This is a genomic window from Streptomyces sp. NPDC007901, from assembly GCF_042959465.1.
Taxonomy (GTDB): domain Bacteria; phylum Actinomycetota; class Actinomycetes; order Streptomycetales; family Streptomycetaceae; genus Streptomyces.
Genome location: NZ_JBIBKW010000003.1, coordinates 140,384 through 367,333, shown reverse-complemented (window position 1 = coordinate 367,333; position 226,950 = coordinate 140,384). Strand labels below are relative to the sequence as shown.

Here is a 226,950-nt window from a genome sequence, read left to right as displayed (position 1 = left end):
GCGGTGCGCACCCTGGCGGACGTCGACCTGGCCCCCGACGAACTCCTCACCCAGCTCGACGACCTCGTGATCCGGCTCGACCGCGAGGAGGGCCCGGACGTGCCCGGCCGGGCCGAGGCGACGTCCGGCGAAGTCGGCGCGACCTGCCTGTACGCCGTCTACGACCCGGTGACCCGGCGCTGCACCATGGCCCGCGCCGGCCATCCGGCACCGGCCCTGGTCACCCCCGACGGCGAGGCCCGTCTGCTCGACCTCCCGGCCGGGCCGCCGCTGGGCCTGGGCGGTCTGCCCTTCGAGTCGGCGGAGGTGGAACTGGCGGAGGGCAGCGTGCTCGCCCTCTACACCGACGGCCTGGTGCGGACGGCCGGCCAGGACATGGAGGCGGGCGTGGGCCTGCTCTGCCGGGCGCTGGCCGATCCGGCCGCGCCCCTGGAGGAGACCTGCGACCACGTCCTGCGCACGGTCCTCACCGACCGCCCCGGCGACGACATCGTCCTGCTCCTCGCCCGCACCTCCGCCCTGGACACCGCACAGGTCCGCACCTGGCAGCTCCCGAGGCACCCGGCCGCCGTCGCCGGGGCCCGCAAGATGGCGTGCGAACAGCTGGAGACCTGGGGGCTGACGGACGCGTCCTTCGCCACGGAACTCATCGTCAGCGAGCTGGTCACCAACGCGGTCCGCTACGGCGACAGCCCGATCGCCCTGCGCCTGATCCGTGACACGTCCCTGATCTGCGAGGTCTCCGACGGCAGCAGCACGGCCCCGCATCTGCGCCGGGCCCGGATCTACGACGAGGGCGGCCGGGGTCTCCTCCTGGTCGCCCAGATCGCGGAGCGCTGGGGCAGCCGCCAGACCCCGACCGGCAAGACGATCTGGGCGGAACAGCCGCTGCCCGCCTGACTCAGCGGACGAGCGGCCGGTCCCGTCGCGGGGTGTCCAGCCCGGTCGACACGACGGCCGCCACGACGATCGAGCCGATGAAACTCCCCACCATGACCAGCGCCACGCCGACCATGAAGAGCCCGCTGGCGTCGTCCGACCAGTCGGCACCGGCGGCGAGGGTGAGCCCGGCGGTCGTCCCCACCACGGCAGCCGCGCTGTGCCCCCGCGCCGCCACCCAGCCCACCGCCACCAGCAGCGTCACCACCAGCCCCGCGACCTGCCACACCGCGTACGGCCCGCTCACCGACCCGTCGGCGGCCACGTCGTACTCCTGGTCCCACCCCAGCCAGACGGCCCAGGCCGCCACCGACACCCCGGCCGACACCGACGTCGGCACCAGCACCCGCAGAACGGATTTGTGAAGTCCCATGCCCCCAGCGTCATGGCCGGGGGCGGGACCGGACAGAGCACGGATACTCAGACGGGACCGAGTACCTCAGGGCGCGTAGGTGATGTTCGGGCGGGGCAGGGTGGACATGCCCGCGCCGAGGAAGCAGTCGGTGGCGTGGGACTGCATGTCCGCGATGGTCGCGCCGCTGCACGAGACGTCCTTCAGCGCGTAGTACGCGTGCGCGGCCTGCCACAGGGCCGGACAGTCGGGCGTGTTGCGTACTCCGAACCCGTCGCCGCCCGGGCGGGCGTGCTCGTCATCCCGGCCGTCCCGGCGAGGGCCGGCACCGCACCGGCGACGGCCGACATCAAGGTGCGCATGAGTACCTTTGATTTCCTTCTGGATCTTGGCGGTTGGATCCTGCTCACGCCTGTTGTTGGTCAATTGCCATTGCCTTGTCATCAATTGAGTGTCCGTCAGCCATCAGAGGCACTACCGTCGACGGTCCACCGACTCGCGCGGACAAGACCACGAGCGCAACCGCGCACGACCACGAAAAGCACCACGAACCGCGTGGAACAACACCCCGACAACGCGCAGGCAACGGACCATTGGTTGACTGCTTTGCCGAACCGTCACATGAAGCCCGTACCAGCCCTTCGCGCCCGGTACCGCCCAGGAGGGCCCGCCCCCGATGAACCACCGGCCCGGACAGGAGACGCGGTTCTGCCTGCTCGGGCCCGTCGAGGCGCTGAGGGACGGCGTCTCCCTCGACCTGGGGCCCCGGCAGCGCCGGCTGCTGCTCGTCCGGCTGCTCATCGAGGACGGCCGGCCCGTCTCCCAGGACACGATCCTGCGGGACCTGTGGCCCACGGACCGGCCGACGGGCGCCGCCTCCTCGGTGCGCGCCCACATCAGCCGGCTGCGCGCGGTCCTCGACCCGGCACGGCAGGGCCCGTCCACCATGCCGGCCAGCAGCCCCGCCGGGTACGCGCTGAAGGTGCCCCGCGAGGCACGGGACACGACCCTCTTCGAGGAGGGCGTGAGCCGGGCCCGCGAGGCCCTGCGCAACCACCGGCTCACCGTCGCCCGGCAGGAGATCGACACGGCGCTCGGGCTGTGGCGCGGCGAGGCCCTGGCCGAGGCCGGTGAGCACGCCTTCGCGATCCGCGAACGCACCCGGCTCGACGGCGCCCTCCACGACGCCAGGGAGCTGCGGGCGGCGGTCCTCGTCCGGCAGGGCGAGACGGAACAGGCGATCGGCGTCGCCCAGTCCCTCGTCCTGAAGGCCCCGCTCCGGGAGACCTCCTGGGCGCTGCTGATGCGCGCCCTGTACACGGCCGGCCGGCCCGTCGAGGCGCTGAAGCAGTACGAGCGGTTCCGCGACATGCTCGCCACCGAACTCGGCCTGGACCCGAGCCCCCGACTGCGCGACCTGCACACCGCGATCCTGCGGCACGACATCGGCGTCCTCGGCGCCACCGACACCCCGCCTCCCGTACTGGCACCCGCCGCCGCCTCCGCCTTCACCCTCGCCGCCACCCGCCTTCAACCGGCCGCCCCGGCAGCCCCCTTCGTGGGCCGCGTCGAGCAACTGGCCCAGCTGGCCGACCTGCTGTCGGACGCGACCGCGAACCGCCCCCGGTGGGCCGTGGTCGGCGGCGAACAGGGCTCGGGCAAGACCCGGCTGCTGGACGAACTCGCCGCCCGCGCCTCGGCGGCCGGGTTCACGGTCGCCCGCACCCGGGCCGGCCAGGCGCTCAGCGGCAACCGCGGGATCGTCCAGACCTGCCCCACCGTCCAGCTGCTGGACGCACTGCGCCAGGACGGCAAGGACTCCGCCGAGGACGAGACCGCGCAGAAGGACCCGCTCGCGGCCGTCGTCCGCGAACTCACCCAGGGGCCCACGCTCGTCCTCGCCGACGACCTCGACCGGGCACCGCAGGGCTTCCACCGTCTGCTGCGGCGCCTCGCCCAGGTCCTGCGGGAGGCCCCGGTCGTCTTCGTGTGCACCCTGCGCAACCCCGACGCCCCCGTCTCCAGCGCACTGCTCGCCGAACTGGCCCTGCTCGGCGCGGTCTGGCTGACTCTGGAACCGCTCACCGCCGCCGACGTGGCCGACCTGCTCACGGCGCACGGCGAGGACGCCCCGGCCGAGACGGCGGCAGCCCTGCACCGGCGGGCCGAGGGCCACCCGTTCGCCCTGGCCGAACTGCTCGGCCTGCCTCCCGCCCGGCGCACCGGCCCGGAGGCACAGGTACCGGCCGCCGTACGCAACATCGTGCACGCCCGCCTGGTCGGCCTCCCGGAGGAGGCCCGCGCCATGCTCGCCTACGCCGCCGCCGACGGCGACCCACTGGACCCCGGCCTGCTCGCCGACGTCCTGGGCGTCGCACCGGACCGGCTGCTGCACCTGATCGACGCCGCCGTGACCGCGCGGATCCTGGTCTGGGACGCCGAGCCCGGCGCGCCCGGCAACGGCCGCTACCGGCTGCCCGAACTCCCCCGCGACGTGGTGCTGAGCACCCAGACCCCGTCCGCCCGGCAGCTCCGGCACGCCGCACTCGCCCGCGCGCTCGCCGGCCGCGCCGACACCGACCCGGCCCGCCTGGACCGGCACCGCCACGCGGCGGGCCCGACGGCGTCGGCCAACCCATGACAAGGGCACTCGCCCTCCCGACCCATCCACTCAGGAGTCGTGATGAGCACCAAGACGGGACCCCAGCGTTACCCCGGCGCCAGCCGCGCCAACTGGTACCAGGACGACTTCGGCGGCGACCCGATGCAGGTCAACGTCGTCGTCCTGCACACCACCGAGGGCTACACACTGCCCGGCTACGACGGCGGGGCCACCGCGCCGAACCTGACGGCGGTCCCCGATCTCGCCGCGAAGAAGCTGAAGTGGTACCAGCACTTCGACATCGAGACCTCCTCCCGGGCACTGGTCAATCTGAAGGGCGGTGTGGAGACCAACACCCTGAACGTGTGCCAGGTCGAGCTGACCGGCACCTGCGACCCGAAGACCCACGCCAAGTGGCAGGCCGCCGGTCACGACCACATCTACTGGCCGGACGCGCCGGAATGGGCCCTGCAGGGCGTCGCCCGGTTCCTGGCCTGGATGCACGAGCAGCACGGCGTACCGCTGTCCGGCCCGACGTCCTGGCCCGCCTATCCCACGTCGTACGGCACGGCCGGCGGCCAGCGGATGACCGGCGCGCAGTGGAGCGACTTCAAGGGCGTCTGCGGGCACATGCACGTCCCCGAGAACGTCCACGGCGACCCCGGCGCGATCGACTTCGCCAGGATCCTCAAGGACGCGAAGGCCGACCTGGACGTGGACGACGACACCCCGGAGACGAAGACACCCACCAAGCCGAAGATCCCCGCCTTCCCGGGCCGCAAGTACTTCGTGGCCGGGGCCTCGAACGCCTATGTCCTCCAGCTCGGCAAGCAGCTGGTCAAGCGCGGTTTCGGCGACCACTACAAGGTGGGTCCGAGCAGATCCTGGGGCGAGGCCGACCGGCTGAACGTCCGCGACTTCCAGAAGTCCCGCAAGGAGCTCCGCGGCGACGCCGACGGCAGCCCCGGCCCGCTGACCTGGCGCCTCCTCTTCTCCTGACTCCCTTGGGCGAGGGCCCGGGCCGGCGACCCCCGCCCCGGGCCTTCGCGCTGTCCGCCGCGGCCGACTCGGGTATGAAGTAAGGCCGTTCCCAACAGTCCTGGAGGGAGATCACCATGCCCGAGAAGTTCCCGCCCATCGAGCCCTACGCCCACGGCCTGCTCGACGTCGGCGAAGGAGACAACGGCGACAACGGTCACAGCGGCGGCGGAGAGTGGATCTACTGGGAGACCAGTGGCAACCCGGAGGGGAAGGCCGCCCTGTGCGTGCACGGCGGCCCGGGCAGCGGGGGACGCCGCCACGCCCGCAGGCAGTTCGACCCCGAGGTCTACCGGATCGTGCTCTTCGACCAACGCGGCTGCGGCGAGAGCCGCCCGCACGCCTCCGACCCCGCCGTGAGTCTCGCCCGCAACACCACCGACCACCTCATCGCCGACATGGAACGGCTGCGCGAGCACCTCGGCATCGAACGCTGGCTCCTGTACGGCGGCTCCTGGGGCTCCACGCTGATCCTCGCCTACGCCGAACGCCACCCGGAGCGGGTCTCCGAGATCGTCATCGCCGGTGTCACCATGACCCGCCCGGAAGAGACCGACTGGCTCTACCACGGCGTCGGCCGTCTGCTGCCCGGCCCCTGGGAGGCCTTCCGCGACGCCCTGCCGGCCGCGGACCGCACCGGCAACCTCGTCACCGCCTACAACCGCCTGCTGAACAGCCCGGACGAGGCGGTCCGGGTCGCCGCGGCCCGCGCCTGGACCAGGTGGGAGGACGCCGTCATCGCCCATGAGGCACTGGGCAGTCCCGGCGCCTACAGCGACCGCCCCGACGACTCCCTGATGGCCTTCGTCCGCATCTGCGCGCACTACTTCGCCCATGACGCCTGGCTGGAGGACGGTCAACTGCTTCGCGACGCCCACCGGTTGGCCGGGATCCCCGGAGTGCTGATCCACGGCCGGCTCGACCTGGGCAGCCCGCTGAAGACCGCGTGGGAACTGGCCAAGGCCTGGCCGGACGCGGAACTGAAGGTGATCGACGACTCGGGCCACACCGGCAGTCCCGCGATGCGGCGGACGATCCTGGCGGCGATCGCACGGTTCGGTGAGGGAGGTGAGGGAGGAGAGAGACGAGAAGGAGCGGACCGTCGGGGCTAGGGGTCCTGCCCGCCGTGTCAGGCCGGCTTGGCAGGTCAGCGGCGGCGCAGGGTCGGGTCGAGCAGGGCGGGCGGGGTGTCGAACTTCTCGTGGGCGGCCAGGTCGGTGCCGGGGGCGACGATCGCGTCGATCGCGTCGAGGACGTCGGCGGAGAGCACGGTGTCGGCGGCGGCGAGCTGGGAGCGGAGGTGGTCGGGGGTACGGGGGCCGATGAGGGCGCTGGTGACACCGGGGTGGGCGGTGACGAAGCCGAGCGCGAGCTGGACCAGGGTCAGCCCGGCCTCGTCGGCGACCGCGGCCAGCCGCTCCACGGCGTCGAGCCGGGCCTGGTTGGCGGGCACGGTGAGGTCGAAGCGGTCGGGCAGGAACCGGGACCGGCTGGTGGCGATGTCACGGCCCCTGCGCACGGCGCCCGACAGCCAGCCCGAGGCCAGCGGGCTCCACACCAGCACGCCCATCCCGTACTCCTCGGTCACCGGCAGCACATGGGCCTCGACACCGCGCTGGAGTAGGGAGTAGCTGGGCTGTTCGGTGACGTACCGGCTCAGGTGGTGCTCGCGGGCGGCCCATTGACCCTGCACGATGCGGTAGGCCGGGAAGGTCGAGGAGCCGAAGTAGCGGATCTTCCCCGCGCGTTGCAGATCGGTGAGCGCCGACAGGGTCTCCTCGTCGCTCGTGGCCGGGTCCCAGCGGTGTATCTGATAGAGGTCCACGTGGTCGACGCCGAGCCGCCGCAGGCTGTTCTCCAGCTCGGTGACCAGCCAACGCCGTGATCCGCCCCGGTGGTTGCGCTCCTCGCCCATCGGCATGCCCGCCTTCGTGGCCAGCACGATGTCGTCACGGCGGCCGGCGATGGCCTTGCCCACCATCTCCTCCGACTCGCCCTCCCCGTACATGTCGGCGGTGTCGATCAGGTTGATCCCGGCGTCCAGAGCGGCGTCGACGATCGCGGTCGCCTCCTCCTGGCCGGTGCGCCCGATCGCACCGAAGTTCATCGCGCCGAGCGCGAGCGCGCTGACCTGCACTCCGGTGCGGCCCAAGGTGCGGTACTGCATGACCGGTCTCCTCACATGGCGTATCGCATGACGTACTCATAAACGGGACACCGTCCCGCGATAAACGGGACACTGTCCCGCTTCATGTCTTCGACGATACGGAACACTGTCCCGTTTAGCAACGCCCCGATAGGGTGACCGCGGAGGGAGCGCACGATGAAGAACGAGGACCAGTCGGCCCGGCCCCGGCGGGCGGACGCCCGGCGCAACGAGACGACCCTGCTGGAAGCGGCCGCGGCGGCCTTCGTCGCCTCGGGCGTGGAGGCGCCGGTCCGCGACATCGCGGCCCGGGCGGGCGTCGGCACGGCCACCATCTACCGGCACTTCCCGACCCGCGCCGACCTGATCATCGCCGTCTACCGGCACCAGGTGGAGGCCTGCGCCGAGGCCGGGCCGGCCCTGCTGACCACCGCGCCCAGCCCGTACGACGCCCTGCGCGGCTGGATCGACCTCTTCGTGGACTTCCTCGCCACCAAGCACGGCCTCGCCGCCGCCCTCCACTCCGACCAGGCGGGCTTCGACACCCTCCACACCTATTTCCTGGACCGTCTCGTCCCCGTCTGCACCCGGCTCCTCGACGCGGCGACCGAGTCCGGCGAGATCCGCTCCGACCTGACGGCGTACGAATTGATGCGCGGCGTCGGCAACCTCTGCATCGGCGCGGAGAACGACCCCCGTTACGACGCCCGCCGACTGGTCGCCCTCCTGATCGGCGGACTGCGCCGCGTGTGACGCGGCGGGCGGGAGAGGCCGTCGGGGAGTCGGTGCGGAATCGATCTCGGCGGCGGACCCGCCCGGCCGACCGCTACGGCGCCGGAGCCGGCGCCCCCCGGCCCGGCAGCACGGCTCGGCAGCACGGTGGCCCGGCATGACGGCCGGACAACGCAGCCCGGCGGAAGAACGACGGCACGGCACGACGGCCGAACGACCCAGCCCGGCGGCGCGGCCTGCCGTCCCGGCCGCGCGGGCCGGTGCCCACCGATAACCCCTGGCATCCCCGCCCCACCGGAGCGGAGACTCGTCCCATGGCGGACATGGGGGTGTTCCGGGAGGCGGTCGCCGAGTGGGCCGGCGGTGGGGCCGAGGGCCCTGCCCGCGAGCTGGCCGGCCGGCTGGGCGTGCGGGTCGCCGTGCTGCTCGAAGGGCCGAGCGATGTCGCCGCGGTCGACGCGCTGGCCGCGCGGCGCGGGCGGGACCTGGCGGCCGAGGGGGTCTGCGTGCTGCCGATGGGCGGTGCGATGAGCGTCGGGCGCTACGCCCGTCTCCTCGGACCGCCCGGCCTGGGCCTGCGCCTGACCGGACTGTGCGACGAGCGGGAGCGGCCCTACTACGTCCGCGGCCTGGAACGGGCCGGTGCCGACCGGCACGCCTTCTTCGTCTGCGCGGCCGACCTGGAGGACGAGCTCATCCGCGCGCTCGGCCCTGACCGGGTCGTCGACCTGGTCAGGGCCGAGGGCGACCAGCGCCCCCTGCGCACCTTCCTGAACCAGCCCGCCCAGCAGGGCCGCACGGCACAGCAGCAGCTGCGCCGCTTCTTCGGAACCACCTCCGGCCGCAAGATCCATTACGGCCGGGTCCTCGTCGAGGCCCTGCAGCCCGACCGCGTACCCGCTCCGCTCGACGGACTGCTCGCCGCGCTCTGAGCGGGCGCGGACGCGCGCCCGCCGGGCAGGCAGACGGGCAGACAGGTGGAGCGCCGGTTCGCCCGGCGGGGCCCACCTTCAGCGGGTCTGCCTTCAGCGCGTCCGCCTTCAGCAGCTCCGCCCCACCGCGTCCGCCTCCACCGCCGCCGCCCCCACCGCCTCCGCCCCCAGCAGCTCCGCCCTCAGCCGCCCCCCTTCAGCCGGCCAACCCCAGCGCCTCCGCCAGTGCCCGGTACCCGGGGAGCGGGTCGGTGTCGGCGTCGGTCAGCAGTTGCAGCGTCACATGGTCGGCGCCGGCGTCGAGATGGGCCCGCAGGCCCGCCGCCACCTCCGCCGTCCCGCCGTGCAGGATCAGGGCGTCGAAGAGCCGGTCGCTGCCGCCGTCCGCGAAGTCGGCGTCGTCGAAGCCGAGGCGGCGCAGGTTGCCGACGTAGTTGCTGAGGCCCAGGTAGGGGCCGAGCCTGCGGCCGCCGGTCGCGCGGGCCCGGGAGCGGTCCGTCTCCAGGACCACCTTCTGCTCGGGGGCCAGCAGGGTGCCGGGGCCGAGGATCTCGCGGGCCTGGCGGGTGTGCTCGGGAGTGACGAGGTACGGGTGCGCGGCCGCCGCCCGTTCGGCGGCCAGCCGCAGCACGCGGGGGCCGAGCGCGGCCAGCGCCCGGCGCGCCACCGGTACGCCGCCCGCGTCGAGGGCGTCCAGGTAGTCGTTGAGCGCCTGGTAGGGCCGTACGAACTCCTGGGTCATCTCGCGGTGGCCGGCGCCGATGCCGAGCAGGAAGCGGTCCGGGTGGCGTTCGGCGATGCGCCGGTAGGCGCGGACGACCTCCTCGGCCGGGTTGGCCCAGATGTTCACGATGCCGGTGGCGAGGACGAGGTGCCCGGTCGCGTCGAGCAGCCGCTCGATCTCGGCCAGGTCCGCGACGGACGCGTTGCCCAGCCAGAGAGTGCCGTAGCCCAGGTCCTCCAGCGCGACCGCCAGTTCGGGCTCGGTCCTGTCGTGGCGCCACACACCGACGGCACCTAGGTCGATCTTGCCTGTGGTCTCTGTCATACCAGGGGCAACGGAGGGTCCACGACACCTATTCCGATCGCCATCGAAATACCGCCTGGCGCCACACCCCGACGATCACATCCACGAACGCTCTTTACATACATGACTATTGACGCGCCCACGGCACCCTCTCTAGCTTCACGGAGAAAGCGCTTTCTGAACGTTCCGCATCTCGACACCCGCACCCGAACGGAGACGAACGATGCACGTGAGACCAGTCATCGCGGCCGTCGGCCTGCTCGCCGGCACGCTCGTCGCACTCTCCGGAACCCCCGCGCAGGCCGCGTCCAGCGTGCTGTACGTGGCGCCGGGCGGCACCGACAGCGCGGCCGGCACCCAGTCGGCACCGACCACGCTCACCTCGGCCATCAGCCGGATCGCCGCCGGCGGCACGATCTACCTGCGCGGCGGGACGTACGCCTACTCCTCCACGGTGACCATCCCGGCCGGCTCCAACGGCAGCTCCGGCGCGCTCACCACCCTGTCCGCCTACCCGGGCGAGACCCCGGTCCTCAACTTCTCCGCGCAGAGCGAGAGTTCGTCGAACCGGGGCATCCAGCTCTTCGCCAACTACTGGCACCTGTACGGGCTCACGGTCGAGCACGCGGGCGACAACGGCATCTACGTCGGCGGCAGCAACAACGTCGTCGAGCGGACCGTGACCGCGTACAACCGCGACACCGGACTGCAGCTCGGCCGGATCTCCTCCAGCACGTCAAGCAGTGCCTGGCCGGCGAACAACCTGGTCGTCAGCTCCGAGTCGCACGACAACGCCGACAGCGACGGCGAGGACGCGGACGGCTTCGCCGCCAAGCTGACCACCGGCACCGGGAACGTGTTCCGGTACGACGTCTCGCACAACAACATCGACGACGGCTGGGACCTGTACACCAAGACCGACACAGGCGCCATCGGCCCGGTCACCATCGAGTACTCGCTCTCCTACGGCAACGGCACGCTCAGCGACGGCAGTCAGAGCGGGGACGGCGACCGCAACGGCTACAAGCTCGGCGGCGACGACATCGCCGTCAACCACGTGGTCCAGCACAACATCGCCTACGGCAACGGCCACCACGGGTTCACCTACAACAGCAACCCGGGCACGATGACCGTCTCGAACAACGTGGGCATCGACAACGCCGAACGCAACTTCTCCTTCGACAAGGGCACTTCGGTGTTCCGGACCAACACCTCCTGCCGGTTCGCCGTCAGCGGCTCGAACGACAAGACCGTGGGCGACGCCGACAGCTCCAACCAGTTCTGGACCGGCACGAACGGCTCCCGGTGCTCCTCCTACTCGGGCAGCCTCGGCTGGTCCTTCGCCTCCAGCGGCAAGCTGAACGTCACCTTCGGCGGGACGGTCGTCAACCCGTAACCGCGCACGCGTTTCGGCCCGGGCGTCCACAGGGTGTGGACGCCCGGGCCGAACTGCCGGGGAGCTACCGCAGCAGACCGGTGAACCGGGCGAAGGTGTGGCTGAAGTACCAGGTGTCCTGGGCGATTCCGGAGCAGGAGTCGGAGCCGCCGGTGCCGACGCAGGTGCCGTTGTCGCGCTGGAGGGCCCAGAAGGAGAGGGTGTCGATGCCCTGGGCGGCGGCCCAGCGGGCGACGGTGGCGGCGTTCTGGGTGGTGAAGGTCTCGGCGGGGCCGTAGTCGTCGATGCCGGGCATCTCGGTGACGCCGACCATGCCCCACAGCTGCCGGGAGCTCTTGTGCGGGTAGAGGGCGTGGAGTTGGTCGTGGAGGCCGGTCGCGGCGGTCTTCGTGTCGGTGGCCATGTCGTGGGTGGCGCCGTCGTAGTAGTCGAAGGTCATGATGTTGACGACGTCGACGCGCGCGTGGTTGGCGACGGCGTTCTGGAGGACGGCGAGTCCGTCGGCCTCCAGGCCCTTGGTGGTGGTCGGCAGGGTGTAGGAGAACTGCAGGGACCGGCCGGTGCGTTCGGCCCAGTGCTCGGCCTTGGCGATCGCCTTGTTGCGGCGGTCGATGCCCGCCGTGTTCGCGAGGGAGTCCGCCTCGACGTCGAGGTCGATGCGGCTGATGCCGTACGTCGTGACGAGCTTCTCGTAGACCCCGGCGATGGCGTCCACGTCGGTGCAGCTGTCGGCGAGTTCGGTGCCGGTGGTGTCGGCGCTGTAGCCGCCGAAGGAGGGGATGGCGTCGCCGCCGCGGGCCTGCAGGGCGGCGATGTCGGCGCCGAACACCGAGGAGGAGACGGGCTGGGTGGCGTCGCCGTTCCAGTCGGCGGTGCAGGAGCCCGCGGCGGGCGTCTGGAGGAAGGCCAGGGTCAGGTACTTGTTGCCGGACTGGGCGGCGAGCGTGGCCGGGCTCTGTCCGGTCCAGGCCTCGAAGTAGGGCGCCGCGACATGCGCGGGCAGCGGCTTCCCGGCGTGCGGGCGGGCCTGCGGGGAGGCGTGCGCGGCGCCGGCCCCGAAGGCAACGAGCGTGGCGGACAGAGCGGTTGCGGTCAGGGCGTGCAGGGCACGGGTGCGTCTCATGAGCGCCCATATTTGGACTAGACCAATTAACTGTCAAGGTTCTTAACAGTCGACGCCCGGCCGTCCCGCCACCCGGTCGGCACAGAAGGCCTGTTGACGGCCGGTGGCTGATTTTTTTCCATGCGGAGATTTGAACTGATCGTAAGAGAGTCATTAATGTCTACTACTCGTACCTCTAGTTGACCCAATGCTCGACTCTTTCGTTCGGAAGGAGGCCGCCTCCGTGGCGTCCCACCGTCGTCCCAAGCAGCCGAGCCGCGCTCGCGTCACCGTGCTCACCACCGCCGCCGCTGCCGCCGTGGTCCTCTCCTCGCAGGCGGCCGAGGCCGCGCCCGCCGCCAAGCCGAAGAAGGACGAGGTCAAGTCCCGGGTCGACAAGCTGTACGAGGAGGCCGAGCAGGCCACCGAGAAGCTCAACGGGGCCAAGGAGAAGCAGGAGAAGCTCCAGAAGCAGATATCCGCGCTGCAGGACTCGGTCGCGCGCGGCCAGGACGAGCTGAACGACCTGCGGGACGGCATCGGCAGCATGGCCACCGCCCAGTACCGCAGCGGCGGCATCGACCCGTCCCTGCAGCTGTTCCTCTCCTCCGACCCGGACAGCTACCTGGACAAGGCCTCCACCCTCGACCAGTTGAGCAGCCAGCAGGTCGAGACGCTGAAGAAGATCCAGGCCAAGCAGCGCGAACTGGCGCAGGAACGGGCCGAGGCCACCGGCAAGCTCAAGGACCTGGCCGCCACCCGGACCGAACTCGCGGAGAAGAAGAAGGAGGTCCAGGGCAAGCTCGCCGAGGCGCAGAAGCTGCTCAACAGCCTCACCGCCGCCGAGAAGGCCGCCCTCGCCGCCGACCAGGAGCGCGCCAGCCGCTCCTCCAGCGAGCGGGTGGACCTCGGCAACGACACCTCCGCCACCGGCCGGGCCGCCGCCGCCTTCGCCGCCGCCAAGACGAAGATCGGCACCCCGTACGTCTACGGCGCCACCGGCCCGTCCTCCTTCGACTGCTCGGGCCTGACCTCCTGGGCCTACGCGCAGGCCGGGGTCTCCATCCCGCGCACCTCCGAGTCCCAGGCGACGATCGGCACCAAGATCTACTCGACCTCGGACCTTCAGGTCGGCGACCTGGTCTTCTTCTTCAACGACCTGCACCATGTGGGCCTGTACGCGGGCAACGGGCAGATCCTGCACGCCCCGCGCACCGGCACGGTCGTCCGCTACGAGTCGATGAGCACCATCGGCGGACCGTTCATGTTCGGCGTCCGCGTCTGACCGCCGCCTCGGGTCGGCGGGCGCGGGTCCGGGCGTCCTCCAGGTAGTGCAGGACCGCCGCCACCCGGCGGTCCACCCTGTCCGCCGGGGACAGGTCGAGTTTGGCGAAGATGGACCGGATGTGCTTGTGAACGGCGCCGTCGGTGACGACGAGCCGGCGTGTCCCGTACGGCGGACAGCGGCAGGTAGGCGCCGGTCAGCCCCAGCGCCGGCCCGGCGGTGGCGTGCCGGAGCAGCCAGCGCACTTCGCGCCGGGTGGTGGGGTCGGCGAGCGCCGGCCGCAGCCGGGCGGCCGGCGGATCCGGGGCGATCACCTCGGGGCCGCGGCGCCCGAGCCGCTCCCGCTCCCGGCCGGCCAGGGCGTGCAGGGCGCGCAGCGCGAGGGGGGGCGAGCAGCAGGCCCAGTCCCAGCGGCGCGGTCACCGCCGTCACCGCGATTCAGGAGCAGCAGGCCGAACGCCGGGACGGCCGTACCAAGCCCGCCGACGAGCTCGCCGAGCGCCCCGCCCGCGGCCCGCAGCGTCCCTGCGGCGAGGGCCCGGACACCCTCCGTCCGCGCACCGGTGACGGCCATCGGCACCCCTTCCGTCGACGTCGACGACCTTAGGGCGTACGGGAGTTCGGCGGGCCGGCCGGAGCCGGAGGGTACAGCCTGCTGTACCTCGGACCGGGCGGCCCACGGGATCGGCCGAGGGGGGTCACGGTCCGTAGCGTCGGTGCCCTGATCCCAGGAAGCAGCGCCAGGAGGACCGTGTGACCGGCACCGACCCCTACCGTTTCACCAGCCCGCCGCCCCCGGCGGCGGATCCGGGCCGCGGTGTGGACCTCACCCGCACCCTGCTCTGGTCCCTGCTGGTGCTCAGCGCGGCCGCCAACATGGCCACCTCGTACGGCGGTGTCACCCCCTGGGTGAACGTGGCCTGCGGAGTGGTGACCCTGCTCAGCGCGGGCGCTCTGGTGGTACGACGGCTGCGGGGCCGTCGATGAACACGACCGCGCACCCGGCCACGACGGACACCGCCCGGCAGGCGCCGGCCATCGCGCTCGCGGGCGTCGGCAAGGCGTACGCGGGCGGGGTTCGGGCCCTGGACAACGTGTCGCTCACCGTGGAACACGGCACCTTCCTCGCCGTGATGGGCCCCTCCGGCTCCGGCAAGAGCACGCTGATGCACTGCGCGGCCGGGCTGGACACGCCGACCTCGGGCAGCGTCCGCATCGACGGCCGGGAGATCGCCGGACTGAACGAGACCAGACGCACCGAACTCCGCCGGGAGCGCGTCGGTTTCGTCTTCCAGGCCTACAACCTGATCCCGTCCCTCTCGATCGAGGACAACATCACGCTGCCGCTGCGACTGGCCGGCCGCCGCCCCGACCGGGACTGGATCGGCACCCTGGTCGAACGGGTCGGACTGGCCGACCGCCTCCACCACCGCCCCGCCGAACTCTCCGGCGGCCAGCAGCAACGAGCTGCCCTGGTACGGGCGTTGGCCACCCGCCCGGCCGTGGTCTTCGCCGACGAGCCGACCGGCGCGCTCGACCTGCGCAGCGCCCACCAGGTCCTCGACCTGCTCCGGACGCTCGTCGACGACCTCGGCCAGACCGTCGTCATGGTCACCCACGACCCGGCCGCCGCGGCTCGCGCGCACACCGCGCTGGTGATGGCCGACGGCCGGGTGGTCGAGGCCGTGGACCGCCCGGTGGCCGCGGAACTGGCGGCCCGGCTGGCCGCGTTGGGGGAGCACTGATCACCATGCTGCACTTCGCCCTGCGGATGGCCGCCCACCGGATCGCCTCGCTGCTCGCCGTGGCCTGCGCGGTCCTCGGCGGCGCGGCCCTGATCACCGCCACGGGGGTGCTGGCCGAGTCCGGTCTGCGCTCCCAGCTGCCGCCCGGGCGGCTCGGCGGCGCGGCCGTCGTGGTCGCCGCCGACCAGGAGTACCACCCGTCCGGCGACCTGCCGATCGCGCTGCCCGAGCGGGCCACGGTCCCGGCCGCCCTCACCGCCCGGCTGGCGACACTCCCCGGCGTCACGGCGGCGGTCGGCGACCTCGGCCTCCCGGCCGCGCTGACCGACCCGCACGGCCGCGTCCTCCCGGTCGCCGACGAGGACCCGGCAGCGGCGGGCCACGGCTGGTCCTCGACGAAGCTGCTCGGCGCCCCGCGCGTCGAGGGCCGGGCTCCGGCGAACGCGACCGAGGTGGCGGTGGACGCCTCGACCGGCCTCGCCGTCGGCGACCGGGTGCGCGTCGCCGCGAACGGCCGCACGGCCACGTCCTACCGGGTGACGGCCCTGGTCCACGCCCCGGACGCGGGCATCTACTTCACGGACGCGACGGCGGCACGCCTCCACGAGGACACCGCCGCCGTCGACCTCATAGGCCTGCGCACCGCCCCCGGAGCCGAGGCGCGGGTCGCCTCCGAGGTCCGGGAGGCGGTCGCCGGTACCGGGCTGAAGGTCCTCACCGGAGCCGACCGGGGCGTGGCCGTCGCCCCGGGCGTCGGTTCGGCGCGCTCCCTGCTCGTGCTGCTCTCCGGTTCGCTCGCCGGGATCGTGCTGCTGATCACCGGGTTCGTCACGGCCGGCGCGCTGGGCGTGGCGATCGCGGGCCAGCGCCGGGACCTGGCGCTGATGCGGGCGGTCGGGGCGACACCCCGGCAGATCCGCCGGCTGGCGGCGGCCCAGTCCACCGCGGTGACGGCCGCCGCCCTGGTCCCCGGCGTCGCCCTCGGCTATCTCCTCGCCGCCCGCTTCCGCGCCCTCCTCGTCCACCGGGACGTGCTGCCGCCCCGACTCCCCCTCACCCTCAGCCCGTTGCCCGCCCTGGCCGCGATCCTGCTGCTCGTCGCGACCGTCCGGTTCGCGGCCCGCTGCGCCGCCTGGCGCACCTCGAAGATGCCGGCCACCGAGGCGGTCGCCGAGTCCCGCAGCGAACCCCGCACCCCGTCCCGGGCCCGCACGGCCACGGGCCTGCTCCTGATGGCCGTCTCCCTCGTGCTGTCCGTCCCCCCGCTGCTGCAACGCACCCCGATCGGCGCCTCCGCCACCTCCGTCGCGGGCATCGTCGCCGCGATCGGCCTGGCCCTGGCGGGCCCCGCACTGGTCCGTTCGGCGGGCGAGACGGTCGTACGACGGCTGCGCCCCGGGGTGTCCGCGCCGACCTGGCTGGCGATGTCCAACGTACGGGCGTACGCGCAGCGCGTGACCGGGGTGATCAGCCCGCTCGCCATGGCCGTCGTGTTCGTGCTGACGTACACGCTCGCGCAGACCACGGTGCTGGCCGCGACCTCGGACGACACCCGCACCGGCACGCTCGCCGGGTACCGGCTGAGCGCGCCCGCGCTGGGCGGGCTGCCGACGGACACGCTGTCCGAGGTACGGCGGCTGCCCGGGGTGCGGGCGGCGGCGCCGGTCAATACGACCACCGTGGTGTGGCCGTACCGCATGTTCGACGACACCGAGACCGAGTCGGCCGCCGCGCTGATCCTCACCCCGGCCGCGCAGGACGTCCTCGACCTGGGGGTGAAGGAGGGCAGCGTGACCGACCTGACCGGCCCGACGGTGGCCGTCAGCAGCGAGGTGGCGGGGCAGCGCGACGCCGGACTCGGCGCCCGTATCAAGCTGTTCCTCGGCGACGGCGCGCCCGTCGAGGCGAAGGTGGTGGCCGTGTACAGCCGCGGGCTGGGCTTCGGACCGGTCGTCCTCTCCCACGACCTCGCCGCCGCGCACACCACGTCCGGCCTCGACCAGAGCGTCCTGGTCCGCACCGACGGCACGGCCACCGCCGGGCGCGGGCTCACCGCCCTGGCCGCCGACCGCCCCGGCCTCGCCCTCTCGGACACGGCCCCCGACGCGGGCGCGGACACCCCGCCCGAGGTGTGGGTGAACCTCGCCGTCATCGTCGTCCTGCTCGGCTATCTGCTGCTCGGCATCGCCAACCGGCTGGTCGCGGCGACGGCCCAGCGCCGCACGGAGATCGCCGCGTTGCGCCTGGTCGGCACCACGCCGCGGCAGATCCTCGCGATGATGCGCCGGGAGGCCGGGGTGATCGCGGTGGCGGCGCTGGTGTCGGGGGCCGCGCTGTCCGCGGTGCCGCTGGCGCTGCTGGGCCAGGGCTTCCTGGACCGGCCCTGGCCGGCGGGGCCGGGGTGGCTGGCGCCGGCGGCCGCGGTGACGGTGATCGTCACGTCGTACGTCACGATCGAGCTGCCGACGAGAAGGGCGTTGCGGGTGCCTCCGGCGGAAGCCGTGAGAGCCCCGTGAGGAGAGCCCCGTAAGGGGCGCGGGGCTGTATTCCATATGCGGCTACCGCCGCGTGGGCGCGACAAGCCACGACGGCGCCGCGGACGGCTGAGCACCGTTCGACCCGTGACGGTCCGTCGTGGCTGATCGCGCAGTTCCCCGCGCCCCTGTCGGGGCGCCTGATCAGCCCTCGGTTTCCGGACGGCCCTCTGTTGCCCAGTGCGTGTGGAAGGCACCCTCGCGGTCCGTGCGGCCGTAGGTGTGGGCGCCGAAGTAGTCGCGCTGGCCCTGCAGAAGGGCCGCGGGCAACCGGGCGGCGCGCAGGGTGTCGTAGTGGGACAGGGCGGCCGAGAACGCCGGGACGGGGATGCCGCGGCGGGCGGCGGAGGCGACCGTCTCGCGCCAGGGCACCTGTGCGTCGGTGATCTCCCGGGCGAACTCCTCCTGGGCGAGCAGGCTGACGAGGTCGGGGTCGGCGCGGTAGGCCGCGCGGATGCGGTCGAGGAAGGAGGCCCGGATGATGCAGCCGCCGCGCCAGATCCGGGCGACCGCGCCGAGGTCGATCTTCCAGCCGTATTCGGCGGCGGCGTCCTGGATCATCGTCCAGCCCTGGTCGTAGGCGATGACCTTGGAGGCGTAGAGGGCGTGTTCGACGCGGGAGGCGAAGCGGTCGGCCTCGGTGGCGCTGAGCGGAGGCGTGGTGCCGCCGGGCAGTCCGGCGTAGGCGGCGCGCAGCGCACCGCGGCCGGAGGCAGCGCGGGCGAAGGTGGCCTGGGCGATCGCGGTGACCGGCGAGGCGAGGTCCAGGGCGGTCTGGACGGTCCAGCGCCCGGTGCCCTTCTGACCGGCCGCGTCGGCGACGATGTCGACGAAGGGCGCGCCGGTGGCGGCGTCGACGTGGGCGAGGACGTCCGCGGTGATCTCGATGAGGTAGGAGCCGAGGCGGCCGGCGTTCCACTCCCGGAAGATGTCCGCGATCTCGGCGGGGGCGTAGCCGCCGACCTGGCGGAGCAGGTCGTAGGCCTCGGCGATGAGCTGCATGTCGGCGTACTCGATGCCGTTGTGGACCATCTTCACGAAGTGCCCGGCGCCGTCGGCGCCGACGTGGGTGGCGCAGGGCTCGCCGCCCACCTTCGCGCTGATGTCCTCGAACATAGGCCCGAGCACGGCGTACGACTCGGCGGAGCCGCCCGGCATGACGGACGGCCCGTTGAGGGCGCCCTCCTCGCCGCCGGAGACGCCGACACCCACGAAGTGCAGCCCCTTCTCGCGCAGCGCGGCCTCGCGGCGGCGGGTGTCGGCGAAGTGCGCGTTGCCGCCGTCGATGACGATGTCACCGGGTTCGAGGAGGGGCACGAACTCGTCGATGACGGCGTCGGTGGCGGCACCCGCCTGCACCATGATCATGATGCGGCGGGGGCGTTCCAGGGCGGCGACGAACTCGGCGGCCGTCTCGGCGCCGACGAAGCTGCCCTCGTCCCCGTACTCCTCGACCAGCGCGCGGGTGCGGGCGGGGGTGCGGTTGTGGACGGCGACCGGGTAGCCGTGCCGGGCGAAGTTCCGGGCCAGGTTGCGGCCCATCACCCCCAGGCCGGTCACGCCGATGGCTGCGGATGCGTTCACGGGGGACTCCGATCTGCGGACGAACGCTGACGTGCCCGGTGGTACGGGCGGACGGTGGGCGTCCGTTCAGCCCGCCGGGGCACCGGTGCCGATCCCGGATCCGAACGGGCGAAAGTCGCGGCTCCGGGCGTGTGCGTGCGGCCCGGGACCGTCCGATCGTCCGAGGATCCGACAATGCGAACGGATGATCCACGACTGCTCACGGCCGCGCTCGTCCTCCTGCTGACCGGCGCGTTCCTCACCACGCCCGCCAAGGCCGACCCCGAGGCCACCGAGCGCTGCGCCTTCGGAGCCCCCGGGGCCGCGGATCCCGACCCGCCGGTCGGCCTCGACGGCTGGACGGCGCCGACGGTCCGCTACCGGCTCTCCGCCGGCTACGCCGCCAAGGGCCGCCTGTGGAAACACCGGCACACCGGCCAGGACTTCGCGGTCGACGCCGGTACACCCGTGTACGCCGTCGGCCCCGGCCAGGTGGCGACCACGTCCTGCGGCGACGGCTACGGCAACCAGATCGTCTTACGTCACCCGGACGGGTACTGGACGCAGTACGCCCATCTGTCCGTGATCCAGGTCCGCCCCGGACAGCAGGTCGCGGCGGGCGAGCGGATCGGCTCGGCCGGCGCGACCGGCAACGCGGACGGCCCCCACCTCCACTTCGAGGTCCGCACCAGCCCGTACGCGGGCTCCGCGGTGGCGCCGCTGCCCTGGCTGCGCGGGCACGGGGTACAGGTCTCCGGCGATCCCGCGGGCCTCGCACAAAGTTCGAACATGCCCGCACCGCGCCCACCGGCTCCCGACAACGACCAGACTTCCCCCCATGGCTCGTCCGAGGTTCGTCCTCCTCATCACGATGGCCGTCCTCCTGCTGCTGCCGGTCTCCCGGCCGGAGACCCCACGGCCCGCCGCCCCCGGACCCTTCGGCGCGTACGTCGGCTACGGCGCCGAAGGGGTACGGCGGGTGAGTGCGCTCGGTGACTGGCTGGGACACGACGAGCCCCGGGTCGGCCACACCTATCTCCCGGGTGACGTGTGGCGGAACATCGAGGGCGCCCCGGACTTCGTACGGCTGTGGGCGCACTGGCGGCGGGCCGCGCCGGACCGCCTGCTCGTCCTCAACGTGCCGATGCTGGAACGGACCGAGGACCACCTGCCCGACGCCGAGGTACGGCGGCGGCTACGGCTCGGGGCGGGCGGGGCCTACGACGGCCACTTCCGCACGCTGGCCCGGCGGCTGGTCTCGGTCGGCGCGCCGGACACCGTCGTCGTCCTCGGCTGGGAGATGAACGGGGACACGTACACCCACCGCTGCGGGCCGGACCCGGCCGCCTGGAAGGCGTACTGGGTGCGGATCGTCACCGCGATGCGGTCGGTGCCGGGCGCGCGGTTCCGGTTCGACTTCACGCCGAACCGGGGGCGCGACGCCGTGCCCTGGACCCGCTGCTATCCCGGGGACCTCTTCGTGGACATCGTCGGGATGGACGCCTACGACTCCCCGCGCGGGCTCTCCTTCGAGGAACAGGTCGCGGAGCCGTACGGGCTGCAGGCCCAGGTCGACTTCGCCCGGGCCCACGGCAAACCCGTCTCGTATCCCGAGTGGGGGCTGTACGAGAACGGGGACGATCCGGCGTATCTGCGGGGCATGCTGGAGTGGTTCGCGGCCAACCGGCCGCTGTACCAGACCATCACCGACTACTGCCCGCACGGGGTGTGGGGCTGCCGGGGCAATCCCCGGTCGACGGCGGTCTACCGGTCGCTGATGCGGGGCTAGACCTGGCCCTGCCCCTGGCCCTGTGGGTTCGCCCCGCGCCGCCACCTCCGGATCCGGGCGAAGAGCCAGAGGCAGAGGGCGGCGACCAGCAGGCGCCCGACCAGGTCCAGGACGGCTTCCGCCAGCCGCCCGGCGGAGAAGCCGCCGGAACCGAAGGCGAGGGAGAACAGGGCGCCGAGGAACTTCACCACCACGTTGCCGACGAGGAGGAAGGCGATCGGGGTCAGCGGCACGTCGCGCCGGCTTCTGCGCGCGGTGCGCCGCTTCCCCGTGTCGTCCCCGGTCATGGCCGGATCCTCGCACCACTCCCTGTGCGGCGGACCGCCGGGTCAGGTGGGTGCGGCCGTCAGGAGGAGCCCGCGCTCGACGGGCCGAACAACTCGATCTCGGCGATGGCGACCTGGGTCTTCGCCGAGGCCTGGTAGGAGGACTCGATCGTGAAGCGGACGGAGACGACGTCCGCCGCGCGCAGGTTGCGGGTCTGGCCGCCGACCATCTGGTCGAGGGTCAGCTCGCGGTCCTCGGTCCTGCCGTCGGCCGTCTTGATCGTCACCTTCATGCGGTGCGGCAGCGCCGACTTCTTGAGCTGGTCGAAGTGGTTCGACTCGCCCGAGGAGACGATGACGTTCAGGAGGCGGGTCGGCTCGTCGAAACGGGCCTCGATCCACTCGCCCTCGCCGCCCTGGATCACGCCGGGACCCCACCAGGTGTTGCTCAGCTTGTCGAAGGCCAGGTCCGGCTTGTGCCCCGCGTACGAACGGGACGCGGTGATCCGGTCCGGGGAGACCTGGGCCCGCTTGGCGAAGTGGTCGCGGGTGGCGCTCACCGCGTTCGGGATGTTGAACGCCAGGACGGTGACGAGGGCGAGGACGACGGCCGCGACGATCCAGGTCAGCACGCGGTCGAAGGTGCGGCGGAGGCGGGGGCGGTCGCCGGCCCAGGGGGTCTCGCGGTTACGGAAGTCGAGGATGCGGCGCCACCAGGGGCGAGGGGCCGAGGAGGAGGCACTGCCGTGGCCGGCCATAGGCATGGCGCAGCGGGTGCAGAAGTGGCGGTCGGGGCGGTTGGGGGTGGCGCACCAGGGGCAGGGGGTGCCCCCGTGGGCGCCGAGGTCCTCGCCGGGGGCGCGGACGGAGGCGGGGCGCTGGGGGGTGGGGCGGCCGGGGAGGACGGGGGCGACGGAGGGGGCCGGGGGTGGGGTGGCGTCGGGGTCCTGTACGGGGACGAGGAGGCGGCGGGCGCGGTCGTGGGCGTCGTCGCCTTCGGCGGGCGGCCCTTGTGGGGGCTGGGCTGCGTCGGCGGCTTGCGGTGTGGGGACGGTGGGGGCGTCGGGGGTGGTGGGTTCGGTGACGGCCGGTGGGGGCTGGTCGCGCTCACGCGGCGGTAGCCGCACATCGGATTCAGCCCCGCGCCCCTGACGGGGCACGTCCTCCTGCTCGTCACGGGGCGCTGTCGTGGTCGTGGCCCGGAGCTCTCGTTGAGGGAGGCCCGAGCCGCCGTCGCGGCGGGTGAAGGCATCCCAGGCAGGGGCTGCTGTGGCCGGGGTCGGTTCGGGAGTCGGGGTGTCGCGGTTGCCGGTCCAGCTCAGGACGGCTCCGCAGGCGTCGCAGAAGGACTGGCCCGGTTCGGCGACCGTGCCGCACTCCGTGCAGTTCTGGGTGGTCGTCATGGCTGCGGGGTCCTTTCGGCGGACGCGGTCACCTGGACCGTGTAGGGCATGTGAGCGGGCCGGGCGGCGGCGACGAGGTGTTCCAGGCGGACCTCGTCGGCGGGGGTGGGGGCGGGGAGCGTGAGGTGGACGTGGAGGCGGGGGCGCGGGGTGCCGGGGAAGGCGCCGAGGGGGCGGGCGCTCCAGGTCGCGCCGCCGCTCTCGGTGATCTCCGGGGCGACGCCGAAGGCCAGCCGGACCGCCTCCGCGAGGCCCCGGCGGGTGCCGCGGATGCGGTGCAGGTAGGCGGCCGCGGCGACGGCGGCACGCAGCAGCGGTTCCGGTTCGGTGCCGTCGGTCTCCGCGCCGACCCAGGTGCCCAGCCACTCGGTGAAGTCCAGGGGGGCGAGGGCCGGGTCGAAGTAGGTCGGGAGGCAGTCGAGGACGTTGGGGATGGGGGCGATCACGTCGTCCAGGCCGGCCACGAACCGCAGGGCGAGGTCGTCGTCGGCGAAGACCGCCGGGAGCATCCGGCCGATGGGGACGGAGGAGCCCAGGCCGTCGATCGAGCCCCTCATTCGCCGATCACCCGGACCCGGTGGTCGTAGGAGAAGACGAGGGAGGGGGCTTCGAGGTCGATGCGGTCGGTCGGGTCGCCGCGTTTGCCGGTGAGGGGGTCGGCGGGGTGGAGGACCACCTCGTCGACGAGTTCGACGCCGGGGACGCGCTGCAGGACCGCGAAGACCTCGCCGGACTGCACCGGGCGCCCGAACGGCCAGCCCTTGCCGTCCGCGCCGCCGGTCAGCGGGTCGAGGTGGCGGTACAGGGCGTCGTGGGCCTGGCGGCGGACCCGGTCGACGTCCACCCCGCGGAAGGCATGGACGGTGGCGACCACGGTGACGCCCTGGTAGAAGGGCGGGCCGACCGCCAACCGGGTGCCGATCAGGCGGCGTTCGTCCAGGTGGCGGGTGATGCGGTCCAGGAGGGCGTCCCCGGGGACGAGTTGCTCGAAGCGGAGGCGGCCGCCGGGGTCGGGGACCGCCTGGGGCACCACCAGCACCCGTACCGCGTAGGACCCGTACTCGGTCTCCTCGCCCTCCAGGCAGGTGATCCGGGCCGTCTCGGGGGCGGCGCGGCGGGCCAGCTCCTCGTAGTCGCGCAGGGTCACCGCCCGCTCCTGGGCGCGCAGGGTGATGGGGGCGCGGACCTTGGCCTCGGCGACCGTCTCGCCGTCCACTCCCCCGCGCGCGGCCTCGCGGTTGACGACCTCCGAGACGTACGGGATGGAGGAGCGGAGGATCTGTACGGCGCCCCGGGCCACGTTGCCGTCCCGGCCGCCGCCCGTGCGGTAGCGGCGGGCCCGGACGACCGCGCCCTTGGGGGCCACCGCGCCGTACTGGCGCAGGGAGCCGTCCGGTTCGCGGACCGCCGGGCCGAAGGCGATCTCGCCGGTGGTCGCGTCGAGGGTGAGGTGGCGGTCGTACGGGCCGGAGGCCGCGAAGTGCGGGACGACCTGCCAGTCCAGCCAGCCGTCCTCGCCGTCGTGCTCGGCGGTCTGCAGGAGGAGCGGCGGGGTGTCGCCGACGACGGGGGCGTGGGCGAGCCGCAGCCGCTGGCCGGGCAGGCCGGTGGACTCGCCGAGCGCCTCGTCCTCGACGGTCTCCGCGTGGACGGCGCCGGTGGTGCCGCCGACCGTGCAGGCCTCGGCGAACCGGACCGTCGGGGAGGTGGTGTAGAAGGGCTGGTCGGAGTGGGGTTCGGTGACCCGGCAGCGCAGCCAGCCCGCCTCCCGGCCGCCGTTGCGGGAGAGCACGTGGCCGCCGGGGACGTGCAGCACGACCTCGCCGGGGCGGTTGAGTCCGCCGGTGCCGTCCCGGTCGACCTCGCACTCCCGCCAGCCGTCCTCCGTCCACGCCTCCCACACCAGCGGCGGCTGCCGCGGGTCCACGCCGACACCGTCGACCCGGCTGTCCAGGTCGAGGGCGACCGCGCAGTGCGGGACGGCCGCGGTCAGGCCGAGCAGCATGCAGTCACCGGGGTTCGGGGCCTCGGTGAAGCACAACAGGTCCTTGCCCTCGGCGAGTTCATGGGTGAGGTCGACGACCGCCGAGCCGCGCTCCTGCTTCATCAGGTGCCGCAGCTCGCTCGGTACGACGGTCAGGGCGCGCTCGGTCGCGAAGACCACCGCCTCCTGGGTCTCGGTACGGCGGGTCGCCACCTCCGTGCCGACCGGCACCGGCACCGGGTCCTCCTGGGCCGCCGACAGCCAGAACGTCACCTCGGTGCGGGCGGCGGAGGGCGGGAAGAGGGTGATGCCGACCAGGTCCAGGAAGGCCAGGTGGTTCTTCTCCGGGACCCGGTTGAGCCGGTAGACGATCTGGTCGGCCATGTGCGCGACCGTCTCCACCAGGGTGATGCCGGGGTCGGAGACGTTGTGGTCGGTCCACTCCGGGGCGCGCTGCTGGATGTAACGCTTGGCGTCGTCGACGAACTGCTGGAAGCGGCGGTCGTCGAGGTTCGGGGAGGGCAGGGCCATCGGGGATCAGCGGTCGCTTTCCGAGGAGTCCGAGGAGGCGGGCGGCAGGTCCGGCTCGTCGTGGGAGGGGATGACGTAGAAGGGGAAGACGAGGCTGCGCGGGTTGTTGGTGCCGCGGACCGAGTAGCGGACGTCGATCATCAGCACGCTCGGGTCGGCTCCGGTGGTGACCTCGACGTCCTCGACCTCGATCCGCGGCTCCCAGCGGTCGAGGCTGGCGTACACCTCGTGCTGGATCCGGCCGGCGGTCTGCTCGTTGACAGGCGCGAAGACCAGGTCGTGGATGGCGCAGCCGAACTCCGGCCGCATGGGGCGTTCGCCGGGGGCCGTGGAGAGCACGAGCCGGATCGCCTCCTCGACCTCCTTCTCGCCGCTGACCAGGGCGATACCGCCGGTGGGGCCGATCCGGAGCGGGAAGGACCACCCCGAGCCCACGAACTGCTCCGCCATCAGCTCCGCACCCGCCTCTCCGGGAGGACCTGGCGCCCGCTCATGCCGGGATCACCATCACGGTCAGTCCGGCCATGGTCAGGTTGCCGAGGACCGGCACCTGCGGGGCCGTGATCGCCACGGTGGCGAGGGAGCCGAGCGCCAGGGCACCGTTGCCGCGCAGCGAGGCGGCACCGGTCGCCATCAGGTTCAGCGCGGCGGCGTTCACCGAGACCGCCCCCGTCGGCGCCTTGATGTCGACGAGTTCGGCGCTCTGCAGGGACAACGGTCCCCCGCTCCTGATGCTGAGCGCGCCCTTCGCACGCAGCGACAGACTGGTGCCCGCCTCGACCGACACCGCCCGGTTCCCCTTGATGGAGACGTCACCCTTGCTGTCCACGGTGATCTCGGTCTTGGTCCGGTCGAGGAACACGGTCAGCCTGCCGTCGCCGCTGGCCAGCCGGACGCCCTCCTTGCGGCCCTTCTGGTCGAGCAGGTCCACGTGGTTGCCGGACCGGTCGGAGACGGTGTGCCGGGTGGCACGGCCGCGCATGCCGTCGTGCAGCGGGACGTCCTTGACCCGGGTCGGCTTGTCCTTGCCGTTGTAGAGGCCGCCGATGACGTACGCGTGGTCGAGGGTGCCCCGGTCGAAGGCGACCAGCACCTCGTCGCCGACGTCCATCGGGAACACCCCGCCGCCGCGCACCCCGCCCAGCTGCACGGACCGGGTCCAGTCGCTGACGTAGGTGTCGTCCAGCCAGGGGAACTTGACCTTCACCCGGCCCTGCTGGAGCGGATCCTGTACGTCGGTGACGAGCGCCGGGGCCACGCTGAGCTGCCGGTCGAGGCCGCCGTCCGCACCACCGCCGCCGGAGGCGACGCCGTACAGGGACCGCCACTGCCGGCCGCTGACCGTCACCCAGGTCTCGTAGTGCTTGGCGTCGCCGAAGACATGCCGTACCGAGGTGACCGTGTACTTGCCCGCGAAGGGCGTGCCGACGTCCTTGAGCGCCACCGGCACCCCGGGCCGCAGCTGCGGATTGCCCCGCACCACGACCTCGACCTCGGCGAACCCGGACGTCACGTCGTCGGCGAGGGCGGCGGCCGCGAACTTCACCTCGGACTGCTTGTCGTAGGGGGTCCGGGTCTCCACCAGCTTGGCCGCCGGGAACTTGGCGTACGCGTCACCGGGGGTGGCGCCGATGCTGTACCCCTGGTTGCCGTTGGCCTTGGAGGTCGCGGTGAGCGTCTTCTTCGTCGTCACGTCCCAGCCGCGGGACTCGACCGTGGCGACCTGGTCGGCGGCGGTGACGGCGGAGCGCAGCCGCAGGATGTCGTGGCCGGCCTCCAGGACGAAGGGGCTCTTGTCGCCGTCCGTGCTCGTCGAGGGCGCCCCCGAGGCGTCCTTCGGCTTCACGAACTGGAACTTCCCCTTCGCGTCGACCGACATGACCATCTCGTTCTCGTCGGCGAGCCGCGCGAGGAACTCCCAGTCGGTGACGTTGCTCTGGCTGATGAACTCGTAGACGGTCTTCGTCGCGTCGATTCGGCCGATCGGCACCCCGTCCTGCCCGGCCAGCTTGCGGGCGATGTCGGAGGCGGTCTGGTTGCGGTACGCGACCACCCGGCGCTGCCGCATCAGCCGGAAACCCTTGTCGTAGCCGCGGATCACGGCATAGCTGCCGGTGCCGTCGTACTCCGCCTCCATCGCGGTGACCTCGCCGGTCAGCAGCGGGCCCGCCGTGTCCAGGCCGTCGGACATCGGGGTGAGCACCACCTCGCTGCCGAACTTCACGCCCAGGTCGCCGAGGAGCTTGCGGTCCTTGTCCCGGAAGGTCAGCTGGAAGGCGGCCGGCACCCCCACGCCCTGGTCGACATGGGCGTCCATCAGCGCGGACCCCCACACCGGGTCGGACTTCAGGTCCTTCCCGTTGATGGTCACCTTGATGATGTTCGAGTAGGCGTACTTCACCATCAGTGCCGCACCTCCTCGGCGGCAGGCAGCACGAGTTCCGTCCCGGCGGGCAGCCGGTTCGGGTCGTCGATCCCGTTCGCGTCGGCGATCGCCCGCCAGGCGGACGCGTCGCCGTACTCCCGCCAGGCCAGCGCCTGCAGCGAGTCCCCGGCGACCACCCGGTGCACGCGCTGCGCGGTGAGCGCGCCGGAGGTGGGGTTCTGCCCGGGGGTCTTGGTCGGGATCTCCTGGAGTTGCAGACGGCAGGTGGCCCGGATGGGCATCCCGCTCGTCCCGAACAGCGTGTAGGAGGCGTCGACCGAGGCGACGTACGCCGTGAACCGGGCCGTCGAGAACGACCCCCACTCGAACACCACCCACGGCGGCGACGGCCGCTTGTTCGCGATGCTCTGCGCGGTGACCTCGCAGCACGTCAGCAGCGACTCGACCTTCTTCAGCACCGAGTTCGCGGTCGGCTCGTCCGAGGAGTCCAGGAAGATCTCCACGCTCATCTGGCGCGGGTGCGCGCCGAGGAACTCCGGGAGCGGGCCGTCGCGTTCGATCGGCGCGTAGGAGGACTTCCAGTCGGCGCGGCGGCCGATGGTGAGCTGCGCCGGGTTGAAGTCGAAGTTGAAGGACTTCATGAGAGCGCCCGGGGTACGGCTGCCGCTCGGCGGGGGCTGGTGGATCTCCAGGGTGGCGCGCACGAGGCTCTTGCCGGCGCCCCGACTGCTGCTGGCCATTGTCTTTCCCTGCCCTCTCGTCTCTCTCGTCTCTCTCGTCCCGCTCAGTCCGTGAATCCGTGGTGGGTGATCTCCAGGACCTCGGTGGCCACGGCGGGACTGGCCGGGTCGAGGGAGGGGCCCTGCCAGCTCACGGGCAGCACGTCGAGAAGGCCCCACCGGGCGACCTCCGAACCGTCGGCGCGCAGCGCCGTGATCTGGGCGGTGGGCCGCTTGATGCCCGTCTGCACGGAGGAGATCCACTTCGCGACCTTCGAGGTGTCCGGGGTCAGCGGTCGCGTCAGCCGGATGGTGGAGAAGGTGACCCGGGTCGGCAGCTGCCACACGAAGCCGTTGTTGCCGCCCTCCTGCCGCCGCTCGATCTCCACCTGCGACGACAGCCCCTCGCACCCGTTGAAGTAACCGAGGCTCTCACCGTCGATGGAGAGGCTGAACCAGATCGTGGTTCCCGGGTCCTGGCGAGCCATCGGGGGCCTTTCTGTGGGGCGGGGATGTTGCGGGGATGTTCAGGGACGGAAGTCGCGGAGCTTGCCGACGCGTTCGCGGTCGCGGCGGAGTTCGGTGCGGACGTGCCGGGTGATGCGGTCGATGATCCGGTGCACGAGCGCGTCGACCTGGTACTCCGTCAGAGCGCCGGGATCGAAGCCGCCCTCTTCGACCGCCCGGTACTCCGGGGGGAGGTCGTCGTTCTCCGCGGTGACGACGTGGCCCCCGGGTGGGGGTGGCGGCGGGCCGTCGGGGGGCAGCTGTCGAGGTGCCTTGGTGACGGGGGCGGGGGGAGGAGGGGTCGTGGTGGTGACCGGCTCCTTCTTCAGGGAGGTTTTGGTTCCCGTGATCGCCGCCGGTGGGAGGGCTGTGGTGAGGGCGTCGCGCTGGATGGTGGGGAGGTTGAGGGGGGCTACGGGGAGAGGGGCGGCGGTGGAGAGCGGGGTGGTGGGGCGGAGGGGGACGGGGTGAGGGGTGGTTGCGGTGGTGGTTCTGGCGTCGGCCTGCGGGGGTTGAGCGCGCTCACGCGGCGGTAGCCGCACATCAGACACCGCCCCGCGCCCCTGACGGGGCGCTGCGGGCGGGGTGGGGGGAGAGGGGGACGGACGTCGCTGTACGAAAGGCGGTTGACCGTCGGCGGGAGCGGGGACGGGGCCGGAGGCTCCGGTCAGGAACGGGGGTACGGCGAGAGGGGCGGGAGCGGGGGTGGTGCTCGGCGGGACGGGTATCTGACGAGGCGCTTCGGGCGTCGGGGGCGGGACGGAAACGGTCGGCCGCTCTCCCGGACCGCTCGTCGCCCTCCGCCGCTGGACGGACGGGACGGGAGTGGCCGGGACCGTCAGGGGGGCGCCGAGACCGAGGCGGGGAGTGGGGGCGGGCGAGGCCGTGGTCGGAAGGTCGGTCGGGGCGGGCTGCGGGCGCGCGCTCGGACGGGTCGGCGCCTGATCCGTCGTCCGACGCTGTACGGGCGCCCCGAGGGCTCCGGCCCCCGCCGGACGGGCGAGCGGGGCGCCGAGGCCCGGGCGAAGCGAGCCGGGCGGCGTCGCGGTACGCGGCACCGGAGCGGAGGCCGAAGTACCGGTCGACGGAGCCGGGTTGGGACGACGCGAGGGTATCGGCGCCGATGCCGACGGGGCTTCCCGCCCTGCGGCGGCGGGGGCCGCGGGCGAAGGACCGGTCACGGGGGCCTGGACGGGCTCACGCAGGGGCCTCGGCTCAGCCGACGCGGCTGCGCGTGCTTCCGGTACGACATCAGCAAGGGTCGCCGCGCTCTCCGCCACCCGACGCTGGACGGAAGGGGAAGCGGGCACGGCCACCGGCGAAGGACCGGTCACGGGGACCTGGTCGGGCTCGCGTCGGGGCTTCGGCTGAACCGATGCAGTTGCGCGTGCTTCCGGTACGGCGCCGGGGGCGACCACGCGCCGCTGCACCGCCGAAGGGTTGGTCGCGGAGGGCCGGACGGGCTCGCGCGGGCGCTTCGGGTCGGCCGACGCGGCATCAGCAGGGGTCGCCGCCCTCTCCGTCACCCGGCGCTGCACGGAAGGGGAAGCGGGCACGGCCACCGGCGAAGGACCGGTCACGGGGACCTGGTCGGGCTCACGCCGGGACTTCGGCTCAGCCGATGCAGTTGCGCGTGCTTCCGGTACGGCATCGGCGGCGACCACGCGCCGCTGCACCGCCGAAGAGCTGGTCGCGGAGGGTAGACCGGGCTCCCGCGGACGCTCCGGTTCAGCCGACGCGGCTGCGCGTGCTTCCGGTACGGCGTCGGGGGCGGCCACGCGCTCCGCCACCCGTCGCTGCACCGCCGAAGCGCTGGTCGCGGAGGGCCGGACGGGCTCGCGAGCCGTCGCGGCATCAGCAGGGGGCGCCGCGTTCTCCGTCACCCGGCGCTGTACAGCCGCCTCGCGGCCGACGCTCTCGGTCGGGGTCGACGGCGGGCGTACGTGTGGGGAGGAGGGTGTGGTTGCGCTGGTGGTCCTGGTGTCGGCCGGTGGGGGCTGAGCGCGCTCACGCGGCGGTAGCCGCACATCAGACACCGCCCCTCGCCCCTGACGGGGCGCTGCAGGCGGGGTGGGGGAGGAGGGGGACGGACGGCGCTGTACGAAAGGCGGTTGGGCCCCGGCGCTCGTGGGTGACTGTGCCGGGGCCTCCGCCGGCGGGGTGCCGGGTGCAGTCGGAGAAGTCGGCGTGTGGCTGCCGCCCGGTGCAGTACCGCTCGCCGTCCGCCGCTGTACCGGAGGCACGGCGGCGGGCGTCGCGGAGCGCGCGGGAGGTGTCGTCGTAGGTGACATGGGTGCCGTAGCCCTGGAGGACGTGCGGTCGGCAATGGCCGGACCCGTCACCGCTCGCCGTACGGCCCCGTCCTCGGCTCGGTCGCCCTCCCCCGGCGCCGGCACCGCACCGCCCTCGCTCGCCAGCGCCCTCGGCGCCGACGGCAGTGTCCGGCGCTGCACGGCCGTGACCGATGTGTTCGCCGGCGCATGCGTGAGCGCGCCGCGCCGAGGCGCGACGGGAGGGGCCGGTGTGACGCGCGGCCCCGTGGCCGGAGCCGGGGCGACCGGAGCCGGCTGCGGCGCCCACGCCACGGGCACAGCCCCGGAAACCGAAGCCGGAGTCGAGGTCGTGGCCGGACCGGCCGTCGCCGGGGTGACCGCCCGCTGGGCAGCAGGCGCCACCGGCCTCTGCGGCTTGCCCTTGCCCACGGCAGTCGGCAAAGGCCCCGACAACGGCACCCGCTGCACCACCGGCGCCGCCCCAGAGGCCCCGGCGGTGACCGACCCGGCCGACCCGGCCGAAGAACCGGCCGCTCCCCTCGTAGGACCACCCCTGACCGCCCGCAACGGCACCACCGGCAGCGGTGGACCGGCAGGTCTCGTCGGGCCTGCCAACGGCATGGACTGCATGGGCCGTTCGAGGCCGGACACGGCCCCCGCTCCGGTCCGTCCCGTCAGGCCGCCGCTCGCCAGGGACGCGCTGGACTCGCCGTCCAGGACCGCGTGTGAGCGCATGCCGAGGAAGGACGGGTTCTGCCAGGTCGGCAGCCGGCCGCCGAAGCCGGGGTCGGCGACCGGCCCGCCCGTCCCCAGCGCACGCTGGATCGGCGGCAGTCCCGGCCAGGCCGCCGCCACCACGGCACGCGGCGCCTCGGCGGAAACCCCGGGCTCCACCTGCGTTTCCGGAGCGCGTTCACGCCCCCGTACCCGATCCCACAGCCCCACCGCTCAGCCCTCCGCCCCTGCGGAGGCAGCCCGGGTCACCAGGGACGCGATCTCCGCGGTGTAGCGGCGGCGGTCGGCGTGCTCCAGGTCCAGGATGTCCTCCAGGTTCCAGTGGAAGTGGTAGGCGACGTACGCGATCTCCTCGTGCAGCCGGTCGGTCGCGTACGTCACGATTCCCCCAGGCGGCTCCCGCCGAGTTCCACCTCGAAGGGCTCCGAGCAGTGCGGGCAGTTGACCGCGGCCCGGGTGTGGCCCTCCGCGTTGATCTGGCGGTAGAAGTCCTGCAGGAACGCCAGGTCGGAGGCGAACATGTTCTCCACGATGCCGTCGTGCATGAGCGGCAGCGTGCCGAGGCGGGTGATCACCCGGCCCAGCAGCACCACCGACAGAAACGCCGGGTTCTCCTGGACGCGGATGTCCCGCAGCGGGATCAGCTCGTCGCGCGCCGTGGACAGCCGCATCACGCCGTCCCGGTGGACGGTGCCCTGCTCGTCGACGTAGCCGCGCGGGAGCTGGAACGGGAACTCCGTGCGCAGCACCTCGCGGGGCGCCTCCTGCTGCGGGGGCGCCGCCGTGGTCGTCACCTCCGGGGCCGGGGGCGCTGCCACGCTCCCGGCCCTGCCGGCCGAACGCCTCATTACTCGATGACCAGTTCTTCGAACGTGATGGTCACCGACTCGGTCAGCGCGGACGCCTCGCCCGCCTTGACCGTGGAGGTGTCGATCTTGCTGCACCAGGCGTTGCGCAGGTTGTAGCGCTTCACCGGGGTGTTCTGGAAGTCCATCATGATGATGGTGGCGTTCTTGCGGGCCGTGGCCATCTGGCCGTTGATCGACTCGTTGATCCACTGGGTGAACGACGAGGACTGGGTCATACCGCGGACGACCGTGCAGGTGCCGTTCTTCTTCACGCCCGGCAGGTTGCGGACGTGGTTCTTCCCGTCCGGCGTGTTCTGCTGGTAGGTGATGACGTCCTGCTCCATCGACAGGCCGCTGACCTCGGCGAGGTACTCGACCATCACGCCGTCGATCTGCAGACCGAAATTGTGCGATGTGAGGGCGTCACCCGGCTGGAGACTCATCTCTGTTACTGCCCGTTCTTCTCAAAGTGCCTGGAAAACAAGGGGGTTCGGCGCAGCCCGGCTGTCTGCCGGCTACTCCTGGAGCTCGCCGCTGCCGCTGGAGAACTGGGCCAGCCGGAAGATCACGAACTCGGCGGGCTTGACCGGCGCGATGCCGATCTCGCAGATCACGCGGCCGACGTCGACCGACTCCGGCGGGTTGGTCTCCTCGTCGCACTTGACGTAGTACGCCTCCTCGGGCCGCTGCCCGAACAGGGCGCCGCTGCGCCACTCGTTGACCAGGAAGGCGGAGATGTTGCGCCGGATGCGGGCCCAGAGGTTGTGGTCGTTGGGCTCGAAGACCACCCACTGGGTGCCGATCAGGATCGACTCCTCCAGGTAGTTGAAGTACCGGCGGATGTTCAGGTAGCGCCAGGCCGGGTCGGAGGACAGGGTGCGGGCGCCCCAGATGCGGATGCCGCGGCCCGGGAAGGCGCGGATGCAGTTCACGCCGATCGGGTTCAGGAGGTCCTGCTCACCGCGGGTGATCTGGAGCTCCAGGTCGACCGCGCCGCGGATCACCTCGTTCGCGGGGGCCTTGTGGACACCGCGCTCGGCGTCGTTGCGGGCCCAGACACCGGCCACGTGGCCGGACGGCGGGACCAGCCGGGAGGTGCCGGAGGCCGGGTCGAAGGTCTTGATCCAGGGGTAGTAGAGGGCCGCGTACTTGGAGTCGTAGCCGGCCGTCTCCTGGCGCCAGACGCGGATCTGGCGGGCGTTGAGGCCGGGCGGCGGGTCGATGACGGCGACCCGGTCGCCCATCAGCTCGCAGTGCGCGATCAGGCCGAGCTGGACGGCCTTGACGGCCTCCAGGTCGATCGCGCCGCGCTGGTAGGCGGCCATCAGGTCGGGCACGGCCACCATGGACACCTCGTCGACGGCCTCCAGGCCGCCGAAGCCGGTGCGGTCGGCCGAGTCGCCGAGGTAGGTGGCGGGGCCGGGGTGGGAACCGGCGTCCGCGACGGGGGACGCGGACGCCGGCGTCGGGGTCGGGGCCACCAGGGCCACCGTCTGGTTCTCCGGACGGGCCAGCTGCGCGGCGGGCGCGGCCTCGGTCACGGCGATGAGCTTGGAGCGCTCCTTGACCTGGGTGACGACGTAGTTGCGGCCGCCCTTCTTCGCGGTCACGTCGAAGGTCTCGACGGGCTTGCCGCCGTCCTTGACGACCAGCTTGAAGCGCTCGGCGGGGCCCTCGCCCTCCGGGTCGGCGACCTCGACGCTCAGGTCGCCGGAGGCCACCGCGCTGACGGTGAAGGTGCCGAGCTGCCTGGCCTCGCCGGGCGGCAGCGCGGCCGGGGCGGCCGAAGTCCCCACGGCCGCCGGGGTGCCGGAGGCCGCCGCGCCCTCGGGCGAGCCGCCGACCCGGACGACGTAGGCCGCCGTGCCGCCGTTGTTGAAGAAGCCGTAGACGGAGTGCGCGAGGTAGTACCCGTCGGTGAACTCACCGAAGGCCGCCACGTACTGCGTCCAGTTGGTCACCAGCGTCGGCTCGTTCAGCGGACCGGTCGGGGCCAGGCCCACGAAGGCCGCCACCGACGTGCCCACCCCCTCGATGGGACGCGAGCCGCTGGCCACCTCCTCGACGTAGACGCCGGGCGACAGGTAGGACGGCATGCTCTGCTCTCCTCGGGGTACGAGACAGGAACAATCCCCACCCTCACGCGCGAAGCGCGCACGCCGAAACGGCCTCCGGTGCCTGTCGGCGGGCAATCTCCTTGCCCTCAAGGGCAGTTCACCGGACCTCGCTGCCCCACCGCACGATCGCGTTGCCCCTTGGGCTGCCCCTGCGGTCCTCCCGGTCCCGGGATCGGGGCGGTAAGGCTGGACCGGCCCGACGTGAGGGGAAGCAGCGTGCGCGAACAGCAGTCCGAGGAACGGCAGGACCGCGGCCGGCGGCAGAGCCCGAGTGTCCCGCCGCCCGTCGGCACCACCGCACAGCGGATGCTGGCCCTCCAGCGCCGGGCGGGCAACGCGGCCGTGGCCCGTGCCGTCGAGGAGGAGCGGCACGAGCACGACGCCGGCTGCGGGCACGCCCCGCAGGACACCCCGGTCCAGCGCAGGGCGGTGCTGGGGGTGCTGGGCACGCCGGGACGTCCGGTCGACCCGGCGATCCGGTCCAAGGCCGAGCAGGGCATGGGCACCGACTTCAGCGACGTCGTCATGCACACCGGTCCCGAGGCGGAACGTTCGGCGGCCGAGTTCGGGGCCCGCGCGTACACCTCAGGCCGGCACATCGTGGTCGGGGCGGGCGGCGCGGACGAGCACACCATGCTGCACGAGCTGGCGCATGCCTGGCAGCAGCAGAAGGGCCCGGTGGAGGGCACCGACACCGGCGCCGGGGTGCGGCTCTCCGACCCGAGCGACCGGCACGAGCAGGAGGCCGACTCCATCGCCCACCGGATCCGGAGCGGCGGCTCGGTGGCCGCGCCCACGGCCGCGCAGAGCCCGGCGGCGGCACCGGCCTCGGGGGCCGTCCCGGTGGCCCGGATGCCGCGGGGCGGCAACGGCAGCAGTGGGGGCGGGGGTGGCGGCAGCGGCGGGAGCCGGATGCACCCGGCCGACGCGGGCCAGCTCTTCGAGATTCTCGTCAACGGCCGTCAGGAGGTCGGCCGGTACGTCCGGGTCCGGTCCAACGGCCGGGAGGTCTTCGACACCGAGCGCTTCGGCCGGGTGGAGATCCGGCCCTCCAACGTCCTCGGGCCGCGTGCCCGGGTGGGCGGTATCCATCCGCCGGGCCACCGGCGTCCGGCCGAGGAGAACCTCGCCGACCGCAGCCAGGTCTACCTGTCCGAGGCCGACGGGTCGGCGGCCCGCGCGCGGCTGCGCAGGGACCCCCGCGCGGCGGACGACATCGCCATCACGACGTTCGAGCCCGAACCCGAGCAGGACTACGAGACCTACGACCGCAACCGGGAGGACCTGCGCCGGCTCGGCGTGCCGGTCCTCAACGACATGGACCTGAGCCGGGAGGAGTCGGCGCAGCGGCTGCGGCACGTCGGCCCGGAAGCCAACCTGCACTTCCAGATGCCGCGCGTGCCCCGCGGCACCCGCGGCTACTCCACCCAGCAGCTGGTCCGCGACACCAACCGGCTGCCCGAGCGCATGGGCCGCGACGACGTGTCGGTGAGCATCACGACACCGCGTCCGGACCAGTACGCGCGCCCGGGCGTGCACAACAGCTTCTACGGCCTGGAGAACCGCAACGCCGTCCCGCCCGGCATGCGGGTCGTCCGGGCGGGCCGCGACCCCGACGAGAACCTGGAGGAGTACGGCTACCAGCACCGGATCTCCGGGAAGAACAAGAGCGCCGACGTGGCCGGGCGCCGCAAGACGTACTACATGGAGTCCGACCGGCGCAGCAACAGCCCCGAGGACCGCGAGGACCCGAGGGACTACCGGGAGCGCGAGGAGGCGGAGCAGCGGCGCGCCCGCAGCCGCAGCCGCAGGCGCCGGACCAGCGAGTACGACGACTCCCGGGGCCGTAGCCGCAGCCGGGCGACCCGCGCCGACACCGAGGTGTACGACGACGAGGAGCGGTACGCGGCGCCGACCCCCCGCGAGCGCAGCCGCAGTCGCAGCCGCAGCGTGCGGCGGGCCGAGCGCGGGCGGAGCCGGCCTCCCGTCGCCCTGAGCCAGGCCGACCTCGACGCCTACGTCGAGTACGGCGGCGGGGACTACGAGGAGGAGCAGGCGTCCCGCTCGCGCAGGGCCCGCAGCCAGAGCCGCGCGGCACGCCACCGCAGTCGCAGCCGGTACGCGGCGGAGCGCAACTACGCGGCGCCGTCCTCCCAGTTCGACGAGCCGGTGACCAGTCAGCAGGTGTACGACGAGGACTACGACACGGACTACACCCGGGTCCGGCCGCGGGCCTCCCGCCGGCGCCGGACCGTGATCCTCGACTCCGACGACGAACGCTGAACCCGGGGGCAACACGGGCGCGGGTCGGGGCAACCCGGCCTGCCCCGTGGGCTCCTGACCGCTCGCCGCGGGTCCCCTAGCGTCGTGCCGTGAGCCTGTGGACTTCCCTGGAACCCGCCTCCGCGACCGTCGACCCGGGCGCTTCGACACGCGTACGCCTGCGGCTGCGCAACACCGGAGACGTCGTCGACGAATACCGCTTCGAACCGGTGGGCGCCCTCGCTCCCTGGACGACGATCGAGCCCCAGACGCTCCGGCTCTACCCGGGGACCACCGGCACGGTGGAGCTGACCTTCGCCCCGCCCCGCACCCCCGACGCGACGGCCGGACCCAACCCCTACGCCGTCCGCATCACCCCCACCGAGCACCCCGAGGCCGTCACGGTCCCCGAGGGCAACCTCACCATCACCCCCTTCACGGAGATGCGCGCGGAACTGGTTCCGCCCACCGTCAAGGGCCGGTTCCGGGGCCGCCCCAAGCTGGCGATCGACAACCTCGGCAACACCAAGCTCACGGCGTCGGTGAGCGGCAGCGACAACGGCGACCAGCTCGCCTACGACCTGCACCCCAGCAACGTCCAGATCGAACCGGGCCGGGCCGCCTTCGTCGACGCCACCCTGAAGCCCCGGAAGATCATCTGGTTCGGGCCGAAGGAACAGCGGCCGTACCAGCTCACCGTCCAGCGCGCGGGCGTCAATCCACAGCCTGTGGACGGCACCTACGTCCAGCGCGGGTTCCTGCCCCGCTGGCTGGCCACCCTCTTCGGCACCCTGATGGCCCTCGCCATCACCTTCGCGCTGATCTGGATCGCCTACAAACCGCAGGTCAAGAGCCAGGCGACGGAGGTCCAGGAGGCCGGGGTGAGCAGCCTCGCGCCCAGCCCGACCGCGACCCCGCCCCCGCCGCCGGCCCCCAGCGAGACGCCCTCGACCGCGCCCGCCGACACCGGGAACAGCGGTGGCGACGGCGGCGGGGGCGGGGGAGGCGGCGGGGGCGCGACGGCCACCGTGACCGCGAAGCCCAAGCAGGACACGGCCGCGACCGCCGTGAACCGGCTCGCCGCCGACGACCCGGCCGGGCGGCACATCTGCTACCGCTCCTACGTCCAGGGCACCGGCTGGCAGAAGCCCGTCTGCGACGGCACCATGTCCGGCACCGTCGGCAAGAACCTGCCGATCAAGGCCGTCAACCTCGCGGTGTACGGCGTCCAGGGCTCCGCCGGGAACTGGTTCCACTACGACCCGAATTCGACCAACGGCCAGGGCGCGTGGAACCCGAACTGGACGGCGATCATCGCCGACGGCAAGGACAACTACATCGGCAGCACCAAGGCGTCCGACCCCTACATCGAGGGTTTCGCCTTCAACGTCGGCAGCGGCCACGGCTGCAACTACGCGAAGGTCCGCGACCACGACTGGGGCGACCAGTGGTGCAGGGGTTCCCGCAGTGACAACAACGACCTCGACTTCGTCGGCACCCTCGACAACACGCTCTGGCTGGAGGCCTTCAAGCTGACGGTGACGCCGTGACCCTGTGGACCTCGCTCGAACCCGCCTCCGCGACCGTCGACCCGGGGTCCTCGACCCGGGTACGGCTGCGGCTGCGCAACACCGGGGACGTCGTCGACGAGTACCGCTTCGAACCGGTGGGCGCCCTCGCTCCCTGGACGACGATCGAGCCCCAGGCCCTGCGCCTCTACCCAGGGACGACGGGGACGGTCGAGCTGACCTTCGCCCCGCCCCGCACCCCCGACGCGACGGCCGGACCCAACCCCTACGCCGTCCGCATCACCCCCACCGAGCACCCCGAGGCCGTCACCGTCCCCGAGGGCAACCTCACCATCACGCCCTTCACGGAGGTCCGGGCCGAGCTGGTCCCGCCGACGGTCAAGGGCCGGTTCCGGGGCCGCCCGCAGCTGGCGATCGACAACCTGGGCAACACCAAGCTGACCGCCTCCGTCAGCGGCAGCGACAACGGCGACCAGCTCGCCTACGACCTGCATCCCAGCAACGTCCAGATCGAGCCCGGCCGCGCCGCCTTCGTCATGGCCACGCTCAAGCCCCGGAAGATCATCTGGTTCGGGCCGAAGGAACAGCGGCCGTACCAGCTCACCGTCCAGCGCGCGGGCGTCAATCCACAGCCTGTGGACGGCACCTACGTCCAGCGCGGATTCCTGCCCCGCTGGCTGGCCACCCTCTTCGGCACCCTGATGGCCCTCGCCATCACCTTCGCCCTGATCTGGTTCGCCTACAAACCACCGGTCAAGAGCCAGGCCCAGGAGGTCCAGGCGGCGGGCGTGAGCTCGCTCGCCCCCAGCCCCACGGCCAGCGCACCGCTGGCGGCGGCGCCGGCCCCCTCGCAGTCGCCGGTGCAGCAGCAGCCGGAGAACGACGGCGACGCGACACCGGACACGCAGTCGGGCGGGGGCGGCGGCCAGGCCCAGCCGTCCCCCGAGGCGACCAGGAAGAAGACCCCGAAACCGGTGGTGCCGGCGTACGGCGTGCTGCTGCGCAACGCGACCACCAAGAAGTGCGCGGACATCCCCGGCTACGACAAGGGGAGCAGCAACGGCCCGGTGCGGGAGTACACCTGCGACGAGACCAGCGCCGACAACCAGCTGTGGAACCTGGAGGTGCGGTACGCGAAGGGCGGTCCCGGTTCGGCCGCGCTCTTCCAGATCCGCAACGTCAAGGACCAGTTGTGCATGGACCTGCCCGACTACGGCTCGGCCAGGCTGTCCGCGCCGATCACCGAGTACAAGTGCGACGGCACCAAGGCCGACAACCAGCTGTGGTGGATCGACAAGCAGCCCAGCGGCGACTACTGGATCCGCAACTTCGCCAGCAACAACCTCTGCCTGGACGTCGCCGGGTTCAGCACCGGCGGCAACGACACGAACCTGACCCTGTACTACTGCTCGAACGACGACGACCAGGAGTGGAAGATCGTGAAGCCGTCGGGCGACTGATCACCAGACGCCCGGCACCAGGCGCCCGGCCTTGCGGTACTCGCGCCGGGCGCCTTCCAGCAGGTCCGCCGCGGTGACCGGCCCGCCGCGCCCGGCGGCGAGATAGGCGGCCGTCACCACCGCGCTCCGGATCGAACCGCCCGCGAGCTCGAACTCGGCGGCCAGCGCCCCCAGTTCGACGCCCTCCTCGCTCGGCACGTGCGCCAGCCCGTGCCGCCACAGCGCCAGCCGCTGCTCCTGGTCCGGGAACGGGAAGTCGATCACCAGGTCGAGACGGCGGGTGAAGGCCTCGTCGATGTTGGCGCGCAGGTTGGTGGTGAGCAGCGCGATGCCGTCGAAGGCCTCCAGGCGCTGCAGGAGGTAGGCCGACTCCAGGTTGGCGTACCGGTCGTGGGCGTCCTTGACCTCGGACCGCTTGCCGAAGACGGCGTCGGCCTCGTCGAAGAGCAGCACGGCGTCGGTGCGGTCGGCCTCGGTGAAGATGCGTTCCAGGTTCTTCTCGGTCTCGCCGACGTACTTGTCGACGACGGAGGACAACTGGACCACGTACAGGTCCAGTCCCAGCTCGGCGGCGACCACCTCCGCCGACAGGGTCTTGCCGGTGCCCGACTCGCCGGCGAACAGGCCCAGCACCCCGCGGCCCCGGCCGCCGCCCGCGCTCAGCCGCCAGTCGCCGAGGACGCGGTCGCGGTGGCGGGCGCGCAGCGCGAGTTCCCGGAGCTCGGTGAGCGGGCGTTCGGGCAGCACCAGGTCGCGCCAGTCGACAGCGGGCCGGATCCGGCGGGCGTGCTGTTCGAGCCCGGAGGCCGACTGCTGGCGGGCGGCCAGCCGCAGATGCGCGGCGGCCAGCGGGGTCCCGTCGAATGCGGCGAGGTCCCGCGCGGCCCGGACGGCGCGCACCAGCCGGTCGCCGCCGAGGTGGTACGGGGCGACGGTCGCCGCGAGGTCGAAACCGGGGTCGCCGGGCAGTGCGGCGGCCCAGGCGTCCACGGCGGCGGCGCGCCGGGCGGGCACCTCCAGGACGAGCGGGTCACGGTGGTCGCACCACTGGGGGTCGTACGGGTGCGGGGTCGTGACCAGCACGGTGACATCCCCGGCGGCCGCGTCCAGCGCCCGTACGAGGTCGCCCGGTTTCGGCCGGTCGACGAGCACGGCCCGACCGCTCAGCCGGGCCTCCCGCAGCAGCTCCGGGATCTGCTCCTCGGGACCGGTGTAGTGCCAGGCCGCCAGGCCCGCGCGCCGCAGCGCGGCCGTCGCGGAGCCGAGCCCGGCCCCCTCCCGCCGCTCCCGCAGATAGCCGAAGAGCGGGCCCCGGCCGAGCCGCGCGCCCAGCCGCGCCACGAACTCCTCGTCGACGGCCTCCCCGTCGTACGACGCCGCCCGCAGCCGGCCCGTGAGCGCCGGATCCGGGGTGTCGTCGCCCAGGAGGTGGGCCAGGACCCGGTCGGGGACGCGCAACGAGCGGCTGAGGAAGGGGCGTTCGGGTTCCTCGACGGTGAGCAGGCCGAGCGCGGTGAGCGGGGCGGTGGGGTGGAAGCGGGCGCGGGCCTCGGCGAGGTGGGCGGGGAGGCCGTACAGGTCGAGGGCGAGGCCGACGGTGGCGCGGCGGCGGCCGACGTCGTCGTTGAGGTAGCCGTACAGCGGCTCGAAGGAGCGGTCGAGGTCGGGGGCGAGCGCGATCAGCAGGACGGCGGTGTCGAGGGGGGTGAGCCGGAGGCGGACGGCGAGGTCGGCGAGCCGATCGGGAAAGTCCCCTTCCAGAGCGGGGAGTTCGGCCGGGACCGCCGGGCGCAGCAGATGCTGTACCGCTTCCGCCGACAGATAGAGGCCGCGCAGCGGATCGGTGGCGGTCGGGTCGTCGGCGGAGCGGTGGGCGACCAGGGCCGCGGTCCGCTCGCGCAGTTCGGAGAGCCGGGCAAGCAGCGGTGCGGCCGTCTCCACGGAGACGTCGAGGGTCACGCCCGGGTCCCCCGGACCGCCTTGGCCTCCTCGATCTGCCCGGCCCGGTGGGCCCGCTCCTCCAGCACCGGTGCGGTCTCCTCCAGTCCGGCGCGGACGCGGACGGCGGCGCCCTCGGTGACGGGCGGTCCGGCGTCGTACTCCGGGTAGGCCGGGAAGGGCGCCGTGATGACCACGTCCAGGGAGGGCTTGAGCTCACCGCCGAGCGCCGACCAGATCTCGGCGAGGGAGCGGGCCTCGGACTGGATCCCGGCGCAGGAGAGGGGGATCGTCAGCCCCAACGCGCCCAGCGAACCCGGCAGTTCGGAGGGATGGATCAGCTCTCTCGGGATCAGGGTCGCCAGCACGGCGCTGATCAGCCGGTGTTCGTCCTCCGGCCGCTTCGTCCAGGCCGTCACCAGGTACGACAGCCGGAACCAGCGGGGCGGCTGGCGGCGCTTGACGACGACGTCCCGCTCGTCCCGGACGTCGATGTGGCCGCGCTGCCGCCGGGCCACGTCCTCGCGGATGTCGTACAGATAGCTGTTGATCACCGGGCCGTTGCGGCGGGCCGCCCAGTCCCGGGTCGGGGCGTCGAAGGAGACCTCGATGCCGGCGCCGGCCAGCGCACCGCCGGTCAGCAGGTTCCGCAGCACCTGGTCCACCTCGTGGATCACGCCGAACTCACCGCTCCCCGCTCACCTGTCGCCCAGCCTCCATCCTGCCGCCCACCGCGGGCGCCCCGCAGGCACCACCGGGCAGACCCCGCTGCCCCCGAACCGGTGTCCGGTGCCCGTTCGGTCAGATGTAGCCTTCCCGGAGGGCATGGGCCACGGCGTGGGCCCGGTTGCGCAGATGCAGCCGGGTCGTCAGCCCGTGCATGACGTTCTTGACGGTGCGCTCGGAGTAGGACAGCTTGCTGGCGATCTCACCGGTGTCGAGCCCCTCGGCGACCAGCCGCAGTACGTCCACCTCACGGGCGGACAGCCCGGAGGCCGGCGCGCCCGGGCGGCCCGCCGCGTTACGGTGCAGGGTGCCGACCTGGTTGATGAGCCGGCCGAGCAGGTCGGCGGGCAGGTCCCCGTCACCCCGCGCGGCCGCGAGCACGGCCTGCACGATGCGGTGCTCGGTGGCCTCCTGGCGCCATACGATGGCACCGACCCCGCACTCGATCACATCGAGCAACTCGGTCTCGCGCAACGCCCCGACCACGAGCACGGCGCGCGCACCCTCACTGCGCACGACCCTGCGCAGCCGGGTCAGCTCCGGCTCGTCGAGGCTGTCGCTGATCAGCAGCGCGACGGTGCCGGGCCCGGTCTCGGACTCCTCCCGCAACTCGACCTCCGGGTGGCGCCGCAGCTGGCTCAGCGCGCCTTCGCGGGAGATCGGGTCGGGTGCGTACACGGTGACGGGCGTGCGCCCGCCCGATACGACTGAGCTGTGGCTGAGCAACCGCTTCCCCTATGTCCACGTGCCGGCCACCCCTGAGGGAACGGTGACAGGCGGGAGTACCTCAGCCTGCTGTGCCCGATGGGGCAGCGACAATCGTGGAGCACCACGAGAACGACCACGAGATGTTGGGGCGCCGGGTGGGGGTGGCGGGGGTTGTGGGGCCGGTGCGGCCGCGTCGTGGCTGGTCGCGCAGTTCCCCGCGCCCCTTTCGGGGCACGGCGAGTGGACCCACCTTCTTGGGGGCGCGGGGAACTGCGCGAACGGCCCCCACCGGCCCGCGGCCGCCCCACAACCTCAGGCACCCCTCCCACATCCACATCCCGTACCAAATATGACGCCCCGGCAACAAACCACACCCCCGCCCCCACCACCCCACAACCTCTCCCGCCCTCACCACCTCTAACCCCCCGAACCCACACGCGCACCGCGAGGAGCCAGGAATGACCCATCCGTCCCCTGAACTCGCCGACGCCATGCACCTGTTGGCGGCGGAAGCCGACCGCACGCGGACCGGCGGCGGCCGGCTCGTGCTGCTGCGGGGCGCCACCGGAACCGGCCGCACCACGGTCCTGGAGGCCGCCGCCGAGCACGCGGCCGCCCTCGGGCTGAGAGCCCTGCGTGCCCGCTGCTCCCCCGCCGACACCGCCATCTCCTTCGCCACGGTGCTGCAACTCCTCGGACGGGTACCGGAGTTCGCCGACCTCGCCGTGGACGGCGACGAGCGGGCCACCGCCGCCGGACTCTGGCGGGTGCTGCGCTCCTACGCCGAGGACTCCCCGCTGCTCGTCGCCGTCGACGACGTCCACCTCGCCGACGCCCCCTCGCACCGCTGGCTCGTGGAGTCCGCCCGGCACATCGACCGCTTACCGATCCTGCTCCTGGTCAGCGAGCGCAGCCAGTACGACCTGGCCCCGCCCACCCCCGGCTTCGCCCACTCCCTCCCCCCGGCCCTGGTCCGCACCCACACCCTCGCCCCCCTCACCCCCGAGGCCGCGGCGGGCCGGGTGCGCGAGGCCTTCCCCCGTGCGGACCGGGCCTGGGTCGGCGCCTGTGTCAGCGCCGCCGCCGGCAGCCCGTTGCTGCTGCGCGCCCTCCTCGACGACCTCGACGACACCCGGCACCCGCAGGTCCCCACCGCCACGGCCGCCCTCTACCCCGGCGCGTACCCGGCCGCCGTCCAGTGGTGGCTGGACAGCGCCGGCCCGGCCACCACCGAGGTGGCCCGCGCGCTCGCCGTCCTGGAGGAGGACACCGCCGGCGGTCTGCCGGAGCAGGACATCACCCCGCTCCTCGCCGAACTGGCCGACGCCGACCCCACCCGGGTGGCCGGCTGGCTCACCGCCATGACCAACCTCGGCCTGCTCACCCCGGGTCCCGACGGCCGCCCGCACTACTCGCACCCGCTGCTGCGCGACGCGATCCTCTCCGGCGTCCCCGGCTCCCGCCGCCGCGCCGCGCACCGGGCGATCGCCGAGGCGCTGCTGCACCAGGACGCCCCCGCCGAGACCGTGGCCCGCCAACTGCTCTCCACCGGACCGGTGGAGGCCCCCTGGGCCCCGCCCCTGCTGAAGGACGCGGCCACCCTCGCCCTCTACGAGGGCCGCCAGGAGGACGCCGTCGCCTATCTGCGCCGCGCCCTGGAGGAACCCCTCCCCGACGAGCGCCGGCAGCAGCTGCTGACCGAGCTGGGTTCGCTGGAGTACGCGGCGCCCCGCTCCACCGCCGCGATCCCCCGGCTCGCCGAGGCGGTCCGGCTGCCCGCCGCCCCGCAGGACCGGGTGCGCGCGGCCGTCGCCCTCGGCACCGCGCTGACCGGCCGGGGCCGCACCCGCAAGGCCGTCGAGGTGCTGCGCTGGGTGGACGGCGAACTGGACGGCCACCCCGACCTGGTGCGCACCCTGCACACCGCCTCGGTCCTCCTCTCCGACCAGGACCAGGAGATACGGCAGGAGCTCTATCAGCGGCTGTCCGAGACCGCCGACCGCTCCCCGGAGCTGGTCGGCACGGCCGGCCAGGCCCTGCTCGTGCGGCACGCGGCCGGCGCGGGCCTCACCTCCGCCCGGGACGCCATGCGGCGGCTGCGCACCCTGCTCGCCGAGCCCTCCGACCCGCTCACCGAGCCGTTCCTGGTCGGTACCGCGGCCACGGTCGCCCAGTGGGCCGACGAACTCGACGAGGCCGACCTGCTGGTGGACCGCGGCCTGGCCGGGCAGCGCCCCGACCTGCTGCACCCCATGCACCAGGCCCTGATCAACAACCGTACGGACATCGCGGCGGCCCGCGCCGACTACGCGCACCTGGCGGACGCGCCCGAGGCGGTCGCGCCGACCAACGTCCACGCGCACACCCTGATCGCGCTGGTGGAGACGGGCCGTACCGCGCAGGCCGAGCGGCTGGTCGCCGGGATCGACCTGGGGGAGGCGCCGGACTCCTGGGAGCTGAACCGGTTCCTGTACGCGCGGGGCGTGGTGCGGGCCGCCGCCGGTGATCCGGCCGCGGCGCTGCACGACTTCCTGGAGTGCGGCCGCCGGCAGTCGGCCCGGGAAGTGGTCAGCCCGGTGGTCACCCCGTGGCGTACGGCCGCCGCCGAGTGCCGGCTGGCCCTCGGCCGTCCGCTGGAGGCCATCGCCCTGGCCGAGGAGGAGCTGCGGCTGGCCCGGGTCTGGGGCACCCCGCGCACGGTGGGCCGGGCGCTGCGGGTGCTCGGCGCGGCGACCGTCGGCCGCCGCGGCCTGGAACTCGCCGAGCAGGCGGTGGCGTTGCTGCGGGACGCCCCCGCCGCCGGTGCCGAGCCCACGGAGGCCCTGATCGCGCTCGGCCGCCGGCTGATCGCCGCCGGCGAGGCCGCCCGGGCCCGGGACTGTCTGCGCGAGGCCGCCGAGCAGGCCGAACGGCTGGGCGCCGTACGGCTGGTGGAGCTGGCCGAGCGGACGCTGCGCAAGGGCGGCGCCCGCTCCCCCCGGCGCCGTACCGGTGCCGCCTCCCTCACCGGCAGCGAGCGGCGGATCGCCGAACTCGCCGCCGAGGGCCGCACGAACGGGGAGATCGCCGCCCTGCTCCATCTGGCCCGGCGCACCGTGGAGACCCATCTCACCCACACCTACAAGAAGCTGGGCATACGGCGGCGGGCGGATCTGCGCCCGGCCCTGGAGCAGGGCGCCTAGCTCCCGTACGGGCCGCCGGGGTCAGGGGGCCAGCCAGCGGCCGGCGGCGGCCAGCAGGGCCCGTACGCCCGTCTCGATCGTCGGCTCCGGGACGGGGGCGAAGTGCGGGGAGTGGTTGGAGGGGATCTGCGGCGGGATGCCGTCGCGGATCAGGGCCTCCAGGTCGACGCCCTCGTAGAGCTTGTGGTCGGCGCCGCCGACGAACCAGAAGACCGAGGGCGCCCCCAGGGCCGTACCGAAGGCGCCGAAGTCCTCGCTGTTGGGGACCGGTGAGGTCAGCTCGAAGGTGAGGCCCGGGAACTCGCCGTCCAGGGCGGCCTGGACGGAGCCGGTCGCGCCGGGGTCGTTGTGGGTGACCGGGAAGGAGTCGATGACGGCGATCTCCGGTTCCCTCGGCGCGGCGGAGGCGGCGGCCTCGGCCCGGACGATCCGCTCGATCGCGGCAAGGACCCGCTCCCGTACGACCACGGTGGTGGACCGCACGTTGAGCTTCAGCTCGACGGTGTCCGGGATGATGTTCTCCTTGGTCCCGCCGTGGATCGAACCGACCGTGACGACGGCCTGCTGGTTCGCGCCCACCTCGCGGGAGACGATCGTCTGCAGCCGCAGCACCACGGCCGCCGCCAGCACCACCGGGTCGACGGTCGCCTCCGGCGTGGAGCCGTGTCCGCCCCGCCCGAACAGCGTGACCCGCAGGCTGTCCGCGCCCGCCATCAGCGCCCCCGCCCGGGTCCCGACCAGCCCCGCCGGAGCGGCCGCCACATGCTGGGCCAGGCACACGTCCGGCCGCGGGAACCGCTCGGCGAACCCGTCCGCGACCATCTTCGGCGCCCCGCCGACCTCCTCGGCCGGCTGGAACACCGCCACCACCGTCCCCCGCCAGCCGTCCCGCACGGCGGCCAGCTGCCCGGTCGCCCCGAGCAGCCACGCCACATGCATGTCGTGCCCGCACGCGTGCATCACCCCGTCGTTCTTCGACGCGTACGGCAGCCCGGTCTCCTCGGTGACCGGCAGCGCGTCCATGTCGGCCCGCAGCAGGACGACCGGCCCGTCCCCGTTGGCCAGCACCCCGACCACCCCGGTGCCGCCGACACCCTCGGTGACCTCCCAGCCCTGCTCCCGCAGCCGCCCCGCGACGACGGACGCGGTCCGCTCCTCCTGGAAGGACAGCTCCGGATGCGCGTGCAGATCCTCGTAGAGCGCCCGCAGTTCGGGAAGCTTCCCGCTCAGGCCGGTCAGGAGGGGGCTGCTGCTCATGGCGTGTCTCCAGGGGTGGGTGGCTTGCCTGCCCGTCGAGTCTCCACCCTCGCCCACCGCGGGAAACGCCCGGGCGCTCCTTTCACGCCCCGCCCGGTACCCCGGACGCCGTCTTGTCACGACCCGCCCGCCCTGGGGACGATTCCGGCATGTTCGATGGAATGGACGAGCTGAAGAACCTGGCGGACAAGGCCAAGGACCTCGCCGAGGAACACGGTGACGTCATCGAGACCGGTCTGGAGAAGGCCGGCGAGCTGGCCGACGAGCGGACCGACGGCAAGTACACCGAGCAGATCGACACGGGGGTGACCAAGGCGCAGCAGCTCGTGGAGCGCCTTGGCCGGCAGGCGGAGCCGCCGAAGGAGACGTGACCCTCGCAGCTGTCACTTCTCGTCCGTCTCGGGGCGGGTGCGCCCGGGCTCCGGCAACTCGCCCCGCTGGAGCCGGGCGTGCAGGATGTCGCCGATGAACAGGTCGTAGATCAGCACGCCGATGACACCGCCGATCAGCGGGCCGACGATGGGGATCCACCAGTAGCCGCTGAACCACGCCCCGTCGCCGGGGAACGCGTAGCTCTTCCACCCGGCGAACCAGGTGAGCAGCCGCGGTCCGAAGTCGCGGGCGGGGTTGATGGCGTAGCCGGCGTTCGCGCCGTAGGACATGCCGATCGCGGCGACGACGAAGCCGACGACGACCGGTCCCAGGTTGGCCTGCACGGCCGTGTTGCGCAGGTCGACGACGGCCACGATGAACATGACCAGGAAGGCCGTGCCGACGATCTGGTCGATCAGCGGCCCCCAGGTCCCGCCGTGGAAGTAGGGCGCCGGGAAGGTGGCGAAGATGGAGAAGGTGGCCTCCGTGTGCCCGCCGACCTTGGGTGGCTTGGAGGCGGCGTCGAACGCGTTGATCGCGTCGTGGTAGACGAGGTAGACCAGGGCGGCCCCGGCCAGGGCGCCGAGCACCTGGGACACCCAGAAGGGCACCACCTTCACCCAGGGGAACTTGCGGCGGACGGCGAACGCCAGCGTCACCGCCGGGTTCAGATGGGCGCCGCTGACCCCTCCGGCCACATAGACGCCGAAGGTCACGGCCATGGCCCAGCCCCAGGTGATCAGGAGCCAGTCGCCGGCGGCGAGGAAGATCGTCGTGGGCGTCTCCGCGCGCCCGGACCCGGGCAGCGCCGCGACGGCCATCGCCACGACACCACACCCGAACGAAATGAGGACGAACGTCCCCAGGAACTCTGCCAGGCACTCCCCGAGGAGCCCTCCACGGCTTCTGAGCTTGGAGGGCTTGAGGAGAGGAGAAATTTCCACAGCCATCTCTGGCCCCCTTAGCCATCCCTGGCTCCCAGTGAGGAGCAATCAGGCCGAACACCATATTGACCTAAAAATGATGTTCGCGCAGATCGACAGGAAATAGGAAGTCAGGAGGCCTTTGTGGCGTTCGGTCACCCCTCCAGGTCGTCGGCGTAATGCCGGAACCCGTGCCGGTCCCGGTGCATCTCCCAGAGCGTGTCGGCGAGCACGGCGGGGTCCTTGCGGGCGTGCCCGGCCACGATCGCACCCGGGATCACCAGCTGCGCCACATGGATCCCCTCCCCGGCGAGCCGGTCGTGCAGCAGATGCCCGTAGGCGCTCTCGGCGGCGAAGGCGATGGAGGTCCCGGCCCGGTCGGGATGGGGGATGACGGCGGTGCCGCCGTTCACGAACAGCACGGTCCCGCGGCCCAGCTCGCGCATCCCGGGCAGCACCTGCTGCACCGCGGCGACCGGCCCGTACACGGAGAACTCGACCGGCCCGAGCAGATCCGCGTGGGTGGTCTCCAGCACGGGAAGCATGAAATCCCGCTGCGGCACCGGGCTGTACTGCAGGATCTCGACGGTCCCGAGCTCCTCGGCGGCCCGCGCCAGCGCCCCCGCGAGGGCCAGCGGGTCCCGTACGTCGGCGGCGAACCCGCGCGCGGAGACGCCGAGGCCGGACAGCTCACGGGCGAGGGCGTCCAGCCGCTGCCCGTCCCGGGCGACGAGCGCGACCTCGTACCCCTCCCGCCCGAACCGCCGGGCGACGGCGGCCCCCAGCCCGGGTCCGGCCCCCACGATGGCGATACTGCTCACGGTGTGACTCCTGACGGCTGAGGCGGCGGGGTGCGCACCTGGATGCGTCCGGGTGCATCTGTGCGCATCCGGGTGCACCTAGGTCCGTACCGCGCCGCCCCGGACTTCACACGTGGAGCGCCGCCCGCTCCGTCTGGACCTGGGTGAGAGCCCGCACCACGGCCGCACCCGCGACGGCGGCCCCGACCAGCGCGAGGTCGCACAGCACCAGCGGCCAGACGTTGTCGTAGGCCCGCGCGATGAGTTCGTCGGTGGAGTCGCTGTAGAGGAGTCCCGCCCCGCTCACCAGCCCCACGAGCCAGAGCCCCCACCACACGTCGACGACCCGGGGCAGCCGCCGCCCCGGCGCGCTGTCCCGGTACACCTCGGCGACGACCCCCCGGGGAATCCACAGATTCACGACCGGCACGACCCACCCGATCAGCACCCACACCCCCCGGTACCGCGGCTCCCGGCCTGACAGCACCCGCGCGTTGCCGCGCACCCGCCCCAGCCACACCAGGAAGGCGACCACGCACACGGCCGTCAGCACCCCGCCGGCGGAACTGACGAGGTGATACCCGTCCTCCAGCGAGGTCAGCGCCCGGTGCCGCCCGTCCCCCTGGTCCGGAGGCCCGCCCGCGGGCTCCCCGGCCGCGGCCAGCCGCACCTCCCACCCGGCCCGCACGGCCCACCCGGCACCGGCCAGCAACAACGCGGAGGAGGCGACGGCCCCGGCCGCCCGGACGGGGTTCAAGCCGACTATGTCTTCACTCACGGAGCGATCTTGACGCACGGACACCGAGGGAGGCCACGGCTGTTACGGGCCTGGGACAGGCACCTTTCCGGTCTCAGTCCTCCGGCGGCTGAGCCTCGATCAGGCGTTCCGCGATGTCGTCCGCCCATGCCTGGGCCCACTGCCTGAGCTCGGTGATCGCCTGGTCGTCGAGACCGTAGGCCGCGAACTCCCGGTCGTCGATCCAGTCGGCGCCGGTCAGCCGGGACTGGAGGTCGGTGAGGTCGAAGGTGTCGCGGGCGTGGCGGCGGCCGAGGTCCTCCAGGTCGGGGAGGGTCCAGCGGGCCGCGGCGGCGTGCACGACCAGGAGGTCCCGGGGCAGGCCGCGGTCGGTCAGCGTCCACACCCTCATGCCGACCACGTCCTCCAGGGACAGGACCGGGCCGAGTTCCGTGCGGACCGGCGGGTGCCAGAGGACCTCCTTGAGGAGGACGACCTCGCCGTCCTCCTCCGAGACGGCGTCCGTGACGACGAGTTGCGCGGAGAGCGGGTCCGACTCGCGGATCCGCACCCGCCAGCCGCGTTCACGCAGACCCGCCTCGACCGTCGTGGCGATCGTCCGCATCGGCGCCGGATGCTGCGTCGCCACCTCCACGGTCCGTCCGGCACGGTCGAACAGGCCGTGGGCCTGGGCCGCGTGGTCCCCGGCCAGCACCAGGGGGTACGCGGCGCCGACCGACAGCAGGTCGGGCAGCAGACGGCTGTGCAGGTGGGTGACGTTCACGTGGCGGCCGCCGTCCCACGGGGGAGCGCGGAGGCCGAGGGGGGTGCCATGGGGCGATTATCGCCGGGGGCGGGTGCGGGTGCGGGGCGCACAGACACCTGCGGCACACTCCGCACATGGAGTCCACCCGTCCGCCGTCCGCCTGCTGCGCGCCCTCCGCCCGCGCGGAAGAGCTCCCCGTCCCCGTGGAACTGTCGCTCCCCGTCCCCGTGCAGCCGTCCTCCCGGCCCCTTCCCGCTCCCGCCGGCGCGCCGCGGGACGACGGCATGGTCGCCCTGCCCGGCGGGGAGTTCCTGATGGGGGCCGAGGACTCCGACGGGTTTCCGGCGGACGGTGAGGGGCCGGTGCGGGCGGTGCGGGTGGCGCCGTTCCTGGTGGACGCGTGCGCGGTGAGCAATGACGCGTACGCCGAGTTCGTCGCCGACACCGGGCATGTCACCGACGCCGAACGGCTGGGCTGGTCGTACGTCTTCGCCGGGTTCCTGCCCGGCGCGCTGCGCCGGGACGCGCCCCGGCCGCCGGAGACGCCCTGGTGGTGTGCGGTCGCGGGGGCCGCCTGGAACCGGCCGGCCGGACCGGGCAGCGGCCTCGACGGCCTCGGCGACCATCCCGTCGTCCATGTCTCCTGGTACGACGCCGCCGCCTACGCCTCCTGGGCCGGCAAGCGGCTGCCCACCGAGGCGGAGTGGGAGTACGCGGCCCGCGGCGGTCTGGAGCAGGCCCGCTACCCGTGGGGGGACGAACTGGACCCGGACGGGGAGTACCGGTGCAACATATGGCGCGGCACCTTCCCGACCCGGAACACCGCCGCCGACGGGTATCGCGGGACCGCGCCCGTCGACGCCTTCGCGCCCAACGGCTACGGCCTGTACAACACGTCCGGCAACGTGTGGGAGTGGTGCGCCGACTGGTGGACGACCGAGCACGGCGGCCACGCCGCACCGGTCCACGGGGGCGCCCGCGTCATCCGCGGCGGCTCCCACCTCTGCCACGCCTCCTACTGCAACCGCTACCGGGTCGCCGCCCGCACCGCCAACACCCCCGACAGCTCCACCGGCCACACCGGCTTCCGCTGCGTCCGCGACGCGGGGTGAACGACGGGCGCGGCTACGGACGTCCCACCGTGTCCGGCGTGTCCGGGAGGTAGAGCGCCAGCGCCCAGATCACGAAGAAGTCGATGCCGATCATGATGAGCGCCCAGAGCGGGGCGTACGGCAGGAACATGAACTGGGCGATCATGCTCAGCGCGGCGAGGAAGATGCCGAGCCCGCGGGCCCAGCCGGGGGCGCCCTTGAGAAGGGCGGCGCCCGCGACGACGCCGAGGGCGCCCAGGACCACCAGGATCCAGCCCCAGCCGGTGAGGCTGATCTTGTAGATGTAGTCGTGGACGCGTGCGTACACGTCGTCGGTGGCGAGCGCGGAGATGCCCTGCAGGATGGCGAAGACGCCGTTCATCAGCAGGAGGACTCCCGCGAAGACGATCCCGCCGGAGGCCCAGCCGCCGCTCGTGCCCGGCGCCGGTGCCGGATGTGTCTGCTGGCTCATGGCTACGACGATCCGGCCGCCCCCGGGCCCCGACCACGGGGGTTGCTCCGAACGGGTGAACCACCGGATCCCGGGAACCCTGGCGGCTCCCGAGACCCCGGTCGTCACTCGCCGACCGGGTCGACGTAGGTCCCCGGGTGGGTCGCGCCGTCCTGGAGGACCACGGGACCGCCGTGCCACGGCAGGTCGTACGAGGTGCGCTGGTTCGGCGCGGTGATGACCACCGTGGTCGGCGTGAACGCGGTGGAGTCGTCCTGCTCCGACGCCAGGTAGGTGATGGTGAAGTTGGCGGAGTCGCCGCTCGCCAGGGTGACCCGGTGCGGGGTGACGCCGGCCCGCTGCAGGGACCACTGCCGACCGCTGTTGACCAGGTCGACGCCCGGGAAGCCGTAGAGCGTGCAGGTGTGGCCGCTCTTGTTGGTGAGCGCCACGACGGCGTGCCGCTGGTCGTCGCCGCCGCTGCCGGTGTCCAGCCAGGAGTAGCCGAGCCCGGAGGCCTGGCAGGAGGCGACCGAGCCGCCGGAGGAGGAACCACCGGAGGTGGTGGAGCCGCCGCTCGCAGCGGACGGAGCCGTCGTGCTCCCGCCCGCGCCGCTGCCGCCGCTCCCCGAGGCGGTGTTCCCGGCCGGCGTGGCCGCGGAGCCGGTGGACCCGCCCGTGCCGGCGGAGTCGCCGGCCGCCGGCGCCGCCGTCCCCCCGTCCGAGTTGACGGAGCCCGTCGCGGTGCCGTTGCACGCGGTGAGCAGGGCCATCAGCGCGGCGGCACCGGTCAGCGCGGCGGCGGTCTTGCGGAGGTGCGGGCGGCGGTTGCGAAGGTGCGACATGGGGTCCCCCAGCGGTGGCGATCTCCCCGGCTCTCTGCCGGACACCCCTTTCGATGCGGCTCCCGGAGGGGAAGTTCGGAGATCGCCGTCACGGGCCCGTCGTGTTCCTGTCACGCCCGCTGTTACAGAACCCGGGACATGGTCCGTCCGCTCACGCCATCCAGAAGAAGACCGCCGTCATCCGCTTCTCCTCCAGCGTCCTGCCCGCGTAACCGGTCGCGCTGTGCACGAGGTTGGCGTTGTAGAGGAGCAGCCGGTTGTACTTGTGCGGGACGCGGACGTCCTCCTCGAAGTGGTCGCCCGGGACGAACCGCGTCCCGAGGGCCTCGACGAGGTTGTTGTGCGGGGCCTGCACGATGTTCCCGCCGAGCCGGCCGCCGGGCAGCGACTGGCGGTAGAACGCGGTGCCGCAGTCCTTGGCCACCCCGGGGTTGAGATACAGCACCGCCGCGTATCGGCACAGCGCCCGCGAGTCGGTGTGCGGGCGGGGCTCGCTCTCGCCCTCGCCGACGACCTGGACGCAGTTGTGGTTGAGGGTGCCGCCGCCGGGCGCCTGCTGCACCCACAGCTTCCCGGCGCCGGTCGCCTCGGTCACCAGCCCTTCGACGACCGCGAGTTCGGCGGGCTCCAGGCCGGGCATGGTGCGCAGTCCGGGCCAGGTCTCCGAGGTGTACGGGTACCCCTGGACCCAGTCGTCCTTGGCCAGGCACCGCTCGCGTACGGCGTCCACGTCCGGGAGGACGTCGTCGAACACCCAGTAGTCACGGCCCTTGGTGGGCTTGCGGTAGGGCAGCACGGGCAGGGCGGGGGGCGCGGCGGGACCCCGGGGAGCCGCTCCGTTGGGCAGACGCGGGACTCGGGGGGATGGCTGTGGGGGCATGCGGCGAAGCTAGTCCGCGTCTTTGTCATGACCACTCTTAGCAGGGGAAATCATCACCGTCCCCTGGCCAAGTCATGGCAGGACAGCGCGTCCGGCAGGGCAGAGCCTCACAAGTTCTTTGCCAAACCAAAAGGTTCTCGGTGGCATGCCCATCCGTATTCATCGGCGTCCGACCCCGCCCCTGCGCGGGAACCCCGAACGGCAGGAGGCACCGGTGCGCTTTTCGCGGAACGCGACGGGAACGCTGTTTGTTGGCGGAGCCCTGAGCATGACCCTCGTGGCACTCGCCTACCCGAGCATGCTGGGCCTGAACACCGTGTCCAGCGACACGAACCGGATCATCGCCAACACCCAGTGGGGCCCACTGACCGAAGGCGACCGGGACTTCGTGGTGAAGGTACGGGCAGCCGGCCTCTGGGAGTACCCCGTGGGGCAGCTCGGCCTGAAGAAGGGCCAGTCCCAGGCGGTCATCACCGCGAGCAAGCACCTGATCGACGGCCACGCGGCGCTGGACGCCAGCTGCCGCAAGATCGCGCCGATGCTCAACATCACCATCCCCGACCTGCCCTCTCCGCAGCAGCAGGGGTTCGTCAACACCCTGAGCGCGGACTCCGGGAAGAAGTTCGACACGGACTTCGCCAACATCCTGCGGGTGACGCACGGTTCGATCTTCAACACGATCGCGAAGATCCGCTCGACCACCCGGAACACCCTGGTACGGATCCTGGCCGACCAGGCCAACGCCACGGTCCTCGACCACATCACGGTGATGGAGCAGACCGGCCTGGTCGACTTCCCGTCGGTGCTCTTCCAGGAGACGACCCCGCCGAAGCTGCCCGCCACCGACCTGACCCCGCCGCCCCCGGCCGCGGGCCAGCCGCAGGTCGTCCTCACCCCGCCGGTCAACAGCACGACCAGCCCGCCGGCCCTTCCGGGCGAGAGCGGCTTCACGGGCAGCGGTGCCGGTGTCGGCACCGGTGCCGGGACCGGGGCGACCCCGGCACCCAGCCCCACCGCCTGATTCAGGCGCCCAGCCACACCGTGGTGTCGGGCGGCAGCGTGCCGTCCAGCGGCAACGGCACGCTCGCCAGCAGCACTTCGCCCGGCGGCAGCGGCACCGGCGCGTGCGACACGTTCGTGACGCACCGCCAGCCCTCCGACCGGGCGAAGTGCAGTACCCCCTCGGGCGCCTCGCCCCAGGTCAGCGTCTCGCCGTCGAGCAGCTTGCGGCGCAGCCGCAGCGCGCTTCGGTAGAGCTCCAGCGTGGAACCCTCCCGGCCGGCCTGCGCCTCCACCGCGTACGACGCGAACCACTCCGGCTGCGGCAGCCAGGCACCGCCGGCCCCGAAGCCGTACGACGGACCGGCCGCCGTCCACGGCAGCGGCACCCGGCAGCCGTCGCGGCCCTTGCGGAGGTGGCCCGTCTGCTCCCAGATCGGGTCCCGCAGGACCGGCGCGGGCAGGTCGGCGGCCTCGGGCAGCCCGAGCTCCTCGCCCTGGTAGACGTACGACGAACCGGGCAGCGCCAGCATCAGCAGCGTGGCCGCGCGGGCGCGCCGCAGCCCCTGGGCGGCATCGGTCCCCGGCACCCGTCCGCCGGACAGCAGCCAGGCGTTCTCGTCGGTGCCCGGCGGGAGCACCAGCCGGGAGGCGTGCCGGACGACGTCGTGGTTGGAGAGCACCCAGGTGGCGGAGGCGCCGGCCGCGCGGGCGGTGGCGAGGGAGCCGGTGATGACCTCGCGCAGCGCGCGGGCGTCCCAAGGGGTCTGCAGGTACTCGAAGTTGAAGGCCTGGCCCAGTTCGTCCGGGCGGGCGTACAGGGCGCGGCGGTCGTCCGGCACCCAGGCCTCGGCGACGGCCGTGCGGGGCGGGCTGTAGGCGTCGAAGATCGTGCGCCAGTCCCGGTAGATCTCGTGCACCTCGTCCCGGTCCCAGTAGGGGTGGGCGCCGGGCGGCACGCGCTCCAGCGCCTCCTCGCCGGTGGCACCGAACTCCGCCACGTCCCGCAGCGGTGCGGCGAGGTCCTTCACCAGGGCGTGGGCCACGTCCACCCGGAAGCCGTCCACGCCCCGGTCGGACCAGAAGCGCAGGGTGGTGCGGAAGTCGGCGCGGACCTCGTCGTGTGCCCAGTTCAGGTCGGGCTGCTCGGGGGCGAAGAGATGCAGGTACCACTCGCCGTCCGGGACCCGGCGCCAGGCGCTGCCGCCGAACACCGACTGCCAGTCGGAGGGCGGCAGTTCACCGTGCTCGCCGCGCCCCGGCCGGAAGACGTAGCGCTCCCGGGCCGCCGAGCCGGGGCCCGCCAGCAGTGCCTCCCGGAACCAGGGGTGCAGATGCGAGGTGTGGTTCGGGACGATGTCGACGATCACCTTCAGGCCCAGCCGGTGCGCCTCCGCGACCATCGCGTCGAAGTCGTCCAGGGTGCCGAGCCGCGGGTCGACGTCCCGGTGGTCCGCGACGTCGTAGCCGCCGTCGGCCAGCTCGGACGGGTAGAACGGGCTGAGCCACAGGGCGTCCACCCCGAGCGCGCCCAGATGGGAGAGCCGCTCGGTGACGCCCCTGAGGTCGCCGAGCCCGTCGCCGTCCGCGTCGGCGAAGCTGCGCGGATACACCTGGTAGATCACGGCCTGACGCCACCAGTCGGGGTTCCTGGAGGAGAGGTCGACCACGCGTGTTCCTTTCGGGCGGAGTGACACCGGTCGGGCGGAGAAGCGGAGAGACAGCAACCAGAAGCCTGTCCACGATGCCGCGAAAGGGAACCTTCACACCGCCCGGAGGGGATCGTTCCCTGTGTGAGGGAGTTGTGCGGAACTCTCAACGCCCCTTGCTTCACCGCAGGTTGACAGGGCTCGGCGCGCCCGACGACCATGGGCGCACGCTGTGGCGCATGTGACCAATGGGCCCAGTGTTTCTTCGCATTCCGCGAGCATTCACGATGGGATATCCATGTCCATAGCCAGACATGTCACCGCGCGCCGCCTGCTGGGGACGGGCGCCGCGTCGTTCGCCCTGTGTGCCGTCTCCGTCGCCGGGGCGTCCGGCGCCTGGGCGCATGGCACGCCCGGCGGTGACGGCTGGAAGTCCGGCGGCCACTACAGCCCCGGCACCGGAGCCGGCACGGAGACCGGCACGGACAAGTGCCAGTTCTCGATCGACGGCTCGAACTTCTACGACTCGGTGAAGGTCGACGACCAGAACCTGAAGGTCACCGACGACGGCAAGGTCCACCTCAAGGTCCGCGCCGCCGGTGACGCCACGAGCTGCACCGCCTCGCTCGCCTCCTACATCGCCCACGGCCCCACCTTCGCCACCTCGGGGCAGCAGATCTTCGTCGACTTCGACTCGGTGACGGTCAAGCAGGGCCAGACCGACTCCCTCGACATCGCGGTGCCGGACGCCGGCTGCTTCGCGCAGATCGACCTCTACCGGGGCGCGACGAAGTTCGACGGCAACAAGGACGCCAACGACGGCTTCGAGCACGGTGACCTGCCGGCCGGCCCGGACCACGCGGTCATCAAGGACAAGCTGATCGCCTCCTGGAACGGCGGCACGAAGGACTGCTCGACGACCGAGTCGTCCTCGCCGTCCCCGTCCCCGTCGGCCTCCGAGTCGGAGTCCAGCCCGGCCCAGCCGTCCACCCCGGCCGAGGAGACCACGACCCCGGCGCCCTCCGAGTCCTCGGAGACCGGGACGGCCGGCGCGTCCCCCTCCCCGTCCGACTCGACGACCGGTCCGGCGGCGGCCCCGAGCACCAACTCGGGCGGCGGCGGCGACCTCGCCCACACCGGCGCCAGCTCCAGCACCGGCTACCTCGCCGGCGGCGCGGCCGTGCTGCTGGTCGGCGGCGGCGCGATCGTCGTCGCGACGCGGCGTCGTAAGGCGACCCGCGCCTAGTCCCTCCTGGATGCGATGCGCGTACGCGTGCGCCCCAGCCGTCCGTGACGGCTGGGGCGCACGCGTATGAAAGGGAGCCCGGCCCACTCGCCGCGCTCTCCCCTCCCCCTACGCCCGCACGCCCCCGACGGTCTCCAGATACAGCTTCACGTACCGCTCGACGTCCACGTCCAACGCCACGTCCACCATGGCCCGTTCACGGCCGCCGCCGTGGATCTCGGCCTCGCCGGGGCGGGGCCGCCGGTCGACGATCGTCTGGCCCCGGGTCGGCCCCGGGGCCAGCGAGACCTCCACCGGCAGGCGGCGGGTGGTGAGACCGTCCGGATCGGCGACGGCGCACACCGCGCCCGCGTCCCCGAGGCCGCCGGCCGCGTCGTCGCTCTCCGGGGAGTCCGGGTCGGGGGCGGCGGGCCGGTGGGCGAGCAGCTCACCGGCGAGCCGGGCGCCCGGTTCCGTGCTCGCGCGCAGCCGCCGTACCTCCGCGCCCGGCACCACGACCCGCTGGAAGACGTCCAGGCCGTACATGGTGATCGGCACCCCGGCGGTGAGGAGTATCGCGGCGGCCTCGGGGTCGTGCCAGACGTTGAACTCGGCGACCGGGGTGGCGTTCCCGGTGGCGACCGCGCCGCCCATGAACACGATCCGCTCGATGTTGCGCGTCACCTCCGGGTGGGTGCGCAGCAGCAGGGCGATGTTGGTGAGCGGCGCGGTCGGGACGAGGGTGACCGGGCGGGGCGAGGCGAGGATCTCGCGCCGCAGCAGGCCGACGGCGTCGATGTCGGCGGGGCGCCGGGCCGGCGCGGGCAGTCCGAGGTCCCCCATCCCGTCCGCCCCGTGCACATGGCGGGCCGACCGCGCCGCCTCCAGGAGCGGTCGCTCGGCCCCGCGCGCGACGGGAACGTCCCCGGCCCCCGCCCGCTCCAGCACGGTCAGGGTGTTCCGCACCACCCCGTCCACGTCGGTGTTCCCGGCGACACAGGTCACCGCCCGCAGTTCCAGCCCCGGGTGGCGCACGGCGAGCAGCAGGGCGAGGGCGTCGTCGACACCGGTGTCACAGTCGATGATCACGGGGACGGGCTGACCGGACATGGGGGCTCCTTCGCGACAGGCGGCAAGGCAGCCAACCTAAGGGGGCGCGGGGCTGTACCAATATGCGGCCACCGCGGCGTGGGCGCGACCACCGACGGCGAACCCGCCACCGCGCCCGCCCCGCGCCCCCGCTCCCCGATCACCGATCACCGCTCCGCGAAGTAGTGCCCCTCCTCGAGATCGGCCAGCAGCCCCGGCTCCGCCGGCTCCCACCCCAGCAGCTCCCGCGTCCGCCCGCTGCGCACCGGCGCGTCCAGCGTCATGAACGCCCCGAAGAACCCGAAGTGCTCCGCGACCCGTTCGTCCGGGATCCGCTCCACCGGCACCCCCAGTCGCCGCCCGATCGCCTCGGCGATCTCCCTTACCTCGACCCCCTCCTCGGCCGCCGCGTGCAGCCCCGCGCCCGCCGGTGCCTTCTCCAACGCCAGCCGGTACAGCCGGGCGAGGTCCAGCGTGTGCACGGCGGACCACTGGTTCGTACCATCCCCGACATAGCCGGAGACGCCCTTGGCCCGCGCGATCCGGATCAGGATCGGCAGGAACCCGCTCCGGTCCCGGGTGCTGTGCACGACCGGCGGGATCCCGACGAGCACGGTACGCACGCCCTGTCCGGCGAGCTCGCCGAGCAGGCGCCCCGTGGCGATCCGCGGATTGGCCGCGTACGCCTTGCCGAGGCGCTCGTTGCCGTCTGTGTGCCTCATGCCGATCCCCATGAGGGCCTTGCCGGTCCCGGCGAGCACCTCCCCGAACGCCCGCACCACGGCCAGGTCGGTGGCCGCGGCACCGGCCATGTCCCCGGCGGCCATGGCCGCGTGGTCGAAGGCGAGATGGACGACGGCGTCGGCGTCGCCGGCGGCCGCCCGCAACCCGTCCGGATCGTTCAGGTCCCCGCGGCACACCTCGGCCCCCAACCCCTTGACCACCGCGGCGGAGCCGTCGGACCGGGCGAGGCCGACGACCTCGTGCCCGGCCCGCAGCAGTTCGGGTACGACGGCGGAGGCGATATGACCGCCCGCGCCGGTGACGAAAACACGCATGACGACTCTCCCGAGAGCGAGACGAAAGTGATGTGACTCGGTACCGTCACCGTAGCATCGTGACGGTACCGAGTCACATCACTTAGAGTGTCCCCATGGCCCGATGGGAACCGAACGCGCGACTGCGCCTCGTACAAGCCGCGATCGACCTGTTCGGCGAGCAGGGATTCGACAGCACCACCGTCGCCCAGATCGCCGAGCGGGCCGGGCTGACGAAGACGACCTTCTTCCGGCACTTCCCCGACAAGCGCGAGGTGCTGTTCACGGGCCAGCAGGAGCACGGCCGCCTCCTCACGGAGGGCATCGAGGGCGCCCCCGCGTCCGCGACCCCCCTGGAGGCGGTCGCCGCGGGCCTGGACGCCCTGACCGCCTCCTTCACCCCCGAGCAACACGAGTTCGCCCCCCGCCTCAGCGCGGTCATCGCCGGCCACCCCGAACTGCGGGAACGCCTCGCCTTCAAGGAACTCACCCTCGCGGCCACCGCCGCCGACGCCCTCCGCCGCCGCGGCGTCCCCGACCCCACCGCCACCCTCGCCGCCGACCTGGGCATCCGCGCCTTCGCCACCGCCTTCGCCCACTGGGCCACCCCGACGAACGACCAGCCCTTCCCCACCCTGGCCCGCCACTCCCTCGAAGAACTCCGCAGAGCGGCGGCGGCCCTCACCTGACCACCGCCGGCATCAGCCGCCCCAGAGGGCAACCCCCCGCCCCGCCACCCGCTCCCCGATCCGCCGCACCAGCTCCGCCGCCGACAACTCACCCACCCGCCGCCCGTCCCGCAGCCGTACGGCCACGGCCCCCGCCGCGGCCTCCCGCGCACCGATCACCGCCTGATACGGCACGAGCCGCCCGGCACGCACCCGCGCCCCCAGACTCCCTTCCCCGGGCCCCGCGACCTCCGCCCGCAGCCCACCCGCGACCGCCGCCGCGACCAACGCCTCCGCCTGGCCCACCTGCTCCTCACCCACCGGCAGAACACGCAGCTGCACCGGTGCCAGCCAGGCCGGAAAGGCCCCGCCGTGCACCTCGACGAGATGCGCGACGGCCCGCTCCACACTCCCGATCACGCTCCGGTGCACCATCACCGGCCGGTGCTTACGGCCGTCCGCCCCGACGTACCGGAGCCCGAACCGCTCCGGCTGGTGGAAATCGATCTGCACGGTGGACAGGGTCGACTCCCGCCCCGCCGGGTCCGCGATCTGCACATCGATCTTCGGCCCGTAGAACGCGGCCTCCCCCTCGGCCTCCTCATACGCCACCCCGACCCCGTCCAGCACCTCCCTCAACAGCACGGTGGCCCGCCGCCACAACTCAGGGTCGGCAACGTGCTTCCCGCCCGCCCCGGGCAGCGAGAGCCGATGCCGTAGGGCGCTGATCCCGAGGTCGGCGTAGGCGCGACCGATCAGCTCCAGCGCCGCACGGGCCTCCTCGACCGCCTGCTCCAGGGTGCAGAAGATGTGCGCGTCGTTGAGCTGGATGGCCCGCACACGGGTGAGACCGCCCAGCACACCGGACAGCTCGGACCGGTACATGGCCCCCAGCTCGGCGATCCGCAACGGCAGTTCCCGATAACTCCGCGCCCGGGACCGGTAGATCAGCGCGTGATGCGGACACAGACTCGGCCGCAGCACGACCTCCTCCGCCCCTACTCGCATCGCCGGATACATGTCCTCGCTGTAGTGAGCCCAGTGCCCGGACAGCTCGTACAGCTCACGTTTCCCCAGCACAGGCGAGTACACATGCCGGTACCCGGCCCGGCGTTCCGCGTCCCGGACGTACTCCTCCAAGGTGTGCCGTACGACCGCCCCGTCGGGCAGCCAGTAGGGCAGACCCGCCCCCATCAACGGGTCGGTGTCGAACAGACCGAGCTCACGCCCGAGTCGGCGATGGTCATGCATGGCAGCTCTCCTCCCTCAAAAGGCGAACCACCCACGACACGACAGAGCCCCGGGGCGTTCACCCCGGGGCTTCGGACTGGTCAGGTGTCAGCGCGCCGGGACGATCTCCGGCGTCGTCGTACAGGACGGACACAGCTCGGCGCGCTTCATACCGCCGACGGTAGCGACAGCCGGCCCGGAACACGAACGGTTTTCACCGCCACTCCCTATCTGTACTGGCTACAGGCACTCGCCGATCCGCAGATCCTGCGTCGCACTTCGCGCCCGACTCACCCGACCTGGCGGCGGTGGTCGACGCGATCGGCGAGATCGGTCGGCTGTCCCTTCCTCGAATCGCCGAGGGCTGGAGCGAGACGCGGTGGGACCGGTTCGCCTCGGACAGCTCGGAGGCCGAGCTGTTCCGGGGTGGCTCACTTCTCGCGTGTGTGGGCCGTGGACCGGGCGTGGCCGACCCGGGGCGCGGGATTCATCGAGCCCGCTCTCCTGGTGCTCCAGCTCATAGCGGCCGGCCACACCCCGGACGGTGCCGAGAGGTGGGCACAGCAGGTGCCCGCGTGGCGTCAGGCAGCCCCGCGGGAGGTCGATGCTTTCGCCGCTGCCAACCTGCGGATGTACCGGGCGGCTGTCCGCCGGAAGTCCGACGCGGACTGGCTGAAGGCCATGGTCGACACGTGCCAGGCGTGGACCGGACACAGAGGGATCACCATGGAGAAGCGATCGACGTGACGGCGCGCGGGGCTCACCCGGACGGACCGGAGCGGTGGTGGGTGGGGCGGAGGGGTGGTGGCGTGGGAGCACGCGTTCCGCTGTTTCGCTCCCGGGGAGGCCCCGTCATGAGAGTCACCGCCTCCGGCCTGGTCGTCGCCGGTCTCCTCGCCGCCGTCTCCGCGTGCACGGCCGCCCGGCCGCCGGAGGCCGACGCTCCCGGCTCCGCCCCGGCCGCGAACGCGACCGCCGCCGAGCGGCCCGCCCCGACCGGCCCCGCCGCCGCGACCGGCACCCCGGTGCTCACCGTCGAGCAGGCGCAGGCCGCGCTGATCGGCGAGGCCGATCTGGGGGTGCCGTGGACGGCCACCGACGGCACCGCCACCTGGCGGGACGGCCTGCTGAAGGCGGCCACCGGACAGCCCGAGTGCCAGCGCCTGCTCGAGTCGCTGTACACCGACGAACTCCTCGGCGCCCCGGCCGGCCCGCAGGCCGTCGCCGTCCTCGACGACGGCGACGACGAGGCCCAGCTCCGCTACCAGGTCGACGCGAGCCGCGCCGCCGACGTGGACCGGACCCTCGCCTGGCTGCGGACCCTGCCCGGCGTCTGCGGGCAGTTCGCCGCGCAGACGACCGGGTCCGGCACCACGGCCGTCCGGGTCGCCGACGCCGGACTGCCCCAAGCCGGCGACGCCCGCCAGGGACTGCGGGTCACCGTCACCGCGCAGGCCTCGCCGAACGACGATCCCACCACCCTCACCGTCGACGTCGCCGTCGTCCGGGTCGGCGACGACGCGATCGTCCTCACCGCCGGCGCCCTCGGCACCCTCCCGGACGACACCACCGCCCAGGCCCTCGACATCGGCGCCCAGCGCCTCGCCCAGGTACGCGAACAGGGCCGGGCGCAGGCCTAGTTCACAGGCCTGGTTCACCGCGTCTCGTACGGGTCCGAGGGCTGCCGCACGGTCTTCAGCGAGCCCGCGTCCAGCACCGGCGGCCACGCCGCGTCGGAGCCGAGCGTCCCCTTCGGGTGCCAGGTGCCGGTCACCGTGGTCCAGGTGTCCGTGGGCGGCGCGTCCTCGCCCCTGATCTCGACCTTGCTGGTGGCACCCACCGCCACGTCCGGTTCTGCGCGGCCGCCACCGGCCCCGCCGACCTGGTCGTGGCCGTCGCCGCGGCGGACCTCGACGCCCTCTGCGCCTTCCTCACCGGCACCGTCGGTCCGCTGGAGGGCATCACGGCCATCGACACCACCCCGCTGCTGGCGACCGTCACACGCACCGGCCTGATCCGCCACTCCGGCCAGGTGTAGGGCCGGTCGGGGGGCGGGTCAGGGCCCATCAGGGTCGGTCAGGGCACGTCACAGCGGCGGCTGGGCCGGGGCGGGTCCGAGGGTCGTGGTGCCCGGGGCCGTACGGTGGCCGAGTCCCGTGCGGTACGCGTCCAGGGCCGCCTCCACCCGGCCGGTGCGGCGCAGCAGGTCACCCAGCAGGCGGCACAGGTCGGCCAGGTCGCCCGCCGCGCCCGCCCGTTCCAGCAGGCTGAGGGCCCGGACGTAGTGCTCCTCGGCCGCCTCGGTGTCCCGGGCGTCCTCGGCGATGATGCCGAGCAGGCGGTGGGCGGCTGCCGAATGGACGGCGCCGCGCTCGGAGTTGAAGTCGCCGAGCACGTCGTGGAGGAGTGCGGCGGCCTCGTCGGACTTGCCCCGGCGGTGCAGGACGTCGGCCAGTTCGACGGCCGCCTGGCTGCGGTACAGGGCGGCCCGGGTCTCCGAGAGCATCGCCAGGGCCTCGCGCAACTCGCTCTCCGCGCGCTCCAGTTCGCCGTTCTGGGCGCAGACGTAGCCGCGCATCCAGTGGCAGTTGGCGAGTTCGGTGCGGAGCTGGAGCTGGCGGTAGAGCTCGGCCGCCTTGGCGAGGGAGGCGTCGGCCTCGGCGACCCGGCCCTCGGCGAGCAGGGTGCGGGCGACGGAGCGGTGCATCCGGGCGATCAGGGCGGGGTCGCCGGCCTGCGGGGCGAGGGCGAGGGCGAGTTCGGCGGCCTGGGCGGCGCGGGCGTGGGCGCCCATGTCCATGTACGGGCCGATGGCGGAGGCGTAGAGGAGCAGCAGGGCGTCGGGGTCGTGCAGGCCGCCGCGGTTCAGCTCGTCGAGGGTGGTCTCCAGGAGGTAGACGGCGTACCGGAGTTCGCCCGCGAGGTAGTGGCTGACGGCCCGGCCGCGGATCGCCGGGACGCGCACCGGAAGCGGTTCGTCGGCCGTCCACAGCTCGGCTCGCTCGAAGAACTCCCTGGCCTGCCCCAACTCGCCGGTGTCCAGGGCGCATTCACCCATCCCCAGCAGCGCGGTGGCCTGCTCGACCGCCAGCCCGTGCGCCTCCGCCTCCTCGAACAGAACGGCGTACTGGGCGGCGGCCTCCTCGGCGGCGCCGGTGGCCAGGGTGCGCTGGGCCTCGGTGAGCCGCAGCCTGAGGCCGGTGGCGAGATGAGCGGGGCGTCCGCTGGCCAGCTCCTCGAAGCCGACGCCGAGCCGCCCGGCGATGTGCCGCAGCGCCTCGTCGGAGGCCCGTACCCGGCCCGCCTCCAGCGTGGAGATGTAGGCGGGTGTGTAGGCCGGTTCGGCCAGCTGCCGCTGGGTCAGTCCCCGTTCGGTGCGCAGCTGCTGCACGCGCCGCCCTATGGTCTCCGGGTCGTCCCTTTCCTGCATTTCGCCACTCCCCCCAACTCCCCCTGCACCTCTTGCCGTTGAGCTCTGACTACCTCTAGGTTAAACCGCGAATTAAACGTGCTTAACCCGCCCCTGTCGTTGCGAGGTCGCCGTGCTCGGACGCACATCCGCACGCCCCACCGCACGTTACTTCCGGAGCGTCGCCGCAGCCGTCGCCGCGGTCGCCGCACTCATCATCGCCGCCAACGCCGGTCCGGCCAGAGCGACCGACGCCCCGGCCGGCTTCCCGGCCCCGTCCACGGCCCAGCACACCGCCACCCGCTAGCGGGCCCCTACGACGGCAAGCGCTCTCCGGCGGGAGCGCCGTTTCTGTGAACGCCCGCTGATCAGTTCGGCGAAATGCCGCCCTCCGTTTCACGGAAAGCCCTTCCATCGCACGCCTCGGAGCGCCAGTCTCTCTCCGACCCGGATGTCATGTCCGGGGCGAAAAGACCGTACCAACCGCCCCGGACCGTCGACTGGAGCCCCCGATGTCCCGCACCAGGACCCACCGCCTCGGCCGAGCCGCCGCCGTCGTGGGCAGCGCCGCCGCGCTCACCCTCGCCCTCCCCTCCAGCGCCTTCGCGGGCGTGCTGCAGAACCTCCCGGAGAACGCGACCGCGTACGAGAAGAACTTCGAGCCGCTGTACGACTACGACACGGACAGCTGCTACCCGGCCGCCGCCATCGACCCGAACGGCAACCTCAACGGCGGCCTCAAGCCGACCGGTTCGGTCACCGGCAGCTGCCGCTCCGGCCATCTCGACCACGCCAACACCTACTCGCGGACCAAGTGCAACAACGGCTGGTGCGGCACCATCTACGCCAGCTACTTCGAGAAGGACGAGGCCTCCCCCGGCATCGGCCACCGCCACGACTGGGAGTGCATCGTCGTCTGGGTCAAGCAGGGCGACTCCACCCCGTCGTACCTGTCCGCCTCCCAGCACGGCGACTTCGAGACCGAGGCGGTCGCCGACGTCCCGATGAGCAGCCAGCGCGTCGAGGTCGTCTACCACAAGGACGGCCTGAGCACCCATGACTTCCGGTTCGCCAAGTGGGGCGAGACCCCGGAGAACGACGACGGCGCCTGGCACCAGGAGAACCTGCTCACCTGGGAGAACATGGCGTCCAACCTGCGGGACATCCTGAACGCCTCCGACTGGGGCGACGCCAACTTCCCACTGCAGGAAGCGAAGTTCGACGACCACCTCAACAAGGCCAAGCCGAGCGCCATCACCTTCGACCCGTACGCCTGACCAACTCCCTTCCCCCGCCGGTGAATCCCGGATGCCGATTGTCAGTGGCATGACCTAGTCTTCGTTGCATCCGCCACACGCGGCCCACAGAGAACTCACACAAGAGGACTCGCACACTCGTGGGCCGCGTTCCGTGGCGCCCACTCACATTCGATCCGGGGGGTTCGAATCAGCGTGCGTATGCGCACCGTCACGGCCGCCACCACCCTGGCCGTCCTCTTCAGCTCCGCCGCCCTGGCCGCCACTCCGGCCTACGCCGACACCAGCGGGCCGCTGCCGGTCAAGTCGCTCGGTGACATCGTCGTCGACGGCGCCCACCAGCAGGTCTTCATCAGCGACCCGAGCAACGGCAAGATCGTCGTCACCGACTACTCGGGCAACGTGCTCAAGCAGCTCACCACCAACCTGTCCGGCGTCGACGGCCTCGAACTGTCCGCCGACTCCGGCACGCTCTACGCGGCCGTGCAGGACATGGACGCCATCGCCGTCATCGACACCGCGACGGACACCGAGACCACCCGCTACCCGGTCGGCGACAAGCCGCTGAGCGTCGCGCTCGCCGGCGGCAAGCTGTGGTTCGGCTACGGCGCGGCCGGGGCCGGCGGTATCGGCTCGGTCGACCTGACGAGCGACCAGCACGAGGTCACCCTCGGCCAGGCCGGCTTCTACTCGGCACCGGCCCTGGACGCGGCGCCGGGCTCCGACACCCTGGTCGCGGGCCAGCTCGGCATGAGCCCGGCCCAGATCGCCTCCTACGACGTCTCCTCGGGCACCGCCACCAGGCTGGCGGGCACCGACGCCGGCAGCAACCTCCGCGACCTCCAGGTGACCCCCGACGGCAAGGACGTCGTCGTGGCCAGCGGGGCGCCCTACTACCACCAGGTGTTCAAGACCGCCGACCTGAGCGAGGACGGCAAGTACACCAGCACCGCCTACCCGAACGCGGTCGCCATCGCGCCCGACGGCACCGTCGCGGGCGGCAGCGACGCCTCGTACGACCCGGACGTCTACATCTTCCGGCCGGGCACCGCAGAGGCCGTCCGCACGTACGACTTCCCGAACACGGGCAGCACCAGCGGCTCCGACGAACTCGCCGACTCCGCCCTCGCCTGGACGCCCGACGCCTCCCGCCTGTTCGCGGTGTCGTACAACAGCAACGGCGTCTACTCCCTGCGCGAGTACGACCACCCGGCCAGGGCGGCCACCACCGTCACGGTGAACGCCCCGTCGACGGCGACGCGTGCCAAGAAGCTCACGGTCACCGGCACGGTCTCCTCGACGGTCGCGCTCCCGGCCGGTGCGCAGCTCACGGTCGTCCGAACCGACCTGGAGTCCCCGAACGGCAAGGCGCTGCCCGCGGTCACCGTCAAGGCGGACGGCACCTACTCCTTCACCGACACCCCGCCGGCCGGCGGCAAGGTGACGTACAAGGTCTCCTACGCGGGCGACACCGAGCACGCGGCCGCCTCCGCCAAGGACACCGTCGACGTCTCCCGCGCCAAGCCGACGCTGACGCTGAACAACAACGGCAAGGTGTACACGTACGGGAAGGACGTGAAGTTCACGGCCCATCTCGGCACGACGTACAAGAACCGCACGGTGGAGATCTGGGCCGACCCGTTCGGCTCGGACAAGCCGAACAAGCTGGTGAAGTCCGGGAAGGTCGACTCGCACGGCAACCTGTCCGTGGTCCTCGACCTCAAGCGGGACACCAAGGTCACCGCGAAGTTCACCGGCGACGCCCGCTGGCAGCCGCGCTCGGTGTCCAGCTCGGTGGGCGCGAAGGTCAGCATCTCCATGTCGGTCAGCCGCCAGTACAAGACCAAGTCGGCGTGGGGCCAGAAGTACTACGTCTTCCACAAGACCAAGAACCCGCTGTTCACGACCAAGATGCCGTACTACACCGGCCGTGCGCAGCGCTTCGACTTCCAGGTCTACTACCAGGGCAAGTGGTACTCGGACACCTCGCAGTACTTCGGGCTGGCGAGCAGCGGCCTCTCCCAGGTCGAGTTCACCGGCAGCCACAAGGACGACGTCGGCTGGCGCTTCCGGGTCCGCTCCGACTACATCAACGGCTCCTCCGGCGACACCGTCAACTCCACGACGTACGGCGCCTGGAAGTACTTCACCTTCACCAGCTGACGGCTGCTCAGCTGGTCTGGAGCTGCCGCAGGTGCTGCTGGACATGGTCCAGGGCACCCTCCCGGCGGCCCGGCACCCGCAGTCTCAACTCCGCGAGCGCGGGCCCGAGTTCACGGGCCCGCGCCGCGTCCTTGATGGCCCCCCACTGGTGGTGGGCCCGGTCCACGGCGGCCTCCACCTGCGGTGCGTCGGCGGGCTGCCCCGCGCCCAGCCGGACCCGGGCCACGCTCAGCCAGGCCCGGCAGCTGCGCACCGGGTCCCCGGCGAACATCGCGAGATCGGCCCGCACCTCGGACCAGTGCAGCGCGTCCTCGGAGGCGGGCCCGTGCGCCCGCGCGGCCGCCTCCTCCCACCGGGCGGCGAGCCCGTCCGCCTCCGCGTGCCGCCCGCCCCGCACGGCCGTGCTGATCGCGTCGTGCGGATCCCCGCCGTCGCCGGTGTGCGTGCTGAGCAGCATGCTGCTCGCGAGCTCCGCGCCGGCCCGGGCCAGCACCTGCTGGTGCAACTGCGCCAGCGGCGGCCGGTGCCCGCTGCGCAGCACGGTCGCCACGGCTTTCATGTACGACGGCGCGGCCACCTCCCGCCGGGCGGGCGGCGGGGCGATCCGCCCGTGCACGGCGTTGTTGCGCCCGGAGTCGAGCGGGGCGGTCCGCAGCAGCTCCCAGGTCTCGTGATCCGCGTGCAGATCGAGGACGAGGGTGGTGGCACCGGCCGGCCGCAGCCGCAGCTCCTCCCGGATCCAGTGCCAGGGCAGCGCGGTGTACCGGACGGTGGCGGGCGTGGTCCGGGCCAGCGCGAGATGCGGCAGCCGCTGCTTGCGGTCCAGGTGCAGCTGCCCGGTGACGAAGAGCGTGAGCGGGCCGGGGGCGGCTGCGGCGGCCCGCAGCCTGGTGAGCACGGCCTGCGGCTCCAGCGGGTCGGCGAGTTCGACCACGTTGGCGGTGTCGGTGCCGGAGAGTATCGCCGGGGGCACGGCCGCGAGCACGGGGAGCACGGAGGCCGCGTCCACCAGCCGCCCCTTCCCGTTCGGCGAGGCCGCGAGCAGCAGCACGGTTCCGGGCATCGTGCCCTCCCCCTTTGTTCACCGGCTTCACTTACGTCAGCACGGTAACCGCTGCGCTTGCAAAGCGGGGGCCGCGGGAGGGGTTTGGCCCGGGATGGGGGTGTTACGGGCTACGCCCGGCCCGAAGAGGGCGCACTGCCCTGCCCACGAGCCTCTGGACACGCGCCTTCCTTGTCCGCCACGAGGGAGCTCGGCCACGGCGGCGACATTCGGCGGTGCCGGGACGACGATGCCGGAACGGCGGTGGCGGAACCGCGGTGGCGGACGGCAGTGGCGGACGGCGAGCTCGGAACGGGCGGTGCCGGAACCGCGGTGGCGGACGGCGAGATCGGAACGGGCAGTGCCGGACGGCGGTGCCAGGACAGGCGGTGCCGGAACCGCGGTGGCGGACGACGGTGCCGGAACAGGCGGTGGCGGGACGGCGGTGGCGGGACAGGCCGCGCCGGAACGGCGGTGGCGGGACGGCGGTGGCGGGACGGCGGTGGCGGGACGGGGGGTGCTCGCCGTCGGCACGGCGGGCACCGTCGGCACGGCGGGCACCGTCGGCACGGCGGGCACCGTCGGCACGGCGGGCACCGTCGGCGCGGCGGGCGTCCGCGGGGTGCGGGGGCGGGGGCGTCGTGGCTGGTCGTGTCCGTGCGGTGGAGCCGGGTGCCGATACGGCCCCGTGCCCCTAGCGGGGCGTTGCGGCTCGGCGGACCGCGAAGATCGTGGTGTCGTCGGAGAGGTGGCCGTGGGTGTGGCGGAGTACGCCGTCGCGGATCCGGGCGACCAGGCGGGAGGGGTCGGGTGGGGGCGCAGGGGAGACCGCCTGGAGGAGGTCGTAGAACTCGCCGTCGCTGTTTCTGGATTCGGTCACGCCGTCGGTGGTGATGAGGAGGGTCTCGCCGGGGGCGAGGGTGACCGTGAGGGTGGGCGGTGGGCCGGATGTCGGCTTCAACTCGCACATGCCGAGGGGGAGTCCGCCGCCCGGCGGCAGCGACCGTACGCCGCCGGAGCTCACCGCCAGCGGCGGCTCGTGGCCGAAGTTGACCACCTCGACGACATCGGGGGCGCCCGGCGGGAAGCCCAGGAGGACCGCGGTGGCGAAGCGGTCGCCGTCGTCGCGGCCCAGGGCCACCGTATGGCTCCGGTGCCGGACCATACGGGTCTCCAGCCGGTCGGCCACCGTCGCGAGGTCCCGCTCGTGGTAGCCCGCCTCCCGGAACGTGCCCAGCAGCGCCGCCGCCGTCTCCACCGCGCCCAGCCCCTTGCCCTGCACGTCCCCGACGAGCACCCGGGTGCCGTACCGGCCCGGCTGGATGTCGTAGAAGTCGCCGCCCACCCGGGCCTCCGTGTCGGCGGCGAGATACACCGCCGCGTGCTCCAGCCCCGCCCACCCCGGCGGCAGCGGGCGCAGCACGGTACGGCGGGTCGTCTCGGCGATGTCCCGCATGTGCAGCATCCGCCGTTCGCCGTTCTTGCGGACCGCGCAGGCCAGGATGGCCAGCAGACCGGCGAGGGCGACCAGGATGAAGTCGGGCAGCCCGGCCTGGTACTGGTGCGGCCAGGTGTGGTCCACGGCGATGTAGTCGAGGACCGCCAGCACCGCGAGGACCGCCGTCGCCCAGACCCCGCAGATCGCCGCCGCTATACCGGGCACCAGCACGATCCAGGAGATGATCCGGAACCGCTCCGTGGTGTTGAGGTCGACCGCCGTGATCCCGGCCAGCAGCAGGAGCGGCGCCACCCAGGCGAAGCTCCTGCCCTGGGCCCGCAGCAGCTCCTTCCGCCGCCGCAGGGCCTGGTGGTCGATCACGTGGTCAGGGAAACACGGGCGGGGACCCCGCGCACGTCGTGCGGGACGGCGGCGGGGAAGTCCGGGGAGGTCCCTGGGAAGTCGCGCGGAAAAGTCGTATGGCCGACTTGCCACGGGGTACCCGCAGGTGTGCTCTGGAGGGTGGGGGCGAGGAGAGAGGAGCACGCTCATGGCTCAAGCGGCACCCACGTCCGGCGGCATGCCCCGGAGCAGCCGTACGCCCGACGTGTTCAGCGCGCAGGCGCACGCCAGGTCCCGGGTGGCCATCCCCGTCGTGACCGGCCTGATCTACGGCTACTGGGCCGCGGCCAACCGGCGCAGCGGCGGGCCCATCACCGGCTGGAACCTGCTGTTCGGCTTCCTGACGGCGCTCGTCTTCGCGGTGGTGCTGTTCGCCGTGCTGACCTGGGCCCCACGGCTGCGGCGGGAGCTGCACGCGGTGGTGTGGACGGCCTTCGTCGGGATCGCGTTCGGCTTCCTGTTCAGCCAGAGCGGGGACTCGATCCTCACGTCCATCGCCATCTCGCTCGCGGTGGCGGCGGTGGCCTTCATCCTGATGTTCTACCGGTTCTACACGCACGAGGACGCGGCCGGGAACCGGATCCGTTAGCGGCTCCGGAGCCGACCCCGGAGCGGTACGCATGGGCCCCGGCCACCGCGGCCGGGGCCCACACATTCCCCTTGTCCCTCCACCCGTCGCCGAGGCCGCTCGCGGGCCCTCGGCGACGTCTGTGCGCGGCCTCTCGGGCCGCCGCGCCGGGCGGGGACTTCTCCCAGAGACCAGGAAACACCCGTTCGGGTCAGCCCTCCACCGGAGCGCGGCGCCCCAAGGGTTTCCGGGGGGGGAGCCGGGGGTTCCCAGCGGCCCGGGGACCGCCGTACCACCGTTCGGCTCGACTTGTGCCCGGCGAGACCCCCGAATGCAGGCGTACCGCTCGCCTGACCGGCGCTCAGGGGCTTGCCTGGAAACGTGCCCCCAGTGCCCACCGGGCCCGCGCGGCCCGTACGGCCGCCCCGGCCCGTACGTCTCCGGCGCGCCCTGTCGGCCCTGCTGATCGCGCTGTCCTGCCTGCTGCTGCCGTTCGGCGCGCTGGCGGCCTGGGCCGCGTACGGGCTGGCGGACACCGGACAGTACGTCAGCACGATGGCGCCGCTCGCCGACGACCCGGACGTCCGGGACGCCGTCGCGGACACGGTCGGCGACGGCATCATGCGCGAGGTGGACATCGGCCCGCCGATGCAGGGCACGGTGGCGCCCTTCGTGCGCGAGGCGGTCCGCTCCTTCACCCAGACCCGGGCGTTCCGGCTGGCCTGGGACGCGGGCAACCGGGCCACCCACGACGCGATCCTGCGCGCGCTCCAGGACGAGCGCGAGGAGGCCGTGACCGTGGACCTGGCCCCGGTCACCGCCCAGGTCAAGGACCAGCTCACCCAGGACCATGTGCCGCTCGCGGCCCGTATCCCGGTCCAGCACACGGCCGTCGCGGTGCTCCCGGCGGCCGAACTGGACCGGCTCCGGAAGGGGTTCCACGTGCTCGAAGTCGCCGGCTTCTGGCTTCCCGTCTCGGCCGTCGTCTTCGCGGCCGGCGGCATCGCGCTGGCCGTCCGGCGCCGCCGCGCCGTCACCGCGACCGCGCTGGGCACGGCCCTGGGCGGCGCCCTGCTCGGCCTCGCCCTCACCGTCGGCCGCGCGCTGACCCTGGCCGACCTGCCGTCCGACGTCTCGCACCCGGCCGCGGCGGCCGTCTACGACGCCCTGACGTCCACCCTGCGCACGGTCTCCTGGCTGCTGCTCGCCCTGGGCCTCGCGGTGGCCGCGCTGACCTGGCTGAGCGGGTACGTCCGCCGGCGTCGGCCCGCGGGGCACGAACCGGACCCCGACACGCCCGATTCCCCGTCTCTCCCGGCGGATTCACAGGCTTCTGGCCAGAACATGACAGTCCTGTAACCGTGTGCTCCGCCGGCGGTCACGCGGCGGGCGCCCCGGCCGAGCACCGTGGCGGAACGACGGCCACCGGTACGGAACACCGGTGGCCGACGTGAGCTGAGGAGCCCCCACCCGATGAACCGTCTCACCGCGCGCCGCGCCGCCGTTGCCGTGACGGCCGGCCTCGCCCTGTCGTTCGCCGCCGCCCTGCCCGCGCAGGCCGCCGACTCGACCGTCACCGAGGCCCAGTGGCTGTCCGACGTCGCCGCCGTCACCGGCCCCGCGCAGACCTACATCGACGGCCGTGTCGCCGCCAACACCTCCGGTGCCAAGCTCGCGATCGTCCTCGACATCGACAACACCTCGCTGGAGACCTATTTCGAGGGCGCCGGCACCAGCACCCCCGCCACCCCGCCGGTGCTCGCCCTGGCCCAGGACGCGCACGCCAAGGGCGTCAGCGTGTTCTTCGTCAGCGCCCGCAGCAACCTGTTCAACCTGGTGACGAAGTCCAACCTGACGTCGGTCGGCTACACGGTCGACGGCCTCTACGCGCGGACGGTCGCGCAGCTGCTGACCGAGTCCGTCGCGGACTTCAAGACGTCCTCGCGCAAGGCGATCGAGGCGAACGGCTACGACATCGTCGCCAACATCGGCAACAACACGACCGACCTGACCGGCGGTTACGCCGACACCACCTACAAGCTGCCGGACTACGACGGTCTGCTGGACTGACCGTCCGGGCGGGGCCGTTCCGGACCGCGCGCCGCGAGGGCGGCCAGCGTCCGCAGCGCCCCCGCCAGTTCCGGCTCGCCCGCCGACGCGAGGGCGAGCCGCACCGCGTCCGGCGTCCGCTTGGGATCGACGCGGAAGGCGGTGCCCGGGGTGATGGCGATCCCGAGCTCCGCCGCGGCCGCCGTGAAGCTGTCCGCCCGCCACGGCGCGGGCAGCCGCCACCAGGCGAAGTACCCGCGCGGATCGGCCCGTACGTCGAACCCGCCGAGCGCTTCCCGGACGAGCCCCTGCCGCCGTACGGCCTGCTCCCGCTTGGCCGCGACGAGCCGTGCCACGGTCCCGTCCCCGATCCACCGCACGGCCGCCTCCAGCGCGAACGCCCCCGGCCCCCACCCCCCGGACCGCACAGCGGCGGCCACCGCGCCAACCGGGTCCACAGCCCCCGCCGACCCTGCTGATACCGCCGACCCTGCTGATACCGCCGATTTCCCCGGCCCTCCCGCGCCTCCCGGCCCTCCGAGTCTTCCCAGCCCCTCCGACCCCTCCGCCCCCTCCGGTACGACGACGAATCCGACGGTGAGCCCGGGTGCGACTCGCTTGGAGAGGGAGTCGACGACATGGACGAGGTGCGGGGCGAGGGCGGCGAGGGGCGGTTCGGGGCCGGTGTGGAGGAAGGACCAGACCCGGTCCTCGACGACCGGGAGCCCCAGGTCGCTCACCGCCCGGGCCAGTTCGAGGCGCCGCCCGGTGGTGATCGTCGCGGAGGTCGGATTGTGCAGGGCCGGCTGGAGGTAGAGGGCGGAGAGCGGGGCGGACCGGTGGGCGGCCAGGAGGGACTCGACGACGGGGCCCTCCTCGTCCGTCTCGACCGGGACGAGGGTGACGGCCAGTCGCCCCGCGACCTCCTTGACCAGCGGATACGTCAGCGGCTCCACCCCGACCCGGCCGCCCGGCCGGACCAGGGAACCCAGGGCGGCGGCGATCGCCTGCCGGGCGTTGCCGGTGAACAGGATCCGGTCGGGGTCGGGCCGCCAGTCGCCGGTGGCGAGCAGTCCGGCCACCGCCTCCCGGGCATCCGGGGTGCCGTCGGCGGCGCCGGGCCGCAGGGCGTCGGTGAGCACGTCGGGCCGGAGCAGGGGAGCGAGGGCGGGGGCCAGCAGCTCCGACTGGCCGGGCACCGAGGGGTAGTTGAGCTCCAGGTTCACCCGGGCGCCGGCGTCCTCGACCAGCGACCGCCCCGGGCCCGTGACCTCGGTGGCCCGTACGAAGGTGCCCCGCCCGACCTCGCCCACCACCAGCCCGCGCCGCACGAGTTCGGCGTACACCCGCCCGGCGGTCGAGGCGGCGATCCCGTGCCGCCGCGCGAACGCCCGCTGCGGTGGCAGCCGTTGCCCGATCCGCAGCCGCCCCCGCGCGATGTCCAGCGCGATCCGGTCGGCGATCCCCCGGAAGTCGTCCACGGCCCCCACCCTCATCACCCTCGTCGCCCTCATTGCACCGAGAGCAAAGATCTTATTGCACCGACGAGTTGGGGCCGTCTAGGGTCGACCACATGCCCCCCTTCCTCGCATATGACGACAAAGACCCGCATTCCTCCCGCACTCCCCTCCTCCTCGTCCACGGCCACCCCTTCGACCGCACCATGTGGCACCCCCAGCTGACGGCCTTCGCCGCCACCCGCCGCGTCATCGCCCCCGACCTGCGCGGCTACGGCGCCTCCCCGGTCACCCCCGGCACCACCCCGCTCGCCCGCTTCGCGGCGGACCTGGCGGACCTCCTGGACGCGCTGGACGTGCGGACCTGTGTCGTCGCCGGCCTCTCCATGGGCGGCCAGATCGCGATGGAGTGCTACGGCCGCCTCGGCGCCGGGCGGGTCCGGGGCCTGGTCCTGGCCGACACCTTCGCCGCCCCGGAGACACCGGAGGGGAGACGGGCCCGGAACGCCATGGCCGACCGGCTCCTGCGCGAGGGCATGCGCGGCTACGCCGACGAGGTCCTGGAGAAGATGGTCGCCCCCTACGCCCACCCGGACGTCAAGGCGCACGTCCACCGCATGATGACGGCCACCGACCCCGAGGGCGCGGCGGCGGCCCTGCGCGGCCGTGCCGAACGCCCCGACTACCGCCCCCTGCTGGCGAAGGCCACCGTCCCCGCCCTGGTCGTGGTCGGCACGGACGACGAGTACACCCCCGTCTCCGACGCCGAGGCGCTGCACGCCCTCCTCCCCGACGCCACCCTGCGGATCATCGACGCGGCGGCCCACATGCCCAACCTGGAACGGCCGGAGGAGTTCAACCGGGTGCTGGGGGAGTTCCTGGCGCGGGTGGACGAAGGACCGTAATCTCGGGCACGTGACGACGGCGCCCGGCCACCGCTCCCGGCCCATGGTCTGGGCGGCCGCCCTGCTCCTCCTCGGCGTCACCGCGGTCGTCGCCTGCCGGATCGCCGACCTCGACGCCGTCACCCCCGTCCCGCAGCTCCTCGCCTTCCTCCCCTGGCTGCTGGCCCCCGCCCTCCTCGGCGTGTTCCTCACCCTCCTCGCCCGCTGGTGGCCCGGCCTGTTCTGGGGCGTGGTCGTGCTCGGCGCGCTCGCCTGGTCCGTCGGCCCGTACGGCAGCGGCGGCGAACCGACCGGCACCCCGCTGGCCCACCTCCGTGTCCTCACCTCGAACGTCGAGTTCGGCGGCGCGGCCCCCGCCCTCGTCCCCCGGATCCGCCAGTGGAAGCCGGACGTCGTGTTCGTGGAGGAGTGCGAGTACACCTGCCAGGCCACGCTGAAGAAGGTGCCCGGCTACCCCTACCGCGCGGCCGTCGTCGCCGGCGGCTCCGCCGGCTCGCTGCTGCTGTCCCGCTTCCCGCTCCGCGCCACCGACGGCGTCCCCGGCACGATGGGCATGCCCGGGGCCGTCGCGGACGTCGACGGGCACACCGTACGGCTGCAGCTCGCCCACCCCATGCCCCCGCTGCCCGGCCAGGTCTCCCTGTGGCGCCGCGAGCTGGGCAGGATCCGTGACTTCGCCGCCGCCGACACCGCCACCCCCACCGTCCTCGCCGGCGACTTCAACGCCTCCCAGGACCACGCGGCCTTCCGCCGCATCCTCACCGCGGGCCGGCTCCGTGACAGCGCCAGGCTCAGCGGCGCCGCCCGCACCGCGAGCTGGCCCGCCCCCACCGCCGCGGTCTTCGGCGCCCAGATCGACCACGTCCTGGTCTCCCGGGACTTCTCGGCGACCGGCGCCCGCTTCCTGCGGCTGGCCGACACCGACCACCGGGCCCTGGTCGTGGATCTCACGCTCCACCGGCACGGCAGCCGATAATGGGCGCATGTCCCGCGAGTTCCCCATCGGCCTCACTCCTCCCGACTGGCTGGTAAGGAACCTCCGGCCCCAGCAGGCGGCCCCCCTCAACTGGGCCGCCCTCGCCCGCGCCGCCCTCGGCATGGCCCTCCCGCTCGCCGTCGGACTCGCGGTGGGACAGCCCGCGTACGGGGCGCTCGCGTCGATGGGCGCCCTCTCCGGCGTGATCGGCGACACCGCCGACGCCTACCGCATGCGGATCCTCAACATCGCGGTCCCCCAGCTCTTCGGCGCCGTCGGCGTCACCGTCGGCTCCCTGGTCTACGGCCAGGGCTGGCTGACGGTCGCCGTCATCACCGGCATCGCGCTGCTCTCCGGGATGATCTCGACGATCGGCGCGGTGTCCTCCGTCTCCGGCCTGCTCCTGCTGCTCAACTCCGTGATCGGCGCGGGCCTGCCGCTGCCCGGCGCCTGGTGGCTCACCCCGGTGCTGATGACCGGCGGCGGCCTGCTGGTCCTGCTCCTCGCCCTGCTGGCCTGGCCGTTGCGCTCGGGCGTCCCGGAACGCGCGGCGGTCGCCGCCGGCTACCGCACGGTCGCCGACCTGCTCGCCGTGAGCGACTCGGGCGACGGCGAGGAGTACGACCGCGCCCGGCACACCGTCACCCAGTCGCTGAACCAGTCGTACGACCTGATCCTGGCCCGGCGCGCCCGCTACCGGGGACAGAGCCGCGAACTCACCCGCATGCTCGCCCAGTTGAACGCGATCACCCCGGTGGTGGAGGCCGCCCCCGCCGTCCGGCTCGCCGGAAAGCCGATGCCGCCCGAGATCCCGGCGGCGGTGCGGCACATCGCCGACGCCATCGAGACCGGCTACACCGGCCCGACAGGACTCGACCTGCCCGAGCCGCACAGCGAGACCGGGCGGGCCGTGGACCACGCCCTGCGGCACGTCGCCGAGGTCGCCACCTCCCCGGACGTCGACCCGCGCGGCATCGACGACCGCCTCGGCCGCCCCGCCGCCCTCGGCATCCGCACCGCCCGCGCCGCCCGCAGCGTCGTCCTGTCCACCAACTCCTGGCGCTACGGCATCCGCCTCGCCCTGTGCATCGGCATCGCGCAGGCCCTGGTCTCCCTCGTCCCCGTCCCCCGCTCCTACTGGGTCGCCCTCACCGTCACCTTCGTCCTCAAGCCCGACTTCGGCTCGGTCTTCTCCCGCGCCCTGCTGCGCGCGCTGGGCACGGTGGCCGGGCTGGTGCTGGCGGCGACGGTCCTCACCGTGGTCCCGCGCGGCTGGTGGGACGTCCCGGTGATGATGGTCCTGGCCCCGCTGATCCCGGCCCTGACCCCGCGCGGCTACGGCTTCCAGACCGCCGCCATCACCCCGGTGATCCTGCTGCTCTCCGACCTCCTCAACCACCAGGGCACGGCGCTGCTCCTCCCCCGCCTCCTCGACTCGCTCATGGGCTGCGCGATCGCGCTGGTCGCCGGGTACCTGCTGTGGCCGGAGAGCTGGCGCACCCGCGTCGGCGACCGGCTCGCCGACGCGGTGGCGGACACGGCCGCCTATGTCGAGCTGGCCTTCAAGGACGGCGCGGACGGCGCGGACGGCGCGGACCCCGCCGCCCGCGCCCGGATGCGCCGCCGCCTCTACCGCGACCTGTCCACCATCCGTACGGAGTTCCAGCGCGCCCTGTCCGAACCCCCGCCCACCGGCCGCCGGGCCGCCGCCTGGTGGCCGCTGGTCGTCGCCGTGGAACGCATCGTCGACGCCACGACCGCGGCCCGGGTCCGGGTACGGCACGGAGCGCCGCCCCCGGCCCGGGCCGAGGTGGACCAGGTCGCCCTGCAACTGCGTGAGCTCGCGGAGGGCGTCCGCGAGGCGGAGACCCTGGTCGCGGTCCGCACCGACCTCACGGGCCCGCCGGACAGCGTCCTGGAACCCCTGCGCCAGGAGGTGGCGGCGGCCCGGGCGATCGCGTCCCCCCACTGACCGCCCCGCCCGCCTCTGTCCGTCTCAGACCCCGATGTCGCAGCCGTCCTTGCGCCACACCGCGACGACGGCCGGCCGCACGATCCTCCCCGGCCCGTCGGGCCAGCTGCTCGCGGGGCTCTCCACACTCGCGCCGGTGATCTCGCCGGGGTGCTGCACGGCCACCAGCACCCGCCGGTCCTGCACCAGCGGACCGCAGGTCTCGGCACCGGTCGGCACGGTCAGGAACTGCTTGAGCTCACCGCGCCGGGCGCCCTTGGTGGCCACGCCGAACAGGCCGTCGTGCGAGCCGAGCTGGTTGCCGTCGGTGGAGATCCACAGGTTGCCGTGCGGGTCGAAGGCCACGTTGTCCGGGCAGGAGATCGGGCTGACCTCGTCCTTCGGGAAACCGGCGAAGTAGGTCGCCGGGTCGTCCGGGTCACCGGCGACGAGGAACAGCGTCCAGGCGAACGACGTGCTCTCGGCCCGGTTCCAGCGCTCGGTCAGCTCCAGGATGTGCCCGTGCTTGTTGGCGTTGCGCGGGTTGGCCTCGTCGGCGGCGGCGTTCGAACCGACACCCCGGTTGGTGTTGTTGGTGAGCGCGACGTACACCTTGCCGGTGGCGGGGCTGGGCTCGATGTCCTCGGGCCGGTCCATCTTCGTCGCGCCGACCTTGTCACCGGCGAGCCGGGTGAAGACGTAGACCTCCTCGGCGGTCATCCCCTCGACATGCGAGACGGCGCCCTTCGCGGTGGCGGTGGCCAGCGGGATCCACTCCCCGCTGCCGTCGAACTCGCCGTCGGCCGGGAGCCTGCCCGTGCCGTCGATCTCCGTCGTCGGGGAGTCGCCGGTGAGCCGGGCGACGTACAGCGTCCCCTCGTCGAGCAGCGTGGCGTTGTGCTCCCGCGCGGCCCGCCCGCCACCCCGCTTCATGCGCTTGCCGCCGACGAACTTGTAGAAGTAGTCGAACCGCTCGTCGTCCCCGGAGTACACGACCGGCCGCCCGTCGTCCGTCAGCCGGACGGTCGCCCCTTCGTGCTTGAACCGCCCGAGCGCGGTCCGCTTGCGCGGGGTCGACCCGGGGTCGTACGGGTCCAGCTCCACCACGTACCCGAACCGGTGCGACTCATTGGGCTCCTGAGCGACGTCGAACCGCGGGTCGAACCGCTCCCACTTCCGCTCCGTGGCCCCGGTCCCCAGCCCGTACCGCTTGTCGGTCGTCCGGGTCCCGTTCGCGAAGTACTGGTTGAAGTTCTCCTCGCCGTGCAGCGTGGTACCCCACGGGGTGGTGCCGCCGGAGCAGTTGTTGAGCGTGCCGAGGACCTTGCGCCCGGTCGGGTCGGCGGAGGTGCGGAGCAGGGCGGACCCGGCGGCGGGGCCGGTCAGCCGGAACTCGGTCGTGGCGGTGACCCGACGGTTGAGCGGATGCCGCGGTACGGCGGTCAGCGCCCCCGTCCGCCGGTCCTCCTCGACCACGACGACACCGAGCCCGTGCGCGGCCCAGGCCACCTCCACCTGCTGCCGGGTGGGGTTGGCGGCGTCGTAGCCGCGGAACATCAGCACCTCGTCGGTGTACTCGTGGTTGGCGACGAGGATCTGCCGGCGGTGCTCGCCGGGCAGCGCCAGCAGCGCGAGGAAGTCGTTGTTGTAGCCGAACTGCCCGGCCTGCGCGGCGGCGGTCTGGTTCTCCGGGTCGAAGGCCGGCGCACCCCGCAGGATGGGCTCGCCCCACCGGACCACGACGTTCTGGCCGTAGCCGTCGGGGACGGTCACGGTGTCGGCGGTGTTCGGGGCGACGGAGGCGAACCGGAGCCCACGGGCACCGCCGACGGGTTTCGCCGCCCCCGCTGCCGTCCCCGTGGCCGGTGCGGCGTCCGCGGGCCGCGCCGCACCGACGCTCACCCCACCCGCGACCACGGCCACCACGGCGGCGGCCCGCACCACGCTACGACGGCTCACGGCATCGGCGATGACATCACCGACGTAGGCGTTGGAGCTGGTGTTGGGTACCTCGTGAAAGCAGGCGTCACCGCATCGGAACCGACAGGTGAGGGAGGACCGCCCACCCGGATGCGAGTGGGCGGGCGTCCCGACGATCGGCAGCACTTTGCGCACTTTACTCTCCCCTTGCGATCTCTTGGTGTGAGCGTGACGTTAGGGGCGTGGTTGTGCACAGGAGGGGCCGCCGAATGAACGAATGATGAACTGAAGGGGGCCGAGGGGGAGTTGAGAGCGGGCCGGAACTCGACCGCCGTACGCCCGACAGGAGTCATCGACCCTCCCCAAGATCGCAACCTGGGGCCGCTAACCTTACGTGTCCGTCCTGGCCAGCGATTGACGGGTATCAACTCACGCGAAGGGTTGCGCACATGGGCATTCTCACTCTCCTGCGGAACGCATTCGGCAGGTCGCGAAAGCCGCGCCCCGCCGAGGCAGAGGGTGCAGACCAGCTCCCCTCGCAACCGCAGCAGGAAGCGCCGGCACCGACCCCGGAGACGCCGACCGTCGTCCCGGAACCCCGCCCGGCAACGAACGAAGAGAACGACGAGAACGAGCACGAACTGGTCTCGGCCGCCTTCGACAACGTCACCGTCCCGAAGCAGGCAACACGCACGATCGAACCCGACCTCGAGGTCCGGCCCGAGCCGACAGCTGCGCCGACTGAGGCTGAGCCGGTGGCTGAGGCCGACGCTGAGGCCGAGGTCGAGGTCGAGCCGGTGGCCGAGGCCGAGGTCCAGGCTGACGTCGAGCCGGTGGCCGAGGCCGAGGTGACGGCTGAAGCCGAGGCTGAGGCTGAGGTCGTGGCCGAGGCGGAAGCTGAGGCTGAGGCGGTTGTCGAGCCGGAGGCCGAGACGATGGAAGCCGAGGCTGAGGCTGAGGTCGTGGCCGAGGTCGCGCCGGAAGCCGAAGCGGTGGCCGAGCCGGAAGCCGAGGTCGTGGCTGAGGCCGAGGCCGAGGCGGTTGTCGAGCCGGAGGCCGAGACGACGGCGGAAGCCGAGGCTGAGGCTGAGGTCGTGGCCGAGGCCGCGCCGGAAGCCGAAGCGGTGGCCGAGCCGGAAGCCGAGGTCGTGGCTGAGGCCGAGGCTGAGGCGGTTGTCGAGCCGGACGCCGAGGGCGAGGCGGCTGCGGAGCCCGAGGCCGAGCCGGCCGCGGAGGCGGTTGCGGAGCCGACCGTCGAAACCGGAACCGAAACCGAACCGGAGCCGGAGCCGGAGGCCGCCCCCGAGCCGGTCGCGGCCGCGGAGCCCGCCGCCATTGTCGAGCCGGAGGCCGACACCGCACCGCAAGCCGAACCGGAACCGGCGGCCGAAACCGAGGCCGAGCCGGCGCCCGAAACCACTCCCGAGCCGGTCGAGGCGGCAGCCGAGACCGACGCCCCGGAGCTGGAGCCTGTTGCCGCAGCCGCCGACGGCGAATCCGCCCCACAGGGGCCACCCGCACCCGACAACGAAACCGTCACGGGTGGTGCGGGTGGGAACGACCCGGCCGAAGGCGAGGCCGAGGCCGAGGCCGAGGCCGTGGTCGGCAACGACGCCGCCGCCACCGCCCTCGCCAAGGCCGGCCTAGCCTCCGCCCGCGCCGCCACCTACCTGGTCCTCGACCGCTCCGCGAGCATGCGCCCGTACTACAAGGACGGCTCCGCAGCGGCCCTCGCCGACCAGACCCTCGCCCTCGCCACCCACCTCACCCCGGCCGGCGAGACCCCCACCGTGCACGTCGTCTTCTTCTCCACCGAGGTCGACGGCACCACCGACCTCACCCCTGCCTCCCCCGAGAACGCGATCGACGAGGCGCACGCCGGCCTCGGCCGCATGGGCCGTACCAGCTACCACGCCGCCGTCGAAGCCGTACTCGCCCACTACGACAAGCACCACGACAAGGACGCGACCCCGGCCACCCCCGCCCTGGTCGTCTTCCAGACCGACGGCGCCCCGGACGCGAAGACCCCCGCCACCCAGTCCCTCACGGACGCCGCGAAGTCCCACCCCTCCCTCTTCTTCTCCTTCGTCGCGTTCGGCGAGCACGAGAACAAGGCCTTCGACTACCTCCGCAAGCTGAAGACCGACAACACGGCCTTCTTCCACGCGGGCCCGACCCCCCTGGAGCTCACCGACGCGGAGCTCTACGACGGCCTCCTGATCGACTGGCGCCCGTAACCCCACACCGCACCACCCCGCACGGCCCCATGCCGCCCGCTTCTCACCCGATAAAACGAGAAGCGGGCGGCATACACATGTCGGCTACGATTTCAAGGTTCACCAAACCAGCAGCAGTACCGACCTGGGAGCAGCCCCCGATGGCTCGACACCTCATCACCAGCGCCCTTCCGTACATCAACGGGATCAAGCACCTGGGCAACATGGTGGGGTCCATGCTCCCGGCGGACGTGTACTCCCGGTACCTCCGCCAGCGCGGCCACGACGTCCTCTACATCTGCGCGACGGACGAGCACGGCACCCCCGCCGAGCTCGCGGCGAAGGAGCAGGGCATCCCCGTAGCGGACTTCTGCGCGCAGGCGCACGACGCCCAGAAGGCGGTCTACGACGGCTTCGCACTCGCGTTCGACTACTTCGGCCGCAGCTCCAGCGCGGAGAACCGCGAGATCACCCAGCACTTCGCCCGCCGCCTGAACGAGAACGGCTTCATCGAGGAGCGGGCGATCCGCCAGGTGTACAGCCCGGTCGACGGCCGCTTCCTCCCGGACCGCTACGTGGAGGGCACCTGCCCCCACTGCGGCTACGACAAGGCCCGCGGCGACCAGTGCGAGAACTGCACCCGCGTCCTGGACCCGACCGACCTGATCAACCCCCGTTCCGCGATCTCCGGCTCCACCGACCTGGAGATCCGCGAGACCAAGCACCTCTTCCTCCTCCAGTCCAAGCTGGAGAACGAGGTCCGCGAGTGGGTCGCCCAGCACGACAAGGACTGGCCGCAGCTGGCCTCCTCCATCGCCCACAAGTGGCTGACGGAGGGCCTGCACGACCGCGCCATCACCCGTGACCTCGACTGGGGCGTCCCGGTCCCGGCCGACACCTGGCCGGAGCTGGCGGCGGAGGGCAAGGTCTTCTACGTCTGGTTCGACGCCCCGATCGAGTACATCGGCGCGACGAAGGAGTGGGCGGACCAGCACCCGTCGACCCGCGACTGGAAGTCGTGGTGGTACGACGTCGACACCGACGTCCGCTACACGGAGTTCATGGCGAAGGACAACGTCCCCTTCCACACCGTCATGTTCCCGGCCACCGAGCTCGGCGTCCGCGAGCCGTGGAAGAAGGTCGACTACGTCAAGGCCTTCAACTGGCTGACGTACTACGGCGGCAAGTTCTCCACGTCCCAGAAGCGCGGCGTCTTCACCGACCAGGCCCTGGACATCCTGCCCGCCGACTACTGGCGCTACTTCCTGATCGCCAACGCCCCGGAGTCGGACGACTCGTCGTTCACCTGGGAGCACTTCACGGCGACGGTGAACAAGGACCTGGCCGACACCCTCGGCAACTTCGTCAACCGCGTCCTGTCCTTCTCCCGTAAGCGCTTCGGCGACGACGTCCCGGCCGGCGGCGAGCCCGGCGAGGCGGAGACGAAGCTGGGCGAGCAGATCGCGGGCCTCCTCGCCGAGTACGAGGCGCAGATGGAGGCCCTGCAGTTCCGCAAGGCCGCCGCCGCCCTGCGCGCCCTGTGGTCGGCCGGCAACTCCTACCTGGAGGAGAAGGCCCCCTGGCTGGAGATCAAGACCGACAAGGACGGCGCGGCTCTCACCCTGCGCACGGCGATGAACCTGATCCACCTTTACTCGGTGGTGTCGGAGCCCTTCATCCCGGCGACGGCGAAGACCATGCGCGAGGCGTTCGCCCTGGCCGACGACACCGCCCCCTGGGTCACCGCCGACGAGGCCCGCGCGCTCACCTCCGTCCCGGCCGGCACCCCCTTCACGGTCCCCCCGGTCCTGTTCGCCAAGCTGACGGACGAGGACCTGGAGACGTACAAGGAGCGCTTCGGCGGCACGGACGCCTGACGCCCCGGCTGCGGCCGCGACCGCCCAGCCGCCCCGCACACACACCGCCGAAGGCCCGGCGGGAGGGAGACCTCCCGCCGGGCCTTCGGCTCGGCGTGGGGTAAATCTCAGGCAAGAGACCAAACCATTCTCTTACCTCTCCTTCACCTTGCATTTACCTGCGGGATAGTGTGCCGTTCGTGAAACGCATCCTGATCCGTTCCGGAAAGAGCCCGCTCCGTGTCGCCACGCCGGCGGAGTTCATTCACCAGGACCTGATCGGGACGAACACGGGCAATCTCCTCTTCAGCGACTCGGCGCACAAGATGCTGACCACCCCGGACACCGAGGTGACGTCCAACGGCATCCGCACCGACCCCTCGGCCCGCCGTGCCGCGGAGATCAACGAGCAGTACGACGTCTTCGTCCTCCCGCTCGCCAACGCCTTCCGCCCCACCTTCCAGGCCTCCCTGGACCGGCTCTCGACGCTCGTCGAGCAACTCACCATCCCGGTCGTGGTCTTCGGCGTGGGCGCCCAGGCCCCCGCGGACTACGACACCACGTGGCTGAACCCCATGGCGGACTCGGTCCGCCGCTTCGCCCGCGCGGTCCTGGACCGCTCCGCCTCCATCGGCGTACGCGGCGAGCTGACGTCCGACTACCTCAAGGGCCTCGGCTTCAAGGACATCGACATCATCGGCTGCCCGTCGATGTTCCTGTACGGCGACACCTTCCCGGAGATCCGGGCCACGGAGCTGGGCGCCGACTCCCGCATCGCCCTCAACCTCTCGCCGGACGCGATCCCCGTCGGTGAGATATCGGGCATCGCCCGGCACGCGTGGGAGCGCTACCCCCACCTCACCTACTACGCGCAGAACACCGCCGACGCGGAACTGCTGATGTGGGGCGACACCACCCCCGAGTCCGGCCACCAGGACCCCTTCCCGCTCCAGCTCAGCCACGCCCTGCTCCAGGAGAACAAGGTCCGCATGCCGCTGGACCCGGCCACCTGGATCGACGAGCTGCGCGGCTACGACTTCGCGTACGGCACCCGGATCCACGGCAACGTCGCCGCCCTGCTGGCCGGCACCCCGAGCGTGGTCCTCACCCACGACTCGCGCACCCTGGAACTGTGCCGCTACTTCGACATCCCGCACCGCTCGCTCCCCGAGCTGAGCGCCGACACCGACCCGCGGGACCTGTACGAGGACGCCGACTTCTCCGCGATGATCAAGGGCCACGGTGAGCGCTTCGAGCGGATCACCGCCTTCCTCGACCGCAACGACCTCCGGAACACCTACACCCACGGCGACGGCGGCGCCGCCTTCGACGCCCGGCTGGCCGCCCTCGACCTGCCCGCGTCGATGCCGGTCTGGGACGGCGGGGACGACGGCCAGATGCGCTACCGGTTCAGCCGGCTGCGCGAGCAGATCACCGCGGCCGACGACCGGGCCGCCCGGCACGCCAAGGAGAACAAGGAACTGCGCGGCCGGCTGGCCACCGCCGAGAAGAACGCGACCGAGACGACCCGGCAGCTCAAGGCCCTCCGCAAGGAGCTGACCGCCGTCACCAAGCAGCTGTCCGCGGTGGAACGCCAGCTCACCGGTATCGACAAGCGCGTCCTGGTCCGCATCGGCCCGGCCCTGCGCCGCCGCCTGCGCAGCTCGAAGGCCAAGTCCCGCAAGGGCTGACCCGGACCGGCCCCCGGCCCCCGTTCAGCTCATCAGCCCCAGCACCAGGGCCCCGGCGACCTCATGGGCGATACGCATGGAGAGGCTCCGGATGTGTGACAGCCCCGCAGCCGCCGCCGAACGCGAAGCACTCCTCCGGCGTCGAAGGAACGGACTCCGTCCTCGTCCACATGCGTCCCGGGGGACCGCCATGAACACCCGAAAAACCCAAACCATCCAAACCGTCCAAACGACCCACACCACCCGATCGAAGCGCCTCGCCGGTCTGCTCCTCGCGCCCCTCCTGGGCGCCTGTCTCCTCGCCGGTTGCGACAGCGGCTCGCCGACCGACGACGGCCCTGCCCAGTCGTCGCCCGAGCAGGAACAGCGGGCCCGCCAGGTGGCCGACGCCTGGCGGGGATCGGCGGCGGCCACGGCATGGAGCCGGGGATACCACCCGACGGCCGACGCGGTACAGATCCCGGAGTCCGGCTGGCACGACAAGACGGACGAACAGGCCTACAGGGCCAAGAACTTCCTCCTGCGGGCCGACCTGCCCACCGCCGCCCCGGCCGAGGGGAAGGTGGAGTGGGCGAAGGGCAGCGCACTGCCCCGCCCCCTGTGGGGAGCGCGGAAGGCGTACCGCTCGTTCGCCGTCAACGACATGGCGGGCCCCCGGCTGACCGTGACGGGAGCGAAGCTCGGCAGCACGACGATCGCCACCAGCCGGGGACCGGCCACCGTGCCCGCGTGGCTGTTCACGCTGGAGGGCTACGACACCCCGCTCAAGCGAGTCGCCGTAGCCCCGTCAACGCTGCCCCGCTCCCCCGTCTCGGAGGCCCCGCAGGGATCCGCCGACGGCCTCAACAGCATCCCCGGCCTCATCGCCACGGCGAAGGACGGCCGTTCCGTCACGGTCAGGGCCACCCACGGCGCCTGCGACGACGGCCCCGTCGTCCGGGCACTGGAGACGGCCGGGAGCGTCGTGCTCTACGCCTCGGCCGCGGGGGCTCGCAGCGGCCCCTGCACCGCCGATATGCTCGCCCAGAACGTCACGGTGAAGCTGCGGAAACCCCTCGGCCACCGCATCCTCCTCGACGCCCTCACCGGCCGCCCCGTGCCGTACGGGACCTAGGGGCTCGTCCGCCTCAGGAGAGCACCCCCGCCCCCGCCGTCTTCGCCAGCTCCGCCGGCAGGTTCTTCGCGCTGCTCTCCAGGCCCGCCGTCAGGGTCGGGGTCCAGTTCACCGTCGTCTTGATCTTCTTGGAGTTCGCGGCGTTGTAGGCGGCGACCAGGTTGGTCGTCGTGCCGTTGACGAGGTTGCCGCTGCCCGCGATCGAGCCGGTGCCGTCGCCGCTGAGCAGCTTGGAGACCTTGATGGAGCTGGGCACGGTCCAGAAGTTGTTCTGGGCCACGACCTGCGCCTTGGCGCGCGAGTTGATGCTGTACTGCAGCGCGTAGCCGTTGAGGGCCTTGACGTCGTAGACGTTGTTGTAGAGGTGCACCTGGCCGACGCGGGTCAGCGGGGCACGCTGGACGACGCCCTTCCAGACGTTGTGGTGGAGGGTGACGCGGAGCTTGCCGCCCGGCTCGCTGTCGCTGCTGCCGATCAGCATCGTCTTGTCGTGGCTGGTGAACTGGTTGTGCTCGACGGTCACCAGGTCCGAGCTCTTGGTGATGTCGAGTTCGCCGTCGTGGACCTGGTACTCACGGCCGTAGTACTTCGGGTTGGTGCGGTCGAAGTGCCCGGCGTCGGTGAACGTGTTGTGGTCGGCCCAGACATGCGTGGCCCCGCGCAGCGTCACCGAGTCGTACTCGGAGTTCCAGTTGCCGCTGTCGCCGTCGGTCGGGTCCCACTGCGGGAAGCAGTCCTCGGTGTCGGAGAACGTCAGGTTGCGGACGATGACGTTGTCGACCTTCTGGATCTGCAGCATGCCGCCGGTGATCCCGGCCTTGGTGCCGGGGACACCGACGATGGTGGTGTTGGCCGGCACCTTGAAGACGATGTTCGCCGCCTGCTTCTTCTGCGCGGCGGCCCGGGCGCTCTCCTGCCTACCGGAGGGCAGCTTGGAACGGCCGTACGTCGACGGGCCGAAGGCCTTCAGATACGACGTCAGCGAGTAGCCCGTACCCGCCGCGTAGTCCGCGCAGGTCAGCTTCTTGCCCGCGTCGTCCGTGTTGGCGTCGATGGTGCCGTTGACCTTGATGATGCGCGCGGTGGTGTCGCTCGCCGACCCCAGCGCCTTCACCAGCTGGGCGCGGGTGGTCACCGTGAAGGTGTGCGCGGCGCCGGCCTTCGCACCCCCGGTCGTACCGGTACCCGACGACGCCCAGCCGTCCTTCGCGGCCAGCGTCTGGTGATACAGGTCGGCACCGGACGCGTTCGCGCTCAGCACAACCGCACCGGCCCCGACCCCCGCCGCCACCACGGCGGCGGAGACGACGAGAGTACGACGCTTGCGAAGGGACCGACGATGAGAGGCAGAGGCCACGGGGGAGTCCTTACGTTATGTCCGAAGTACTTGACGCAAGCCCGCTCCAGCGGGCTTCACTCCTCTGTGGTCACGCAGATCCAAAAGGTTGCCGTCACCTTCTCGGCCGTGGACGGTCGAGTTCGAGTTCTCGGTCGTCCACACCTCGTCGCGCTCCCGACTGCCCCCTACGACGGGACGGTCACGGGTCGCATCCACCCAACCCCGGCAGAAGTCAGGGGGGAGGGTGCGGGTGCGGTGACGAACACCCACGCCGAGCGTGCCCGGTTGCGCACGTTGACCCCGGCGACGACATCGGCCGGGCCGGTTGGCCCGCTCCGGGTGAGCGCAACGCGGACAGCGCTGCGGGGTGTAGGCCGCATCCACCTCAAGGAACGGCACCCCGGCCCGCATGGCCTTGTAGGCGAGGTACTGCCCGAGCTGACGGAAGGGCCAGGAGGAGAGGGTGCCCCGCCGGTCGCGACGAAGCCGTACCCGCTCGCGGATCCCGCCGAGTTCCTCGACAGCGATGCCCCGACCGGTGCTCCCCCAGCCTTCGGCCGGGGGTACCCCCACGCGCAAAAACCGGACACGATCTCCTTGCCGATCCTGTGGTTCACCAGCGCGGTATGACGCTTCTGCCTGCCTGCGCGCCGGGCAAGACGGCGGGTGGCCGAACGGGTCCGCCTCCGCTGGAGTTCGGCCCGCTTACGGGCCTGCAAACGCCGGAAGCGGCCCAGCCGCCGGCCTTGGTAATTGCTGCCGTCGGACGTTCCCCTTCAGCCATCCCTCCACCGTCCAGATCGATACCGTGCGCGCGTCATACCGCCACGACAGACGACGATCGTCGAACGGCTGCGCCGCATCCGGACGAAAAACGACCGGGGAACCGCCACCCCTGCGGCACCGCCGAGACCGGCCCCTCACCGACGCGTAGGCGTCGACCACCTTCTTCACCACCCGGACCGCCGGCTGCGCCGACAACCCGACCCCGGCCTTCAGCTCCGCATACACCTCCCGCTGCAGGCCATTGCGGTCCTTCAACTTCTTGGCGAAGGCGATCCGCGAGGCGTAGGCGGCAGCCCGGTCGCAGGCGCTCAGCGTCGCCTCCAGCGCCGACGCCTGCACGGACGTCGGCAACAGCTTCACCTGCACCACCAGCTTCATGACACCGGACCGTAGGGCGAGAACCGCACACACAACCGCAAAGCATCCGGCGTTCGCCTGACCAAGTGACGAGCTGGTCAGCTGTTCGCGTTCCCCGACTTCGCACGGCAGATGCCCCGCCGAGTAAGCGGCGTGGCAGCTTCGGCATAATCGGGTGAACATTTCGGCAGGGCACCACCCGCGTCCCTGCATGCCCACGACACATCCGTATGGTTTCGCCATGGCACCCCCTGAGCTCATCCCGATCGCCTACGAGCCCCACGGCCGTACCGAGGCCATCGGTCACTACACCGGCGGCCAGTTCCTGGCGTCGGTCACCTACGCGTTCCCCGAGGGGTTCCGGCTCGACGAGGGCTGGGAGGAGCAGAAACGGCTCTACGCGGTGCTCCATCTCTTCGACGCCGAGGGCCACTACCGCGACTCGCAGATCTGGTGCGCGGGCAGCTGGGCCGAGCAGCAACTCGACCCGGACGGTGCCGACTCGGTGCTGTCCCGGGCGCGGGCGCGCCTCGCGACGATGCTGCGCAGCCTGCCCCGGCGGACGTACACGGACATAGCGATCCGCCCGTTCCAGCTCACCGTGGACGGCGTCTTCTTCGGCCTGGTCGCGAAGGAGGACGACGACGGCCCGTGGGCCGAGCTCTACCCGGACCACCTGGGCTTCGGCGAGCCCTGGGACGGCCGGTACGACACCTGACCGGCATGTTCACGCCCAACTGCTGGTAATGTCCGTCCACTTGTGCGAGGGCAGGGGACCCTCGCGGGGAAGGACTCTCACGTGGGCAGTTACGCCCTGCCGCGCCGCCGGCTGGCGGTCGCGATCTCTTCGGTGGCGCTCGTCCTGACCGGTGGCGCCGTGCTTCCTACGACGGCCGTGGCGGCCCCGGCCGTGCCATGGACCTCGGCCACGGCTCTCACCGGCACCGACGTCTCCACCTCGGTGATGGACCTCGTCACCACCCCGGACGGGTCCGCCGTCGCGATCTGGAACCAGTTCGCGGCCGCGGGGTCCGCCGAACGCAAGCTGTACGCCGCCGTCAGGCCGTCCGGCAGCGACACCTGGGGCACCCCGGCGCTGCTCGCCACCACCCCGGACGAAGCGGGCAGGGCCAAGCTGTACGCCTCCGCCGACGGCTCGGTCACCGCGCTGTGGCGGGAGTACCCGGACGAGACCGCGCCGGGGTCCGGGCCCTTCGACAGCCGGGTCGTCAGCTCCGTGCTCGCGGCCGGCCACTCCGGCTGGTCCGCGCCCGTCGAGGTCGTCGGCACCGACGCCTCCTGGGGCGACGGCGGCCTCGACCTCGCCGAGGCCCCCGACGGCACGCTCACCGCCGTATGGAGCTCCAGGTCGCCGCATTCCAGCGCCCCGTGGGAGGTGTACGGGGCCACCCGGGGGACCGACGGCACCTGGTCGGCGCCCGCGCGGCTCAGCGACACGGTCGCGGACGGTGCCGACGGGGCGACCTCACCGAGCGTCGCGGTCACCTCCGACGGCACCACGGTGGTCGTCTACAAGCAGACCGACGGCCCGTCGGCCTCGGTGCGGACCGTCTTTCGCGCGGCCGGCGCGGCCGGCTGGACCGCCCCGGCCGCCGCGAGCCCCACCTACCAGTCCGTCAGCGCCCCCGAGGTCGGCGTCGCGGACGACGGCACCGCGACGGTCGCCTTCGAGGCCACCGACGAGTCCGAGGCCCAGACCATCCGCACCGCCACCCGCGGCGGCGACGGCACCTGGTCGGCGCCCGACGCGGTGACCGCCACCGAGGACCTGGCCGGGACCCCCGAACCGCTCATCGCGCCGGACGGCGACGTCACCCTGGTCTGGGTCGACTACACCGCGACGTTCAGCACCCGCACCGCCACCCGCGACGCCGCCACCGGCGCCTGGTCGGCCGTGCGGACGCTCTCCACGTCGTACGTGCCGGAGGCCTGGGACGCCGTCATCGCCGACGACGGCACCGTGCACGCCCTGTGGCCGCAGGACGTCGGCAGCAAGCGGAACCTGGTGGAGTCCGTGGGCAGCGACGGCGCATGGAGCGCCCCGACGCCGCTGCCGGGCTCGTCGGCCGCCTATGTCCTCGGCCGGGTCAGCGTCGGTGCGGACGGCAGCGCCACCGCCGTCTGGTCCGGCGCCCCGACCGGCAGCTCCAACGCGCAGCTGTGGGGCAGCCGTACCGCCTGGCCCGCGCTCGCCGTGAGCGGCTCCAGCGTGCCGGCGGCCGCCGCCCTCAAGGGCACCACCGCCGCGAGCAAGGCCTGGGCGCCCACCTGGACGCTCAGCCGTCCCACCTCGTCCTGGACGGTGACGCTCACCGACGCGGCCGGGAAGACCGTCCGTACGCTCACCGGGTCGGCCGACGGGCTGACCGTCGCCCCGAGCTGGAACGGCCGTACGGCGTCCGGGGGTTACGCCCCCAACGGTCCCCTGACCTGGACGCTGAGCGCCACCCAGGAGGGTGCGGCGACGGCCGTGAAGCTGGCCTCCGGCAAGGTCACCGTGACCGGCGGCGCGGCCGTCGCCCGGGACTTCGGCGGCGCCTCGGGCACCCCGGACGGGGCCGGCGACCTGCTCACGCTCAACTCCTCGGGCGGGCTGACCTACCAGCTGGGCACCCGCACGGGCACGTTCTCCGGCAAGGTCACCGGCACCGGCTGGGCCACGTCCACCAGGTTCGTGCCGTTCGGCGACCTCAGCGGCGACCGCTGCGACGACGTCCTCGTACGGACGGGCAGCGGGGCCCTGCGCCTGTACAAGCCGGCCTGCGGCAAGGCGCTCACGCCGTCGACGTCGTACACGACCCTCGGCACGAGCGGCTGGAACCAGTACGACGTGCTGACCTCGCCGGGTGACGTCACCAAGGACGGGCGGCCCGACCTGCTCGCCCGCAACGCCTCGACCGGCGCGGTCTACCTGTACAAGGGCACCAGCACGGGCAAGCTCTCCGCGCGCGTGAAACTGTACGACGACTGGAAGACGTACAAGAAGATCGTCGGCGTCGGCGATCTCGACGGGGACGGCGTCGGCGACCTGGTCGCCCAGGACAAGGCCGACAACCTGTACCGCTACAGCGGGACCGGCAAGGGCACCTTCAAGGCGCGGGTGAAGCTGTTCGGCGCGTGGGGCGGGTCGTACAACGCCGTGGTCGGGGCGGGGGACATCACCGGGGACGGGAAGGCCGACCTGGTCGCCCGCGACACCTCCGGCACCGTCTACCGCTACAGCGGGACCGGCAAGGGGTCCTTCGGGGCGCGGGTGAAGATCGCCTCCGGCTGGGGCTCGTACAAGTCCCTGTCCTGACCGGCACGTCGGATACCAGCAGGGGGCAGCTCATGCGCAGACGGGGGGCGGCCGCGTCGACAAGGACGGCAGGCCGGAGCTGTTCGTCGGTGATCTGAACCGGACGCCCGGGACTTCGCCGTCCCGGGCGTCCGTGTCGTGGCACGAGGAGCTGCGAAGGGTCAGGAGGAGGCCGACTCCGACGCCGAGCCGAAGTTCATCGACGACATGGTGTCGTCGTCGTTCGTCTCGCCGGGGTCGACGCCCACCGTGATCGAGCCGATCAGGCCCTTGGCGAGCTGTCCCTTGTGTACGTAGCGGATGTCCAGGAGGCCGCCCGTCGTGCCGGTCCCGTCGTAGATGATGTCCTCGGAGAGCTTGGTCATCACCCGAACAGGTCCCCACGGCGTCGCAGTGCCAGATGCCGACGGCCGCGTCCCGCAGCGGCTTGCAGGTAGTACGGGCCTTCGGTGGTCTCCGAGGTCAGCGTGTAACACGCGTCGGCCGTGCTCGTCTGTGTTGCGGCTCTACGGCCGACCTGCTTGTCCGTCATGGGCCGGAAAACTAGGAGACCCGGCTGGTAAAAGCGGGGGAGAATGCTGTCGATTTCATGTCGCCGCAAAAGCCGGGCCGCAATTGACGAGAGATTCGCGCCAGTTTTGTGAAGAGCTACTTGAAAAGCTTGCCTTACTTGGGGGGAGAAAGCGCCGGAAAAATGAATGCGGGCCCCGAACGATCACCGTTCGGGGCCCGCGTCTGGATATGTCAGCCGTTGTTCGTCTCGTCCGGCTCGACGCCCAGCGTCAGATGGCCGCGGACGCCCCGGCCGATGTGGCGGGGGTCGTACTTCAGGTAGAGCAGGCCGCCCGCGTGCCCGTTGTCCGGGTAGATCGTGTCCTCGTCGAGGGTGGTGCGGGTGGTGGTGTTGCTCGCGTAGGGCTCCCCCCCGGCCGACAGCAGCACCGACTTCTCGTCGAAGAACAGCTGGCCCGTGTGGCAGGTGTGGCCGCCCTCGTAGCCGGCGTCCGTCCACTCGCCGTCCACGTGCACCTTGACGTGGATGTGGACGCAACGGCCCTGGTACCAGCCGGGGAAGACGGTCCTGAAGGTGACGTGCCCGTGCCGGTCCGTGTGCCAGGTGCCGCGCAGGTAGCGGGTGTCGTCGGTGGGTTCCTGGTGCCCGCCGCCACCGCCGGGCGGCGGACCGGTGGGGGTGTCGGTCGGCGGGGTGCCGCCGCCTCCGCCACCGCCGCTGCCCATCTCCTCGTACCCCGAGTAGATGCCCGACGCGTTGCAGTGCCAGATGTCCACGGCCGCGTTCCTGAGCGGCTCGCAGGTCTCCGCGTCGATGACCTTGAGGGTGAGGAGCAGGGGGATGCCCTCCTGGGCCTCCGTGACGTCCTGGCGGAGCTTGTCGGCGTCGATGTAGTACGGGCCCTCGACCAGTTCGGAGGTCAGCGTGTAGCAGGCGTCCCCCGCGGCGCCCTCCTTGTCGGAGGCCTGGGCACTGGCCGCGAAGGCACCGCCCACCCCCACCGCGGTCACGGCCACACCACCGGCCGCCAGGACCGTACGGCGGGCCAACTCCCGTCTTTCTTCTGCTGCCTGAGTGGCTGTCATGTCAGCGGACCGTAGGCGTGGCTCACCCGGCAGGAACATCGGAAAGACCTGTGAATCAGGAGGCACAAGCGAAAGGGCTCGAAACCGACGCCGGTTTCGAGCCCTTCACGACCGCTTGCGGTTACTTCGGCTGCGGCTTGCGCACCGACAGGTGCAGTTCCTTCAGCCGGGTCTCCTCCAGCTCGGTCGGCGCGCCCATCATCAGGTCCTGGGCGTTGCCGTTGAGCGGGAAGGCGATGGTCTCGCGGATGTTCGGCTCGTCGGCGAGGAGCATCACGATGCGGTCCACGCCGGGGGCGATACCGCCGTGCGGCGGGGCGCCGAAGCGGAACGCGCGGAGCATGCCGGCGAACTTGTCCTCGACGGTCTCCCGGTCGTAGCCGGCGATCTCGAAGGCCTTGAGCATGATCTCGGGCTCGTGGTTCCGGATCGCGCCGGAGGACAGCTCGACGCCGTTGCAGACGATGTCGTACTGCCAGCCGAGGATGTCCAGCGGGTCCTGGGTCTCCAGGGCCTCCAGACCGCCCTGCGGCATGGAGAACGGGTTGTGCGAGAAGTCGATCGCGCCGGTGTCCTCGTCCTTCTCGTACATCGGGAAGTCGACGATCCAGCAGAACCGGAACACGCCCTCCTCGAAGTGCCCGGCACGCTTGGCGGCCTCGACCCGCACCGCGCCCATGATCTTCGAGACCTCGTCGAACTCGCCCGCGCCGAAGAACACGGCGTGACCGGCGGCCAGCTGGAGCCGCTTGGTGAGCTCGGCGACGTTGTCCTCGGTGAGGAACTTGGCGATCGGGCCGGACAGCGAGCCGTCCTCGGCGACCCGGACCCAGGCGAGGCCCTTGGCGCCCTGCGAGACCGCGAAGTCGCCGAGCTGGTCGAAGAACTTGCGGGGCTGCGCGGAGACGTCCGGCACCGGAAGCGCGCGCACGTGCTTGCCGGCGAAGGCCTTGAACTCCGAGCCCTCGAAGATGTCGGTGATGTCGACGAGCTCCAGCTGGGCGCGGAGGTCCGGCTTGTCGGAGCCGTACTTCAGCATCGCCTCGCGGAACGGGATCCGCGGGAAGGGGGACGTCACATGGCGGCCGCCCCCGAACTCCTCGAAGAGCTCCGTCATCAGCTGCTCGATGGGCTGGAAGACGTCCTCCTGCTCGACGAAGCTCATCTCGACGTCGAGCTGGTAGAACTCGCCGGGCGAGCGGTCGGCGCGGGCGTCCTCGTCGCGGAAGCAGGGCGCGATCTGGAAGTAGCGGTCGAAACCGGAGATCATCAGCAGCTGCTTGAACTGCTGCGGGGCCTGCGGCAGGGCGTAGAACTTGCCCGGGTTCAGACGGGAGGGCACCACGAAGTCACGGGCGCCCTCGGGGGAGGTCGCCGACAGGATCGGGGTCGCCATCTCGTTGAAGCCCAGCGCCGTCATCTTGTGGCGGATGGCCGAGATCACGGCCGTACGCAGCATGATGTTGCGGTGCATGCGCTCGCGGCGCAGGTCCAGGAAGCGGTACTCCAGGCGCCGCTCCTCGTTGACCCCGTCCTCGGTGTTGATCGTGAACGGCAGCGGGGCGGCCGCGCCGAGCAGCTCGACCTCGCTCACCTCGACCTCGACCTCGCCGGTGGGCAGGTCGGCGTTGATGTTCTCGGTTCCACGTGAAACAACGCGGCCGTCGATCCGGACCGTGGACTCCTTGGAGAGCTTGTCCAGGGCCTCGTACGCCGGGGTGCCGGGGCGGGCGACGAGCTGCGTGATGCCGTAGTGGTCGCGCAGATCGATGAAGAGGATGCCGCCCAGGTCGCGCCGATTGTGCAGCCAGCCGCTCAGCCGGACGTCGGCGCCGACGTCAGAGGCGCGGAGCTGGCCGCAGGTGTGGGACCTGTACCGATGCATCGTCGGGTGTTCCTCTTCTTCGTGGTCTACCGAGGTGCTCTCCTCGGCGGTGACGGGTCGTGGTGCCCGGACCCGTCAAGGGTACCGGGCACCCCAGGATCGCCTCCCCACCATTAACCCCCGCCGGAGGCGATGGTCCCGGTCCCACTAATCTCCTCACGAAACAGTGGCACTCTTCGATCTCGTCTTCTTAAAGTGGGGCAATGCGAACTGGCGAGCCCCTGCCCGCCGTGGAGGACGTCCTCGCCGCCCTCGCGACCGGGCTGTGGCACTGGGACACCGCCACCGGGCTGGTCACCGCGGACGCGGAGGCGGCCCGGCTCATCGGGCTGCCGGCCGAGCCGGGCATCCTCTCGGAGGCCCTGGTCAGGTCCCGTTTCCACCCCGTCGACTGGAACGAGAACACCAGCATCACCCGGCTGGCCGCCCTCGAGGGCACACTCGGCGAGGTACGGCTGCGGGTCATGGACGAGCGGGGCCGGCTGATCCGTACCGTACGCAGCCGTTTCCGACCGGTGTACGACTCCGAGGAGCGCGTGTACCGGGTGACGGGCACCATCCAGGAGGTCTCCGAGCCGCCCCCCGGCACCGCCGCCCAGCATCCGGTCACCGGTGACTGGCGGCGCTCCCGGGAGGCGTTCCTGCTGGACGCCGGACGGGCGCTGGCGGAGGCGCGGTCCACGGAGGAGGTGCTGCGGGTCGCGGCGGGCCTGTCGATGCCCGGGTTCTCCCCGGACGGGCTGGTCCTCTACGGCGCCAAGGGCGACCGGCTGCAGATACTCGGCCACCACGGCCAGCAGATCGACGAGGACAGCCCCTTCACCAGCATGCCGCTGGAGACGGACTACCCGGCTGCGGAAGTGGTGCGGACCGGCCGAGCCGTCTATCTCTCCTCCCCCGAGCAGTACCGGTCCCGCTACCCGGTGACCTGGCCGCTGGCCGAGCGGTTCGGCCGCCGGTCCTGGGCCTTTCTGCCGCTGACCGTGGCCGGGCGGACCATGGGCGCCTGGATGGCGGGCTTCACCTACCCGGTGTCGTTCACCCCCGACGAGCGGTCCGTGCTCACCACGGTGGCCCGGATGCTGGCGCAGGCCCTGTCCCGGGCCGGAATCGCCGACTCGGAGCGGGAGCTGACCGACGGCCTGCAGCGCTCCATGCTGCCGACGCTGGGCCCGGAGATCCCCGGCATGGACGCGGCCGCCCGCTACATACCGACCGGCGGCGGCCTCCAGGTGGGCGGCGACTGGTACGACATGATCCCGCTGCCCTCCGGCCGCTACGCCCTCGTCATCGGCGACGTCCAGGGGCATGACGTCCGCGCGGCGGGCCTGATGGGCCAGCTCCGGATCGCGCTGCGCGCCTACGCCTCCGAGGGCCACCGCCCGGACGCGGTCCTCTCCCGGGCCTCCCGCTTCCTGCACGGCATCACCTATGACATCGCCTACGACGAAGAGGGCGCCGATCTGCGCTTCGCGACCTGTCTGTACGTCGAGGCGGATCCGGTGAGCGGAGTCCTGGAGATCGCCCGCGCGGGACATCTGGACCCGGCCATCCGGATGGCCGACGGCACGGTGCTGCGGCGGCCGACGGCGGGCGGGCTGCCGCTCGGCATCGACCCCGACGCCGACTACCCGACGACACGGTTCGCCCTGGAACCCGGCGAGACGATGATGCTCTGCACCGACGGGCTGATCGAGACCGGCGGCCATGACATCGAGAGCGGCTGGCAGCGGGTCCGGGCGATCATGGAGGAGCACGACGGCGACCTGGAGAAACTGGCCGACGCGCTGGTCCAGGCCGTGCACGGGCCCTTCTCCCACCACACCACCGGGCCGCTGGCCGACCGCCGTGAGGACGACATAGCGGTCCTGCTGCTCTCCCGGCCGGGCACCGGCCGCGGCGACGAGCCGCTCGCCGTACGGCCCCGGGTGCGCCGCACCCTCCTGTCGGTGGCCCAGGACGAGCCCGAACGGGTCGCCGAGGCCCGCCAGCACCTGCGCGAGCTGCTGCACGACTGGGGCTCGCCCGACCAGCTCGACTCGGCGGTGCTGCTGGTCTCCGAGATGCTCACGAACGTCCTGGTCCACACCGACACGGACGCCCTGCTGCTCGCCGAGGTCTCCGGCCAGGCGGCCGAGCGCCGGCTCCGCGTCGAGGTCACGGACGCGGGCGACGACCTCCCGCACAAACGCCGCCCCGGCGAGCTGGCCTCCTCCGGCCGCGGCCTGGTCCTCATCGAGCTCCTGGCGGACGCCTGGGGCGTCGACCCGCGCGGCCAGGGCAAGAGCATCTGGTTCGAGCTGTACGAGAGCGAGAGCGAGAACGGGAGCGAGAACTAGGGCCGGGTCGTGTACCGGGCCCGTAGCTCGTGTACGACCCCGAAGGCGGCCGCGGTGAGCGGTACGGCCAGGAGCATGCCCAGGATCCCCGCGACCGAGGCGCCGGCCGTGATGGTCAGCATCACCGCCGCAGGGTGCATCTGCACGGTCCGGCTCTGGATCATGGGCTGCAGCACATGCCCCTCCAGCACCTGCACGGCGAGCACCACGCCGAGCGCCCACAGGGCGATGACGAAGCCGCGGTCGGCGAGGGCGACCAGCACGGCGACGGCACCGGAGATGAAGGCGCCGAGGTAGGGGATGTAGGCGCCGACGAAGACGAGCGCGGCGAGCCCGACGGCCCCCGGCACCCGGAGGATCAGCAGGCCGACGGCGATACAGGTGGCGTCGATGAGGGCGATGACGGTGGTGCCGCGCATGAACCCCTCGATGCCCTCGAAGGCACGGCGGGCCATGGCCTCGACCATGTCGGCGCTGGCCCCGGGGGCGACGGCCCGGAGGGTGTCGACGACGTGGTCCGAGTCGCGCAGGAAGAAGAAGACGAGCAGCAGCGCCAGCACGGCCATGGCGAGGAACTCACCGGCCACGCTCACCCCGCTGATGACGTTGGAGGCCGCGGTCCCGCCGAACTTGCCGAGCAGTTCCTTCGCGTTCCCGGCCAGGTCGCCGACCGAGGTGCCGGCCGCCCCGAAGTGAGCGGCGAGCGACTTCGCGGCGTGCTTGAGCGAGGCGACGATCTCGTCGCCGGTGTCGATGAGCGCGGCGACGACGATGTAGACGGCACCGCCGACGACGGCCACCACCGCGACGCACGTGAGCCCGGCGGCGATCGACCGCTGCACACCGACCCGCACGAGGCGCCGGTACAGGGGCCCGAGCAGCGCGGTCCCGAGTAGCGCCAGCAGCACCGAGGTGACAGCCGTCCGGAACTCCACACACAGCCGGATCCCGACGTACCCCACCGCGGACGCCAGCAGAATCACCGCACACCAGGCGGCGAACCGACGCACGGGCTCGGGCAGCAGGGACACGCGTCCAGCGGATCACGCCGACCCTTCCGTCGCCCTGGGCTGCACCCCCTACCGGGTGAACCGAGCCCCCGTCCCCCCGAGGCCCTCGCCCACCCACCACCCGACTCGGGCGACCGAGAAGCGCGGCCGGCAGCCGGAGGATGCTCGGGACGCCGGAAGGCTGCGGGAAAACGGGACGAGGCCCGACGTAGCGGTTACGTCAGGCCTCGCCTCGTGTGCGGTTCGTCCCTGTTACGCCTGCGGGCCGCTCTCCGTCATGCCGTGCACGGCGGGGATCGTGCCCAGGCGGCCCTTCTGGAAGTCCTCGAAGGCCTGCATGAGCTCGTCCTTGGTGTTCATGACGAACGGGCCGTAGTGGGCCATGGGCTCACGGATCGGCTGTCCGCCGAGGAGGACGACCTCGAGGTCCGGCGTGTGCGAGTCCTGCTTCTCGTCCGCGCGGACGGTCAGCGAGGAGCCGGCGCCGAAGACGGCGGTCTGGCCGAGGTGGACCGGGCGGTGCTCGGCGCCCACCGAGCCCTTGCCGGCCAGCACGTAGGCGAGGCCGTTGAAGTCCTCGCGCCAGGGCAGGGTGACCTCGGCGCCGGGGGCGAGGGTCGCGTGGATCATCGTGATCGGGGTGTGGGTGATGCCGGGACCGGCGTGGCCGTCCAGCTCGCCCGCGATGACCCGCAGCAGCGCGCCGCCGTCCGGGGACGTCAGCAGCTGCACCTGCCCGCCGCGGATGTCCTGGTACCTCGGCGCCATCATCTTGTCCTTGGCCGGGAGGTTCACCCACAGCTGGAGGCCGTGGAAGAGACCGCCGGACATGACCAGGGACTCCGGCGGGGCCTCGATGTGGAGGAGACCGGAACCGGCCGTCATCCACTGGGTGTCGCCGTTGGTGATGGTGCCGCCGCCGCCCTGGCTGTCCTGGTGGTCGAAGATGCCGTCGATGATGTAGGTGACGGTCTCGAAGCCGCGGTGCGGGTGCCAGGGGGTGCCCTTGGGCTCGCCCGGCGCGTACTCCACCTCACCCATCTGGTCCATCATGATGAACGGGTCGAGATGGCGGTAGTTGATCCCCGCGAAGGCCCGGCGCACCGGGAAGCCCTCGCCCTCGAAACCGCTGGGGGCGGTCGTGACGGCGAGCACGGGACGGGCCACGGCGTCGGCCGGTGCGGCCACTCGGGGCAGGGTCAGCGGGTTCTCGACGGTCACTGCAGGCATGTTGGCTCCTCCTTGTGCGCCCACTTTAGTTGAGCGTTGAACTTTCTGCCACCCCTAACGGAGAAAGCCCGGAGGACATTCCCTCCGGGCCCCGGTCGTCTCCGAACGGTGGATCAGTTGCTGAAGTACAGGTACTTCCAGGTGCCGTACGTCGTGGAGTTCACGGTGTCGCCGGACGAGCCGTTGACGTACACCGACCGCACCCGCGCCCGGACACCGGACTCACCCGGCGCCCCGAGCCGGATGGCCGTCTTGCCGTTCGTGCCGAGCGCGAAGTACTCGGAGTCCGTCGTGTACCACGAGCCCTGGTAGTAGACCTGCAGGTCGAAGCGGAGCTTGCGGCCCTTGTAGTAGGTCATGGACGTGGTGAGCACCGGGTCGGTGTTCTTGTGGAACCAGTAGTACGACGTCGAGCCGATCTTCGCGGTCTTGTAGTGCTTGGAGACCGCGGTGGAGACCTTGACCCGCGCGTACGCCGTGGCCTTCACGGTCTTCGGCGTGTAGCGGGCGTCCCCGTCGAAGACCGCGGTGACGGCCGTGTCGCGGGTCATGTCCACCCAGGCGGCGATGTTCCCGTGGGAGTCCACCCGGCCGGTCTTGATCAGCTTCTTCGGCTTGTCGGCGCCGAAGGGGTCCGAGTAGATCTTGACCGAGCGGTTCTTGTAGGTCGTCCCCAGGTGCGCGGTGAACTTCACGTCGGCGCCGTAGTTGTACAGCTTGCCGTTGTTGTTCAGGCTCAGGCTCGTCGCAGCCCGGGAGACCGCGACCTTGTCGGAGGCGGTGGCCGCGGTGTGCCCGGCGTCGCCCGCGTAGGCGACCTTGTAGGTGACCGTGCCACCGGCCGGCGGGGTGTCGGCGAAGGAGTACGTGCCGTCCGCCTTGACCGTGACCGCGGCGAGCGCCTTGCCGTTCGGGCTCTCGACGTCGGTGCGGGTGACGGAGAGCTTGACCCCGGCGGGCAGCGCGACCGTCGCCGAGAGCTTGCCGGTGACGGTGAGCTTCTTGGCGCGGGGCGCCGAGCTCGGGGCGTTGACCGTGAGCGTCGGGACGTTGAGCGTCGGCTGGGTGAGCGCCTTGAGCGTGTAGCCGCCGCTGCCCGGCACCAGCGCGAAGATCCGCGAGGAGTCCGGCGCCCAGCGCACGTTGTTGACGACGTAGTCGGTCGAGGTGCCGACGGTGTAGGTGCGCACCGGCTTCGTGGCGTCCGGCCGGTAGACCGTGACCTTGCCGGCGCCGACCTGGGCGACCAGGCCGTCCGCCGAGACGTCGGCGCCCCACCCGGACGGGTAGGCACCGGCCTTGCTGAACCTGCCGTCCGCCCACGCGTCCCGGTCGGTGCCGTTGACCAGCACCTGGTCGGCGCCCGGGACCAGGTCGATGTCACCGATGCCGCTGTTCAGGGTGTAGTCGCCGTCGTACCAGGCGGTGACCTTGGCGGTGCCGTCGGAGACGTCGAGGACCGCCATGGAGTCGGTGGAGATACCGGTCTCCCCGACGGCCAGCAGGCCGGGCCGGGTCGGGTCGGTGTCCAGCAGCCCCTGGCCCCAGATGCCGGACGAGGTGCCCTCGGTGGGGAACTGCGCCATCGCCACCGGGTCGGTCCCGCCCGCGGGGTCCACCGCCGGGTCGACGGAGCCGATGTCGCCGTCCCACTGGTCGCCGTAGGAGAACCACGCCTTGCCGCCGGCGAAGGCCACGTGGCGGGGGCCGGTGTCGGTCGGGATGCTGTACGTCGTCCTCACGTCCAGCGTGGCCGCGTCCAGCGCCAGGATCTGGTGGGTGTTGGGCAGGGCCGCGTACAGGGTGCTGCCGTCGTCGGACAGGGCCAGGTCGCTGACGCTGCCGAGGCCGGTGTGCGTGTCGACGAGGCTGCCGCTGTAGTCGGCGGCGAGGATCCGGCCGTTCGCCGCGTCGCCGACGAACACCCGCTGGAGCGTGCCGTCCACGACGAGACCGCCGGTGGTGGTGACGGCGGTGGCGGCGGCCGAGGCGGTCCCCGCCGCCACGACGCTCAGCGCCGCCGAGCTGAAGAGGACCGCGAGCGCCGTCGCGACCGAAGTGCTGCGCATGCGCACAGTGATGAACCCCCACTGAGAACCCGGGGTCGCCGGGTGGATGAGAGCGCCGCGCGGCACCCGGACACGACCGCGGAAGAGCGGTTGCGCGCGGGGCGCGGCTGCCTGAGGGCACCCTATGGCATGGCTGTGACAACCCGAGAGCGGGTTTCCCGGGGAACGGCGACCTCTAGCCGTACATCCGGCGCATCGCGAAGTCGACCATCTGCTCGACCGCCTTCGCGTCGAAGACCATCCGGTGCTCGCCCTCCATGTCCAGGACGAAGCCGTACCCGGTCGGGAGCAGGTCGATGACCTCCGAGCCCGTGATCACGAAGTACTTGGACTCCTTGCCCGCGTACCGGCGCAGTTCCTTCAGCGAGGTGAACATCGGGATCACCGGCTGCTGGGTGTTGTGCAGCGCGAGGAAGCCGGGGTTGTCACCGCGCGGGCAGTAGACCTTCGACGTGGCGAAGACCTGCTGGAAGTCCTCGGCGGTCACCTGCCCCGTGGTGAACGCGCGCACCGCGTCCGCCAGCGACGGCGGGGACGGCTCGGGGTAGAGCGGGGGCTGCTGGCCGTATCCGCCCAGGCCGCCGCCCATGGGCTGCTGCGGCGAGGCGTACTGCTGCTGAGCAGCGCCCCCGTCCATGGGCTGGCCGTATCCATACATGCGCGCAAGCCTACCGAGACACGCGGCCGCTGCGAGAAGGTAGACCCTTCTCACACTTCAGCCGATCGGGGTTGCATCTTATTACCGACGGGTAGCATCATCGGAGCTACTCGTTGGTATGTGAACGCTTGCGCGAGGATTCAGTGCCTCGCCGATCCGGATACGGAGCCGTCACCATGGGGCACTACAAGTCCAACCTCCGCGACATCGAATTCAACCTGTTCGAAGTGCTCGGTCGCGACAAGCTGTACGGCACCGGTCCGTTCGGCGAGATGGACACCGACACCGCGAAGAGCGTCCTGGAGGAGCTGACCCGGCTCGCCGAGAACGAGCTCGCGGAGTCCTTCGCCGACGCCGACCGCAACCCGCCGGTCTTCGACCCGGAGACCAACACCGCGCCGGTCCCGGCGTCCTTCAAGAAGAGCTACAAGGCCTTCATGGACTCCGAGTACTGGCGCCTGGGCCTGCCCGAGGAGATCGGCGGCACCACCGCCCCGCCGTCGCTGATCTGGGCATACGCGGAGCTGGTGCTCGGCGCCAACCCGGCCGTGTGGATGTACTCCTCCGGCCCGGCGTTCGCCCGGATCCTCTTCGAGGAGGGCACCGAGGAGCAGAAGAAGTGGGCGCAGATCGCCGTGGACCGGACCTGGGGTTCGACCATGGTGCTCACCGAGCCCGACGCGGGTTCGGACGTCGGCGCCGGCCGCACCAAGGCGGTCCAGCAGGAGGACGGCTCCTGGCACATCGAGGGCGTGAAGCGCTTCATCACCTCCGGTGAGCACGACATGGAGGAGAACATCCTCCACTACGTGCTGGCGCGTCCCGAGGGTGCCGGTCCCGGCACCAAGGGCCTCTCCCTCTTCCTGGTCCCCAAGTACCTCTTCGACTTCGAGACCGGCGAGCTGGGCGAGCGCAACGGCGTCTACGCCACCAACGTCGAGCACAAGATGGGCCTGAAGGCCTCCAACACCTGCGAGATGACCTTCGGCGACCGCCACCCGGCCAAGGGCTGGCTGATCGGCGACAAGCACGAGGGCATCCGCCAGATGTTCCGGATCATCGAGTTCGCCCGGATGATGGTCGGCACGAAGGCCATCTCCACGCTGTCCACCGGCTACCTCAACGCCCTTGAGTACGCCAAGGAGCGCGTCCAGGGTCCGGACCTGGCGAACTTCATGGACAAGTCCGCGCCCAAGGTCACCATCACCCACCACCCCGACGTGCGCCGCTCGCTGATCACGCAGAAGGCGTACGCCGAGGGCATGCGCGCCCTCGTCCTCTACACCGCCTCCGTCCAGGACGCGATCGCGGTCAAGGAGGCGACCGGCGAGGACGCCTCCGCCGAGCACGCGCTGAACGACCTGCTCCTGCCGATCGTCAAGGGCTACGGCTCCGAGAAGGGCTACGAGCAGCTCGCCCAGTCGCTGCAGACCTTCGGCGGCTCCGGCTTCCTGCAGGAGTACCCGATCGAGCAGTACATCCGCGACGCCAAGATCGACACCCTCTACGAGGGCACCACCGCGATCCAGGGCCAGGACTTCTTCTTCCGGAAGATCGTCCGCAACCAGGGCGCGGCCCTCAACTCCCTCGCCGAGGACATCAAGAAGTTCCTGGCGCTCGGCACCGGCGGCGAGGACCTGGCGGGCGCCCGCGAGCACCTCGCGAAGGCGGCCGTCGAGCTGGAGGCGATCGTCGGCCTGATGCTGACCGACCTCGCGGCCACCGAGCAGGACGTCAAGAACATCTACAAGGTCGGCCTCAACACCAGCCGCCTGCTGCTCGCCTCCGGCGACGTGATCGTCGGCTACCTGCTGCTCAAGGGCGCCGCGATCGCCGCCGAGAAGCTGGAGACGGCGTCGAGCAAGGACAAGCCGTTCTACACCGGCAAGATCGCGGCGGCGAAGTTCTTCGCGGCCAACGTGCTGCCGGGCGTCACCCTGGCCCGCAAGGTCGCGGCCGATGTCGACCTCGACCTGATGGAGCTGGACGAAGCCGCTTTCTGATCGTCCCGATCGTTCGGCTCGTCCCCGATCGCTCCGATCGACCGAGTGTCCGTGGAGGCCCGCTCCCCGCTGGGGGGAGCGGGCCTCCGTACGTCGTTAAGGTGAACAACATGAGCGAATCCCCCCGCTTCGACCGCGGCCACACCGACGACCTGATGACCTTCCTCGCGGCGAGCCCGACGCCGTACCACGCCGTCGCCAACAGCGCCGAGCGGCTGGAGAAGGCCGGGTTCCGGCAGGTCGCCGAGACGGACGCCTGGGACGGGACGGCGGGCGGCCGGTATGTGCTGCGCGGCGGCGCGATCATCGCCTGGTACGCCCCGGAGGGCGCCGCGCCCCACACGCCGTTCCGGATCGTCGGCGCGCACACCGACTCCCCGAACCTGCGGGTCAAGCCGCGCCCGGACACCGGGGCGCACGGTTTTCGCCAGGTCGCCGTGGAGATCTACGGCGGACCGCTCATGAACTCCTGGCTCGACCGGGACCTGGGCCTGGCCGGCCGGCTCACCCTGCGGGACGGCTCCACCCGCCTGGTCGACGTGCACCGGCCGCTGCTGCGCGTCCCCCAGCTCGCCATCCACCTGGACCGTTCGGTCAGCAGCGACGGCCTCAAGCTCGACAAGCAGCGCCATCTGCAGCCGATCTGGGGCCTCGGCGACGACGTCCGCGACGGCGACCTCATCGCCTTCCTGGAGCAGGACGCGGGCCTGCCGGCCGACTCGGTCACCGGCTGGGACCTGATGACCTACGCCGTCGAACCACCGGCCTACCTGGGCCGCGACCAGGAGCTGCTGGCCGGGCCCCGGATGGACAACCTCCTCTCCGTGCACGCCGGTACGGCGGCCCTCGCGGCCGTGGCGGCGGGCGGCGCGGAGCCGGCGTACGTCCCGGTGCTGGCCGCGTTCGACCACGAGGAGACCGGCTCCCAGTCGGACACCGGCGCGGACGGGCCGCTGCTCGGCAACGTGCTGGAGCGTTCGGTGCTGGCGCGCGGCGGGTCGTACGAGGACCGGGCGAGAGCCTTCGCGGGCACCGTCTGTCTCTCCTCCGACACCGGCCACGCCGTCCACCCCAACTACGCGGAGCGGCACGACCCGACGCACCACCCGCGCGTCAACGGCGGGCCGATCCTCAAGGTCAACGTCAACAACCGGTACGCGACGGACGGTTCGGGCCGCGCGCTCTTCGCCGCCGCCTGCGAGCGGGCCGGGGTGCCCTTCCAGACCTTCGTCTCCAACAACTCCATGCCCTGCGGCACCACGATCGGCCCGATCACCGCGGCCCGGCACGGCATCCGGACCGTCGACATCGGCGCGGCCATCCTCTCGATGCACAGCGCCCGCGAACTGTGCGGCGCCGACGACCCGTTCCTCCTCGCGAACGCGCTGGTGGCCTTCCTGGAGGGCTAGTCGTACGAGACCCGCACATGCCCCGCCCGCCCTTGGGTACCCGGCGCGGACCGGAACCACCGGACCTGAAGGGGAGGCAACGCCATGGGGCTCGGCGGGTGCATCATTCTCATCGCCGTGGGGGCCATCCTCACGTTCGCGACCGACTGGCACATGAAGGGCGTCAACCTCGATGTCGTCGGCCTGATCCTGATGGCCGTCGGAATCATCGGGGTCACCACGTTCAGCAGCATCGCCCGGCGCCGGCGGGTCGTCGTACCGCCGACGGCCGTCGTCGAGGACGAACGGCACCATCACCGCCGTGACGGATACGGCGGCGGGTACGACGCGTAACGGACACAGCCACACCCACAGGGTCATCACAGGCAACCGTGAGCAATCCGTTACAGGATTCAACTACCGCACTTGTAGGGGTTTCGTGAAGACTGTCGACTACCGACGGGTCCGGAATATCGCCTTCCGGGCCCACCGCGGCTTTCACGAAGGCCTTTCACGAACGGGGGGTACGAGCCGTGCGCCGTCACGCCGCGCGCCGCGCGCACGCCGCCCCGGAAGAGCCCGGTGACAGACACAGGCTCGCCGTCCTGATCCCGGCCCACAACGAGCAGGAACGTATCGCCGACGCCATCGACGGCCTCTGGGAGCAGACCCGGCGCCCCGACCTGATCATCGTCGTCGCCGACAACTGCACCGACGACACCGCGGCCGTCGCCACCGCGCACGGCGCCCAGGTCTTCCACACCCAGGGCAACACCCACAAGAAGGCCGGCGCCCTCAACCAGGCCATCGCCTGGGTGCTGCCGCACATGGACGACCGCGACCTGCTGCTCGTGCAGGACGCCGACACCGTCCTCAACCCCTGGTTCGTCGAGACCGCGCTCGGCACCTTCAACCGCAAGGTCGGCGCGGTCGGCGGCGTCTTCTACGGCGAGGACGGCGGCGGCCTCCTCGGCCTGCTGCAGCGCATGGAGTTCCACCGCTACGCCTGGGAGCTGGAGCGCACCGGCGGCAAGGCCCAGGTCCTCACCGGCACCGGCACGATGTTCCGGGCCCGTGTGCTGCGCGAGGTCCGCGCGGCCCGCCGGGCCGGTGAACTCGGCGGCGGCACCGGCTACTACAGCCTCGCCTCGCTCACCGAGGACGACGAGATGACCAAGGCGGTCAAGACCCTCGGCTACCGGGCCATGTCCCCGGCCGGCTGCTCGGTCACCACCGAGGTCATGCCGAGCCTGCCCAAGCTGTGGCACCAGCGGCTGCGCTGGCAGCGCGGCGCCCTGGAGAACCTCCGCGACTACGGCTGGACCCGGGTCACCGCCCGCTACTTCATGCAGCAGTTCCTGATGGGCTTCGGCGCGCTCTCCTTCCTGATCTACCTGACCTACATGGCCGCGTACACCTCGCTGTACGGCTGGCCGGGCTTCTCGCCGTTCTGGACGGCGATCGGCCTGATCTTCGTCGTCGAGAAGACCGTCTCCGTACGGCGGGCGGGGCCGAAAGCCGTCCTGGTCGCCGCGCTGATGGTCCCCGAGATGCTCTACGACCTCTTCCAGCACGCCGTCTACTTCACCTCGCTGTGGGGGCTGGTGCGCCGCAGCGAGGAGAAGTGGGTGGCGACGTGAGATTCCCTCAACCCTCGTATCGACCCTCGTAGGAGAAAAGCGATGTACGGCAGAGTGATCGGCGCGGGCACGGTAGGCGCGGGCGGTGCGACCCTGGCCGCAACCGGGCTGTGGATCAACAGCATGGCGATGGTGGTGGCGGCCACGACGCTGGTGGCGGCCGGGGTGGCGGTGTTCAAGTTGGTTCCGCGACGGCGGTAACCGGCTGTGTCCTGGCTGCGGGTGCGTGGGGGCTGGTCGCGCCCGCGCGGCGGCAGCCGCACATCGACACGGCCCCGCACCCCTTTCAGGGGCGCTGATCCATACCGGCGAGGATGAGTGGAAGCCGGTTCGCCCCGGCCTCTGTCAGGTGGACCGGCACTCCCCAGTCCTGCTGATGCACATGGCAGGCCGGGTATTCTCCCCCAGTCTTCGACCGGGAGGTGCCCCCAGCCTCGTCGTCGTCGCAGGACGCGGCCATCGCCGAGACGTGCAGGACGCCCTCCGGGACGGCCGGGTTCAGGTCCAGGTCTCTCGACAGGTCGGTGTCGGCGCCCTCGCCCTTGAGCAGGAGTTCCGGCGGGGTCGAGGACACGAGCAGGCGCGTCGACGGGCCGTATCTCGTGTCCAGTTTCTGGCCGTCCGGGGCCTGGAAGATCACGTCCAGGCGGAGGCGGCCGGGCGTCACCTCGGTCGCCGCCCGCTGGGTGCGGTGGGCGACCGACTCCACCCGGACGGCCTCCTCGGGGAGCCGGAGCCGGGTCAGGCGGTGGCGGGCGGACTCGACGACCACGATGTCGTCGCCGGCCAGCACCGCGTCGCTCGGCTCCCTGAGGTCCGTGGCCAGCGTGGTGACCTCGCCGGTCGCGGGGTCGTAGCGGCGCAGCACGTGGTTGTAGGTGTCGCTGACGGCGACCGAGCCGTCGGGCAGCGCCGTGACGCCCAACGGGTGCTGGAGCAGGGCCTGTCCGGCGGCGCCGTCGCGGTGGCCGAAGTCGAAGAGGCCGGTGCCGACGGCGGTGTGGACGTGTCCGTCCGGGTCGACCCAGCGCAGGGCGCTCGTCTCCGAGTCGGCCAGCCAGAGGCGGTCCGGCGTGGCCGCGAGTCCGGACGGCTGGGCGAACCAGGCCTCGGCGGCCGGGCCGTCGACCAGCCCCTCGTTGGTGGTGCCGGCGGCGACGGAGACCGTCCGGTCCTGGGGGTCGTACGCCCACAGCTGGTGCACGCCCGCCATGGCGATCCACACCTTGCCGCCGAAGACCGCCACGTCCCAGGGGGAGGACAGGTCGATCTCGCGGGCCGGGCCGGAGGTCGGGGAGCCCTGCCACCACTGGCGGCCGGTGCCGGCGAGCGTGGTGACCTCGCCGGTGGCGAGGTCGAGGCGCCGGAGCGCGTGGTTGACGGTGTCGGCGACGACCACCGAGCCGTCGTCGAGGAGCGCCAGACCCTGCGGCTCGCTGAAGGAGGCCTCGGTCGCCGGGCCGTCGGTGAAACCGCGCGTGCCGGAGCCGATCCGCCGCAGGACCGTCTCGGCGTCCTCGGCCAGCTCCACCAGCTGGTGCCGGGAGGTGTCACTGACCAGGAAGGTCCCGGAGGGCAGCAGCAGCGCCTTGCCGGGGAAGCGCAGGGCGGTCGGCTCGGGCTCCGGCGGCACGTACGGGCCGTCGCCGCGCCGCAGGGTGCCCTTCGCCTCGTGCTCCGCCTCCAGCTCCTCGACCAGCCGGGCGATCGCGTGCGCGTGCCCCTCGCCGGCGTGCTGCGCGACGACATATCCCTCGGGGTCGATCACCACCAGCGTCGGCCAGGCCCGGACCGCGTACTGCTTCCAGGTGGCGAGCTCCGGATCGTCGAGCACCGGGTGCTCCACGCCGTACCGCTCCACCGCGTCCACGACCGCCCGGTGCTCCGCCTCGTGCACGAACTTCGGCGAGTGCACCCCGATGATCACCACCGTGTCCCGGTGCCGCTCCTCCAGCTCCCGCAGCTCGTCCAGGACGTGCAGGCAGTTGATGCAGCAGAAGGTCCAGAAGTCCAGGATGACGATGCGCCCGCGCAGGTCCGCGAGGGTGTACTGGCGGTCGCCGGTGTTCAGCCAGCCGCCCTTGCCGGTCAGCTCGGGGGCACGGACGCGGGCACGGCGCCGGGTGGGGGCGGGGGATGTGTCGCTCATGGATCAAGAGTGCCACTCACCGCCGGCCGGGCGATTCCGCCTGTGGATAACTCGCATCGCCCCTGGTCAGAACACTGGTCGGGGAACTGGTCAGCGCACTGATCAGCGCAGTGCGTGGCCCGTCGTCGCGTCCACGTGGTCCGGGATCTCGTCGTGGCGGTCGCCGACCGTGGAGGTGCCGGTCGGCTCGAAGAGGAGGATCGAGGCCGCGGACGGGGCCGTCGGCCTGTGCTCGGTGCCGCGGGGGACGGTGAAGACCGAGCCCCTGGGCAGGACGACCGTGCGCTCGCCGGCCGGCTCCCGCAGGGCGATGTGCAGCTCGCCCTCCAGGACCAGGAAGAACTCGTCGGTGTGGTCGTGGACGTGCCAGAGGTGCTCGCCCTCGACCTTGGCGACGCGGACGTCGTAGTCGTTGACGGCGGTGACGATACGGGGGCTCCACAGCTCCTCGAAGGAGCCGAGGGCCTGGGCGAGGGAGACGGGTTCGCTGCTCATGGCGATCATCCTGGGCCGTGGCCCGGCGCCGGCGTGAGTGCTAGAAATCGCATATGGCGCAAGGATCCTCGCAACCGATCCATCGGGTGGCCGTGATCGTCGACGCGGGCACCAATCCGTTCGAGGTAGGGGTGGCCACCGAGCTGTTCGGGCTGCCGCGGCCCGAGCTGGGGCTGCCCGTGCCGCCGTACGAGGTGACGCTGTGCGCGCCTACGCGCGAGGTGCGCATGAACCACGGCTTCTTCACGCTCAGCGGGGTGGCGGGGCTGGAAGCCGTGGACGCGGCGGACACGCTCGTCGTGCCCGGCAGGCCCGACAACGTCGTCCCGCGCGGTGCCGACGTCCTCGACGCCGTCCGGCGCGCGCACGCGCGGGGCGTGCGGGTCATCAGCTTCTGCACCGGGACCTTCGCGCTCGCCGAGGCCGGGCTGCTGGACGGGCGGCCGGCCACCACCCACTGGCGCTGGGTGGACGCCTTCCGGGAACTGCATCCGCGGGTGCTGCTCCGGCCGGACGTGCTCTTCGTCGACGACGGCGACCTGCTCACCGCCTCCGGCAGCGCGGCCGCGCTCGACCTGGGGCTGCACATCTGGCGGCAGGACCACGGCGCCGAGATCGCCAACGCGGTGTCCCGGCGGCTGGTGTTCGCCTCGCACCGGGACGGCGGACAGCGCCAGTTCGTGGAGCGGCCGGTGCCCGAGGTGCCGGACGAGTCGCTCGGGCCGCTGCTGGCCTGGGCGCAGGAGCGGCTGGACGAACCGCTGACCGTGGCGGACCTGGCCGCACGGGCCGCCGTCTCCCCCGCCACCCTGCACCGCCGGTTCCGCGCCCAGCTGGGCACCACCCCGCTGGCCTGGCTCACCGGCGAAAGGGTGGCGCTGGCCTGTCGGCTCATCGAGCGCGGGGAGGAGCGCCTCGACGTGGTGGCGGCGCGCAGCGGGCTCGGTACGTCCGCGAACCTGCGCGCGCGTCTACGTCGTGAGACCGGACTCAGCCCCTCGGACTACCGCCGGCGTTTCGGGCCGGTGGCCCGGGAAGGGGTACAGGCATGAGATTCCTGGTACGCGACCGGCTCCTCGGCTTCGGCGAGGACTACTGGATCGAGGACGAGCACGGCGCCAAGGTGTTCCTCGTCGACGGCAAGGCCATGCGGCTGCGCGACACGTTCGAGCTGAAGGACACCCGCGGGCGCGTGCTCGTCGACATCCACCAGAAGATGTTCGCCCTGCGCGACACCATGGTGCTCGAACGGGACGGCGAGCCCCTGGCGACCATCCGGCGCAAGCGGCTCTCCCTGCTGCGCAACCACTACCGCGTGCGCCTGGTCGACGGCACCGAGCTGGACGTCAGCGGCAAGATCCTCGACCGCGAGTTCGCCGTCGAGTACGACGGTGAGCTGCTGGCCGTGGTCTCCCGGCGCTGGCTGCACGTGCGGGAGACCTACGGCGTCGACGTCGTACGGGACGACGCGGACCCGGCGCTGCTGATCGCGGTGGCGGTGTGTGTGATCCACCTCGCCGACAAGGAGCGGGAAGAGGACTGACGGAGGGCCGGCGGAGGGCTAGCGGTGGTGCGGGGGCTCCAGGCCCAGCAGGCGGTCCTTGAGGGCCGGGAACTGTTCGCGGGTCGTGGCGACCCTGGCCGGGTCGAAGTCGACGGTGAGGATCTCCTCGCCGGCGCCCGCCTCGGCGAGTACCTCGCCCCAGGGATCGACCACGATCGAGTGACCCGCCTGCGGAACTCCGGCGTGTGTCCCGGCCGTTCCACACGCGAGCACGAACGCCTGGTTCTCGACCGCCCGTGCCTGGGCCAGCAGCGTCCAGTGCGCGCGTCGCCGTTCGGGCCAGCCCGCCGAGAGCACCATCGTCTCGGCGCCGGCGTCGACGAGTCCGCGGAAGAGTTCGGGGAAGCGGAGGTCGTAGCAGGTGGCCACGCCCAGCGTGGTCTCCGGGAGCCGGACGGTCACCAGTTCCTGCCCGGCGCCCATCAGCACGGCCTCGCCCTTGTCGAAGCCGAAGCGGTGGATCTTGCGGTAGGCCGCGGCCAGCTCACCGGAGGGGGAGAAGACGAGAGCCGTGTTGTAGAGGGGGCCGTCAGGGTCCCGCTCGGGGATGGAGCCGGCGTGCAGCCAGACGCCCGCGTCGCTCGCCGCCTTGGCCATCGCCTCGTACGTCGGGCCTTCGAGCGGTTCGGCCTCGGTGGCGAACTCCTCGTAGGCGAACGCCCCGGTCGTCCACAGCTCCGGCAGGACGACGAGGTCGGCACCCGCCTGTTCGCGCACCAGTGCGGTCACTCGCCGCCGACGAGATTCGACCGATTCGTCGTCGTTTACATCGATCTGGAGGAGCGAGGCGCGCACACTACCACCGTCCTGGCATTCGAGCCGTCCATACGGGCCTACGATCGTCACACGAAAGCACTGCCGGGGTGCCTCACAGCAGCGTAACTTAGCGTCTCAAGACACCCGCCGACAGCAGCCACCTCCCGCTGGCAGCGCCGCCACAACCTGCCCGAGTACCGACCGCCGAGGGGTCCCGTTCCGTGAGTCTGCATCCCACCCTCCAGCCCTACGCCGACGCCTGGACCCATTCCATCGAAGCGATATCGGAGCTGGTGACGCCCCTTGTCGAGGGCGAGTGGAACCGGCGGACGCCATGCCCGGGCTGGTCGGTGCGCGATGTCGTCTCCCATGTCATCGGCATGGACTGCGAGATGCTCGGCGACCCGCGCCCCATCCACACGCTGCCGCGCGACCTCTTCCACATCACCAACGAGCACCAGCGCTACATGGAGATGCAGGTCGACGCCCGCCGCCACCACACGGCGCCCGAGATGACCTCCGAGCTGGAGTACACGGTCATCCGCCGCAACCGCCAGCTGCGCAACGAGTCGCGGGAGCCGGGGCACCTGGTGCGCGGGCCGATGGGCAAGGAGATCGCCCTCGAACAGGCGATGCGCAACCGCGCGTTCGACGTGTGGGTGCACGAGCAGGACCTGCGGGCGGCACTGGGCCGGCCCGGCAACCTCGACTCGCCGGGCGCGCAGGTCGCCCGGGACGTGCTGCTCGCCGAGCTGCCCCGGGTGGTCGCGGGCGACGCGAACGCACCGCGCAGTTCGGCCGTCATCTTCGACGTGCACGGACCGGTCGAGTTCCTGCGCACCATCCGCATCGACATCCAGGGGCGCGGCACCCTGGAGACCACCCCGGCTCTCGGCCCCGCCGCCATCTTCACCCTCGACTGGGAGACCTACGTCCGTCTGGCCTGCGGCCGCACCACCCCGGACGCGGTCGCGGACCGGGTGAAGGCGGAGGGCGACCAGGAGCTGACGGCGGCGATCCTGCGGAACTTCGCGGTCACGCAGTAGCGGGGGCCCCGGTAAACCGGTGTTCTGGGCCGGCCCCCGGGACCTACCGTGCCCGCCATGACAGTCGCCTCCGCACCGCATGACGACCTCCCACCCCGGCTCACCCGTCTCACCTTCCACGGCCCCCTCTCCGAGGCTCGCGCGACCGGGATGGTCCGGCGCCTCGCCGCGACCCGCCCGTCCACCGTGCTGGACATCGGCTGCGGCTGGGGCGAGTTGATGCTCCGGCTGCTGGACGCACTGCCGCAGACCCAGGGGCTCGGGGTGGATCTGCGGGAGGAGGATCTACGGCGCGGGCGGCGGAACGCGAAGGCGCGGGGGCTCACGGAGCGGGTGCGGTTCGTCCGGGAGTCCGCCGTGGACACCCGGCGCGGCCCGGCCGACGTGGTGCTGTGCCTCGGGGCGAGGCAGGCGCTGGGCGACGATCTCGTACCGGCCCTGCGGGAACTGCGGCGGCTGGTGGCCGACGGCGGGCGCGTCCTGCTCGGCGAGGGCTTCTGGCAGCGCACCCCGACGGAGGCGGAGCTGGCCCGGATGTGGCCGGGCGCCACGGTCACCGACCACCACGACCTGGCCGCCCTGACCGACCTCGCGGTGGCCGCCGGCTTCCGCCCGGAGTGGACGGAGACGGCGAGCCCGGACGAGTGGGAGGAGTTCGAGTCCGCCTACCAGGCGGACACCGAGGTATGGCTGGCGGCCAACCCCGGTCACCCCTTGGCCCCCGAGACCCGCGAACGCCTGGACACCCACCGCTCGGCCTGGCTGACGTACCGGGGCGTACTGGGCCTGGCCTACCTGACCCTGGTACCGGCGAAGGCCTGACCACCCGACCACGCACGGCAGGTCGCCGGGCGGCAAAGTACCCGACCACGCACGGCAAGCCGCCGACGGCGCCCCGCCCCCACAGGTCGCCCAGCCTCTCTGCCGACGGGAAACGGGCGGTGCGCGGGTGGGAGAAGAACACTCACGCGGGCACGTGCACCGTCTCCACCCGGCTCGCCACCAACCGCTCCCGCTCCCGCCGAACCGCGCGCCCCCGCAACCGCAGGATCTGACTCACCCCCAGCGCCTGCAGCACGAACACACACGAGAACGCGACCGAGTAGTTGTCATCGGTGGCGTCCAGCAGCACACCCACCAGGAACAGCGTCGTCATCGACGCCACGAAACCACCCATGTTGGTGATCCCCGACGCGGTCCCCTGCCGCTCCGGCGGATTCGCGGGCCGCGCGAAGTCGAACCCGATCATCGACGCCGGCCCGCACGCCCCCAGCACCGCGCACAACACCACCAGCAGCCACATCGGCGCGTGCTCCGCCGGATACACGAGGGTCACCGCCCACACCGTCGCCGTGGCCCCGACCGTCCCCAGCGCGAGCGGCAGCCGCGCCGTGTGGTGCCGGGCGACGATCTGGCCGTAGACCAGCCCGATCGCCATGTTGGAGAGGACGACCAGGGTCAGCAGTTCGCCGGCCGTGGCACGGGACAGCCCCTGCGCCTGGACCAGGAACGGCAGCCCCCACAGCAGCAGGAACACCATCGCCGGGAACTGGGTGGTGAAGTGCACCCACAGCCCGAGCCGGGTCCCCGGCTCCCGCCAGGACGCAGCGATCTGCTTCCGTACGTACGCCGCCCCCTGGTGCGGGAAGGGCTCGGGCTCGTACCCCTCGGGGTGGTCCTTCAGGAAGACCAGGACGAGGACCAGCACGACCGCGCCGGCCAGCGCGCTGCCGGCGAACGCCGGGGTCCAGCCGATGCCGTGCAGCAGCCGGGCCAGGACCAGGGTGGAGACGAGGTTGCCCGCCATGCCGACCAGACCGGCGAGCTGGGCGACCATCGGCCCGCGCCGCACCGGGAACCAGCGGGTGCCGAGCCGCAGCACGCTGATGAACGTCATCGCGTCCCCGCAGCCGAGCAGCGCGCGCGAGGCGAGCGCGGTGCCGTACGACGGGGAGAAGGCGAAGCCCAGCTGTCCCGCCGTGAACAGCACCGCGCCGATGCTCAGCACCTTCTTCGTGCCGAGCCGGTCGACCAGCAGGCCGACGGGTATCTGCATACCGGCGTAGACCAGCAGCTGGAGGATGGAGAAGGTGGACAGTGCCGAGGCGTTGACGTGGAAGCGGTCGGCCGCGTCGAGACCGGCGACACCGAGGGACGTACGGAAGATGACGGCGACGAAGTAGACCGAGACGCCGATACCCCAGACCGCGACGGCCCTGCGGCCGCCTGGGGGTGCCCCCTCTGAGGCGGGATCACCGGGCAGCGAGGTACCGCTGCGGCTCATCGGACCTCACCCCGCGCCAGGTGCGCGAACCAGTCGACGTGCCGGTGCACCAGCGCCACCGCGCCGTCGGCGTCCCCGGCGCGCAGCGCGGCCAGGATCTCCTCGTGCTCGGTCAGCGACTTGGCGATCCGGTCGGGGTGCGCGTGCATGATCGCGACGCCCATCCGGAGCTGGCGGTCGCGCAGCTGGTCGTAGAGGCGGGAGAGGATCTCGTTGCCGCCGTCGCGGACGATCTCGGCGTGGAAGCAGCGGTCCGTGACGGCCGCGGCGGCCAGGTCACCGGCGGCGGCCTCGGCCTTCTGCCGGTCGAGCAGGTCCTGCAGCCGCGCCACCAGCGCCGCCGACGCGGGTACCGCCTTGCGCACCGCGTGCTCCTCGACCAGCATCCGGGTCTCCACCACGTCCGCGATCTCCTGGGCGGAGACGGGCAGCACCATGGCGCCCTTCTTCGGGTAGAGCTTGATCAGGCCCTCGACCTCCAGGCGCAGCAGCGCCTCGCGGACCGGGGTGCGGGAGACCCCTACGGCCTCGGCCAGTTCGCCCTCGGTGAGAAGGGTGCCGCCCTCGTAGTGGCGGTCCAGGACACCTTGCTTGACATGGGAGTACACACGGTCGGCGGCGGGGGGCTGCTTGACGGCCAGGCTCATGCCCACAGCATAGATACAACACGTACGCAAGGCTCGTCTCGTCCACCATGCGGACGTGACATAAATCCCCCTCAGCAACCGCACAACCATCTGTGCTACTTACGTGTCACACACGTGCGGCCCCACTCGCTTTGGCACCCCCAACTCGGCCGCATGCCAGGGGCATTACGACTCGACTCGACTCGGGGTATTTCAGTTGATTACCGGTATTAAGGGCACCCGCCTCCGCAAGGCCGTCGCCGTCGCCGTCACGTCCGGCGCGATGCTCGCGACCGGGGCCCTCACCGCGGCACCCGCGCAGGCCGTCACCAAGCCCTCGATCGTGGCCAAGGGCGGCTTCGCGATGAACAACGCGAACGCGAAGACGCTGTACACGAAGGCGGCGGACACCAAGCTGTCCACCGGTTCGACCACGAAGGTCATGACCGCCAAGGTCGTGCTCGCGCAGTCGAACCTGAACCTCGACAAGAAGGTCACGATCCAGAAGGCGTACAGCGACTACGTCGTCGCGAACAACGCCTCCCAGGCGCACCTGATCGTCGGCGACAAGGTCACCGTCCGCCAGCTGCTCTACGGGCTGATGCTGCCCTCCGGCTGCGACGCCGCCTACGCGCTCGCGGACACGTACGGCTCGGGCACCACGCGCGCCAAGCGCGTCGCCAACTTCATCGGCAAGATGAACACCGCCGCGAAGAACCTGGGTCTGACCCACACCCACTTCGACTCCTTCGACGGCATCGGCAACGGCAACAACTACTCGACGCCGCGCGACCTCACGAAGATCGCCAGCAGCGCGATGAAGAACTCCACGTTCCGCACGGTCGTCAAGACGAAGAAGTACACCGCCAAGACGATCACCAAGACCGGTTCCACCCGCACCATGGGCGCCTGGACCAACACCAACACGCTGCTCTCCAGCTACAGCGGCGCCATCGGCATCAAGACCGGCTCCGGCCCCGAGGCCAAGTACTGCCTGGTCTTCGCCGCGACCCGCAACGGCAAGACGGTCATCGGCACCGTCCTCGCCTCCTCCTCCATCTCCCAGCGCGCCACGGACGCCACGAAGCTCCTGAACTACGGCTTCGCGACCATCTGATACGCCGCACACCCATCCGACGAAGGCCCGCCGCAAGCCACGCGGCGGGCCTTTGGCATGCCAGAACATCCCACCGCAGCAGAACGTGAGTTCTTCCCTCGCATTCATGAACATCACAGCATTTGACTGGCATATCCGATTTTCTCCGCCCCCAGGTTCCGCGGCGGAGGTGGTTCACATGAACGAACCCAATCAGCGACTTCGTGTACGCGGCCACCGGAGCGCGAGTACGACGGCTGACCATGCCGGGACCAGGTTCCGGAAGAGCACCGAGAGTGTCTTGAGACCGTAAGTGGAGCTTACGGTCTCAAGGTTCCCCAGGTCGGGGGTGGCGTCGAGACATGAACCTCATCGATCTCCAGGACCTGATCATCCTCGTCAACGCCTGCACGAAGGCGGCCTGTGCCCCCTTCAAACAGTGGGTCGCGGAGGTCATCGAGACAGTGCAGCGAGAGGGTTCTTACACTCTCGAAGAGGCCGAGGTGCAGCCGACCGAGCCCGTCGCGTACGCCATGCCGGAGCAGGTCGCGAATGCCATCGTCCGGCTTGAGGCACACAACCTCCAGTTGGACGAGCAGTTGGTGAACGGGCAACGCGAACTGATCGAGCTGCAGAAGGGAGTGGGCGGTCGCAATCCGAAGTCGCGGCCGCCCGCCCTGACGCCTATCTCTCTCAGGCCGAGAGTGTCCGCGAGACCGTAACTGGAGGTTACGGTCTCAGCGTTTACGCAGCCCTTCTCTCAACGCGCCCGGGAGGGTCACCCCCAGGTGATCAACCGCTTCGGCTGTTCCAGGATCGCCGCGATGTCCGCGAGGACCTTGGAGCCGAGTTCGCCGTCGACCAGGCGGTGGTCGAAGCTGAGGGCGAGGGTGGTGACCTGGCGGGGCTTCACCTTGCCCTTGTGGACCCAGGGCTGGAGCTTGATGGCGCCGACGGCGAGGATCGCCGCCTCGCCGGGGTTGAGGATCGGCGTGCCGGTGTCGATGCCGAAGACGCCGACGTTGGTGATGGTCACCGTGCCGCCCTGCATGGTGGCGGGCGACGTCTTGCCGTCCCTGGCCGTGGTGACCAGCTCGCCCAACGCCTCGGCCAGTTGCGGGAGCGTCTTGGCGTGGGCGTCCTTGATGTTCGGGACGATCAGGCCGCGCGGGGTGGCCGCGGCGATGCCCAGGTTGACGTAGTGCTTGAGCACGATCTCCTGGTTCGCCTCGTCCCAGGACGCGTTGATGTCCGGGTTGCGCTTGATGGCGACCAGCAGGGCCTTGGCGATGAGCAGGAGGGGGTTCACCCGGAGGCCGTGCAGGTCCTTGTCCTGCTTCAGCTCCTCCACCAGCTTCATCGTGCGGGTCACGTCCACCGTCACGAACTCCGTGACATGCGGCGCCGTGAACGCGGAGCCGACCATCGCCGCCGCCGTCGCCTTGCGGACGCCCTTGACGGGGATGCGGGTCTCGCGGGCCGTGTCGTACGACGTGATGGTCGACGTGGCGGGGGCCACCGGAGCGGCAGGGGCCACCGGTTCGGGCACCGCCACCGCCGCGTGGACGTCGTCGCGCGTGATGACGCCGTCCGGGCCGGACGGGGTCACCGTGGCCAGGTCGACGCCCAGGTCCTTCGCCAGCTTGCGCACCGGCGGCTTCGCGAGCGGACGGGGGTGTTCCGGGGCGACGGGGGCCGGGGCGGGAGCAGTGCCGGGGCCGTGGCCGTTCAGTTCGGTCTGGATCGACGCCTGGGCCGCCGCCTCGGCGACCGTGACCTCCGGACCCTTGCGCGGGCGGCGCTTCGTGGAGGAGGCAGCCACGCCGTAACCGACGAGGACCGGCTGGCGGCCCTCCGGCTTCTTCTCCGGCTCCGGCTCCGGGGCCGCGGCCGGCTCCTCGCCCGGGGCGCCGCCCGCCACGTCCACCGCGATGATGGCCGTGCCCACGTCCACCGTGGTGCCCTCGGCGAAGCGGAGTTCGCGGACCACGCCGTCGTAGGGGATGGGGAGCTCGACGGCCGCCTTCGCCGTCTCGACCTCGCACACCACCTGGCCGTCCGTGACCGTGTCGCCGGGCTGGACGTACCACTTGAGGATCTCGGCCTCGGTGAGCCCCTCGCCCACGTCCGGCATCTTGAATTCGCGTACGGACGCTTCCGTCATCGTCGTCACGACCCTCTCCTCAGTACGCCAGGGCACGGTCGACGGTGTCGAGCACCCGGTCCAGGCCCGGAAGGTACTCCTCCTCCAGACGGGCCGGCGGGTAGGGGGCGTGGTAGCCGCCCACCCGGAGCACCGGGGCCTCCAGGTGATAGAAGCAGCGCTCGGTGATGCGGGCGGCGATCTCCGCGCCCGAGCCCAGGAACACCGGCGCCTCGTGGACCACGACCAGGCGGCGGGTCTTCTCCACCGAGGCCTGGATCGAGTCGAAGTCGAGGGGGGAGATGGAACGCAGGTCCAGGATCTCCAGGGACTTGCCCTCCTCGGCGGCCGCGTCGGCGGCCTCCTGGCAGAGCTTCACCATCGGGCCGTAGGCGGCCAGGGTGACGTCGGTGCCCTCGCGGACCACGCGGGCCTTGTGCAGCGGGCCGGGGATGGCCTCGGCGCTGACCTCGGCCTTGTCCCAGTAACGGCGCTTGGGCTCGAAGTAGATCACCGGGTCGTCGCTCTGGATGGCCTGCTGCATCATCCAGTACGCGTCGGAGGCGTTGGAGGGGCTGACGACCTTCAGGCCGGCCACGTGCGCGAAGAGCGCCTCGGGGGACTCCGAGTGGTGCTCGACCGCGCCGATGCCGCCGCCGTAGGGAATGCGGACGACGACCGGCATCTTGACCTTGCCCAGCGAGCGGGCGTGCATCTTCGCGAGCTGGGTGACGATCTGGTCGTACGCCGGGAAGACGAAGCCGTCGAACTGGATCTCCACCACCGGGCGGTAGCCGCGCAGGGCGAGGCCGATCGCGGTGCCGACGATGCCGGACTCGGCGAGGGGGGTGTCGATGACGCGGCTCTCGCCGAAGTCCTTCTGCAGGCCGTCGGTGACACGGAAGACGCCGCCGAGCTTGCCGACGTCCTCACCCATGATGAGGACCTTGGGGTCCGCCTCCAGGGCGCGGCGCAGCGACTCGTTGATCGCCTTGGCCAGAGCCATCTTCTCCGCCATGATCAGGCCCCCTCTACGTCCGCGAACGACGCCTGGTAGGCGGCGAACTGGGCTCGTTCCTCGTCGACGAGCGCGTGCCCGTCCGCGTACACGTTCTCGAAGATGGCGAAGTTGTCCGGGTCCGGCATGGCTCGGACCACTTCGCGCACTCGCCTGCCCAACGCCTCGGACTCGGTCTCGAGTTCCGCGAAAAATCCCTCGTCCGCGTGGTTTGAGGCCTCCAGGTACCGGCGGAGGCGCAGGATCGGGTCCTTGGCCTCCCAGGCCAGCCGCTCCTCGTCGCCCCGGTAGCGGGAGGGGTCGTCGGAGGTGGTGTGGGCGCCCATGCGGTAGGTGTACGCCTCCACGAGTGTCGGGCCCTCGCCGCTGCGGGCGCGCTCCAGCGCCCACTTGGTGACCGCGAGGCAGGCCAGCACGTCGTTGCCGTCGACGCGGACGCCGGGGAAGCCGTAGCCCTGGGCGCGCTGGTAGAGCGGGACGCGGGTCTGCTTCTCGGTCGGCTCGGAGATCGCCCACTGGTTGTTCTGGCAGAAGAACACCACGGGGGCGTTGTAGACCGCGGAGAAGGTGAACGATTCGGCGACGTCGCCCTGGCTGGAGGCGCCGTCGCCGAAGTAGGCGATCACCGCGCTGTCCGCGCCGTCCTTGGCGATGCCCATCGCGTAGCCGGTGGCGTGCAGCGTCTGGGAGCCGATGACGATCGTGTAGAGGTGGAAGTTGTTGCTGTTGGGGTCCCAGCCGCCGTGGTTGACGCCGCGGAACATGCCCAGCAGGTTGGTCGGGTCGACCCCGCGGCACCAGGCGACGCCGTGCTCGCGGTAGGTCGGGAAGACGTAGTCGTCCTCGCGGGTGGCACGCCCGGAGCCGATCTGGGCGGCCTCCTGGCCGAGCAGGGACGCCCACAGGCCCAGCTCGCCCTGGCGCTGCAGGGCGGTGGCCTCGGCGTCGAAGCGGCGGGTGAGCACCATGTCGCGGTACAGGCCGCGCAGGTCGTCGGGGGTGATCCCGGCGACGTAGGCGTCGTACTCGGCGTTCTTGACCCGCTTGCCCTCGGGGGTCAGCAGCTGCACGAGTTCGGGATCGGTGCTCTTCTTCGTGGTGGTGCGGCTGGTGGTGCGCTTGGTGCCGGTCTTGCTGCCGGTGGTACCGGCCTTGCCTGCGGCGCTGCGTCGCGGTGTGCCCGCGGCACTGCTGTCCACGCTCACGTGTGCTCCTCCGTCGGTCCGGCCCCCGGGGTTGCCGGGTGAACCAGTGCGGCTCACCTGCTTCCGACACCCATGGCACGGGGTGTGTGCCACTCGGCCGGGAACAGGCGTGACAGGTGCCCCGGCGAGCGCCCTGCAACATGCACGTTACCCAGTGCTCCACATTTCTGTGAAACCCCTCCTGACCTGCGATTTTGCTTGGAAATCCAAGTATTTTTTGCTTGGGTTTCCTAGTAAATCGTCGAGGGCCGGAAGGTTGCTGGTCAGAGCCTTGCAGGAGGCCGGAGCAACGGCACGTTATCCCGCCGGCCCGCATCACGGGAAGAGCCCGCGTGCGCGCCGAGCGACACCTGGGGCTCCGCCGGGACCATACGCCCCCTCGCGCGCCCCGGGGTCCATCTTTCGTACTTGCGTTCGCCGCGGTCCATCGCGTGACCGGATGCGACCGTCGGCGACTGCCTGTGACAACCCCCAGCTCACAGCCTCGGCCGGTGCCCTAGCATCTGCCGCGTGCCGCGCCCATGTGTACCACCCCTCGCTTCCCACGCGCCCCCTCTGGGCGCCCTGCTCCGGCTGTACGCCGCCGGTTCCGCGCTCGCCTGCGAGCCCGTAGAACAGGGTCTGCTCAACCGTGGCTATCGCCTCTGCACCACCCGCGGCCACTACTTCCTCAAGCACCACTTCGACCCCGACACCGCCGACCCGGCCGCCATCGAACGCCGGCATCTGGCCACCCAGCGGCTGGCCGCCCTCGGCGTCCCGGTCGCCCCGCCGCTGGCCCACCGCGAGGGCCGTACGGTCGCCGTCGTCGGCGGTCACGCCTACGCGCTGCACCCCTGGATCGACGGCAGGCACCGGCACGGCGGACAGCTCACGCGCGGGGAGTGCGCGCGGCTCGGTGCGCTCCTGGGCGCCGTGCACGCCTGCCTGGAGCGCGTGATGCCACCCAAGGGGCGCACCCGCCCGGCCACCAGCCCCCATCCCGTGGAGAGCGCCGACCCGGCCGACACCTTCGCCCTCATCGACGACCTGCTCGGCCGGATCAGCGGCCACCACCCCGCCGACGCCTTCGACGAACTCGCCCGCCACCGACTGCTGGAACGCCGTGACCTGCTCGAACAGCACGCCGGCCGACGCCCGCCGCGCGGCGCCTCGGTGGGCTGGGTGCACGGCGACTTCCACCCGTTCAACCTGCTCTACAAGGACGACGCCCCGGCCGCGATCGTGGACTGGGACCGGCTGGGCGTGCAGCCCCGCGCGGAGGAGGCCGTACGCGCCGCCGCGATCTTCTTCGTCCGCCCGTCGGGGCCGCTCGATCTGCGGAAGGTCCGGGCGTACGCGCGCGCGTACCGGCGCGCGGCCGGGGCCACGCCCTCGGAGCTCGCGGCGGCCGTGCACCGGGTGTGGTGGGAACGGCTCAACGACTTCTGGATGCTGCGCTGGCACTACGAGCGCGGCGACACCCGCGCGGACCCGCAGTTCCCGGCCGCCTCGGCGCTCGCCGTGTGGTGGACCAGGGAGTACGACGCGGTGTGCGACGCCTTCGTGGCATGACGGCGCCGGACCTCGGACACGCCTCTCAGTTGCCGAAGGGCGTGGCCGTCCTTCAACCGCCGCCCACGCCGGTGCCGGCGATCGAGTTGCCGCCGTCCCCGGCGCCGCCGTCGCCCGTGCCGGCCGTGTCGGACGGCTCGGTCTCCGGGGAGCTCTCGGTGTCGGTGGGCTCCGAGGAGGTCGCGGGGTCGCTCGGCTCGTCGCTCGGCTCGCTGCTCTGCGTCTGGGACTGGGTGTACGACGGGGTCGAGGACGGCGTGTACCCGTTGTCGTTGCCGGTGTCCGAGCCGCTGGTGTCGGTCTCGGTGTCCGTGGCGGTGTCGCTCGCCTCGTCGGAGGGGCTCGCGCTGGGCGTCTCGTCCTTGGTGGTCTGCGAGGTGGTGGGCGACTCGCTGGTGCCCGCGCCGCCGCCGTCGCCACCGCCGCCGTTCAGCGCCAGCGCGACGCCCGCCGCGATGGCGATCACCGCGAGGACGGCCAGGATCCACAGCTTGCCGCGGCCGCTGCCCTTGTTGCCGTGGCCCTCGAAACCGCCGTCGTCGCCGCCTCCGTAGCCGGACGGCAGGATCGGCTGCGGGATCTGCGTGGTCCCGGAGGCGGCCGTCGGGTGCTGCATCACGGTCGTACCGGCGAACCCGCCCGCCTGGGCGTTCCGGCCGTCGTGCACGGTGACCGGCCCGGTGTTCCAGGTGCCGGTGTGGGCGCCCTGGTCGTAGAGCATCTGCAGGCCGTACTGGACCAGGCCGCGCATCTCCTCGGCGGTCTGGAAACGGTCGTCGGGCTCCTTGGCGAGCGAGCGCATGACCAGGCCGTCCAGCTCCGGCGGGGCGGCGCCCTCGGAGCTCTGGGACGGCGGCACCGGGATGTCCTGGACGTGCTGGTAGACCACCGACAGCGGGGTCTCACCGATGAACGGGGGCCGCAGCGAGAGGAGTTCGTAGAGCAGGCAGCCGGTGGCGTACAGGTCGGAGCGGTGGTCGACGGCCTTGCCGAGGGCCTGCTCCGGGGAGAGGTACTGGGGCGTGCCCATGACCATGCCGGTCTGCGTCATCGTCGTGGACGCGCCGTGCAGGGCGCGGGCGATGCCGAAGTCCATCACCTTGACGGAACCGGTCTGGGTGATGATCACGTTGGCCGGTTTGATGTCGCGGTGCACGATGCCGTGCTGGTGCGAGTAGGCCAGCGCCTCCAGGACACCGGAGACGATGATCAGGGCCTGCTCGGGGCCCGGCGCCTCCGCGTTGATCAGCAGGTCGCGGATGGTGTGGCCCTCGACCAGCTCCATCACGATGTACGGCACGGACTGGCCGCCGACGACGTCCTCGCCGGAGTCGTACACCGCCACGATCGCGTGGTGGTTGAGGCCGGCGACCGACTGTGCCTCGCGGGTGAAACGGGCCTTGGAGACCGGGTCCTCGGCGAGGTCGGCGCGGAGCAGCTTCACGGCCACGGTCCGCCCGAGGCGGACGTCCTCGGCCGCGAACACCTCGGCCATGCCGCCCCGCCCGAGCCGATGGGTCAGCCGGTACCGGCCGTCGCCGACCAGTCCGTGGTTGCCCCACATCTCCGGCGCGTCTGACATGCCGCCGCCAGTCGCCTCGGGGTCGGACGGGCCCTGGGCGCTGTGCGTCTGTGCCATCGGTCCTCGCCGTCGTTTCTGCCCGCGGTGCGCGCGGTGTTGTCACGGTCTCCGTCGGCCACGCTACAGCCTCCGCGCAAGCCCCAGGTCCGGGTTCCGTCCCGTGGACGGACCGGCCATCAAACCCGTACCACGCGCCGGCGTGCAAATTCTGTGTACCGGACGTACGGCCGCTGTAACGCTTCCGCGGCTCTTCTTTCGCGTACGGTCACGGAACGGGCACCGCGCTTGACGTGTCAGTGCCCTCGGGCAGACTTGGCCGGGAATGAGACATTCGATCAACAAGGGTGCCTGAGTACCCAACGGGGGACGGGGAAAATGAGCCAGGACGGCGCACACGGCCGTTATACGGGGCAGGCTCTGGCCGGGGGCCGCTACCAGCTGCGCGACCTGCTCGGCGAGGGCGGCATGGCCTCCGTGCACCTGGCGTACGACGCGGTCCTGGACCGTCAGGTCGCGATCAAGACCCTGCACACCGAACTCGGCCGGGAACAGGCCTTCCGCGAGCGCTTCCGCCGCGAGGCCCAGGCAGTGGCCAAGCTCACGCACACCAACATCGTCTCCGTCTTCGACACCGGCGAGGACGCGCTCGACGGCTCCACGATGCCGTACATCGTCATGGAGTACGTCGAGGGCCGTCCGCTCGGCTCGGTGCTGGAGGAGGACGTACGGCAGTACGGCGCGATGCCCGCCGACAAGGCGCTGAAGATCACCGCCGATGTGCTGGCCGCGCTGGAGATCAGCCACGAGATGGGGCTGGTCCACCGCGACATCAAGCCTGGCAACGTGATGATGACCAAGCGCGGGGTCGTCAAGGTGATGGACTTCGGCATCGCCCGCGCCATGCAGTCCGGGGTCACCTCGATGACCCAGACCGGCATGGTCGTCGGCACCCCGCAGTACCTCTCCCCCGAACAGGCCCTCGGCCGCGGCGTGGACGCCCGCTCCGACCTCTACTCGGTCGGCATCATGCTGTTCCAGCTGGTCACCGGGCGGCTGCCGTTCGACGCGGACTCGCCACTGGCGATCGCCTACGCCCATGTCCAGGAGGAGCCGGTCGCCGCCTCCTCGATCAACCGCGCCCTTCCCCCGGCCGTGGACGCGCTGGTCGCCCGCGCGCTGAAGAAGAACCCGAACGAGCGCTTCCCGACCGCCGAGTCCATGCGCGACGAGTGCCTGCGGGTGGCCGCCTCGCTCCAGCCGGCCGCGCCCAGCATCGTCCCGGGCGTCCCGCAGGCGCAGAGCGGTTCCGGCGTCGGCTCCGCGGTGTTCCCGCCGGTCGGCCAGGCCACCCCGGCGCCTCCCGGACCGGTCCAGACGCCGTACCAGCCGACACCGAACCCGTACGGCACCCCGGGCCCCGCTGCCACCCCCGCTCCGGCCTACGGCTATCCGCAGCAGGCCGGCTACCAGACGCCGGCCGGTTACGCCCAGCCGGCGCCGTCGACCCCGCCGCCGTACACCATCACGCCCACGGCCGCTTCCGCCGCCGGCGGCGGGAAGGGCAACCGCCCGGTGGTCATCGGGTCGATCGCGGTGTCGCTGATCGCGGTGGCCGGGCTGATCGTCGCCCTCGCGCTGAACAACGGCGGCGGGGGCGACGACGACCAGGGGGGCGGCGGCACCAGCCCCGCGAGCGCCTCGGCCTCGCACGCGTCGGGCTACCGCGGGCCGGACACCGCGAAGACCATAGAGAAGACCGAGTGCACCGAGCCGCAGGAGTCGTACGACGACCCGGACAAGATCCAGGTCCCGAACTTCAAGTTCAAGTACATCAAGTCGGTCAAGGAGTGCTTCCAGGCCGCCGGCTGGCAGATGAAGATCGTCGACGTGGACGAGAACACCTACGGCGACGGCACGGTCATGGAGCAGTTCCCGTCCTCGGGCACGGATGTCGACCCGGAGGACATGCCAACCATCGAGCTCAAGGTGTCGACGGGCAACCCGGCCACCGGCTGAGGCGAGGCGGTGGCGCGGTAGCAGTGCCGTAGTAGTAAGGGCCCGGCGGTCGTCCGCCGGGCCCTTCGCTGTCTCGAGGGAGGTCTAGAGGTACGGCCCGCCGGAGCGGCCGGCCGGGCCCTGCTCGTCGCCCTCGTGGCCGCCGACACCCGGGGGCAGCGCGCGCCGCATCTGCTCCAGCTGGGCGCGGGCGGCCATCTGCTGGGCGAACAGGGTCGTCTGGATCCCGTGGAAGAGGCCCTCCAGCCAGCCCACCAACTGGGCCTGCGCGATGCGCAGTTCCGCGTCGGAGGGGGTCGAGTTCTCGGTGAACGGCAGCGAGAGGCGCTCCAGCTCCTCCACCAGCTCCGGCGCCAGACCGTCCTCCAGCTCCTTCACGGAGCTGGCGTGGATCTCCTTGAGCCGGACCCGGCTGGCCTCGTCGAGGGGAGCCGCGCGCACCTCCTCCAGAAGCTGCTTGATCATGCTGCCGATCCGCATGACCTTGGCGGGCTGTTCCACCATCTCCGTCACCGGGATCTCGCGGGAGTCCTCGTCCCCGTTGCCGCCACCGAGCGCCATCCCGTCCTGGCCCACGACCAGGATCTGCGGATTCTCGGGGGACCGTTCGTTCCTCGGCATCTCCATGCCGCCATTCTCTCGCACCCGTACACCTCACCACCGTGGTGCCCCCCGTTGGGGCTGATCCACCGCCCGGAGCCGCCCCGGACCGGCCGTAGACCCATCGGCCGCGTAAGAAATGCCGGGTTTAGTGCTAAATGTGAGGCTGGTGTCCGTCGGCTTGAACGACTGTGCTCCAGGAGGTCACCGACGTGACTCCAAGGCTACGACCCACCCCCGGCGGCGCACGGCGGACGGCGGCAGACAGGCGCGCCCGGCTCGGGCCCATCCGGCTGACCGTCCGACTGCCCGTCCTGCTGTCCGTCCGGGTGCCTGTCCGACTGCTGCTGGTCCTCGCGGCGGTCCTGCTGCCGTACGGCACGGCCGTCGCGTACGACCCCGAGCCCCTGCCCTCCGACTCCGCCAGCGCCTCGGCCACCCCCGAGCCGTCCCGGGCCGGAACCCTGGCCGGTGAGGGCCGGCTGCGGCCGGGACGGCCGCAGGGACCGGCGGTGAAGGTCGAGGGGCAGGACGCGGACGACCCCGACGAGCAGACGGTGACATCACCGGAGCCGGGGCGGACCGGCGACGAGAGCCCGGCCGCCTCCTCACGGCCGCCGGCCCAGGAGGCCGGCCTGGCACCGCCCAGCGCGTCCCCGCCGTCCACCGCCCACCAGGCCGTGGCCCACAGCCAGGACGACGCCTCCGAGCCCGTACTGCACGTCCTCCCGCTGGGCAGCGGCCTGGTCCTGATCGGCCTGGGCCTCGGCCTCGCCTTCGTGGGCCTGCGGGTCCGGCGAAGCTGAAGGCTGCGGCCGGTCAGCTGGCGACCAGCAGGACCTTGCCGATGTGCTCGCTGGCCTCCACCGCGCGCTGGGCCTGCGCCGCCTCGGCCATCGGCAGCTCCCGGTCGACGACCGGGCGGACATGACCCGCGGCGATCAAGGGCCACACGTGCTCCCGCGCCGCCGCGACGATGGCCGCCTTCTCGGCGAGCGGACGGGCCCGCAGCGAGGTCGCGCTGATCGCGGCCCGCTTGCCGAGCAGCGCGCCGATGTTCAGCTCGCCCTTGACCCCGCCCTGCAGACCGATGATCGCGAGCCGCCCGTTGACGGCGAGGGCCTGCACGTTCCGGTCCAGGTACTTGGCGCCCATGTTGTCGAGGATGACGTCGGCGCCCGCGCCGTCGGTGGCCTGCTTCAGCTCGGCGACGAAGTCCTGCTCGCGGTAGTTGACGAGGATGTCCGCGCCGAGCTCGGCGCAGAAGTCCAGCTTCTCCTTGGTGCCCGCGGTGACCGCGACCCGGGCGCCGACCGCCTTGCCCAGCTGGATCGCCATGGTGCCGATACCGCTGGAGCCGCCGTGCACGAGCAGCGTCTCCCCGGGGCGCAGATGGGAGATCATGAAGACGTTCGACCAGACCGTGCACACCACCTCGGGCAGCGCGGCGGCCTGCTTGAGGTCCACGCCCTCGGGAACCGGCAGCAGCTGCCCGGCCGGGACCGCGACCTTCTCGGCGTAGCCGCCGCCCGCGAGCAGGGCACACACCTCGTCGCCGACGGACCAGCCGGAGACACCGGAGCCGAGCGCGACGATCCGCCCGGAGCACTCCAGACCGGGATAGGGGGACGCGCCCGGCGGCGGGTCGTAGAAGCCCTGCCGTTGCATGATGTCGGCGCGGTTGACCGCACTGGCCACCACCTCGACCAGCACCTCGCCCTCGGCGGGCACGGGATCGGGGACCTCGTTCCACACCAGCGCCTCGGGCCCACCAGGTTCGGGAATCGTGATCGCATGCATACGGCCGACGCTACTCCCTGCCTGTTCAGGCCCGGGGCAGCGGCCGGACGTCCGGAGCGACCTGGTTCCCCGGAGAGGCCCGCACGATGGTGATCAGCCGGTCCGTGAGCTGGATGCTGCCGAGGGCCGGATCGTCGTAGCCGAGCACCCGGTGGCCGCGGACGACGCTCACCACCAGGTCGGACGTCTCGCGCGGGCTCTTTCCGACCTCGGCCTTGACCGCCGGGCGTTCGACCAGGTCCAGGCCGCTGCCCTGCTGGATGAGGTCCTCCATGACCATGCCGGCGGCCGGACTGAGCACGGACAGGCCCAGCAGGCGCCCGGCCGCGCTGGCGCTGGTGATGACGGCGTCGGCGCCGGACTGCTTGAGGAGCGGCGCGTTCTCCTCCTCACGGACCGCGGCCACGATCTTCGCGCCCTTGTTGAGCTGCCGGGCCGTCAGTGTCACCAGCACGGCCGTGTCATCGCGCTGGGTGGCGATGATGATCTGCCGGGCCCGCTGGACCTCGGCCCGCTTCAGCACCTCGCTCCGGGTCGCGTCACCTATGACACCCGCGTACCCGTCGGAGGTGGCCGCCTCGATCACCTTGGAGCTGGGGTCGACCACCACGACCTGCTCCTTCTTCAGCCCGGTGGCACAGACGGTCTGGATCGCCGACCGCCCCTTCGTCCCGAACCCGACGACGACGGTGTGATCGCGCAAGGCGGACCTCCAGCGGTTCAGCCGCCATTCCTCCCGGGTGCGTTCGGTGAGGACCTCGAGCGTGGTGCCGACCAGGATGATCAGGAACAGCACGCGCAGCGGCGTGATGACGAAGATGTTGATGAGCCGGGCGCCGTCACTGACCGGGGTGATGTCGCCGTAGCCGGTGGTGGAGAGGGTGACGGTCGCGTAGTAGAAGGCGTCGAGGAGGTCGACGGAGGTGTCCGAGTTGTCGGTGTAGCCCTCGCGGTCGACGTAGACGATCAACGCGGTGGCGACCAGCACCAGCAGGGCCATGGACAGCCGTTTGGCGACCTGCCGGATCGGGCGCTCCACCACCTTCGTCGGGAGCTTCACCCGATGGGTCACCAGATGTTCGTCCGCCTGGCGGGCGATGGCGTCATGGCCCGGAAGTTTCACGTGAAACACACCCCGATCCCGGCGGACGCCCACGGCAGGTCGAGGAGTTCCGTCTCCTCACCCTGGTGCGCGCCGCCCGGCGGTACGACCGCGAGGGCATCGGCGGCGGCGATCCCGCGGAGCATCGCCGGGCCGTTGTAGTGCAGCGGGACGGCGGCGTCACCGCGCAGGACGACCGGGATGAGCCGGGTGTCGTAGGGGTGTCCGTGGGTTCCTTCCGTCAGCGGCAGCGCGTAGGGCTCGGGCGCCGGGCGGGCGGCGAGCGTACGCAGCAGGGGTTCGGCGAGGGTGAGCAGGCCGGAGACGGCGGCGAGCGGGTTGCCCGGGAGGCCGACGAGGTGCTGGTTCGGCTTGGTGCGGGCCAGCAGCATGGGGTGGCCGGGGCGCACCTTGACGCCGTCGACGAGGAGTTCGGCGCCGAGGCGTTCCAGGGTGGGGTGGACATGGTCGACCGGGCCGGAGGCGGTGCCGCCCGTGGTGACGACGAGGTCGGCCGTCGACGAGTTGATCGCCTTGTACAGGGCCTTCGCGTCGTCGCCGAGCCTGCGTACGGCGGTCACCTCGGCGCCGAGCGCGCGCAGCCAGGGCGGCAGCATCGGTCCGAGCGCGTCCCGGATCAGCCCGTCGTGCGGGAGGCCCTCGGTGAGCAACTCGTCACCCAGGATCAGGACGTCGGCGCGGGGGCGGGGCACGGCGGTGACGGTGTCGTACCCGGCGGCCGCGGCGAGGCCGAGGACGGCCGGGGTGACCAGGGTCCCGAGGGGCAGCAACTGGTCGCCGCTACGGCACTCCTGGCCGCGCGGGCGGATGTCCTGGCCGTGGACCGTCTCACGGGTGGCGTGCAGCCGACCCTGGGCGTCGGTGCGGCCGTGCTCGCTGCGCAGCACCGCGGTGGTGTCCGCCGGGATCCGGGCGCCGGTGGCGATCCGGACCGCCTCGCCGTCGGTGAGCGGCTCGGGCTGCGCGTGCCCGGCCAGGACACCCTCCTCGCGTACGTCCCAGGGGCCGGGGCCGGCGACCGCCCAGCCGTCCATCGCGGAGGTGTCGAAGGAGGGCAGGTCGGTCAGCGCGTCCAGCGGGGCGGCCAGGACCAGGCCGAGGGCGTCGGCCAGCGGCACGGAGACGGGGGCGCGGCGGGCGCCGGACCGGGCGGCGCGGGCGGCGATCTCCCGGGCCCGGGGCCAGGGGGTGGCGCGGTGACGGTGGGCCGACGGGGTGCCGGGGGCGGGCTCGCCGTGGCGGTGGCCGCCATGGGGGTGGCCGCCGTGGGGGGTGGGTGCGGCAGCCCCGCCCTCTCGGGGCTCGCGCGGCTCCCTTGGCTCTCTCACGAGGGCGAGCGCCTCCTCGACGTCGAGATCGTCGTCGGTGTCCCCGACGGGCCCGCCGGCCCGGGTACCGGGGGCGGTCACCGGCCGGGCCCGGGGGCTGGGTCTTCGGAGGCGGGGGCGCCGGGAGCCGGGGCGGGCTGCTCGGGGGCGGACTGCTCGGCGGCGGGCTGCTCGGGGGCGTTCGCCTCTTCCGCCCAGCGCAGGGCCAGCGCGGCGGCCTTGCGGGCGGCCTCGGCGACCGCCTCCGGGCCGCCCTTGCCCTGTGCGGCCGCGTAGCCGACGAGGAACGTGGTCAGCGGGGCGGCCGGGCGGGCCACGCCGTGCGCGGCGTCCCTGGCCACGTCGAGCAGGAGGTGCGTGTCGACCTCCAGGTCGATGCCCAGCTCGTCCTTGACTGCGGAGATCCATTCATCCAACACGTGCCCATGCTCCCTGATGCGTGCCCTGGCGTCGGCGATGTCGTCCCAGGTGTCGCAGTCGAAGGACGCGAGGGGGTCCGGGACGCGGGTGAGGTTCAGCGCGGCGGTCAGGCGCCGCAGGGGGAGGCCGGTGAGGCCGTCGCCGTTGGCCTCGGCGAGGGCCGACAGCGCGTGGCGGAGTGCGGTGGTGCGGTAGGCCGCCACGAGGGGCTGGTCGCGGCCGTCGGCGTCGGTGAGCAGCGCGCCGTCCGCGCCGGTCGTGTGCAGGGCCGACAACAGGCGCTGGACGGTGGCCACTTCGAGGAAGGGGAGGTCCGCGGAGAGTACGACCGCGCGGTCGGCGGTGGTGTGGCGCAGGCCGGCGTCGAGGGCGGCGACCGGGCCACCGCCCGGGGGGTCCTCGCGGGTCCAGCGGACCGGGCGGGAGGTGGGGCGGGGAGTTGCGACGACGACGGTTCGCTGTGCGCGGGCGCAGGCCGCGAGGACGCGGTCGAGCAGGGGGCGGCCGCCGACCCTGATGGACGGCTTGTCGGCCCCGCCGAGGCGCCTTGCGGCGCCGCCGGCCAACACGATCGCGTCGTAGGGCGGGGGGTCGGTGGCGGTCACCTTTCGAGTATGGGGGGCGTTCTGATCACGGGGAACCGATGGGGGGCGTGGGATCTGCAGGGTGTGGTTGCGTGCGCCCAAGGGGCGGGGGCGGAACGTCCGTGCGCGGGTGCGGCCCGGTGGGGGCTTGTCGCGCCCGCGCGGCGGAGCCGCATGTCGATACAGCTCCGCGCCCCCAGGTAGGGGCGCTCAGAGTGTCCTGAGAAGTACCGTCGGGCTTTCCACGCAGTCGGCCACGTAGCGCAGGAAGCCGCCCGCTGTGCCGCCGTCGCAGACTCGGTGGTCGAAGGTCAGGGACAGTTGGACGACCTGTCGGACCGCCAACTCGCCTTCGTGTACCCAGGGTTTGGGCACGATGCGGCCCACGCCCAGCATGGCTGCCTCGGGGTGGTTGATGATCGGGGTGGAGCCGTCGACGCCGAAGACGCCGTAGTTGTTCAGGGTGAAGGTGCCGCCGGTGAGGTCCGTGGGGGTGAGGGTGCCGGCGTGGGCCGCGTCGGTCAGGCGGGCGAACTCCGCGGTCAGGGACTCGGCGTCGCGGCCGTGGGCGTCGCGGACGACGGGGACGACCAGACCGCGGTCGGTCTGGGCGGCGAAGCCCAGGTGGACGTGGTCGAGCCGGACGATCTCGCGGGCCTCGACGTCGACGTAGGAGTTCAGCTCGGGGTAGCGGGCCAGGGCGGCCGTGCAGATCCGGGCGAGGAGGGCCAGCAGGGAGATCTTCGGGCCCGCCGCCGCGTTCATCGCGGTGCGTGCGCGCATCAGCTCGGTCGCGTCGGCGTCCACCCAGCAGGTCGCGTCGGGGATCTCCCGGCGGCTGCGGGAGAGCTTGTCGGCGACCGCGCCCCGGATGCCCTTGAGGGGCGTGCGGGTGCCGGCCGGCTTCGGAGCGGTCGCGATCGCGGTCGGGGCGGCGGCGCGGGCCGCGCCGACCCGTAGGGCGTCCTCGACGTCGGCGCGCAGGATCAGGCCGTCGGGGCCCGAACCGGACAGCGCGCGCAGGTCCAGGTCGTTGTCCCGGGCGAGCCTGCGGACCAGGGGGGAGATCACCGGGACGGGGCCCTCGGCGAGCGCGGGGGGCGGTGTGGGCGGTTGCGCGCGGGGCGCCGTCTCCGCGGCGGCGGTGTTCCGGTCGGCCGTGCCGTTGGCCCGCTCCGGGGCGGTGGTGCGGACTCGGCGGCGGCGCGCCGGGGGCGCCCCTGTGCCGTAGCCCACCAGCACGTTGCCGGAGCCCTCCGCCTCGGGGACCGGGGTGGCCTCGCCGACGGCGACCGTCAGGAGCGGGGCGCCGACGGGCAGTTCGCTGCCCTCCTCGCCGAAGCGGGCGGTGACCACACCGCCGTAGGGGCAGGGCACCTCGACCATCGCCTTGGCCGTCTCGACCTCGACGACCGGCTGGTCGATCGCGACGACCTCGCCGACCTGGACCAGCCAGGTGACGATCACCGCCTCGGTGAGCCCCTCCCCGAGGTCGGGCAGTCTGAACTCCAGCACCTGTGCCATCAGCCCTCAGCCTCCCACTGCAGACGCGCCACCGCGTCCAGGATGCGGTCCACGCCGGGCAGGTGGTGGCGCTCCAGCATCGGCGGCGGATAGGGGATGTCGAACCCGGCCACGCGCAGCACCGGCGCCTCCAGATGGTGGAAGCAGCGCTCCGTGACCCGGGCCGCGATCTCCCCTCCCGGTCCGCCGAACCCGCCCGACTCGTGTACGACGACCGCTCGCCCGGTGCGCCGAACCGAGGCGCAGACCGTCTCGTCGTCGAACGGCACCAGGGAGCGCAGGTCGACGACTTCCAGGTCCCAGCCCTCCGCCTGGGCGGCCTCGGCGGCTTCGAGGCAGACCGGTACGGACGGGCCGTAGGTGACGAGCGTGGCGCTGCGCCCGGTTCGGCGCACCACCGCGCGGCCGATGGGTTCAACGTCCGTCGGATGCTCGGGGTTCCAGGAGTCCTTGGACCAGTACAGCCGCTTGGGTTCGAGGAAGACCACCGGGTCGTCGGAGGCGATGGCCTGGCGGAGGAGTCCGTAGGCGTCGGCGACGGTGGCGGGGGTGAGGACGTGCAGGCCGGGGGTGGCCATGTAGTAGGCCTCGGAGGAGTCGCTGTGGTGCTCGACGCCGCCGATGCCGCCGCCGTAGGGGATCCGGACGGTGATCGGCAGGGGCATCCGGCCCCGGGTGCGGTTGCGCATCCGGGAGACGTGGCTGATGAGCTGCTCGAAGGCGGGGTAGGCGAAGGCGTCGAACTGCATCTCCACGACCGGGCGCAGTCCGTACATCGCCATGCCGACGGCGGTGCCGAGGATGCCGGCCTCGGCGAGGGGGGTGTCGGTGCAGCGGGTCTCGCCGAACTCCTTGGCGAGACCGTCGGTGACCCGGAAGACGCCGCCGAGGGTGCCGACGTCCTCGCCGAGGACGTGCACGGCGGGGTCGGCGGCCATCGCGTCGCGCATCGCGCGCGTGAGCGCCTGCGCCATCGTGGCGGGTTTGACGGCGACGGTCGTCATCAGTGGCCGCCTTCCCGGTGGTCGTCCTGCTCCGCGTCCAGTTCGGCCCGCAGCAGGGCGCGCTGTTCGCGCAGCTGGGAGGTGGTCTCGGCGTACACCTGGTCGAAGAGGTCCATGGGGTCGAGCTCCGGGTCGCGGTTCATGCGCTCGCGCAGGTCCGCGGCCATGGTCTCGGCGTCCTCGCGCGCGTCGCGGACGGTGTCCTCGTCGAGCAGCCCGCGGTCGGTCAACTCGCGCTCCAGGAGCAGGATCGGGTCGTGGTCGCGCCAGGCGTCGACCTCGGCGTCGCCGCGGTAGCGGGTGGCGTCGTCGGCGTTGGTGTGGGCCTCGATGCGGTAGGTCACCGCCTCGACCAGGGTGGGGCCGCCGCCCTCGCGCGCGCGTCGTACGGCGTCGGTGAGGACCTGGTGCACGGCGACCGCGTCGTTGCCGTCGACCAGGCGGCCCGGCATGCCGTATCCGACGGCCTTGTGAGCCAGGGAGGGGGCGGCGGTCTGCTTGGCGAGCGGGACGGAGATGGCGAAGCCGTTGTTCTGGACCAGGAAGACGACCGGGGCCTGCCAGACGGCGGCGAAGTTCAGCGCCTCGTGGAAGTCGCCCTCGCTGGTGCCGCCGTCGCCGACCATGGCGAGCGCGACCACGTCGTCGCCCTGGAGGCGGGCGGCGTGGGCGAGGCCGACGGCGTGCGGGAGCTGGGTGGCGAGGGGGGTGGAGAGGGGGGCCACGCGGTGGGCGTGGGGGTCGTAGCCGGTGTGCCAGTCGCCGCGCAGCAGGGTGAGCGCCTCGACGGGGTCCACGCCCCGGGCGACGACGGCGAGGGTGTCGCGGTAACTGGGGAAGAGCCAGTCGCGCTCTTCGAGGGCGAGCGCGGCGGCGACCTCGCAGGCCTCCTGGCCGGTGCTGGAGGGGTAGACGGCGAGGCGGCCCTGCTTGGTGAGGGCGGTCGCCTGGGCGTTGTACCTGCGGCCGCGGACGAGCTGGGTGTACAGCCGGCGCAGCAGCTCGGGGTCGGCCTTGGCGGCCGTATCCGTTCCAAGGACGCGGTACGGGCGCTCGTCGGGCAGCAGTGGCGCGGGGTCCGTCCGGGGCTGCCAGGCGGGCGGCGGAGAAGGGCGGTATGCGCCCCGCTGCTCCATGACCGTCATGACGGCACCTCCTCATGGGGGTGGCTACGGGAGACGGATCGCCTGTGACCCGTCCCACCTACCGATTGTTCGGTCGTTGGCACATTTTGGCTACAGGCGGCATCAGGCTGTGGACAAACGGTTCTCCACAGCCTGGAATGAACGCAGTACGTCCATGACAGGAAGGCGGGGGGACATGGCACCTGAACAAATGGCCGAAGGCCCGCAGGACCGGGCGGCACTGCCGCCCGCCCGCCCGCTGGACGCCATTGATCAGGACATCCTCCAGATCCTCCAGGCGGACGGCCGGGCGTCGATACGGTCGGTCGCCGAACGCGTCCATGTCTCGCGCGCCAACGCCTACGCGCGTATCAACCGTCTCATCGAGGACGGGGTGATCCGTGGTTTCGGCGCCCGGGTGGACCATGAGCGGGCGGGCCAGGGCACCTCGGCGTACATCACGCTGAAGATCGTCCAGAACACCTGGCGCACGGTCCGCGAGCAGCTTCGCCAGCTGCCCGGCGCCTCCCACATCGCGCTGGTCGGGGGAGATTTCGACGTCCTGCTCCTGGTGCACACGCCCGACAACCGGGCGCTGCGCGAGCTGGTGCTGACCCGGCTCCAGGCCATCCCCGAGGTGCTCAGCAGCCGTACGCTGCTGGTCTTCGAGGAAGAGGACCTGGAACCGGGCGACAACTGACGTCAGGCCGCGCGCAGGCCGGAGAAGACCAGCCGGACGACCGCGTCGGCGACCTCGCGTTCGCTCGCGCCGCGTCCGTCCGGGCGGTACCACTCCACGATCGAGTTGACCATGCCGAAGACCAGCCGGGTGGCCAGCCGCACCTCGACGTCGCCGCGTATGTCCCCCTCGGCGGCGGCCGCCTTCAGCAGGTCGGCCACCCGGTGGTCGAAGTCGCGGCGCCGCTCCAGCGCCCACCGCTCGGTGCCGGTGTTGCCACGCACCCGCAGCAGCAGCGTCACGTACGGCAGTTCGGTGATCAGCACCTCGACCATGCGCCGTACGACGTGCTCCAGGCGGTCGGCGGCGGGGCCGGTGCACGCGTGCTCCTCGTCGAGGATCCCGAACAGGCCGTCCAGCGCCCGGCTGACCGCGCGGCGCAGCAGTTCCTCCTTGCCGGCGACGTGGTGGTAGATCGACGACTTGGAGATGCCGGCCGCCTTGGAGAGGTGCTCCATGGAGGTGCCGTCGTAGCCGCGCTCGTTGAAGACCTGGACGGCCACCGAGAGCAGGGTCTCGGGGGTGTACGTGTCGCGCTTGGCGGTGGTCATGAGGCGCCCTCCCGCTTCTCGGTGGCGTAGGCGTGGCGGTAGAGCGCGAGGGAGGGCGCGTAGCGGCCGCTCGGATCGCGCAGGTGCAGGTCGTCGAGGAGGTCGTAGGCGAAGTCGCGGCCGAGGCGGCGGCTCCACTCGAAGGGGCCGAGCGGGTAGTTGACGCCCAGCCGCATCGCGGTGTCGATGTCCTCCTCGGTGGCGACGCCCTTGGCGACCGCGTCGTGCGCGAGGTCGACGATCCGGGCGACCGTGCGGGCGACGATCATGCCGGGGACGTCGCCGATGACGCTGACCTGCTTGCCGAGCGCCTGGAAGAGACCGACGGCCTCGCTCAGGGTCTGGGGCAGGGTGTCGTGGCCGGCGGACAGGGCGATGCGGGTGGCGCGGCGGTAGTCGAGGGCGAGGTCGAAGTAGACGACGTCCCGGAACTCGACGGAGGTCTGGCCGTCCGCGAGGACAAGTTGGCCGCCGCTGGGCAGCACCAGGCGGGTGCCGTGGTCCTCGTCCTCCTCGCGGACCTGGATGCCCGCCTCGCGGATCAGCGCGAGCAGCTCGGCGGCCGGGCCCAGGGTGCCCTCGGCGACGACATAGGGCGGCCGGTCGGCCGGCTCGGCGGTGTGCGGCTCGGGGCGCTCCTCGCCGTCCTCGTAGTCGTACCAGCCGTGCCCGGCCTTGCGGCCGAGGCGGCCGGACTCGACGAGCCGCCGCTGGGCCAGGGAGGGCGCGAAGCGGACGTCCTGGAAGAAGGCCTGCCACACGGAGTGCGTGACGGACTCGTTGACGTCCTGGCCGATCAGGTCGGTCAGTTCGAAGGCGCCCATCTTGAACCCACCGCACTCGCGCAGCACCGCGTCGATGGTGGCCGGGTCGGCGGCCTGCGCCTCGTAGACCGCGAACGCCTCGGCGTAGAAGGGCCGCGCGATGCGGTTGACGATGAAGCCGGGGGTGTCCGCGCAGGCGACCGGCGTCTTGCCCCAGGAGCGGGCGGTCTCGTACGCGCGCGTGGCCGAGGTGACGTCGGTGGCGAACCCGGAGACCACCTCGACCAGCGGCAGCAGCGGGGCCGGGTTGAAGAAGTGCAGGCCCACGAGGCGGGAGGCGGCGCGCAGGCCGCCGCCGATGGCGGTGACCGAGAGGGAGGAGGTGTTGGTGGCGAGCAGACAGTCCTCGCCGACGATGTCCTCCAAGGCCCGGAACAGCTCCTGCTTGGCCTCCAGCCGCTCCACGACGGCCTCGACGACCAGCGCGCAGTCCGCGAGCCCGGTGAGCTCCTCGGCGGGCAGCAGCCGCGCGCGGGCCGCGTCCCGGGCCGCGGCCGTCATCCGGTCCTTCTCGACGAGCCGGTCGAGACGGGCGCCGATCGCCGCGGCCGCGTCTTCGGCCCGCCCGGGGACGGCGTCGTACAGCCGTACGGGATGGCCCGCCACGAGTGCGACCTGGGCGATGCCCTGGCCCATGGTGCCGGTGCCGACGACGCCCACGGGGCTGCTGAGGTCGAGTGCTGTCATGTGCGCGATCCTCCCGCACGGGGTTTTCCACAGATGCGGCAGGCCCCCTTGTCCCGACCGATCGTTCGGTTACTCTAACTCTGTCCGGCCGTTTCCGCCCAGGTCATGAGCTCGAAGGGGAGCTCATCAGACGAGGAGTTGGTCCCGCATGACCGCCGAACTCACCGTGCACGAGCTGATCGCCAAGCACCGGCCCACGCTTGACCAGGCGCTGGAGGCGATCCGCACGCGCGCGTACTGGTCCCCCCACCCCGAGCACCCCAAGGCCTACGGCGAGCACGGCAGCCTGGACGCGGCAGCCGGCAAGGCCGCCTTCGACGCCCTTCTCGGCAACCGCCTCGACCTCGGCCAGCCCGGCACCGACGACTGGGTCGGCGGCGAGCTCTCGCCGTACGGCATCGAGCTGGGCGTGACCTACCCGCACGCCGACGTCGACACACTGCTGCCCGCCATGAGGGCGGGGCAGCGCGCGTGGCGCGACGCTGGCGCGGAGGCGCGCGCGGTGGTGTGCCTGGAGATCCTCAAGCGGATCAGCGACCGCACGCACGAGTTCGCGCACGCGGTCATGCACACCAGCGGCCAGGCGTTCATGATGGCGTTCCAGGCGGGCGGCCCGCACGCCCAGGACCGCGGTCTGGAAGCGGTGGCGTACGCCTACGTGGAGCAGGTCCGCACCCCCGACACGGCCGAGTGGACCAAGCCGCAGGGCAAGCGCGACCCGCTCGCGCTGACCAAGGCCTTCAAGCCGGTCCCGCGCGGCATCGCGCTCGTCATCGGCTGCAACACGTTCCCGACGTGGAACGGCTACCCGGGCCTGTTCGCCTCCCTCGCCACCGGCAACGCGGTCCTGGTCAAGCCCCACCCGCGCGCGGTGCTCCCGCTCGCGCTGACCGTGCAGGTGGCCCGCCAGGTCCTCGCCGAGGCCGGCTTCGACCCGAACCTGGTGGCGCTGACGACGGAGCGTCCCGGTGAGGGCATCGCCAAGACGCTGGCGACCCGCCCCGAAATCAGGATCATCGACTACACCGGCTCCACCGCCTTCGGCGACTGGCTGGAGGCCAACGCCCGGCAGGCGCAGGTCTACACGGAGAAGGCCGGCGTCAACACGGTGCTGGTCGAGTCGACCGACAACTACAAGGGCATGCTCTCCAACCTGGCCTTCTCGCTGTCCCTGTACAGCGGCCAGATGTGCACCACCCCGCAGAACCTGCTGATCCCCCGCGACGGCATCCGCACGGAGGAGGGACCCCGGTCGTACGACGAGGTGGTCGCCGACCTCGCCCGCGCGGTCGACGGTCTGCTCGGCGACGACGCCCGCGCGAACGCGCTCCTCGGCGCGATCGTCAACCCCGACGTCAAGGCCCGCCTGGAGGCCGCCGCCGGGCTCGGCGAGGTCGCCCTCGCGTCCCGGGAGATCGCCAACCCGGAGTTCCCGGACGCGGTCGTCCGGACCCCGGTGATCGTCAAGCTCGACGGGGCCAAGCCGGACGACGAGGCCGCGTACATGAGCGAGTGCTTCGGCCCGGTCTCCTTCGCCGTCGCCATCGACTCGGCCGCCGACGCGACGGAGCTGCTGCGGCGGACGGTGCGGGACAAGGGCGCGATGACCGTCGGGGCGTACACGGTCGACGCCGACGTGGAGCGCGCCGTCGAGGAGGTCTGCCTGGAGGAGGCCGCCCAGCTGTCGCTGAACCTGGTGGGCGGGGTGTACGTCAACCAGACGGCGGCCTTCTCCGATTTCCACGGGTCGGGCGGCAACCCGGCGGCGAACGCCGCGCTGTGCGACGGGGCGTTCGTGGCGAACCGGTTCCGGGTGATCGAGGTACGCAGGGAGGCGTGAGGCCGGTCCTTCAGCGCGGGTGCGTGGGGGCTGGTCGCGCCTACGCGGCGGTAGCCGCGTATCAGACACAGCCCCGCGCCCCTGAAGGGCCGCACCAGCACAGGTGCCTTACAGAGCACTCCAGTGGTACAGCGTCATCGCCACGCTCGTCGCCAGGTTGTAGCTGCTCACCTGGGGGCGCATCGGCAGCCGGAGGAGATGGTCGGCCCGCGCGCGTAGTTCTGGCGAAAGTCCCGTCCGCTCCGAGCCGAAGGCGAGGATCGCGTCGTCCGGGAGCTTGGTGCCGCGGATGTCGTCGCCTTCCGGGTCCAGGGCGTAGACGGGGCCCGGCGGCAGTTCGGGCACCGTCAGGCGCTCCACCGCCGTGGCGAAGTGGAGGCCCGCGCCGCCCCGTACGACGGTCGGGTGCCAGGGGTCGAGGGTGCCGGTCGTGATGACTCCCGTCGCTCCGAAGCCCGTTGCCAGGCGGATCACGGCGCCCGCGTTGCCGAGGTTGCGGGGTTCGTCGAGGACGACGATCGGGGCGGTGCGCGGGAGGTGGGCCAGTGTGCGGAGGTTCGCCTCGCGGGACGGTCGTACGGCCAGGGCGGCCACGGCCGTGGGGTGGGGCCGGGGGACGAGGGACGCGTAGGTCTGCGACGGCACCTCCGTCAGCAGCGCGGCCAGCGCCTCGCGTACGTCCGGCGCCAGCTCGTCCGCCAGGGTCAGCGTCGCCGCGCGGTCCGTCGTGACCGCCACCGGCACCTCCGCGCCGAAGCGCAGGGCGTGCTTGAGGGCGTGGAAGCCGTCGAGCAGGACGGCGGAGCCGGCCCGCCGCGCCCAGTGGTCCAGGGGGTCGGTCATGCCCCGAAGCCTACGCGGGGCTGTTCGTCGGCCTCGGGGGAGCGCGGCACGGGCAGCGGAGGGTCGTCGCGCCTGCGGACACGGTCACGCGCGCGGGCCGCCCAGCCGCCGAGCCGTTGCAGGAACGAGGTCGGCAGGAAGACCGAGTCCGCCGCGATCATGGCGAGGGAGAAGAACGGCAGACCGAGGACGACCGCGATGACCGCGTGCTCGGTCATCATCGCCGCCAGCAGCACGTTCTTGACCCGCCGGTTGAACAGCGTGAACGGGAAGGCGACCTGCACGATGACCGTCCCGTAGGTCACCAGCATCACCAGGGTGCCGTTGGCGGACAGCAGGTCGGCGAGGGCCGGCCAGGGCGAGAAGTAGTCCAGGTGGAGGGGGTAGTAGACGGCGGTGCCGTCCTGCCAGCGGGAGCCCTGGATCTTGTACCAGCCGGCGGTGGCGTAGATCAGGCAGGCCTCGGCCATGATCACGAACAGGGCGCCGTTGTGGATGATGTTCGCGATGACGTCCAGCAGGATCCGGGGCTCGGCCGTGCGTGCCCGGCGGCCCACCGCCCACCACAGGGCGACACCCGCCCAGGTCGCCCAGAGGAGGGCCGGGATCAGCCAGCCGCCGCCGCTGCGGCCGGTGAGGGCCGCCGCGGTCAGCACCAGTCCGGACACCGCCCACAGGGCGGGGCCTGCCCGGTCGGGGGCCACCGGCTCGTCACGCGCGCGTGCCGCGTTCGCGCGGGCCGCCCGGCGCGCGTCCAGGGACCACACCTGGCCGCAGCGGGTGAACACCAGGTAGATGGACATCAGGTGCAGCACGTTGTCGCCGCCGTCGCCCATGAAGACGCTGCGGTTCTGCAGGGACAGCACCCCGACCATGAACATCAGGGACGTGGCGCGGGTGCGCCAGCCCACCAGCAGCAGCGCGCTGGACAGAACGGCCAGGAAGTAGAAGACCTCGAAGAACGCCTGGCTGTCGGAGGACATCAGCGCCGTGAAGGCGTGGTTGTCGGCGGTCAGCTGCTGGGCGAGGTCGAAGCTCCAGGTGCCGTCGGGGCCGTACATCTCCTGGCGGTGCGGGTACTCGCGCAGCAGGAACAGCAGCCAGGTGGCGGCGAAGCCGATGCGCACGACGGCCGTCTGGTACGGGCCGAGCGCCGACCCCGTGACCCGGGCGATGGCGCGGGACACGCACAGGGCGAAACGGCTCACCGCACACCCCCGTTCGCCTCGTCCGCGGTGACCGTCCACCAGGGCAGCACCCGGTAGACGGGGACGTCGGAGACCTTCTCACCGCTCCAGTCCGGCGGGGGCACGTTGGTGGTGCTGGAGCGCACCTGGACGCGTTCGATGGTGCCCTTCTCACTGGTCGCGTCCTCCCGGTACATGCGCGTCACGACGATCCGGCGCAGGTACTGCTCGGACAGGGAGCCGCGCAGGCCCATCGGACGGTTGTCGGTGCCGTGCGTGCTGACGAAGAAGTCCCAGGCCCGGCGGAGCTCGTTCTGCACGGTGTGGCTCGGCAGCAGACTGCCGTCGATGGCCTTGCCGTCCTGGACCGACAGGTCGTTCCAGCCGGTGGTGGTCGTGGTGCCGTCCTGCATCAGCACGTCGGCGCGCACCTGCACGGCGATGTTCTGCTGCAGGGGGTTGGGCGCGAAGAGCTTCCAGTTCTGCTCGAACTCCGGGTACACCCACTCCTCGATCGCCTTGCCGTGCTGCTTCGTCACGGTGTTCGCCGGCGCGACGCTCAGGAACACCATCCCGAGGTGGACACAGGCGGCGACCGCGACCAGGGCCAGGGCGAGGGCCGCGCCGACCTGGTAGCGGGGGGAGAGGGCGGCGACGCCGGTACGGGGGACGGGCGGCGGCGGGCCGACGGGCTCGCCGAGGTCATGGGGTTCGCCGGGGTCATAGGGGTGGTCCGGACGCGTCCCGACCGGGCCCTGCGGCCCCTGCCGGGCATCCGAGTCCCCGTCGTACGCGTCCATGCCGCCCCGTTCCCCGATTCCGCCAGGTCGTCCGTTCGGCCGATCCGGGACCGCCCGGTGTGCCGCTGCCCGGCACTCGCACGGAACGGTACTCAGCACCGGCCGTCGAGCGCAGCCCCGTGGAGGAGCCCGAGGACGTGGTCATCACCACTCCGGCCGGTGCGGGCGACCCTCCCAGTCCGGGGCGCCGGCGTCCTCCGGCCGAGGTCGGCGCAGGTCGTAGGGCCTTCGGGCGGGGTCCGCCGGGCCCGTGTCCGTGAGTTGTCCACAGGCTGTGGCGGAGGTTTTCCACAGCGGTTGATCCTCCGCCCGGGTCCGGTGACCATGGAATCACGCGAACCGAACGATCGGTTGAGGGGGTACCGGTGACGAAGTCCGAGGTCAGAGGGATCGCAAGGGGCCGACGCAGACGGAGAGGGGGAGCCGGGCTCGGCCGCTGAGCCGGCGCGGGTCTCCCCCTCGCCGGGGTCAGGCGCCCGCGGCCCGGGCGCCGAGCATGCGCAGGACGGCGTCCGAGCGCTCCAGGAGGGTGTTGCGGACCACGGGGGCCACGTCCTGGGCCGCCCGCCGGGCCTCCTCGACGAACTCGGGCCCGATCGCGTACGGCGGGAAGAGCTGGGAGGTGTACACCATCGCCGGGATCATGCCGCCCTGCTCCAGCTGGGGAATCGCGTCCAGGTAGCGCTCGGCGTAGGGGGCCAGCAGGGCGTCCTGGCCGGGGCGCCAGAAGGCGGCCGCCACCGGGCCGACCGACTGGACGGGCACCGTGCGGTCCACGACCAGCCGCTGCCAGGTCTCCGCCTTCGCGTCCGGATCGGGCAGGGCGGCCCGGACGGTGAGGGCGCGGACCCAGGCGTCGGGGTCGGGGTCGCGTTCGAGCAGGGCGGCTGACTCGGCGCTGATGTCGGCGCCGAGTTCGGCCTCGCGGGCCAGCGCGCGCCAGCCCAGGTCGACGTCGTCGCCGGCCTGCTCGCGCAGCCAGGCCAGGTCCTCGGCGCCGGTCGCCGTGCGGGCGAGGCCGCGCAGGGCGACCTGGCGGCGGCCCGGGTCGGCGGCGAGCCGGCGGCAGACCGCGGCCACGGCCTCGGTCAGCGCGGGGCGCTCGGCGGCCGGGGCCCAGAGTTCGGCGATGTTGGTGACGAGGGTGAGGTAGGGCTCGATCACGGCGTCGGACGTCTCGGCGGCCAGGAGCTCGGTGAGGCTCCGTCCGGCCTCGGCCGCCGTGGCCTCGCCCGCCGTGAGCATGTCCCAGACGGTGGCGGCGGCCACGCCCCGGGAGATGGCGGTGGGCAGCCGGGACGCCGTGCGGAAGAGGGTGTCGCGGGCGGCGGGGTCCGGGCGGGTGGTGGCGAAGGTGAGGTCGTCGTCGTTGATCAGGAGGAGGTCGGCAGTGGTGGGAAGGCCGGTGACCGGGGTGCGGGGCTCGGTGACCTCGACGCGGACCAGGGCGGTGCGCTCCAGGGCGTCGTCGGCGCGGTCGTAGGCGCCGACCGCCAGTACCTGCGGGCGCGGGGTGCCGTCGGCGACCAGGGTGACGGTGTCGCCGTCCTGCTCCAGGGTGAAGCGGTCGGTGCCGGCGGTCTCCAGCCAGGCCTTCCGCCAGGTGGCCAGGTCGCGGTCGCCGGCCTCGGCGAGGGCGTCGGTCAGGTCCTGGAGGGTGGTGGTGCCCCAGGCGTGGCGGGCGAAGTAGGCGGCCATGCCGGTCCGGAAACGGTCCTCGCCCACATAGGTCATGAGCTGCTGGAGGACGGAGGCGCCCTTGGGGTAGGTGATGTTGTCGAAGATCGACGCGGCCTGGGCCACGTCGTGGATGGGCTGGTGGATCGGGTGCGAGACCGGGCCCTGGTCGGAGAGGTAGGCCTTGAGCTTGCCCCCCGCGAGATGGCTCGCCCAGGCGTCGGTGTAGCGGGTGGCGTCCTCGGCGGCCCAGTGGCAGGCGAACTCGGCGAAGGCCTCGTTCAGCCAGAGGTCGTCCCACCAGCGCATGGTGACGATGTTGCCGAACCACATGTGCGCCATCTCGTGCAGCAGCACCAGCGCGAGCAGCTCACGCTCGGCGTGGGTCGGCGTGGCCCGCCGCAGGAACGCGTCCGACCAGGTCACACAGCCGTAGTTCTCCATCGCGCCGCCGAACTCCGGCATGAACACCTGGTCGTACTTGCGCTGCGGGAACGGCATCGCGAAAGCCTCGGCGAAGAAGGCGAGGCCCTGGGAGGTGAGGGTGAAGATCTCGTCGGCGTCGCGTTCCAGGACCTCGGCGAGCGAGCGCCGGGCGAAGATGCCGAGGTCGTGGCCGTCGGTCTCGCGGCGGAGCTCGTGGAAGGGGCCCGCGTTGACGACCGTGTTGTACACGGACAGCGGCGGGGTGTCCGGGAAGGTCCAGCGGCGGGCGGCGCCCTGCTCCTCGACGCGGGCGTCACCGGAGTTGCTGAGGACGGTCCAGGCGGCCGGGGCGGTGACGGTGAAGGCGTGCGGCGCCTTGAGGTCGGGCTGGTCGAAGCAGGCCCAGACGAAGCGGGCCTCGTCGGGTTCGAAGCTGGTCCAGACGTACACCTCGCCGTCGGCGGGGTCGACGGCCTTGTGCACACCCTCGCCGGTGGCGGTGTCGGCCTGGACGCTCTCGACGCGCAGCACGTTGTGCGCGGCCAGGCCGGGCAGCGGGATCCGGCCGTCGTCGGAGGGGGTGAGGGGGGTGCCGTTCAGGGTGGCGGCGCGGACCTCGGCCGCGCAGTCGACGAAGGTCTCCGCGCCCGGCTCCCGGCAGGTGAAGGTCACCGTGGAGACACAGCGGACCTCCGGGCCCCCGGGCAGGGCGGTGAGGTCGATGTCCACGTCGTACCGCTCGACCGCGATCAGTGCGGACCGGCGTTCGGCTTCCGTGCGGGTCAGGCTTCGGATCCCCATGTGTCCTCCCTCGTGTGTCCGTCCCCCATCGGCAGACAGCGGGCGTCAGCCTACGACGGAAAGAGCTGGTGATCGCAGATGTTTTCGGTTCCCTTCTTCTAGAACCTGTTCTATCTTGACGGACCGTCAGATCGGCCGTCGGGTCGACTGCCGGATCGACCGTCAGATCACCGGATCCGCCGGAAGGAACAGGACCGTGGACTTCACCTTCACCGAGGAGCAGTTGGCGGCGGCCGAGGCGGCGCGCGGGGTGTTCGCCGGGGTGGCGCCGGACGCGGTGCCCAGCCCGGCGCTGACCACCGGCGCCGTGGCCGAGGGCTTCGACCGGGAACTGTGGGACCGGCTGGCGGGCGCGGACCTGCTGAGCCTGCTGCCGGCCGAGGAGTACGGCGGGGCCGGCCTGGACGCCGTCGCGCTCTGCCTGGTGCTGCGGGAGTCGGCGAAAGTGCTGGCCCGGGTGCCGCTGCTGGAGACCAGCGCGGCCATGGCCGTCGTACAGGCCTATGGGGACGAGGAGTTGAGGGACCGGCTGCTGGCGCGGGCGGGGCGGGGCGAGCTGGTGCTGACCGTCGCAGCGAGCGGGCGCACCGGGCACGGCCCGGCCGAGCTGGCGGTCACCGCACGGCAGGACGGGGAGACGTGGGTGCTGGACGGGGTGCAGACGGCGGTGCCGTGGGCGTACGACGCCGATCTCGTCCTCGTCCCTGCGCACACGGAGGCCGACCGGAGTGTGCTGGCGCTGGTGGCGCCGGGGAGCGAGGGGGTCGCGCTCGCCGAGCAGGTGTCGACCAGCGGGGAACGGTTCGGTGAGCTGCGGCTGGAGTCGGCGAGGGTCGCGGGACGGGACGTGGTCACGGCGGAGGGGGCCTGGGAGTGGCTGCGGGAGCTGCTCGCGACCGGGACATGTGCGCTGGCGCTCGGGCTGGGCGAGCGGGTGTTGCGGCTGACCAGCGAGTACACCGGGAAGCGGGAGCAGTTCGGGTACCCGGTCGCCACGTTCCAGGCGGTGGCCGTGCAGGCCGCCGACCGGTACATCGACCTGCGGGCCATGGAGGCGACGCTGTGGCAGGCGGCGTGGCGGATCGCGTCGGGGGCGGCGGGGGCGCTGCCGACGGCCGGGGATGTGGCGGTGGCGAAGATCTGGGCGGCGGAGGGGGTGCGGCGGGTGGTGCAGACGGCGCAGCATCTGCACGGGGGGTTCGGGGCCGACACGGAGTACGTGCTGCACCGGTATCACGCCTGGGCGAAGCAGATCGAGCTGGCGCTCGGGGGGGCGGGGGCGTATGAGGAGGCGTTGGGGGACTTGCTCGCTGCGCATCCCCTGGGATAGGGGCGATGGAGGATCGGGGGTGTTCGGTCGTGCGGGATCTGCCGGCCGGTGGGGGCTGGTCGCGCAGTTCCCCGCGCCCCTTTCGGGGCGCTGCAGGACGGGGTGCTGAAGGGCGGGGCGCTGCAGTGCGGGGGCGTTAGAGGACGAAGCCGTCTTCGCCTGCGTCCGTTACGACGGCTCGGCCCGCTGCCTGCCATACCTGCATGCCGCCGTCGACGTTCACGGCGTCGATGCCCTGCTGGACCAGGTACATCGTGACCTGGGCCGAGCGGCCGCCGGAGCGGCAGATGACGTTGACGCGGGCGTCCTGGGGAGCGGCCTCGGTGAACTCGCCGTAGCGGGCCATGAACTCGCTGATCGGGATGTGCAGGGCACCGGCGGCGTGGCCCGCCTGCCACTCGTCGTCCTCGCGGACGTCCAGCAGGAAGTCGCCGTCCTTGAGGTCCGCGACCTCGACCGTGGGCACACGCGCTGCGAAGTTCATGTCTCCGACGCTACCCGACGGCTACTCCTGGGCGAGCAGCGCGGCCAGCTCCGCCTCCCGCTCGGCCACGTCCTTGTGGAGCTTCTCGCCGATCTCGTCGAGGAGGGCGTCAGGGTCGTCGGGGGCGAGCCGGAGCAGGCCGGCGATGGGGCCGTTCTCCAGTTCCTTGGCGACCAGGGTGAGGAGTTCCTTGCGCTGGGCGAGCCATTCGAGGCGGGCGTACAGCTCCTCGGCACGGCTCGGCTTGCGCTCGGGCGGGACCGGTCCGGCCGCCCACTCCTCGGCCAGCTCCCGCAGCAGGGTCTCGTCACCGCGGGCGTAGGCCGCGTTGACCCGGCTGAGGAACTCCTCGCGCCGCTGCTGCTCGGCCTCCTCCTGCGCCAGGTCGGGGTGGGCCTTGCGGGCCAGCTCGCGGTAGAGCCGGCGGGCCTCCTCGCTGGGCCGTACCCGCTGCGGGGGCCGCACCTCCTGCTCGGTGAGCATGGCCACGGCCTCCGGGAACAGGCCGTCGCTGTCCATCCAGCCGTGCAGCAGTTCCTCGACGCCGGGGATGGGCATGACCCGGGCCCGGGCCTCCTCGGCGGCACGGATGTCCTCGGGGTCGCCGCTGCGGGCGGCCTTCGCCTCGGCGATCCGCGCGTCCAGCTCCTCGAGGCGGAGGTAGAAGGGGCCGAGCTTCTGCTCGTGCAGGCGAGAGAAGTTCTCGACCTCCACACGGAAGGTCTCGACCGCGATCTCGTACTCGATCAAGGCCTGCTCGGCGGCCCGTACGGCGCGCTCCAGGCGTTCCTCGGGCCGCGGTGCCTGGGACTGCTCAGCTTCCGGGGTCGTCACCCGACCAGACTAGGGGGTGTCGTCGTCCTCGGTGGCCGGGACCCACTCGGTGACCAGGTCCGGGCAGGCCCCGACCAGGTCCTCGACGCCTGCGACGTACCTCACACCCCGAGCTCGGCCGCGATCCGTCCCGCCCGCACGGCGGTCACCAGTTCCTCGTGGTCCGCCTCGGTGCGGTCGGCGTAGGCCACCGCGAACGCGGCGATCGCCTCGTCCAGCTCCTCGTTCTTGCCGCAGTAGCCGGCGATCAGGCGCGGGTCGGCGCTGTGTGAGTGGGCGCGGGCCAGCAGGGCGCCGGTCATCCGGCCGTAGTCGTCGATCTGGTCGGGGGAGAGCGCGGCCGGGTCGACGCTGCCCTTGCGGTTGCGGAACTGGCGGACCTGGAAGGGCCGGCCCTCCACCGTCGTCCAGCCGAGCAGGATGTCGCTGACCACCTGCATCCGCTTCTGGCCGAGGACCACGCGGCGGCCCTCGTGGTCCACGGCCGGCGCGTCGAAGCCGGCCGTCGCCAGGTGCGGGACCAGCGCGGACGGGCGGGCCTCCTTGACCTGCAGGATCAGCGGCTCGCCGCGGTGGTCGAGGAGCAGCACGACGTACGAGCGGGTGCCGACGCTGCCGGTGCCGACGATCCGGAAGGCGACGTCGTGCGGGGTGTGCCGGGCGAGCAGCGGGTGGCGGTCCTCGGAGAGGGTGGTGACGTAGTGCTCCAGGGCCGCGGTGACCGCCTTCGCCTCCACGTCCGCGACCCGGCGCAGCACCGGTGCGGCGTCGACGAAGCGGCGGCCGCCGTCCTCGGTGGGCTCGGTGGAGCGGGCCGCGAACCGGCCGCTGGTGTTGGCCCGGGCCTTCTCCGAGACCCGGCGCAGGGTGCCGATCATGTCGTGGGCGTCGGAGTGGGAGACCAGCTCCTCGTCCGCGATGGCGTTCCACGCGTCCAGCACCGGGAGCCGGGCCAGCAGCCGCATCGTGCGGCGGTAGGCGCCGGCCGCGTCACCCGCCGCCTTGCGGCACATGTCCTCGTCGGCGCCCGCCTCCCGGCCGGCCAGCACCAGGGAGGCGGCGAGCCGCTTGAGGTCCCACTCCCAGGGGCCCAGCACCGTCTCGTCGAAGTCGTTCAGGTCGATGACCAGGTCGCCGCGCGGGTCGCCGTACAGACCGAAGTTGGCCGCGTGGGCGTCGCCGCATATCTGGGTGGCGATCCTGGTCATCGGAGTGCGAGCCAGGTCGTGCGCCATCAGTCCGGCCGAGCCGCGCAGGAACGCGAAGGGGCCGGCCGCCATCCTGCCGACCCGTATCGGGATCAGCTCCGGGATGCGGTCCCGGTTGGACTCCTCGACGGCGCTCACCGCGTCGGGCCGGGAGCCGTCCAGGTCCAGGGCGTCATGCGCCGCGCGCGGCACGGCCGCACGCAGGGCCTTGCCCTCCTCCTTGGGGGAACCCTGCGACGGCCACTGCGCGAAGCCCTTCGGCGAGGGCAGGGTGCGCGCCCCGGCCGTCATCGGCTCTTCCCATCCGGTCACGTCGACCGCCTCCCCCGCACTCCGCACAACATCAACTCGTGGAGACGGTACAGGTGGGGGCCGGAACACGTCAGACCCTGTGGACAACTTCGGGGGGATTTGGGTGGGGTGGTCGGCCGTCGTCGTATGTCTGCGCGAGCAACCACCACGCACCCGCGGCCGAAACTCCACACAACGCCCCCCGATGAAACAACCAAGAGACCTCACGCCCGCAGATACGCCAGTACCGCCAGCACCCTGCGATGCGTCTCCTCGGCCGGCGGCAGATCCAGCTTCGCCAGGATCGCCCCGATGTGTTTGCCCACCGCCGCCTCGGAGACCACCAGTTCCCGCGCGATCGCCCCGTTCGACTTCCCCTCGGCGACCAGCGCCAGCACCTCCCGCTCGCGCGGCGACAACCGCTCCAGCGGATCCCGCCGCCGGCGCAGCAGCTGCCGTACGACCTCGGGGTCGACCACCGTCCCCCCGTCGGCCACCTCGCCCAACGCCCGGACGAACTCGGCCACCTGCCCCACCCGGTCCTTGAGCAGGTACCCGACGCCCGTGCCGTCCCCGGAGTCGAGGAGGTCGGCCGCGTAACTGCGCTGGACGTACTGGCTGAGGACGAGGATCGGCAACGTCGGCCGCGCCGCGCGCAACCGCACCGCGGCGCGCAGGCCCTCGTCCTGGAAGCCGGGCGGCATCCGCACGTCCGTCACGACGACGTCGGGCGCGTGCTCCTCGACCGCCGCGACCAGCGCCTCCGCGTCGCCGACGGCCGCGACCACCTCGTGCCCGAACCGGGCCAGCAGCCCGACGATCCCCTCGCGCAGCAGCACGCTGTCCTCGGCGAGGACCACGCGCAGCGCGCGGCCGGTCGGCGAAGGCGAAGGCGTCAGGGACTGCACGGACCGCACGGCAACTCCACACGCAGCAGGGTCGGTCCGCCCGGCGGACTGGACAGGGAGAGTCTCCCATCGAGCACCGACACCCGGTCCGCGAGCCCGGTCAGCCCGCTGCCCGCCGTGGCGTCCGCGCCGCCCCGCCCGTCGTCGCGCACCTCCAGGAACAGCAGGCCGTCCCGGTGCCCGCCGGTCACCTCGGCGCGGCCCGCGCCACTGTGCCGGTCGACGTTGGCGAGCGCCTCGCGCACCACGAAGTACGCGGCCGCCTCCACGGACCGCGGCAGCCGCACCGGGAGCCGGAAGGAGACGTCCACGGGAACGGCCGTGCGGTCCGCCGCGTCGGCCACGGCCGCCTCCAGACCGTGGTCGGCGAGCACCCGGGGATGGATGCCGCGGACGATCTCGCGCAGCTCGGCGAGCGCCTCCCCCACCTCCCGCTGGGCCTTGGCGAGCTGGTCGGCGAACGGGCCCGGCGGGGCGTCCAGAAGAGCCAGGCCCAGCGTCATCGACAGGGCGACCAGGCGCTGTTGTGCCCCGTCGTGCAGATCGCGCTCGATACGCCGCCGCTCCGCCTCGAACGCGTCCACCAACCGGGCCCGGGATCGCGCCAGTTCGACCACCCGCGCCCCCAACTCGGCCTCGCGCGGCGCGATCAGCAGCCGGGTCAGCCCGGCCCGCGCACCGGCCGCCACGCCCAGCGCGTAGCCCCCGAGGGCCAGCAGCAGGACCCCGGCCACCGCCACCCCGAGGGCGGCCGGCCAGCCGGTGACCGTCCACACCTTCAGCACCTTCGTCTCCCGGCCGTCGCCCGCCGTGGCCAGCAGCAGCGGGGCGGCGGCCAGCGACAGCGGGCAGACCAGGGCGAGGAGCACAGCAAGGGCGTCCACCGGCCAGAGCAGGCCCGCGAACAGGAGTGCATGACCGAGTTCGCGCCAGGTCGCGCGCTCCCGCAGCCGGGTCGTGAGCCATGCGCGCAGTCCGGGCGCGGAGGGGCGCACGTGCGGGTCGTACAGCCGCTCCCGGTCGACCAGCCGCAGCCGGTGCCGTTCGACCCAGGCCACCGGAAGGCCCGCGAGCGCCGTGAGAAGCAGCAGCGGCAACCCGACGAGGACGACGGCGAGCACCCCGCCGGCCGTGACCGCGGCGACCAGCCCCACGAGGAGTACGGCACCGGTCACCGCCCCCGTCAGCAGGTAGCCGGCGGCCCGCCACGGCCACGGGGAGAGCAGGAAGCCGGGCCCGGCCATGGCCTGCCAGACGCTGCGGGGAGGGGGCTGCATGCCGGTCACCGTAGGCGGCGGGCCCATGCCCCGGCCATCCGTCCAGCCTCCGCTGCGGGGGTATGCCTGGCCCTACCCCAGGTCTCGGTCCTGCCGCACTGCGCCGCCCACGCCCCGGACGGTTTCGTGGAGCCAACGCCCGCATCGCTGACAACCATCGCCGACCACCGGGGAAACGAGGCCAGGTTCCATGTCCACCCTCAGCTTGCGCTCCGTCAGCAGACGGCACGGCTCCGGAGCCGGCGCCGTCACCGCCCTCGACCGGGTCTCCCTGACCTTCCCCGAGGGCACCTTCACCGCCGTCATGGGCCCGTCCGGCTCCGGCAAGTCGACCCTCCTGCAGTGCGCCGCCGGGCTCGACCGGCCCACCTCCGGGTCGGTCCGGCTGGCCGGGACCGAGCTGACCGGGCTGAGCGAGAAGCGGCTGACCCTGCTGCGCCGGGAGCGCGTCGGGTTCGTCTTCCAGGCGTACAACCTGCTGCCCTCGCTCACCGCCGAGCAGAACGTGGCGCTGCCGCTGCGGCTGGCGGGCAGGCGGGTGCCGAGGTCCCGGGTCCGCGAGGTGCTCGGCCAGGTCGGTCTCGCCGACCGCGCCCGGCACCGGCCGGCCGAGCTGTCCGGCGGTCAGCAGCAGCGGGTGGCGCTGGCCCGCGCCCTGATCACCCGCCCCGAGGTGCTGTTCGGCGACGAACCGACCGGCGCCCTGGACTCCCGGACCGGCCGCGAGGTGCTCACGCTGCTGCGGAACATGGTCGACGGCGAGGGCCGGACGACCGTCATGGTCACCCACGACCCGGTCGCCGCCTCCTACGCCGACCGCGTGGTCTTCCTGGTCGACGGCCGGGTCGACGGCGAACTCACGGGCGCGCACCCCGACGCCATCGCCACCGCCATGACCAGGCTGGAGACCGCCCCCGGCCCCAACCCGAAGGCCCAGCACAGGCCGAAGACCCAGCCCAAGCCCAAGGCCAACCCCGAGGCGGCCCGCCCGTGCTGAGCGTCGCCCTCCACACCCTGCGCACCCGCTGGACCGGCTTCGCCGGCAGCTTCGTCGCGCTCGCGCTCGGCGTCGCCCTGCTCACCGTGATGGGCCTGGCGCTCGCCGCCACGCTGGACGCCCCGGACCGCGCCCCGGAGCGGTTCGCCGCCGCTCCCCTCGTCGTCAGGGGTGCCGACACCCTGCGGGTCGCCACCCCGATCGGCGACCGCACCCAGCCGCTGGCCGAGCCGCGCGCCCTGCCCGCCGCCGCCGTCGCCGCGCTGCGGAGGCTCGGCACGGTCACCCCCGACCGCTCCTTCACCGTACGGGTGCCGGGCGGGCCCGGTGATCTGGTCGCTCACCCCTGGTCGGTGGCCGCGTTCGCGCCGTACGGGATCGCCTCGGGGCGGGCGCCCCGCACCGCCGACGAGGTCGTCGTCAGCGGGAGCTGGACACGGGCCGGCCGGCGTCTGCGCACGGACCACGGCAGCGTCACGGTCGTCGGCACCGTCACGGACCGAGGCTTCGAGCACGCCGTCTTCTACACCGACGCCCGGGCCGCCCGGCTGGCGCCCCGAAGCACCCAGCTGGTGGTCGACGCGGACGTGACGGCCGTACGGAACGCGGTGCGGGACGTCCCGGGCGTACGGGTCCTCACGGGGGACGGCCGCCGCTACGCCGATCCGGACCCCGACCGCGACCGTGCCGCGCTGACGGCGCTGAACGCCCTGTTCGGCACGGCCGGCGGGGTCACCGCGTTCGTGTCGGTGTTCGTGGTGGCGTCGACGTTCGCCTTCGCGGTCGCCCAGCGCCGCCGCGAGTTCGGCCTGCTGCGCACCGCCGGGGCGACGCCCGGGCAGCTGCGCCGGACGGTGCTCGCCGAGGCCCTGCTGGTCGGGGTGGTCGCCTCGGCGGCGGGCTGTGTGCTCGGCGGGTACGGCGCCCCCCTCCTCGTCCGCCGGACGGTGGACAGCGGTCTCGCCCCGGCCTGGTTCCGGATCGGCGCCCACGCCCGGCCGTATGCCCAGCTGGGTTGGCAGTCCGCCTGGCCGTACTACGCCGCCTTCGCGACCGGGCTGGTGGTCGCCCTGTGCGGAGCGCTCGCCGCGTCCCGGCGGGCGGGCCGGACCGGACCGGTGGCGGCGCTGCACGAGGCGGACGTGGACAACAGGCCCATGACCCGGTCCCGTTGGCTGTTCGGCACCGGTCTGCTGCTGACCGCGGCCGTCCTGCTGTTCCTGGGCACCCCGGGCGACCTGCTGCACCGCAAGACCTATGTGAGCCGGCCCATGCTCCTGATCACCGCGGTCGCCCTGCTCGCGCCCGTCGTGGTCCGCCCGCTGACCCGGCTGCTCACCTGGGTCCCGGCGCAACTCCCGGGCGCCGGCGGTCTGCTGGTGCGGGAGCACGCGGCCGCCGCGGTCCGTCGTACGGCGGCCGTCGCGGCACCCGTGCTGGTCACCGTCGCCCTCACGGGCTCGCTGCTCGGCACCACCGCGACCCTGAACGCGGCCCGGGCCGCCGAGGTCCGCGACCGCACCGCCGCCGCCTTCGTCGTCACGCCCCCGGGCGGGGACGGGTTCGACGCGGGGACGCTGCGGGCGCTGCGCGCGGTGCCCGGTGCCGAGATGTCCGCGAGTGCGCGGAGCGCCGTGTACGTCCTGGAGGACGGGGTCGCCCTGATCAGGTCCGAGGCCAGGGCCGCCGATCCCGCCGCGCTGGCCGCCACCGCCCGCCTCCCGCTCGCCGCCGGCCGGACCGCCGACCTCGACGACGGTTCGATCATCGTCAACGAGGAGTGGGAGCGGCACACCGTCGGCCGGAAGGTGCGGGTGTGGCTGGGCGACGGCACGGAGCGGACCCTGCGCATCGCCGCCGTGCTGCGGACCGGCACCGGCGACAACGGGGTGTACGTCACCCCGGCCAACGGGGCCGGCGCGGCCGTGGACCGGGTCGACGTGGCCCTGCGGGACGGCGCGGACCCGGCCGCGGTGGCCGCCGGGCTGCGCGCGGCGCTCGGCGAGCGGGGCGGCCGGGTCCGTACCGCGGACCGGTGGATCGCGGCGGTCTCTCCGGGGACCGACCGCACCACCCGCCTCGGCTTCCTCCTCGTCCTCGGCATCGCGCTCCTCTACACCGGGATCTCCCTGGTCAACACGATGGTGATGGCCACCGCCGACCGGACCCGCGAGCTGGCCCTGCTCCGGCTGGCCGGCGCCACCCGCGGGCAGGCGCTGCGGCTGGTCGGCGCCGAGGCCCTCACGGTGGTCGCGGTGGGGGCGCTGCTGGGCCTGCTGGTCGCCGGCCTGGACCTGGCGGGCGTCGCGGCGGCGCTGCGCCTCCAGTCGGCGCCTGCGCCGGTCCGGCTCCCCTGGCCGGCCCTCGGCTCGGCCGTCACCGCCTGCGCGCTCCTCGCCGTGACGGCCGCGGTCGTCCCGGCCGCCCGCACCCTGCGCCGCAGCGCACCGGCCCCCGGTTGACCCGCCGGGTCGCCTCCTCTGTCACTTCTGTTTCTTTCTGTTCCTTCTGCCGCCGACTCTGCTCCTTCTGTTGCCGGCTCTGTTCCTTCCGCTGTCGACGTCACCTGTTGCCGACGCCACCGACCGGGAGCGCACTATAGGGAGGAATAAGGAGGAAGCGGACACGGTCGTGGACGGTCGCCGGAGGGCTCCTGTCCGGGGACGTGGCCCCTGTGGAGGTGTTTGCCATGCCCAGCGACGGCGCGTTCATGCTGGTCGGCGACAACGGGCGGGTGGTCGAGTGGTCCGCCTCCGCCGAGGAGGCCTTCGGCTGGTCGCCGCAGGAGGTCGTGGGCAGGCGCATCGGCGAGCTGGTACGCGAGGGCGACGGCGCGGCCGGGATGGCGGCGCTCCGCGCGTCGGCGGTGGGCCTGGCCGTACGGCCGGTGCTCACCGGTTCCGCGCTGGTGTGGGAGGTGCACGCGGCGGACGGCGTCGACTGCGGGTGGACCCCGGCCGTCCTGGAGGCCCTGGCCGGCTGCTCGCCGATGATCTTGCACGTCCTCGACCGGGACCTGCGCATCGTCCGCACGGGCGGCGAGTGCGGGCGGGAGCGGGAGCGTCCGGACACCCCGCTCGGCGGGCTGTTCCCCGACGCCTACGATCTCGCCGCCCCCGAGGAGGAGGACGCGGCCGCCCGCCGGGTCCTGGCGACCGGGCGACCGGAGCTCGACCGCATCGTGCGGACCCGGTCGCCCGGCGGTTCCGGGCCGAGGCACTACTCCGTCTCCTACATCCGCCTGGAGGACGCCCGCCGGGACGTCATGGGGCTGATCGTCCTCGCCCTCGACGTCACCGACCGCATGCAGGCCATGCAGCGCCTGGAGATCCTGGAGGCGGTGCGCGGCAGCGTCGGCGAGCACCTGGACGTGATCGCCGTGTGCGAGGCGCTGATCGACGCGGTCGTGCCCGCGTTCTGCGGGATCGCGGTGGTCGAGGTGATCGAGGACGTCGTACGGGGCGACACCCCGCCCCTGGCACCCGTCGACGGCGATGTGCCGCTGCTGCGCGCCGCCTTCCGCGGGGTGGTGTCGGCCCATCCCGTGGGCGGGGTGAGCAGGCTGCCCGACGGCACCCCGTTCGCCCGGGTGCTGGCCGATCTGCGGCCGCGGCTGGTCCCCGTGGACCGGGACAGTCCGTGGATGTCGGCCGACCCGGCCCGGGCGGCGGCCATCGAGCAGTCGGCCGTGCACTCCCTGATCGTCGCCCCGCTCGCGCTGCGCGGTCAGGCCATGGGCGTGGTGAGTTTCTACCGGCACGGCACGGAGGAGCGCTTCGAGGAGGGCGACATCGCGCTCACCGCGGACGTGTGCGCCCACGCCGCGCTGTGCCTCGACAACGCACGCCGTTTCACGCGGGAGCGCACCATCGCCGCCACCATGAAGCGCCGGCTGCTGCCGCAACAGCCCCGGGAAACCTCGGCGGTCGACCTCGCGCGTCTGCACATCCCCGGGCCCGGCGGGGGCGGCGCCTGGTCCGACGTCATCGAGCTGGCCGGCGCCCGGACCGCCCTGGTCCTCGGCGACGTCGCCGGCCGGGGGGTCGCCACGGCCACCACCATGGGCCAACTGCGCACCGTGATCCAGTCCTTGGCCGCCCTGGACCTGGAACCGGACGAGATGATGGCCCGGCTGAGCGACACCGCCGCCCGCCTCGCGGCCGAACGCGCAGCCCTCCCGGCCGGCGACAGCCTGCACGCCGAGCCGCTCACCGCCGGCTGCCTGATCGCGGTGTACGACGCGCTGGCGCAGCGCTGCACGATCGTGCGGGCCGGGCTGTCGGACCCGTACGCCGTCTATCCGGGCGGCCGGGCCGCCGTGGTGTCCGTCCCGGAGGGCCCGGTCCTCGCCGGCGGCGGGCACGCCCCGTTCCCCGCGACCACGGTCGAGCTCCCCGAGGGCAGCCTCCTCGCGCTCGGCAACGAGGACCTGCTGGCGCCGTCGGGGCAGGTGCGCTCCCTGCTCACCGAAGCGGCGGCCGACGGGTCCCTGGACCAGGTGTGCGACTCGATCGCGTACGCGCTGCGGGACCACCGCGAGACGGAGAAGATCCTGCTGCTGGCCAGGGCCAAGGCGTTCCCCGCCGACCGGGTGCTGGTGCTGCCGCTGCCCGCGGAGAGCCGGGCGGCCCCGCTCGCCCGTGCCGCCACCCGCCGGCAGCTCGCGGCCTGGGACCTCGGGGAGGAGGACGCCTTCACCGCGGAGCTCATCGTCAGCGAACTCGTCGGGAACGCGATCCGCCACGGCGTCCCGCCGCTGCGGCTGCGTCTCGTCCTGGACCACCATCTGACCTGCGAGGTCAGCGACGCGGCGGAGTGCGCCCCGCACCTCAAGCACGCGCGCACCATCGACGAGGACGGCCGCGGCCTGTTCATCATCGCCAGCCTCGCCGACGCCTGGGGCACCCGCTACAACGGCGAGGGCAAGACGGTCTGGGCCCAGCGGTGCCCGAGCTGACCGCGGCGGTGTTCTGACGGCAGGCGGCTTCAGCGGGTGAACAGCCCGGGGTTCTCGCGGACGAACTCGGCCACTCCCGCGGCGGGCCGCCCGGTGATCTCCGCCATGCCGTCCGCCTGGCGGTCGTAGCGGCCGGCCGCGTGCAGGCGGGCCATGGTGGAGATGTGCTGGAGGACGTGGTCCGGCAGTCCCAGCGCCCCGAGATCGCCGTCGAGCCATTCCTGCAACGGGACGTCGGTGTGGCCGACCGCGCGGTGCAGGGCGTCGGAGATCTCCGCGGCCAGAGCGGCGGCGTCCTGAGACCGGGGGCCGGTCAGCTCGTAGGTCCGGCCGATGTGCCGGGCCGGATCGGCCAGGATCTCCTCGACGGCCGCGGCGACGTCACCGGCCGCGATCGGGGAGGTCCTCGCCCCGCCGAAGGGCCACCTGAGGGTGCCGTCCTCGGCGATCGACGAGAACACGGCCCGGAAGAGCGGGTTCTCCAGGAAGACGGTGGGCCTGACCTCGACCACGGGCAGGCCCGACCAGTCGAGAACCTGCTCGACCAGCCACTGCTGACGATGCTGACGCGACTCGGAGCCGCTGGTGGCGTCCATCTCGGAGACGGTCAGCTGCGACATGTTCACGAACACCTCCAGCCCTCCGTAGGCGCGCGCGACCGTCGCCGTGGTCACGGCGGCCGTCAGGTACTCCGCGGACACGGCCATGCCGAAGTACATCCGGCCGCAGCCGTCGAGGGCGTCGGCGACATCACGGGGCCGCGTCAGATCGCCGACCACGACGTCGGCACCCGTCGCGCGCAGTGCCCGGGCCCGGTCGTCGTCCCGGCGCACCAGAGCACGGACCGGCAGACCCCGCCGCCGTAGACCTCGGACCACGGTCCTGCCCACGGCCCCGACACTGCCCGCGGCACCGGTCACCAGCACGGGCCGCATGCCGGCTTCGGGGCTGCAGTCGTCCATGGGGGCAGCCTGCGACCCGTACGACCGGGTCGCAACCGGAGTGACGCCGGCCCCGGCGAAGCCTGCCGCATCCGCCGAGACCGGGCCTGCACGATCTTCGCGAGCATCCCCGGCGTCCGCGGTGTCTCGGGCGTGACCCGTCCTCCTACGTCGCGGATCACCGCCGCCGCGCCCGCCGGACGCTGGGGATACCCAGGACCGGCCCCACCCGTGAGATGGCTCACGGGCCAGGGCGGTCATCCGGCCCGACCGGGCTGTGGTCAGGCGGGGCGGGGCTGTAGGGCGACAGGCGTCATCCCGCTCGCCGCCACGGCGTTTTCCCGGAGCGCGGCAACCTTTGAGTTCCCTGTGGCGACCGGAGAGAGCAAGTTCAGTTCGACCATGGGGAACCGATGACGAATTCGACCACAGAGCGACAGCTCGCTCAGCACCGCCGCTGTCCCGGCTCGCGGGCAACCGCGCCTACGGGGTCGACGCCGCGCTGAACGCACACTTCTCCCAGGGCGCGCCGTGGCGCATCCAGGTCATCACCCACGACACACCGCTTCTCGCACCCGCGACCGGGACCACCGACGCCTTCACCGTGCCCGCCCGGTTCCGCGGCGACCGACTGGCGACGATGGAGGCCAAGTACGCAGACGGAAGCAACGCCGGGGCGGGCGCCTGGACCCCGTACAAGGAGTTCAACAAGTCCTTCGAACCGGACTACGCCAAGGACACCATCAAGCTCACGCCCGACTTCTTCAAGGAAGTCGGTGACGGCCGACCGGTGACGCTCACCTTCCACTTCTGGAGCGGTGCCTCAGTGACCTACCCACCAAGGCGCCGGAGGCCCTGGGCAGGGAAAGTCTGGAACACGGAAGCCGATGAGGACGGCGTGAAGCCGGCCTCTAGCGCTTCACGCCGGTGTCGCCGTCATCGTCCGGTGAGTCCCGCTGGTTCCGCTCGCCGGTGGCGGACGCGTCCCCATGCTCCTCCTCCAACAGCTCCACCAGCGCAGCGTCTGCTCTCTTCCGGTCCTCCTTCGTCAGTTCGATCGGCGCGTTGTTGTAGACGGTGTAGCGATCCGGATCGACGATGTTGGCGGCCCGCAGGGTGAACGTCAGCAGGCGGCGCCACCCCTTGCGGTGGCCGACCCTCGCTTGCAGCTGGACCTTGTAGTCACGGGCTTCCGGCATCAACCCGGAGAAGGGTGCCTCGAACTCGATGAAGAGTTGTCGCGCTTCTCTGCCGGGAACGACGAAGCCGGCCGGCAGCTTCGCGTCCTCGTCCGGCCCCGGCTGGAGCCGGGACGGTGAGGACACCCACAGCAGCGGCAGGTGAGAAGCGGGCTCGTCAGGGAAGGTCAGGAGGAGGTCCTGTACGACGATCGGTTTGGGGCCGGTGTTGTGAAGGACGAGCGGGAGTCGCAGGCGGGCCGTGGAAGAACTGACGATCGCTGCGAAGGCATGAGGCTCCCACGTCTTCAGGCGCCCTTGTCTGGCGTTGAGCCACCAGAACGACGCGACGGTGAAGAGCAATGCGCAGGCCGACACCACACCGGCGCCTGTGAGAGATGAGGACGCGGCCTGATCGGCCGCGGCCATCAGCGGAACCACACATTCAGTTTGCCAGCGCCGGCTTGGGCTCGCTAACAGAACTGAGGGGCCTCCGCCGCCGACGCGCAGCAGCCGCCGAGCAGGAGCGTCCTGCGTGTCACCCCGTCACGAGCCGACACCGGCAAGGAGCACGTGATATCAGGCGACCAGGGCCGCACGCCGCGGGGAGGAGTTCGGGCGTCCCGTCCCCTTGCGCACGTGGGTGATCACAGCACCGGTGATCAGCGTCAGGAGGTCGGCATCGCGTCGGCCGCTTCACCTGCGGCAACGCGACCACCACCCTGTCCGGCCTGGGCGGCACCCTGCTGTCCCTCCCGGCTGCGCATGCTCGGCCTCGCTGCGGACGACGCCCATGAGGTCACCCGGCGCCCGCTGCCCGGTCTCGCCTGACGACGTCCTGCACCTGAAGCGCGGCCGCCTGTGGTGCCACGCCGGCGGCTACGAGGAACGCGGTGGCCGCGGCCTCACCCGTGGGGTCCGCCCAGGTGCTCGCGGCGTTCTCCTCGGCGAGGGCCAGCATCAGTGCTTCCAGCGCCTGGGCGAGGACGGGTGCCGGCACATGGCCTGCGAACACGCCTTGGTGTTGACCGCGTCGTATGTGCGCGATGGCCTCTTCGCGGGCCGGTGCCAGGGTGGCGCGGATGGCTGCCTCTCCCCGATGGCGGCGCCCCAGGGAGATGAGCATGCGGTACTGGTCACCCACCGCCCATGCCGCCAGCACCATGCGCGCCATCGCCTCGACAGGATCGGCATCCGGGATGCGCACTGCGGCGAACGCCTGCTGGAGCGCTTGTCCTGCTTCCTGCGTCAGGTCGGCGACCAGCGCTTCCCGGCTGGGGAAGTGTCCGTAGACGGTGCGCCGGGTGACGCCGGCGGCCTTGGCGATGCTGCCGAGACTCGTGTCCGGGTCGTCCCGCAGTTGCTGCCGGGCGGTCGCGAGGATGCGTCTGTGGTTGGAGTGAGCATCCCTGCGCTGCGGAGTGCGGCGCGGGCGGTCGGTCGTCTGCATGGCTCCCTCTCCTCACGGTTGCCGGAAAACCGTGGGCACCGGTGCTCCCTCAAGCACCGGCGCCCACTCACCCCTGCCCCAGGTGGCTCGGTGTCCTGCTGACAGGCGTCAGGGGACGAGGATGAGGCGGATCGGGTCGCCGATCTTGTTCTCGAGACGGCTGACCGCGTCGGCCGCGTCGATGAGCGGGATGTGATCCGTGATGGAGGGGGCCAGGTCGAGGCGGCCGGCCGCGGTCAGCCGCACGAGCTCGGAGACCGACTCCGGGGTGCCGCCGTAGTGACCGCGTACCTGCTTCTGCAGGTAGTTGAAGGTCAGCCCCTCGGTGATGGTGAGCGGCCTGGGGGTGATGCCCACCAGGATCAGGGAGCCGCCCAGGCCGAGCACGGAGGCGGCCTGCCCACGGACGGCGGGTACGCCGGCGCAGTCGAAGGCGAAGTCCAGGCCCCGTCCGTCGGTCGCCGCGCGGACCTGGTCGGCGAAGTCGGGGTCGGCCGGGTCCAGGGCGTGGTCCGCGCCGAAGGCGAGGGCGCGCTCGCGGGCGCTGGGCAGTGGGTCGACGGCGATGATCGGTGCGGCGCCGACCATGCGGGCGAGGCGTACGTTGTGGGCGCCGACGCCGCCCACGCCCCAGACGCCGACGGACTGGGCGGGACGGACGCCCGCGGTGGTGACGACGGCGGCGTAGGGGGTGGAGACCGCGTCGGGGATGATCGCGGCCTGGTCGAAGGGGAGGCTGTCGGGGATGGGGATGAGGGTGTCCTCGCGGGCGATCACGTACTCGGCCCAGCCGCCGTCGTAGTCGATGCCGGCGGTGAGCATCTGGGTGCAGGGACGGCGGCGCACGCATCCGGCGCACCTGCCGCAGGTCTTGCCGGCCTCCAGGGTGACGCCGGTGCCGATGGTCAGGCCGCGCTTGAGGTCGGGGCCGAGGGTGTGGACCACCCCGGCGACCTCGTGGCCGACGGTGACGGTGTCGGAGGTGGCGAACAGCGGGACGAGGGAGCCGTCGAGGAGGTGGACGTCCGACAGGCAGACGCCCGCGGCCTTCACCTCGATGAGGACCTCGCCCGGGCCCGGTGCGGGGATGGGGACCTCCTCCACGGCGAACTTCTTGCTGTCCAGGTGGAAGCGTCCGGCGAGCATGGTGTCCATGACGATCTGCTTTCTGTGAGCGGCACCCGACGGGTTTCGGGCCGATGGGCGCCATGGGCTCTGGATGGCTTGTGGTGGCCGGGAGGCGTACGGCCGGCAGCGGGATGCCGCACGCCTCCCGGCGGCTGGTGTCACGCGCCTTGACGGCGTGCGAGGGTCAGGCGAAGACGTCCTGCTGGTAGCGCTCGTCGGCTTCGAGTCGGGCGAGCCACTGCTGGGCGGTCTCGTCGTCGCTGCCGGTCTGCCGACGGTGGATGGCGGCGAGGGCCTCGCGAACGGCGGGGGCCATGCGGCGGCCGTCACCGCAGACGTAGATGTACGCGCCGTCCTCGATGGCCTGCCACACCGTGTCGGCTGCGTTGGCGATGGCGTTCTGCACGAACCGGGCCGGGTGGCCGGTCACCGCGGAGAACGCGGTGTGGATCTGGGCGATCCCGGCCTGCTCCCAGTCCTGCATCTGCTGACGGTAGAAGTAGTCGTGCTCCGGGTGGCGGCAGCCGACGAAGACCTGCGACAGGCCGACCTCGGTGCCGCCCGCGTGCTGCCAGGCCCGCTCCTCCAGGAAGCCGCGCAGCGGCGCGATGCCGGTGCCGGGGCCGATCAGGATCATCGGAGTGGCAGGGTCGGCGGGAGGGGCGAACGTCGGGGAGGGCACGCGGACGTAGCCATAGACGACGTCTCCGGGTTCGAGGCCGGCGATGTAGGAGGAGCAGGTGCCGCGGTACTGGCCGTCGCCGGACAGGGCCGGGCCCTCCAGGAGGCCGACGGTCAGGCGCACGTGGCGCGGGTTGGCCGACGGGGCGGAGGAGATGGAGTAGAAGCGCGGCCGGATCGGGCCCGTCATCTCCAGGAACACCGCCAGCGGCAGCTCGACCGCCGGGAAGCGCTCCAGCAGGCCCAGCACCGAGACCCGCTTGCCGAGGATCTCCTTGCTGTAGCGCTCCTCGGCCTCCTGCGTGTCGGCGGTGTACGCCTGGAGTTGCGGCCGGGTCCACGGGCACTGGGTGTACTCGGCCAGGGTCTGGATCTGGGAGCGGGTGGCGACGTCCTGCAGTTCCAGGAACTCGGTGAGCAGGATGCCGGCGGTGACCGGGGTGCCGACCGGCAGGTGGGTGCGGCCGCCGCCGGGCTGGTCGAGCCGGAGCACCTGGTCGTACTCGACACCGAGCCGCCTCAGTGCGCGTTCCACCAGGGGGAGTTCGTTCTTGGCGAAGACGGCCAGGTGGTTGCCGGTGTCGTAGGTGACGCCGGCGGGCAGCTCGACGGTGATGGACTTCGCGGACGGGCGCGGCGGCTCGATGCTGAAGTCCCACAGGCCGGTCGCGTCGGCCACGAGTTCCTCGTTGGCCACCACCGTGAGCGGGTACGCCTGCTCGGAGACGATGGCGGGGCGTACGTCGGACTCGGTGAGCAGCTGGACCTGGTAGCGCGGGCCGCTCGCCTCGGAGGTGTCGGCGGCGTACTCCTCGGCCAGCGTGGACCACAGAGTGTCCATCCAACGGGTGGCCATGCCGTCGAAGTCACCGGCGGCGTCCGCGATGCCGCGCTCGACGACCGGGGTGGCGCCGGCGGCCAGCAGACCTTCCTCGATCCGCTTGGGGAACGCCTGGAAGGTCGCCACCCACTGGGTGTTGCCGGCACCCAGCAGCGCGAACCGCACATTCGACAGCGCACCTTCCGGCAGGCCGGCGGCCAGCAGGTCGTCGAAGCGCTGGGCGTTGTCCGGCGCCTTGCCGTTGTAGCTGGCGGCGACGACGGCGAGCAGGCCCTCGGTGGGCAGGTTGTCGCCCAGCTCGTCCAGGCTCATCAGCGTGGTGCCGAAGCCGGAGCGCTCACCGCGGTCGGCGATGGTGCGCGCCAAGTCCTCGCAGGAGCCGAGGCTGGAGCCGTAGGCGACGGTCAGGTTCACACCGACGCCGCTGACCGCTGTCTGCGCCTGCGTGTCGCCGGTCTGCGGGTCGGTGGCGCCGAAGACGGTCCGCTGGTGCTCCTGACGCCTGCGGACGACCAGGTGGAAGTCGCCGGGCTTGCGCGTGAGCGCCTCGCGCACGTCCATCTTGTAGTCGGTGGTGTCGGAGAACCTGAACTTCTGCAGCACCAGCGCCAGCGCCAGGCGGGCCTCGGTGAGCGCGAACTGGCGGCCGATGCAGGCACGCACACCGTTGCCGAACGGCTTGTAGGCGTGCGGGTGCTGCTCGGCGCGGTTCTCCGGCAGCCACCGGTCGATGTCGAACTCCTCCGGCCGGTCCCACGCCTTGGAGTGGGAGTGCAGGGCGCCCATGAGGATGTTGGCCCTGGTTCCCTTCTTCAGCTCGTACCGGTCGCCGATGACGGTGTCGTCGATGGGCGCCTTGGCGATCAGCGGGATGGGAGCCCACAGGCGCAGGGTCTCCTCCAGGATCCGCGGGATCACGTCGAGCTGCATGATCGTGTCGTAGTCCGGAACCGTGTCACCGGGCAGCAGGCGGTCGACCTCGGCGTATGCCTGCGCCAGGACGTGCGGGTTGCGCATCAGCGAGTACGTGGCGAACGACAACAGGCCACTGGTGGTCTCGTGACCGGCGATCAGGAAGGTGACCACCTGGTCGCGGACGTTGTCGTCGGCCAGCAGCTTGCCCGTCTCCGGGTCGGTGGCCTCCAGCATCAGGCCGAGCAGGTCCTCCTCGCCGGTGCCCTTCCCCTCGCGGCGCTCCTTGATCACGCTCTCGACCAGGTCGCGCATCAGCTGGATGTTCTCGCGGTACTTCCTGTCGTCCGCCTTGCGCAGCCTGGTCATCATCGGCAGCTCCTGGGAGCGCCGCATCGACTCGATCAGCGCCTCCAGCAGCGAGTTGAGGAACGGGTGCAGCTCCTCCTTGTCGAAGGACCGGAAGCGGTAGCCGAAACCGGACAGGGCGATGGTGTCCAGGGTGAGCCGGGTGTAGTCGTCGGTGACGGCGACCGGCCGGCCCTCCCGGCTCTCCCACTTGCCGACCAGGTTCTGGGCGATCTCCAGCATCTGACCGAAGTAGGTCTTCATGGCCCGCTGGCTGAAGGCCGGCAGCAGGATCCGGTGGGCCATGGCCCATTCCTCTTCGTGCTGGTGGGCCGTGAACAGGCCCGCCCCCGTGTAGTCCCGCACATGGCTCAGCGGCGTCTTGTCGATCTGCTTGAAGAACCGCGTCTCGTCGCAGACCTCGGCCACCAGGTCCGGGTCGTAGACGAAGACCTGCTCGATGCCTGCGATGTCCATGCCGTAGATGCCCTCGGGGAACTGCTTGGACAGCTCGTTGAAGTACTCCACCGGGTTGGTGTCGGGGATCTGCGGCGTGTGGCCGAGCAGGGGGATCCCGCGCGGGGACCGGATGGGGCGAAGGTCGTTCGCGGAGTGCGTGGTCATGGCTTGCTCCTCTGCGTGGAGGGGGTGGAGCGGATGGGCAAGGGCGCGTTGCGCTGGTCAATGCCGCGGCGCCGGAAAGAAACATACGCCGTATGGAATTGGTACCGTACGTCGTATGGAAACCTGAGGCAACCCCCGACCGCCGTACGGGCAGCGTGATGCAGGTCATTTCCATACGATGTATGAAACTGGTACCGTACGGGGTATGGAAAACAAGGTGAGGCGTCCCCCTCGGGGTACGAGGAAGAGGGATGTGCCTCTGACCGAGGCCGGGATCTATGCCGCCGCCCTGCGGCTCATCGACGCGGACGGAGTCGAGGCGCTCACCATGCGCAAACTCGCGACCGAGCTCGATGCGAACCCGATGTCGCTGTATCACCACGTGCCGAACAAGGAAGCCGTGCTGCGCGGCGTGGCGAGAACGGTCGGCGCCCAGTTCCGCACCGTGACGCTTCAGGACGCTCCCTGGCAGGAACGCATCCGCCTGCTCGCCACGGACTTCCGGACCCTGGCGCACCGCCACCCGAAGCTGATGGCTTACTCCTTCGGTCAGCCGGACTTCATCCAGCCCGACGACCCGTTCTGGTCCGCGCTCACCGCGATCGTGAACGCAACCGGGGTGTCGCAGCCGGAGGTCCCGGAGATCGCCGCTCTCATGGTCGCCGTCGTCGTCGGCGTCCTGAGCGCCGAACTCAACGGCTCGCTCCAGCAGTGGGCGAGCCTCCAGCCCCCTGGGATCGCTGCCGGCACGGACGAGGCCCCGCTCGCAGACCGTGCAGGCTCTGACCAGGACCGTATGTTCCGGCTGGTGATCGACACGCTCATCACGGGACTGGAGGGCCGGTTCGCCGCCGGTCGTAGCGGCCGGGGCGCCGGTCGCTGAGCCCGTGGTCCCAGGGCGTTGCGGCCTGGGCGCGTCCGTGGTCGGGCGAGTTCCGGCCGCGATGCCCTGCTGCGACGCACGGGAAGCAACCGATCCCCTCCGGAAAGGCCATCCCGATGCGGCCGCTGCCGGAGCGCGGTGTGTCGCGGCTGGGCCGGGCGACTGGTCTGCGGCCCAAGACCGCGCTCAGCGCCCCTCCTGGCGACCTCTGTGCCGAGGCTGGTCCTGCTGTCGGCAGGACCAGCCGACTTGGTGGTATGCGACGTCGGCCGAATCAGCCCCTTCTCATGACCCTGCGCCGGCCGCTGGAGTCCGGCCTCGCCTACCAGCACATGAAGGCTCTCGCACTGCCCTTCGAAGTGCGCCCCGCCTGGCAGGACACCGCGTATCCCTGACCGTCGGCGCAGGCTCTGCTCCGCCCACCGGGCAACCGGGAAACCGGGTTCAGGCAAGCATCCCTACCAGCACCGCGGCTTCCACCGTGACCGGCGGTATGTCCACACGCGGTGAGCCCACCGACCGCTTAGGGGGCCCTGCCTGGCGGCGGTCGGTGTCCAGCTCGCGGCCGGTGTCCTGATCAGGCCGAGGTCTTCGGCTGGGGCTCGGGGCCTTGTGTGCGCAGTTGCTCGTTGATGCGCTGGGCTTCTTCGAGCTGGTCTTCGAGGATGACGATGCGGCAGGCGGCCTCGATGGGGGTGCCCTGATCGACGAGTTCGCGGGCGCGGGCGGCGATGCGTAGCTGGTAGCGGGAGTAGCGGCGGTGGCCGCCTTCGGAGCGCAGTGGGGTGATCAGGCGGTGTTCGCCGAGGGCGCGGAGGAAGGCGGGGGTGGTGCCGAGCATCTCGGCGGCCCGGCCCATGGTGTAGGCGGGGTAGTCGTCGTCGTCGAGGTTGTCGGCGAGACGGGGACTGGCAGGGGGCATAGACCTCTTCTTCCGGGGACGCGTCGGGGGGCCCGGGCGCCGTCCTGGCGCCCGGGCCCCGAGCTTGCAACACCATCTACCGGCCAACTGCGCCGGCCTTCTGTGACCGCAGGTTCCGCCTGGGAGGGCGGGGCTGCGGGGATCGCGGATGCGTGACCGGGGACCACCTTCCAATCCGGGGCCTGCGGTACCCGGGCGGACTGCTTCCGCGCCCGGGCGATCCTGATGGCGTTCTGCTCCTTACTTTTACTCGGTTGTACTGCTGGGATACCGCGGGTACTGCTCGCGGCCATTGTGGGCCGCGTCCTGCTTGACCTGCTTGCCCGGCAGTTCGTATCTGCCGTGCCCACTTCGACTTCCTGGGTACGACAACACAGTAACTCCATGACGCAGCAAAGTCTACTTCTGCCACGACAGACTTTCTTCATGGCGGATCGGTGGAGCTCTATGTCGGATACGCACGAAAGAGTGATGCAGCAGGGCTGTCTCCCAGCTCGGCGGGCCACACGCTGAGCCAGGCGTCGCAACCGGTCCAAGTGGGGTGGTAGCGCATGTCCCACAGGAGGCGACATCCCCGGAGGTCGTAGCGCCCCTGTTGTGGTTGAGAGCGGCAGCGCCTCCGACGTCGCTCGTGCGCGTACTGCCGTCCACACGTTCGTCGAAGCTGGATCCGGCTCCGTGCCCCAGAAACGGCGGACACGCTCGCTCTTGCGGTCTCCGCGCTCGCCACCAACGCCCTGCGCCACGAGGGCAGCCGCTACACCCTCGGCCTTGGCGCCGCTGCCGACGCGGCGCACGTCGCTGTCAGTGATCCCCGCCACGTACTCCCCAGGGCACGTCCCTGACCTCAACGGCTGCGCCGGCGGCTCGGATACCCCATGGTCCGCCTCCTGGCCCGCGAGGTGAACCTCACTCCCGGCCCCGGAAGGGGCAACACCATCCGCGTCCGCCTCCCGCGATGACGGCGACCGAAGGATCACCCGCGGATGACTGAGGTCGATCTTGAAGAACGGCGGGCCCCGGTCGGCCCGCCGGGGGCTCCTGCGGCGTGCGGTCCGCCTTCGTGCGTTGGCGCTGTGTATCGGTCAGTCGGGAGCGGTGGTTGAGGCCGTGGCGGAGTTCGTGAGGGTGTCGAGTTGGGTGGCGAGGTCGGGGTGGGCGGCTGTCAGGTGGGGGCGGGTGGCGTTCAGGGGGTGGATGAGGGCGGTGGGGTCGTCGTGGGCGAGGGCCGCGTGGAGCTGGCTGAGCGGGTGGTGGGCGGCGGCGGGGAGGTCGGTGAGTGCGGTGATCTGGCCGGCGATGCGGCGCAGGTCGGCGGCGTTGTGGCGGGCCCAGGTGGCGAGCGTGCGGTCGGCGGCGCGGCGTTCGCGGGTGGCCTGGACGCGTTGTTCGCCGGTGGTTCCGGCGGGGCCGGGCCGGCCCCGCAGGTAGCGGCGTTCGGCGGCCTGGCGGCTGGCGACGCCGAGGGGGTGGGCGAGGTCGGCCCAGCTGGCGCCTGCGTGGCGGGCGGTTTCGATCAGGCCGGTTTCCCAGTCGGCGAGCTGCTCGCGAACCTGCCTCAGCAGCAGGAGGGAGGCCAGGGCCTGCTCCGGGCCGATGTCGGGCGCATCAGGGACGCCGGGAGCCTCGTGCCGGGCGACGCGCAGGGCGTCGTCTATGGCGTGCAGGGCCGCGGCCGCGGCGAGGAACGAAGCCGGGCTCTGGGCGTCGCCACTGAAAGGGGCCGGCTGGTCGGCTGCTGTCATGAGCACCTCCCTCGATGAGCGGGTTGTCATCCTTCTGACGACACCACGTTTGTCATCCATTGGATGACATGTTACAACGGTTCCAGTGAGGCGCATTGGCAGCAACTGCCCGAACCTTCTGGAGGTGTTTCACCATGTTGATGCGCACCGACCCCTTCCGTGAGCTCGACCGGCTGGCTCAGCAGCTGATGAGCACGGGCACCTGGTCACGGCCGTCCGCGATGGCGATGGACGCCTACCGCGAGGGCGACGAGTACGTCGTGGCCTTCGACCTCCCCGGCGTCAGCGCGGAGGCGATCGACATCGACGTCGAACGCAACATGCTGACCGTCAAGGCCGAGCGCCGGCCCGTGGCGAAGGCCGACGACGTCCAGATGGAACTGTCCGAGCGGCCGCTGGGCGTCTTCTCCCGCCAGATCGTGCTGGCCGACACGCTGGACACCGAGCAGATCAAGGCCGACTACGACGCCGGGGTGCTCACCCTGCGTATCCCGATCGCCGAGCGCGCCAAGCCCCGCAAGATCGCCATCGGCGGGGGATCCGACCGCAAGGAGATCTCCGGCTGAGCCGGACGATACGGGCCGAACAGCGGCGGAGGACGGGCACCTGGTCTCCCCCCTCACCCGTCCTCCGCACCACCGGAGCGGAAGAAGGGCGGCGGCCGACGTGACCCTGCGACGAGAAGCGTTCCTCGACCAGGTGACGGAACGCGGCGAGTACGGCAGCCGGCAGGAAGCAGAACGCGCGGCCCGCGTGGTGCTCGCACTGCTGGGCGCGCATCTGGTCGGCGAGGTGCGCGCCCAGCTGGCGGCGCGCCTGCCGGAAGGCTTCGCCCTGATCCTGCTCAACCCGCTGCAGAGCGCCGAACCCCTCTCCCCGGAGCGGTTCGTGCGCGCGGCGGCGGCCTGGATCGAGGGAGCGACCGACCAGACCGCGGCCTGGGACGTCAGTGCCGTCCTCAGCACGGTCGCCGACGCGGCCAGCGAGGACCTGCTGGGGCGGATCCTGCTCCAGCTCCCTGTGGGCTACGACCTGCTCTTCGGCCGCCCCCAGTCCACCTGACCACCCTGGTGTCCGCGCGCCCCTTCGGGCGACGGCATGACCACCTCAGCGATAGAAAGGCAACCATCCAAGTGATGTCCGACTGGCGTGCACCACTCCAGCACCTGCCCGTCATGACGTACGAGCAGATGCTGGAGAAGGTCCGTTACGAAGGCGCCTACCCCACCCGGGAACGGGCCGAGGAAGCCGTCCGCCTGGTCCTCGCGGGACTCGGACGCCAGCTGACGGGCGACGAACGCGTCGACTTGGCCGCCCGCCTGCCCTTCGAAGCCGCACGTATCCTCACCGCACAGATCCCCGACACCCAGCCGCTGACCGGCTGGGCCTTCGTCAAAGACCTCGCCGCCCGGACCGGCGCCCAGGTGGGCCCTGCCCGCTGGGACACCGGCTCGGTCCTCGCCGCCGTCGCGATCCTGGCCGGCCCCGATCTCCTCACCCGCATCCTGCGCAGGCTCCCCTCCGGCTACGCACTGCTGTTCGGCCGCGCCGAACTCAGCCCAGCCGCGTAGGCGGCCAGCCCCTCCCAGCGTGAAAGCGCGCTGGTGACGGTGGTCCGTGCCCGGGTCTTTGCGCAGACCTCACGAGACCTGTGCCGTGTCGGCGGCTCCCGGCAACGCGCCCGCGCCGGGGGCCGCAACCGCCGGCCCCGTCCCCTCGTGACCATCGACCCTAGCCCTGGCCCCTGCTCGGGATCCGGACCTCGAGTCGTCCCCCCACCGGTGCGCGAGCCGGGGCGGTGCCGGGGAGGCCGGGTTCGTGCGCATCAACCGGTCGCCCTCGCGGCACTCAACCACAAGCCGGCGACGAAGCCGCTCCTTCGTACGGTGGTCAGCGCAAGGGTGAATCCGCGGTGGGCGTCAGCAGGGTCTCGTCGAGGCCGACGATCTGGCTGATGTCGAAGCCCTCCATGTCCGCGCGGAATTCGGGACTCGACAGGTACGCCTCCAGCCTCTTCTGTACGTCGTCGGTGTCCCGGTAGGAAACGAGGGCGTACAGCCGAGCAGTCTCGCTTCCGGGCGCCGCGGGCACCGTCCAGACTCCGTGGGTGGTGATCCGGTGCTTGGTCATGCCGGGAATGTGCTTGGCCCAGATCTTCTCGTAGGCGGAGAGCGCGTCCGGGCTGCGCAGGGTGTAGACGCGAAGCTGGTACTGGGGCATGACACTTGTTCCTTTTCTTCTGGGCATGGTTGGTAGGCGTCAGCCCGGGGAGAGGAGGTGCGCCAGTTCGGCGCCCCAGTCGATGTGTCCGGACTCGGTGCCCCGTGGCACCAGAGCCTCCGTGTACTGCAGGAAGGACGTGATGTCCCGCACGGGGACCTCGAGCAAGGCGGTGCCTGCGGAGGACCCGAGGGCGATGAACATCGACTCGTCACCCTGCCCCGCGGCCGACCAGATCCGGACGTCCGCGTAGCCTGCGGAACCCTCCAGACCATCAGCCAGAAGATCCCGCCCCAACGTCCATTCGACCGGCTCGTCACCGTCGGCGAAGAAGACGGCATGGACGACATAGGGGTCGGCGGGCTCGTACCGAAGGCGTACGCCAAGGGACAGTGAATGGGCGTGCGAGACGATCAGCTGTACGGCCATCCATCGCTCCACAGCCTTCAAGGACTTCTTCATCGGCTTCCGCTCCTGGGCGTGGCTCGGTGGCGTCTCACACCCCGCTTGTGAAAGAGGCAGTGCGGGCGGAGTGGGTACAGCAGGGCGCGGGCTCCGAACGGCACCGGCGCATCGCACGATGAGTGGCGCGGTGCTCACTCAGCCGGCGGTCCGGGCCGCCGACCCCCGACTCCCGACCACCGGGTGCATCCCTGCCGCCGTCCGGGACTGGACTGAGGTGAACGGCCTGGGCTCACGGCCTCGGGCGGTACCCGTCTCACCGGTCGTCGCGGCTCAGGCCGTCGTGGTCCCTGTCGCGGCCACCGTGCTCGTGGCGGGTCCCGTCGTGCCGGTAGGACGTGTCGGACGTCCAGCGGTGTCCGTGGCCGTCCCCGCGGTAGAAGTGGCCATCGCGGTAGAAGAGACCGTCGCAGTCGTGCCGGGTCGAATCGGTGGCGCGCGGGTCCTGGTGCCAGCCGCGGGTCTCGTCGCAGGAGTAGCCCTGCTCGAGCAGGTAGCCGACACCGTGGTCCCAGCCGTCACCAGTGGTCTCCACCCTGGCAGCCGGGCGCTGGACGTGCGTGGACGCAAGGGGCGCGGCCGAGGCGGCGCTCCCGGTACCGAGGACGGCGACACTCGCGACCGCCACGGAGGAGACAGTGACGGCGATGCGCTTCGTGAGCTTCTTCATGATCTTTCCTTCCCGGTGGCGTGGTCTGCGCCAACGGCGGTTCGGTCAGGCGGTGTGCGGCGCCCGATGTGGTCCGGGCGAGCAGTTCCATACGTTGTACGGTATAGCCCTCCCATTATTGCCATACGTTGTATGGAAATGTCGAGGTGACGAAGGCCACTGGGAGACCGGCGCGTGCGAGTGACAACAACTTCCTTTCATCACATGCGAGTTGTCCATCACCGACCCCGCGGCGCGCCGGTGTTTCCGTTCCGCAGCACGACGTGCGGGCCCGCGATTCCCGGCCCATGCTGGAAACGAGGGGGGTGGGACAGCGGAGGAAGTGGTGGAGATGCGGACCGTTGTCGACCTCACGCGCTGCCAGGGGTACGCCCAGTGCGTGTTCCTCGCGCCGGAGGTGTTCGAGCTGCACGGTGAGGAGGGACTGCTGTACGCCACGGCCGTCCCCGACGACCAGGCCGAACGCGTCCGCCAGGCCGCGGCGGCCTGTCCGGTCCAGGCGATCCTCCTCGGGGAAGAGGTGAGCAGTGGTGTCCGGTGACCTGAAGGAGGGCCGGATTGTCGTCGTCGGCGCGTCGCTGGCCGGCCTGAGGGCCGCGGAGGCACTGCGCGAGGAGGGCTTCACCGGCTCACTGACCGTGGTCGGAGACGAGCCGCACCCGCCCTACGACCGGCCGCCGCTGTCCAAGCAGGTGCTGCTCGGGCAGGCGACGGCGGAGACCACGGGGCTGCCGACGCGCCGGGAGCCGGACGCCGAGTGGCGCCTGGGCGTGCCTGCCGGCGGTGTGGACCTGCTGGCGAAGCGGGTGCTCCTGGCCGACGGGGAGTCGCTGCCGTACGACCGGCTGTTGATCGCCACCGGCACCCGGGCGCGGCCCTGGCCCGACCCGGCGGAAGCCGCCCTGGACGGGGTGTTCACCCTGCGCACCCGGGAGGACGCCGCCGGGCTGGCCGAACGGCTGGACGCGAGGCCGGAGCGGGTGCTGGTGATCGGCGGCGGCTTCACCGGCTCGGAGATCGCCTCGGCCTGCCGGGAACTGGGGCTTGAGGTCACGGTCGCCGAACGCGGCCCCGCGCCGCTGGTCGGCGCTCTCGGCGGCACCTTGTCGAAACTCGCGGCGGTCATGCAGCGCAACCACGGCGTGGACCTGCGCACCGGGGTGACGGTCACCGCCCTGCGCGGGAACGGCGGGTTCACCGGCGCGGAGCTGTCCGACGGCAGCCGCGTGGACGCGGACGTGTGCGTCGTCGCGCTGGGTGCGATCCGCAACGTCGAATGGCTGGCGGACTCCGGCCTGGCGGCGGGTCCGCGCGGCATCGCCTGCGACGCCGGGTGCCGCGCCTTCAACATGTACGGGATCGTCACCGACGACGTCTTCGTGGCCGGTGACGTCTCCCGCTTCCCCCACCCGCTCTTCGGCTACCAGATGCTGTCCCTGGAGCACTGGGGCAACGCGGTGGAGCAGGCCGAGGTGGCGGCCCACAACATGGTCAACCCCGGGCCGCTGCAGCGTCCGCACCTGTCCATCCCGACGTTCTGGTCGACCCAGTTCGGACTCAACATCAAGTCCGTGGGCGTACCCACCTACTCCGACCACGTGGTCATCGCCCAGGGATCCCTGGAGGCACGCCGGCTGGCCATGGTCTACGGCTACCAGGGCCGGGTCACCGCCGCCGTCACCGTCGACATGGCGAAGTCACTCGACTACTACCGGCACCTGATCGAGACGGCCGCGCCGTTCCCGCCGCCGCCCGGTGCGCAGGACCGGGCGATCGCGGCCGACATCCCGATCCCCTCTCTCGTGCCGGATCCGTCGGGGCTGTCCCATGGCCCGACCGTCGCTCTCACCGGCCATCTTCCCGACCGCCGACTGACGGTGGTGTAGCCCGCGTCCCGCCCGACCCCGAGGAGCCGTCATGGACTCCGCCACCTTGCTGGCCCGGATCACCGACTACGCCAGCCGCCCCGACCCCTACCCCCTGTACGCGGAACTCCGCGAGGCCGGTCCCGTGGTGCGGCAGGAAGACGGCAGCTATCTGATCGGCACCTACCACGAGATCGCCGCTCTGCTCCACGATCCGCGGATGAGCGTCGACCCCCGCACCCGGGGTGAAGCGGCCCACAAGCCGCCCTTCCTCCGGCTCGACGACCCCGAGCACCACAGGCTGCGCACGCTGGCCATGCGGCCCTTCGGGCCCCCGCACAGCCCCGGCCGGGTCGACTCCATGCGCGGCGAGATCGACCGGATCACCAAGGAACTCCTGGAGCCCTTCGAGGCGGGCCGGCAGATCGACATCGTCGACGACTTCGCCTACCCGCTGCCCGTCACGGTGATCTGCCGGCTGCTCGGCGTACCGCGCGAGGACGAACCGCTGTTCCGGGCCTGGTCCGACGCGCTGGTCGCGGCCGCCGACGTCAGGCCCGAGGACGACTCCGCCGAGGAGGACAAGGCCGGCGACCAGGCGCGGATGGAAATGGGCGGGTACCTGGTGAACCTCGCCGAGCAGCGTCGTGGCGATCCGGGCGACGACATGCTCTCCGCCTTCGTCAACGAACCCGACCCGGCCCTGCGTCTCACCCAGGAGGAACTCGCCGAAACCGCCGTGCTGTTGCTCATCGCCGGGCACGAGACGACGGTCAACCTGATCACCAACGGCTCGCTCACCCTGCTGCGTCACCCCGAGCAGCTGGACCGGCTGCGACGCGAACCCGAACTGCTGCCGCGAGCGGTGGAGGAACTGCTGCGCTACGAGCCCCCGGTCCACATGCGCGGGCGCGTCCCGCACGCCGACATCGACGTCGCCGGCACCGAGATCCCGCAGCACGCGTCCGTCATTCTGGCGCTGGCGTCGGGCAACCGTGATCCCCTGCGGTTCGACGAGCCCGACCGGTTCGACCCCACCCGCCCCGACAACCAGCACCTCGGCTTCGGCAGCGGCATCCACGTCTGCTACGGCGGGCCCCTGGCCCGCATCGAGGCTTACGCCGCGCTCGGCGCGCTGCTTCCCCACCTCGGCGGCGCCAGCCTGGTCGAGGACCCGCCCCCATACCGGCAGAACGCCATGCTCCGCGGACCCCGCCACCTCACCGTCCAACTGTGAGGCCGCGTGACCACGGCGCCCTCGTCCCGCTCCAGCGGGACGAGGGCGCCGAATGACGAGGCCCGAGAATCCTGCCTGATGATTCGATCACCTATGAGGGACTTGACGCCTGAGCGCCTACACATGATGATTTCATCAGAAATGGGCATTTCGCTCTATTACGAGACATGCCGACCGTGTGCCGCTCACCCAGGACATCGCCGTTCGCCCAGGCCGCACACAGGGCGCCGCGCCCCGTGCGGACGCTCTCACTTCCGCACCGATGGGACGACCCGCGATGACCAGAACTGACCGAGCCCCCGACCACACCCTTCTCGCCCGGGCCCGTGATCCCCGCGAGATGCCCGACGCCGCGATAGCGATGCTCGATGCCGGGGGCATCGTCGTGGGGTGGACGCGCGCCGCTCAGCAACTCGTCGGTTACTCGGCCGGGGAGGTGGTGGGCCGCTGCGCGACACGCGTCCTGGCGCCCCCCGACGACGAACGAAGGGCTTCGGAGTTCTCGGAGCAGTGCCGTTTGCGGGGCGGCTGGTCCGGCACCGCGGCGATACGCCACCGCGACGGCCAGACGCTCAGGATGACGCTGCGGGTTTCGCTGCTGCGGGGGCGGGACGCCGGCATCCGGTGGCTGGTGTCCGTGACGGACATAGGTTCCCTGTCCTCGGGGGTGACCGGCGAACCAGTGCGGGAGTCACTCCTTGCCCGAGCCCCGATCGGCATCGCCGTCTATGACCCGCAGCTGCGCTGTGTGTGGGTGAACGACGCCATGAAGCGTCACGACGGCGTTCCCCTTCACCGGCGCTTCGGGCGCGGTCTGAAGGACTCACTGCCCGCCGTCGAGGCCGAAGCGCTGGAGGTGGTGATGCGGCAGGTGCTGCAGAGCGGCACGACGACGGTGCACGAGTACCGTGCGTGGCCGCCCGCGGACCGGCGCCGTGAGCACGCGTTCGCGGCCTCGTTCTTCTGTCTCCAGGGCGCGGACGGCACGTCGGTGGGCGTGTGCTCCATGACCGTGGACGTCACCGGGAACCGGCGGGCGCGGGAGCGTCTCGCCATCCTCAGCGAGGCCGGCACGCACATCGGGAGCACCCTCGACGTGATGCGGACCGGGCAGGAGCTGGCAGAGCTCGCCGTGCCCCTGCTGGCCGACCACGCCCTCGTCGATCTCGTGGAGTCTGTTCCCTTCGGCGCCGAGCCGTCGGCACGGACCGGCACGACGAGTGGCCGCCCGCAGCTGCTGCGCCGTGCCGGTATGGCCTCCGTCGATCTGGGTGTCCTGGAGTTGCCGTGGGTGCGTGAAGAGGTGGTCCGCTCCCACCCGGACTCGCTGTTCTCCGCCGCGATGCGCACGGGCCGCTCGTACCTGGAGCCGGTGCTGGACACCCATGCCGGCCCCTGGGTCGACCACGACCCGGTGCGGGCGCGGAAGGTACGCGAGAGCGGCGTCCACTCCTTGATGGTCGTACCCATCCGTGCCCGGCGCTGCGTGCTGGGACTGGCGCTGTTCGGCCGTTCCCTGGAACAGACACCGTTCCAGGAGGACGACCTCCTCCTCGCCGAGGAACTGGTCACCCGGGCCGCGCTCTGCCTGGACAACGCGCTCCAGTACGCGCGCGAGCGCACCGCCGCCCTCACACTGCAACGCGACCTGCTCCCGCACCGTGTACAGGGCGGTGCCGCCGTCGAGGTCGCCTCGCGCTATGTGCCGGCCGACCTGGACCACGGGGTGGGGGGCGACTGGTTCGACGTGATCGAGCTGTCCGGCGCCCGGGTGGCCCTGGTCGTCGGCGATGTGGTGGGACACGGCATCAACGCCGCGGCGACCATGGGCAGGCTGCGCACCGCCGTGCGCACCCTCGCGGACCTCGACCTGCCCCCGGACGAACTGCTGGCGCACCTCGACGACACGGTCCGGCGACTGAACGACGAAGACGCAGACGACTCCGACGATGTCCCCGCGGTGGTGGGTGCCACCTGCCTGTACGCCGTCTACGACCCCGTCACCCGACGGTGCGCGATGGCGCGGGCCGGGCATCCGCCGCCCCTGATCGTCGACGGGCAGGGCAGGGTCACCATCCCCGACCTGCCCGCAGGAGCCCCGCTCGGCCTCGGTCTCGGCATGGTGCCCTTCGAGTCGGTGGAACTGGACCTGCCCGAAGGAAGTGTGCTCGCCTTCTACTCCGACGGCATCGTCGAGTCCCGCGACGAGGACATCGACGTCGGCCTGCGGCGCCTGGGCGCCGCCCTGGCCCAGCCGGGTGCATCCCTGGAGGACCTGTGCTCGCGGGCGATGGAGACCTTGCCGGCTCAGGCACCGGCCGACGACGTCACCCTGCTCCTCGCGCGGACTCGCGCACTGCGGCCCGCCCAGGTCGCCTCCTGGGACCTGCCGAACGAACTCGTCACCGCCCCGACAGCCCGCCACCTTGCCGCCCGTCAGCTCAGGCAATGGGGCCTGGAGCCGCTGGTGACAACCGTGGAGTCGATCGTCACCGAACTGGTCACCAACGCGATCCGGCACGGAGACGGCCCGAGCCGCCTACGGCTCATCCGGCACCGGGTGCTGACGTGTGAAGTCTCCGACACCAGCACCGGTCAACCGCGCCCCCGCCATCCCCGCCCTCTCGACGAGCACGGCCGCGGCCTCTGTCTCGTCGCTCGGCTGTCGCGCAGGTGGGGTTCCCGCTGCGCGGCGGACGGCAAAGTCGTCTGGGCCGAACAGGACCTGCCCTCCCCAGCCGTCGCCCTCTGACGCACCGGTGGCCGACAGCCGCCACCGGATCCCCCCTCTCCCGCAGCCGCGGGCTCTCGTGATGGAAGCCGGACACATGGACACATCGAATGCTGAAAACGCCGACTCACCAGGCGCCTCCCAAGCAGGGACGAGCGTCCCCGGCGCCGCCCCCGGAGGCAGGCCGTCCGCCTTCGACGGTCTGGCCGCCGCCGTGCTCGACCAGCGGGGCGCGGTGGTGGGGTGGACCGGGACAGCACAGGACCTGACCGGGTTCCGCGCCGACGAGGTCCACGGCCGCCCGGTGCAGAAGCTGGTGGCCGAGCTCCCGCACGACCTGCGCGGGGCCACACGACTGCCGGCGACCGGCCGGGTACGCCTGCGGCACCGGCGCGGCGACACGATCGACGTCACCTTCCGGACCACACGGGTGAGCGGCTCGGCGGACTTCCTCGTGCTCGCGGCCCCCACCCCTCACCTATGCGGCCACCAGCACGGGGCAGCGCTCCTGCGCGCACTGTCCGCGCAGAACCGGATCACGATCGCTCTGCACGACACGGATCTCACCACCGTGCAGACCAACGCCATGCCGGACCCGCTCGACGGCCGCCCCGTACAGCCGGGCACCCGGCTGGGTGACGTGCTGTGCGCCGAGGACGCCGAGCGCATCGAAGCGGTACTGCGCCAGGTCCTCCGAACGGGCATTCCGGTGCTCGGCAGGAACCAGCACGCCGGCTGGCGGCACCAACCAGCGCGGCGGCACGCGCTGTCGCTGTCCGCCTTCCGTCTGGAGGACGCCCGAGGCCACCCCACGGGGGTCGCCGCTCTCTATATGGACGACACCGACCAACTACGTGCCCGCCGGCAGCTGCATCTCGCCCGCGAGGTTGCCGAGCGCGTGGGAGGCTCCCTGGATGTCGCGCGGACCGCGCAGGATCTCGCGGACGTCCTCGTACCGGCCTTCGGGGACCGCGCCGCAGTCGACCTCGCGCAGGCCGTCTTCGACGGTGAAGAACCCGCCGAACGGCTGGGCGGCGGGGATCTGCATCTGCGCAACGCTGCCCTGGCGCCGGCCGCAACGCTCTGGCCGCCCGGCATCAGGCACGGCGACGTCGTCCCGCCCCTGTCCGACCACCCGCTCCTGCGCCGCTTCCAGCGCGGCGAGACGGTCGTCTACGGCCGGGACGACTTCATCGCCCTGATCGGCGGACCGCAGCTGGTCGAGCAGTTCCTTCCGCAGGACACATACGCGTTGATGGTGGCACCGCTGCACGCCCGCGGCCTGACCCTCGGCGCGATCGTGATCTGGCGCACCGGCCTGTCCGAACCGTTCACCGAGGACGAGGTGGACCTCATGAGGCAGATCGCCTCACGGGGAGCGCTCGCCATCGACAACGCCCGCCGTCACACGCGTGAGCACAGAGCGGCCATGGCCCTGCAGCAGAGCCTCCTTCCGCCGGCCATGACCGACACCCCAGCGGCCGAGACCGCGGGCGTCTACCTGCCCACCGGCCGTGGAGCGGGTATTGGCGGCGACTGGTACGACGCCATCGCCCTGCCCTCGCTCCGGCTGGCCCTCGTCGCCGGAGACGTGATCGGCCAAGGCATACCCGCAAGCGCCACCATGGGCCGTCTGCGCGCCGCCATCCAGACTCTCGCCGACCTCGAACTGGAACCGGACGAGCTGCTCACCCGCATCGCCGACCTGGTCCAGCGCCTCGCCGCGGAAGCACCACCCGGCAACCACGACGTCATGGGCGCCACCTGCCTCTACGCGGTCTACGACCCGGTCACCCGACGCTGCGCCATGGCCAGTGCCGGACACCCGCCGCCCGTACTCGTCCGGCCCGACGGGACCGCCGAAGCCGTCGGCCTTCTCCCGGGGCCACCCCTCGCCGTCTGCGGCATGCCGTACGAGACCACGGTGATCGACCTGGAGCCGGGCAGCGTCCTCGCGCTCTACACCGACGGCCTGGTCCACCGGCGCGCGCACGACATCGACGACGGGCTCCGCCGGCTGACCGATGCGCTCACCACCTCCTGCCGCCCGGACCGCGCCCTGGACGAGACCGGCAGGGCCCTCCTGGACGCTCTGGTGGACGAAGCACCACGTGACGACGCAACCCTGCTGCTGGCACGCACCCGCGCCGTACCGGCCAAGGACACCGCTCACTGGCAGATACCGGCCGACCCGGCCGCTGTCTCGGACGCCCGGGCATGGGCGACCCGCCAACTCACCGCATGGGGGTTGGACGACCTCCTCTTCCCCACCGAACTCATCGTCAGCGAACTGGTCACCAACGCGATCCGCTACGGTCGTCCGCCGGCGGAACTGCGACTGATCCGCCACGACGTTCTCGTCTGCGAGGTCACCGACTCCAACAGCACCCAACCCCGTCTGCGCCGCGCCCGCACCACCGACGAGGGCGGACGCGGCCTGTTCCTCGTCGCCCACCTCGCCGAGCGCTGGGGCTGCCGCCATGCCCAGAACCGCAAGACCATCTGGTCCGAACAGCCCATCGCATGCCACCGCTGATCACGCCATGAGCACGACAACACCACCCGGCTGCGCGACCTCGCCGAGGCCCACCACCGCACCCGCATGAGCCCCGCACCCGACGAACGCGACCGAGTCCGCTCAGCCATGGATCGCCTCCTGCAGGGAACCGCGCAGCACTCCAACGGCGCGCGGACAGATGCCGCACGCCGAGATCCGCCTGCGCCAACAGGTCGTCAAACTCAAGGAACTTCGGGCCAGGGACGCGGCGGAGCTATCCCAGCTGCGGACGGACGTCGATCATCTTGTCCGCGCTGTTGACCAACTGACCGCAGAGAACCGACAGCTACGCGGTGCGCTGTCGCAGCCTGCCTCCTCCGTTCGAGTGCTCCTGGACCGCACGGGAGCGGGCACTGTGCCAGGAGCAAACGTCGGCCAGGGCATCGGGCAGGGCAGGGCCAACGGGAGGACGACGAAGGAGTTGCGGGTCGCGCCGCTGAACACGATCGCCCGGCCATCCCGGGCGCCGAGGCGGAACAGGCGGGTGACGGCGAGCCCGGCGAACGCCATCGCCACGAGGAAGGCCACGCAGACGGGCACAACGGCGGCGACCGCACCGGCCCCCCGGGGCCCTATCGGGCCGCCATCGAACGCGCCTGCTGGTGCACCCGGCCTGACGCAACACGGATGACTGGCCTCCCGTAGGCCCGCGGCACGTCCTCGTTGAACGAGCCTCTCCGCGTGGAGAGCTGCGCGGTAGTCGCCCTATGACTGGCTCCGCACTGGTCCACTGTCAAGATCCGGGCACTCGGGCACTTGCAGGCCTGAAAAGTTGCGCGGGCCTGGCCGTCTTCGATCGTGTGGGGATTCGCGTACATGCCGTCCGCGTAACGGCCCGCCAGCTCCAGGCCGTAACTGCCGCCACCCGCCTGGAAGATGACCGGCCGGCCCTGCTCGGACGGCGGGATGGGCAGCGGGCCGCGGGAGGCGACGTGGCGGCCCTGGAGGTTGACCGGCTGGATCTTGTCCATGTCGGCGAACCGCTTACCGGGGACGTCCCCGACCCAGGCGTCCTTCTCCCAGCTGCCCCAAAGCGCCTGCACGATCTGGACGACCTCGTGCGCGCGCTCGTACTTCTGTGCGCGCGGCGGTATGGGACGGCCGAAGTTCGCCGCGGCGGCGGGATCCGAGGTGGTGACCGCGTTCCAGCCGGCCCGGCCGCGGCTGATCACGTCGAGCGCCTTGAACTGCCGGGCAAGGGTGTAGGGCTCGTTGAAGGTGGTGGAAGCGGTGGCGACCAGACCGATCCGCCCGGTCTCACGTGCGATGGCCGTCATGACCAGCAGCGGGTCGATGGGGTGATGCGGGGCATGGTCTTCGAGATCCACGTCCAGGACCGGGGTGTCCGCGAAGAACAGCAGCTGGATCTTGCCGCGCTCGGCCGCCTGCGCGTAGCGCACGAACTGGTCCATGTCCGTGTAACTGGACAGGTTCACGCCCGGCAGACGCCATGCACCGGGTTCGGCTCCGTAGCCGCTGGTGAACTGCATGCACAGGAGCATCTGCCGGCTTGTCATGGTCGCTCCTCCAGACGAGGCGAGAAAGGACGGACGGAGCCTCCGCTCACTCCCCCCAGGCGTGCCGTGGAACCCGGCCGCGGCGCTCCGTACGAGAGGTACGAGAGGAGGTGTCGGGGACTTCTCGTACGGGGTGTGCGCCGCGGGCCGACGACAGGCGCGCTCACCTGTGGGCGGCGCGGTTCATCTCGACGACGTCCTCCAGGGTGGGATCGGCGCCGAGGGCGGCGAAGCGCTCCGCCATGCTCTCCCGGACAGCCGCGTCCTTGACCCGATCGGCCGCGGCCAGGGCTGCCGGCAACTCGTCCAGGGTCAGCTCGGTGCAGTAGGCCGGGCCCATCGGCTGCTGACGCCAGGAGTCGGCCAGTGCTCCCGCGTCGTAGGGGTCGAATCCGGTGTCGTCCACCAGGTGCATGGCCACCCGCTTCGCTTCCTCGGCATCGCCGGCGACCGGGATGGCGATGCGGCCCGGAGCGCCCGCCGGGACACCCTTCGTCCGCTGGGTTTCGGCCAGGGCCGCGTTCCATGCCTTGATCACGGGGCGTCCGAGGAGCTCGGAGGTGTACACGCTCTCTATGGCGCCGGCCTCCACCGCCTCGATCCGTCCGCTGAGGTGCGGGTAGTAGTTGGAGGTGTCGATGACCACCGTCTCGGCGGGGACGGAGGCGAACAACTCGGCCAGCTGTCCCGCCACTCCGAAGGGGATGGCCAGGATGACGGCGTCCCTGTCCTTGACTGCGTCCTCGAGCGCCACGGCGCGGGCGCCGGTCTCCAGCACGTCGGGTGCGACGGCCTCGGGCCCGCGGGCGTCGGCCACCTGGACGTCGTGACCGGCGGCGCCGAGCTTGCGTGCGAGGTTGCCGCCGATCGCTCCGGCGCCGATAACAGAGATTTTCATGATTTGTCCTTTCAGGAGACGCACCGGCCCCAGGGCGGCGTGATGTGATCATTGTGGAACCGTGGAATGAAGGGCGCGGGAGACCGCCCGAAGTCCAGAGATCCCTGGATGCTCCGGTGATCGCCCGGCAGGGGCTTACGCCTCGGTGTTCCGTTCGCGGTAGCCGGCGACGATGAGCGCGCGAACGCGGTCCAGCGACTCCTCTTCCGCGGCGCCGGCACCCTTGAGCCAGGCGACGGAGATGGCCGCGAGGAACAGGTCGTACCCCTTCACCGACTTGCGCACGTACCCCGTCCGCTGAGCGGCCTGCACGTACTCCTCGGTGGCGGTGATGACGGTGTCACAGGGAAGCGTGAGCGGGTTGTCCGGATCCTGCGCCCTGGCCGCAGCCATCAGCGGCTCCGGCAGTCCGCTGAACGCGCTGAAGTACTCCTCCAGCGCACGCAGCCACTGCTCCAGCGCCTTGTCGGCGTCGCCGAGCCGCGCGATCTCTTCCTGACGCGCCACCAGTTCCTCGGAACGCGTCTGCAGCACGGCCGCCAGCAGCGCCTCCCGGGTGGGGAAGTGCCGGTACAAGGTGCCGGGCCCTACACCCGCCTCCTTGGCCACCGCCTCCAGGGACGTACCGACCCCGTACTTCAGGAAGTGACGCTGCGCCGCTTCCAGGAGGGCGACACGGTTGCGCTGGACATCCGCACGGGGCCTGCGCCCCTGCTGTCCACCGACGTCCATGCATTCTCCCGAATCACGCGATCCTGCGATTCCAATAAAACGGAGGCTACCTCCGCAGTGGTTCCACTGTAAAACGGAGGCAGCATCCGGTCAAGCCGGAGGCACCACGGGCAGGACGATCCGGGACGGCCGGGCGGGGTCGGGGCGGTCACCCGACCACGGTCAGCAGGTCGGCCAGTACGTCGGGCCGTTCCAGAGCGATGAAGTGGCCGGCCTTCGGCACCTGCGTGAAGCCGGCGGCCGGCAGCAGCTTCCTGTTGGCCTCCCGGTCCGAGGGCCGGGACCAGTCCTTCTCGCCGTAGACGAGGTGGACGGGAGCCTTGACGTCGGGGTAGTGCGAGCGGGCCGCGACGAGGCTGGGCAGGGCCTGGTACACGCCTCGCGCGACGGTCGGATAGCCGGGGCGCCCGCCGACCTGGAGGAGCTCGTCCACGTAGTCCTCCCGCAGCGCGCTCTTGTCGCCGAGGCCGCCCTGAAGGATCTTGGTGAGCACGGGCTTGGGCTCCACCCCTGCGATCACCGGACCCACGCCGGGCGCGAGGACACCGCTGACCACCACGCGGGCGAGGAGGCTCGACCTGGCGATGCCGCCGCGGAAGTCGTAGGTGTTGACCGCGACGACGCGTCGGACCCGCTCCGGGAGATCGGCCGCGGTGGTCAGGGCGAGCACCGCCCCCATGGACTCCCCGACCAACGTCACGTCGTGCAGGTCGAGTTCGGTCAGGAGCCGCTCGACTCCCGCGCGCATGGCCGGCTCGTCGTACGACGCCCCGGGCGCGATCTCGGAGTAGCCCATCCCCGGCAGGTCTAGGGCGTACACGGTGTACCGGTCCGCGACCAGCGGGATGAGGTGGCGGAAGTGCTCGGCCTGGGTGCGCACGGTGTGCAGCAGAACCAGGGGGGCACCGGTGCCCGCTTTGAGGTAGCGCAGCGTTCCCTCGCGGCCGCCGCGAGGGGGGATCATGTGGCTGGTGGTCCCCGGAATGTGAATCGTGGGACGTGACTCTTGGCTGGGCATCTCGCCGACTCCTTGCGCATGAGGGGTTACCAGAACGGTCATGTCTCTCTCCGGAGAACGAGAAACCGATCGGTTTCCATCAAGGTAAACCGATCGGTTTCAAGGCACAAGTCCAGCGCGGCCTCGGCTTCACCGGGGCGTGCCGTACCCGTGGATCCCAGGGATGGTGAGCTCTCCCCCCGTCTGTCCGGCCTGGTCGATGTCGGCGTCGTCCAGGCCGAGTCGGAGCTTGAGGCCCGCCTTCCCGACCGTGTCGTAGAGCCACTCCGGGACGGTGTCGGGCGTGAGGTGGAGGCGGAGGACCGGAGGCAGGGGGACGCCTTCGACGCCGGAGAGGGTGCCCGTCAGGCTCTCGACGTACATGGTGATGCGGTCGCCTCGCAGCGTGGACGTCGAGCCGGGCGCTCCGTCGATGTGCTGGATCTGCGGGCCGACGGGTACGGCCATCTTCAGGCCGCGGATCGTGACACCGGCCGCGGAGAACTTGAGCACCCGTTTGGGCCCGGCGGCCGTGTCCACGGTCACCACGCCGCCGAAGACGAGGTCGCGCAGTTCGAGGCGGCTTCCCTTCATGTTCCAGGACTCGGCGGCGAATCGGCCGGCGCTCGTGTCCTCGGGAGCCTTGAGATCGCTGATGTCGCAGGCGCTGGACGCCCCTGGGGTGGGCGCCGGTCGGGACGGCGGCTCAGTTGCCCGGTGGCCGGGGATGGGTGGCGCATGGGGTGCGACCCGCGGCACGTCGGATGGTTCCGCGGTCGTCGGAGTCGGAGCGGCCGGAATCGCCGAGGGACTCGTGTCGGGAGGCGGACTCTGCTCCTCGGGGTCGCCGTGGAGCATGGAACCGAGGAGGTCCACAAGGCCGGCGGTGGCGGCGGTCGCGCTCGGTGAGGCGGTCGGAGCCGGGGCCGGGCCCGTTTCCTCGTCAGCCACGTGCTCCGGCGGTTCGACGGGCTCATCGCTCGTGGGGGCACTGGGTGTGCCGGGAGCAGCGGAGGGAGGAGGAGTGGGGGCCGGAGTTGGGGCTGCTGTGTCGTCGGGGCGGTCACAGCCGACGCCGCCGACAAGCTCCTTTTCGGGAGCGGAATGAGCCGCGGTGGCGCTCGCATCGACCGCAGGCGGACGCTGACTCGCGAGGACGAGGACGGTCGGCAGTGCGGTGAGTGCGAGAGCCTTCCCGAGCGGCAGGCGCAGTCGGGTCAGCGCGGACGTACGGGGAACGGCGTGACGACCTCTCGTCGACCGCGCGTGGTGGGGTGCTACGGCCTCGCCGCGGAGGCCGGGCGACTGGTCGGTCATTCCCCGGCCCTCCCCGGCGGCTCCTCGGTGTCGTCGGGTGTGTTCACCGGGCCCCATGCCAGGGCCAGCAGTCCACCCGTGGCCGCGCACAGTGTGCCGACGAAGAATCCGCCGAAGTTCGAGATGGGGAGCGACAGCACACCGAGGAAGACGGCCACGCATCCGGCGAAGAACCTGATGATGGGCTGGAACCACAGAAGTCCGCCGAGGACGATCAGCGTCAGGCCGATGACCAGGGACCCCGCCCCCGCGGTGGTGGACATCGCCACGGACAGGGCGCCCAGGGAGAGGTTGAAGTACGGGAAGTAGATGATCGGCGCGGCGGCCAGGAGTACCAACAGGCCCGCCCAGAAGGGGCGGGTGCGCCGCCAGGTCCTGAAAGTCCGGCGAGCACGGGCGAGGCCGCTGCCGCTGTGAGGGTGCGCGGGTGCGCCGACACTCGTCATGTGGAGGTTCCCCAATCGTCGGCGGGCGAGGGAGGCTGAGGCAGGTCAGAAGCAGTCGTGACGGCCGGCCGCGATGTTCATGTGCAGGCCCGACAGTTCGAACGTCCCCGCGGAACTGGCCCAGACCGTCTGGTGGGCATCGATGATCTCGACCGAATCCGCCTGCTGGGCGTAGCCGTTGGGATCCACGTGGTCCTTCGGGTTGACCTGGCCCTTGGTCATGGCACCGGTGGCGACGCCGATGTCGACGTTGTTGAAGGTGCCCTTCTTGGCCTGGAGGTCGGTCATGTCGAGGTACAGGTCCTTGGCCTTGACCGGCGTGCCCTCCCCGCCGGCCTTGAGCGACATCGTGTAGGTCCCGAGCACGGGGATGTCCACCGGCACGGACTGGCACATGTCGACGATCGTCGCGTCCTTGATGGACGACACGGAGACGGGTACGTGCTTGCCGTTCTTGGCGACGTCCACCGTGGCGTAGTTGCCGAACCCGGAGCCGCTCAACTTCCCGGCCGAGACCTTGAAGTCGGAACCGGAGATGCTGAACGAAGCGGCCAGCGCGCCCTGGGCCATGGAGACGGCGACAGCCGCCGTGGCGATCACCGTCGGCACCGCGCCGATGGCGAAGCGCTTCCAGTGGGTCCGGCCTATTCGCTGGGACATGCGTGGACCTCCGTTGTCGAGGTGTACGAGGTGTACGAGGTGTACGAGGTGAGCCGAGGCCGGGATGCGCAGAGAGGGCACGCCGGAGAAGCACTCGGTAGCTCCACTATCGAGTGCCTGATAGTGACACTATCGAGCCCGGTGGGGCAACCCTCGGTAACGCGATACTGGAGGGACAGTTGAGCGTGAGGGAGCGCATGAGGATTTCGGAGCTCAGCCGACGGTCCGGGGTGCCGGTGGCGACCATCAAGTACTACCGACGGGAGGGACTGCTTCCTGAGGGACGCGCGCTGAACCCGACCACGGTCGAGTACGACGAGGAGCACGTCCAGCGGCTGCGCCTGATCCGTTCCCTCATCCAGCTCGGCGGACTGTCCGTCGCCCGAACCCGGGAAGTGCTCGAAGCCGTCGAGCAGCCGCTGGACGCTTTCGAGACCCTGGCCGTCGTCCACCACGCCCTGCCCGTTCCGTCCGCCGAGACGAGCGGAAAGGAGGGCGGGGACCACGAGGACGCCGCCGACGAGGCGGCGTCCGTCGGAGCCGCCGAGCGGGTCGAGGCTCTCATCGAGAGCATGGGCTGGCGCATCTCCGACGCGTCACCGCACCGCCCGGCACTCGCCGAGAGTCTCGCGGTGCTCAGCCGCCTCGGCACCGACTACACGGCCGCCGACCTCATCCCCTACGCACGGCTCGCCACCTCCACCGCGGACCTGGACTTCGCTCAGCTCGAAGGGATCGAGGACCAGATCGCCCTCGCCGAACGGGCAGTGGTCCTCAGCGTGCTGTTCGAGCCGGTCGTCAGGCTGCTGCGGCGGCTGGCCCAGGAGGACGCGAACCATCGTCGTCACGATCGCCAGGCGTGCGGGCGGGGGGAGCAGCCGACGAAGTGAGTCCCCGGCGGGGCGCCGACGGACCACGGCGCGCCGCTCGTAGGACTCAACCCGCGGCGACGGGCACCGGCTCGTCGGCGAGGTCGTCGGCCGGCATGCCGGATTCCTTGCTCCGAGCCGGCCGCAGAAGCGGCGTGCGCGCCCGGAGCCCACGCCGCAGGCCGCCGGCCCACCGGCCAAGTGCTCCGGGCGCCCCGCGGTTTCGGCGATACGACACAAGGGGTCGACGCCGAGCAACCGACTTGTTCACTTGCACCTAGGAAACCGATGGCCGGTCCATGACAGCGACTAAGGGGAAAAGTGAACCCGATCGGCAGTCCGAAGGAGAAGCTCGCCGCTTGGGCTTGCGCGCGAAAACCGATCGGTTTACGGTGGTGAAACTGATCGGTTTCTCGCCCGTGTCGGCGAGCCTCGTACCCGCATCCCTAGGAGCACGGATGACTGCCGCGCGCGACGCCGAGGGGCAACCCACTCATCCCCCGCTTCCGGCGAAGCTGGCGGCCCACCCGTCGGTGCAGGCCGTACTCGCCCGGCGCGGGACCGGTGACACGGGGCGCCCGCCCGCGGTGATCGACGCGGCCTGGCTGCGCGAGCTGTGCCTGGCGGCCGGGGCGGACGACGTCGCCGCGGTCAGCCTGGACCACCCCGACCTGGCCGGCGAGCGTGAGTACGCGCAGTCCGCGCTGCCCGGCACCCGCACCCTGATCGCGATCGCGGTCCGGATGAACCGCGACAACTGCCGTTCCCCCGCCCGCAGCGTGGCCAACCAGGAGTTCCACCAGACCGACGAACAGGCCAACCACGCCGCCCGCAGCGTCACCCGGGCACTCCAGGACGCCGGCTACCGCGCACTCAACCCCTCCGTCGGCTTCCCGCAGGAAATGGACCGCTTCCCCAGGGAGCGGATCTGGGTGGTGGCGCACAAGACGGTCGCGGTGGCCGCCGGACTCGGTGTGATGGGCCTGCACCGCAACGTCATCCACCCGAAGTTCGGCAGCTTCATCCTGCTGGTCACCGTCCTGGTGGACGCCGAGGTGAGCGAGTACGGGCAGGCACTGGACTACAACCCGTGCATCGACTGCAAGTTGTGCGTCGCCGCCTGCCCGGTCGGCGCCATCGCCAAGGACGGCGCCTTCGACGCGCTGGCCTGCACCACGCACAACTACCGCGAGTTCATGAGCGGGTTCACCGACTGGGCGCAGACCGTGGCCGACAGCGAGGACGCCGCCGACTACCGCTCCCGGGTCACCGATTCCGAGAGCGCCTCCCTGTGGCAGAGCCTGAGCTCTCCGCCCGGCTACAAGTCCGGCTACTGCGTGGCCGTCTGCCCCGCCGGCGAGGACGTCCTGGGCCCCTACCTGGACGACCGCAAGTCGTTCATGGACACCGTGCTGCGGCCGCTCCAGGACAAGAAGGAGACCCTGTACGTCCTGCCGGGCTCCCATGCGCAGGAGTACGCCCGGCGCCGTTTCCCCCACAAGCCCGCCAAGGAAGTCACCGGCGGCTGGCAGCCCCCGGCGAAACGTTCCGCGTCCACCGCCGGAGAGACACGTACGTCATGAGCGGCAGTCACCGCTTTTACGACCGCAAGGGACTGCACCGCATCTTGGCGGAGACGAAGCCGGAGAAGACCGGCCCACGGGCATGACGGCAGGTCACCCAAGACGGGCCATTACTCGGAGTGGCCCCGGTGTGCGTCGCCCTAACGGGGACGGCAGGGCGACGCACACCTTCATGGTTCGGCGACGGCCCTTCCCCCAGGCCGTCGCCGAGCCCCCGCCCGGAGCCCCTGGAAACCGATCGGTTTTCATTTCGTCCGCTCCAGGTTAACCTCACGGTATGAGCACCGAAGTGAAACTGAGTCCCAGGGAGCGCCTGCTGGAGGCGGCGGCCACGCTCACCTACCGAGACGGCGTCAACATCGGAGTCGAGGCACTGTGCAAGGCGGCGGGGGTGTCGAAGCGCTCCATGTATCAGCTGTTCGAGAGCAAGGACGAGCTCCTGGCAGTGAGCCTGAAGGAGCGCGCCTCCGCCTACGTGACAACTCTCCTGCCCGCGGCGGACGACGGCCGGTCGCCCCGCGAGCGGATCCTGCACGTTTTCGAGCAGGTGGAATCGCAGGCAGGGGCGCCCGAGTTCCGGGGCTGTCGGTATCTGGCAGTGCAGATCGAGCTCAAGGACCGGAGTCACCCGGCGAGCCGCGTGGCTCACCAGGTCAAGGCGAATCTGACGGCCTTCTTCCGAGCCGAGGCCGAGCGGGGCGGGGCGGGGGATCCCGATCTGCTGGCCCGTCAGCTCAGCCTGGTCTTCGACGGCGCGAGCGCCCGCGCGGGAATTCAGGCCGACAACCTGGCCGGGCTCGTCGCACCCACCGTAACCACCCTGCTCGACGCGGCAGGCGTGCACTGATGCATCCCTGCTCGGAACACCGTCATCTCCCGGCGTTCACGGGAAGCCCGATGGCCGTGAGCGTGTTGCCGAGCATGCCGCAGGCGAAGAAGCTCGCGGTCTTCTCGGCATCAGCACCCAGCGACAGGTGCACGGTTTCCCAGATACTCATCCAGCCGGCCCGGACCACCTCAGCGATCAGGTCGTCGCCCTGCGCCGTGGCGGCCGCCACGGCGAGGTATCCCTGCATCTGCATCAGGAGCGTTTCGGGGTACGTCGAGATCAGCCGCGCATAGGCGTCCGCCATCGCCTGCCGGGCCCGCTCACCTCCTTCCACCCCGTCGGCCGCCCTCTCGAAAGCCAGGCGAGTGTCTTCCGCACTCCGCACCAGAGCGGCGACGAAGATCGCCTTCTTGTCCGGGAAGAGCCGGAAGAGATACGGCTGCGTGACGCCGACCCGCTCGGCGATCGCAGCCGTGGTGGTGCCGCGGTAGCCGGCGATCGCGAACTCGGCGATCGCCGCGCGAATGACGCTCTCGCGCCGCTCCCGCGCACTGACCCCGCCCATGACCTCACCCCCTGCTGAACTCGCACACGGAAACCGATCGGTTTACTGTAGCGGAAACCGATCGGTTTCGAACGAGCGCGGGAGTCCATGATGACGACAGACCGGCCAGTGGTACTCGTGACGGGTGCGTCGTCCGGAATCGGCAGGGAAACCGCGCTCGCGCTGGTGGCGGCGGCTCGCCGCCGCGGTCCAGGAGGGCGAGCGAGCGGTTCGGGCGGATCGACGTCCTGGTCAACAACGCCGGCGTCGGCTCGACGGGGGCGGCGGAGGAAACCTCCGTTGCACAGGCCCAAGCCGTCTTCGACACCAATGTCTTCGGAGTCATGCGCATGGTGAACGAGGTCCTGCCGCACATGCGCGCTCAGCGAAGCGGGCGCATCGTCAACATCTCGTCCGTCCTCGGATTCATGCCCCAGCCCTACATGGCCGCCTACGCCGCCTCCAAGCACGCGATCGAGGGCTAACCCGAGTCCCTGGACCATGAGATCCGTGACCACGGCGTCCGGGCGCTCATCGTCGAACCCGCCTACACCAGGACCGGGTTCGAGGCCAACAGCGCGAAACCCGAGATCCCCCTGCACGTGTACGCGAAGCAGAGGCAGACCGTCGACCGTGTGATGGCGGAGGCCGTCAGGGGCGGCGACGCCCCCGCTGTCGTCGCCAAGGCGATCGTGGCGGCCGCGACCCGCCCGAAGCCGAAGCCGCGCTACACCGCCGGCCCCTTGGCCGGACGCGCACGCGTACTGCGCCGCCTGGCTCCCGCCGCGGTCTTCGACAAGCAGATCCGCAGGATGAACCGGCTGGCCGGGTGACGCACGGCGCGGCCCGCGCTTCTCGGCGACCTCCACCGGCCGCCGGTCCGTCCACCATCAGCTCCGGAAAGCGAAAGGGTCCACCGGCGGAGTCGGTGGACCCTCACGAAAGATCGAGGCTAGGGCTTGAGAACCGCCAGCACATCGTCGAGCGAAACGTCGGCGGGGTCACTCATATCGGAACCATCGAAAGTCTGCCAGATATAGGACGCCGTCCCGCTCTCCCGCAACGGATGCAGGTCGGCCAAGTCCGGATCGTCCCGGAAGCTGTTGAACGCCTCTTCGGACTCCCACTCGACGAGAAACAGAACCTGTCGTGGCGCAAGGTCACCGGCTACGTTGTCTCGGAAACGACCGAACGCCACCATGCGACCGCCATATTGCGGAGCCGCTTCGGGCAATCGGCTGAAATACGCAAGGTATTTCTCCAAGTCGACCACGTCAAACATGTTCAGGGCGTAAAACTTCTTCTTCTGCGAATTCGCGCTCATTGCCAATATCCTCTCCCGGCCGTTGGGTGCGCCCTTTCGGCCTGCGCAGCGCCGGTTGGCGGTGGGGTCTCTCGCCGGATGCCAGGTCTACTTGGCGAGCTGGGGGTACAGCCCGGCCAGGTCACCGGCCAGGCCCGCCTTGACCTGCCGCGAGATGTCGTCGGCGAGGACCTCGTGGGCGCCGGCCTCTATGCCGTCGAGGGCGAGTGCGGCCACGTCACGGGGGTCGGACTTGGGGGCGTCGACGCCCGTCGTCAGGTCGGTGTCGACGTAGCCGACATGCAGTCCGGTGACCGCGATGCCGCGCGGCTGCAGCTCCAGGCGCAGGGAGTTGGTCTGCGACCACAGGGCGGCCTTGGAGGCGCTGTAGGAGCCGCCGAGCGCGATCCACGACAGCACGGAGTGCACGTTGAGGAGGTGGCCACCGCCGTTGCGCTCGATGACCGGCACGAAGGCCCGGGCGAGAAGGAGCGGGCCGTAGAAGTTGGTCTCGAACTCCCGGCGTACGTCGTCGACCGGGGAGTCGAGGAAGGACGCGCCCACCGAGGCGCCGGCGTTGTTGATCAGCACCGTGACGTCCTGTGCCTGCGCGGCGGCCGCCGCCACCGAGGCCGGGTCGGTGACCTCCAGCGCCACCGGCACCGCGTCGGGGTGCGTCACGGTGCGCGGGTCCCGGGCCGTGGCATAGACCTTGCCCGCGCCGCGCGCGTACAGCTCCTCCACCAGGGCCTTCCCGATGCCGCGACTGCCGCCGGTGACGAAGACGCTGGCGCCCTTCAGAGCGGTCATGACTACCTCCAGAAAACGGGAAACCGATCAGTTTCAAGAAGAGTAAACCGATTGGTTTCCCAGCGCAAGCGCGAAGGTCAGCCGATCAGGTCCTTGCTTGCACGTCTCGCCAAGTGGAAGACCGTTCACGAGAGGCACAGGCGCTGCTCGGCTGGTGATCGCAGGCACGGGTGCACACCGACCGGCGTTACGAACTGCATGACTGGCATCCGGCCGCGGCAGTGGGGGTCTGCTCGGAGGATTGGTACTGCGGTATCACTCCGTCGGGCCAACTGTCGCCCGTGGTCCCACGGGCGCGGCAGCGCGCCTCCCCAACCTGAGCGGGCCGGATCACAACGCACCAAAACGAAGCGGATTTCCCGTCCGGCGCAGTCGGTCTCGCTCATTGGCAACGGAATTGGCCGATTGGCTCCGGGCGTGCGGGCGGAACCCCGGAGTCAGCACAGCGCTGTACCCAGGGATCCGAAAGCAGGAGCCGTGTCACGACCGACGTGCGGATATCCGGCAGACCGGCGCAGGGCACGTGCGCCGCCGGTGGAGATCCGGCCAGGAAGAAGGGCGGCGGCCGGCGTCGACACCCTCCACGGCCTCTCCCGCATCCTGCCGTTCCTGAGCGCCGTCCCCGCCGAAGAGGCCGCCCGCTTGCTGCGAGGCAGCGGATGACAGCACCACGCAGCTCGCCGACCGATCGTCACGAACGTCTTCTGGGGATGCGAGCCGAGCGTGGATTCATCGAGGACACCGCCGTCGAGGAGGCGATCGGAGAAGCCGACGACAGCCGGCTCGTTCCCCTGCCGGAGGAGTTCGTCCACCTCCCTCGCGGCCGACATCGCACCCTGCATCTCAGAAGCCTCCTGGTCGGCCTCCACCTCTGCACCCAGGAGACCGGCGGCAAGATCGTCCTGGAACGGGTCACCGCCGACGGCTATCAGCGAATGATGTGCCCCGCCGAAGCGGGCAAGGCCCAGTGCGCCGTCAAGCCCCACACCATGGGCCGCGGCATCCACCTCCCCCTCGTGGACCCGGAGCCCAGTCCAGCGGGCCCGGTCAAGATCTGCCGTCAGAACGCCATCACCGTCAGCCCAGAAGCCGGTGCCAAGCAGTGGCAGCCCCTGGAGTACGGCGGCCCGGAATGGCAGAAGGTCTACTTCCGACTCCGCAACAGCGTCGAGGGCTACAACGGCTACGCCAAGAACCTTCCAGCTGGCCCACGCGAACCGCCGCAAGATCAAGAAGTGGCTCGAGACGCTGGCACTCGGCGGCGAACGCCCCCGCCGCCGGACCACCTGGTGCCAGCCGCCCGACCCGACGCAGGGCCACCCAAGCTCCACCCGGAGAACAACCAGCAGCACAAAAAGCAGGGCCTCGGCCGTGAGATACCTCACCGCCGGGGCCCTGCCATGTCCCTGTCCGGGCCACGTCCGACCCGACAACGAGGAACGGGCCCCCACCGGTGACTTTCGTCACTGGTGAAGACCCGTTCCGTCGGTTCTTCGTGGTGCGCGAGGGGGGAGTTGAACCCCCACGCCCTTGCGGGCACTGGAACCTGAATCCAGCGCGTCTGCCTATTCCGCCACCCGCGCATTGGGTGTGTCTTCCGGCTCCCGGCCCGTTGTTTCCTTCGGGCTGGCCCCTTCCGACATCGAGAACACTAGCACGTGGGGCAGGGTGGGTTCACATCACTTATGGCTGGGCAGCGCTCACCTGACGCCCGCGTACCGAGCAGTCGGCGTTCACGTATCAACCTCGTACCGGTCCAGCCCATCTCTCCAGGAGACGGATCGGGTCCACAGTCAGGTGCGGGACACTGGTCGTGCCCCACCTCTACGATCCATGGCAAGAGGAGCCCGCCGAGGAGTTCGAAGGAGGGCCGCTCGGGGAACCGGCTGATTGCCGGACGCGTAGATACGATCAGTGAGCGGTAACGGAAGCAGCCGCAGTACGGGCAAGGCGACAGAGGAGGTGCCCTGTGGGAGTCCTGAAGAAGTTCGAGCAGCGTCTCGAAGGTCTGGTCAACGGCACCTTCGCCAAGGTGTTCAAGTCCGAGGTCCAGCCCGTGGAGATCGCCGGAGCGCTGCAGCGCGAGTGCGACAACAACGCGACCATCTGGAACCGGGACCGGACCGTCGTACCCAATGACTTCATCGTGGAGCTGAGCGCCCCCGACTTCGAGCGCCTCAGCCCCTACTCCGGGCAGCTCGGCGACGAGCTCGCCGGGATGGTCCGCGACTACGCCAAGCAGCAGCGCTACACCTTCATGGGCCCGATCAAGGTCAACCTGGAGAAGGCCGACGACCTCGACACCGGCCTGTACCGGGTGCGCAGCCGCACACTCGCCTCCTCCAGCAACCAGCAGGCCCCGGAGCGCGCCCCCGCGGGCGGCGCCCCGCAGCGGCCGGGCGGCTACGGCTACCCGCAGGCCGGCGGCGCCGCGGCCCCGCCGATGCCGAGCGCACCGCCGCCCGGCGCCCCGCAGCGCCCCGGCGGCTACGGCTACCCGCAGCCCGCCGGCCAGCGGCCCGCCGGTCCCTCCGGGCCGGTCGGCGCCTCGGCGCCCGGCTCCCGTACCCGCTACTGGATCGAGATCAACGGCGCCCGCCATCAGATCTCCCGCGCGACGCTCGTGCTGGGCCGCAGCACCGAGGCCGACGTGCGGATCGACGACCCCGGCGTCTCCCGCCGGCACTGCGAGATCCGGACCGGAACGCCCTCGACGATCCAGGATCTCGGGTCCACCAACGGCATCGTGGTGGACGGGCAGCACACCACCCGCGCTACGCTCCGCGACGGCTCGCGGATCGTCGTGGGCAGCAGCACCATCATTTACCGGCAAGCCGAAGGGTGAAGCGGGGGCAATGTCAGAGCTGACCCTCACGGTCATGCGGCTGGGTTTCCTGGCCGTACTGTGGCTGTTCGTGATCGTGGCCGTGCAGGTCATCCGCAGCGACCTGTTCGGTACGCGCGTCACCCAGCGCGGATCGCGTAGGGAAGAAGGGCGCCGGCAGCAGCCGGCCGCCCGGCAGCAGGCCGCACCCCCGCAGCAGCGCGGCCAGCAGCCCGCCGGCGGCGGCCGGCGGCGCAACGCCCCCAGCAAGCTGGTGGTGAGCGAGGGAACCCTGACGGGGACGACCGTCGCGCTCCAGGGCCAGACCATCACCCTGGGCCGCGCCCACGACTCCACGATCGTGCTGGACGACGACTACGCCTCCAGCCGCCATGCCAGGATCTACCCGGACCGCGACGGCCAGTGGATCGTCGAGGACCTCGGGTCGACGAACGGCACGTACCTGGACCGGTCCCGGCTGACGACTCCCACACCGATCCCGCTGGGCGCACCGATCCGCATCGGCAAAACCGTCATCGAGCTGCGGAAGTAGTGCTACATCATGAGTAGGCGCGAGCGGAGCGAGCACGCGGCGGCGGACCGGACGCCGGTCCTTCGCGCGCTCCCGACCGGAGGGTGGGCACCGTGCGGATGTACCCGGAGCCGACGGGCGAGGTGCGCATGAGTCTGTCACTGCGCTTCGCCGCCGGATCGCACAAAGGCATGATCCGGGAGGGCAACGAGGACTCCGGTTACGCCGGTCCCCGCCTGCTCGCCATCGCCGACGGCATGGGCGGCCAGGCCGCCGGTGAGGTCGCCTCCTCCGAGGTGATCTCCACCCTGGTCACGCTCGACGACGACGTGCCGGGCTCCGACATCCTCACCTCCCTCGGCCACGCCGTGCAGCGTGCCAACGACCAGCTGCGCGCCATGGTCGAGGAGGACCCGCAGCTGGAGGGCATGGGGACCACCCTGACCGCCCTGCTGTGGACCGGGCAGCGGCTCGGCCTCGTGCACGTCGGCGACTCCCGCGCGTACCTCCTCCGTGACGGCGTGCTCACCCAGATCACCCAGGACCACACCTGGGTGCAGCGGCTCGTCGACGAGGGCCGCATCACCGAAGAGGAAGCCACCACCCACCCGCAGCGCTCCCTGCTGATGCGCGCGCTGGGCAGCGGCGACCACGTCGAACCCGATCTCTCCATCCGCGAGGTCCGCGCCGGCGACCGGTACCTGATCTGCTCCGACGGCCTCTCCGGGGTGGTCTCCCACCAGACCCTGGAGGAGACCCTCGCCAGCTACCAGGGCCCCCAGGAGACCGTGCAGGAGCTGATCCAGCTCGCACTGCGCGGCGGCGGCCCCGACAACATCACGGTCATCATCGCGGACGTCCTCGACCTGGACACCGGCGACACCCTCGCGGGACAGCTGTCCGACACCCCGGTCGTGGTCGGCGCCGTCGCGGAGAACCAGCAGCACCTGCACGACAACGGCTTCATGCAGACCCCGGCCGGCCGGGCCGCCAACCTCGGCCGCCAGGGGCACGGACACGGCGGAGGCGGCGGGTTCGGCCCGCCCGGCTCCGGCGACACCACCGGGTACGTCCCGGCGGGCAGCTTCGGCGACTACACCGACGACGACTTCGTGAAGCCCCGCACGGGCCGGAAGTGGCTGAAGAGATCCTTCTTCAGCGTGCTCGCCCTCGCCGTCATCGGCGGGGGCCTGTACGGCGGCTGGCGCTGGACGCAGACGCAGTACTACGTCGGCGCCAACGGCGAGCACATCGCGCTGTACCAGGGCATCAGTCAGGACCTGGCCTGGGTGTCGCTGTCGAAGGTGGAGAAGGACCACCCCGAGATCGAACTCAAGTACCTGCCGCCGTACCAGCAGAAGCAGGTCAAGGCCACCATCGCCGAGGGCGGTCTCACCGACGCCCAGTCGAAGGTCCAGGAACTGGCCGTGCAGGCGTCCGCCTGCAAGAAGGAGTCGGAGCGCACCGCCGCCGAGTCCAAGACCAACTCCAAGACCGGCCAGGGCGAGGCCGGCGGCACCACGGGAACCACCAAGACCTCTCTCACGTCCAAGGCCTCGCCAAGCCCTTCGAACTCGGCGTCCTCCACGGCGTCACCGTCCCCGTCCCCCTCAGCGACCCCCAGCCCCGGCCCCACCCTCTCGGAGGATGAGCAGAAGGTCGTCTCGCTGTGCGGTAAGCAGTAGGCAAGCCGTGAGAGGCCCTGTCACACCATGAGCAGTACTACCAACAGTTCGACACACCACACGTCCACGATCGGTGCCATCGGCGCGCCCAGCCGCCGCAACACCGAGCTGGCACTCCTGGTGTTCGCCGTCGTCATCCCGGTGTTCGCCTACGCCAACGTGGGCCTGGCCATCGACGACAAGATCCCCGCGGGCCTGCTCAGCTACGGCCTGGGCCTCGGCCTGATGGCCGGCGTCGCCCACCTCGCCGTCCGGAAGTTCGCCGCGTACGCCGATCCCCTGCTGCTGCCCCTGGCCACGCTGCTCAACGGACTCGGCCTGGTGGTCATCTGGCGGCTCGACCAGTCGAAGCTGCTGCAGTCGCTGCCCACCTACTTCCAGGCCGCCCCCCGCCAGCTGCTCTACACCGCGCTGGGCATCGCGCTGTTCGTCGTCGTACTGATCTTCCTCAAGGACCACCGCGTCCTGCAGCGCTACACCTACATCTCGATGTTCGGCGCGCTGGTCCTGCTCGTCCTGCCGCTGGTGCCCGGCCTCGGCGCCAACATCTACGGCGCCAAGATCTGGATCCGGGTCCCGGGGCTCGGCTCCCTGCAGCCCGGCGAGTTCGCGAAGATCGCCCTGGCGGTCTTCTTCGCCGGCTACCTCATGGTGAAGCGCGACGCGCTGGCCCTGGCCAGCCGCCGCTTCATCGGCCTGTACCTGCCGCGCGGCCGCGACCTCGGACCCATCCTGGTCGTCTGGCTGATGTCGATCCTCATCCTGGTCTTCGAGACCGACCTCGGTACCTCGCTGCTGTTCTTCGGAATGTTCGTCATCATGCTGTACGTCGCCACCGAGCGGACCAGCTGGATCGTCTTCGGTCTGCTGATGTCCGCGGCCGGCGCCGTCGGTGTGGCCAGCTTCGAACCGCACGTCCAGCAGCGTGTCCAGGCCTGGCTCGACCCGATGAAGGAGTACACGCTCAGCCAGCAGGGCGTGGCCGGCCACTCCGAGCAGTCGATGCAGGCGCTGTGGGCCTTCGGCTCCGGCGGCACCCTCGGCGCAGGCCTCGGCCAGGGCCACTCCGACCTCATCCGGTTCGCCGCCAACTCCGACTTCATCCTCGCCACCTTCGGCGAGGAGATGGGCCTGGCCGGCATCATGGCGATCCTGCTGATCTACGGCCTGATCGTGGAGCGCGGTGTCCGTACCGCCCTCGCCGCCCGCGACCCCTTCGGCAAGCTGCTCGCCATCGGCCTGTCCGGGGCCTTCGCCCTGCAGGTCTTCGTCGTCGCCGGCGGTGTCATGGGGCTCATCCCGCTGACCGGCATGACCATGCCGTTCGTGGCGTACGGCGGTTCCTCCGTACTGGCCAACTGGGCGCTGATCGGCATCCTCATCAGAATCAGCGACACCGCACGCCGCCCGGCGCCCGCCCCCGCCGGCAACCCCGACGCCGAGATGACCCAGGTGGTCCGCCCGTCATGAACAAGCCCCTGCGCCGGATCGCGCTCTTCTGCGGACTGCTGGTCCTCACCCTGCTGCTGCGGGACAACTGGCTCCAGTACGTCAAGGCCGACACCCTCAAGACGGACCCGAAGAACCGCCGCGTCACCATCGCCCGCTACTCCACCCCCCGCGGCGACATCATCGTCGACGGCAACCCGATCACCGGGTCCACGGCGTCCGGCTCCTCCGGCCTCAACGACCTGAAGTACAAGCGCACGTACAAGAACGGCCCCATGTGGGCCCCGGTCACCGGCTACGCCTCCCAGGCCTTCGGCTCCAACCAGCTGGAGTCCCTGGAGGACGGCATCCTCACCGGCGACGACGACCGGCTCTTCTTCCGCAACACCCTCGACATGATCACGGGCAAGCAGAAGCAGGGCGGCAACGTCGTCACCACCCTGAACGCGGCCGCCCAGAGCGCCGCCTACAACGGGCTCAAGAAGCAGGGCGGCAAGGGCGCCGTCGTCGCCCTGGACCCCTCCACCGGCAAGATCCTGGCCCTCGCCTCCTACCCGTCGTACGACCCCTCGGTCTTCGCGGGCAACTCGAACACCGACGCCGCGGCCTGGAAGAAGCTGCAGAAGAAGTACGACCCGAACGACCCGATGCTGAACCGGGCGCTGCGCGAGACCTACCCGCCGGGCTCCACCTTCAAGGTGGTCACCGCCGCGGCCGCGCTGCAGAACGGGCTGTACACCTCCGCGGACGAGGCCACCAAGTCGCCGCTGCCCTACGTCATGCCGGGCACCACCACCGAGCTGAAGAACGAGGGCAGCATCCCCTGCAAGAACGCGACCATGCGGATCGCGCTGCGGTACTCCTGCAACACCGTCTTCGGCAAGATCGGCGCCGACCTCGGCAACGACAAGATGCTCGCCGAGGCCAAGAAGTTCGGCTTCGACGAGGAGCAGTTCACCCCGGTCCGCTCCAGCGCCTCGGTCTTCTCCGACAACATGAACCAGTCGCAGACCGCGCTGTCCTCGATCGGCCAGTACAACACCGCGGCGACCCCGCTGCAGATGGCCATGGTCGCCTCCGCGGTCGCCAACGACGGCAAGCTGATGAAGCCGTACATGATCGACAAGCTCCAGTCGTCGAGCGTCGACACCATCTCGCAGACCGAGCCCGAGGAGCTGAGCCAGCCGCTCTCCTCCGACAACGCCCAGATCCTCCAGTCGATGATGGAGACGGTCGTCAAGCAGGGCACGGGTACGAACGCGCAGATCAACGGCGTCACCGTCGGCGGCAAGACCGGCACCGCCCAGCACGGTGTCGAGAACAGCGAGAACCCGTACGCCTGGTTCATCTCGTACGCCAAGCTCCCCGACGGCAGCAAGCCCGTCGCCGTCGCCGTGGTGATCGAGGACGATCAGGCCAACCGTGACGACATCTCCGGCGGCGGCCTCGCGGCCCCGATCGCGAAGAGCGTGATGGAGGCGGTCATCGACTCCAAGAAGTGAGCCCGATCACGTTCCCTTCACATCGGTGCACGTTGCGATACCGGTCCTGTATCGGGTTACGGGCTTGGCCAGGTCACACAAACACAGCCGGGTACGGTAGGCCCGGACGGCAGCCTCCGGCCACACACTCGTGGCGGCCGGGACCGACGGAGAGGGCTGGTAGGTAGCTATGGAAGAGCCGCGTCGCCTCGGCGGCCGGTACGAGCTGGGCCACGTGCTCGGCCGTGGTGGCATGGCGGAGGTCTACTTCGCGCATGACACGCGGCTCGGTCGTGCGGTGGCCGTGAAGACGCTCCGCGTGGACCTCGCGCGTGATCCGTCCTTCCAGGCCCGGTTCCGCCGGGAGGCTCAGTCCGCCGCCTCGCTCAACCACCCCGCGATCGTCGCGGTCTACGACACGGGCGAGGACTACATCGACGGGGTCTCGATCCCGTACATCGTCATGGAGTACGTGGAGGGCTCGACCCTGCGCGAACTGCTCCACTCCGGACGCAAGCTCCTGCCCGAGCGCGCGATGGAAATGACCATCGGCATCCTCCAGGGCCTGGAGTACGCGCACCGCAGCGGCATCGTCCACCGTGACATCAAGCCGGCGAACGTCATGCTGACGCGCAACGGCCAGGTCAAGGTGATGGACTTCGGCATCGCCCGCGCCATGGGCGACTCCGGCATGACGATGACCCAGACGGCGGCCGTGATCGGCACCGCCCAGTACCTGTCCCCCGAGCAGGCGAAGGGCGAGCAGGTCGACGCCCGCTCGGACCTCTACTCGACCGGTTGCCTCCTCTACGAGCTGCTGACGGTACGGCCGCCCTTCGTGGGCGACTCCCCGGTGGCCGTCGCCTACCAGCACGTCCGCGAGGAACCGCAGCCCCCGTCGGTGTTCGACCCCGAGATCACCCCGGAAATGGACGCGATCGTCCTGCGGGCCCTGGTCAAGGACCCGAACTACCGCTACCAGTCGGCGGACGAGATGCGCGCCGACATCGAGGCCTGCCTCGACGGCCAGCCCGTCGCGGCCACCGCCGCGATGGGCTCGGTGGGCTACGGCTACCCGGACGACCAGGCGACCACCGCACTGCGCGCCGACGCCGGCGCGACCACCATGCTGCCGCCCATGAACCCGGACGACGGCGGCTACGGCTACGACGACCGCCCGGACCGCCGCCGCCAGCAGAAGAAGAACAACACCTCCACGATCCTCCTGATCGTCGCGGGCATCCTGGTCCTGGTGGGCGCCATCCTGATCGGCAAGTGGGCCTTCGGCGGCGGCGGCGCCGGGAACGACACGGTCCAGACGCCGAACTTCATCGGACAGACCCAGAAGACCGCCAAACAGATGGCGATCAACAGCGACCTCAAACTGGCGTTCACGCAGAAGACCTGCGACGACCAGCCCAAGGGCAACATCTGCACCCAGGACCCGGCCTACAACACCGAGATCAAGAAGGGCTCCACCGTCAATCTCGTCGTCTCGACGGGTGCGCCGAAGGTCACCGTCGACAACGTCGTGGGCAAGGACGTCGACGAGGCCACCACGCAGCTGGAGAACAAGGGCTTCAAGGTCAAGACCAAGCAGACGGTGGTCAACCAGACCCCGGGCACGGTCCTGAGCCAGAACCCCGACGGCGGCAGCGAGGTGGAGAAGGGCTCGACCATCACCCTTGAGGTCGCCAAGGCCGAGGAGAAGTCCACGGTCCCCGACGTCAGCGGCAAGACCTGTGACGAGGCCAAGGCGCAGATGACGGCCAACAACCTCACCGGCAACTGCACCGAGGTGGACACCGACGACGCCAACCTGGTCGGCAAGGTCGTCTCGACCGACCCGCAGGCGGGCACGCAGGTCGACAAGGACTCCACGGTCAACATCCAGATCGGCAAGGCCAAGCAGCAGACGGCCGTGCCGAGCGTGGTCACCCAGACCCTGAAGCAGGCCAGGCAGACCCTGCAGGCATCCGGCTTCACCAACATCCAGGTGAACGGCGACTCCAGCGACAACGCGATCGTCGCCAGCCAGGACCCGCAGGCCAACACCGGCGTCAACGACCCCGGCAGCACGACGATCACCCTCACCACCGTGAGCGTCGGCAACGGCAACAACGGCGGGAACAACGGCGGTACCAACTTCTTCGGCGGTACCGACGGCTGACGCCCCCTCACAACAACGGAGCCCCGGCACCCTCCCCACAGGAGGGCACCGGGGCTCCGCTCCGTCCAAGACCCACAAATCCCGCACGTGAGTTCCCTCATCGATCGTGCCCTCGCACGCCACCCCTCGTTGATCGGGTGGGGTGGGGACTCTGATCACTGCCCCGGCCGTACGGCCACCACGAACAAGGGGGCAGAACATGATCGACCAAACAGCTTTGCTGGAGTCCCAGGCCCTGCGCAGCAGCGTGCTGGACCGCACCGACGTCCTCGACCCGACGATGGTGGCGACCTACTTTCAGGTGGGCATCAAAGCCATCCGTTCTCTCGTACTCGACCACCGCCCAGAACTGGATGCCAATGGCTACCAAGTCTTGACAGGTTCAGAACTGAGCTCCTTTAAGGAGCTCAGTGAGATTCAGTCGCGCACCCCGTCCCTCGCGCTCTTCTCTCGCCGAGCCGTCCTCAACGTCGCCATGCTCCTCCGTGACAGCGAAGTCGCACGTCAGGTACGTGTCTACCTCCTCGACATGGAGTACCTGGCCCGGACACAACCTGTGGAAAACTGTTCAACGCCCTGATCGAAACCTCGGGCGAGCACCGCCGGGAGCTCATCGAGCTCCGGCAGGACATCGAGTACGTGGAACGCAAACTGGGCCAGCACCACGTGCGCCTCAACTTCCCGGAGATGGAAAGTCCGACAGGCACCGTCTCGGCGCTCAAGGCCATGACATGGCAGGCTCTCGAACGCCACGTCGCCGATCTCCTACGGCGTGACGGCTGCGTCGCGTGGCCGTCCAGTGCAAGAACCACGTCGGCCATCGCTACGTCAGCAGCTCCGCCATGCAGAGGTTCGCCGGCGCCGCACGAGCCGTCGATCGTGCGGACATCGCTCTCTTCGTCGCCACGTCCGACTTCAGCAGCGAGGCTCAGGCAATCGCCGAGCTGGCCGGGGTCCTCACCGTCAACCGCCTCCAGTCGGAGGCGTGGAGCGCCGGAACGCCTCTCAAAGCACTGAGGTAGGCCATAGGCGACTGAGCGCCTTCAAGGCGCTCAGTCAGCGCAGTTCCTTCGGCGGGGTCCGCTTCGCGTCGACCTTCTGCACCCGCACCAGCTCGCCCCACACCACGTACCGGTAGCGGCTCGTGTAGACCGGGGTGCAGGTCGTGAGGGTGATGTAGTGGCCCGGCTTCTTCTTGCCGGACTCCTTCGGGATCTGCGACAGGACCTTGACGTTGTACTTCGAGGTCTCGGGGAGGATGTCGTAGACCTTGTAGACGTACCAGTCGTCGCGGGTCTCGAAGACGACCGGGTCGCCCACCTTCACCTTGTCGATGTTGTGGAACTTGGCGCCGTGGCCGTCGCGGTGCGCGGCGAGGGTGAAGTTGCCGGTCTTGCCGGTGGTGGGGAGGGTGGCCTTGGCGGGGTCCGTGTAGTAGCCGGCGACGCCGTCGTTGAGGACGTCCGTCGACGTGCCCTTCTCGACCAGCACCTCGCCGTTTTTCATGGAAGGAACGTGCAGGAAGCCGATGCCGTTCTTCGTGTTCAGCGCGCCGGGGCCGGTGTCCTGCTGGGCCCAGGTGTCACGGACCTTGTCGCCCTCCCGGTCGGCCTTGCGGTCGGCGACGACGTTCGTCCACCACAGGGAGTAGACGACGAACAGGCCGAGCACCAGGCCCGCCGTGATCAGGAGTTCACCGAAGACGCTGACCGCCGTCGCGATCCGGCCGATCGGCCGACGGCCCGGTGCGGGGGCCGCGTCCGGCGCGTCGGTCTGGTCTTCGGTGTCGTCGGCGGTCGCTGCCACTGTTCCTCTGCCTCTGCCCTTACTCGACGAGCGCGTCCGGCTTGCCCTTGCTGCGCGGGCGTTCCTCGACCATCTTGCCCCAGACGATCAACCGGTACTTGCTGGTGAACTCCGGCGTGCAGGTGGTGAGCGTGATGTAGCGGCCTGCCTTGGTGAAGCCCGACCCCTTCGGGATCGGGTCCAGCACACTCACATTGCTGGGCGCCGTCACCGGAAGCATCGACGTCACCTTGTACACGAAGTACTCGTCCTGCGTCTCCACCACGACCGCGTCGCCCGCCGTCAGCTTGTTGATGTACCGGAACGGTTCGCCGTGCGTGTTGCGGTGCGCGGCCAGCCCGAAGTTACCGGTCTTGTCCTGCGGCATCGCGGTCTTCAGCACGCCCTCGCCGTAGTGGCCCACCATGCCCTTGTCGAGGACCTTCTTGTTGCTGACGCCCTCGGCGATCGGCGCCACCACGTCCAGCTTGGGGATGTGCAGGATGGCGAAGCCCTGCCCGGGCGCGAAGACACCGGGCGCCCGCTTGCCGCTCGCCCAGTCCTTCTGGAGGCTGCTGGCCTCACTGCCCGCCTGGGCATGGGCGCGCACGTTCGTCCACCACAGCTGGTAGGTGACGAACAGCAGCATCAGCACGCCGGTGGTGATGAACACCTCGCCTATCGCCCGGCTCGCCACGACGGCCGGTGAGGGCTTGCGCAACCGCTCCCGGCGCCGGGCCTCCACCCGGGACAGGGGCCGTCCCGACGCCCGGCTCTCCTGAGGTGCCGTCTCCGGTGCGCCGCCGTGACGGCCACCGCGGCGCTTGGCGGCCTTTCTGCGGGCCGCGCGGCCGCCACCTGGGGCTCCGGGGACAGAAGAGGCTGCTGTGCCCGCAGAAGCCGATATGGGCGGCGGATCGGGGATCCGCAGAGCGACGGTCTCCTCGTCGATCGGCGGGAGATACCCCGTGGGCTCCCCGACCGGCGAAAGATACGCCGTCTCCCCGAGCGCGCCAGAGCCCCCGTACGACTGATCCCCGTACGAGGTATCGGTCTCGCGCTCCGGGCGCAGCGCGGTCACGCCGTGGCCCTGCCCACCACCGGGGCGAGCCCCACCGACCTCGCCACGGCCCCCTGGTCACCGCACTCCACCAGCCAGTTGGCCAGCATCCGGTGCCCATGCTCGGTCAGCACCGACTCGGGGTGGAACTGCACACCCTCGACCGGGAGTTCACGGTGGCGCAGCCCCATGATGATCCCGTCGTGGGTGCGGGCGGTCACCTCCAGCTCGGCCGGGACCGTCGCCGGCTCGGCGGCCAGCGAGTGGTAGCGGGTCGCGGTGAAGGGGGTGGGCAGCCCCGCGAAGACCCCCCGGCCCTCGTGCTCCACCAGCGAGGTCTTGCCGTGCAGCAGCTCGGGCGCCCGGTCCACCACACCGCCGTACGCCACCTGCATCGACTGCATACCGAGACAGACACCGAAGACCGGGACGCCCGTGGCCGCGCAGTGGCGGACCATGTCCACACACACGCCGGCCTCCTCCGGTGTCCCGGGGCCGGGCGAGAGAAGGACGCCGTCGAAGCCGTCCTGGGCGTGCGCCGTCGACACCTCGTCGTTGCGCAGCACCTCGCACTCGGCACCCAGCTGGTACAGGTACTGGACCAGGTTGAAGACGAAGCTGTCGTAGTTGTCGACGACGAGAATCCGCGCGCTCACTGGTTGTCCACCGTCACATCGTTGAAGGGCAGCAGCGGTTCGGCCCAGGGGAAGACGTACTGGAAGAGGACGTAGATCACGGCCAGGATCAGCACGAGTGAGATCAACGCCCTCACCCACGCGTTCCCCGGCAGATGCCGCCAGATCCAGCCGTACATGCCGTCCCTTCCGTTCCACCACGGCACCAGAATCCCGCCGTACTGCACCAGACTAACGGCGCAGCGCCTTCGGTTTGCCTGCCTCCACAGGCTGCGTGGAGTCCAAGTGCGCCCAGACGATCAGCCGATGGCTGTGCCCCCATTCCGGATCGCACGTGGTCAGCGTGAGATAGCGCCCCGGACGCGTATACCCCGACTTACGTGGCACAGGGTCGATCACTTCAACGTCCGTCGGAACTGTTTTGTAGGGGCCTTTGTCGATCCGATACGTGAACCAGGTCGTACCGTCCGTCAGCACGATCGCGTCCCCCACCCGCAGCTTCGGGAAGTCGAGGAACGGATCGCCGTACGTGCGCCGATGGCCGGCGACCGCGAAGTTGCCCTCCTGGCCCAGCCGCGCGGTGCGCGCGTAGTGGGCGAGGCCCTTCTTCAGCACATCGGTCCCCGTGCCCTCCAGGACCGGCTTGTTCCACGTGAAACCGAACCGCGGGATGTACATGATCGCGAAAGGCCTGCCGTAGTGGTACGCGGCCGGCTCGGCGGGAGCGGCCGCGGAGGCCTTGGCCGTGGGGTGAACGGCGGCACTGTCCGACCACTGGCGCTGTAACTGGTCGATCTGGTCGTGCATCACACTGTCGGCCTTCACACCGGTCCAGAACAGCACATACACGACAAACAGGACTATGAGCGTGCCGACGGTGATGCAGAGCTCGCTGACGGTCCTGACGATCACGCGCACCGGCGGCTCCAAAGGACGAGCTGCTTACTCCACGGGCTTCGCGTAGTGCAGATCCACTGTGCCCGAGTAACCCGGCAGAGTCACCGTCCCGTCCTCGGTGACTTTCCAGCCGAGGCCGTAGACGTTGACGTACACCATGTAGTTCTGGATGGCCTCCGAGTCCGCGAGCGCCTGCTGCATCTTCGCGGGGTCCCCGATCGCCTGGATCTTGTACGGCGGTGAGTAGACGCGGCCCTGGAGAATCAGGGTGTTGCCCACACAGCGCACGGCACTGGTGGAGATCAGCCGCTGGTCCATGACCTTGATCCCCTGGGCGCCGCTCTGCCAGAGGGCGTTCACCACGGCCTGCAGGTCCTGCTGGTGGATGACCAGGTAGTCGGGCTGCGGCTCGGGATAGCCGGGCAGCTTGGCGGTGGCGTTCGGCGGGGCGTCGTTGAGGGTGACGGTGATCGCCTTGCCGGTCAGCTTCCGGGTGCCGGCGTCCTTCTCCAGCCCGGTCAGCCTGTCGTCCTGAGCCTTGGTGGAGCCGTCGTCGCGCTCGGCGAGCTTCTCGTTCTGGTCACGGTTGCTCGCGTTGGACTCGTCCAGCTCCTTGTTCTTGCGGCTGCGCTCCTGGATCAGGTCGGACAGCTTCAGCAGGTTGTCGTCCGAGCGGATGTCGGTGCCCTTGGCCGTGTTGAAGCTGGTGAAGAAGAGAAGACCGGCGAGGGCGAAGACGCACACGGTGAGAATCCGCACCGGCCGGAAGCCGCCCTTGCGGGCCGGGGCCGAACCCGTTGATCCGGTCGCGTTGGAGTCGGCAGAATTGCTCAACGTACCCTTATCTCCTTCAGCGCCACGGAAGCACTACGCTAACGGACGCCCGGGGGAGCGCTCAGTCTGCCCTTACTGTCCCCTTGTACGCTGCCCCGAGCCCGACCCAGTTACCTGCGCGGCCACGCAGCGCATCGACAGGAGAGACCCTCGTGCCGAAGTCACGTATCCGCAAGAAGGCCGACTACACGCCGCCCCCGGCGAAGCAGGCGACCGCCCTCAAGCTGAACAACCGAGCCTGGGTCGCGCCGGTGATGCTGGCCATGTTCCTCATCGGGCTGGCCTGGATCGTCGTCTTCTATGTGACCGACGGTTCACTGCCGCTCGACAGCCTCGACAACTGGAACATCGTCGTGGGCTTCGGCTTCATCGCGGCCGGCTTCGGCGTCTCCACGCAGTGGAAGTAGCCCCGGCCGACAGCTCTGCCCAGGGCTGTTCGCTGAGTTATCCACAGGCCTGACCTGCTGTCCACACCCTCCTGGGGAAAAGACGACGATCTGTGGATAACCCATCGGACGTTGACGCCGGTACGACTACCACAACACCTCTCGCGTAACTGTTCGCCCCCTGCCCGACCTGCGGAAACGCAAGTGAGGGACAGGGGGCGCAGTTGTGCGCGCACGTTGTGCACAAGATCCGCCACCAACTGTGGACAACGGTTCGGTATCGGTGCGGTGAGCCGCCGTGATCGGGCTCAGGTGAGCTGGGCGGTGCGGACGACCGTGAGCACGACGGCCAGGACCAGGACCAGCGCGCAGGTGCCGTACTGGATGAGGTTCCGCCGCTCGCGCGGGGCGTGCACCATCGCGTATCCGGTGATGACACCGGCGACCAGGCCGCCGATGTGGGCCTGCCAGGCGATACCGCCGCTGAAGGTGAAGATGAGGTTGATCACCAGCAGGGCGATGATCGGCCGCATGTCGTAGTTGAGTCGGCGGATGAGTACCGCGGTCGCGCCGAAGAGGCCGAAGATCGCGCCGGACGCGCCGAGCGAGGGCTGGTTCTGGGCGGCGAGCAGATAGGTGAGCGCGCTGCCGGCCAGGCCGGAGACGAGGTAGAGCGTGAGGTAGCGGGCGCGGCCGAGCGCGGCCTCCAGTGGGCCGCCGATCCACCACAGGCTGAGCATGTTGAACACGATGTGCATGTAGTTCGAGCTGTCATGCAGGAACATCGCGGTCAGCATCCGGTAGTACTGGCCCTGGGCGATGCCCTCGACATCGCCGTACTGCCGGAACCAGGCCTGGCCGATCAGGTCGAAGCGGTTGGTGAAGCTGTCCCCGACCGAGAGCTGGACGAGGAAGACGGCGATGTTGATCCCGATCAGGATCTTGGTGAGCAGCCGGGGGTCCGCGGTGATGGTGCCGCCGGCGAGGGTGCGGGGCTGGGCGGCGGCGGGGGGCGGGCCGCTCTGGCCGGCGGTGGTGCCGCGGACGCACTCGGGGCACTGGAAGCCCACGGAGGCACTGACCATGCACTCGGGGCAGATGGGGCGCTCGCACCGGGTGCAGCGCACGCCGGTCTCGCGGTCCGGGTGCCGGTAGCACATGGGCAGGCTGTGGGCGTCGCGCGCGCTGCCTGCCGCCTGGTCCTCCATGGGGTCCCCTCGCTCGTGGTGGTCACCATTGTGCCCCGCACATCCTTACGGACGGGCGGGGCGTTTGGTTCCCTTCGGAGGTTTGTCCGGGGCCGTCAGTTCTCGCGCTTCTCGACGAGCACCGTCTCGAGGACGACGTCCTTCTCGGGCCGTTTGTTCGGGCCGCTGACGGCGACGGAGGCGATCTTGTCCACGACCTTCTGGCTGTCCGCGTCGACGACCTCGCCGAAGATGGTGTGCTTGCGGTTGAGGTGGGGGGCGGGGTTGACCGTGATGAAGAACTGCGAGCCGTTGGTGCGCGGGCCGGCGTTGGCCATGGCGAGCAGGTAGGGCCGGTCGAAGCGCAGGTCGGGGTGGAACTCGTCCTCGAACTTGTAGCCGGGGCCGCCGATGCCGGTGCCGAGCGGGTCGCCGCCCTGGATCATGAAGCCGCTGATCACGCGGTGGAAGACGGTGCCGTCGTAGAGGGGGTTGGTGGAGACGGTGCCGGTGGCCGGGTCGGTCCACTCGCGCTCGCCGAGGGCCAGCTCGACGAAGTTCTTGACGGTCTTCGGGGCGTGGTTCGGGAAAAGCCGGACCTCGATGTCGCCGAGGCTGGTCTTCAGAGTGGCGTAGAGCTGCTCGGCCACGGTCCGCCTTCCGTTGTGCTCATGTGCGCCCGGGTGTAACCCGGTGCTGGCTTGGACGGCACGATCCTCGCACGGTGCGGCGGCTCCGTGGCCCGGCTGCGGCCTGGCGGCGGACATCCTCACGAATCGCTTGCCGAAACCCGGCGGAGTCCCCCCGTCCGGCCGGGAGCGCGCGGCGCCGATCCGTGGCATTGTCGTCGACAAGCCCCTCTTAGCTCTGGTTGCACCCGTATGCCCGTCCTCGCGCGCCGCCCGGCCCGTTGGCAGGCATGATCCCTAAAAGGGTGGAAAGTCGAAATACCGTACGCCACCGAGGAGGAGGAAACCCGTGACCCGCAAAGAGAGCGTGCGCGCCGCGACCAGTTCGGCGAAGGACAGCGTGCGGCACGCCGCGGAAGCGGTGGCGCCCTACGCCGACACGGCCATGGAGCGTGCCGCGTACTACGCGCAGGAGGCACGCGTACGGCTCGCGCCCGTGGTGTCGCAGGCCGCTGAGCAGGCCCGCGTCCAGTACGACGCCCGTCTCGTGCCGCGTCTGGAGCAGGCCCGCACGCATGTGCCGCCGAGGGTGGACCAGGCTGCGCACGATGCCGCCGATCTGACCCGTAAGGCTGCCCGGCAGGCGGCCGACTACTCGCGTCCGAGGATCGAGCAGGCCGTGGCGGCGGCCGGGCCGGTCCGTGAGGAGGCCTCGGCCCGGGGCGCCGCCGCGTTGGCCGCGCTGCGCGGCAATGTCTCGGCGGAGGACATCGAGAAGCTGGCCCGCCGGAACCAGCGGCGGTCGGCGTGCGGCCGTGCGTTCAAGGCGTTCGCCGTGTTCGGTCTGCTGGCCGGTGCGGGCTTCGCCGCCTGGAAGTGGTGGGACAAGCAGGCCAACCCCGACTGGCTGGTCGAGCCGCCCGCCGCCACGGAGGTGCCCGACGCGGGCCGTCTCGGCTCGGTGGACGGCAGTTCCCCGCTCGATCCCGAGGTCCAGGCCAAGGAGGCCGAGGAGCGGGCGAACCGGGACGGCAAGGAGCGCTGACCGGCGCGTTCCACGTTTCACGTGGAACGCGCCCCTGTTCCACGTGAAACCACCGGTACCAAGAGAAAACCCCCTGACCGCGTTTACGCAGGTCAGGGGGTTTTGTTGTGGAGCCTAGGGGAGTCGAACCCCTGACATCCGCCATGCAAAGACGGCGCTCTACCAACTGAGCTAAGGCCCCGGCGCTCAACAGAGTACCGGGTCACCCCCCGTACCTCGCAAAAAGATTGGGGGTCCCCCCGGATGACCACGCTCCGTAAGATGCTCGACGAGGTTCGCTGTAGCGAACCGTGGATTTTTTGGGGAAGCGATGGGGAGACGCAATGGACGCCGCACAGCAGGAAGCCACCGCCAGAGCGCGGGAGCTGCAGCGGAACTGGTACGGAGAGCCGTTGGGGGCGCTCTTCCGTAAGCTCATCGACGACCTGGGGCTCAACCAGGCTCGTCTGGCGGCGGTCCTCGGACTGTCCGCGCCCATGCTGTCGCAGCTGATGAGCGGCCAGCGGGCGAAGATCGGCAACCCGGCCGTGGTCCAGCGGGTGCAGCTGCTCCAGGACCTGTCGGCGCAGGTCGCGGACGGCAGCGTGAGCGCGGCCGAGGCGACCGAGCGGATGGACGAGATCAAGAAGTCCCAGGGGGGCTCGGTGCTCAGCAACACCACACAGACGACGAGCGGTTCGGGAGCGCCGACGGTCAAGCGGGTGGTCCGCGAGATCCAGTCGCTGCTGCGCTCGGTGGCCGCCGCGGGCGACATCATCGACGCGGCCGACACCCTCGCCCCGACCCATCCGGAGCTGGCGGAGTTCCTCCGGGTGTACGGCGCCGGCCGTACCTCGGACGCGGTCACGCACTACCAGTCCCACCAGAGCTGAGCCACGGCCCGGCACACCGGAGGGGGTCCGGTGGACCGGGCAGGGCAAGGCCCTGGCAACGGGGGCACGCGAGAGGGGTCGTATCGCTCATCCGGGGGAAGCAAGGGGGGTAACAGGCAAGGGGGTGGCAGGGGGACTCGAGGGGGAGGGGTACGGGCAGTCATGGGTGAGGTCTTCGCGGGCCGGTACGAACTGGCCGACCCGATCGGTCATGGCGGGGTGGGCGCCGTCTGGCGTGCCTGGGACCACCGGCGGAAACGCTATGTGGCGGCCAAGGTGCTCCAGCAGAGTGACGCCCACGCGCTCCTGCGTTTCGTGCGGGAGCAGGCGCTGCGTATCGACCACCCCCATGTCCTGGCTCCGGCCAGCTGGGCCGCCGACGACGACCAGGTCCTGTTCACCATGGACCTGGTCGCCGGCGGTTCGCTGGTCCATCTCGTCGGGGACTACGGCCCCCTGCCCCCGGCGTTCGTCTGCACCCTGCTCGACCAGCTTCTCTCCGGCCTCGCGGCGGTGCATGCCGAGGGCGTGGTCCACCGGGACATCAAGCCCGCGAACATCCTGCTGGAGGCCACCGGTACCGCCCGTCCGCGCCTGCGGCTTTCCGACTTCGGCATCGCCATGCGGCTCGGCGAGGCCCGGCTGACCGAGACCAACCTCGTGGTCGGCACGCCGGGTTACATCGCCCCCGAACAACTGCTGGGCGCGGAGCCCGACTTCACGGCCGACTTGTTCGCCGTGGGCCTGGTCGCCCTGTATCTCCTGGAGGGGGCCAAGCCGGACGCCAAGGCGCTCGTCCAGTACTTCGCCGAACACGGCACCCCAGGGGCCCCCAAGGGCATCCCCGACCCGCTCTGGGAGGTTGTCGCCGGCCTCCTCCAGCCCGATCCCCATTCCCGCTTCCGTACGGCCACGGGTGCCCGCAAGGCCCTCGCCCAGGCGAGGGAACTCCTGCCGGAGTCCGACGCCGACGACGAGTCGATCGAGATCTTCGACCAACTGGGCCCGCTGCCCTCGGGATTCGCCCTGGAGGGTCCGCTGCGGAGGGCGTCCGGGATCGACACGGGCACCGGCACGTCGGCGGGTTCGGAAGCGGGCGCGGACAGAGGCAGAGGGTCAGGCACGGGGTCGGGTTCGGATTCCGGTCCGGGTCCGGGTTCGACGGTCGGAGAGCGGTCGTCCGCTGATGCGGTCGCCCCGACCGGGCCCCCGGACGCTCCCCCGTCCCCCGCCGGCATGTCCGACACCGGCAGCTTCCGGCTCCCTCCACCCCAGACGCCGACGCCCCCCACCTCGGCCGCGGAATCGCCCCGGCCGACACCGACGTATCCGCCGTACGCCCAGCCACAGCCACAGCCACAGCCACAGCCACAACCGGCCGCCCCCGCACCACAGTTCCACACCCCCTGGCCTCCCGCGCAGCCGCTTCCCCCGGTCCAGCCGGATGCCGACACCACCACCGCCACCTACACCGCCCGGGACCCGCAGACCCCGGAGGCCGGGCAGGCCGCGCCGGTGGCGGTCCGTCCCCATGGACGGCGTCGGCGCCGGGTCCGTCGTCCCGGTCCCCCCGCGAAGGCGGCCGTGCCCATCCTGCTGCTGGCGCTGGCCTGTTACGCCGTGGGTTTCTGGGCGTTGACGCGGATCTGAGCGCGGCGGGCGGTCAGGGTCCAGACGCCGAGGACCAGCAGCAGGGCGGTGCCCGTGCCGATCCCGGCCACGGCGAGCGCCCGCATCGCGGTGTGGTCGTCGCCGGTCGTTGTCCCGAGGCTCCCCTGGTCCGACGACGCGTCGAAGAGGCCCTTCGGGACGGACGAACCGGCGTATTCGGGGCCGGAGTTCGGGGTGCCGTCGAGCCGGACCCGGAGGGTCACGCCGTACGGTCCCGGCCCGAACGTGTCCGCCGTCTGCCCGGTGAGATGGACGACGAGGTAGTAGGCGCCGGCGAAGCGGACGGCGTTCTGCTCGCCGGAGACGGCGTACCGGTTGGCGTACGCCACGGGTGGCAGGGGGTCGAGGGAGGAGGACTTCTGGGTGCCGTCGTAGCCGAGGGAGACGTCGTCGACGTAGCCGCGGACCGGGTTGTAGAGGGAGAGGTTGAGCGCGACGTTGACATAGCCGTGGGCGTCTCCGCCGGTGCTGCCCAGGTCGACGGTGGCGTGGAGTTGCCGGCCCCAGGCGACGGGGATCGCGTAGTAGAGGGTCTGGCCGGGGGTGATGTCGGTCTGCCAGACGCCCTGGTCGAGGGTGCGGGCCGTGCTGAAGCCGGCCCCGCCGGTGGCGCGGTGGGGGTCTTCGGTGAGCGGCTCGGGCGATGCGGAGTTCCAGGTCTCGGGGGCGGTGGTGGCGCCCGTGCCGGCCAGGGCGGGTTCGGTGGCGGGGGCGATCTCCAGGTCCCAGCTGCCCGGGGTCGTGGTCCGGGAGCCGGACACGGCGCGTTCGACGACCAGGTAGTAGGTGCCCGCGTCCTTGCAGAGTGTGCCGCCCGCCTCCCGGCGTCCGAGCGCCGTGATCGGGCGGGGGCTCAGTCCGGCGCCGAAGCGGGCGCTGTCGTAGTGGCAGGAGATCCCGTTGGCGTCCTCGACGGAGACCGTGATGCCGTCGCTCGCGGAGACGGTGGCGTCGGGCGGCGGGACGGCGGTGACGGGGACGTACGCGTCGGTGGCGGCGGCGAGTTCGAGGCGGAAGTAGAGCTTCCCCTTGTCGGGGAGGGAGCTGCGATAGGTCTCGCCGGGCTCCAGCGGTACGGCGTCCGCGGTGTTCTTCGCCCCGGTGACCGTGCGGGCGTCCGGGGCGAAGGCGTATCGGCTGCCGTCGTCCGCCCGGGCCGGTGAGGCCAGGGAGACCAGGGTGGCCGGCAGCAGGGCCGCCAGTGCGAGGGCGGCTGCGAAGGGGACTCCGAGGGCGGCCCCACGGCGGACTCCGAGGGGGGCCGCCCTGCCGGTGCCCCGTCGCCCCGCCGTCGTACGCCACCGCCGTATCACGCGCGCCCCCAGCCGTCGCTCGCCCGCCGCCGAAGTCCCGGACCCGCCCCATACTGCCCCGCGCGCCCGCGCGCCACCCGGCAATCGGTGGGACCGTCCGAAACACCCGCGTCGCGCCGGGGCCCGGAGAACGCAAAACCCCGACCGCGAGGCGGCCGGGGTCTCAGTGTCGTCTGTTGTCGGTACTCACGAACCCGTGGGCACGGAGTCAGTCGCCTCCGTCCACAGATCCTGCTCGGCGCGATCCGCCTGGATCTGGCGGTACACGAGGAGCCCGCCGATGGCGGCCAGTGCGACCAGGAGAAGCTTCTTCACCGCGCGACCTCGTCTCTTCCTTGACGTAGGGGACCTCTGGCGCCCGACTATACACACCGACCGATACCGATCGGTGACCTGGCTTCCGGCCCGCATCCGGCCCCAACTCCGGCCCCCGGCACGGTGTTGCGCGCGGCCGGGACCGTTCCGATCGGAGGGTGATCACACCCCCACGGACGGTTACTTTGATACCTCTCGTCTCCTTTTGGGAGTTTTCCTACCTCTATGCGTCCAACCGGGTGGTGTTCATCTGAACATCGACGCGCCACGGGTTGACGTCCCCCACTTCGCGCTCCCCATACACATCATGAGGAAAGTACGCAAATCGCCCAACCCGAAAGTGAGGGGCCATGGCCCGGAACACCAAGGTCATGAAGCTGTGGACCGCCATCGTCACCGCCTTCCTCGCGCTGTGCACGGCGCTCGGATTCGTCTCCGCCACCACCGCCGCCGCGGTACCGCAGACCGAGACCCCGCGCAACAGCAGCGGCGACGACCACGGCAGCGAACAGGTCCCCGACCGGGTCAGGATCCCCGCACAGACTCACTGGCTCTGGTCCCAGGCCAGGTCCCTGCCCCCCACGATGAAGCAGCGCATCCGGGCCGAGGCCCACGGCAAGACCCCCAGCTGCCGCCACCGGGCCCTCGACGCGACCGAGTCGGAGACCGCGGCCGAAACCCCCTCGGAACCGCTCGACTGCTGACCCGCACAGCCTGCTGAGACGCAAACGGCGCAAGGGCGACTTGCGTACGTACCAGCGCCTACTGCGACAGAGACCCGCGACCGGGAACCGGCCGCGGGTCTTCGCACGTCCGGGGCCGGGGGCGGCCGCCCGACTCATCAAGTCCTCTTGAGGAGTCGTAGCCTGAAAGCGTGCCCAAGGCCTACGAGGAGATCGCCGACGATCTCCGCCGTGCCATCCGGGACGGCGCGCTCAAGCCCGGCGCCCGGCTGCCCTCGGAGACGGAGCTGGCCAGGCAGCACGGCCGCAGTGTGCCCACGGTCCAGAACGCGCTCCGGCTGCTGAGCGCGGAGGGCCTGATCGACAAGCGGCACGGCACCGGCACCTTCGTGCGCCGCCCGCGCACCCGCGCCGTCCGTGACAACACCCGGCACCAGTGGGAGAAGAACCGCGCCCGGATGCCGGAGGCCGCCCGCGCCGCGACCGGCGCGACCGAGCACGACACCGGACTGGTCCTCGACGACCTGGTCTTCTTCGCCCGGTACCGCGAACTGACCGCCCCCAGCGACCTCGCCGACGCGTTCGGGGTGCCGGAGGGCACCGTGCTTCTGGAGCGCACCTACCGGACCCGGCACGCGGCCGAGACAGGCCCCTTCAACCTGGTGACCTCCTATCTCGTCCGCGACCTGATCGCGGCGAACCCGGCGCTCCTGGACGAGACCAACGAGCCCTGGCCGGGCGGCACCCAGAACCAGCTGTACACCGTCGGCATCGAGGTCGGCCGCGTCGAGGAGCGCTTCACCGCCCGCCCGCCGACGCCCGAGGAGGCCCGGGAGCTGGACCTGCCGGCCGGCACCTCGGTGATCCTGCTGCACAAGACCTCGTACGACGTCCACGACCGCATCGTGGACATCACCCTCGTCACGCTCCCCGGCGACCGCACGGAGCTGCTCTTCACCACGTATCTGGAAAGGTGGTGAGCGCTGCCGTGAGCCGGCGCGCCGCTGTCGTCACCGTCGTCACCGCGGTCCACGCCCCGTCGGGCCGCTTCCTGCCGGAGGCCTACGCGTCGCTGTGCGAGCAGCGGCTGCCGGACGGGTGGGAGTGGCGGTGGCTGGTGCAGGAGGACGGGTACGGCGACGAGGTGCGCCCGTACGTCCCCGACGACGCCCGGGTGTCGTTCCGGCAGGGCCGGGCCGGTGGTCCCGGTGTCGCACGCACCATCGCGCTGGCCCGGGCCGAGGGGCCGTACGTCAGGGTCCTCGACGCCGACGACCGGCTGCCGCCGGGCGCGCTCGCCCGTGACCTGGCCGTGCTGGAGGGCGAGCCGGCCGTCGGCTGGGCCACCTCACGGGTCCTGGACCTGCTGCCCGACGGCTCCACGGCCGGTTTCCCGGGCGACCCGGAGGAGGGCCCGATCGAGCGCGGAGCCGTGCTCGACCACTGGACGGCGAACGACTTCCGCGCCCCGGTCCACCCGGCCTCCCTCTTCGTCCGCCGCGAGCTGCTGCTGGCCCTCGGCGGCTGGATGGCGCTGCCCGCCTCCGAGGACACCGGGCTGCTGCTCGCGCTGAACGCGGTGAGCCGGGGCTGGTTCACGGCGGAGACCGGGCTGCTCTACCGCAAGTGGGAGGGCCAGGTCACCGGCCAGTCCGCGCACACCGACCCGGTGGAGCGGGAGGCCCGGATGGCCGTCGTGGCGGCGCGGGCGCGGGCCCTGGCCGGCTTCGGGTGGCAGTACCCGCCGGGCCGCTAGCGCTCAGGGCAGGGTCGCCGCGTCCACCCGGGAGAAGACCAGGTCGCTCTCCTCGGTCACCGGCCGGTCCCAGCGGACCGGGACCACCGGTTCGCCGTGCAGCGCGCGGGGGTAGCTGTCGGCCGCGTAGCTGTTGGCCAGACGGTAGACGTGGTAGCCCGCGTCGGTCATGGTGCGCAGCAGGTCGTCCGCCGAGTCGCCGAGCTGGGCCATGCGGTCGGGGGTGACCTCGACGGTGATCTCGGCGTCCGGGCGCAGCTTCTCCAGCAGCGGGGCGAGCCCGCGGACCACCGCGCCCTCGGCCCCCTCGACGTCGATCTTGACGACCCGCGCGGTCTCGATCTCCTCCGGCAGCAGCAGTTCGGGCAACGGCACCGCCTCGATGTCGAAGCTGGACTCGGCCGGGCCGTCCCACGGGACGATGCTGTTGGCGCCCATGTTGCGGGAGCTGGCGAGCACGAAGGTCAGGGTGCGGTGGGTGTCGGAGACGGCGGCGTTGACCGCGCGGATGTTCCGGCAGCCGTTGAGCTCGCTCTGCTGTTCGAGGCGGCGGTGGAATTCGGGGGAGGCCTCGACGGCCACGACCCGGCCCCGGTCACCGACGAGCCGCGAGGCGAGGACGCTGAAGACGCCGATGTTGGCGCCGACGTCGACGAAGCAGTCCCCCGGCGCCAGCCGGCCGCGCAGCCAGCGGGTCATGTGCGGTTCCCACACCCCGAAGAGGTAGAGATAGCGCTGGATGAGGTCCTGGGTGTCGACCGCGAACCGGGCGCCGGAGAGCGTCTCGACCACGCGTCGCCGTGGGTGGTCGCGCAGGTAGGGGTTGAGCGCGCGGGCGGCGCGGGCCTTGCCCCAGGACACCGGGAGGTCGCGGACGTAGCGGCGGCCGAGCGTGGCCAGGAGTTCGGTGAGTTCCGTACGGTTGTCGCTCATCCGCTAGTCAGTGATCCTTCTGCCGTCGATCCGGATCGCCTGGGACGGGCAGCGTTCGGCGATGTCCCGGATCAGTTCGTCGTCCCCGGACTGCTCCCGTCCGGGCAGGACGAAACCGTACCCGTCCTCGAAACCGAACACGGCGGGCGCCCGGAAGGCGCACTCACCGGACCCGTAACAGACGTCGGCGTCCACGGAGACCTCCATGCCGGGTCCCCTGCCCCGCAGGGGACCGGCTGAACCGGTCAGGTCCGGTCAGGTGAACGGCAGCTCCAGCATCCGGATCGCGTTCCCGCGCAGCAGCTTGTAGGCCACCTCCGGGGCCAGCCCGCCCACGTGTTCCTGGGCCACCCGCTTGGTCTCCGGCCAGGTCGAGTCGACGTGCGGGTAGTCCGTCTCGAAGGTCGCGTTGTCCACGCCGACGGTCTCGATCGCCTCGATGCCGTGCTTGTCGCGGAAGAAGCAGCAGAAGATCTGCCGGTAGTAGTACGTCGAGGGCGGCTCCGGGATCAGGTCCTTCACCCCGCCCCAGGCGCGGTGCTCCTCCCAGACGTCGTCGGCGCGCTCCAGGGCGTACGGGATCCAGCCCATCTGCCCCTCGCTGTAGGCGAGCTTGAGCCGGGGGAAGCGCACCAGGACCCCGGAGAAGAGGAAGTCCATCATCGAGGCCATGGCGTTGTTGAAGCTCAGCGAGGCCTGGACGGCGGGCGGGGCGTCGGGGGAGGCGGCGGGCATCTGCGAGCTGCTGCCGATGTGCATGTTGACGACCGTCCCGGTCTCCTCGCAGGCCGCGAAGAACGGGTCCCAGTAGCCGGAGTGGATGGACGGCAGGCCCAGATAGGTGGGGATCTCGCTGAAGGTGACCGCCCGGACGCCCCGCTCGGCGTTGCGCCGGATCTCGGCGACCGCCAGGTCGATGTCCCACAGCGGGATCAGGCACAGCGGGATCAGCCGGCCGCCGCTGTCCCCGCACCACTCCTCGACCATCCAGTCGTTGTAGGCGCGGACGCAGGCCAGCGCGACCTCCTTGTCGTCGGCCTCGGCGAAGGTCTGTCCGCAGAAGCGGGGGAAGGTCGGGAAGCAGAGGGAGGCCTCGACATGGTTGATGTCCATATCCTTGAGCCGTTCCTTCGGGTCCCAGCAGCCGGGCCGCATCTGCTCCCGGGTGATGCCGTCGAGCGTCATCTCGTCCCGGGAGAAGCCGACGGCCGCGATGATCCGCTTGTACGGGAAGAGCAGGCCCTCGTACTCCCACCAGTCGGTGAGCTGGCCCGCGGGATCCGTGGTGAACCGGTACTTGCCGCCGATGTAGGCGAGTTCGCCGATCCCCGCGGTGAAGGGCTTGGGCCCCTTGTCGCGGTACTTGCCCGGCAGCCACCTCTCGAAGAGGTGCGCGGGCTCGATCACGTGGTCGTCCACGCTGACGACCCTGGGCAGATCCTGGGTGCCGGTCGCGTCCACTGCCATGCCTACCCCCTGCTGCCTGCGGAGATTCCGCTATATCTGACGACCCATCAGATTTGGCTTCGCCATTCAGGCTAGGCCCCACAGCCGGGACCAGCAAGGGCCGCCGGAAACACGCCCACCCCCTTGCGGGCGGCGCCGCCATCCGCTGAACTGACGGACCGTCAGACATGTGCCGGGATCCGGGGAGGGTGCGGGATGCGATCAGCCTTGCTGAGCGGTGCCGAATGGTTCGCGGTGCTCCGCATCGGGCTCGGGCTGTGGTGGCTGGAGAGCTGGCGGCACAAGGACAAGAAGCAGTGGTTCGGCGGCGGGGGCATCCGGTGGGCGGCCGGCATCGCGGAGAAACACCGCTGGCCCGTGGTCCGCCGGGGCTTCGACACGGTCGTCGCACCGCGCCCCCGGCTGATCGCCTACGTCGTGGCGTACGCGGAACTCGCCCTGGGCCTCGGCCTGGTCTCCGGCCTCTTCACCCCGATCGCGCTGGTGGCCGGCCTGCTGCTCAACCTGGTCTACCTGGTCCTCATGATCCACGACTGGGCGGAGCAGGGACAGAACCTGATGATGGCCCTGATCTCCCTGGTCGGCCTGTTCGCGATCTGCTGGCAGAGCTGGTCCCTGGACTCCGCACTGGGGCTGTTCGGCTAGCTCACCGCGCCGTATGGCTGGAGTGTTCGCGCCCGGCGTGGCACCCTGCCCGCGCCCGGCAGCGAGGAGGCGGAGATGACTGATCCCTCGACCGAGACGCTCAGGAAGCTGCACTCCGCGCGTGCGCGCAGTGCGTACGAGCGTGCCGCGGCCGTCTGCCGCCATGCGGGGATCACCCCCGACGCGGCCCAGACGGTCCCGACGAGCCCTGTCGGCCGGGCGGCCAACGCGCTCCGGCTGTCGGCCCAGTCGCTCGCCGCCCTGGCCGACACCGCGCCCGGCACC

Annotated in this window: 200 protein-coding genes, 2 tRNA genes and 7 pseudogenes (2 of these 209 only partly in view); 92 read left to right on the top strand and 117 right to left on the bottom strand. The window is 71.6% G+C overall.

Annotated features, from left to right (window positions below):
* Nucleotides 1-900, top strand: the final stretch of a protein-coding gene (locus ACFZDK_RS11975; RefSeq protein ID WP_390971892.1) for a SpoIIE family protein phosphatase. Its footprint begins 1,497 nt before the window's first position; 900 of the gene's 2,397 nt are visible here — the last part of the coding sequence; its start codon lies beyond the left edge, outside the window; its stop codon occupies nt 898-900.
* A gap of 1 nt (nt 901) precedes the next feature.
* On the opposite strand, the gene ACFZDK_RS11970 is transcribed toward ACFZDK_RS11975, so the two are convergent.
* Nucleotides 902-1,312, bottom strand: a complete 411-nt coding sequence (locus tag ACFZDK_RS11970; RefSeq protein ID WP_390971891.1) for a hypothetical protein — start codon at nt 1,310-1,312, stop codon at nt 902-904.
* Nucleotides 1,313-1,378: 66 nt separating this feature from the next.
* Entirely contained in the window at nt 1,379-1,717 is a 339-nt protein-coding gene (locus ACFZDK_RS11965; RefSeq protein WP_390971890.1) for a hypothetical protein, read from the bottom strand.
* Nucleotides 1,718-1,967: 250 nt separating this feature from the next.
* Here ACFZDK_RS11965 and ACFZDK_RS11960 point away from each other — a divergent pair, with 250 nt between their 5' ends.
* From ACFZDK_RS11960 to pip, 3 genes are all read left to right on the top strand, one after another.
* Nucleotides 1,968-3,932 (top strand): BTAD domain-containing putative transcriptional regulator, encoded by a 1,965-nt coding sequence (locus tag ACFZDK_RS11960; protein ID WP_390971889.1) that lies wholly within the window; start codon nt 1,968-1,970, stop codon nt 3,930-3,932.
* 42 nt (nt 3,933-3,974) lie between these two features.
* The gene (locus tag ACFZDK_RS11955) at nt 3,975-4,892 is read left to right on the top strand and encodes a peptidoglycan-binding protein (RefSeq protein WP_390971888.1); all 918 of its coding nucleotides are present in this window, start codon (nt 3,975-3,977) and stop codon (nt 4,890-4,892) included.
* A 116-nt stretch (nt 4,893-5,008) separates the two neighbouring features.
* Nucleotides 5,009-6,043: a prolyl aminopeptidase gene (gene pip, locus ACFZDK_RS11950; protein WP_390971887.1), complete on the top strand. Its 1,035-nt coding sequence runs from the start codon at nt 5,009-5,011 to the stop codon at nt 6,041-6,043.
* Nucleotides 6,044-6,078: 35 nt separating this feature from the next.
* Here pip and ACFZDK_RS11945 read toward each other — a convergent pair whose 3' ends face one another.
* Nucleotides 6,079-7,098: an aldo/keto reductase gene (locus tag ACFZDK_RS11945; protein ID WP_390971886.1), complete on the bottom strand. Its 1,020-nt coding sequence runs from the start codon at nt 7,096-7,098 to the stop codon at nt 6,079-6,081.
* A 156-nt stretch (nt 7,099-7,254) separates the two neighbouring features.
* Here ACFZDK_RS11945 and ACFZDK_RS11940 point away from each other — a divergent pair, with 156 nt between their 5' ends.
* Complete coding sequence (locus tag ACFZDK_RS11940) at nt 7,255-7,830, top strand: TetR family transcriptional regulator (protein WP_390971885.1); 576 nt, start codon at nt 7,255-7,257, stop codon at nt 7,828-7,830.
* 293 nt (nt 7,831-8,123) lie between these two features.
* Nucleotides 8,124-8,741 carry a TOPRIM nucleotidyl transferase/hydrolase domain-containing protein gene (locus tag ACFZDK_RS11935; RefSeq protein WP_390971884.1) on the top strand — a complete coding sequence of 206 codons (618 nt, stop codon included), beginning with the start codon at nt 8,124-8,126 and terminating at the stop codon, nt 8,739-8,741.
* 196 nt (nt 8,742-8,937) lie between these two features.
* Here the strand turns inward: ACFZDK_RS11935 and ACFZDK_RS11930 are convergent, their stop codons facing one another.
* Nucleotides 8,938-9,789, bottom strand: a complete 852-nt coding sequence (locus ACFZDK_RS11930) for a TIGR03620 family F420-dependent LLM class oxidoreductase (RefSeq protein WP_390971883.1) — start codon at nt 9,787-9,789, stop codon at nt 8,938-8,940.
* Nucleotides 9,790-10,075: 286 nt separating this feature from the next.
* Between ACFZDK_RS11930 and ACFZDK_RS11925 the strand changes: the two are divergent.
* Nucleotides 10,076-11,164, top strand: a pseudogene (locus tag ACFZDK_RS11925) (right-handed parallel beta-helix repeat-containing protein); the annotation flags it as partial.
* A gap of 64 nt (nt 11,165-11,228) precedes the next feature.
* Here the strand turns inward: ACFZDK_RS11925 and ACFZDK_RS11920 are convergent.
* A complete protein-coding gene (locus ACFZDK_RS11920; protein WP_390971882.1) occupies nt 11,229-12,287 on the bottom strand; it encodes a glycosyl hydrolase family 18 protein in 1,059 nt (352 codons plus the stop codon).
* A gap of 223 nt (nt 12,288-12,510) precedes the next feature.
* Between ACFZDK_RS11920 and ACFZDK_RS11915 the strand changes: the two genes are divergently transcribed.
* Entirely contained in the window at nt 12,511-13,551 is a 1,041-nt protein-coding gene (locus ACFZDK_RS11915; RefSeq protein WP_390971881.1) for an NlpC/P60 family protein, read from the top strand.
* On the opposite strand, the pseudogene ACFZDK_RS11910 reads toward ACFZDK_RS11915, so the two are convergent.
* Together ACFZDK_RS11910 and ACFZDK_RS11905 are read right to left on the bottom strand one after the other, a co-directional pair.
* Nucleotides 13,529-13,708 (bottom strand): annotated as a pseudogene (locus ACFZDK_RS11910) (hypothetical protein); the annotation flags it as partial. The gene ACFZDK_RS11915 and the pseudogene ACFZDK_RS11910 sit on opposite strands and share 23 nt — an antisense overlap.
* Nucleotides 13,709-13,778: 70 nt before the next feature.
* Nucleotides 13,779-13,910 (bottom strand): annotated as a pseudogene (locus ACFZDK_RS11905) (sensor histidine kinase); the annotation flags it as partial.
* A gap of 394 nt (nt 13,911-14,304) precedes the next feature.
* On the opposite strand from ACFZDK_RS11905, the gene ACFZDK_RS11900 reads away from it, so the two are divergent.
* From ACFZDK_RS11900 to ACFZDK_RS11890, 3 genes are read left to right on the top strand one after another with little or no spacing between them, the layout of a single operon-like run.
* A complete protein-coding gene (locus ACFZDK_RS11900; protein ID WP_390971880.1) occupies nt 14,305-14,538 on the top strand; it encodes a hypothetical protein in 234 nt (77 codons plus the stop codon).
* Complete coding sequence (locus ACFZDK_RS11895) at nt 14,535-15,296, top strand: ATP-binding cassette domain-containing protein (protein ID WP_390971879.1); 762 nt, start codon at nt 14,535-14,537, stop codon at nt 15,294-15,296. The genes ACFZDK_RS11900 and ACFZDK_RS11895 overlap by 4 nt, the downstream gene beginning before the upstream one ends.
* Nucleotides 15,297-15,301: 5 nt before the next feature.
* Nucleotides 15,302-17,812, top strand: a complete 2,511-nt coding sequence (locus ACFZDK_RS11890; protein WP_390971878.1) for an FtsX-like permease family protein — start codon at nt 15,302-15,304, stop codon at nt 17,810-17,812.
* Between the two features lie 162 nt (nt 17,813-17,974).
* On the opposite strand, the gene gndA is transcribed toward ACFZDK_RS11890, so the two are convergent.
* Entirely contained in the window at nt 17,975-19,414 is a 1,440-nt protein-coding gene (gndA, locus tag ACFZDK_RS11885; protein WP_390971877.1) for an NADP-dependent phosphogluconate dehydrogenase, read from the bottom strand.
* 174 nt (nt 19,415-19,588) lie between these two features.
* Between gndA and ACFZDK_RS11880 the strand changes: the two genes are divergently transcribed.
* Together ACFZDK_RS11880 and ACFZDK_RS11875 are read left to right on the top strand one after the other, a co-directional pair.
* Nucleotides 19,589-20,389 carry a peptidoglycan DD-metalloendopeptidase family protein gene (locus tag ACFZDK_RS11880; protein ID WP_390971876.1) on the top strand — a complete coding sequence of 267 codons (801 nt, stop codon included), beginning with the start codon at nt 19,589-19,591 and terminating at the stop codon, nt 20,387-20,389.
* The gene (locus ACFZDK_RS11875; RefSeq protein ID WP_390972501.1) at nt 20,277-21,182 is read left to right on the top strand and encodes a glycosyl hydrolase; all 906 of its coding nucleotides are present in this window, start codon (nt 20,277-20,279) and stop codon (nt 21,180-21,182) included. The genes ACFZDK_RS11880 and ACFZDK_RS11875 overlap by 113 nt, the downstream gene beginning before the upstream one ends.
* Here the strand turns inward: ACFZDK_RS11875 and ACFZDK_RS11870 are convergent.
* The 13 genes from ACFZDK_RS11870 to ACFZDK_RS11810 form a co-directional block, all read right to left on the bottom strand.
* Nucleotides 21,179-21,469 carry a hypothetical protein gene (locus ACFZDK_RS11870; RefSeq protein ID WP_390971875.1) on the bottom strand — a complete coding sequence of 97 codons (291 nt, stop codon included), beginning with the start codon at nt 21,467-21,469 and terminating at the stop codon, nt 21,179-21,181. The genes ACFZDK_RS11875 and ACFZDK_RS11870 overlap by 4 nt on opposite strands.
* 59 nt (nt 21,470-21,528) lie before the next feature.
* Nucleotides 21,529-22,851: an NADase-type glycan-binding domain-containing protein gene (locus tag ACFZDK_RS11865; protein ID WP_390971874.1), complete on the bottom strand. Its 1,323-nt coding sequence runs from the start codon at nt 22,849-22,851 to the stop codon at nt 21,529-21,531.
* Nucleotides 22,848-23,408 carry a phage tail protein gene (locus tag ACFZDK_RS11860; RefSeq protein WP_390971873.1) on the bottom strand — a complete coding sequence of 187 codons (561 nt, stop codon included), beginning with the start codon at nt 23,406-23,408 and terminating at the stop codon, nt 22,848-22,850. The genes ACFZDK_RS11865 and ACFZDK_RS11860 overlap by 4 nt, the downstream gene beginning before the upstream one ends.
* Complete coding sequence (locus ACFZDK_RS11855; protein WP_390971872.1) at nt 23,405-25,366, bottom strand: putative baseplate assembly protein; 1,962 nt, start codon at nt 25,364-25,366, stop codon at nt 23,405-23,407. Before ACFZDK_RS11855 ends, ACFZDK_RS11860 begins: the two co-directional genes overlap by 4 nt.
* 6 nt (nt 25,367-25,372) lie before the next feature.
* Complete coding sequence (locus tag ACFZDK_RS11850; RefSeq protein WP_355721196.1) at nt 25,373-25,816, bottom strand: GPW/gp25 family protein; 444 nt, start codon at nt 25,814-25,816, stop codon at nt 25,373-25,375.
* A 40-nt stretch (nt 25,817-25,856) separates the two neighbouring features.
* The gene (locus ACFZDK_RS11845) at nt 25,857-27,770 is read right to left on the bottom strand and encodes a VgrG-related protein (protein ID WP_390971871.1); all 1,914 of its coding nucleotides are present in this window, start codon (nt 27,768-27,770) and stop codon (nt 25,857-25,859) included.
* Entirely contained in the window at nt 27,770-28,492 is a 723-nt protein-coding gene (locus ACFZDK_RS11840) for a LysM peptidoglycan-binding domain-containing protein (protein WP_359211174.1), read from the bottom strand. The genes ACFZDK_RS11845 and ACFZDK_RS11840 overlap by 1 nt, the downstream gene beginning before the upstream one ends.
* 44 nt (nt 28,493-28,536) lie before the next feature.
* Nucleotides 28,537-28,959 (bottom strand): phage tail protein, encoded by a 423-nt coding sequence (locus tag ACFZDK_RS11835; RefSeq protein ID WP_355721187.1) that lies wholly within the window; start codon nt 28,957-28,959, stop codon nt 28,537-28,539.
* Between the two features lie 39 nt (nt 28,960-28,998).
* Nucleotides 28,999-29,529, bottom strand: a complete 531-nt coding sequence (locus ACFZDK_RS11830) for a hypothetical protein (protein WP_390971870.1) — start codon at nt 29,527-29,529, stop codon at nt 28,999-29,001.
* Between the two features lie 2,670 nt (nt 29,530-32,199).
* A complete protein-coding gene (locus ACFZDK_RS11825; protein ID WP_355721179.1) occupies nt 32,200-32,367 on the bottom strand; it encodes a DUF6760 family protein in 168 nt (55 codons plus the stop codon).
* A complete protein-coding gene (locus tag ACFZDK_RS11820) occupies nt 32,364-32,834 on the bottom strand; it encodes a hypothetical protein (RefSeq protein ID WP_390971869.1) in 471 nt (156 codons plus the stop codon). The genes ACFZDK_RS11825 and ACFZDK_RS11820 overlap by 4 nt, the downstream gene beginning before the upstream one ends.
* Nucleotides 32,834-33,277 carry a phage tail protein gene (locus ACFZDK_RS11815; protein ID WP_046726369.1) on the bottom strand — a complete coding sequence of 148 codons (444 nt, stop codon included), beginning with the start codon at nt 33,275-33,277 and terminating at the stop codon, nt 32,834-32,836. The genes ACFZDK_RS11820 and ACFZDK_RS11815 overlap by 1 nt, the downstream gene beginning before the upstream one ends.
* Nucleotides 33,278-33,349: 72 nt before the next feature.
* Nucleotides 33,350-34,930: a phage tail sheath subtilisin-like domain-containing protein gene (locus ACFZDK_RS11810; RefSeq protein ID WP_390971868.1), complete on the bottom strand. Its 1,581-nt coding sequence runs from the start codon at nt 34,928-34,930 to the stop codon at nt 33,350-33,352.
* A gap of 237 nt (nt 34,931-35,167) precedes the next feature.
* Between ACFZDK_RS11810 and ACFZDK_RS11805 the strand changes: the two genes are divergently transcribed.
* The 3 genes from ACFZDK_RS11805 (at nt 35,168) to ACFZDK_RS11795 (ending at nt 40,202) form a co-directional block, all read left to right on the top strand.
* Nucleotides 35,168-37,234, top strand: coding sequence for a DUF4157 domain-containing protein (locus tag ACFZDK_RS11805; protein ID WP_390971867.1), 2,067 nt, complete (start codon nt 35,168-35,170; stop codon nt 37,232-37,234).
* 89 nt (nt 37,235-37,323) lie between these two features.
* On the top strand, nt 37,324-38,763 hold the full coding sequence (locus ACFZDK_RS11800) for a hydrolase (RefSeq protein ID WP_390971866.1): 1,440 nt from the start codon (nt 37,324-37,326) through the stop codon (nt 38,761-38,763).
* Nucleotides 38,760-40,202, top strand: coding sequence for an RICIN domain-containing protein (locus ACFZDK_RS11795; protein WP_390971865.1), 1,443 nt, complete (start codon nt 38,760-38,762; stop codon nt 40,200-40,202). Before ACFZDK_RS11800 ends, ACFZDK_RS11795 begins: the two co-directional genes overlap by 4 nt.
* Here ACFZDK_RS11795 and ACFZDK_RS11790 read toward each other — a convergent pair whose 3' ends face one another.
* The 3 genes from ACFZDK_RS11790 to ACFZDK_RS11780 form a co-directional block, all read right to left on the bottom strand.
* Nucleotides 40,203-42,161 carry an AAA family ATPase gene (locus ACFZDK_RS11790; protein WP_390971863.1) on the bottom strand — a complete coding sequence of 653 codons (1,959 nt, stop codon included), beginning with the start codon at nt 42,159-42,161 and terminating at the stop codon, nt 40,203-40,205.
* Nucleotides 42,158-42,817: a Pvc16 family protein gene (locus ACFZDK_RS11785; protein WP_390971862.1), complete on the bottom strand. Its 660-nt coding sequence runs from the start codon at nt 42,815-42,817 to the stop codon at nt 42,158-42,160. Before ACFZDK_RS11785 ends, ACFZDK_RS11790 begins: the two co-directional genes overlap by 4 nt.
* A 124-nt stretch (nt 42,818-42,941) precedes the next feature.
* On the bottom strand, nt 42,942-43,544 hold the full coding sequence (locus ACFZDK_RS11780) for a LuxR C-terminal-related transcriptional regulator (protein WP_390971861.1): 603 nt from the start codon (nt 43,542-43,544) through the stop codon (nt 42,942-42,944).
* Between the two features lie 488 nt (nt 43,545-44,032).
* Between ACFZDK_RS11780 and ACFZDK_RS11775 the strand changes: the two genes are divergently transcribed.
* On the top strand, nt 44,033-46,756 hold the full coding sequence (locus ACFZDK_RS11775) for a LuxR C-terminal-related transcriptional regulator (protein ID WP_390971860.1): 2,724 nt from the start codon (nt 44,033-44,035) through the stop codon (nt 46,754-46,756).
* A 21-nt stretch (nt 46,757-46,777) separates the two neighbouring features.
* Here ACFZDK_RS11775 and ACFZDK_RS11770 read toward each other — a convergent pair whose 3' ends face one another.
* Nucleotides 46,778-48,013, bottom strand: a complete 1,236-nt coding sequence (locus ACFZDK_RS11770; protein WP_390971859.1) for an amidohydrolase — start codon at nt 48,011-48,013, stop codon at nt 46,778-46,780.
* 149 nt (nt 48,014-48,162) lie between these two features.
* Between ACFZDK_RS11770 and ACFZDK_RS11765 the strand changes: the two genes are divergently transcribed.
* Nucleotides 48,163-48,384, top strand: a complete 222-nt coding sequence (locus ACFZDK_RS11765; RefSeq protein ID WP_390971858.1) for an Rv0909 family putative TA system antitoxin — start codon at nt 48,163-48,165, stop codon at nt 48,382-48,384.
* Nucleotides 48,385-48,396: 12 nt separating this feature from the next.
* Here ACFZDK_RS11765 and ACFZDK_RS11760 read toward each other — a convergent pair whose 3' ends face one another.
* The 4 genes from ACFZDK_RS11760 to ACFZDK_RS11745 form a co-directional block, all read right to left on the bottom strand.
* Nucleotides 48,397-49,335 (bottom strand): MIP family channel protein, encoded by a 939-nt coding sequence (locus ACFZDK_RS11760; protein ID WP_390971857.1) that lies wholly within the window; start codon nt 49,333-49,335, stop codon nt 48,397-48,399.
* 128 nt (nt 49,336-49,463) lie between these two features.
* Complete coding sequence (locus ACFZDK_RS11755) at nt 49,464-50,129, bottom strand: SDR family NAD(P)-dependent oxidoreductase (protein WP_390971856.1); 666 nt, start codon at nt 50,127-50,129, stop codon at nt 49,464-49,466.
* 106 nt (nt 50,130-50,235) lie between these two features.
* Nucleotides 50,236-50,886 (bottom strand): DUF4328 domain-containing protein, encoded by a 651-nt coding sequence (locus ACFZDK_RS11750; RefSeq protein ID WP_390971855.1) that lies wholly within the window; start codon nt 50,884-50,886, stop codon nt 50,236-50,238.
* 73 nt (nt 50,887-50,959) lie between these two features.
* Complete coding sequence (locus tag ACFZDK_RS11745) at nt 50,960-51,628, bottom strand: hypothetical protein (protein ID WP_390971853.1); 669 nt, start codon at nt 51,626-51,628, stop codon at nt 50,960-50,962.
* Nucleotides 51,629-51,744: 116 nt separating this feature from the next.
* On the opposite strand from ACFZDK_RS11745, the gene ACFZDK_RS11740 reads away from it, so the two are divergent.
* Nucleotides 51,745-52,722: an SUMF1/EgtB/PvdO family nonheme iron enzyme gene (locus tag ACFZDK_RS11740; RefSeq protein WP_390971852.1), complete on the top strand. Its 978-nt coding sequence runs from the start codon at nt 51,745-51,747 to the stop codon at nt 52,720-52,722.
* Nucleotides 52,723-52,735: 13 nt separating this feature from the next.
* On the opposite strand, the gene ACFZDK_RS11735 is transcribed toward ACFZDK_RS11740, so the two are convergent.
* The 3 genes from ACFZDK_RS11735 to ACFZDK_RS11725 form a co-directional block, all read right to left on the bottom strand.
* A complete protein-coding gene (locus ACFZDK_RS11735; protein ID WP_390971851.1) occupies nt 52,736-53,173 on the bottom strand; it encodes a hypothetical protein in 438 nt (145 codons plus the stop codon).
* A 104-nt stretch (nt 53,174-53,277) separates the two neighbouring features.
* Complete coding sequence (locus tag ACFZDK_RS11730) at nt 53,278-53,997, bottom strand: DUF4232 domain-containing protein (RefSeq protein WP_390971850.1); 720 nt, start codon at nt 53,995-53,997, stop codon at nt 53,278-53,280.
* 151 nt (nt 53,998-54,148) lie between these two features.
* Nucleotides 54,149-54,877, bottom strand: coding sequence for a DUF6445 family protein (locus tag ACFZDK_RS11725; RefSeq protein ID WP_390971849.1), 729 nt, complete (start codon nt 54,875-54,877; stop codon nt 54,149-54,151).
* A gap of 268 nt (nt 54,878-55,145) precedes the next feature.
* Here ACFZDK_RS11725 and ACFZDK_RS11720 point away from each other — a divergent pair, with 268 nt between their 5' ends.
* Nucleotides 55,146-55,898, top strand: coding sequence for a DUF4142 domain-containing protein (locus ACFZDK_RS11720; RefSeq protein ID WP_390971848.1), 753 nt, complete (start codon nt 55,146-55,148; stop codon nt 55,896-55,898).
* Between the two features lies 1 nt (nt 55,899).
* Here ACFZDK_RS11720 and ACFZDK_RS11715 read toward each other — a convergent pair whose 3' ends face one another.
* Complete coding sequence (locus ACFZDK_RS11715; protein ID WP_390971847.1) at nt 55,900-57,546, bottom strand: alpha-amylase family glycosyl hydrolase; 1,647 nt, start codon at nt 57,544-57,546, stop codon at nt 55,900-55,902.
* Nucleotides 57,547-57,823: 277 nt separating this feature from the next.
* Between ACFZDK_RS11715 and ACFZDK_RS11710 the strand changes: the two genes are divergently transcribed.
* On the top strand, nt 57,824-58,771 hold the full coding sequence (locus ACFZDK_RS11710) for an LAETG motif-containing sortase-dependent surface protein (protein ID WP_390971846.1): 948 nt from the start codon (nt 57,824-57,826) through the stop codon (nt 58,769-58,771).
* Nucleotides 58,772-58,879: 108 nt separating this feature from the next.
* Here the strand turns inward: ACFZDK_RS11710 and ACFZDK_RS11705 are convergent, their stop codons facing one another.
* Nucleotides 58,880-59,860: a nucleoside hydrolase gene (locus tag ACFZDK_RS11705; protein ID WP_390971845.1), complete on the bottom strand. Its 981-nt coding sequence runs from the start codon at nt 59,858-59,860 to the stop codon at nt 58,880-58,882.
* Nucleotides 59,861-60,006: 146 nt separating this feature from the next.
* Nucleotides 60,007-60,897: an NAD-dependent epimerase/dehydratase family protein gene (locus ACFZDK_RS11700; protein WP_390971844.1), complete on the bottom strand. Its 891-nt coding sequence runs from the start codon at nt 60,895-60,897 to the stop codon at nt 60,007-60,009.
* Between the two features lie 95 nt (nt 60,898-60,992).
* Here ACFZDK_RS11700 and ACFZDK_RS11695 point away from each other — a divergent pair, with 95 nt between their 5' ends.
* The gene (locus ACFZDK_RS11695) at nt 60,993-61,565 is read left to right on the top strand and encodes a TetR family transcriptional regulator (protein WP_390971843.1); all 573 of its coding nucleotides are present in this window, start codon (nt 60,993-60,995) and stop codon (nt 61,563-61,565) included.
* A gap of 12 nt (nt 61,566-61,577) precedes the next feature.
* Here ACFZDK_RS11695 and thrS read toward each other — a convergent pair whose 3' ends face one another.
* Entirely contained in the window at nt 61,578-62,795 is a 1,218-nt protein-coding gene (thrS, locus tag ACFZDK_RS11690) for a threonine--tRNA ligase (protein ID WP_390971842.1), read from the bottom strand.
* Nucleotides 62,796-63,200: 405 nt separating this feature from the next.
* On the opposite strand from thrS, the gene ACFZDK_RS11685 reads away from it, so the two are divergent.
* Together ACFZDK_RS11685 and ACFZDK_RS11680 are read left to right on the top strand one after the other, a co-directional pair.
* Nucleotides 63,201-63,521, top strand: coding sequence for a hypothetical protein (locus ACFZDK_RS11685; protein ID WP_390971841.1), 321 nt, complete (start codon nt 63,201-63,203; stop codon nt 63,519-63,521).
* Between the two features lie 107 nt (nt 63,522-63,628).
* On the top strand, nt 63,629-64,414 hold the full coding sequence (locus ACFZDK_RS11680; protein WP_390971840.1) for a hypothetical protein: 786 nt from the start codon (nt 63,629-63,631) through the stop codon (nt 64,412-64,414).
* A 14-nt stretch (nt 64,415-64,428) separates the two neighbouring features.
* On the opposite strand, the gene ACFZDK_RS11675 is transcribed toward ACFZDK_RS11680, so the two are convergent.
* Complete coding sequence (locus ACFZDK_RS11675; protein WP_390971839.1) at nt 64,429-64,614, bottom strand: hypothetical protein; 186 nt, start codon at nt 64,612-64,614, stop codon at nt 64,429-64,431.
* Between the two features lie 48 nt (nt 64,615-64,662).
* Here ACFZDK_RS11675 and ACFZDK_RS11670 point away from each other — a divergent pair, with 48 nt between their 5' ends.
* Complete coding sequence (locus ACFZDK_RS11670) at nt 64,663-64,812, top strand: hypothetical protein (RefSeq protein ID WP_390971838.1); 150 nt, start codon at nt 64,663-64,665, stop codon at nt 64,810-64,812.
* 48 nt (nt 64,813-64,860) lie between these two features.
* Here ACFZDK_RS11670 and ACFZDK_RS11665 read toward each other — a convergent pair whose 3' ends face one another.
* The gene (locus ACFZDK_RS11665; RefSeq protein WP_390971837.1) at nt 64,861-66,204 is read right to left on the bottom strand and encodes a tetratricopeptide repeat protein; all 1,344 of its coding nucleotides are present in this window, start codon (nt 66,202-66,204) and stop codon (nt 64,861-64,863) included.
* A 112-nt stretch (nt 66,205-66,316) separates the two neighbouring features.
* Between ACFZDK_RS11665 and ACFZDK_RS11660 the strand changes: the two genes are divergently transcribed.
* The 3 genes from ACFZDK_RS11660 (at nt 66,317) to ACFZDK_RS11650 (ending at nt 69,602) form a co-directional block, all read left to right on the top strand.
* A complete protein-coding gene (locus ACFZDK_RS11660; RefSeq protein ID WP_390971836.1) occupies nt 66,317-66,490 on the top strand; it encodes a hypothetical protein in 174 nt (57 codons plus the stop codon).
* A gap of 205 nt (nt 66,491-66,695) precedes the next feature.
* Nucleotides 66,696-67,460: an NPP1 family protein gene (locus tag ACFZDK_RS11655; RefSeq protein ID WP_390971835.1), complete on the top strand. Its 765-nt coding sequence runs from the start codon at nt 66,696-66,698 to the stop codon at nt 67,458-67,460.
* A gap of 174 nt (nt 67,461-67,634) precedes the next feature.
* Nucleotides 67,635-69,602, top strand: coding sequence for a YncE family protein (locus ACFZDK_RS11650; protein WP_390971834.1), 1,968 nt, complete (start codon nt 67,635-67,637; stop codon nt 69,600-69,602).
* A 7-nt stretch (nt 69,603-69,609) separates the two neighbouring features.
* On the opposite strand, the gene ACFZDK_RS11645 is transcribed toward ACFZDK_RS11650, so the two are convergent.
* Complete coding sequence (locus tag ACFZDK_RS11645; protein WP_390971833.1) at nt 69,610-70,665, bottom strand: hypothetical protein; 1,056 nt, start codon at nt 70,663-70,665, stop codon at nt 69,610-69,612.
* Nucleotides 70,666-71,338: 673 nt separating this feature from the next.
* The gene (locus tag ACFZDK_RS11640) at nt 71,339-72,463 is read right to left on the bottom strand and encodes a SpoIIE family protein phosphatase (protein WP_390971832.1); all 1,125 of its coding nucleotides are present in this window, start codon (nt 72,461-72,463) and stop codon (nt 71,339-71,341) included.
* Between the two features lie 169 nt (nt 72,464-72,632).
* Here ACFZDK_RS11640 and ACFZDK_RS11635 point away from each other — a divergent pair, with 169 nt between their 5' ends.
* From ACFZDK_RS11635 to ACFZDK_RS11625, 3 genes are all read left to right on the top strand, one after another.
* Nucleotides 72,633-73,073, top strand: a complete 441-nt coding sequence (locus ACFZDK_RS11635) for a hypothetical protein (RefSeq protein ID WP_390971831.1) — start codon at nt 72,633-72,635, stop codon at nt 73,071-73,073.
* Between the two features lie 369 nt (nt 73,074-73,442).
* On the top strand, nt 73,443-74,411 hold the full coding sequence (locus ACFZDK_RS11630; protein ID WP_390972499.1) for a hypothetical protein: 969 nt from the start codon (nt 73,443-73,445) through the stop codon (nt 74,409-74,411).
* A 114-nt stretch (nt 74,412-74,525) separates the two neighbouring features.
* Nucleotides 74,526-75,122, top strand: coding sequence for an HAD family acid phosphatase (locus tag ACFZDK_RS11625; RefSeq protein WP_390971830.1), 597 nt, complete (start codon nt 74,526-74,528; stop codon nt 75,120-75,122).
* Here the strand turns inward: ACFZDK_RS11625 and ACFZDK_RS11620 are convergent.
* On the bottom strand, nt 75,101-76,582 hold the full coding sequence (locus tag ACFZDK_RS11620) for an aminotransferase class I/II-fold pyridoxal phosphate-dependent enzyme (protein ID WP_390971829.1): 1,482 nt from the start codon (nt 76,580-76,582) through the stop codon (nt 75,101-75,103). The genes ACFZDK_RS11625 and ACFZDK_RS11620 overlap by 22 nt on opposite strands.
* 92 nt (nt 76,583-76,674) lie before the next feature.
* On the opposite strand from ACFZDK_RS11620, the gene ACFZDK_RS11615 reads away from it, so the two are divergent.
* From ACFZDK_RS11615 to ACFZDK_RS11605, 3 genes are read left to right on the top strand one after another with little or no spacing between them, the layout of a single operon-like run.
* Nucleotides 76,675-77,463: an alpha/beta fold hydrolase gene (locus tag ACFZDK_RS11615; protein WP_390971828.1), complete on the top strand. Its 789-nt coding sequence runs from the start codon at nt 76,675-76,677 to the stop codon at nt 77,461-77,463.
* Nucleotides 77,464-77,506: 43 nt separating this feature from the next.
* A complete protein-coding gene (locus ACFZDK_RS11610) occupies nt 77,507-78,439 on the top strand; it encodes an endonuclease/exonuclease/phosphatase family protein (RefSeq protein ID WP_390972498.1) in 933 nt (310 codons plus the stop codon).
* A gap of 7 nt (nt 78,440-78,446) precedes the next feature.
* The gene (locus tag ACFZDK_RS11605; RefSeq protein WP_390971827.1) at nt 78,447-80,411 is read left to right on the top strand and encodes an FUSC family protein; all 1,965 of its coding nucleotides are present in this window, start codon (nt 78,447-78,449) and stop codon (nt 80,409-80,411) included.
* A gap of 24 nt (nt 80,412-80,435) precedes the next feature.
* Here the strand turns inward: ACFZDK_RS11605 and ACFZDK_RS11600 are convergent, their stop codons facing one another.
* Nucleotides 80,436-82,505: an alkaline phosphatase PhoX gene (locus ACFZDK_RS11600; RefSeq protein ID WP_390971826.1), complete on the bottom strand. Its 2,070-nt coding sequence runs from the start codon at nt 82,503-82,505 to the stop codon at nt 80,436-80,438.
* A gap of 254 nt (nt 82,506-82,759) precedes the next feature.
* Between ACFZDK_RS11600 and ACFZDK_RS11595 the strand changes: the two genes are divergently transcribed.
* The 4 genes from ACFZDK_RS11595 to ACFZDK_RS11580 all read left to right on the top strand — a co-directional run bounded on the left by ACFZDK_RS11595 (nt 82,760) and on the right by ACFZDK_RS11580 (nt 89,187).
* Complete coding sequence (locus ACFZDK_RS11595) at nt 82,760-84,547, top strand: VWA domain-containing protein (RefSeq protein ID WP_390971825.1); 1,788 nt, start codon at nt 82,760-82,762, stop codon at nt 84,545-84,547.
* Between the two features lie 140 nt (nt 84,548-84,687).
* Complete coding sequence (gene metG, locus ACFZDK_RS11590; RefSeq protein ID WP_390971824.1) at nt 84,688-86,403, top strand: methionine--tRNA ligase; 1,716 nt, start codon at nt 84,688-84,690, stop codon at nt 86,401-86,403.
* Nucleotides 86,404-86,582: 179 nt separating this feature from the next.
* Nucleotides 86,583-88,073 carry a polysaccharide pyruvyl transferase family protein gene (locus tag ACFZDK_RS11585; protein WP_390971823.1) on the top strand — a complete coding sequence of 497 codons (1,491 nt, stop codon included), beginning with the start codon at nt 86,583-86,585 and terminating at the stop codon, nt 88,071-88,073.
* A gap of 190 nt (nt 88,074-88,263) precedes the next feature.
* Entirely contained in the window at nt 88,264-89,187 is a 924-nt protein-coding gene (locus ACFZDK_RS11580; RefSeq protein WP_390971822.1) for a hypothetical protein, read from the top strand.
* Between the two features lie 13 nt (nt 89,188-89,200).
* Here ACFZDK_RS11580 and ACFZDK_RS11575 read toward each other — a convergent pair whose 3' ends face one another.
* The 3 genes from ACFZDK_RS11575 to ACFZDK_RS11565 form a co-directional block, all read right to left on the bottom strand.
* Nucleotides 89,201-90,544, bottom strand: coding sequence for a polysaccharide lyase family 1 protein (locus tag ACFZDK_RS11575; protein ID WP_390971821.1), 1,344 nt, complete (start codon nt 90,542-90,544; stop codon nt 89,201-89,203).
* Nucleotides 90,545-90,559: 15 nt separating this feature from the next.
* Nucleotides 90,560-91,099: a zinc ribbon domain-containing protein gene (locus ACFZDK_RS11570; RefSeq protein ID WP_390971820.1), complete on the bottom strand. Its 540-nt coding sequence runs from the start codon at nt 91,097-91,099 to the stop codon at nt 90,560-90,562.
* Between the two features lie 132 nt (nt 91,100-91,231).
* Nucleotides 91,232-91,690: a hypothetical protein gene (locus ACFZDK_RS11565; RefSeq protein ID WP_390971819.1), complete on the bottom strand. Its 459-nt coding sequence runs from the start codon at nt 91,688-91,690 to the stop codon at nt 91,232-91,234.
* A gap of 220 nt (nt 91,691-91,910) precedes the next feature.
* On the opposite strand from ACFZDK_RS11565, the gene ACFZDK_RS11560 reads away from it, so the two are divergent.
* Both ACFZDK_RS11560 and ACFZDK_RS11555 read left to right on the top strand, forming a co-directional pair.
* A complete protein-coding gene (locus tag ACFZDK_RS11560) occupies nt 91,911-92,387 on the top strand; it encodes a hypothetical protein (RefSeq protein ID WP_390971818.1) in 477 nt (158 codons plus the stop codon).
* 81 nt (nt 92,388-92,468) lie between these two features.
* A complete protein-coding gene (locus ACFZDK_RS11555) occupies nt 92,469-94,988 on the top strand; it encodes an FG-GAP-like repeat-containing protein (protein ID WP_390971817.1) in 2,520 nt (839 codons plus the stop codon).
* A 161-nt stretch (nt 94,989-95,149) separates the two neighbouring features.
* On the opposite strand, the gene ACFZDK_RS11550 is transcribed toward ACFZDK_RS11555, so the two are convergent.
* The 3 genes from ACFZDK_RS11550 to aspS form a co-directional block, all read right to left on the bottom strand.
* Nucleotides 95,150-95,353, bottom strand: a complete 204-nt coding sequence (locus tag ACFZDK_RS11550) for a hypothetical protein (RefSeq protein ID WP_390971816.1) — start codon at nt 95,351-95,353, stop codon at nt 95,150-95,152.
* A gap of 379 nt (nt 95,354-95,732) precedes the next feature.
* Entirely contained in the window at nt 95,733-96,587 is an 855-nt protein-coding gene (locus ACFZDK_RS11545) for an intradiol ring-cleavage dioxygenase (RefSeq protein ID WP_390971815.1), read from the bottom strand.
* A gap of 121 nt (nt 96,588-96,708) precedes the next feature.
* The gene (gene aspS / locus ACFZDK_RS11540) at nt 96,709-98,472 is read right to left on the bottom strand and encodes an aspartate--tRNA ligase (RefSeq protein WP_390971814.1); all 1,764 of its coding nucleotides are present in this window, start codon (nt 98,470-98,472) and stop codon (nt 96,709-96,711) included.
* Between the two features lie 203 nt (nt 98,473-98,675).
* On the opposite strand from aspS, the gene ACFZDK_RS11535 reads away from it, so the two are divergent.
* Complete coding sequence (locus ACFZDK_RS11535; RefSeq protein ID WP_390971813.1) at nt 98,676-100,811, top strand: SpoIIE family protein phosphatase; 2,136 nt, start codon at nt 98,676-98,678, stop codon at nt 100,809-100,811.
* Here the strand turns inward: ACFZDK_RS11535 and ACFZDK_RS11530 are convergent.
* The 4 genes from ACFZDK_RS11530 to ACFZDK_RS11515 form a co-directional block, all read right to left on the bottom strand.
* Nucleotides 100,808-101,842 carry an AI-2E family transporter gene (locus ACFZDK_RS11530; protein WP_390971812.1) on the bottom strand — a complete coding sequence of 345 codons (1,035 nt, stop codon included), beginning with the start codon at nt 101,840-101,842 and terminating at the stop codon, nt 100,808-100,810. The genes ACFZDK_RS11535 and ACFZDK_RS11530 overlap by 4 nt on opposite strands.
* 231 nt (nt 101,843-102,073) lie before the next feature.
* A complete protein-coding gene (locus tag ACFZDK_RS11525; RefSeq protein ID WP_390971811.1) occupies nt 102,074-103,051 on the bottom strand; it encodes a pirin family protein in 978 nt (325 codons plus the stop codon).
* 113 nt (nt 103,052-103,164) lie between these two features.
* Nucleotides 103,165-105,120, bottom strand: coding sequence for an Ig-like domain repeat protein (locus ACFZDK_RS11520; protein WP_390971810.1), 1,956 nt, complete (start codon nt 105,118-105,120; stop codon nt 103,165-103,167).
* A gap of 175 nt (nt 105,121-105,295) precedes the next feature.
* Nucleotides 105,296-105,778 (bottom strand): SseB family protein, encoded by a 483-nt coding sequence (locus ACFZDK_RS11515; protein WP_390971809.1) that lies wholly within the window; start codon nt 105,776-105,778, stop codon nt 105,296-105,298.
* 176 nt (nt 105,779-105,954) lie between these two features.
* Between ACFZDK_RS11515 and ACFZDK_RS11510 the strand changes: the two genes are divergently transcribed.
* From ACFZDK_RS11510 to ACFZDK_RS11490, 5 genes are all read left to right on the top strand, one after another.
* Nucleotides 105,955-107,781, top strand: a complete 1,827-nt coding sequence (locus ACFZDK_RS11510; RefSeq protein ID WP_390971808.1) for an acyl-CoA dehydrogenase C-terminal domain-containing protein — start codon at nt 105,955-105,957, stop codon at nt 107,779-107,781.
* Nucleotides 107,782-107,891: 110 nt separating this feature from the next.
* Complete coding sequence (locus ACFZDK_RS11505) at nt 107,892-109,190, top strand: M18 family aminopeptidase (protein WP_390971807.1); 1,299 nt, start codon at nt 107,892-107,894, stop codon at nt 109,188-109,190.
* An 84-nt stretch (nt 109,191-109,274) separates the two neighbouring features.
* The gene (locus ACFZDK_RS11500; RefSeq protein ID WP_390971806.1) at nt 109,275-109,523 is read left to right on the top strand and encodes a DUF6458 family protein; all 249 of its coding nucleotides are present in this window, start codon (nt 109,275-109,277) and stop codon (nt 109,521-109,523) included.
* 179 nt (nt 109,524-109,702) lie between these two features.
* Nucleotides 109,703-110,809 carry a glycosyltransferase gene (locus tag ACFZDK_RS11495; RefSeq protein WP_390971805.1) on the top strand — a complete coding sequence of 369 codons (1,107 nt, stop codon included), beginning with the start codon at nt 109,703-109,705 and terminating at the stop codon, nt 110,807-110,809.
* A gap of 42 nt (nt 110,810-110,851) precedes the next feature.
* Nucleotides 110,852-111,010 carry a hypothetical protein gene (locus ACFZDK_RS11490; RefSeq protein ID WP_388909245.1) on the top strand — a complete coding sequence of 53 codons (159 nt, stop codon included), beginning with the start codon at nt 110,852-110,854 and terminating at the stop codon, nt 111,008-111,010.
* Between the two features lie 85 nt (nt 111,011-111,095).
* Here the strand turns inward: ACFZDK_RS11490 and ACFZDK_RS11485 are convergent, their stop codons facing one another.
* Nucleotides 111,096-112,958: a thioredoxin-like domain-containing protein gene (locus tag ACFZDK_RS11485; RefSeq protein ID WP_390971804.1), complete on the bottom strand. Its 1,863-nt coding sequence runs from the start codon at nt 112,956-112,958 to the stop codon at nt 111,096-111,098.
* 102 nt (nt 112,959-113,060) lie between these two features.
* On the bottom strand, nt 113,061-113,453 hold the full coding sequence (locus ACFZDK_RS11480) for a cupin domain-containing protein (protein WP_390971803.1): 393 nt from the start codon (nt 113,451-113,453) through the stop codon (nt 113,061-113,063).
* Nucleotides 113,454-113,506: 53 nt separating this feature from the next.
* Between ACFZDK_RS11480 and ACFZDK_RS11475 the strand changes: the two genes are divergently transcribed.
* Both ACFZDK_RS11475 and ACFZDK_RS11470 read left to right on the top strand, forming a co-directional pair.
* Nucleotides 113,507-114,505: a helix-turn-helix domain-containing protein gene (locus ACFZDK_RS11475; RefSeq protein ID WP_390971802.1), complete on the top strand. Its 999-nt coding sequence runs from the start codon at nt 113,507-113,509 to the stop codon at nt 114,503-114,505.
* Nucleotides 114,502-114,996 (top strand): LURP-one-related family protein, encoded by a 495-nt coding sequence (locus tag ACFZDK_RS11470; RefSeq protein ID WP_390971801.1) that lies wholly within the window; start codon nt 114,502-114,504, stop codon nt 114,994-114,996. The genes ACFZDK_RS11475 and ACFZDK_RS11470 overlap by 4 nt, the downstream gene beginning before the upstream one ends.
* 18 nt (nt 114,997-115,014) lie before the next feature.
* Here ACFZDK_RS11470 and ACFZDK_RS11465 read toward each other — a convergent pair whose 3' ends face one another.
* A complete protein-coding gene (locus ACFZDK_RS11465) occupies nt 115,015-115,812 on the bottom strand; it encodes a nitrilase-related carbon-nitrogen hydrolase (RefSeq protein WP_390971800.1) in 798 nt (265 codons plus the stop codon).
* A 182-nt stretch (nt 115,813-115,994) separates the two neighbouring features.
* Between ACFZDK_RS11465 and ACFZDK_RS11460 the strand changes: the two genes are divergently transcribed.
* Both ACFZDK_RS11460 and ACFZDK_RS11455 read left to right on the top strand, forming a co-directional pair.
* On the top strand, nt 115,995-116,819 hold the full coding sequence (locus ACFZDK_RS11460) for a maleylpyruvate isomerase family mycothiol-dependent enzyme (protein WP_390971799.1): 825 nt from the start codon (nt 115,995-115,997) through the stop codon (nt 116,817-116,819).
* Nucleotides 116,820-116,876: 57 nt separating this feature from the next.
* Nucleotides 116,877-117,641 (top strand): methyltransferase domain-containing protein, encoded by a 765-nt coding sequence (locus ACFZDK_RS11455; protein ID WP_390971798.1) that lies wholly within the window; start codon nt 116,877-116,879, stop codon nt 117,639-117,641.
* 142 nt (nt 117,642-117,783) lie between these two features.
* Here the strand turns inward: ACFZDK_RS11455 and ACFZDK_RS11450 are convergent, their stop codons facing one another.
* Together ACFZDK_RS11450 and ACFZDK_RS11445 are read right to left on the bottom strand one after the other, a co-directional pair.
* Complete coding sequence (locus ACFZDK_RS11450) at nt 117,784-119,103, bottom strand: MFS transporter (RefSeq protein WP_390971797.1); 1,320 nt, start codon at nt 119,101-119,103, stop codon at nt 117,784-117,786.
* A complete protein-coding gene (locus ACFZDK_RS11445) occupies nt 119,100-119,750 on the bottom strand; it encodes an FCD domain-containing protein (protein WP_390971796.1) in 651 nt (216 codons plus the stop codon). The genes ACFZDK_RS11450 and ACFZDK_RS11445 overlap by 4 nt, the downstream gene beginning before the upstream one ends.
* A 196-nt stretch (nt 119,751-119,946) precedes the next feature.
* On the opposite strand from ACFZDK_RS11445, the gene ACFZDK_RS11440 reads away from it, so the two are divergent.
* Both ACFZDK_RS11440 and ACFZDK_RS11435 read left to right on the top strand, forming a co-directional pair.
* Nucleotides 119,947-120,846 (top strand): D-alanyl-D-alanine carboxypeptidase family protein, encoded by a 900-nt coding sequence (locus ACFZDK_RS11440; RefSeq protein ID WP_390971795.1) that lies wholly within the window; start codon nt 119,947-119,949, stop codon nt 120,844-120,846.
* Nucleotides 120,847-121,088: 242 nt separating this feature from the next.
* Nucleotides 121,089-121,463, top strand: a pseudogene (locus ACFZDK_RS11435) (DNA-binding protein); the annotation flags it as partial.
* Between the two features lie 140 nt (nt 121,464-121,603).
* On the opposite strand, the gene ACFZDK_RS11430 reads toward ACFZDK_RS11435, so the two are convergent.
* The 3 genes from ACFZDK_RS11430 to pdhA (ACFZDK_RS11420) are packed head-to-tail and all read right to left on the bottom strand — an operon-like array spanning nt 121,604 to nt 125,191.
* Entirely contained in the window at nt 121,604-122,998 is a 1,395-nt protein-coding gene (locus tag ACFZDK_RS11430; protein ID WP_390971794.1) for a 2-oxo acid dehydrogenase subunit E2, read from the bottom strand.
* Nucleotides 122,999-123,008: 10 nt separating this feature from the next.
* Nucleotides 123,009-123,986 (bottom strand): transketolase C-terminal domain-containing protein, encoded by a 978-nt coding sequence (locus tag ACFZDK_RS11425; protein ID WP_390971793.1) that lies wholly within the window; start codon nt 123,984-123,986, stop codon nt 123,009-123,011.
* Nucleotides 123,987-123,988: 2 nt separating this feature from the next.
* A complete protein-coding gene (gene pdhA, locus ACFZDK_RS11420; protein ID WP_390971792.1) occupies nt 123,989-125,191 on the bottom strand; it encodes a pyruvate dehydrogenase (acetyl-transferring) E1 component subunit alpha in 1,203 nt (400 codons plus the stop codon).
* Nucleotides 125,192-125,701: 510 nt separating this feature from the next.
* Here pdhA (ACFZDK_RS11420) and ACFZDK_RS11415 point away from each other — a divergent pair.
* On the top strand, nt 125,702-126,745 hold the full coding sequence (locus tag ACFZDK_RS11415) for a phosphotransferase (protein WP_390971791.1): 1,044 nt from the start codon (nt 125,702-125,704) through the stop codon (nt 126,743-126,745).
* A 52-nt stretch (nt 126,746-126,797) separates the two neighbouring features.
* Here ACFZDK_RS11415 and ACFZDK_RS11410 read toward each other — a convergent pair whose 3' ends face one another.
* A complete protein-coding gene (locus tag ACFZDK_RS11410) occupies nt 126,798-128,384 on the bottom strand; it encodes a protein kinase (protein ID WP_390971790.1) in 1,587 nt (528 codons plus the stop codon).
* A 318-nt stretch (nt 128,385-128,702) separates the two neighbouring features.
* On the opposite strand from ACFZDK_RS11410, the gene ACFZDK_RS11405 reads away from it, so the two are divergent.
* Complete coding sequence (locus ACFZDK_RS11405; RefSeq protein ID WP_390971789.1) at nt 128,703-130,343, top strand: protein kinase; 1,641 nt, start codon at nt 128,703-128,705, stop codon at nt 130,341-130,343.
* Between the two features lie 84 nt (nt 130,344-130,427).
* Here ACFZDK_RS11405 and ACFZDK_RS11400 read toward each other — a convergent pair whose 3' ends face one another.
* Complete coding sequence (locus ACFZDK_RS11400; protein WP_355714143.1) at nt 130,428-130,970, bottom strand: bacterial proteasome activator family protein; 543 nt, start codon at nt 130,968-130,970, stop codon at nt 130,428-130,430.
* 185 nt (nt 130,971-131,155) lie between these two features.
* Between ACFZDK_RS11400 and ACFZDK_RS11395 the strand changes: the two genes are divergently transcribed.
* Nucleotides 131,156-131,749, top strand: coding sequence for a hypothetical protein (locus tag ACFZDK_RS11395; protein WP_390971787.1), 594 nt, complete (start codon nt 131,156-131,158; stop codon nt 131,747-131,749).
* 13 nt (nt 131,750-131,762) lie between these two features.
* Here ACFZDK_RS11395 and ACFZDK_RS11390 read toward each other — a convergent pair whose 3' ends face one another.
* From ACFZDK_RS11390 to pdhA (ACFZDK_RS11360), 7 genes are all read right to left on the bottom strand, one after another.
* The gene (locus tag ACFZDK_RS11390) at nt 131,763-132,743 is read right to left on the bottom strand and encodes a zinc-binding dehydrogenase (RefSeq protein WP_390971786.1); all 981 of its coding nucleotides are present in this window, start codon (nt 132,741-132,743) and stop codon (nt 131,763-131,765) included.
* Between the two features lie 25 nt (nt 132,744-132,768).
* The gene (locus ACFZDK_RS11385) at nt 132,769-133,866 is read right to left on the bottom strand and encodes an NAD-binding protein (protein WP_390971785.1); all 1,098 of its coding nucleotides are present in this window, start codon (nt 133,864-133,866) and stop codon (nt 132,769-132,771) included.
* On the bottom strand, nt 133,863-135,275 hold the full coding sequence (locus ACFZDK_RS11380; protein WP_390971784.1) for a molybdopterin-binding protein: 1,413 nt from the start codon (nt 135,273-135,275) through the stop codon (nt 133,863-133,865). The genes ACFZDK_RS11385 and ACFZDK_RS11380 overlap by 4 nt, the downstream gene beginning before the upstream one ends.
* A complete protein-coding gene (locus tag ACFZDK_RS11375; RefSeq protein ID WP_390971783.1) occupies nt 135,272-136,219 on the bottom strand; it encodes an NTP transferase domain-containing protein in 948 nt (315 codons plus the stop codon). Before ACFZDK_RS11375 ends, ACFZDK_RS11380 begins: the two co-directional genes overlap by 4 nt.
* Nucleotides 136,220-136,408: 189 nt before the next feature.
* Complete coding sequence (locus ACFZDK_RS11370; RefSeq protein WP_390971782.1) at nt 136,409-137,722, bottom strand: 2-oxo acid dehydrogenase subunit E2; 1,314 nt, start codon at nt 137,720-137,722, stop codon at nt 136,409-136,411.
* The gene (locus tag ACFZDK_RS11365; protein WP_390971781.1) at nt 137,722-138,726 is read right to left on the bottom strand and encodes a transketolase C-terminal domain-containing protein; all 1,005 of its coding nucleotides are present in this window, start codon (nt 138,724-138,726) and stop codon (nt 137,722-137,724) included. Before ACFZDK_RS11365 ends, ACFZDK_RS11370 begins: the two co-directional genes overlap by 1 nt.
* On the bottom strand, nt 138,726-139,871 hold the full coding sequence (gene pdhA, locus ACFZDK_RS11360) for a pyruvate dehydrogenase (acetyl-transferring) E1 component subunit alpha (RefSeq protein ID WP_390971780.1): 1,146 nt from the start codon (nt 139,869-139,871) through the stop codon (nt 138,726-138,728). Before pdhA (ACFZDK_RS11360) ends, ACFZDK_RS11365 begins: the two co-directional genes overlap by 1 nt.
* A 175-nt stretch (nt 139,872-140,046) precedes the next feature.
* Here pdhA (ACFZDK_RS11360) and ACFZDK_RS11355 point away from each other — a divergent pair, with 175 nt between their 5' ends.
* Nucleotides 140,047-140,550 carry a winged helix-turn-helix transcriptional regulator gene (locus tag ACFZDK_RS11355; protein ID WP_390971779.1) on the top strand — a complete coding sequence of 168 codons (504 nt, stop codon included), beginning with the start codon at nt 140,047-140,049 and terminating at the stop codon, nt 140,548-140,550.
* A gap of 2 nt (nt 140,551-140,552) precedes the next feature.
* Here the strand turns inward: ACFZDK_RS11355 and ACFZDK_RS11350 are convergent, their stop codons facing one another.
* Entirely contained in the window at nt 140,553-141,140 is a 588-nt protein-coding gene (locus tag ACFZDK_RS11350) for a TetR/AcrR family transcriptional regulator (protein WP_359211413.1), read from the bottom strand.
* Nucleotides 141,137-142,651: a 3-hydroxyacyl-CoA dehydrogenase gene (locus ACFZDK_RS11345; RefSeq protein ID WP_390971778.1), complete on the bottom strand. Its 1,515-nt coding sequence runs from the start codon at nt 142,649-142,651 to the stop codon at nt 141,137-141,139. Before ACFZDK_RS11345 ends, ACFZDK_RS11350 begins: the two co-directional genes overlap by 4 nt.
* 148 nt (nt 142,652-142,799) lie before the next feature.
* On the opposite strand from ACFZDK_RS11345, the gene paaN reads away from it, so the two are divergent.
* Nucleotides 142,800-144,491 (top strand): phenylacetic acid degradation protein PaaN, encoded by a 1,692-nt coding sequence (paaN, locus tag ACFZDK_RS11340; RefSeq protein ID WP_390971776.1) that lies wholly within the window; start codon nt 142,800-142,802, stop codon nt 144,489-144,491.
* 108 nt (nt 144,492-144,599) lie between these two features.
* On the opposite strand, the gene ACFZDK_RS11335 is transcribed toward paaN, so the two are convergent.
* From ACFZDK_RS11335 to pepN, 4 genes are all read right to left on the bottom strand, one after another.
* Nucleotides 144,600-145,334 (bottom strand): TrmH family RNA methyltransferase, encoded by a 735-nt coding sequence (locus ACFZDK_RS11335; RefSeq protein ID WP_390971775.1) that lies wholly within the window; start codon nt 145,332-145,334, stop codon nt 144,600-144,602.
* Entirely contained in the window at nt 145,331-146,542 is a 1,212-nt protein-coding gene (locus tag ACFZDK_RS11330; RefSeq protein ID WP_390971774.1) for an HTTM domain-containing protein, read from the bottom strand. Before ACFZDK_RS11330 ends, ACFZDK_RS11335 begins: the two co-directional genes overlap by 4 nt.
* Nucleotides 146,539-147,321, bottom strand: coding sequence for a DUF5819 family protein (locus tag ACFZDK_RS11325; RefSeq protein ID WP_390971773.1), 783 nt, complete (start codon nt 147,319-147,321; stop codon nt 146,539-146,541). The genes ACFZDK_RS11330 and ACFZDK_RS11325 overlap by 4 nt, the downstream gene beginning before the upstream one ends.
* 468 nt (nt 147,322-147,789) lie before the next feature.
* Nucleotides 147,790-150,225 (bottom strand): aminopeptidase N, encoded by a 2,436-nt coding sequence (gene pepN, locus ACFZDK_RS11320; protein ID WP_390971772.1) that lies wholly within the window; start codon nt 150,223-150,225, stop codon nt 147,790-147,792.
* 196 nt (nt 150,226-150,421) lie between these two features.
* Between pepN and ACFZDK_RS11315 the strand changes: the two genes are divergently transcribed.
* Entirely contained in the window at nt 150,422-151,555 is a 1,134-nt protein-coding gene (locus tag ACFZDK_RS11315) for an acyl-CoA dehydrogenase family protein (protein ID WP_390971771.1), read from the top strand.
* 136 nt (nt 151,556-151,691) lie between these two features.
* On the opposite strand, the gene ACFZDK_RS11310 is transcribed toward ACFZDK_RS11315, so the two are convergent.
* The 5 genes from ACFZDK_RS11310 to ACFZDK_RS11290 all read right to left on the bottom strand — a co-directional run bounded on the left by ACFZDK_RS11310 (nt 151,692) and on the right by ACFZDK_RS11290 (nt 156,524).
* Nucleotides 151,692-152,021: a rhodanese-like domain-containing protein gene (locus tag ACFZDK_RS11310; RefSeq protein WP_390972496.1), complete on the bottom strand. Its 330-nt coding sequence runs from the start codon at nt 152,019-152,021 to the stop codon at nt 151,692-151,694.
* A 39-nt stretch (nt 152,022-152,060) separates the two neighbouring features.
* Nucleotides 152,061-152,873, bottom strand: a complete 813-nt coding sequence (locus tag ACFZDK_RS11305) for a hypothetical protein (RefSeq protein WP_390971770.1) — start codon at nt 152,871-152,873, stop codon at nt 152,061-152,063.
* A gap of 101 nt (nt 152,874-152,974) precedes the next feature.
* Nucleotides 152,975-154,372, bottom strand: a complete 1,398-nt coding sequence (locus ACFZDK_RS11300; protein ID WP_390972494.1) for a DUF2252 family protein — start codon at nt 154,370-154,372, stop codon at nt 152,975-152,977.
* Nucleotides 154,373-154,596: 224 nt separating this feature from the next.
* Complete coding sequence (locus ACFZDK_RS11295; protein WP_390971769.1) at nt 154,597-155,289, bottom strand: response regulator; 693 nt, start codon at nt 155,287-155,289, stop codon at nt 154,597-154,599.
* Nucleotides 155,268-156,524: a sensor domain-containing protein gene (locus tag ACFZDK_RS11290; protein WP_390972492.1), complete on the bottom strand. Its 1,257-nt coding sequence runs from the start codon at nt 156,522-156,524 to the stop codon at nt 155,268-155,270. Before ACFZDK_RS11290 ends, ACFZDK_RS11295 begins: the two co-directional genes overlap by 22 nt.
* A gap of 223 nt (nt 156,525-156,747) precedes the next feature.
* Between ACFZDK_RS11290 and ACFZDK_RS11285 the strand changes: the two genes are divergently transcribed.
* The 3 genes from ACFZDK_RS11285 to ACFZDK_RS11275 all read left to right on the top strand — a co-directional run bounded on the left by ACFZDK_RS11285 (nt 156,748) and on the right by ACFZDK_RS11275 (nt 162,511).
* Nucleotides 156,748-157,554 (top strand): ATP-binding cassette domain-containing protein, encoded by an 807-nt coding sequence (locus tag ACFZDK_RS11285; RefSeq protein WP_390971768.1) that lies wholly within the window; start codon nt 156,748-156,750, stop codon nt 157,552-157,554.
* Nucleotides 157,548-160,016 carry an FtsX-like permease family protein gene (locus ACFZDK_RS11280; protein ID WP_390971767.1) on the top strand — a complete coding sequence of 823 codons (2,469 nt, stop codon included), beginning with the start codon at nt 157,548-157,550 and terminating at the stop codon, nt 160,014-160,016. The genes ACFZDK_RS11285 and ACFZDK_RS11280 overlap by 7 nt, the downstream gene beginning before the upstream one ends.
* 227 nt (nt 160,017-160,243) lie before the next feature.
* Complete coding sequence (locus tag ACFZDK_RS11275; protein WP_390971766.1) at nt 160,244-162,511, top strand: SpoIIE family protein phosphatase; 2,268 nt, start codon at nt 160,244-160,246, stop codon at nt 162,509-162,511.
* Nucleotides 162,512-162,540: 29 nt separating this feature from the next.
* Here ACFZDK_RS11275 and ACFZDK_RS11270 read toward each other — a convergent pair whose 3' ends face one another.
* Nucleotides 162,541-163,473 (bottom strand): NAD(P)H-binding protein, encoded by a 933-nt coding sequence (locus ACFZDK_RS11270; protein WP_390971765.1) that lies wholly within the window; start codon nt 163,471-163,473, stop codon nt 162,541-162,543.
* A gap of 256 nt (nt 163,474-163,729) precedes the next feature.
* Between ACFZDK_RS11270 and ACFZDK_RS11265 the strand changes: the two are divergent.
* Nucleotides 163,730-164,278: pseudogene (locus ACFZDK_RS11265) on the top strand (hypothetical protein); the annotation flags it as partial.
* Nucleotides 164,279-164,363: 85 nt separating this feature from the next.
* Here the strand turns inward: ACFZDK_RS11265 and ACFZDK_RS11260 are convergent.
* From ACFZDK_RS11260 to ACFZDK_RS11245, 4 genes are all read right to left on the bottom strand, one after another.
* Entirely contained in the window at nt 164,364-165,071 is a 708-nt protein-coding gene (locus tag ACFZDK_RS11260) for a hypothetical protein (protein ID WP_390972539.1), read from the bottom strand.
* Between the two features lie 358 nt (nt 165,072-165,429).
* A complete protein-coding gene (locus ACFZDK_RS11255; RefSeq protein ID WP_390971764.1) occupies nt 165,430-166,080 on the bottom strand; it encodes a TetR family transcriptional regulator in 651 nt (216 codons plus the stop codon).
* A 108-nt stretch (nt 166,081-166,188) separates the two neighbouring features.
* Nucleotides 166,189-167,235, bottom strand: coding sequence for a zinc-binding dehydrogenase (locus tag ACFZDK_RS11250; RefSeq protein WP_390971763.1), 1,047 nt, complete (start codon nt 167,233-167,235; stop codon nt 166,189-166,191).
* Nucleotides 167,236-167,392: 157 nt separating this feature from the next.
* A complete protein-coding gene (locus ACFZDK_RS11245; protein ID WP_390971762.1) occupies nt 167,393-170,614 on the bottom strand; it encodes a cytochrome P450 in 3,222 nt (1,073 codons plus the stop codon).
* 253 nt (nt 170,615-170,867) lie between these two features.
* Here ACFZDK_RS11245 and ACFZDK_RS11240 point away from each other — a divergent pair, with 253 nt between their 5' ends.
* Nucleotides 170,868-171,497 carry a TetR family transcriptional regulator gene (locus ACFZDK_RS11240; RefSeq protein WP_390971761.1) on the top strand — a complete coding sequence of 210 codons (630 nt, stop codon included), beginning with the start codon at nt 170,868-170,870 and terminating at the stop codon, nt 171,495-171,497.
* Nucleotides 171,498-172,074: 577 nt separating this feature from the next.
* On the opposite strand, the gene ACFZDK_RS11235 is transcribed toward ACFZDK_RS11240, so the two are convergent.
* Complete coding sequence (locus tag ACFZDK_RS11235) at nt 172,075-172,419, bottom strand: MerR family transcriptional regulator (protein ID WP_390971760.1); 345 nt, start codon at nt 172,417-172,419, stop codon at nt 172,075-172,077.
* A 1,085-nt stretch (nt 172,420-173,504) separates the two neighbouring features.
* Entirely contained in the window at nt 173,505-174,164 is a 660-nt protein-coding gene (locus ACFZDK_RS11230) for a type III effector protein (RefSeq protein ID WP_390971759.1), read from the bottom strand.
* A 134-nt stretch (nt 174,165-174,298) separates the two neighbouring features.
* Here ACFZDK_RS11230 and ACFZDK_RS11225 point away from each other — a divergent pair, with 134 nt between their 5' ends.
* The 3 genes from ACFZDK_RS11225 to ACFZDK_RS11215 all read left to right on the top strand — a co-directional run bounded on the left by ACFZDK_RS11225 (nt 174,299) and on the right by ACFZDK_RS11215 (nt 175,735).
* The gene (locus ACFZDK_RS11225) at nt 174,299-174,730 is read left to right on the top strand and encodes an Hsp20 family protein (RefSeq protein ID WP_390971758.1); all 432 of its coding nucleotides are present in this window, start codon (nt 174,299-174,301) and stop codon (nt 174,728-174,730) included.
* Nucleotides 174,731-174,830: 100 nt separating this feature from the next.
* Entirely contained in the window at nt 174,831-175,226 is a 396-nt protein-coding gene (locus ACFZDK_RS11220; protein WP_390971757.1) for a DUF2267 domain-containing protein, read from the top strand.
* A 74-nt stretch (nt 175,227-175,300) separates the two neighbouring features.
* Entirely contained in the window at nt 175,301-175,735 is a 435-nt protein-coding gene (locus tag ACFZDK_RS11215; RefSeq protein WP_390971756.1) for a DUF2267 domain-containing protein, read from the top strand.
* A 319-nt stretch (nt 175,736-176,054) separates the two neighbouring features.
* Here the strand turns inward: ACFZDK_RS11215 and ACFZDK_RS11210 are convergent, their stop codons facing one another.
* The 3 genes from ACFZDK_RS11210 to ACFZDK_RS11200 form a co-directional block, all read right to left on the bottom strand.
* Nucleotides 176,055-176,384, bottom strand: coding sequence for an NIPSNAP family protein (locus ACFZDK_RS11210; RefSeq protein WP_390971755.1), 330 nt, complete (start codon nt 176,382-176,384; stop codon nt 176,055-176,057).
* A gap of 39 nt (nt 176,385-176,423) precedes the next feature.
* Complete coding sequence (locus ACFZDK_RS11205) at nt 176,424-176,846, bottom strand: SsgA family sporulation/cell division regulator (protein WP_390971754.1); 423 nt, start codon at nt 176,844-176,846, stop codon at nt 176,424-176,426.
* A 256-nt stretch (nt 176,847-177,102) separates the two neighbouring features.
* Nucleotides 177,103-177,516: a hypothetical protein gene (locus tag ACFZDK_RS11200; protein ID WP_390971753.1), complete on the bottom strand. Its 414-nt coding sequence runs from the start codon at nt 177,514-177,516 to the stop codon at nt 177,103-177,105.
* A 331-nt stretch (nt 177,517-177,847) separates the two neighbouring features.
* On the opposite strand from ACFZDK_RS11200, the gene ACFZDK_RS11195 reads away from it, so the two are divergent.
* From ACFZDK_RS11195 to ACFZDK_RS11175, 5 genes are all read left to right on the top strand, one after another.
* Entirely contained in the window at nt 177,848-178,057 is a 210-nt protein-coding gene (locus tag ACFZDK_RS11195) for a ferredoxin (RefSeq protein WP_390971752.1), read from the top strand.
* Entirely contained in the window at nt 178,047-179,402 is a 1,356-nt protein-coding gene (locus ACFZDK_RS11190; protein ID WP_390971751.1) for an FAD-dependent oxidoreductase, read from the top strand. The genes ACFZDK_RS11195 and ACFZDK_RS11190 overlap by 11 nt, the downstream gene beginning before the upstream one ends.
* 31 nt (nt 179,403-179,433) lie before the next feature.
* Nucleotides 179,434-180,618, top strand: a complete 1,185-nt coding sequence (locus ACFZDK_RS11185; RefSeq protein WP_390971750.1) for a cytochrome P450 — start codon at nt 179,434-179,436, stop codon at nt 180,616-180,618.
* 277 nt (nt 180,619-180,895) lie between these two features.
* Nucleotides 180,896-183,370 (top strand): SpoIIE family protein phosphatase, encoded by a 2,475-nt coding sequence (locus ACFZDK_RS11180; protein WP_390971748.1) that lies wholly within the window; start codon nt 180,896-180,898, stop codon nt 183,368-183,370.
* Nucleotides 183,371-183,446: 76 nt separating this feature from the next.
* On the top strand, nt 183,447-185,885 hold the full coding sequence (locus ACFZDK_RS11175; RefSeq protein WP_390971747.1) for a SpoIIE family protein phosphatase: 2,439 nt from the start codon (nt 183,447-183,449) through the stop codon (nt 185,883-185,885).
* Between the two features lie 405 nt (nt 185,886-186,290).
* On the opposite strand, the pseudogene ACFZDK_RS11170 reads toward ACFZDK_RS11175, so the two are convergent.
* The 8 genes and pseudogenes from ACFZDK_RS11170 to ACFZDK_RS11135 all read right to left on the bottom strand — a co-directional run.
* A pseudogene (locus ACFZDK_RS11170) lies at nt 186,291-186,464 on the bottom strand (arsenic resistance protein); the annotation flags it as partial.
* A gap of 14 nt (nt 186,465-186,478) precedes the next feature.
* Nucleotides 186,479-187,423, bottom strand: a complete 945-nt coding sequence (locus tag ACFZDK_RS11165; protein ID WP_390971746.1) for an LLM class flavin-dependent oxidoreductase — start codon at nt 187,421-187,423, stop codon at nt 186,479-186,481.
* A gap of 163 nt (nt 187,424-187,586) precedes the next feature.
* Nucleotides 187,587-188,321 carry an NAD(P)-binding domain-containing protein gene (locus tag ACFZDK_RS11160; protein ID WP_390971745.1) on the bottom strand — a complete coding sequence of 245 codons (735 nt, stop codon included), beginning with the start codon at nt 188,319-188,321 and terminating at the stop codon, nt 187,587-187,589.
* Between the two features lie 135 nt (nt 188,322-188,456).
* Nucleotides 188,457-189,053 carry a TetR family transcriptional regulator gene (locus ACFZDK_RS11155; protein WP_390971744.1) on the bottom strand — a complete coding sequence of 199 codons (597 nt, stop codon included), beginning with the start codon at nt 189,051-189,053 and terminating at the stop codon, nt 188,457-188,459.
* Nucleotides 189,054-189,201: 148 nt separating this feature from the next.
* The gene (locus tag ACFZDK_RS11150) at nt 189,202-190,071 is read right to left on the bottom strand and encodes an alpha/beta fold hydrolase (RefSeq protein ID WP_390971743.1); all 870 of its coding nucleotides are present in this window, start codon (nt 190,069-190,071) and stop codon (nt 189,202-189,204) included.
* 129 nt (nt 190,072-190,200) lie between these two features.
* Complete coding sequence (locus tag ACFZDK_RS11145; RefSeq protein ID WP_390971742.1) at nt 190,201-190,644, bottom strand: hypothetical protein; 444 nt, start codon at nt 190,642-190,644, stop codon at nt 190,201-190,203.
* A 719-nt stretch (nt 190,645-191,363) separates the two neighbouring features.
* Nucleotides 191,364-191,813 carry a DUF6114 domain-containing protein gene (locus tag ACFZDK_RS11140; protein ID WP_390971741.1) on the bottom strand — a complete coding sequence of 150 codons (450 nt, stop codon included), beginning with the start codon at nt 191,811-191,813 and terminating at the stop codon, nt 191,364-191,366.
* 45 nt (nt 191,814-191,858) lie between these two features.
* Nucleotides 191,859-192,473 (bottom strand): DUF6230 family protein, encoded by a 615-nt coding sequence (locus ACFZDK_RS11135; protein WP_390971740.1) that lies wholly within the window; start codon nt 192,471-192,473, stop codon nt 191,859-191,861.
* A 197-nt stretch (nt 192,474-192,670) separates the two neighbouring features.
* Here ACFZDK_RS11135 and ACFZDK_RS11130 point away from each other — a divergent pair, with 197 nt between their 5' ends.
* The 3 genes from ACFZDK_RS11130 (at nt 192,671) to ACFZDK_RS11120 (ending at nt 195,772) form a co-directional block, all read left to right on the top strand.
* Nucleotides 192,671-193,363 (top strand): MerR family transcriptional regulator, encoded by a 693-nt coding sequence (locus ACFZDK_RS11130; protein WP_390971739.1) that lies wholly within the window; start codon nt 192,671-192,673, stop codon nt 193,361-193,363.
* A 437-nt stretch (nt 193,364-193,800) separates the two neighbouring features.
* Nucleotides 193,801-194,925, top strand: coding sequence for a 4Fe-4S binding protein (locus tag ACFZDK_RS11125; RefSeq protein ID WP_390971738.1), 1,125 nt, complete (start codon nt 193,801-193,803; stop codon nt 194,923-194,925).
* Between the two features lie 277 nt (nt 194,926-195,202).
* Entirely contained in the window at nt 195,203-195,772 is a 570-nt protein-coding gene (locus ACFZDK_RS11120; protein ID WP_390971737.1) for a TetR family transcriptional regulator, read from the top strand.
* Nucleotides 195,773-195,794: 22 nt separating this feature from the next.
* Here the strand turns inward: ACFZDK_RS11120 and ACFZDK_RS11115 are convergent, their stop codons facing one another.
* A complete protein-coding gene (locus ACFZDK_RS11115; protein WP_390971736.1) occupies nt 195,795-196,319 on the bottom strand; it encodes a TetR family transcriptional regulator in 525 nt (174 codons plus the stop codon).
* A gap of 90 nt (nt 196,320-196,409) precedes the next feature.
* Here ACFZDK_RS11115 and ACFZDK_RS11110 point away from each other — a divergent pair.
* Nucleotides 196,410-197,131, top strand: a pseudogene (locus tag ACFZDK_RS11110) (SDR family NAD(P)-dependent oxidoreductase).
* A gap of 119 nt (nt 197,132-197,250) precedes the next feature.
* Here the strand turns inward: ACFZDK_RS11110 and ACFZDK_RS11105 are convergent.
* From ACFZDK_RS11105 to ACFZDK_RS11090, 4 genes are all read right to left on the bottom strand, one after another.
* Nucleotides 197,251-197,622 carry a DUF1330 domain-containing protein gene (locus tag ACFZDK_RS11105; protein ID WP_390971735.1) on the bottom strand — a complete coding sequence of 124 codons (372 nt, stop codon included), beginning with the start codon at nt 197,620-197,622 and terminating at the stop codon, nt 197,251-197,253.
* An 87-nt stretch (nt 197,623-197,709) separates the two neighbouring features.
* A complete protein-coding gene (locus ACFZDK_RS11100) occupies nt 197,710-198,411 on the bottom strand; it encodes an SDR family oxidoreductase (protein ID WP_390971734.1) in 702 nt (233 codons plus the stop codon).
* A gap of 437 nt (nt 198,412-198,848) precedes the next feature.
* Nucleotides 198,849-199,796 (bottom strand): hypothetical protein, encoded by a 948-nt coding sequence (locus ACFZDK_RS11095; RefSeq protein ID WP_390971733.1) that lies wholly within the window; start codon nt 199,794-199,796, stop codon nt 198,849-198,851.
* A 111-nt stretch (nt 199,797-199,907) separates the two neighbouring features.
* Nucleotides 199,908-199,994, bottom strand: a tRNA-Leu gene (locus ACFZDK_RS11090).
* Between the two features lie 386 nt (nt 199,995-200,380).
* Between ACFZDK_RS11090 and ACFZDK_RS11085 the strand changes: the two genes are divergently transcribed.
* The 8 genes from ACFZDK_RS11085 to ACFZDK_RS11050 all read left to right on the top strand — a co-directional run bounded on the left by ACFZDK_RS11085 (nt 200,381) and on the right by ACFZDK_RS11050 (nt 209,574).
* The gene (locus tag ACFZDK_RS11085; RefSeq protein ID WP_390971732.1) at nt 200,381-201,256 is read left to right on the top strand and encodes an FhaA domain-containing protein; all 876 of its coding nucleotides are present in this window, start codon (nt 200,381-200,383) and stop codon (nt 201,254-201,256) included.
* Between the two features lie 10 nt (nt 201,257-201,266).
* Entirely contained in the window at nt 201,267-201,788 is a 522-nt protein-coding gene (locus ACFZDK_RS11080) for an FHA domain-containing protein (RefSeq protein WP_132888381.1), read from the top strand.
* 98 nt (nt 201,789-201,886) lie between these two features.
* Complete coding sequence (locus ACFZDK_RS11075; protein ID WP_390972490.1) at nt 201,887-203,452, top strand: Stp1/IreP family PP2C-type Ser/Thr phosphatase; 1,566 nt, start codon at nt 201,887-201,889, stop codon at nt 203,450-203,452.
* Nucleotides 203,453-203,479: 27 nt separating this feature from the next.
* On the top strand, nt 203,480-204,922 hold the full coding sequence (locus ACFZDK_RS11070; protein ID WP_390971730.1) for an FtsW/RodA/SpoVE family cell cycle protein: 1,443 nt from the start codon (nt 203,480-203,482) through the stop codon (nt 204,920-204,922).
* On the top strand, nt 204,919-206,403 hold the full coding sequence (locus tag ACFZDK_RS11065; protein ID WP_390971728.1) for a penicillin-binding transpeptidase domain-containing protein: 1,485 nt from the start codon (nt 204,919-204,921) through the stop codon (nt 206,401-206,403). The genes ACFZDK_RS11070 and ACFZDK_RS11065 overlap by 4 nt, the downstream gene beginning before the upstream one ends.
* 169 nt (nt 206,404-206,572) lie before the next feature.
* Nucleotides 206,573-208,552, top strand: a complete 1,980-nt coding sequence (pknB, locus tag ACFZDK_RS11060) for a Stk1 family PASTA domain-containing Ser/Thr kinase (protein WP_390971727.1) — start codon at nt 206,573-206,575, stop codon at nt 208,550-208,552.
* Between the two features lie 199 nt (nt 208,553-208,751).
* Nucleotides 208,752-209,132: a hypothetical protein gene (locus ACFZDK_RS11055; protein WP_390971726.1), complete on the top strand. Its 381-nt coding sequence runs from the start codon at nt 208,752-208,754 to the stop codon at nt 209,130-209,132.
* Nucleotides 209,133-209,340: 208 nt separating this feature from the next.
* Nucleotides 209,341-209,574 (top strand): restriction endonuclease, encoded by a 234-nt coding sequence (locus tag ACFZDK_RS11050; RefSeq protein ID WP_390971725.1) that lies wholly within the window; start codon nt 209,341-209,343, stop codon nt 209,572-209,574.
* Nucleotides 209,575-209,608: 34 nt separating this feature from the next.
* Here ACFZDK_RS11050 and ACFZDK_RS11045 read toward each other — a convergent pair whose 3' ends face one another.
* From ACFZDK_RS11045 to ACFZDK_RS11020, 6 genes are read right to left on the bottom strand one after another with little or no spacing between them, the layout of a single operon-like run.
* Nucleotides 209,609-210,358, bottom strand: a complete 750-nt coding sequence (locus ACFZDK_RS11045; protein ID WP_390971724.1) for a class E sortase — start codon at nt 210,356-210,358, stop codon at nt 209,609-209,611.
* Nucleotides 210,359-210,377: 19 nt separating this feature from the next.
* Complete coding sequence (locus ACFZDK_RS11040; RefSeq protein WP_390971723.1) at nt 210,378-211,418, bottom strand: class E sortase; 1,041 nt, start codon at nt 211,416-211,418, stop codon at nt 210,378-210,380.
* The gene (locus tag ACFZDK_RS11035; RefSeq protein WP_355712424.1) at nt 211,415-212,053 is read right to left on the bottom strand and encodes an aminodeoxychorismate/anthranilate synthase component II; all 639 of its coding nucleotides are present in this window, start codon (nt 212,051-212,053) and stop codon (nt 211,415-211,417) included. Before ACFZDK_RS11035 ends, ACFZDK_RS11040 begins: the two co-directional genes overlap by 4 nt.
* Nucleotides 212,050-212,211 (bottom strand): hypothetical protein, encoded by a 162-nt coding sequence (locus tag ACFZDK_RS11030; protein WP_390971722.1) that lies wholly within the window; start codon nt 212,209-212,211, stop codon nt 212,050-212,052. The genes ACFZDK_RS11035 and ACFZDK_RS11030 overlap by 4 nt, the downstream gene beginning before the upstream one ends.
* 52 nt (nt 212,212-212,263) lie before the next feature.
* A complete protein-coding gene (locus tag ACFZDK_RS11025; protein ID WP_390971721.1) occupies nt 212,264-212,950 on the bottom strand; it encodes a class E sortase in 687 nt (228 codons plus the stop codon).
* A gap of 24 nt (nt 212,951-212,974) precedes the next feature.
* Nucleotides 212,975-213,763: a DUF881 domain-containing protein gene (locus ACFZDK_RS11020; RefSeq protein WP_390971720.1), complete on the bottom strand. Its 789-nt coding sequence runs from the start codon at nt 213,761-213,763 to the stop codon at nt 212,975-212,977.
* 152 nt (nt 213,764-213,915) lie between these two features.
* On the opposite strand from ACFZDK_RS11020, the gene crgA reads away from it, so the two are divergent.
* Nucleotides 213,916-214,170 (top strand): cell division protein CrgA, encoded by a 255-nt coding sequence (crgA, locus tag ACFZDK_RS11015; protein ID WP_390971719.1) that lies wholly within the window; start codon nt 213,916-213,918, stop codon nt 214,168-214,170.
* Nucleotides 214,171-214,457: 287 nt separating this feature from the next.
* Here crgA and ACFZDK_RS11010 read toward each other — a convergent pair whose 3' ends face one another.
* Nucleotides 214,458-215,357, bottom strand: a complete 900-nt coding sequence (locus tag ACFZDK_RS11010; protein ID WP_390971718.1) for a rhomboid family intramembrane serine protease — start codon at nt 215,355-215,357, stop codon at nt 214,458-214,460.
* A gap of 95 nt (nt 215,358-215,452) precedes the next feature.
* Nucleotides 215,453-215,986, bottom strand: a complete 534-nt coding sequence (locus ACFZDK_RS11005; RefSeq protein ID WP_390971717.1) for a peptidylprolyl isomerase — start codon at nt 215,984-215,986, stop codon at nt 215,453-215,455.
* Nucleotides 215,987-216,314: 328 nt separating this feature from the next.
* Here ACFZDK_RS11005 and ACFZDK_RS11000 point away from each other — a divergent pair, with 328 nt between their 5' ends.
* Nucleotides 216,315-217,010 carry a DUF5324 family protein gene (locus ACFZDK_RS11000; protein ID WP_390971715.1) on the top strand — a complete coding sequence of 232 codons (696 nt, stop codon included), beginning with the start codon at nt 216,315-216,317 and terminating at the stop codon, nt 217,008-217,010.
* 108 nt (nt 217,011-217,118) lie between these two features.
* Here ACFZDK_RS11000 and ACFZDK_RS10995 read toward each other — a convergent pair.
* Nucleotides 217,119-217,191, bottom strand: a tRNA-Ala gene (locus ACFZDK_RS10995).
* A gap of 142 nt (nt 217,192-217,333) precedes the next feature.
* Between ACFZDK_RS10995 and ACFZDK_RS10990 the strand changes: the two genes are divergently transcribed.
* Together ACFZDK_RS10990 and ACFZDK_RS10985 are read left to right on the top strand one after the other, a co-directional pair.
* Complete coding sequence (locus ACFZDK_RS10990; protein ID WP_089100435.1) at nt 217,334-217,882, top strand: DNA-binding protein; 549 nt, start codon at nt 217,334-217,336, stop codon at nt 217,880-217,882.
* A gap of 162 nt (nt 217,883-218,044) precedes the next feature.
* A complete protein-coding gene (locus ACFZDK_RS10985) occupies nt 218,045-219,532 on the top strand; it encodes a protein kinase (RefSeq protein ID WP_390971714.1) in 1,488 nt (495 codons plus the stop codon).
* Here the strand turns inward: ACFZDK_RS10985 and ACFZDK_RS10980 are convergent.
* Entirely contained in the window at nt 219,496-220,866 is a 1,371-nt protein-coding gene (locus tag ACFZDK_RS10980) for a hypothetical protein (protein ID WP_390971713.1), read from the bottom strand. The two genes, ACFZDK_RS10985 and ACFZDK_RS10980, sit on opposite strands and share 37 nt — an antisense overlap.
* Before the next feature lie 186 nt (nt 220,867-221,052).
* Complete coding sequence (locus tag ACFZDK_RS10975; protein WP_003999697.1) at nt 221,053-221,181, bottom strand: DLW-39 family protein; 129 nt, start codon at nt 221,179-221,181, stop codon at nt 221,053-221,055.
* A gap of 350 nt (nt 221,182-221,531) precedes the next feature.
* Between ACFZDK_RS10975 and ACFZDK_RS10970 the strand changes: the two genes are divergently transcribed.
* The 3 genes from ACFZDK_RS10970 to ACFZDK_RS10960 all read left to right on the top strand — a co-directional run bounded on the left by ACFZDK_RS10970 (nt 221,532) and on the right by ACFZDK_RS10960 (nt 223,620).
* A complete protein-coding gene (locus ACFZDK_RS10970; protein WP_390971712.1) occupies nt 221,532-221,885 on the top strand; it encodes a DUF6344 domain-containing protein in 354 nt (117 codons plus the stop codon).
* Nucleotides 221,886-222,055: 170 nt separating this feature from the next.
* Nucleotides 222,056-222,844: a GntR family transcriptional regulator gene (locus ACFZDK_RS10965; RefSeq protein WP_390971711.1), complete on the top strand. Its 789-nt coding sequence runs from the start codon at nt 222,056-222,058 to the stop codon at nt 222,842-222,844.
* Nucleotides 222,841-223,620: a glycosyltransferase gene (locus ACFZDK_RS10960; RefSeq protein WP_390971710.1), complete on the top strand. Its 780-nt coding sequence runs from the start codon at nt 222,841-222,843 to the stop codon at nt 223,618-223,620. Before ACFZDK_RS10965 ends, ACFZDK_RS10960 begins: the two co-directional genes overlap by 4 nt.
* Before the next feature lie 3 nt (nt 223,621-223,623).
* On the opposite strand, the gene ACFZDK_RS10955 is transcribed toward ACFZDK_RS10960, so the two are convergent.
* From ACFZDK_RS10955 to ACFZDK_RS10945, 3 genes are read right to left on the bottom strand one after another with little or no spacing between them, the layout of a single operon-like run.
* A complete protein-coding gene (locus ACFZDK_RS10955; RefSeq protein WP_390971709.1) occupies nt 223,624-224,553 on the bottom strand; it encodes an FkbM family methyltransferase in 930 nt (309 codons plus the stop codon).
* Between the two features lie 3 nt (nt 224,554-224,556).
* Nucleotides 224,557-224,760, bottom strand: coding sequence for a 4Fe-4S domain-containing protein (locus ACFZDK_RS10950; protein WP_390971708.1), 204 nt, complete (start codon nt 224,758-224,760; stop codon nt 224,557-224,559).
* Between the two features lie 48 nt (nt 224,761-224,808).
* A complete protein-coding gene (locus ACFZDK_RS10945) occupies nt 224,809-226,020 on the bottom strand; it encodes an amidohydrolase family protein (protein ID WP_390971707.1) in 1,212 nt (403 codons plus the stop codon).
* A gap of 195 nt (nt 226,021-226,215) precedes the next feature.
* On the opposite strand from ACFZDK_RS10945, the gene ACFZDK_RS10940 reads away from it, so the two are divergent.
* Entirely contained in the window at nt 226,216-226,665 is a 450-nt protein-coding gene (locus ACFZDK_RS10940) for a DoxX family protein (RefSeq protein ID WP_390971706.1), read from the top strand.
* Nucleotides 226,666-226,740: 75 nt separating this feature from the next.
* Nucleotides 226,741-226,950 carry the beginning of a hypothetical protein gene (locus ACFZDK_RS10935; RefSeq protein ID WP_390971705.1) on the top strand. The gene runs 261 nt beyond the window's last position, so only the first 210 of its 471 coding nucleotides appear in the window; the start codon lies at nt 226,741-226,743; the stop codon falls past the right edge of the window.

What these genes read in the sequence shown, in the direction of transcription:
- ACFZDK_RS11970 (WP_390971891.1), bottom strand. Translation starts at nt 1,312, where the DNA reads ATGGGACTTCACAAATCCGTTCTGCGGGTGCTGGTGCCGACGTCGGTG.
- ACFZDK_RS11960 (WP_390971889.1), top strand. Translation starts at nt 1,968, where the DNA reads ATGAACCACCGGCCCGGACAGGAGACGCGGTTCTGCCTGCTCGGGCCC.
- ACFZDK_RS11955 (WP_390971888.1), top strand. Translation starts at nt 3,975, where the DNA reads ATGAGCACCAAGACGGGACCCCAGCGTTACCCCGGCGCCAGCCGCGCC.
- pip (WP_390971887.1), top strand. Translation starts at nt 5,009, where the DNA reads ATGCCCGAGAAGTTCCCGCCCATCGAGCCCTACGCCCACGGCCTGCTC.
- ACFZDK_RS11945 (WP_390971886.1), bottom strand. Translation starts at nt 7,098, where the DNA reads ATGCAGTACCGCACCTTGGGCCGCACCGGAGTGCAGGTCAGCGCGCTC.
- ACFZDK_RS11940 (WP_390971885.1), top strand. Translation starts at nt 7,255, where the DNA reads ATGAAGAACGAGGACCAGTCGGCCCGGCCCCGGCGGGCGGACGCCCGG.
- ACFZDK_RS11935 (WP_390971884.1), top strand. Translation starts at nt 8,124, where the DNA reads ATGGCGGACATGGGGGTGTTCCGGGAGGCGGTCGCCGAGTGGGCCGGC.
- ACFZDK_RS11930 (WP_390971883.1), bottom strand. Translation starts at nt 9,789, where the DNA reads ATGACAGAGACCACAGGCAAGATCGACCTAGGTGCCGTCGGTGTGTGG.
- ACFZDK_RS11920 (WP_390971882.1), bottom strand. Translation starts at nt 12,287, where the DNA reads ATGAGACGCACCCGTGCCCTGCACGCCCTGACCGCAACCGCTCTGTCC.
- ACFZDK_RS11895 (WP_390971879.1), top strand. Translation starts at nt 14,535, where the DNA reads ATGAACACGACCGCGCACCCGGCCACGACGGACACCGCCCGGCAGGCG.
- ACFZDK_RS11890 (WP_390971878.1), top strand. Translation starts at nt 15,302, where the DNA reads ATGCTGCACTTCGCCCTGCGGATGGCCGCCCACCGGATCGCCTCGCTG.
- ACFZDK_RS11880 (WP_390971876.1), top strand. Translation starts at nt 19,589, where the DNA reads ATGCGAACGGATGATCCACGACTGCTCACGGCCGCGCTCGTCCTCCTG.
- ACFZDK_RS11870 (WP_390971875.1), bottom strand. Translation starts at nt 21,469, where the DNA reads ATGACCGGGGACGACACGGGGAAGCGGCGCACCGCGCGCAGAAGCCGG.
- ACFZDK_RS11865 (WP_390971874.1), bottom strand. Translation starts at nt 22,851, where the DNA reads ATGACGACCACCCAGAACTGCACGGAGTGCGGCACGGTCGCCGAACCG.
- ACFZDK_RS11860 (WP_390971873.1), bottom strand. Translation starts at nt 23,408, where the DNA reads ATGAGGGGCTCGATCGACGGCCTGGGCTCCTCCGTCCCCATCGGCCGG.
- ACFZDK_RS11855 (WP_390971872.1), bottom strand. Translation starts at nt 25,366, where the DNA reads ATGGCCCTGCCCTCCCCGAACCTCGACGACCGCCGCTTCCAGCAGTTC.
- ACFZDK_RS11850 (WP_355721196.1), bottom strand. Translation starts at nt 25,816, where the DNA reads ATGGCGGAGCAGTTCGTGGGCTCGGGGTGGTCCTTCCCGCTCCGGATC.
- ACFZDK_RS11845 (WP_390971871.1), bottom strand. Translation starts at nt 27,770, where the DNA reads ATGGTGAAGTACGCCTACTCGAACATCATCAAGGTGACCATCAACGGG.
- ACFZDK_RS11840 (WP_359211174.1), bottom strand. Translation starts at nt 28,492, where the DNA reads ATGGCCAGCAGCAGTCGGGGCGCCGGCAAGAGCCTCGTGCGCGCCACC.
- ACFZDK_RS11835 (WP_355721187.1), bottom strand. Translation starts at nt 28,959, where the DNA reads ATGGCTCGCCAGGACCCGGGAACCACGATCTGGTTCAGCCTCTCCATC.
- ACFZDK_RS11820 (WP_390971869.1), bottom strand. Translation starts at nt 32,834, where the DNA reads ATGAGGCGTTCGGCCGGCAGGGCCGGGAGCGTGGCAGCGCCCCCGGCC.
- ACFZDK_RS11815 (WP_046726369.1), bottom strand. Translation starts at nt 33,277, where the DNA reads ATGAGTCTCCAGCCGGGTGACGCCCTCACATCGCACAATTTCGGTCTG.
- ACFZDK_RS11810 (WP_390971868.1), bottom strand. Translation starts at nt 34,930, where the DNA reads ATGCCGTCCTACCTGTCGCCCGGCGTCTACGTCGAGGAGGTGGCCAGC.
- ACFZDK_RS11775 (WP_390971860.1), top strand. Translation starts at nt 44,033, where the DNA reads ATGACCCATCCGTCCCCTGAACTCGCCGACGCCATGCACCTGTTGGCG.
- ACFZDK_RS11770 (WP_390971859.1), bottom strand. Translation starts at nt 48,013, where the DNA reads ATGAGCAGCAGCCCCCTCCTGACCGGCCTGAGCGGGAAGCTTCCCGAA.
- ACFZDK_RS11765 (WP_390971858.1), top strand. Translation starts at nt 48,163, where the DNA reads ATGTTCGATGGAATGGACGAGCTGAAGAACCTGGCGGACAAGGCCAAG.
- ACFZDK_RS11760 (WP_390971857.1), bottom strand. Translation starts at nt 49,335, where the DNA reads ATGGCTGTGGAAATTTCTCCTCTCCTCAAGCCCTCCAAGCTCAGAAGC.
- ACFZDK_RS11740 (WP_390971852.1), top strand. Translation starts at nt 51,745, where the DNA reads ATGGAGTCCACCCGTCCGCCGTCCGCCTGCTGCGCGCCCTCCGCCCGC.
- ACFZDK_RS11735 (WP_390971851.1), bottom strand. Translation starts at nt 53,173, where the DNA reads ATGAGCCAGCAGACACATCCGGCACCGGCGCCGGGCACGAGCGGCGGC.
- ACFZDK_RS11730 (WP_390971850.1), bottom strand. Translation starts at nt 53,997, where the DNA reads ATGTCGCACCTTCGCAACCGCCGCCCGCACCTCCGCAAGACCGCCGCC.
- ACFZDK_RS11725 (WP_390971849.1), bottom strand. Translation starts at nt 54,877, where the DNA reads ATGCCCCCACAGCCATCCCCCCGAGTCCCGCGTCTGCCCAACGGAGCG.
- ACFZDK_RS11720 (WP_390971848.1), top strand. Translation starts at nt 55,146, where the DNA reads ATGACCCTCGTGGCACTCGCCTACCCGAGCATGCTGGGCCTGAACACC.
- ACFZDK_RS11710 (WP_390971846.1), top strand. Translation starts at nt 57,824, where the DNA reads ATGTCCATAGCCAGACATGTCACCGCGCGCCGCCTGCTGGGGACGGGC.
- ACFZDK_RS11705 (WP_390971845.1), bottom strand. Translation starts at nt 59,860, where the DNA reads ATGTCCGGTCAGCCCGTCCCCGTGATCATCGACTGTGACACCGGTGTC.
- ACFZDK_RS11700 (WP_390971844.1), bottom strand. Translation starts at nt 60,897, where the DNA reads ATGCGTGTTTTCGTCACCGGCGCGGGCGGTCATATCGCCTCCGCCGTC.
- ACFZDK_RS11695 (WP_390971843.1), top strand. Translation starts at nt 60,993, where the DNA reads ATGGCCCGATGGGAACCGAACGCGCGACTGCGCCTCGTACAAGCCGCG.
- thrS (WP_390971842.1), bottom strand. Translation starts at nt 62,795, where the DNA reads ATGCATGACCATCGCCGACTCGGGCGTGAGCTCGGTCTGTTCGACACC.
- ACFZDK_RS11680 (WP_390971840.1), top strand. Translation starts at nt 63,629, where the DNA reads ATGAGAGTCACCGCCTCCGGCCTGGTCGTCGCCGGTCTCCTCGCCGCC.
- ACFZDK_RS11665 (WP_390971837.1), bottom strand. Translation starts at nt 66,204, where the DNA reads ATGCAGGAAAGGGACGACCCGGAGACCATAGGGCGGCGCGTGCAGCAG.
- ACFZDK_RS11655 (WP_390971835.1), top strand. Translation starts at nt 66,696, where the DNA reads ATGTCCCGCACCAGGACCCACCGCCTCGGCCGAGCCGCCGCCGTCGTG.
- ACFZDK_RS11645 (WP_390971833.1), bottom strand. Translation starts at nt 70,665, where the DNA reads ATGCCCGGAACCGTGCTGCTGCTCGCGGCCTCGCCGAACGGGAAGGGG.
- ACFZDK_RS11635 (WP_390971831.1), top strand. Translation starts at nt 72,633, where the DNA reads ATGGCTCAAGCGGCACCCACGTCCGGCGGCATGCCCCGGAGCAGCCGT.
- ACFZDK_RS11625 (WP_390971830.1), top strand. Translation starts at nt 74,526, where the DNA reads ATGAACCGTCTCACCGCGCGCCGCGCCGCCGTTGCCGTGACGGCCGGC.
- ACFZDK_RS11615 (WP_390971828.1), top strand. Translation starts at nt 76,675, where the DNA reads ATGCCCCCCTTCCTCGCATATGACGACAAAGACCCGCATTCCTCCCGC.
- ACFZDK_RS11610 (WP_390972498.1), top strand. Translation starts at nt 77,507, where the DNA reads ATGGTCTGGGCGGCCGCCCTGCTCCTCCTCGGCGTCACCGCGGTCGTC.
- ACFZDK_RS11605 (WP_390971827.1), top strand. Translation starts at nt 78,447, where the DNA reads ATGTCCCGCGAGTTCCCCATCGGCCTCACTCCTCCCGACTGGCTGGTA.
- ACFZDK_RS11595 (WP_390971825.1), top strand. Translation starts at nt 82,760, where the DNA reads ATGGGCATTCTCACTCTCCTGCGGAACGCATTCGGCAGGTCGCGAAAG.
- metG (WP_390971824.1), top strand. Translation starts at nt 84,688, where the DNA reads ATGGCTCGACACCTCATCACCAGCGCCCTTCCGTACATCAACGGGATC.
- ACFZDK_RS11580 (WP_390971822.1), top strand. Translation starts at nt 88,264, where the DNA reads ATGAACACCCGAAAAACCCAAACCATCCAAACCGTCCAAACGACCCAC.
- ACFZDK_RS11565 (WP_390971819.1), bottom strand. Translation starts at nt 91,690, where the DNA reads ATGAAGCTGGTGGTGCAGGTGAAGCTGTTGCCGACGTCCGTGCAGGCG.
- ACFZDK_RS11560 (WP_390971818.1), top strand. Translation starts at nt 91,911, where the DNA reads ATGGCACCCCCTGAGCTCATCCCGATCGCCTACGAGCCCCACGGCCGT.
- ACFZDK_RS11550 (WP_390971816.1), bottom strand. Translation starts at nt 95,353, where the DNA reads ATGACCAAGCTCTCCGAGGACATCATCTACGACGGGACCGGCACGACG.
- ACFZDK_RS11545 (WP_390971815.1), bottom strand. Translation starts at nt 96,587, where the DNA reads ATGACAGCCACTCAGGCAGCAGAAGAAAGACGGGAGTTGGCCCGCCGT.
- aspS (WP_390971814.1), bottom strand. Translation starts at nt 98,472, where the DNA reads ATGCATCGGTACAGGTCCCACACCTGCGGCCAGCTCCGCGCCTCTGAC.
- ACFZDK_RS11535 (WP_390971813.1), top strand. Translation starts at nt 98,676, where the DNA reads ATGCGAACTGGCGAGCCCCTGCCCGCCGTGGAGGACGTCCTCGCCGCC.
- ACFZDK_RS11525 (WP_390971811.1), bottom strand. Translation starts at nt 103,051, where the DNA reads ATGCCTGCAGTGACCGTCGAGAACCCGCTGACCCTGCCCCGAGTGGCC.
- ACFZDK_RS11520 (WP_390971810.1), bottom strand. Translation starts at nt 105,120, where the DNA reads ATGCGCAGCACTTCGGTCGCGACGGCGCTCGCGGTCCTCTTCAGCTCG.
- ACFZDK_RS11515 (WP_390971809.1), bottom strand. Translation starts at nt 105,778, where the DNA reads ATGTATGGATACGGCCAGCCCATGGACGGGGGCGCTGCTCAGCAGCAG.
- ACFZDK_RS11510 (WP_390971808.1), top strand. Translation starts at nt 105,955, where the DNA reads ATGGGGCACTACAAGTCCAACCTCCGCGACATCGAATTCAACCTGTTC.
- ACFZDK_RS11505 (WP_390971807.1), top strand. Translation starts at nt 107,892, where the DNA reads ATGAGCGAATCCCCCCGCTTCGACCGCGGCCACACCGACGACCTGATG.
- ACFZDK_RS11500 (WP_390971806.1), top strand. Translation starts at nt 109,275, where the DNA reads ATGGGGCTCGGCGGGTGCATCATTCTCATCGCCGTGGGGGCCATCCTC.
- ACFZDK_RS11490 (WP_388909245.1), top strand. Translation starts at nt 110,852, where the DNA reads ATGTACGGCAGAGTGATCGGCGCGGGCACGGTAGGCGCGGGCGGTGCG.
- ACFZDK_RS11485 (WP_390971804.1), bottom strand. Translation starts at nt 112,958, where the DNA reads ATGAGCGACACATCCCCCGCCCCCACCCGGCGCCGTGCCCGCGTCCGT.
- ACFZDK_RS11480 (WP_390971803.1), bottom strand. Translation starts at nt 113,453, where the DNA reads ATGAGCAGCGAACCCGTCTCCCTCGCCCAGGCCCTCGGCTCCTTCGAG.
- ACFZDK_RS11475 (WP_390971802.1), top strand. Translation starts at nt 113,507, where the DNA reads ATGGCGCAAGGATCCTCGCAACCGATCCATCGGGTGGCCGTGATCGTC.
- ACFZDK_RS11470 (WP_390971801.1), top strand. Translation starts at nt 114,502, where the DNA reads ATGAGATTCCTGGTACGCGACCGGCTCCTCGGCTTCGGCGAGGACTAC.
- ACFZDK_RS11455 (WP_390971798.1), top strand. Translation starts at nt 116,877, where the DNA reads ATGACAGTCGCCTCCGCACCGCATGACGACCTCCCACCCCGGCTCACC.
- ACFZDK_RS11450 (WP_390971797.1), bottom strand. Translation starts at nt 119,103, where the DNA reads ATGAGCCGCAGCGGTACCTCGCTGCCCGGTGATCCCGCCTCAGAGGGG.
- ACFZDK_RS11445 (WP_390971796.1), bottom strand. Translation starts at nt 119,750, where the DNA reads ATGAGCCTGGCCGTCAAGCAGCCCCCCGCCGCCGACCGTGTGTACTCC.
- ACFZDK_RS11425 (WP_390971793.1), bottom strand. Translation starts at nt 123,986, where the DNA reads ATGGCGGAGAAGATGGCTCTGGCCAAGGCGATCAACGAGTCGCTGCGC.
- ACFZDK_RS11410 (WP_390971790.1), bottom strand. Translation starts at nt 128,384, where the DNA reads ATGGCACAGACGCACAGCGCCCAGGGCCCGTCCGACCCCGAGGCGACT.
- ACFZDK_RS11405 (WP_390971789.1), top strand. Translation starts at nt 128,703, where the DNA reads ATGAGCCAGGACGGCGCACACGGCCGTTATACGGGGCAGGCTCTGGCC.
- ACFZDK_RS11400 (WP_355714143.1), bottom strand. Translation starts at nt 130,970, where the DNA reads ATGGAGATGCCGAGGAACGAACGGTCCCCCGAGAATCCGCAGATCCTG.
- ACFZDK_RS11390 (WP_390971786.1), bottom strand. Translation starts at nt 132,743, where the DNA reads ATGCATGCGATCACGATTCCCGAACCTGGTGGGCCCGAGGCGCTGGTG.
- ACFZDK_RS11370 (WP_390971782.1), bottom strand. Translation starts at nt 137,722, where the DNA reads ATGGCACAGGTGCTGGAGTTCAGACTGCCCGACCTCGGGGAGGGGCTC.
- ACFZDK_RS11365 (WP_390971781.1), bottom strand. Translation starts at nt 138,726, where the DNA reads ATGACGACCGTCGCCGTCAAACCCGCCACGATGGCGCAGGCGCTCACG.
- pdhA (WP_390971780.1), bottom strand. Translation starts at nt 139,871, where the DNA reads ATGACGGTCATGGAGCAGCGGGGCGCATACCGCCCTTCTCCGCCGCCC.
- ACFZDK_RS11355 (WP_390971779.1), top strand. Translation starts at nt 140,047, where the DNA reads ATGGCACCTGAACAAATGGCCGAAGGCCCGCAGGACCGGGCGGCACTG.
- ACFZDK_RS11350 (WP_359211413.1), bottom strand. Translation starts at nt 141,140, where the DNA reads ATGACCACCGCCAAGCGCGACACGTACACCCCCGAGACCCTGCTCTCG.
- ACFZDK_RS11345 (WP_390971778.1), bottom strand. Translation starts at nt 142,651, where the DNA reads ATGACAGCACTCGACCTCAGCAGCCCCGTGGGCGTCGTCGGCACCGGC.
- paaN (WP_390971776.1), top strand. Translation starts at nt 142,800, where the DNA reads ATGACCGCCGAACTCACCGTGCACGAGCTGATCGCCAAGCACCGGCCC.
- ACFZDK_RS11335 (WP_390971775.1), bottom strand. Translation starts at nt 145,334, where the DNA reads ATGACCGACCCCCTGGACCACTGGGCGCGGCGGGCCGGCTCCGCCGTC.
- ACFZDK_RS11325 (WP_390971773.1), bottom strand. Translation starts at nt 147,321, where the DNA reads ATGGACGCGTACGACGGGGACTCGGATGCCCGGCAGGGGCCGCAGGGC.
- pepN (WP_390971772.1), bottom strand. Translation starts at nt 150,225, where the DNA reads ATGGGGATCCGAAGCCTGACCCGCACGGAAGCCGAACGCCGGTCCGCA.
- ACFZDK_RS11300 (WP_390972494.1), bottom strand. Translation starts at nt 154,372, where the DNA reads ATGACGGCCGGGGCGCGCACCCTGCCCTCGCCGAAGGGCTTCGCGCAG.
- ACFZDK_RS11290 (WP_390972492.1), bottom strand. Translation starts at nt 156,524, where the DNA reads ATGGCCGGGCCCGGCTTCCTGCTCTCCCCGTGGCCGTGGCGGGCCGCC.
- ACFZDK_RS11285 (WP_390971768.1), top strand. Translation starts at nt 156,748, where the DNA reads ATGTCCACCCTCAGCTTGCGCTCCGTCAGCAGACGGCACGGCTCCGGA.
- ACFZDK_RS11275 (WP_390971766.1), top strand. Translation starts at nt 160,244, where the DNA reads ATGCCCAGCGACGGCGCGTTCATGCTGGTCGGCGACAACGGGCGGGTG.
- ACFZDK_RS11270 (WP_390971765.1), bottom strand. Translation starts at nt 163,473, where the DNA reads ATGGACGACTGCAGCCCCGAAGCCGGCATGCGGCCCGTGCTGGTGACC.
- ACFZDK_RS11255 (WP_390971764.1), bottom strand. Translation starts at nt 166,080, where the DNA reads ATGCAGACGACCGACCGCCCGCGCCGCACTCCGCAGCGCAGGGATGCT.
- ACFZDK_RS11250 (WP_390971763.1), bottom strand. Translation starts at nt 167,235, where the DNA reads ATGGACACCATGCTCGCCGGACGCTTCCACCTGGACAGCAAGAAGTTC.
- ACFZDK_RS11245 (WP_390971762.1), bottom strand. Translation starts at nt 170,614, where the DNA reads ATGACCACGCACTCCGCGAACGACCTTCGCCCCATCCGGTCCCCGCGC.
- ACFZDK_RS11235 (WP_390971760.1), bottom strand. Translation starts at nt 172,419, where the DNA reads ATGCCCCCTGCCAGTCCCCGTCTCGCCGACAACCTCGACGACGACGAC.
- ACFZDK_RS11230 (WP_390971759.1), bottom strand. Translation starts at nt 174,164, where the DNA reads ATGACAGCAGCCGACCAGCCGGCCCCTTTCAGTGGCGACGCCCAGAGC.
- ACFZDK_RS11225 (WP_390971758.1), top strand. Translation starts at nt 174,299, where the DNA reads ATGTTGATGCGCACCGACCCCTTCCGTGAGCTCGACCGGCTGGCTCAG.
- ACFZDK_RS11215 (WP_390971756.1), top strand. Translation starts at nt 175,301, where the DNA reads ATGTCCGACTGGCGTGCACCACTCCAGCACCTGCCCGTCATGACGTAC.
- ACFZDK_RS11210 (WP_390971755.1), bottom strand. Translation starts at nt 176,384, where the DNA reads ATGCCCCAGTACCAGCTTCGCGTCTACACCCTGCGCAGCCCGGACGCG.
- ACFZDK_RS11205 (WP_390971754.1), bottom strand. Translation starts at nt 176,846, where the DNA reads ATGAAGAAGTCCTTGAAGGCTGTGGAGCGATGGATGGCCGTACAGCTG.
- ACFZDK_RS11200 (WP_390971753.1), bottom strand. Translation starts at nt 177,516, where the DNA reads ATGAAGAAGCTCACGAAGCGCATCGCCGTCACTGTCTCCTCCGTGGCG.
- ACFZDK_RS11195 (WP_390971752.1), top strand. Translation starts at nt 177,848, where the DNA reads ATGCGGACCGTTGTCGACCTCACGCGCTGCCAGGGGTACGCCCAGTGC.
- ACFZDK_RS11185 (WP_390971750.1), top strand. Translation starts at nt 179,434, where the DNA reads ATGGACTCCGCCACCTTGCTGGCCCGGATCACCGACTACGCCAGCCGC.
- ACFZDK_RS11180 (WP_390971748.1), top strand. Translation starts at nt 180,896, where the DNA reads ATGACCAGAACTGACCGAGCCCCCGACCACACCCTTCTCGCCCGGGCC.
- ACFZDK_RS11175 (WP_390971747.1), top strand. Translation starts at nt 183,447, where the DNA reads ATGGACACATCGAATGCTGAAAACGCCGACTCACCAGGCGCCTCCCAA.
- ACFZDK_RS11165 (WP_390971746.1), bottom strand. Translation starts at nt 187,423, where the DNA reads ATGACAAGCCGGCAGATGCTCCTGTGCATGCAGTTCACCAGCGGCTAC.
- ACFZDK_RS11160 (WP_390971745.1), bottom strand. Translation starts at nt 188,321, where the DNA reads ATGAAAATCTCTGTTATCGGCGCCGGAGCGATCGGCGGCAACCTCGCA.
- ACFZDK_RS11155 (WP_390971744.1), bottom strand. Translation starts at nt 189,053, where the DNA reads ATGGACGTCGGTGGACAGCAGGGGCGCAGGCCCCGTGCGGATGTCCAG.
- ACFZDK_RS11150 (WP_390971743.1), bottom strand. Translation starts at nt 190,071, where the DNA reads ATGCCCAGCCAAGAGTCACGTCCCACGATTCACATTCCGGGGACCACC.
- ACFZDK_RS11145 (WP_390971742.1), bottom strand. Translation starts at nt 190,644, where the DNA reads ATGAAGGGAAGCCGCCTCGAACTGCGCGACCTCGTCTTCGGCGGCGTG.
- ACFZDK_RS11140 (WP_390971741.1), bottom strand. Translation starts at nt 191,813, where the DNA reads ATGACGAGTGTCGGCGCACCCGCGCACCCTCACAGCGGCAGCGGCCTC.
- ACFZDK_RS11135 (WP_390971740.1), bottom strand. Translation starts at nt 192,473, where the DNA reads ATGTCCCAGCGAATAGGCCGGACCCACTGGAAGCGCTTCGCCATCGGC.
- ACFZDK_RS11130 (WP_390971739.1), top strand. Translation starts at nt 192,671, where the DNA reads ATGAGGATTTCGGAGCTCAGCCGACGGTCCGGGGTGCCGGTGGCGACC.
- ACFZDK_RS11125 (WP_390971738.1), top strand. Translation starts at nt 193,801, where the DNA reads ATGACTGCCGCGCGCGACGCCGAGGGGCAACCCACTCATCCCCCGCTT.
- ACFZDK_RS11120 (WP_390971737.1), top strand. Translation starts at nt 195,203, where the DNA reads ATGAGCACCGAAGTGAAACTGAGTCCCAGGGAGCGCCTGCTGGAGGCG.
- ACFZDK_RS11115 (WP_390971736.1), bottom strand. Translation starts at nt 196,319, where the DNA reads ATGGGCGGGGTCAGTGCGCGGGAGCGGCGCGAGAGCGTCATTCGCGCG.
- ACFZDK_RS11105 (WP_390971735.1), bottom strand. Translation starts at nt 197,622, where the DNA reads ATGAGCGCGAATTCGCAGAAGAAGAAGTTTTACGCCCTGAACATGTTT.
- ACFZDK_RS11100 (WP_390971734.1), bottom strand. Translation starts at nt 198,411, where the DNA reads ATGACCGCTCTGAAGGGCGCCAGCGTCTTCGTCACCGGCGGCAGTCGC.
- ACFZDK_RS11080 (WP_132888381.1), top strand. Translation starts at nt 201,267, where the DNA reads ATGTCAGAGCTGACCCTCACGGTCATGCGGCTGGGTTTCCTGGCCGTA.
- ACFZDK_RS11075 (WP_390972490.1), top strand. Translation starts at nt 201,887, where the DNA reads ATGTACCCGGAGCCGACGGGCGAGGTGCGCATGAGTCTGTCACTGCGC.
- ACFZDK_RS11070 (WP_390971730.1), top strand. Translation starts at nt 203,480, where the DNA reads ATGAGCAGTACTACCAACAGTTCGACACACCACACGTCCACGATCGGT.
- ACFZDK_RS11065 (WP_390971728.1), top strand. Translation starts at nt 204,919, where the DNA reads ATGAACAAGCCCCTGCGCCGGATCGCGCTCTTCTGCGGACTGCTGGTC.
- pknB (WP_390971727.1), top strand. Translation starts at nt 206,573, where the DNA reads ATGGAAGAGCCGCGTCGCCTCGGCGGCCGGTACGAGCTGGGCCACGTG.
- ACFZDK_RS11055 (WP_390971726.1), top strand. Translation starts at nt 208,752, where the DNA reads ATGATCGACCAAACAGCTTTGCTGGAGTCCCAGGCCCTGCGCAGCAGC.
- ACFZDK_RS11030 (WP_390971722.1), bottom strand. Translation starts at nt 212,211, where the DNA reads ATGTACGGCTGGATCTGGCGGCATCTGCCGGGGAACGCGTGGGTGAGG.
- ACFZDK_RS11010 (WP_390971718.1), bottom strand. Translation starts at nt 215,357, where the DNA reads ATGGAGGACCAGGCGGCAGGCAGCGCGCGCGACGCCCACAGCCTGCCC.
- ACFZDK_RS10990 (WP_089100435.1), top strand. Translation starts at nt 217,334, where the DNA reads ATGGACGCCGCACAGCAGGAAGCCACCGCCAGAGCGCGGGAGCTGCAG.
- ACFZDK_RS10985 (WP_390971714.1), top strand. Translation starts at nt 218,045, where the DNA reads ATGGGTGAGGTCTTCGCGGGCCGGTACGAACTGGCCGACCCGATCGGT.
- ACFZDK_RS10970 (WP_390971712.1), top strand. Translation starts at nt 221,532, where the DNA reads ATGGCCCGGAACACCAAGGTCATGAAGCTGTGGACCGCCATCGTCACC.
- ACFZDK_RS10955 (WP_390971709.1), bottom strand. Translation starts at nt 224,553, where the DNA reads ATGAGCGACAACCGTACGGAACTCACCGAACTCCTGGCCACGCTCGGC.
- ACFZDK_RS10950 (WP_390971708.1), bottom strand. Translation starts at nt 224,760, where the DNA reads ATGGAGGTCTCCGTGGACGCCGACGTCTGTTACGGGTCCGGTGAGTGC.
- ACFZDK_RS10945 (WP_390971707.1), bottom strand. Translation starts at nt 226,020, where the DNA reads ATGGCAGTGGACGCGACCGGCACCCAGGATCTGCCCAGGGTCGTCAGC.
- ACFZDK_RS10940 (WP_390971706.1), top strand. Translation starts at nt 226,216, where the DNA reads ATGCGATCAGCCTTGCTGAGCGGTGCCGAATGGTTCGCGGTGCTCCGC.